Genomic DNA, 228,403 nt, shown 5'->3' on the forward strand with positions numbered 1-228,403 from the left:
CATGATCATCGAAGGCGACCTTCCGCCCGGCACCCGCCTGCACGAGGGCCAGCTCGGCGAACAGCTCGGCGTGTCGCGCACGCCGCTTCGCGAGGCGATCAAATATCTGGCGAGCGAGGGCCTGGTCGAGCTCGTCCCGAGCCGCGGCGCCGTCGTCAAGCGCTTCAGCGCCAAGGACGTCCAGGACATGCTGACGGTGCTGCGGTCGCTCGAGGAGCTCGCCGGCCGGCTTGCCTGCGAGGCCGCAAGCGATGTTGGCATAGCCGAAGTACGGGCGCTGCACGACGAGATGGTACGCCGCTACGAGGCAGGCGACCGGCTGCAATACTACAAGCTCAACCAGCAGATCCACACGGCGATCGCCCAGCTTTCCGGCAATGCGGCGCTGGCCGACATGCACGGGATCTTGCAGACGCGCCTGAAGCGCATTCGCTTCATCGGCCACGAAGGCCCGGAAAAATGGGCCGCCGCCGTCGCCGAGCACGAGGAGATGATCGCTGCCCTTGAAGCCCGCGATCAGGCGAGGCTGTCGGAGGTACTGGGGCGGCACCTGACGAAGGCCTGGGAGCGGGTGCGCGACTCGGTGTAGATGCTACCGGCCCGCCGCCACGCGCAGGCGCCACGGCGGATTCTCATTGCGACCCCGAAGGCGGCTATGGGGTTGCCAGCAGAAAGACATAGGCAAGCACCGTGACCAATAGGCCGCGGAAAGCGGCGATGACGAAGCGGTATTTGCTGCAGGCGATCGCCGAGAGCACGTCGGCATTGTCCACATACTGGCGAAACAGATAGGTCGAATCAGCGCGGCCCGCCGCATCGATGAACTCGTCGCGATGGGCGCGCCAGGCACCCCAGAAGAGCGTCGTGGAGGTGGCCCCCTTCCTCGGCAAAACGACGAGGATGGCAGCCAGAAGCGAGAATATCGAGGCGAGCGCCATGACGGCCGAGAATATCATCGGCAGCAGCTCTCCGTCCATGTAGCGCTGCCAAGTAAACACGTTCCGCCCCTCTTCGGACGAAACCAAAAAGGCGAACATGAAGGTAAAGATATAGGCTGCCTTCTGATCGGACATCTTGATCTGGTCGGAAAAGACATCATTGATCTTCTGAATGTGATCGTAATAGGCGCTCGGCGTGACCTCGCGCCCCTCTCCTTCACTTGAAGGTTCGATCTTGTACAGGTTTCCCCCGAGATCCATGCGCGCCCCCTTGCTTCCTGTCTCCTCTTTATTACACCGGCGCGGTAACAATATATGCCCAAAACTGGGCGCTTGACTTTTCCTCTCCGAAAATCCACTGGATTCCGTGCAACGAGGGGCAATTGCACGGATGCGGCGAGGAAGAACGGGGGCATTGCTGATCGCAATGGCGCTTTTTGCGCCATGGCCGGCGCTTGCCGAGCCGGTGCCGCGGCAGCAGCCCGCAGCCGGATCCGTGATCGCCCGCAAGTCCGGCGAGGAGGTGCGTTTCGTCGACGTCTCCAACTGGCGGTTCGTCGACCTTGCCCAGGACCTCGTTCCGGGCGACGTGCTGCGCACCAATGCCACCGGCGCGCTCGCCGTGCTCTTCCGGGACCACACGCAGATAAGGCTCGGGCGGAACACGGCGCTGCGCGTCAAGCAGATCGGCGGAGGCGACACGAATCTCGAATTGCAATCGGGCACGATCTGGGCCCGCGCCGAACGCGGCGGCGAAGGCCTGGTGATCGACACGCCGGCCGCCGCAGCCGCCATCCGCGGCACTGACTGGACGATGAATGTCGGCACCGACGGAAAGACCTCGCTGACCGTCCTTGAAGGCGTCATCGAGCTCAAAAACGCCTATGGCAGCGTCACGGTGAAGCAGGGCGAAGGTGCGGTGGCCGCAATCGGCAGCGCGCCGACGAAAATCGTCATCGTCGCGTCGAAGGACCGCGAGCAGATGCTCTTTCATCTGGCGCTCCGCGACGCCTTCGTCTGGATGCCGCCGTCGCCGCTCAGGGTTCCCGACATGCGGCGCGAACGGCAGCGGATCGAGGCCCGGCAGGAAGTTTCGCGCTCGGCCGAGGACTGGCTGACGCTTGCTGAAATCTACCTGACGCTAGACGGGCGCCAAAAGGCGCAGGCGGCGCTTGAACAGGCACGGCGGCAGGGTCTCAATCGATCACAGGCGGCCCGCGCGACCCTCGTCGAGGCGCTTATCGTCGGCTCCGAGAACCGCTACGCCGATGCCGCGAGACTGTTTGGGCAGGCCGCGCGCGAACTGGATGCAAACCGCCGCTCCATCGCCGCCTATGGCGGATATTTCGCCCGCGCTCTTGCCGATCCGGGCCGCGTCGAAAGCCCGCCTCGACAGGCCACAGGCGCCTACGGAGCACTGGCCGAAGCCTGGACTGCGGGCTTTCGCATTGATATCCGCGCGGCGATCGAAACGATCAAGAAGGCCGAGCGGCAGCATCCGGACGATCCGAGCCTGCCCGCCTTCCGCGCGCAGTTCGCTTCGCTGCTCGATGATCGCGCCGAGATACGTGACGGCATCAAAAGGGCGCTGACGATCGATCCCGGCGATCCAACCGCGCTCGAGGCGCGTGCCCACTACCGCGCCGATATCGAGAACGATCTTGAGGGCGCGCTGGCCGACCTTCAGCGCGCCTTGGAAACGGCACCGGGATCTCCAACGATCTGGAACGCAATCGGCATCGTCCAGGGCGACCGCGGCGACAACCGCGCTGCCGAGAGGGCTTTCAAAAAAGCAATAGAGCTCGATCCCGCGGACCCGAACTATCACGCGAACCTCGCGATTCAGTACCTGGGCGAATTGCGGGTCGCAGAGGCAAAGCGCGAGATCGATGCGGCGCTCGCTGTCGATCCGTCCTTCGATATAGTGCTCGTCGCACGCGGCTGGTATCAGTTGCAGAATGGAGACGTTGAAAAGGCGGTCGAAGACCTGCTTGCCGGCTCGACGGCCAACCCAGCCTTTGCGGGCGCGCAGATGCTTCTCGCGGCGGCATACTACGAAAAAGGTGACCACGGTCCGGCGGCCCAAGCGCTGGATAGCGCTGACAGACTCGATCCCAACGATCCCGTCGTGCCAATGGCGCGAACCGCCATCGCCATCGATGCCTATGACGCGGACGCCGCCATCCGCAACGCCCAGGAAGCAATGCGCCGCACGCGGGCGCGCGGCGGCGATACGGCGGCGCTTGGCGCCAACCAGGAGCAAGGCTCGACGCTCAACGACGCATTCCGCCTGCAGGGGCTAGACGCCTGGGGGCAATATTACGGCGATGCCGTGTTCGACCCCTTCACCGGCGCGAGCTACGTGGACCAGGCGGTGCGCGGCAGCGTCAATCCCTTCTTTAACGATTACGATTTCGACGCGAACGCAATCACCAACACGGCCAATGCAACCGGCTTCTCCGCGCTCATCCAGGGGCTTCTGATCGATCCGCACATGCTCGCGAGCCGGGAACGAACGGTCAACTTGCTGCAATCGCCGTTCTTTGAAATCGAGCTTGGCGGCGGGATCATCGCCAATGACGATCATACCGGGTGGGTGGGAGAAGCGGGAGTTCGCGGACTTACGGTGTCGCCGTTCCCGATCACCGTATTCAGCACGTTCCAATGGGAGGAGCCGAGCGACACGATCGAATCCGGGGGCGCCCGCATGGAACGGGAGCTGCGGATTATCGGAGGCAATGGCTTCATCACGGCCACCCCGTCACCTGACGACCGCTTTGTCGCCTTCGCGAATTACTCGAATGTCGACGATTTCCAGAAAATTCTGCCCAGCCCGCCAGATTTCGAAATAGGGGACAACTCTTCCACAATACTCTCCGGCCTCGCGTGGAGTCACACGTTCGGTTACCGCAATGTCGGAAACGCCGCTCTGTTTTTCAATGAATTTCGCAGCGAAGATAATCAAATGGTGCGCGACGGAGGGAGCGAAGGCAGCGTAGACGTCGATAGAAACGACCGCAACTACATCGCTGCCTTGAGCCACGCATATGGCGACGGAGACCTGACCTGGCGTTATGGCGCTGAAGCCGGTAAAATCCGGTCGGACACGAGGACGCACGCCAGGCTCATCGAGCCGCCCGATCCTCCGGAAACAGCGACATTTTTTCAGTCCTCGACGCGGGCAGTCGCGAAGACCTATATTGACGGCCTCTATGAGATTACGCCTGACCTCAAGGTCGAAGGCGCGCTGTTTGCCCGCTACATCGAGGACTCTAACGACAACAATATCCGCCTTGAACCGAAGTTCGGCGTTGCCTGGGCGCCGGCCGAGGGCCATTGGCTGCGTGCAGCGGTCCAGCGCGAAGGCTATAACTTTGACGCGGCCACGCTTGCGCCCGTCGGCATCGTCGGGCTGCAGCCCAATCAACTTTTGATCGGAACGGAGGGCTATGCCGATACGCTCGCTCTCCGGTGGGATGCCGAATGGAACGATTGGCTCTTCACGGCTGTCGACTATCAGCATCAGGAAATCCACAACGGTTCGATTGATTTCCCCTTCCTGACGACGGGTTTTGATTTCGACAAAGGCAGAGTCGACCGCGTCGCATTGACCTCCAACGTAGCACTCGGCCATGGTCTCGGTCTCTCGGCGACGGTGGCCCGCATCGAAAGCGAGGACCTGTCGGCCGGTAGCAGCGGCGAACTGCCCTTCTTGCCGGAGAATGCGGGCCAGGTGGCCTTGACCTGGGTCAACACCGCGAACGTCAAGACGACGCTGGCGGCAAACTACGTCGGCAAACGCACGGACAGCACGGCCACCCTCGACGACTTCTGGACCCTCGACGCCGCGCTCCAATGGGAGCCCTTCGACAAGCGCTTCGAGGTCGAACTTGCCGGTTTCAACCTGCTCGATGAGGAATTCGAGGTGCGTGACGGCATTCCCGGCTGGGGACCGACCGTGAAGGGCACGGTCAAAGTTCGGTTCTGATGCACGCGTCTCGCCCAAGGCTAAGCCTTTCCGCTCTCGTCGACCGCGTTCGCCAATCCCCACGCCGAGCGAAGCTCGCCGCCCTGACCGTCTTCGTCGCCGTCCTCGTCTCGCTTGTCTCGCTGACCGGATCCTGGTCGCTCGCCGACCTCAGAGCCTATGACTATCTCTCGCTCATCGGCCGACCCGCGCTTCCCAAGGACGGCCCCATCATTGTCGCGATCGACGAGCCGTCGATGGCGGAGATCGGCAGTCAATGGCCCTGGCCACGCGCCCTGCACGCCCGGCTGATCGAAGCGCTGAGAAAGGCCGGCGCGCGGACGATTGCGATGGACGTCATCTTCGCCGAGCCGGCTGCCGAGCCGGAAAACGACAGGGCACTCGCCGAGGCACTCGGGCCGGACGTGGTGCTTGCCGGCGATGAGACGCTGATCGAAACGCCGCAGGCCGAACAATTCGTCCGCACCGAGCCGCTGCCCCTCTTCACCGAGAGAGGCGCGAAAGTCGGCATCGCCTCGGTCAATCTCAGCGGCGACGGGACATTGCGACAGCTTCCGTCCTATCCAGACGGCTTTGCGGTGACGCTCGCGACCATCGCCGGAAGGAATCCGCAGCCGCCACAGCGGCAGGCCTTGATCCAGACCTTCGGTCCTGCCCGCACCTATCCGACCGTTTCCTATTACCAGGCGCTCGATCCCGAAAATTTCCTGCCGGAGGGCACCTTCCGCGACCGTGTCGTCATCGTCGGCCTGAGCCTGCAGAACGCCCCGTCGATCGCCGACGGCGGCGTCGATGCCTTCGCCACCTCCGACACGGTCTTTTCGCGCGGCCTCGTCGCGGGCGCGGAGATCCAAGCGACCATCTACGACAATCTCGTGCACGGGCTCGCCATCAAAACCGCGGCTGCGCCGATTTCCGTACCGGCAATCCTTCTCGCAGCGCTGGCAGCCGCGCTCGTCGTTTTTAAATCGACCAGTTGGAGGACGTTCGGCTACGGGGCCCTCGCGCTCGCGCTGATTTTCCTCGCGAGTTACGGCCTGATGCGCCTCGGCCACCTGTTCGTCTCGCCGCTCGGTCCCGGCCTTGCCTTCCTCGGCGTCGCGGTCGGCCAGGCCGGCATCGACTATGCCGAGGAGCGCCGCCGCCGCCGCGAGATCATGCGCGCCTTCGCGCAATATCTCTCGCCGGCGCTCGTCGAACGGCTGGCGAAGGACCCGTCGCAACTGAAGCTCGGCGGCGAGAGGCGCACGCTGACGATCCTCTTCTGCGACGTTCGCGGCTTCACGACGATTGCCGAAGACATGAAGGACGACCCCGAAGGGCTGACGACGCTCGTCAATCGGCTGCTGACGCCATTGTCCGAGGCGGTGCTGAACCAGGGCGGCACGATCGACAAATATATCGGCGATTGCCTGATGGCCTTCTGGAACGCGCCGCTCGACGATCCCGATCACGCCCTTCACGCCGTCGCCGCGGCCCGCGACATGCTCGCCGCGCTTGCCGGCGTCAATGCTGAACTCGAGACCGAGGCCAAGGCAGCCGGACGCCAGCCGAAGATGCTGCGCATCGGCATCGGCATCAATACCGGCGAATGCGTCGTCGGCAACATGGGCTCCGCCCGCCGCTTCGACTATTCGGCACTGGGGGACGCAGTCAATCTCGCCTCCCGCCTCGAGGGCGCCTCGAAGGACTACGGCATTCCGCTGCTCATCGGCGAGCGGACGGCCGGGCTCGCCGCCGCCAGATTCCCGGTCGTCGAGATCGACCGCATCACCGTAAAAGGGCGGAGCCTGGTCTCACCGGTCTTCACGCTGGCCGACGGCGCCTCCGAAGCCGCCCTTGCCCGCCATATCGCCTATATCGAAGCGAAGTACCGCGACGCCGGCGGCATCGACGCGGCGCAGTTCGACGAGCTCAAATCGATGCTGCCCTCGCTCGAGCACTATTACGAACAGGAGCGCGCGCGACTGTGCTCTGCCTAAATTAATCTAATTGGAGCGAATACTGAATCGCATGATACCCCCTCTGCCCTGCCGGGCATCTCCCCCACAAGGGTGGAGATCGGCAAGTGGCAATGTTCCGCCCATCAAATACCCAATTCATGGACTTTGCAGGTGCCTTGATTTCGGCGTACGCAGCTGGCGTGGGGCAGAGCGGCGCTTCCAGCCAATCTCCCCCCTTGTGGGGGAGATGCCCGGCAGGGCAGAGGGGGGTGCCTCCGATCACAGTAACGACCTGATCGGGCCTTGTTCTAAGGTGCCCGGCCGGAACCCCTTTGAACGGATGGAAAGCCCGAAATATTACAGATACTTCATGTAACCTGGACGGCTAACAGATTTTATATGGAAAGATGCGCCTCCAAGTCCGTACATGGTCCAAGTAATCTCGCCGTCGACGTTGCACCAGTCCGGAATTGGTCAAAAGTTTGTCAACACAGGCCAACGAAACTTTATTTATTGTTAATGTGACTAACACCACCTCCGGGCCTATTCCTTTTCTCGAGGCTGAATACTGCCGGCGACCGAAAGGCTCGCGACGGTATGAGACAGCCTGGACTGGAAGCTCCCGCTTCCACCCGACCAAGGAGACGCAAACATGCGCTCGCTCATCACGACTTCCGCAATCGCCGCCCTCGCTCTGTCGCTCGCCGCAGGCGGTGCCTTCGCCGCCGACCGCCACGAGGGTACCACCCCGACCGGCCCCGAGAACGGCGACTACTACCAGGGAATATTCGGCAACGACGATGTGGCTCCTCCCGCCCCGGACGCCAGGCCGATGACCTCGGCCGTCGTCGTCGAACAGCCGCGGCTCGCCAGCATCCTCCACGAGCTTCGCGCCGCCAATCATCGCATGGATGCCGAGCGCGCCTCGGGCAAGCTCGGCCCGGTCGCCTTCAGCCGGCTGCGCCGCGAGGAACAGAACATTCGCGCCGACGCGGCCCAGGTCGCGGCCATGCATCGCGGCAGAATACCGAATGGGTCCTATGCACAATTGCAGCGGGACATGCGCCGGCTCGACTGGAATATTGCCCGCTCGGCTTGACGGCCCGGCACCGCCGCATCATTGCCCAGAATAAACCGAGCCGGGCCGCTTCTCAGGAAGCGGCCCGGCTTCTTGTCGACCGTCCTCAGGCAGCGCCGAGACGCCGGATATTGCCGGCAAGCTCCGTGGCAAGCCTGAGCGCCGCGGCGGTCGCGCCGACGATCTGCGGCAGGAGCAACCATTCGAGCGTCCAGGCGGAACCGGAGCGCTCCTGCTCGTGGACAAGAGCCTGATGGATGCCGGAGACTTGCGTCGCATTGAAGCGCGCCAGCGTCACCAGCACTTCGGCGGCGACCGGGTTCTGCTTGTGCGCCATGGCGGAGGACGCGCCGCTGCCGGCCAGCACGATCTCATCGCCCGCCTGCGCCATCAGGGCGACATCCTGGCCAAATTTGCCGAGGCTGCCGGTGATCAGCGTCAACAGGTGGGCGAAATCGGCGATCGCCGATCGCTGGCTGTGCCATTGCGGACAGTCGATCAGCGCCAGTTCCTCCGCGAGCGTCGCGCGGACCGCGTCCGCCTTACCCTCGAGCTTGTCGAGCGTGCCGGCGGCACCGCCGAACTGCACGGCGAACAGGTCGATATCCATCGCGTCCAACCGATCCTGATGGTCGAGCAGCGGCTCGACCCAGGTCCGCATCCGATCCATCACGGTGATCGGAATGGCCGCCTGCATGCGCGTGCGCCCCATCAGCGGACGCCCGCCCCATTGCCGGGCGCCTTCCTCCAGCACCGCGGCGATCTCGCCGAGTCGGCCGGAGAACAGCTCGCCGATCGCTTTGAGGCGCAGCATCAGGCTGGTGTCGATGACATCCTGGCTGGTGGCGCCGTAGTGCACGTGCTCAGCCGCCGCTTCGCCGACGGCGCGCCGCAATTGCCGGACGAGTTCCGGCACGGAGACACCGTCGACAGCCAGTCCGCGCCGCAAGGCCGCGACATCGGGGGAAAAGGCCCGGCATGCCTCGGTGATCCGGTCGGCGGCCGCGGCCGGAATCACCCCGTGCTGCGCCTCGGCCCGGGCCAGCGCCGCCTCGAAAGCCAGCATGGCGCGAATTTCCGCGGCCGCGGAAAACTCTGCCGCGACCGCCTCGTCGCCGAGCAGGCCGGAAAGATAGGGATGATCAAAGGCCGAGTAGGTCATTCCACGTCTCCAGGATCTGGCCTCCCCTCATCAGGGGACGCCGAAAAGCGCGCGGCAACGCGGGACGAGTCGCCTATGATCATATGTCCAGGAAGACCGTTTCCTTCTCCCCCTGGAGATGAATATCGAAGAGATAATTAGGCGCCCGGCCGCCGGCGACAAGCGTCTCGGCCCGGTGGCGATGCTCGATCCGCGCGAGCAGCGGATCCTCGGCATTCGCGGCCGCCTCGTCTGGGAAGTAGAGGCGCGTGTGGAGCCCGATATTGATGCCGCGCGCCACGATCCAGAAGGTGATGTGCGGCGCCATCAGGCGGCCGTCCTTGAAGGGAACGCGGCCGGGCTTGACGGTCTCGAAAACGAAGGTGCCGTCGTCGGCGCTCGTCGGGCAGCGGCCCCAGCCGGCGAAATTCGGGTCGGCGGCGCCGCGCGGTTCCGAAGGCGAATTGTAGAGTCCGGCGGCATCCGCCTGCCAGATTTCGACGAGCGCGTCCTTGAGCGGCGCGCCGGCGCCGTCGATCACCCGGCCTGTGACGGTGATGCGCTCGCCGAGCGTCTCGTCGTTGACCATTGCCGACCCGAGGTCGCGCTCGTAGACGCCGGGGATACCGGCGAAATTCGGCGTCAGGCCGATATGGACGTAAGGTCCAGCCGTCTGCGAAGGCGTTTCCTTGAGGTAGTTCAAATCCTGCACCATCGTCACCTCCCTCAATTGCCTTCAGGCCGGTTCTCGAAGAATGTCGAGCGGCGACCGCGCAGCACGATGTCGAACTTGTAGGCCCGCGCATCCATCGGGATGGTGTTGGCCCAGTCGAGCGGCGCGATCAGTTGCTCTATCGCGCGGGCGTCGGGGATCGTGCCGACGATCGGACATTTCCAGATCATCGGATCGCCCTCGAAATACATCTGGGTGATCAGCCGCTGCGCGAAGCCGTGGCCGAAGATCGAGAAATGGATATGGGCCGGCCGCCAGTCGTTGACGCCGTTCGGCCAGGGGTAGGCTCCCGGCCGGATCGTCCGGAAAACATAGGTGCCGTTCTCGTCGGTGATCGTCCGGCCGCAGCCGCCGAAATTCGGGTCGAGGGCCGCGAGATAGCTTTCCTTCTTGTGGCGGTAGCGCCCGCCGGCATTCGCCTGCCAGAATTCGACAAGGGCGCCCGCGACCGGGCGGCCGCGCTCGTCGAGCACCCTTCCGTGCACGATGATGCGTTCGCCGATGGCGCTTTCGCCCGGCTTGGCGAAGTTGTGGATCAGGTCGTTGTCGAGCTCGCCGATGATCGAATGGCCGAAGACCGGACCGGTGATCTCGGAAATCGTGTTGTCGAGCGAAAGCAGCGCCTTCTGTGGCGAACGCAGCACCGATGTCTTGTAACCGGGCGCAAAGGCCTGCGGGTGCCAGTCCCGGTCGCGCTGGAAGAAGGCGCCCGTTTCGGGCCGGCGATTTTCTGTGTCGGACATCGTCACTCCCCCTGCCCTGCTGCATCAATTTCGCAAAACACCTGCTTGGCGATCTTGATGGCGTGGTTGGCGGCCGGCACGCCGGCATAGATCGCCACATGCAGCAGCGCCTCGCGGATGTCCTCGCGCGTCGCCCCGGTGTTGGCCGTGGCGCGGACATGCATCGCCACCTCCTCGTCCTGGCCAAGCGCAGCGAGCAGCGCGATGGTGACGATCGATCGCTCCCGCTTCGTCAGGGCCGGGCGCGACCAGACATGGCCCCAGGCCGCCTCGGTGATCAGTTCCTGGAACGGCTGGTCGAATTCCGTGGTGTTGGATTCGGCGCGGTCGACATGCTTGTCGCCGAGGACGGCGCGGCGCGTCGCCATGCCCCGGCAATAACGGTCGGAGGGCGCGGAACTGTCGGTCATGGGGTATTGCTCATCGGTTTGTCTCCGGGCAGGGACTTGAAGAAACTCAGGAGCGCCGTCACCAGCGCCTCCGGCTGCTCGACGCAGGGGATATGTCCGGCGTCGCGGATCACTTCGAAGCGCGCGCCGGGAATGAGGCCGGCCGTCGAGCGCACCAGATCGGGCGGCGTCGAACCGTCCTGGTCGCCGACGACGCAGAGGACCGGCACGGCGATCCTTCTGGCGGCTTCGGTGTAGTCGGCATCACGGATTGCCGCGCAGGTACCGAGATAACCCGGCACCGGCTGGCGGATCAGCATGTTCCGGTAACAGGCGAAGGCAACGTTTTCGGGCCGGCGGAAGGCCGGCGTGAACCAGCGCTCGAGCACACCGTCGGCGACCGCCTCGATGCCGTGGGCCTCGATCGCAGCGATGCGGGCGCCCCACATCTCGGCCGTGCCGATCTTGTGCGCCGTATCGGCAAGCACGAGCGCCCGCACCAGATCGGGGCGGCGCTGATACAGCGATTGGGCGATGAGGCCGCCGACCGAAAGCCCACAGATGATGGCACGTTTAACGGCGAGCCGGTCGAGAAGCCCGGCAAGATCGGTCGCGTGATCCTCGATCGCGTAGGGTACCTGGCCGATATCCGAGAGGCCATGACCGCGTTTGTCGTAGAGGACGATGGCGAACTGATCGGAGAGGCGGGCGGCGACCTCGCCCCAGATGCGGAAATCTGTGCCGAGCGAATTGATGAAGACAAGCACCGGTTTTTCGGCAACGGCTCCGATCAACCGATAGTGGATGGCGATGTCGTTGATACGGGTGAATTGCACGGTAGCTCTCCTCCCACCAAATTGGCCATTTCAACTGGTTAGGTAAAATGATATTTTGCGCCGATCCATTAACTCCTGAGTTATATTTCCGATGATCGACGCGCGCATCAAGTTTCGTCATCTGCAGACATTTGTCGAGGTCGCGCGTCAGAAGAGCGTCGTGAAGGCCGCCGACCTGCTGAATGTCACGCAGCCGGCGGTCACCAAGACGATCCGCGAGCTGGAGGAGGTTTTGGGCGTCTCGGTCTTCGAGCGCGACGGGCGCGGCATCAAGATCACCCGCTACGGCGAAGTCTTCCTGCGCCACGCCGGCGCGGCGCTGACTGCGCTTCGCCAGGGCCTCGATTCCGTTTCGCAGGAACGCTCCGGCGACGGGCCGCCGATCCGTATCGGGGCACTGCCGACGGTCTCGACGCGCATCATGCCGCGCGCCATGGCGCTTTTCCTCGAGGAGAAGACCGGCGCCCGGATCAAGATCGTCACCGGCGAGAATGCGGTGCTCTTGGAACAGCTTCGCGTCGGCGATCTCGACCTCGTCGTCGGCAGGCTCGCCGCGCCCGACCGCATGACCGGCTTCTCCTTCGAGCACCTCTATTCCGAGCAAGTGGTCTTCGCCGTGCGCGCCGGCCACCCGCTGCTGTCCGGCAAGCAGTCGGTGTTCGCGCATCTGGGCGACTATCCGGTGCTGATGCCGACGCGAGCCTCGATCATCCGCCCCTTCGTCGAGCGCTACCTGATCGCCAACGGCATTGCCGGCCTGCCGAACCAGATCGAGACCGTCTCCGATTCCTTCGGCCGCGCCTTCGTCCGTTCGAGCGACGCCATCTGGATCATCTCGAACGGCGTCGTCGCCACCGACATCGAGGACGGACTGCTGGCCGCCCTGCCGATCGATACCAGCGAGACGAAGGGACCGGTCGGCCTCACCATGCGCACCGACGCGATCCCGTCGCTGCCGCTGTCGATCCTGATGCAGACCATCCGCGAGGCGGCGGGGGCTGCGATGGCGAAATCCTAGCGGACCCGCGAGCTATCGCGAATCCCTTCCGCCGCTGCTGCACCTGATCGATCTCATCCCTTCACGATAATGAAATCGGCATCATTCAGAGCGCGTCTGACGGGCTCAATATCAGCAAGCGGAACGTTCCATTGCCAGGTGACCGGCGTCAGCTGATTCAGCCTGCCAATCCGCTGCCTCTGGATAAAGTCCTTCAGCGTGGTTCCATTGATGGGTTGGGCGAGATGCCCCTCCGAAAGGAGATTGAGCTCAAAAATGTCACGCATCCTGACGTCGAGACGACGCTCCGAAGCGTTGGCCAGGAATGTTCTCGAAAACGCGCGAGATCGCCGGCCGATCTCCGGCGGCGCTCCATAGAAGGTTCGGTCTTCGGTCGCGTAGCGTGACGCGATCAACCCCTGATCGAACGTGTTGGGACCCCAGTAGTACGGCATCGAGTAGCCAATGCCGTAAATTGGTTGAAGGGTGGTCGCAATAAGATCGAGCAGTTTCGCTAGGACAGCACCTGGATCGTCCACCGCGAACTCGTCGATATGGATGCTCATGTGTTTGAATTTCGGGCTCGCAAGCAATATCGATAGCGAAATCGGAAAGAACATCCTGCTTGCGCTTCCACAGGTAGCTCAGCAGATGCCACTCTTTTTTGCCGATCACATTTCGTGCCACGAAATATTTGTAGGTGTAGTCCTTACCTCGATGGTTTTCATCAACCACTGTGGCGATATCCGGCGGTCGCCCGACCAGCGCGGCGATCCGTTCGAAAAGGTCCCGCATGCCCGGCATGTCCAAATCCGCCGTCCACTCGTAGAGCACAAGGGAATGGACCACATTGGTTTCGCTGTACTGGTCGAACTGACCCATCGAAGGCTCCGAATAGACGTATCAAGGAATCTCGGTCATGCACGCCACTGAAGCAGGTACGGCTCTCGATCACGGGAAGGAATCGACCGCTCTCCTGCCTTGATGTCTCGACGGCGGTTTGCACGATCACTTTCGGCCCCGAGCGATGTCCAGCATCGTCGGCGTCGCCCGCTGGTAGCGGTACCACGCGACCACATCCTCATACTTCAAACGACCCGAGACTATCGCCTTCATGAAGCGCCCGCAGAAAACACGCTTCGCGTCCTTCAGCGGCACCTTGGTCAGGTGTGCCAGGTCGCGCAGATCCTCTTCGGGATTTTTCCGGCTCATGCACTTATCAAGAACCCCTTGCCTGAAGTCGGCATCCTCTATCGCCCATTGTCGCCTCTTGTGGAATTCTTCCTCGGTCGGAACGCAGGCTGAAACGACAATCGACAAGACGCAGACAAAGAGGACACGCAGCACTGTCGCAATCTCCGGTTGATTGCGGGTCCCTAAAGTTCAGCGTCCGATTCTGCAATGGATTTGTCGCCGGGGCGCGAACTGCCGCAATGCGGCGCTCGGCTTCGCCTGCATCGGCGCGACGCCGATGAAACAGCCGTTTCCCCCCGTCTAATACCCCCTCGCCGCCCCGGCGCCGATGCGGCTGTCGACGGCGCCGTTATAACGGGCGCCGCCGCCGGCTCCGATCTCGCTCACGCTCTCGCCGCCGACGAGAATACCGGTCGACTGGCCCCAGATCGTCCAGCTTTCGTCGATCTGAACATCATGGCCCATGGCCGAGAGCAGCTTGCGCGTATCCGGCGAAAGCGCGTAGGGTTCCATGAACACCTTGTCCGGCAGCCATTGATGGTGGATGCGCGGCGCGTCGACCGCCTCCTGGATGTTCATGCCGTGGTCGATGACGTTGAGGATCGCCTCCAGCGTGATGGTGATGATGCGCGCCCCGCCGGGGCTGCCGATCACCATGAAGGGCTTGCCGTCCCTGGAGATGATCGTCGGGCTCATCGAGGAGAGCGGCGTCTTGCCGGGCGCGATCGCGTTCGCCTCGCCCTGCACGAGGCCGTAGAGATTGGCCGCGCCGGGCTTGGCGGTGAAGTCGTCCATCTCGTTGTTGAGCAGGATGCCGGTTCCGGGCGCCACCACGCCGGCGCCGAAGGAGCCGTTCAGCGTGTAGGTGACGGCGACCGCATTGCCCTCGTCGTCGATGATGGAATAGTGGGTCGTCTCCCTGCTCTCGCCGAAACCCGCCGGCATCAGCGCCTCAGACACGCCGGCCTTGAACGGGTCGATCTTGTCGCGGATCTCCTCGGCATAGGCCTTGTCGGTGAACTTGGCGACGGGGTTCTCGACGAAGTCCGGGTCGCCGAGCGCCGTGTTGCGGTCGACATAGGCTTGGCGCATCGCCTCGATCATCGCATGCACCGTCTCGGCCGAGCCGTAGCCGAGATAGGAGATCGGATATCCTTCGAGAATGTTGAGGATCTCGCAGATGATCACGCCGCCCGAAGACGGCGGCGGCGAGGAGACGATGTCGTAGCCGCGGTAGTTGCATTTCACCGGCTCGAGCTCCCGCACGGCATATTGCTCAAAATCTTTCTTGGAGAGGATGCCGCCCTTCTCCGCACTCGCCTTGACGATCTGATCGGCGATGGAGCCCTTGTAGAAGGCGTCCGGCCCCTTCTCGGCGATACTGGCAAGCGAGGCGGCAAGATCGGCCTGGACCAATTTCTCGCCGACCGCGAAGGACTTGCCGTCCGGCTTCAAGAAGATCGCCGCGGCGGCCGGGTCCTTGGCCAGCCGCTCCGTCTTGCCGTCGAAGGAATCGGCGTCGCCCTGTTCGAACACGAAGCCTTCGCGCGCCAGGGTGATCGCCGGCTCGATCAGTTCCTTCAGCGGCCGCGTGCCGTAGCGGCTGCGGGCGAATTCGAAGCCGGCCACCGGGCCCGGTACGCCGACCGCGAGATAGCCGTTTGTGCTCAAGCCCTTGACGAGCTCGCCCTTGTCGTCCTGATACATCGTCTTGGTGGCGGCGAGCGGGGCGCGCTCGCGGAAATCCAGAAAGGTCGTCCTGCCGTCCTTGAAGCGGATCGTCATGAAGCCGCCGCCGCCGATATTGCCGGCGGTCGGATAGACGACCGCCAGCGCATAGCCGACGGCGACCGCCGCATCGACGGCATTGCCGCCCTTCTTCAGCACCTCGACACCGATGTCGGAGGCGAGATGCTGGGCGGTGACCACCATGCCATGCTCGGCCTTGACCGGCTCGGGCGAGGCCGCCCACGCCAGTTGCGGCGCAGCCGTGGTGCATGCAAGCATAAGAGTGAAGGACAGGCTTCTCAGGGCGGAACTGCGCATGCTCTTCCTCCAATATATTTCAACCGGGACTGCGACATCGAAAACGGAAAGTGAAGCGGCGACTCAATCGCCGGAATAGCGTTCCTCGCGCCAGGGATCGCCGCGCATGTGATAGCCGTTCTTCTCCCAGAAGCCGGCCGTGTCGCGGCTGCGAAAATCGATGCGCGTCAGCCATTTGGCGCTCTTCCAGAGATAGAGGTGCGGGACGATGAGGCGCATCGGCCCGCCATGCGGGCGCGTGATCGGCGCGCCTTCCCAGGCGGTTGCGAGGATCGCGTCCTCGGCGGCGAAATCGGCAAGCGGCAGGTTGGTCGTATAGCCGTCGACGCTCGACAGCATGACGTACTCGGCTTCCGGCTTCACCTTGACGAGGTCGAGGAGATCGCGCGTCGCAACACCTTGCCAGCGATTGTCATAGCGCGACCAGGTCGTCACGCAGTGGATATCGGAGAGACTTTCCGTTTGCGGCAGCGCCTGGAAAGCCTTCCAGTCGAGCGAGAGCGGACGTTCGACGGCACCGGTCACGTCGAGCCGCCAGGTCTCCATGGCGATATGCGGTTGCTGGCCGAGATCGAGAACCGGCCAGTCCTTTACGAGATGCTGGCCGGGCGGCAGGCGCTCGCTCTCGGGCCGCCCCCGGCGCCCGGTCAGGAACTTGCCGTCCGCCGCCCAGCGCCGTTTGGTTGAGGTGAGTTTCGTCTCCGGTACCGGTTCGTCATTGTCCATGATGCACCCGCCGTCGCTTCCTCAAGTTGTGGCGATTTGAGGCCTGAAAGGCCGCCGCGTCAAGCGAACGCTTGGGGCGGAAGGACGACTACTGCCATTGAGCTAGCTCAAACGGATGAGTTCGATTGACTATCAGGGCCTCCCGTGACAGTCTTTGCTGCAGCGCAGCAATGCGCGACACTTTCGCACGATCGCCCTGTTCGGTGGAGGTTTCACTCTGTTGCGGCTGGATGAACACGGTTTCCGCGCCCTCTTCCGGTCCGCCCCGGCCCCCGGGGTGCCGCCGAAGTGCGGTTCGATATCGCAGGTTGCGCCGGCCCGCTGCCGGCCGACCCAACAATTGCCGTCATTCTGGCGTTGATGCGTTCGGCGTCACCCGTTCCGGTGATGCGTCAGCGGTCACGGCGAAAACGTCTCTATGAAGGAGAACAGCGTATGAAGGTTCTGTTTGCCGGCGGAAACGGTTACTATCCCGAGTTCAGCGGCGGCGTTCAGTCGAGCACCCACCACCTTGTCCAGCAATTGCGCGATCGTGGCCACGAGGCTGGCGTTCTGGCCGCCCTGTTCGGCGACGGGATGTTCGGCTTCAAGCAGCGCGTCAAGCTTAAGTTGTCCTCGGAGCGCGGCGTCATCGACAGCTTCCCGGGCTATCCGGTCGTTCGCGCCTGGCATCCCTGGGAGGCGGCGGCCTTCGCGGTCAAGAAGCTGCAGCCCGACGTCGCCGTTGTGCAGTGCCACAAATCCGTGCCGATCGGCAAGGCGCTGCAGGTTCATAGCGTGCCGCTGGTCATCTATCTCAGAAACGTCGAGTTCCACGAACTCGCCGGCGATTTGCGTGAGCTGACCTCGGCCTATTACATCGCCAATTCGGAATTCACCGCACGGGCCTACAAGCAGCAATTCGGCATCGATTCGGTCGTCATCCCGCCGACCATCAATCCCGAAACCTATACGACCCGGACGACGGGCGAGTATGTGACCTTCATCAATCCCTACAAGGAAAAGGGCTTCGAGCTGGCGGTGCAGATCGCCGGGCAATGCCCGGACATTCCCTTCCTCTTCGTCGAAAGCTGGAAGCTTGCCGACGACCATCGGGCGGAAATCGAGAAGATCATCGCGCCGCTCGGCAATGTGCGGCTGGAAAACCGCACCAGCGACATGAAGACCGTCTACGGCCGGACGAAGATCCTGCTTGCGCCGAGCAAATGGGAAGAGGCCTGGGGACGGGTGGCGTCGGAAGCCCATTGCAGCGGCATTCCGGTCGTCGGCTCGCGGCGCGGCGGCTTGCCGGAGGCGATCGGCGAAGGCGGTGTCGTTCTCGACTATGACGCCCCGCTCGACGACTGGACCGGCGCGGTCCGGCGTCTTTGGAGCGACACGGCCGAATATGACCGGCTGTCGCAAGCCGCCTCGATTTTTGCCAAGCGTCCGCTCATGCAGCCCGCCCGGCAGTTTGCGGCCTTCCTCGACGTGCTGGAACGCGCCGCGGCAAGCCGCCCTGCCCAGCTCAAGGCGTCTTGAGGCGGCATGCGGGTCGGATTCGTCGTCGGTCAGTTTCCGATGCTGTCGGAAACCTTCGTCATCGGCCAGATGGCCGGTCTGCTCAGGCGCGGCTTCAAGGTCGACGTCGTCTGCAACGGCATCTCGGATTACAATTTTGCGGATCGCCAGCAGGAGCCGCTTGCGACCCTGCTCGCCCGAACCCGCGACTGGTGGGGCGCCGCGGCGCGGTTTCGTCCAACCATCGGCCGGCTGCCGCCAAAGGTCTACGACAAGGCCTCCACCGCGCTCGACATGTCGTCGGTCGCAAGGCTGAACGAATGCGACGTGATCGTCGCCCATTTCGGCCATAATGGCGCCCGCGCCGCGCGGCTGAAGAAATGGAAGCGGCTCGTCCCGCCGATCGTGACGATCTTCCACGGCTACGACGTCGGCGTACCGCTCAAGGAGCGGGGACTCAGCCGCTATGGCGACCTGTTCGAGCACGGCGCGTTGAACCTGACGGTGAACGACTATTTCCGCCAGGTGCTCGTCGGGGCCGGAGCGCCGGAGGCAAAGGTCGCCGTCCATCACATGGGGATCGACCTGAAGAAGATCCCCTATGAATGGAAGTCCTGGCGTGGTGCGACGCTGCAGCTGATTTCCGTTTGCAGGCTGGCCGAGAAGAAAGGCGTTGAATACGCCCTTCGCGCCCTCGGCAGGCTCCGCGTCGACGCGCCGGAAGTCGACTGGCGCTACACGATCATCGGCGACGGACCGCTGCGGCCGCAGCTCGAGGCGCTTGCCTCCGAGCTCGGAATCGCGAGCCAGGTTTCCTTCCTCGGCAGCCTCCCCCACGAGGAGGTCAAGCAATGGCTCAAGCGCTCGCACGCCTTCGTGCTGCCGAGCGTCACCGCCGCAAATGGCGATGTCGAAGGGATACCGGTGGCGCTGATGGAGGCGATGGCCGCCGGGCTGACGGTGGTCAGTTCCACCCATTCGGGAATTCCCGAACTGATCGAGGATCAGCGGACGGGCTTTCTCGCGACCGAAAAGGACGTCGAGACGCTGGCGAGCCGGCTGCGCTTCATCGCCGAACGCCCGGACGAATGCGAGCGCATCGCAGGTGAAGCCCGCCGGAAGGTCGAGGCCGAGTTTGATCAGCAGGCGCTCGACGACGATTTCGCTCGGATTCTCGGCCGGTTCGCCCGAGCCGGATGAGGAAAAAGTGCGCGCGGTTTCCGCCCGCATCCCGCTCTAATCTTTGAATATCGATAACGAGGCAAGTCGCTTGAACAAGGAAAACCTTCAGTTCGGCCGCGTCGCTCTTCGCGGCGGGCTGGTGACCGGCGGCGCGCAGGTCGTGCGCATGGTCATCCAGTTCGTCTCGGTCGTGGTGCTCGCCCGGCTTCTGGCTCCGGAGGACTTCGGTCTCGTCGCCTCGGTCAGCCCGATCGTCGCCTTTGTCGGGCTGTTCCAGAATCTCGGCCTGCAGCAGGCGGTCATCCAGCGCAAGGAGATCGGCGAGAGGGAACTCAACCAGGTCTTCTGGATCAGCACCCTGGTCGGCCTCGTCTGCACCCTCGTCGTCGTCGCCCTTTCCCCCGCCATTGCCGCATTCTACGGCGATCAGCGGATGACGGCGATTGCGATTGCCGCAGCTCTGCCGCTTCTGCTCGGGAGCCTCGCAGCGCTGCCGCTTGCCCTGATGAACCGGCATCTCAAGTTCGGCCAACTGGCGCTCAACGATGTCTATGCGGCCGTTGTCGGGCTCCTGGTCACCGCAACGGCCGCCTATTTCGGCATGGGCTACTGGTCGCTGGTGATCGGCCCGGCGGCCTCGGCCGCCGTGGCTCTTCTCGCGGCCTGGTGGACGACGCGATGGATGCCCGGCCGGCCGGCGTTCCGGATCGATCGCGATATCATCTCCTTCGGCGCCAATCTCACCGGCTTCAACCTCGTCAATTTCTTCTCTCGCAATCTCGACAACATCCTGATCGGCAAATTCTCCGGACCGGTCGAACTCGGCTATTACGACCGGGCCTACAAGCTCCTGCTCTTCCCGCTGCAGAACATCACCCAGCCGCTGTCGCGCGTGATGATCCCGCTGATGAGCCGCATCCAGGAGGACAAGCCGCGGTTTCGCGATATCTACATGCGGACCAACTGGCTGCTGGCCGCCGTCACCATGCCGGGCATTGCGGCGCTCACCTGCGCCGCGGAGCCGACCGTCAGCCTGCTCTTCGGTGAGCAATGGCTGCCGGTCGCGCCGATCTTCGCCTGGCTCGGGGTCGCCAGCCTCATGCAGCCGGTGTCGAGCACTACCGGCTGGATCTTCATCTGCCAGGGCGAGACGAAGACGATGTTCCGCTGGGGGATCTATTCGTCGCTGACGACGGTGCTTTCCTTCGTCGCCGGCCTGCAATGGGGTGCGATCGGCGTCGCCGCCGCCTATGCGATCAGCGGCTACGTCCTGCGCGTTCCGGTTCTCGCCTGGCTCCTGCAGCGGGTGGGGCCGGTCTCGGCCAGGGATTTCCTCTACGTCCAGGGCCTCTTTGTTGTCTCGGCAGTTGCCGCCTGGTTCGGCTACCGGCTGCTGCCGGCAGCCGTAACCGGCTCGTCGGACGTCGTGGCACTTGCCTGCGCCGTCTGCCTCAACTACGGGCTGGCGCTCCTCTTCGCGCTGGCCTCACGCCAGCCGCGCCAGGTCCTGCTCGGCATCCTTTCGAAGGGGCTGAGCGCCGTTCGCCGATGAGTTCGCCATAAGCGGACGGATGAGATCCGCCGCCGACATCGCCGAGGCATGCTCCTCGAGCACGGCCTTGAGGCTGACGGCGCGATAGCGGTCGAGATCGCCGGAGAAGCGATCGAGCTTGGCGAGCGCCTCCTCGGGCGTCACCGTATCGATGTCGAGCAGCACATCGTCGACGCCGATGCGCTTGGCGACTTCCTTGGTCTTGAACTCGTAGGCGATCGGCAGCACCGGCGTGCCGACGCATAGCGACATGATCATCATGTGCATGCGCGTCGCCACGACGAAATCGAGCTCCTTGGCGATCGCCATCAGCTGTTCCGGCGAATGGAACGACGCATCGACGGTGACGTGCTTGGCGATTTCGGGCGCCAGGCCCGAGACGATCAGGTTGGCCGTCTTCGAATCGTCATGGGCATATTCCGGTACGCCCTGGCAGGTCGAAATGAAGGTGACCTGTTTGCCATGGTCGCGCACCAGCTTCGTGGCGATCTCGCGCACCGAATTGATGTAGCGATCCATGCCGCCGCCGCCGCCCTGGACATAGTGCCAGTGCCGCACCGATATGCCGACCCGGCCCGTCGGTGCCGGCCGGCCGATCGTCAACAGCGCCTTGATCCGCTCCACATCGGCGAGCGCGAAGACGGAATCGGCGACCACGTGGCACTTCGACGGTTCGTCGACGAGGTCGAGCATATGGTCGCGCGAACGAACGTCGCGCAACAGGATCAGCGGACTGCGGGCGAAGATCGGCGGCAGGTTGCGGCGGTTGTAGGGTTTCGCGAAGGGTCCGAGCGACTGGGTGAAGAAGATCGTCTTCTTGCCAAGCATCTCGGCAAGCTTGAACTGGTTGATACGCCGTTCGAGCGAATAGTTTTCGACGAGATAGGTGCCGCCGGTTGTGATCACCATGTCGGCGTCCTTGTAGAGCGCCAGGCTCTTGCGGTCCGCGTCGCTGAAGAAACGCCTGTCGAGATAGTTGCCGCTGCCGAGGTGGCGCAGGGCCTGGAACACCGCCTGGTTATAGACCTGTTTCAAGGCATTCTTGACGGTATTGTCATCGTATTTGTACTTGAAGATCGATTCCGACGGCAGTTTCCTGAGTTCGATGTCCGGATACTGTTCCTTCGGATAGAGCCGCGCCGCGACTTCCGGCTGACTGTCGAACACGAGGAATTCCAGCTTTTCTTTCGCCACCGATTTCAGGATATGCCTGATCGCGAACAGGATCGCCGCATCGCCCGTGTTCAAGCAAACGGTATTCTCGACTACAACTTTCATGGTCCGTCGTCCCCGTGTGTAAAGCCTTGCAGACATGGGAGGAATGTCGCCGGCTTGCCGCTTGGAAGAAGTGTCGTCCGCATCCCACGGACAACCCGCAATAGTCTTCTGTCGCGAAGTTTTGGTGAATTCATGGCCGTGCGGCGCTGCGGCGTCTATTCGCCGCGGCATCCGGGCGGCACCGAGGTGACACACTTGCGCCCGGATGCCGGCTTTCGGATTCGGCGTGGCCTCAAGCAGCCTACGATGCCTTCGCCAGGCGCCGCGCAACGCGGGCTTTGGCGTAGCGGGCGAGGCCGATCTTGATGGCGACGAGCAGTGGCGCGGCGATGACGAACAGCAGGGCGACGGCGTTGAAGGCCGTGTCGAAGGCGATCACGGTGGACTGGCCGGTGACGGCCCGGCCGATGAGGCCTGCCGCCGCCCGGGCCGCCGCCGCTGCGTCCATCCCCTTGGCCGTCAGCATCGCCGTCGTCGCCGCCAGCCGTTCGATGACCGCCGGCTGCCCGGCGCTGAGATTGGCGCCGAGCACGGCGCCATTGGCGACGACACCATGGTCGATCAGCGTCTGCAGGGCGGCGACGCCGATCAGGCCGCCGAGCTGGCGGCCGGTGTTGAACAGGCCGATGCCGGCGGCGCGGTTACCCCGGCCGAGCTGGCCGAAGGCGATCAGGGTGATCGACAGAAACAGGAAGCCGAGACCGAAGCCGCGCAGCAGGATGGCGGCCATCATGTCGTCGGCGCCGCTGTCGCTGGTCGAACCGGAAAGCATCCACATCGCCGCCATGATCATTAGGATGCCGAACGGCACCGTGGCGAAGGGCGCAACACGGCGCACCTGCACGAGGAAGGCGGCGATCAACAGCGCGCCGACGAACAGCGCGCCGCTTGGCAACAGGAGCTGGCCGGCGTCGGTCGGCGTGAAGGCGAGGACGGAGACGGCAAAGGCCGGGATCAGGAAGGCGCTGCCGAACAGGGCGGCGCCGGCGACGAAACTGACGATGAAGGCGAAGCAGAAATCCTCCGAGCCGAACAGCGTGGCGTCGATGAGGCCCCGGCCCCTGGCCAGTACCTGCTGGCCGAGAAACGTCAGCAGCGCGGCCAGCCCGATCACCGTCAGCCACAGGATGCGCGGCTCCTCGAACCAGTCCCAGCGGCTGCCCTGGCTGAGGACGTAGGTGGCGCAGAACAGCGTGACGGAGATCAGCGCGAAGCCGATCCAGTCGAACGGGCGAGGCGCCATCCTCGCCGGCATCGGGCCGTCGGCGATCAGCAGCAGTCCGGCCGCGACGAGCGCCAGCGGCACGACACTGAAGAAGATCCATGTCCAGGATTGGCTGTCGAGGAGCCAGCCCTGCAGGGCCGGCGCGATCGTCGCCGGGGCGACCACCGAGCCCATCGCAAACAGCGCCTGGAGGATCGGTTGACGGGATCGCGGATAGGCGAGAAAGAGGATCGCCTGGCCGCCGACCAAAAGAACGCCGCCTGAGAAGCCCTGGATGATGCGCAACGCGACCAGCAGCTCCAGCCGGGCCGTCATGGCGGCAAGGCCGCAGGCGAGGCCCATGGCGAGGGTGGCGCCGATGATCAGCCGGCGCGGCTCGATACGGTCGACCAGCGAGGCGGCGGCGATGAAGCCGATCAGCTTCAGCGTCGTGTAGCCGATGTCGAGCCAGGCGAACTCGTCCGGCGTCGCATAGGTGTCGCCGATGATATCGCCGCGCCCGAGCGACAGGACGGTGCTGGCGATCGCCTCGGTCAGCGTCGCCAGCACGATGCCGGCGACGAGCAGGGTTGCCGCGAGTGGCGTGGCGCGGTTCGGCGCGACGGGGCGGACCGTGCTCATGAGCCGCCTCCCTGGACGATCTCGACCCGCGCCGACAGGCCGGGCACGAGACGGCCGGCCAGCGGATTGCCGGCCAGGCGGATCTTCACCGGAACGCGCTGGACGACGCGGACGAAGTTGCCGGTCGCATTGTCCGGCGGCAGCAGGCTGAAGGCCGAGCCGCTGCCCGGCGCGAAGCTGTCGACGACGCCGTCCAGCGCCCCGGCCGGATAGCCGTCGATGGTGATCCGGGCGCGCTGGCCGGGACGGATATGTTCGACCTGGGTTTCCTTGAAGTTCGCCACCACCCAGACATCGTCGACCGGGACGATGTCGAGCAGGGCGGCGCCCGGCGCGACGAACCGGCCGATCCTCACCTGGCGGTTGCCGATGACGCCGCCGACCGGGGCGCGGACCACGGTGCTGTCGAGATCGATCTCGGCGAGATCGCGGGCCGCCTCGGCCTGCGCCACGGCGGCGACGGCCGCCTCGCGCTGGGCGGCGAGCACGGCGATGCGCTGCCGCTGCGCCTCGACCGTTGCGGCGGCCGCCGCGACGCTCGCCTCGGCGCGCGACCGCGCCGCGTCGCTTTCGTCGACATGGGCCTGGCTGATGGTGTTGCTGCGGATCAGTTCGCGGCGGCGCTCGTAGGCCTTGGTCGCCAGGTCGAGCTCGGCCGCCGCCGCCCGGCCCTGGGCTTCGGCCTGGCGGATTAGGGCATGCTGAAGCTCGGTCTCGGCATCGACGTTGATCAGGCGCGCTTCGGCCGCCTCGACATTGGCAACCGCCTGCGCCAGCCGGGCGCGGTAGTCGCGATCGTCGATGCGGAACAGCACGTCGCCGGCCCGGACGGCCTGGTTGTCCTTGACCGCGACCGCCGTGACGTAGCCGGCGACCTTCGGGGCAAGCGCGGTGACGTCGCCGCGCACATAGGCGTTGTCGGTCGAGGCCGCGCTGCCCGAACGGGCCCAGGCCCATCCACCGGCCACGACAACCACGGCGCCGAGGCACAGCGCAAGGCCGACTATCTTCTTCGGTTTGGGTCCAGCCATGGTCCCGGAACTTCCGCCGGTGACGATGGCGACTTTGCTCTCGAGCGAATCCATTTTCTCATGTCCTGTTGATGTCGATGACCGCGCAGCTGCTTCCGGCGGACGCAATCCTCTGCCGCCCGGCTGCCTGTCCGATATTTGCGAAGGTGCTGCCCGACGCCGGGCCGACGCTCAGTGCGCCGCCTGCTGGCCGAGCCAGTCCTCGAAGCGGATCGCGCCGATACGGGGGTTCTTGCCCGGAGTGAGCGACTGATCATCGAGCACGGCGCCGAAGTAGCGGGCGTGGACATCAGGCACGATCTTGCGCGGGTCCCGGGTCGCCTTGAGGAAGCGCCTGACGAGGTCGTCGAGCGGGATCGCTTCCGGACCGGCGACTTCGATCGTGCCGTTGACCGGCGGCGCCACCGCGACGTCGGCGAGCGCCGCCGCCACGTCGTCGGACGCGATCGGCTGGATCAGCGCCGGCGACAGGCGGATTTCCTCGCCGACCGTGGCTGACTGGGCAATGCCGCCGACGAACTCGAAGAACTGCGTGGCACGCAGGATGGTGTAGGGAATGCGCGACGCCTTTATGAGGTTTTCCTGAGCGACCTTCGCCCGGAAATAGCCGTTATCGGGAAGGCGCTCGCTGCCGACGATCGACAAGGCAACATGGTGACGCACCCCGGCGGCAGCTTCCGCAGCCAGCAGGTTGCGGCCCGACGTCTCGAAAAACTCGAGGACGGCCTGGTCTTCCCACACCGGCGCGTTTGCCACGTCGACGACGATCTGGGCCCCATCCAACGCTTCGGCCAGACCTTCTCGGGTAATGGTGTTGACACCGGTGTTCGGGGAGGCGGCAAGCACTTCATGGCCACGCTCCCTGAGGTTCTTGACGAGTTTCGATCCAATGAGGCCGGTGCCTCCGATGACGACGATCTTCATGACTCTCTCCATTTCTGCCGACCGCATCCATTGCGTCGATCCGGGGTGAAGAGTGCCTGCAAGCGTGCCGGAAGTCCTTGCGGCGGCATTGAAATGAGCTTGAGGGAAGCTTGGTTATTCGTCCAAGGCGGTTGTCGATGGCCTTGCGGCAGACGGGCGAGCGGGCTACGGCAGGCCGTGCTATCTATGCACAGAAACATTTCGCCGTTGCTTCGGCCACTAAGTCGAGGCGCCCGGTCGGGGGATGCCGCCGTGCAATTTTTGTTTGGAGACTACGTGCTCGATCCCGAGCGCCGGGAGCTGACGTTACGCTCGCAGGTCGTGACTGTCGGGCCGCAGGTCTTCGACCTGCTGCTCTATCTAGTCACCAACCGCGACCGCGTCGTCAGCAAGGACGATCTGCTGCAGGCAGTGTGGAGCGGCCGGATCGTCTCGGAATCGACGATCACCAGCCACATCAACGCGGTTCGCAAGGCCATCGGCGACAGCGGCGAAGAGCAGCGCCTGGTCCGGACGGTCGCCCGCAAGGGCTTCCGCTTCGTCGGCGAAATCGGCGAACCGCCACTGCCCGACGGGACGGCCGTCGCCGAACCCGCCTTGAGCGAAGCAAGTGAGCCGCTCCCCGGTCTCGTACTGCCGGACAAGCCCTCGATCACCGTTCTGCCCTTCCACAATCTTAGCGGCGATCCGGAGCAGGACTATTTCGCCGACGGCGTGGTGGAGGATATCATTGCCGCTCTGGCGCGCATGCGATGGCTGTTCGTCATCGCGCGCAATTCGAGCTTCACCTACAAGGGGCGGGCGGTGGATGTGAAGGAAGTCGGCCAGGAGCTCGGCGTGCGCTACGTGCTGGAAGGCAGTGTCCGCAGGGCGGCAAACCGGGTGCGCCTCACCGGGCAGCTCATCGACACGGCAACCGGGACGCATCTCTGGGCGGAGCGCTTCGAAGGCACGCTCGATGACATCTTCGAACTGCAGGATCGGATGGCAGAAAGCGTCGTCGGCGCGATCGCGCCGCAACTCGAACGGGCGGAAATCGAGCGCGCCAAGCGAAAGCCGACGGAAAGCCTGGACGCCTACGACTATTACCTGCGCGGCACGGCGAAACTGCACAGTGGAAGCCGCGAAGCGATCGAGGCGGCGCTGCCGCTGTTCTACAAGGCGATCGAGCTCGACGGGGAGTTCGCCTCGGCCTATGGCATGGCGGCCTGGTGCCATTTCTGGCGCAAGCTGAATGGCTGGACGACCGACCTACCGCGGGAGATCGCCGAGGGTGCGCGGCTGGCGCGGCTGGCGGTGGAGCTCGGCCGGGACGACGCGGTGGCGCTGACGCGAGGCGGGCATGCGCTCGCCCATCTCACCGGCGACCTCGACGGCGGCATTGCGCTGCTCGACCGGGCCGTGCTGCTCAACCCGAACCTCGCCCCCGCCTGGTTCCTCGGCGGCGCGCTCCGCGCGCTCCGCGGCGAGACGGACGCCGCTATCGAGCACTTGGCGCATGCGGTTCGCCTCAGCCCGCTGGACCCGGAAATGTTCCGGATGCAGGTCGGGATGGCGCTGGCACATTTCTTCGCCGGGCGCTTCGATTCCGCCTCGACCTGGGCGGAAAAGGCACTGGGGAACCTGCCCAGTCTGCTGCCGGCCGCCGCCGTGACCGCGGCGAGCCACGCGCTTGCCGGACGCAAGGACAAGGCGAAGCTGGCAATGCAGCGCCTGCGCACACTCGATCCGACGCTCCGCGTCTCCAGTCTCAAGGACTGGCTGCCGATCCATCGGCAGGAAGATCTGGCGCGGCTCGCGGATGGGCTGCGGCTCGCCGGGTTGCCGGAGTGACGCCGGCAGCCGAACAGGCAGACAATCCACAGGCAACCGACGCCGTTAAGACCGCAATCGGGGCTCGACCGGCTCCCATATGCTGACCCTGCGGGTCTCGGGCATCAGCCATAGCGCGAGCAGGAAGCATACGGCCGGAACCGCGATCGGGTAGATCAGCGCGTAGCCGACACTGCCGGTGGCCGCGAAAGCCGCCGATGTGACGAAGGGTACCAACCCGCCGCCCCAGCCATTGCCGATGTGATAGGGCACCGACACCGAGGTGTAGCGGATCCTGCCGGGGAAGAACTCCGCCAGGAACGCGCCGACCGGCCCATACACCATCCCGACATAGCAGACGAGGATGAAGATGATGAAGATCGCCACCGGATAGTTGACGTTGTCCGGCTGCGTCACCGTTCCGAGCCACAGATACAGCGGATAGTATGTGGTCGCCGCGAGCAGCATGCCTCCGAGGATGACCGGCTTGCGGCCGATGATGTCGGAGAGCCAGCCGAAAAAGATCAGGCTCGGCGTCGCAAGGAGCAGCGCAGCTCCGACGATATAGGACGAGGTCAGCGCGTCCACCTTGGAAACCTGCTGCAGGAAGTACAAGGCCCAGAACTGGCCGCTGTACCAGACGACGCCCTGGCCGATCAGCACGATGGTGGCAATCCCGACATATTTGATGTTGGAGCTGAGGAACGCTTCCCTCCAGGGATTTCGGGTCATTTGGCCCTTTGCCTTGATCTCCTCGAAGATCGGGGTCTCCTGGAGCTGCAGGCGGATATAGATCGCGATGGCAACCAGCACGAAGGACACCAGGAAGGGAACGCGCCACGCCCAGGCGTCGAAAACTTCCGTGCCGAAATAGGTGCGCGTCGCAATGATCACGGCCAGCGACACGACGATCCCGAGCGTTGGAGAGGTCTGAAGCCAGCCGGTGTAGTAGCCCCGGCGTTCATCCGGGACATGTTCGGCCACATAGGTGATGGCGCCGCCATATTCCCCGCCCAGGCACAGGCCCTGGACCGCAAGCCGAAAAGAATGAAGGCCGCGGTCAGACCGATCGCCTCATAGGTCGGGATCAGGCCGATCGCGCCTGTGCCCAATCCCATTCCGCTGAGCGTCATGAGAAACGTGTATTTGCGGCCCACCCTGTCGCCCATCCAGCCAAACAGGAAGGCCCCCAGCGGACGGATCAGAAATCCGGCCGTGAACAGTGCAATCGTGCTCAACAGAGCTGCAACTGGATGGGATTGCTCGAAGAACTTGACTGACAGAACCGCAGCCAAGCTCCCGAAGATGTAAAAATCGTACCACTCGATGATGTTTCCCACCGACGCGGCAATGATCACGCGGCGAAAATCCTTCGGGACCTCAACAGCCATGTTTCTTCCTCCCGTTACGAGACATGGCCCCCAATTTTTCAGTATATTATCACAGAATTAGTCTTAGCAAACCCGTACACGTCTCATTACAAAGTCTTACGTCAACGATTGCCATGGATTCGACGTTCGAAATCTCGCGCTCGTCTTTTCGATTGCAGTTCTCATTTCAGTTATCGGGCAATTTCTAGCACCAGCGCCCTGGCCTTCGACTTCTGTCCTATTGAACCAGCGGCCGCAGCGCGGCTTGCGTCTCCTTGAGCAAGGGTAGGTAGCGTTCCGCGAGTTCGGACGCGGCCACATGAGCGGCGGGCGCGCCGATATTGAGCGCCGCGACCACCTGCCCGCGCGCGTTCATCAGCGGCACGGCGATCGAACAAAGCCCGAGTTCGAGTTCCTGGTCGATCACCGCATAGCCCAGTTCGCGAACCTTGCGAAACTCCGCCATCAGTTCCTCCAGATCCGTCTTCGTGCGCGGCGTATTGGCCTTGAGCTCGGTGCGACCAAGGATCTCGCGCGCCTCGGCCTCTGGAAGTGCGGCAAGCAGCACCCTGCCCATCGAGGCGCAATAGGCGGGAAGCCGTGAACCGGGCATCAGGTTGATCGACATCACCCGGCGCTGCGAGGCGCGCGCCACATAGACGACCTCGGTGCCGTCCAGCACGGAGGCGGAAGCGCTTTGGCCGGCCTTTTCCGAGAGCTGGTCGAGATAGGGCTGGACGATCGCCGGCAGCGGCGTCGCCGAGAGATAGGCGTGGCCGAGCCTAAGGATCCTCGGCGTCAGCGTGAAGAACTTGCCGTCATAGTCGGCATAGCCGAGTTCCGACAGTGTCAGCAGCGATCGCCGCACCGTGGCGCGGTCGAGGCCGGTGATCTTGGAAGCCTCGGCGATCGACAGTCGCGGCTGCGCCTCGCCGAAGGCTTCGATGACCTTCAGGCCGCGCGCAAATCCGCTGACGAAATCCGTTTCGCGCATGATTCTTCCCCGCTTCGATCTGTGCACATTATGTGCGATATACGAACAAAAGTCAAATATCGCACAAAATATTTGACGATGGACTGAAATGAGCGCTTATTCCCGGCAGTCGCCGCTGCCAAGCACCGGAACTTGCCGTTCGCAAGAAGCGCCGCCGGCCGGCAACCAGAGGAGGGTTTTAATGGCTCGCATAATGTCGCTCACCGACGCGGTGGCGGAAAACGTCCGCGACGGCGACACCGTCGCCATGGAGGGCTTCACGCACCTCATCCCCTATGCCGCCGGGCACGAGGTGATCCGCCAGGGGAAAAAGGATCTGTTCCTTGTCCGCATGACGCCGGACATCCTCTATGACCAACTGATCGGCGTCGGCGCCGCGCGCGGCATGAAATTCTCCTGGGGCGGCAATCCAGGCGTCGGCTCGCTGCACCGCTTCCGCGACGCCGTCGAGAACCAGTGGCCGCGGCCGCTCGCGATCGAGGAACACTCGCATGCGGCCATGGCGAATGCCTATGAGGCGGGCGCCGCGAACCTGCCGTTTGCCATGCTGCGCGGCTATGTCGGCGCCGACCTGCCGAAGGTGAATTCGAACATCAAAAGCGTCACCTGCCCCTTCACGGGCGAAGTGCTCGCCGCCGTGCCGGCGATCCGCCCGGATGTGACGATCATCCACGCCCAGCGCGCCGACCGCAAAGGCAATGTGCTGCTCGAGGGCATCGTCGGCGTCCAGAAGGAAGCGGTGCTCGCCGCCAGGCGCTCGATCGTTACCGTCGAGGAGATCGTCGACGAGCTATCGCCGCCCTCCCCCAATTCCGTCGTGTTGCCGACCTGGGCGGTGACGGCGGTCGCCTACGTGCCGGGCGGCGCCTTCCCCTCCTATGCGCATGGCTATTATCCGCGTTCGAACGCCTTCTATATCCGCTGGGACGAGATCGCCCGCGACCGCCAGACGTTCACCGCCTGGATCAAGGAAAACGTGCTCGACGCGCGGCCGGAAGATTTTGCCCGCTATGCCGCCACGACATCGGCCAAGGTCGCTTGAGGAGGCGATGATGACGGATTTCACCCCCACCGAAATGATGACCATCGCCGCGGCGCGCGCGCTTTCCAACGACGATGTCTGCTTCGTCGGCATCGGCGCCCCCTCGGCGGCCTGCAACGTCGCCCGGCTGACGCATGCGCCGGACATCACGCTGATTTACGAGAGCGGTACGGTCGGCACCAAGCCGGATGTCCTGCCGCTGTCGATCGGCGACGGCGAGCTCTGCGACACCGCCCTCTTCACCGTCTCGGTGCCGGAAATGTTCCGCTACTGGCTGCAGGGCGGCCGCATCACCACCGGCTTTCTCGGCGGGGCGCAGATCGACAGGTTCGCCAATCTCAACACCACCGTCGTCGGCCCCTATGACCGCCCGAAGGTCCGCCTGCCGGGCGGCGGCGGCGCGCCGGAGATCGCCTCCAATTGCGGCCGCATCTTCATCACCATGGCGCTCTCGAAGCGTGGTTTCGTCGAGAAACTGCCCTTCGTCACCTCGATGGGCCATGGCGAGGGTGGCGACCATCGCGAACGGCTCGGCCTCAAGACCAAGGGTCCGACGCGCGTCATCACCGACCTCTGCATCCTCGAACCGGACACGCAGACCAAGGAACTGACCGTCGTCTCGATCCATCCCGGCGTCGAGCGCGAGCGGATCGTCGAGAATTGCGGCTGGCCGATCAAATTCGCCGAAACCGTCATCGAAACACCCGCGCCGACCGAGACGGAGCTCTCTGTGCTGCGCGACATCAACGCCCGCACCAAGAAGGCCCACGAGGGCGCCGGCCCGGGCAAGGAGGCCGCCTGATGCGCGACGCTTACATCTGCGACTATATCCGCACCCCGATTGGCCGCTTCGGCGGTTCGCTTTCCGCGGTGCGCGCCGACGACCTCGGCGCCATTCCCCTCAGGGCCCTGATGGAACGCAACGCATCCGTCGATTGGGAGGCGGTCGACGATCTGATCTTTGGCTGCGCCAACCAGGCCGGCGAGGACAACCGCAATGTGGCGCGCATGTCGCTGCTGCTCGCCGGTCTCCCGGTTGCCGTACCCGGCACGACGATCAACCGGCTCTGCGGCTCCGGCATGGATGCGGTGATCGCCGCCGCCCGCGCCATCAAGGCCGGCGAGGCGGAGCTGATGATCGCTGGCGGTGTCGAATCCATGTCGCGGGCGCCCTTCGTCCTGCCCAAGGCCGACAGCGCCTTTTCCCGCCACGCGGAAATCCACGACACGACGATTGGCTGGCGCTTCGTCAATCCGCTGATGAAGGCGCAATACGGCGTCGATTCGATGCCGGAGACCGGCGAGAACGTCGCCGAAGACTTCAAAGTCTCACGCGAGGCTCAGGATGCCTTTGCCGTGCGCAGCCAGGCAAAGGCCGCGGCCGCCCAGGCGAACGGGCGGCTCGCCAGGGAGATCGTCGCTGTCACCATCCCGCAGAAGAAGGGCGAAGCGGTCGTCGTCGACCGGGACGAGCACCCGCGCGCCACCACCATCGAGGCGCTTGCCAAGCTGAAGGCGCCGTTCCGCGCCGGCGGCAGCGTCACCGCCGGCAATGCTTCCGGCGTCAATGACGGCGCGGCGGCGCTGATCATCGCCTCGGAGGAGGCGGCAAGGAAGCATGGACTGAGGCCGATCGCCCGCATCCTCGGCGGCGCCACGGCCGGCGTACCGCCGCGCATCATGGGCATCGGCCCCCTGCCCGCCTCGCAGAAACTGATGGCGCGGCTCGGCATCACGCAGGACCAGTTCGATGTGATAGAATTGAACGAGGCTTTCGCCAGCCAGGGTCTCGCCGTGCTCCGCGAGCTCGGCATCGCCGACGACGACCCGCGCGTCAACCGCAACGGCGGCGCGATCGCGCTCGGCCACCCGCTCGCAATGTCCGGCGCCCGCATCACCGGCACGGCGGCGCTGGAACTCGCCGAAACCGGCGGGCGCTACTCCCTCTCGACCATGTGCATCGGCGTCGGCCAGGGCATCGCCGTGGCGCTGGAGCGGGTGTGACACGGTTCACTCGTTTTTCGGGCGGAATTGGACCATTGCCCCTCACCCTAAAGCGGGTCGCGATTTTTAGGATTCAGGATTGAACGAAGCCGCTGACGCGGCATTTGGGGCATCTGATTTGCATGGTGTGCCCCTGTTTTGAAGGATTGGGCTGTTTGGCCCAACCTTTGAACAGGAGAGTATCATGAGTGAGATGAGCCCGCTGCGGCGACGGATGATCGAGGACATGACGATCCGCAATTTGTCGCCGGCGACGCAGCGATCGTATTTGCATGCAGTGACGAAGTTTTCGCGCTATTTCGGTCGGTCGCCGGACCGGTTGGGGCTGGAGGATGTGCGTGCCTTTCAGGTGCATCTGGTGTCGTCGGGGCTATCATGGCCGGCCTTGAACCAGACGGTTTGCGCCCTTCGCTTCTTCTTCGGCGTCACGCTTGGACATGCGGAGATACCGGAGCGCATTGCCTATGCCCGAACGCCCGCCAAGTTGCCGACGATATTGAACGGCGATGAGATCGTGCGGTTTTTGGAAGCGGTCCCGAGCCTGAAGACACGAACGGCGCTGACGACGGCTTATGCGGCTGGTTTGCGCGCCACCGAGACGGTCAGTCTCAAGGTCAGCAACATCGACGGCGAGCGCGGCGTCATCCGCATCGAGCATGGCAAAGGCGGCAAGGACCGCAACGTGATGCTGTCGGCGCAGTTGCTTCATATCCTTCGGGTCTATTGGAAGCTGGTGCGACCGCAGGTCTGGTTGTTTCCGGGACGTGACGAGAGCAAACCCATCGATGTCCAGGTTCTGCATTCTGCCTGCCGTTCGGCACGTGCCGCAGCCGGCATCGACAAGCGGATATCGGTGCACACGTTGCGCCACAGCTTTGCCACCCATCTCTTGGAGAGCGGCACCGACATTCGTATCATCCAGGTCCTGCTCGGCCACAACAATCTGTCGACCACGGCGCGTTACACGAAAGTGTCCAACACACTCATCCGCGCCACGACCAGTCCGCTCGACCGGCTGACGCTGGAGGTGGTGCCGACAGGCTGAGGACATTCCGCCATGGCGGCGGGATTGGAGGTGGCGGACATTTTTCGCCGCCACGGGGAAGGATATCGTCAATCGCATGACACGCATCTCGGGCGGGTTGAGCGCCGGGTGATGAGCGCGGTCGAGATGTGTCGGACCGCGCGGCTGGGCGGCCATGTCCAGCAATGCCGGAATTGTGAGGCGCTCCGCATCGCCTACAATTCCTGCCGTAACCGGCATTGCCCAAAGTGTCAGGGACAGGCCAGCCGCGATTGGCTTGCCGCCCGGCAGGCCGACCTGCTGCCGGTCAGCTATTTCCACGTCGTCTTCACCGTGCCGCAAGCGATCGCCGCGATTGCCTTCCAGAACAAGCAGGTGGTCTATGCTGTCCTGTTTCGCGCCGTCGCCGAGACACTCCGCAGACTTGCCGCTGACCCCAGACATCTGGGTGCTGAACTCGGCTTTATCGCCGTGCTGCATTCCTGGGGGCAGAACCTCCATTATCACCCACACATCCACTGCATCGTGCCGGGCGGCGGATTGTCGTTCGATCAAACCCGCTGGGTGGCTTGTCGGAGGAACTTCTTCCTGCCCGTGCGGGTGCTGTCGCGCCTGTTCCGGCGACTGTTTCTCGAATACCTGAAGCAGGCTCATGACGAAGGCCAGCTTCAGTTCTTCGGCAGCATCGCGAGCCTGGCCGATCCAGCTGCATTCACGCGCATGATCAGAGAAGCGCGGCGCGTCAATTGGATCGTCTATGCCAAGCCGCCCTTTGCCGGACCCCAACAGGTGCTGGCCTATCTCGGCCGCTACACCCATCGCATCGCCATCTCCAATTCCCGCCTCGTCAGCATGGATGGTGGTCAGGTCACATTCCGCTGGAAGGATTATCGCAGGGGTGGCAGGCAGAAGCGGATGACGCTCGATGCCCACGAGTTCATTCGTCGCTTCCTGCTGCATACGGTTCCGGACGGCTTCCATCGCATCCGTCACTTTGGCTTGCTTGCCAACGGACAGCGGCAGCAGAAGCTGGAGGCATGCCGCAATCTCCTCAATGTCCCGCAGCCGGAAGAGCCGGTCGAAGACCTGGATACGGTCGAGGCCCCGCCATTTGCACACCGCTGTCCCTGTTGCGGCGGAAGGATGAACATCCTCGGCACCTGGAAGCCGCGTCAACCAGCCTGTCGACCAGCATGGAACGATAGCTCATGACCCTATCAGACCTGGCATCACTCCAACAATCAACGTCGGCAGATCGAAGGGCCGCGAGCGAATGGCTTTGGCCAAGCATGCCGGCGCAACACAAAACGCAGCATCGCCGAAGCCTCGTTCGGCACAGATCAACCAAAAACACCGCCAGACACATCTCAATTGGCGACAAGAACCTTCTTCTCAGCCGCTCTTCCAGCCCCGCCTGGGCTCGCCCCAGCCAAACGCCATCCACCGCTTCGGTTAAATCCCCATAGTGCCAAACAACCCGCGCCTTCGCTCAATCCGGCTTCAATGAGGTCCGATCAGCGAATGCTGCATCCAAAGCGGCCGGACCTCACAGAACCCTCCAGATTCCCGAATCGGGGTTGGCTGTGATTCCCTCGCTTTGACGGGAGGGACACCATGGGCAAATCACATCCGCTTGCTTTGCGTAGTCGTGTCATTGCGTTTGTCGAGGACGGTCACAGCCATCGGGCCGCGGCCCGGCACTTCCGGGTGTCGCCGCGTTTCGTGAACAATCTGGTGAAGCTCAAACGCGCGACCGGATCGCTGGCGCCACGGCGGCAAGGCCATCTGGGTGGCGGCAAGCTGAACGCGCATGGCGAGTGGGTCCGCGAGCGCCTGGCGCAGAATGGCGACCTGACGCTGGACGAACTGTGCCTGGAACTCGCCGGGCGCGGCGTCATCGTGCACCGCTCCAATGTTGGCCGTCTTCTCCACCGCCTCGACCTCAGCCATAAAAAAAAGCCTGCAGGCAAGTGAGCAGCAGCGCCCAGAGATCGCGCGGGCGCGTGAGCTCTGGACCCGGCGACGCCGGCGCTTCTTCAACAAGGCATTGGCGCGACTGGTCTTTATCGACGAGACCTCGACCAATACCAAGCTGACCAAGCGCTCAGGCTGGGCACCAAAAGGGCAACGCTATCGCGCCCACGCCCCCTTCGGTTCGTGGAAGACGCAGACCTTCATCGCCGGCCTGCGATCACATGGCGTGGTCGCGCCCTTTATCGTCAACGCGCCGATGAACCGGCGCATCTTCGAGACCTGGATCGAAACGCAACTCGCCCCGACGCTGTCGCCCGGAGACGTCGTCATTCTCGACAATGTCGGCTTCCACAAGAGCGAGCGGGCCGAACAAATGGTCAAGGCGAAAGGCGCATGGCTGCTCTTCCTGCCACCCTATTCGCCCGACCTCAACCCGATCGAAATGGCCTTCTCCAAGCTCAAGGCGCTGCTGCGCAAGCGGGCCGCCCGCAGTTTCGACGCCATCGCCGATGCACTCGGCGATATCTGCAATCTCTTCTCCGTCACAGAATGCCGGAACTACTTCAATGCGGCCGGATATGAGGCCGATTGAACGCGACACGCTTTAGCCCTCTCCCCGCACGCGGGCTAAGGCATATACACATCGCGCAGCGCCCATCCGTCGGCGCAGGCTCTGAAGTAGGCCAAGCCATTGAAGAAGGTGATCGGTCCGGGCGGTTTTGAGGATGCGTAGCCGTTCCAGCCGCCGAGCTTGGCGATGATCCAGGCGGCCCAGGCGAGCGAGCCCATTGGATGGGGATTGGCTTGAAGGCGGGTCTTGCCCTTGAAGCGCTGCTGCAGGGCGGTGAGCGTGTCGATCTCGCTTGGCGTGAAGACCAGGCTGGCCGACTGCCGGTCCTGGCCGCTGCGGGCCTGGACGAGCTGCATGACGATGACGGCGGCCTTGGCGGCGATGGCGACGAGCTTTTCCAGCCGTGCCGCCGACTGCAGCTGGCTATCCTCGACCTTCAGGCCCTGTTGCTTCATCACCCGGAAGAACTGCTCGATCATCCAGCGTTGCTTGTACCAGGCGACGATCTGCCAGGCATCGGCGAACGTCGCCACCGCATGCGTCGTCAGGATCAGCCAGCTGAGCGGCTCGACGCCGGCGGGCGGGGAGGGCTCGACGACCTCGACCCAGCGCAGCGTCACGCCGTCCGGCAGGGCAGCCGCTTCGAGGTTTTGCGGCCGCCGGATCGTCGCCTCGCCGAAGCGCAAGGATAAGTCCGCCTGGCGCGCCGGGCGGTCGGCCCGCTCGCGCAGCTCCACCGTCCGGCTGTCGCAAAACGCCACCTCGGCGGCGGCCCGGCGCAGCGTGCCGCCGCCGCTGAGGGCATGATCGTGCATCACCCGCGACAGCAGATGGAAGCGCTCCTCGGGCAGCCGTGCCCACATCACGAAGAAGTCCCCTTCCCGATCGGTGATGGCGGTGACCCGCGTGGCGCTCGCCAGAACCGCCTTGGCGGCCTCGGCCGTCTCGACCCAGCGACGCGATTCCTTGGCGCTCAACGGCCGGCTGGCATGCGGCGGCAGCGCCTCCGTCCCGCGCGTCCACACCCGGCCGCCCACCAGCCCCAGGCAGCTGCCGGTCTCGGCATCGAGCGCCAGCATCGGATGCAGCAGCAGCCCCCAGCAATTGCCCTTCTTGATCTTGCCCAGATCGCGCCGGTTGTCCGGCGTCGTCTGAAACCGGATCTCGCTGGTGTCCTGCAGCGCCAGCACGTGTCGGCCGGCCACCGCCGCCCCGGTCGGCTCCCCCCAGCCGGCGATGATCCGCTCCACCGTCACCGCATCGTTGCCGAGAAAACGGCCGAAGCGGATTTCCTGCGAATGGCTGCCCGCCGCAAGCCGGCGCAGGCAGACCGTTTCGCGCAGCACCATGCCCTGGAGCAGCGCCGCCCCCCTTTATCGAGACGACGATCTCCAAATCCGCCCAGCGACCAGTCCTGGCCTATCTCCATCGGTGACGCTCCCGCAAATCAAAACGTCACCAAAGGAATCATACACGCCGCTCCCGCGAAATCCGATCATCACAACCGAGTCAATCCGTCGCACCACTTGTGTATATGCCCTAGCGCACGCGGGGAGAGGGGATATCGTCGCGGCTTGCAGCATCGTCCTGCCCTAAGCAGCCGATGCCGGGCGAGAGGGCGCCGCGAGTCCCCTTCGCCCCGCCAGCGGGGAGAAGGTGGCCGGCAGGCCGGATGAGGGGGAATCCACCCTGGAACGCCTGCTAGCGGGTAATGAGAAAACCCTTCGGCGCCTCGCTCGACGACGCATCCTCGCTCGCGACGTCAGTGACGGATGCACCCGGCGGGCCCTTCCAGAACCGGCTCAGCATCGCCGAAACCGCCGCATCCGGCCCGGCAACCAAGGCGGTCACCGACCCGTCGCTTTCGTTGCGCACCCAACCGGTCAGGCCGAGCCGCTCGGCCTCGTCGCGCGTCCAGACGCGGAAGCACACGCCCTGCACCCTTCCGGTGATCCGGACCAGAGCCGCCTTGCGATCACCCGCCATGGCCGCCTCCCTCGTTCGTTCCTTGCGAATCTGGAGCATCCGGCCCCGAAGGCAAGCGCCTTGACGTCGGTCGCGGGGCGCTGGCCCTATCACCACCGCAATGCCGAAACATTTTTACCGGGCGGACAAAATTTTTTTGTGTTTGGGGCTTGCAATTGCTGCGATGCAACATTATTGTATGATTTATCGACGAAGCACTCCTCCTCCCAGCTTCATCGAGGGATCGGCGACCCTCCTCCTCCCAGTTGCCGATCAGGATCGAAGGCCCGGCGCACCTCCTCCCGCGCCGGGCCTTCTCTTTTTCCGCCAAAAAACAGTTCCGCGTTCGCCCGAGCACCAAGAGATGGCGTTGCCGGCTGCTGGCACGCGTTCGATCGCGCTGGATTCGGCGAAATGCCGGCGGTAACTTGGGAACGTTTCAGGCGTCAGGGCATCCAATCCGCCACAAGGAGCCGATCATGCCCATTGCTGAAAACCATCGCCCCCTCGATTCCTCGCGGTCCAGGCCGGATCTCGCAGCCTTTCGCGCGCTCATGCAGTCGCATAATCGCAAGCTCTACCGGATCGCGCGCAGCATCGTGCGCAACAACAGCGACGCCGAGGACGTGCTGCAGGAGGCCTATGTCCGCGCCTTCACGCATTTTCCGGAGTTCCGCGGCGACGCGGCGATCACCACCTGGCTCGCCCGCATCGTCATCAACGAAGCGCTCGGCCGGCTGCGCAAGAGCCGCCGCCAGATGAGGCTCGCCGAAACGCATCAGGCGGAAATCATCGCCTTTCCCCTCAATTCAGATGGCAGCGATCCGGAAAAGACGATGGCGCAACGACAGATCCTCGACCTCGTCGAAAAGCTGACGGATCATCTTCCGGACGTCTACCGGAGCGTTTTTGTCCTGCGCGTCATCGAAGGGCTCAACAACGAGGAAACCGCCTCGCTGCTCGGCCTCAAGCCGGAAACCGTCCGCACCCGGCTGCATCGGGCGCGCCACCTTTTGAAAGAGCAGTTGGAAAAACAGATCGGCCCCGTCCTGCTCGACGCCTTCCCCTTTGCCGGCAAACGCTGCGAGCGCCTGACGGAAGCGGTCCTCGCCCGCATTTCGCCTGAACTGCCGGATGGGGACGGCAAATATACGGGAACGTTTCGAGCTACGAAGCATCCAAAGCGCGTCAATCGAAAACGCTCTTGATCTTCGAGGAAAGGAACATCCCATGACCCTCAGACTGACGACCGTGGCGGCGGCAATCGTCCTCCTCATCGGCGCCAACGGAGCGCTCGGCGCCGACAAGCCGACGGACCCGCAGATCGCCCATATCGCCTATACGGCCGGCGTGCTCGACATCGAAGCGGCCAAACAGGCGATCGCCACGTCGAAGAACAAGGCCGTCGTCGAATTCGCCGAGAGCATGGTGCGCGACCACGAGGCGGTGAACAAGCAGGCGCTCGACCTCGTCAAGAAGCTCAACGTCACGCCCGAGGACAACGACACCAGCAAGGCGCTGTCGCAAGCGGCCGAAACGAAGCGCCAGGAACTGGCGAAGCTTTCCGGCGCGGCGTTCGACAAGGCCTATGTCGAAAACGAGGTCGCTTATCACAAAGAGGTCAACGGCGCGCTTGAGACGCTGCTGATCCCGGCCGCCCAGAATGGCGAGCTCAAGTCGCTGCTCGAAACCGGGCTGAAGCTGTTCCAGGGCCATCAGCAACACGCCGAGCACGTCGCGATGGAAATGAAATGAAGGCGGCAATCTACCGAGCGGCCGTTGCTACCCTGCTTTTCGGAGCAGTCGCCGCTCCTTCGCAGGCGGAAACCATTGAGGTGACGATCGACCGCCTGGTCTATACGCCGGCCGAAATCGCGGCGAAGGTCGGCGACGAAGTCGAGTGGATCAACAAGGATGCACTCGTCCACACCGCCACGGTCAAGGGCGGTGCAGAGGTGATGCTGCCCGCGAAGAAATCAGGGCGCCTACAGCTGCAGCGGCCGGGCAGCTTCGACTATATCTGCCGCTATCATCCCAACATGAAGGGCCACATCACCGTCCAGCCTTGAGGGACAACCGGCCGGCATTCCTGCCGGCCGCTCTCTCAATGGACCCCGAGAAATTGTTTCAGCTCCGGCGTCTGCGGATCGGCAAAAACCGCCTCCGGCTCACCGATCTCGTGGACGCGGCCCTGATGCATGAAGACGACGCGCGAGCAGACGTCGCGGGCGAACCTCATCTCATGCGTCACCATCAAAAGCGTCATGCCCTCGGCGGCAAGCTCGCGCACCACCGCCAGCACTTCCGCGACCAGTTCCGGATCGAGCGCCGAAGTGATTTCGTCGCAGAGCAGCGCGATCGGCTGCATCGCGAGCGCCCGGGCGATCGCGACGCGCTGCTGCTGGCCGCCGGAAAGCTGGTCCGGATAGGCATCGAATTTCTGGCTGAGTCCGACGCGCTCCAGCATCTTGCGGGCCATCTCCTCCGCCTCCGGCTTCGGCGTCTTCTTGACGACCATCTGCGACAGCATGACATTGCCGCCAACCGTCAGGTGCGGAAACAGGTTGAACTGCTGGAAGATCATTCCGACCTTCAGCCTCAGCGCCTTCAGATGCGCCTCGTCGTCGAGAAGCTGGGCGCCGGCGACCGAGATCGAGCCGTCGCTGATCGTCTCAAGGCCGTTGATGCAGCGCAGCAGCGTAGACTTGCCCGAGCCGCTCTTGCCGATGATGGCGATCACCTCGCCCGGCTCGACATCGAGATTGATGCCCTTCAACACCTCGTTCGACCCGAAGCTCTTGCGGACGTCAGTGATTGCGATGAGCGACATTGAGCTTCCTTTCGAGGATCTGGCTGCTCTTGGACAAGGGCCAGCAGAGCGCGAAATAGATCAGCGCCACTAGGCCGTAGACGGTGAAGGGCTGGAAGGTGGCGTTGGTGACGACGGTGCCAGCCTTCGACAGTTCGACGAAGCCGATGATCGAGGTCAGCGCCGTGCCTTTGATCACCTGCACGGAAAAGCCGACGGTCGGCGCCACGGCGATCCGCATCGCCTGCGGCAGGATGACGTAGCGCATCTGCTGCAGCCGGCCCATGCCGAGGCTGGCGGAGGCCTCCCATTGCCCCTTGGCGATCGCCTCGACGCAGCCGCGCCAGATCTCGCCCAGGAAGGCGGCGCTCCAGAGGATCAGCGCCAGCCCCGCCGCAAGCCAGGCCGGCACGTCGATGCCGAAGAGGCCGAGCCCGAAAAAGGCGATGAACAGCTGCATCAGCAGCGGCGTCCCCTGGAACAGCTCGATGTAGTATTTCGCAACCGCTCGCAACGACTTGCGTTTGCTGATCCGCAGGAAGAGCAGGACCAGCCCGACGAGGCCGCCGCCGAGGAAGGAGACGAGCGACAGCAGGATCGTCCAGCGGGTGGCAAGCAACAGGTTGCGCAGGATGTCCCAGATGGTGAACTCGATCATCCGGCCGCCCTCTTCGGAAAGATCAACCAGCCGACCGTGCCGAGCACCTGGCGGAGCAGGATGGCCAGCAGCAGGTAGACGGCGGTCGAAACCATATAGGCCTCGAAGGCGCGGAAGGTGCGCGACTGGATGAAGTTGGCGGCAAAGGTCAGGTCCTCGGCGGCGATCTGCGAGACGACGGCGGAGCCGAGCATGACGATGACCACCTGCGAGGAAAGTGCCGGCCAGATACGCTCGAGCGACGGGATGAGCACGACGTGGCGGAAGGTTTCGAAGGGCGTCATGGCAAGGCTTGAGCCCGCCTCGAACTGGCCCTTCGGCGTCGCCTGGATGCCGGCCCGGATGATTTCGCAGCTATAGGCGCCGAGATTGACGACCATGGCGATATTGGCGGCCTGAAGCTCGCTGAGTTTGAGGCCGAGCGATGGCAGGCCGAAGAAGATGAAGAAGAGCTGGATCAGGAACGGCGTGTTGCGGATCAGCTCCACATAGGCGGCGACGACCGGCTTCAGCCACGCCGGCCCGAGCGCACGCACCCAGGCACAGACGATGCCGAGCGAAATGCCGGCCACCGCGCCGACGGCGATCAACTGGATCGTGATGGCGATCCCCTTGGCGATCTGCGGATAGTATTCGACGAGCCAGCCGAATTCGAATTGGTAGTTCAAGGCGCACCCCTGTTTGCAAACGGCGGTGACGCCACCCCGCTCGCGCGGAGTGGCTTGGGGTGATCAGAGCTCGGCCGGCAGGCCGGTGCCGAGCCATTTCTGCGCAATGGCGTTGAGGCTGCCATCGGTCTTGGCGGCCGCGATGATGCCGTTGACCTTCTCGAGCAACGCCGGCTGTTCCTTGGAAAGGCCGATGTAGCAGGGCGAGTTCTTGATCAGGAACTTGAGCTCCGGGCGCTTCGGCGGGTTCTTGGCGAGGATCGCCGCTGCGACGACGTTGCCGGTGGCGACCGCTTCGACCTGGCCGGACAGGAAGGCTGAGATCGTGCCGTTGTTGTCCTCGTAGCGCTTGATGACCGTGTCGGCCGGCGCGATCTTGGTCAGTTCCAGATCCTCGACGGCGCCGCGCGTGACGCCGATGGTCTTTCCGGCAAGCTCTTCCGGCTTGGCGGCGACAAAATCGGCCGGCGCGAAGACGCCGTTGTAGAAGGGCGCGTAAGCCGCGGTGAAATCGATGACCTTTTCGCGGTCCGGGTTCTTGCCGAGGCTCGAAATGACGAGATCGACCTTGTTCGTCTGCAGATAGGGAATGCGGTTGGCGCTGGTGACCGGTACGAGCTCGACCTTCACGCCAAGCTTCTCGGCGATCAGGTTCGCCATGTCGATGTCATAGCCGACGGGCGCCATGTCGGGGCCGACGCTGCCGAAGGGCGGGAAATCCTGCGGCACGGCGACGCGGATCGTGCCGCGGGCGGTGATGTCGCCGAGCGCATCGGCCTGGGCAATAGAGCCGAAGCCGATCGCAGCGGCCATGGCCGTCATGGCGACGAACAATCTTCTTGAAAGCATTAAGGCATTCTCCTCTGTTGATTTATGGTTAGCTTTTGCGGGGTGCATTCGAAGACACGGCCGCCGTCTGCGGCGGCAGCGAAAGAGAGCGCCGGAGATCGGCGAGCGGATCCGGGCGGCGGGTGAGGTCCAGCCCCGTCTCGACCTCGTCCAGGTGTTCGACGGAAAGTTCTGCCGCTTTCAGGAAATCCCCCTCCTCCATCGCCGCGACGATGCGGCAATGGCCGAGATGCGACTGCATGGCGTGGAAGTCGGACTGGTAGAGCAGGGAGATCAGGATGGTGCGCGCCGTCAGGTCGCGCAGGATCTCGACAAGGATTGTATTGCCGGAAAGCTCGGCAATGCGGATGTGGAAATCGCCCATCAGGCAGGTGAGGCGCTGCCGGTCGCCATCGGCGATTGCCTGCTTTTCCTCGGCGAGATGCGCATGGAGCGTGTCGCAGCCGCCTGTCGTCAGCTCCTCCATGCTGCGCAACAGCCCCGCCTCGATGACACGCCGGGCCGCATAGACCATCATCGCCTCTTCAGCCGAGGGCTCGACGACGAACCAGCCGCGCCGCGGGCTGACCTTGACGATGCCGCGCTGTTCGAGCCGCATCATCGCTTCGCGCACCCGGGTGCGGGATACGCTGAAGAGGGAGGCCACCTCGCTCTCGCCCAGCCGCGTGCCGGGGCGGATACGGGCGGACAGGATGCCGGAGACGATGGCTTCGTCTATGCCGGCCTGATCGTTCTGTTGTGGCGACAAATCTTGCATACAAGTCTGGAAAGCAAGCGTCGTGCCAAGATCGATGCATGATGTTTATCAATGGTTTAGGTGACGGCTGCCGATGTCACTGGCGAGGAAATCGCCATGCGCTCATTTTTTCATCAGGATTTGGAGCGGGCGGCGACGGGAGCAGGCGCGCAAAACCCCTCTGGCCTGCCGGCCAACCCCCCCACAAGGGGAACCACAAGGGGGGAGACGAGTCGCGGCAACCGCGCACTTCAACGGAAAGGCTGATACTGGCAGAGCCCCTTGATGGGGCAGAATGCGTGCTGCAAATATTCTTCCCCCCTTGTGGCCCCTTGTGGGGGAGATGGCCGGCAGGCCAGAGGGGGTGGCATCGGCCACCACCATTCCGCTGGCGCAAAGCGGACTGCCCCCCATGCGGCCCTTTGCTCAATCCATATCGCCGTCGTCCGGCTTCACCGCGTGATCGCGGTTGCCATGGATGATCTCGCGCTTGCCGACATGGTTGGCCGGGCCGACGAGGCCTTCCTTTTCCATCCGTTCGACCAGTGAGGCGGCGCGGTTGTAGCCGATGCCGAGGCGGCGCTGGATGTAGGAGGTCGAGCATTTCTTGTCGCGCAGCATGACCTTGACCGCCTGCTCGTAGAGTTCGTTGCCGTCTTCCGCGGCGATCGCGCTCTTGTCGAAGACGGCGCCCTGATCTTCTTCTTCCTCCTCTTCCTCCTCGTCCGCCGTGACGGTCTCGAGATATTCGGGACGACCTTGCGTCTTCAGATGCGCCACCACGTGCTCGACCTCGAGGTCGGAGACGAAGGGGCCGTGGACGCGGGCGATGCGGCCGCCGCCGGCCATGTGCAGCATGTCGCCCTGGCCGAGGAGCTGTTCGGCCCCCTGCTCGCCGAGAATGGTGCGGCTGTCGATCTTCGAGGTCACCTGGAAGGAAATGCGGGTCGGGAAGTTCGCCTTGATCGTGCCGGTGATGACGTCGACCGAGGGGCGCTGGGTCGCCATGATCAGGTGGATGCCGGCGGCGCGCGCCATCTGGGCGAGGCGCTGGATCGCCCCTTCGATCTCCTTGCCGGCGACCATCATCAGGTCGGCCATCTCGTCGACGATCACGACGATATAGGGCATCGGCGCCAGATCCATCTCCTGCTGCTCGAAGAGCGGTTCGCCGGTGCCCTTCTCGAAGCCGGTCTGCACCGTCGCCAGGATCGGCTCGCCCTTTTCGCGGGCGGCAGCGGCGCGCTGGTTGTAGCCGTCGATGTTGCGAACGCCGAGCCGCGACATCTTGCGATAGCGGTCCTCCATCTCGCGCACCGCCCATTTGAGCGCCATCACCGCCTTCTTCGGATCGGTGACGACCGGCGTCAGGAGGTGCGGGATGCCGTCATAGACGGAGAGTTCGAGCATCTTCGGGTCGACCATGATCAGCCGGCATTCCTCCGGCTTCAGCCGGTAGAGCAGCGACAGGATCATCGTGTTGATCGCCACCGACTTGCCCGAGCCGGTGGTGCCGGCGACGAGCAGATGCGGCATCTTGGCAAGCTCGGCGATGACCGGCTCGCCGCCGATCGTCTTGCCGAGGCAGAGCGCCAGCTTGCAGCCGGTCCTCTGGAAATCATTGGACTCGATCAGCTCGCGGAAATAGACGGTTTCGCGCGTCGCATTCGGCAGCTCGATGCCGATGACGTTGCGGCCGGGCACCACCGCGACGCGGGCCGAGAGCGCCGACATCGACCTGGCGATATCGTCGGCAAGGCCGATGACGCGGGAGGATTTGACGCCGGGCGCCGGCTCGAATTCGTAGAGGGTGACGACCGGCCCGGGGCGTACATGGATGATTTCGCCCTTGACGCCGAAATCCTCGAGCACGCTTTCGAGAAGCCCGGCATTCTGCTCGAGCTGCTCCTGGGTCATGAAGAAGCCCTGGCCCTGCGGCGGCTCCTGCAGCAGTTCCTTGGCCGGAAACTCGTAAGCGTCGCCCACCTGGAGGCGATCGCCGCCACCGATCGGCGGAAACGGCGAGGAGGAACGCTGCACCACGGCCGGCATGGTGATCGCCGCCTTGGTGACGGGCGAGTCGGGAACCGGCGCGATTTCCTCGGCCTTGACGGCCACGACCGGCTCCACGGTCTCGGCCGGTGCGGCGGCTGTGGCCGGTCCGGCATCCTCTTTGGCGTCTCGGGTCTCGGCAGGAACGGGCGCGGCGAAGGCTGTCGCCGCCGGCCGGCATTCGACCACCCGGAACATCGAGGTGATTGCCGTCGGCGGCTGCCGGCGGATTTCCACGGGCATGGCGACGGGCTTCGGCGCCGGCGCGATCTGCGCCGGCGGTTTCACCGGTTGCTTCACCGGCTCGACGGCGGCCTGCGGGGCAGCCGCGATTTCGAGCGGCATGAATTCGAAGAAGGCATGATCGGATAGGTAAGAGAGGCGCGCATTCGTCTCGTTGCCCGTCACAATGTCGTACGCATCGGGGGTGGCCTCGAGCCCGTCGGGGACCCCCAGAGCGACCTCGAGCGCACTGACCGCAGGCGTCGACACTTCGGCGGCCACGGACGACCTACCGACCGCGACCGCCGCCGCATCGGCCGCCGGCTCCGCATTGCGCATCTGTGCAGGACGCCAGGATGGAAGCTGCTGGATCAGCACCCGCAGGAGTTCGGAGGGACTGTGGGCCGGCGCCTCGGGTTCGATCGCGGCGGGCGCGGCATCGGCGGGCGCCGCCTCGGCGACGACCTCCGGCTCGGCACTCTCGGCCGCAACCGCCTCGACCTCGGTGTCGTTCTCATCGGCGACCGGCGGGCGGCGCTTCATGAATTCGCGTTCGGGCGTGCGGGTGAAGCGGACGTTGGGCGACAGGAAGAAATGGCTCTCCCAGCCGTCCTCGTCCGATTGGCCGGTGATTTCGGCAAGGGTCGGCAGCGGATCGCGCGTCGAGGCGGTGACCTGGGCCGGGGCATAGGCCGAACCGTGGCCGTAAAGACGTGCTGCGCGCCCTGTGTAGCCCGTGTCGTCCGTCCCCCGACGCGGCGCTTCCGGCGCCTCGAACAAGTGGTCCTGCGCCGACGCGCGGTTCGTCTGGACATGCGATTCGACCGGTGCTCCCGGCTGCGGAAGCTCGAAATCATCCGCCACATCTGCATCATGAAAAGCTGCTGTCGAGAAATTTGTCCGGGGAATACGCATGGCCTGAAACTCGAAATTCATCATCGAAAGGGCTGTCCCTAGCGAATAGGAAATGAAGGTTAACAACTCCCTTCCAGGGACGCCCGCCGGGTGGGTGTTCCCTCCCGCATGAAGGCGCCCCGACGCGTCTTTCAGGCGGCACTTTCGAGGTTTTCCGGGCCTTCGACACGACGCCGCGCCGCTAAGGAGCGCCGTTCAATTTCTGTTTCAGATCACGGAGATTTTTGCCGCCTGTGGCAAAGTCGCCGGGGCCGCCACCAGCGCCGCGCGCCTTATCAGGCGCGCGAAGCTCGCTGGGGCACTCCCTAAGGAGACATGCGGTAGGTGGGTCTCGCCTGCTCCCGGCGATCCGTTCAGGTGCTCACGATCTTTCCATTCATCCCGTTCGGGTAGAAGCCACCCTTGGTCGCACCCTCCTGATCGGTGAGATAGACGATGCGCAGCACCTCTTGCGGCGTCCGGGTGAAGGCGATCGCATCCGGCGTCGAGGGAACGATGTTCGCCTTGCCCTCCATCTGGAGGGGTTGGTCCTTGTCGTCCGACCCGTCGATCTTGTCGCGTGCATCGGAAACCGCGGCGGCCGCCTTCCAGGCCTCTTCGCCCATTCTGTAGAGCGTCGAGCGCGCCATGCCCATGTGGTAGGCCTCGACGGCGAGGATTCCGGCAGCGGCAGCGAGAAAATCCTCGTTCTTCAGGACAGTCGCGGCGCCGGCATAGGCGGTGACGCCGACATCCTCGAACAGCATGCCGCCGAGCACGAAGTTCATCTCGTTGCCGAAGGGGTCGAAGTCTCCCAACCCTGCCGCTTTTGCAACGGCGGCAAAGCCGGCATCGAAATCGATGGCCGGCCGCGACACGGCAGCGTCACCAAGGGTCTTGCGGTAAAACTTGACGTGAGCAAGTTCGTTTTCCGCCACCTCGCTCATGAACTCGCCGACCGCCGGCGTATCGAACGAAACCTGCTTGCCGCCGGTTACGGCACCGGCCTCTCCACCCGCATCGGCATCGTCGATCCCTTTGCCGGTCGTGCCGCGCAGGTAATACTCGGCTTCCATGTATTCGAGGTTGAGGGCGAACTGGAAGATATCCTCGTCCATCAGTTCGGTGGGTTCATCGGCGCGCGAGACTCGAACCAGGCCCGCGGTCGAGGCGAGCGTTCCTCCAAGGCCCAACTGCAACAGGCGGCGGCGCGGCAGATAAAGTGAAGGTATCATGCGGGTCATGGCTTTCTCCCAAGCCCGCCCGGAGTCAATTTTGGCGCCCTGGATCAGGCGGGCCAATTCAGGGGTCCAACATCATCGACTGCGAAAGGTTCCGGAGCTGAAAATTCCCCCGAAGGAAAAGACTGAAACCCTCGGCTTTCGGCGGTATCCGAAACCTCGCAATTCTCTGTGCCATTGGATGTCGCAGCGTCGAATTCGTTCCCGACAAGAGGAAATTTCCGCCGCGGCGACAGCCCCTGGTCGCCTCCGTCCCTACTTAGTATCGCCTTAGTCCGCCTCTAGGGCTTCCCTTGTGCGTCGCAACATAGCACGCGGCAGTAACCTTTAGTTGCTAATAAGGACGAAGTGTACTGATGGCCGACTATGATCCCCGCAATACGCGAATCGATTGTCTGGATGGGCTGCGAGGGCTGGCGTCCCTCTGGGTGATGATCGGCCATGCGCTGTTGCTGACGGGCTGGCGCCTGCCGGTCCTGTCCGAGCCCGATCTCGGCGTCGACCTGTTCATCATGCTGTCGGGCTTCCTCATGGTGTTTCACTATCAGCTGCGGGCCGGCAAGGAGCCCTGGGAGCTGGCCTCGACCTGGGCGAGCTTCTGGCTGCGGCGATTCCTGAGGATTGCGCCGCTCTACTATCTTCTTCTGGCCGTTGCCTTCGTGCTCGGCGCCTGGCTGTTCGAATCGAGAATGGTTATCGACGCCTTCCTCGGCCGGACGCCGCAATCGCCGCAACGCTATCTGGACAACGGGCTGACCAACGGGCTGATGCATGTCAGCTTTCTTTTCGGCCTCTCTCCCGACTATGCCTACCGGACTCCCCTGCCCGACTGGAGCATCGGGCTCGAAATGCAGTTCTATGCTGCCTTTCCCTTCATCATGCTTCTGCTCAAGAAATCCGGCTGGCTGAAAGGCGCGCTGTTTACAGTCGTCATTGCCGCAGCGATCGTTTCGGCCGCGAGCCTCCTGGGGATCCACTTTCCCATGCCGGCATTTCTACCGTTGAAGATGCATATCTTCCTGTGCGGAATGCTCCTGGCGCTTGGTCTTCACGCCAACAGATCGAAGGCAGTCCTTCACGCCGCGGCCGCCATGGCGCTCGTCCTTCTGCCGATCGGCGGCGACATAACGGCGACGAAGATGCTGATGCGGGTCCTGCTTGTCGGCGTGTTCTTCGCGCTCATCCATCATCGCCTCGCCGGCGACGTGCTGGGCGGCGTGCTTCGCGCCGTGTCGACGTCCCTCGGCAACAGGTTCTTCCACTGGCTCGGCGAGCTGTCATTCGGCGCCTATCTCTGGCACCTCATCTTTCTGCAGCCGATTGCAGCTTATTTTATCGGCGCATTCGGTGACGCGATGTCACCGGCTGCACGCTTCGCCGCGGTGACCACGATCCTGGTGCCCTTGGTTTATGTGGCTGCCTGGGCAACGTTCCTTGCGGTCGAACGACCCGGTCAAAAACTGGCAAAGCGCTTGATCGGCAGATGGAAGGCCCAGCCGGTCAGGGCATGATGCAAGCCGATGCACGCAAGACAGTTGCGACCGAGCGAACAATGCGGGATGCTCCGGACACAATCTCAGGCTTCAACGACACAAGCGGTGCGCGGCGTCGTTAACTCTTCGCCGGCCACCGCCCGAGAAAGGATCCGGCATGAGCAACAACCCTGCGCTTCAGAGCATCCTCGCCCTCATCGGTCGCCTGCTTCTCGCCGCCATTTTCCTTTCGTCCGGTTTCGAGAAACTAGCCGACCCAACCGGAACGATCGGGTACATTGCGGCGGCCAACCTGCCCCTGCCCTCGGTCGGCTATGCCATCGCCCTCCTGGTCGAACTGGGCGGCGGCATCCTTCTCGTCCTCGGCTATCAAGCCCGCTTGGCGGCGCTCGTTCTCGCAATCTTCACCCTGGCGTCGGCTCTCGGATTCCATACGAATTTCGCCGACCAGAACCAGATGATCCATTTCATGAAGAACCTCGCGATCACCGGCGGCTTCCTGCAGACCGTCGCCTTCGGCGCGGGTGCCTTCAGCCTGGACGGACGGTCCGGCCGCGCCTGACATCAAAGGTTCTCCGGCGTGATCGTCAGAAACCGCACCGGTTCGGGACTCACCTCGACGTCGATCAGACCCAGCGACTTCAAGGTCAGATCGATCGAACGCCGCGCCTGGATCTCCGGCGCCTGGTCGAGAACGATCGACATGACGCCCGAACGAAGGGCGCGGCGCGACTGATCGGAGAGCTCGTGGCCGACCCAGAAGATGCGCCGCGACGCATGCTCCTTCAGCACCGCGGCGACGGATCGGTTGTCGCCGCCGGCGGTGTAGAGCCCGATGATCTCCGGGGCGTCGCGCAATGCGCCGCGCAGCAGCTCCATCGAATTGAGGTCGTCGTCATAGTCGAACATCACCTGCCTGAAGAGGTGTTCGCCCGCGTGCTCGGCGAGATAGGAGGAGAAGCCGCGGATGCGTTCCTTGTGGTTTTCATAGGCGCCGCTGTGGCAGAGCGCCACGAAGGGACCTGACCGCCCGACGAGCATCCTCGACATGTAGTAGGCGGCCGTCCTCCCCGCCGCATAGTTGTCTATCCCGACATAGGGAAGTTCCGGCGCCGGTCGAGTCATGATCTGCACCACAGGCGTGCCGCGGCTCGCGACCGCCCTCAGGCTTACCACGACCTTCGGATGGTCGGGCGCCACGACGATGAGGGCAGAGCGGCGGACGGCCGGATTGGCGATGTGGTGGGCGAAGTCGACCGGGTCGTTCTCGCGCGCGAAGGTGCGATGGACCACAATGCCCTTGTCCAGCAGGGCGGCGATCCGCTCGAAGGCCTGGTTCATGCGGGAATAGAAGCTCGTGTCGGGTCTCACCAGGACCACCTCGATACGGATCAGGCCCCGATGAGCTTGCGGCAGTCCGTGCCGGTAGTTGAGCTTCCGGGCTGCGAGAAAGACCTTCTCGACCGTTTCCGGGCGAGCCCCGCCGCGGTCGTTGAGGACGCGCTCGACGGTCGCCGTGCCGACACCGGCCTCCCGGGCCACATCCTTCAAGGTCACCTTGGTCAAGAGACTCTTCCTTCGAATTCGCGTTTCAGCCAAGCATCCCGCAAGGCCTCGGTCAATGATCAAATTTGATCACGGAAGCTTTGGAAACCCACGGCGCCCCCCGGTATTCTGTCCCGCAGTTCGGGAGGAAACCGAAGTCGAAGACCGGTCGGAAAATGTCGCCCACTGCCGAGCAATGGGGTGGGACCAAGGAGGAGCTACCCGTGAAGATCGCACTCGACCCCTATATGCACCGCCACCTCGGCTTGCACGACCTGTGCCGCAAGGCGGCGGAGCTCGGCTACGAATATATCGAGCTGTCGCCGCGCGATGATTTTCTCCCCTGGTGGGTGCGGCCGCGTGCCCACAAGGAGCGGATCGCCGAGTTCAAGTCGGCGCTGAAGGACCACGGCGTTCAGCTCGCCTCGATCCTGCCGATGTACCGCTGGGCGAGCCCGCACGAGGACGAGCGCCAGGCGGCCGTGCACTACTGGAAGGAAGCGATCCAGGTCTCCGCCGAAATGGGCTGCGACACGATGAACTCCGAATTCGGCCGCGGCCCCTCGCCGGACCGCAGCCACCGCTCCAACTGCTGCGGCGGCATGCACACCCATGAACACAGCGAGGCGGCCTGGTGGCGCTCGATGGAAGAGCTGGTGCCGGTCTTCGAGAAGGAAGGCGTGACGCTCAACATGGAGCCGCACCCGGAAGACTGGTGCGAGACGCTGCATCCGGCGATCGACATGCTGAAGACGATCGGCTCGAAGAACGTCAAGTTCCTCTATTGCGCGCCGCACACTTTCTATTTCGGCGACGACATGGCGAAGATGATCCGCGACGCCGGCCCGCTGATCGCCCATGTGCATGTCGCCGACACCTATAACCACAAGGCGTCCTCCGGCCTGCGCTACATCATCAACCCGCCGGGCGCCAAGGTGACGATCCACCAGCACATGGACATGTACCAGGGCGAGATCAACTGGGACGTCTTCTTCTCCTCGCTCGCCGAGGTCGGCTTCGACGGCATCGTCACCGCCTGCGTCTTCGGCTGGGAAGACCGCGCCGACGAATCCGGCCGCTTCATGCGGGCCGAGATCCAGAAATACGTCGACAAGTACTGGCCGGCCAAGCGCGCGTAAGCGGTAACTTACCTAAATAGGACAAGATTCGTGACCATCACCATTACGACCGCCCCCTGCTGCTGGGGCGTGGACGACGTCAAGAACCCGAACCTGCCCGCCTGGGAGCGGGTCTTCGACGAGGCAGCGGCCGCCGGCTATGGCGGCCTGGAACTCGGCCCCTATGGTTACGTGCCGCTCGAGTCCGGGCGCGTCGCGAAGGCGCTGCAGGATCGCAACCTCTTCATCGTCGCCGGCACGATCTTCGACGATCTCGTCTCGCCGGAAAACCGTACCAATCTGCTGCGCCAGACGGACGAGATCTGCGCCGTCATCACCCGGCTGCCGCAGCCGGAGCAGGTGCCGGGCCAGCGCTTCAGGACGCCCTATCTGACGGTGATGGACTGGGGCCATGACGAGCGCGACTATACCGCCGGCCACACCGACCGGGCGCCGCGGCTCTCGGACGAGGCGTGGAACGGCATGGTCGCCAACATCAAGGCGATCGCCGAGCTTGCGATGAGCAAATACGGCGTGCGCGCCGTCATCCACCCGCATGCCGGCGGCTATATCGAATTCGCCGACGAGATCGAGCGGATCGCCAGCGACGTGCCGGCGGAGCTCGCCGGCTTCTGCATCGACACCGGCCACACCTATTACGCCGGCATGGATCCGGTCGAGACGCTGAAGACCTATGCCGACCGTCTCGACTACGTGCATTTCAAGGATATCGACGAAAAGGTCTTCCGGCGCGTGCTCGGCGAAAAGATCCGCTTCTTCGAAGCCTGCGGCCAAGGCGTCATGTGCCCGATCGGCCGCGGCATCATCGACTATCCGGCCGTCAAGCAGGCGCTCGAGGAGATCGGCTATCACGGTTTCATCACCGTCGAGCAGGAGCGCGACCCCTTGAGCGTCGCCGGCAGCCTCGCCGACGTGAAGGAAAGCCGCGACTACCTGCGCTCGGTCGGCTTTTAGTTGGTGCCTGCCGCACCCCCCTCTGCCCTGCCGACCCCCACGAGGGGGGGGGGGAGATGCCCGGCAGGGCAGAGGGGGGTGAAACGAGGCCAGCGGAAAGTTCAAAACAAACGTTCAAGGAATACGACAATGGCAGCGACAAAGAAAAGCCCGATCCGCTGGGGCATGGTCGGCGGCGGACGCGGCAGCCAGATCGGTTACATCCACCGTTCGGCGGCGCTGAGAGACGACACCTTCGAACTCGTCGCCGGCGCCTTCGACATCGATCCGGAGCGCGGCCGCGCCTTCGGCGTCGACCTCGGGCTGGACGAGGCACGCAGCTATCCGGATTACCGGACGATGTTCGCCGAGGAGACGAAGCGCGGCGACGGCATCGAGGCGGTGTCGATCGCCACGCCGAACAACACCCATTTCGCCATCTGCAAGGCGGCGCTCGAGCATGGCCTGCACGTCGTCTGCGAAAAGCCGCTCTGCTTCACCGTCGCGGAAGCCGAGGAGCTGAAGGCGCTGGCGCAAGCGCGCGGGCTGATCGTCGGCCTCACCTATGGCTATGCCGGCCACCAGATGATCGAGCAGGCTCGCGCCATGGTGAAGAACGGCGATCTCGGCGAGATCCGCATCGTCAACCTGCAATTCGCCCATGGATTCCACAGCGCCGCGGTCGAGGAGCAGAACCCGTCGACGCGCTGGCGTGTCGACCCCAAATTCGCCGGCCCAAGCTACGTGCTCGGCGATGTCGGCACGCACCCGCTCTATATTTCCGAGGTCATCCTGCCGCATCTGAAGATCAAGCGGCTGATGTGTGTGCGCCAGAGCTTCGTCAGGAGCCGCGCGCCGCTCGAGGACAATGCGGTGACCCTGATGGAATACGACAACGGCGCCATCGCCAATATTTGGTCGAGCGCCGTCAATGCCGGCTCGATGCACGGCCAGAAGGTCCGCATCGTCGGCTCGAAGGCGAGCATCGAGTGGTGGGACGAGCGGCCGAACCAGCTTTCCTACGAGATCCAGGGCGAGCCGGTCCGCATCCTCGAGCGCGGCATGGACTATCTCTACCCGGAAGCCCGGATCGACGACCGCATCGGCGGCGGCCACCCGGAAGGCCTGTTCGAGGCCTGGGCCAACCTCTACCGCCGCTTCGGCCTGGCGATCAACGGCAATCGCGGGCTTGCCCCGGAGGGCATCGAGGAACTGGTTTTCCCCGGCATAGACGCGGGCCTCGAAGGTGTCCGCTGGGTCGAAAATTGCGTCCGCTCGGCCGATGCCGGCGGGGTGTGGGTGGATTATCAATAGGAGCGGGTCGATCCTTGGATTGGCCCCTCATCCGGCCTGCCGGCCACCTTCTCCCCCCCCAAACGGGGCGAAGGGGACTCGCGGCACCGTCTCGCCCTGACGATGCCGCTGTCATAGATGGACACATCCTACAAACGCGTGGACTGCATTCCCCGAGCGGAAGCGGCAAATCGCGACAGTGTCCCCTCGCCCCGCGTGCGGGGAGAGGGCTAGGGTGAGGGGCGATCAGACGCTCAGCGGTCTATAGCTACGACCTCTGGTTCTCCACAAAGCTCGCGTGCCATTTTGCCAGCATCGACACAGCCTCCTTAATGAAGGCCGGATGGGTACCGGGCAGGAACTCGATCTTCGGCGCTTTCCCGTCAAGCCTCAGCCGCGCGAACACCCGTCCCGCCTCGTCCTTCAGTTCCTCAGGCTTCTCCGGTTCCGGCTTGTCGCCCTCGGACAGGCAATTGAAGACGAACTGGAAACGCTGGTCGGTATCGGCGGCGCGGAAGCGTGAGGAAGCGATCGCTTCTTCCGCCTTTTCCCGCGCCTCTTCCCGCTCCAGCAACGAACCGATCGCCATCCAGCGCTCGCGACCGGCCTTGGGGGCCGGGCCGATGGAGCGGGCGAATGCGTGCGGCACGCTGTCGGCGACCTGCAGCAGGCGCGACAACTCGCTCTTCTGCACGGCAAGCGCGTCGCCGATCACCTTGCGGTCGAAGCCGCGGGCGGCGAGCGCCGCGGCGAAAAGCGCCCGCTCGATGAAGGAGAGGTTGCGCCGCTCGGCATTTTCTTTGCCTTGGGCGAGCACCAGCTCGTCGTCCGTCAGGGGCCGGACGATCGCCTTCACCTGCAGTTCGAGACGGCGCACCGCCTTCAGGCGGCGGTGGCCGTAGGCGGTCTGGTAGTGCCCCTGTTTCTCGGGATGCGGACGGACGAGGATCGGCGATTGCTGGCCGTTCTCGCGGATGCTGTCGACGAGCGCGAGAAAGTCCGGATCGTCGACTTCGCCGTCGGTCAGCCGGTCCTCGACGAAGGAGGCCTCGACGAGGGCGGGATCGAGCGCCACGACGCGCTCGCCCTGCGTCAACGCTTCTCTCAGCACTCGGGCCTCCTCGGCCTCGCGGGTGATGCTGCCGAGCGAAAGACCCATCGCCTTGACGGCGCCGGACGCGGCGCGGGGCGCAGTTGGGGGGACGGCCGGTTGGGCGTTGACAGGTGTCAACTCGCCCGCCGGCTGGTCGGCGGGGGCCTGCGGCGCGGCAGCAGGCGCGCCGCCCTTGAACAGGGCTCGCAATTCGTTCTTCCGGTTGTTGCCAGCCATGTCTTAACGCCCCCAGGCCGCGTGAATGAGAGCTTCGATCTCGCCGTTGACGGCATTCAGCGACTCGATCGCCCGGTCATAGGTGGCGCGGGTGAAATTCTCCCGGCCGACCTCGTAGAGCGTCTGCTTGGTCAGACCCGCGTCCGAGATCGCTGTCGACTTCACCATGGCCGAGGTCAGCACCCGGTCTCCGAAGAGGGACCGCATGAAGCCGACGATCTGCGCCTGCGGCCCGTCATTCGGCTCGAAGCGGGTGACGAGATAGCGCAGGAAGTCGAAATTGAGCTCGCCGCCCGCCCCGCGCACGACGCTCAGCAGGTCCGAGGTCATGTAGAGGAACTGGTTCATCGAGGCGACGTCGAGCATCTGCGGATGCACGGTGACAATGACCGAGGTCGAGGCACAGAGCGCCGAGAGCGTCAGATAGCCGAGCTGCGGCGGGCAGTCGATGACGACGACGTCGTAATCGTCGGCCACACTTGCAAGCGCCGCCTGGACGCGGGCGAAGAACAGCGGCCCGGCATCGGCGCCGTTCTGGCGCGCGCTCAACGCCTGCGGCGTTGTGTGCTCGAATTCCTGGAGTTCGAGATTCCCCGGCACCAGATCGAGCCCGTCGAAATAGGTCTTGCGGATGATCTCGTTCAGCGGCCGCGCCTCGGCGTCGTAGCGGATCGCGCCATAAAGGGTGTCGTTGCCGGTCAGGTCCAGCTCCGGCTGGTAGCCGAACAGCGCCGAGAGCGAGGCCTGCGGGTCGAGGTCGACCGCCAGCACCCGATGGCCGGTTAGGGCAAGATATTGGGCGAGATGGACCGACGAGGTCGTCTTGCCGGAGCCGCCTTTGAAGTTGGTGACCGAGATCACCTGCAGGTGCTCGCCCCGCGTTTCGTCGCGCCAGTTCACATAGCCGCGCGCCTTGGCGGCATTGCCCTTGGCGAGCGCCTGTTCGGCGAGATGGCGGCGCAGCGCATTGATGTCGGAGAGCGAATAGGAGCGGCGCCCACCGATGCCGGTGTCGGGCTGCGGCCCCTCCCCGGCGAGCGACAGCTGCCGGAGATAGCCGTCGGAAACGCCGATCAGCCTGGCGGCCTCGCCGGAGGTGAAGCTTCTGAGCGTCTTCATCGCCGTCGGCGCGAACAGGCGGTCGCGCATCGCCTTCAACTGTTCGGAAAGCGCCCGCGCATCGGCCGCGATCGCCTCGTCGGCGGGCCGGCGAGATCCGGCGCCGGCGGTCGCCGTCTTGCCGATTGCGCTTGCCGCGTCCACGGCCGATCCTGTCATGTCCATCGTCGAAATCCCCTCGTACATTTCGCAATTGCCGTCGAGCCGCAACCGAATGGCAACAACCGTCCCTTCGCCGGCCGCACATGCGCCCGCCGCATTCCTTTACAGGCCAATCGCTGAACTACGCTGAAATACGGGATATGCGATCTATTCCGTTACAGGAATGATTCATCCTCTGATTCGCGTCAAGCCATTTCTAGCGTTAGCTTCGCGGTTCCGACGGCGGCCTGTCGCTATGGGCGATAAGTGTAGGTCTCGATCGACTGAGGTTTCATCTCGATCGAGAAGCCGGGCCGCTGCGGCGGCATATAGGCGGCGTTGCTGATGACGCAGGGATCGACGAAATGCTCATGCAGATGGTCGACATACTCGATCACGCGGCCGTCCTTGGTGCCGGATACGGCGACATAATCGATCATCGACAGATGCTGCACATACTCGCAGAGGCCCACGCCGCCGGCATGCGGCCACACCGGCAGCCGATATTTCGCCGCCATCAGCAGGACGGCAAGAACCTCGTTCAGGCCCCCGAGGCGGCAGGCGTCGACCTGGACGATGTCGATCGCGCCTTCGGCGATGAACTGCTTGAAGAGAATGCGGTTCTGGCACATCTCGCCGGTCGCGACCTTGATGGGCGCGATTGCCGCGCGGATCTTGCGGTGGCCGGCGACATCGTCGGGACTGGTCGGCTCCTCGATGAAAAAGGGCTTGGCGAAGGAAAGCGCCTTCACCCAGTCGATCGCCTCGTCGACATCCCAGACCTGGTTGGCGTCGATCATCAGGTAACGATCGGGACTGAGAACCTCGCGGGCGATCGTCAGCCGGCGGATATCGTCGGCACGGTCGCGCCCGACCTTCATCTTGACGTGGTTGAAGCCGGCGTCGACCGCCTCCTCAGCAAGCCGCCGGAGTTTCTCGTCACCGTAGCCGAGCCAGCCGGCGGAGGTCGTATAGCAGGGATAGCCCTCCCGCCCGAGCATCGCGATGCGCGCCGCCTTGCCGGGCTCGGCGCGTTTGAGGATATCGATCGCGTCCTCGCGCGTCAGCACATCGGTCAGATAGCGGTAATCGACGATATCGGCGATCTCCTCTGCCGACATCTCGGCCACGAGACGCCAGACCGGCTTGCCCGCTTCCTTGGCGATCAGATCCCACACGGCATTGACGATCGCCCCGGTGGCGAGATGGATCGCCCCCTTTTCCGGCCCGATCCAGCGCAACTGGCTGTCGCCGGTCAGATGCCGCCAGAAGTGGCCCGGCTGGTTGCGAATGACCTCGATCTCCTGGCCTACGACAAGGTGGCGCATCGCCTTGATCGCCATGCAGCAGATGTCGTTGCCGCGGCCGATGGTGAAGGTAAGGCCGTGGCCGGAGAGCCCCGGCTGGTCGGTGTCGAGAATGACATAGGCGGCAGAATAGTCCGGGTCCGGATTCATCGCGTCCGATCCGTCGAGGCTTTGCGACGTCGGAAAGCGCAGGTCAAAGACGCGGAGATCGACGATGCGGGTCATGGGAACGCTCCGTTTTCGTGCGGCCGCCAATCGGAGGGCGTGCCCGGATGATACCACCCTGCGCCAACGACGTGCATCCTCAACGAGCCTGGAGAGTTCAAGCAAGGTGATGTCAGCGGCTCGGTGGTGCCCGGCCGTAGAGCAGCAGCATCACGATGATGACGACGCCGTAGACGATCTGGCGGCCGGCCTCCGGCATCTGCATGACCGAGAGGATGGATTGCAGCAGCGTGATCAGGATGACGCCCGCCACCGTGCCGAGATAGGAGCCGCGGCCGCCGAGGATGGAAGTGCCGCCGAGCACCACCGCGGCGATCGACGGCAGGAGATAGGCGTCGCCCATCGCCTGTGCCGCCTTCGAGGCATAGCCGGCAAGCAATACGCCGCCGAAGGCGCTCAACCCGCCCGAGAACACGAAGGCGATCATGATGACCCGCCGCGTGCCGACGCCGGAGAGAAAGGCGGCACGCTCGCTGTTGCCGATACCATAGACGGCGCGACCGAAGGCGGTGCGGGTGAGCAGAAACACCATCGCCGCGCTGACGGCAAACCAGACGAGGATGGCGTTCGGAACGCCCGGCACGAGTGCGCCGGTCGCCAGCCAGCGTATGGCAGGCGGCGCCGAATCCTGCGGCGAGAAGCCGCCGGTGTAGACGACCATCAGTCCCTGCGCCACGACATTGGAGGCGAGCGTTACGATCATCGAAGGAATGCGCAGATAGGCAACGCCAAAGCCGTTCAGGAGGCCGAAGGCCATGCCGCTGAGGACGCCGACCGGAATGGCGACGAAGGCGCCTGCCGGTCCGAAACCGGCCGCGGCGCAGGCCATCATCGCGCCCATCGTCATCACCCAGGGCACCGACAGATCGATGTGGCCGAGCAGGATGACGATCATCATCCCGGCCGCCACCACGCCGAGGAACGAGGCGACCTTGAGCTGCTGCAGCAGATAGTCGGGCGACAGGAAATTGCTGGAATAGAGGCTGCCGAGAAGGAGTAAGAGCAGGATGCAGCCGAAGGCGGTAAGGACGGCCGGATCGGCGCGGCGGAGAATGCCGGGCCGGCGCGTCTTGACGGACAGGCGGCTCTCGGAGGTCTCGCTCATTGGAACCAGTCCAGCCGGTTTCGGACCCGCAGGAGCGCCAGCGAGCCGATGCTGACGGCGATCATCAGGACGATGCCCTGAAGCAGCGGCTGCCACAGCGGGTCGACGTCGAAGGCGAACAGCATGTCGCCGGTGGTGCGGGCCGCGAAGGCGCCGAAGATCGCCCCGACGGCGCTGCCGCGACCGCCATAGAGCGACACGCCGCCGAGCACGACTGCGGCGATCGACCAGAGCGTATAGGCGCTGCCGCTCGCATAGGCCGCCTCGCCCGTATAGGTGAAGAAGGTGAGGAACAGGCCGCCCATTCCGGCGAGCAGCCCGCCCAAGAGATAGGCCGCGAACTTGCCGCGGCGGATCGGCACGCCGGACATGAAGGCGGCCGGCTCGGAAGAGCCGGCTGCGAAAGCCGCGCGGCCCGCGACCGATCGCCGGAAGGGGAGCCAGATCAATAAGACGACGGCGGCGAGTGCGACGAGGCTCGACGGAATGACCCCGAACAGCCGCCCGGTCAGCGCGTCGGCGAGGTCCTCGTTGACGGAACCGCCCGGAAAGGGCCGGAGCAGCAGGCCAAGGCCGAAATAGACGGCCCCGGTAGCGATCGTCGCGACGATCGGCTGGAGGCGCCCGTAGATCACCAGCGCGCCGTTGATCGCGCCGCAGAGCGTTCCGGTCGCCAGCACGGCGGCTACGCCAAGCGCGGTTGGTACCGCTCCGCCCACGACGATCCAGGAAGCAAGGCAGTTGGTGAGCACCAGGATCATGCCGACCGACAGATCGATCCCGGCGGTGATCACCACCAGCGCCTGCGCCATGGCGACGAAGGCGAGCAGTACGCCCTTGTTGGCGGCCGTGTGGACGACATTGGCGGTGAACCCGGCCGGATGATTGGCGACATAGACGGAAAACATCACCAGGAAGATCGCAAGGCCTGTCAGCGTGCCGCGCTGCTCGTTCAGCCAATAGCGCCATTCGCTCATGCCGCCGTTCCTTCCTGCCCAGCCTCGACATTGAGCGCGCTGGCGATCAGTGCCCGTTCGCTGATCTGATCGCCTTCGAGTTCTCGGACGACGCGGCCGTCATAGAGGACCAGGACCCGGTCGCAGCAGCCGATCAGTTCGTCGTAGTCGGTCGAATAGAAGACGATCGCCGCGCCCGCCTCCGCCAGTTGCCGGAGCAAGCGATAGAGCTCCTGCTTGGTCCCGACGTCGATGCCGCGTGTCGGATCGTTGAGCAGGATGATCCGCGGCTCGCGCATCAGCCATTTGGCGATGACGACCTTCTGCTGGTTGCCGCCGGAAAGCGCGCCGGCGGGCACGTCGAGGCCGGCGGTCTTGATTTCCAGGAGCCGCAGCATCTCGTCGATCAGTTGTTCCTCCTTCGCCCGATCTATGACGCCGCCGCGGGAAACGCGGTCGAGGGCGGCAAAGGAGAGATTTTCCCGGACCGTCATCGGCAGCATCAGCCCCTCGGTCTTACGGTCCTCGGGGATCAGCGCCATGGAATGCGGCGGCTTGCGTGCCGCCGCCGGACCGCTGATCGCCGCCGGCGCGCCGTCGATGAGCACCGAGCCGCTCATGCCGCGCAGCACGCCGAAGAGGGCGAGAAGCAGGAGCCGCTGGCCCTGGCCTTCGAGCCCGCCGAGGCCGACGACCTCCCCCTCGCCGACGGAAAAGGATATGTCGCGCAGCCGGTCGCTCCAGCCGAGATTGCGGCATTCGAGCACCGGCGCCTTGCCCTCTTCGATCGTGCGCTTCTGCCGCGGCGGGAAGACGTTGCTGTATTCGCGCCCGATCATCATTTCGACGACCTCGCTGTTGGTCCGGCTGCCGGCGGAAAAGTTAGCGACGTTGCGGCCGTTGCGGAACACCGTGCAGGTGTCGGCAAGTTCGGCAATCTCATGCATGCGGTGCGAGATGTAGAGCAGCGCCAGACCCTCGGAACGCAGGCCCTTCAGCACGGCGAACACCTTGGCGACATCGCCGGCCGTCAGCGCCGAGGTCGCTTCGTCGAGGATCAGGATGCGCGGCCCGGAGGCGAGCGCCTTGGCGATCTCGACCATCTGCCGGCGCGACAGGGGCAGATCCTTGACCGCGGTGCGCGGGTGTATGTCCTCGGCACCGGCCCGGGCGAGAGCCTCCTCGGCGATTGCGCGCTGGGCCCGCCGGTCGATCAGGCCGAAGCGGCGTGGTGGGTTGGCAATGGCGATGTTGTCGGCGACGCTGAGATCCGGGATCAGCGACAGTTCCTGAAAGACGCAGGCAATGCCGGCGGCAGAAGCCGCAGCCGGCGAGCGGAAGCTGACGTCCTGACCGTCGAGCAGCATGCGGCCCTCGTCCGGCGCCACCACCCCGGCCATGATCTTGATCAGTGTCGACTTGCCTGCACCGTTCTCGCCGAGGATCGCATGGATGCGGCCCGCCTCCACGTCGAGATGGGCACTTTCCAGGGCGCGAACCCCGCCATAGCGCTTCGACACGCCCTCCATCCGAAATAGCGGCGACGTCGCCTGTATCTCTCCCATCGCCATCCGTCGCCTCGGCTCCCGATTCTCCTGCGCATGCCGCGTGCTCGCGCACGCGGCATGGTGCTCCGGAAAACCCCAGAGACTACTGGTTTTCCTTCGTCTGCCCCATGATCTCCTGGGCCGTGAAGTTGATGCCGCAGGTCGGGAAGGCGTTGCCTACGAAGAAGTTGTCCGACTGGTCGGGGTAGAAGTCCTGGCCTTCCTTGAAGTTCGGATCCTCGACGATCGCCAGCGGCAGCTTGATCGATTGCGGCACCACCTGCCCTTCGAGGGCTGCGATCGCCGTCTTGATGGCGACTGCCACTTGAGCGGGCCCGGTACCGGCCGACGAGCACTTCAGCCCCTCGCCGGCATGCTTGGCGCAGAACTTGCGGAAGCCGTTCTCCGTTTCGCCGCCGAACGGCACGAAGGGATGACCGGCATCGATCATCGCCTGGACGACGCCGGTATCGCCGCCCTGGGCTGTGATGCCGTCGAACTTCTTGTGTACGGCAATCGCGTCCGCCGTCGCCTTCTGCGCGGTCGGGTCGTCCCACTTGCCGATGACCTCGACGACGTCCCATTTCTTGCCGGTCGCCGCGAAGGTCTCATGGATGCCGTTGTGGCGGTCGGTGTCGACCGAGGTGCCGGCGACGCCACGCACCTCGAGGATCTTGCCACCCTCCGGAAGATGCTTGGCCAGCCAGTTCGCCCAGAGCACGCCGAGGCCTTTCTGGTCGACGTTGACGTTGATGGCATCCTCGGTGTCGAGGATGTTGTCGAAGGCGACGAGCACGATGCCGGCCTCCTTGGCGCGCTTGATGACCGGACCGAAAGCGGTCGGGTTCTGCGCATTGACGATGATCGCGTCATAGCCCGAGTCGATGAAGTTGTTGATCGCCGAGATCTGCGCCGGAACGTCCTCCCCGGTAGAAACGACCTTGAACTCCTTGAGCTTGGCGGCAACGTCCGGCTGTGCGGCATAAGCCTTGGCCGTCTGGATCATCTGGATGCGCCAGGTGTTGGCGATGAACCCATTCGCAAGCGCCACCCGATAGGGGCCATCCTTTTTCGGGAACTTGAAGAATTTGGTTTCGGCCGTCCAGGGCGCGAAGCAATCCGGCTCGGCGGCGGGACCGCTGACGATTTCAGGCTCTGCGTAGGCGGTGGTGGACAGTAGTGCAGCGGCCGTGAGAATGCCGCTGACGAATGCTCTGGTCATCGAATTCCCTCCCGTTATCATGCAGGGACAGGGCATCGATCGGCGGCACAGCCATCGATTGTTCGCCGCAGGCCCGCCTGCGGACCGGAGCACCGAACCCTCGTGCGAGCGCAGTTGGATGCTTCAGAAAGCACCAAAGCCTCTCGTCAGCGGTAACCGAGTGCTTCCGTGGCCGATCCGGCACGATTTATCGATACGCAAGTCCATGAACGCCAGACAGGCTCCTCCCGGGCGTCTGATGGAAATGGTAGCGCTACCAATATCTTATGTAAAGCGGCGGTCCGGCAAGGCCGAAGGAACTTCGTTCCCCGGATGAGGCGAAACAGCGCGGCCGCCGGCTACGCCGTTTCGCAACTCTCGGCTCAGCCTGGTTGCCCAGGGCCCATCGGATGGTTGAAACGCTCTGCGAAAGCCTCGATCGAACCGCGGCCGAAGCGCAGCAGGCGCCGTCGCACCAGAACGGACATGACGCGTGCGGCGGTGGAGACGGTCATCTCGTCGAGTGGGCCTGTGCCGCTCCAGGGCTTCGTCAGGCGGTCGGTGACGATGCCGAGCATATTGGCCGGCATGATGTCGGTACAGGGCCGCATCCAATCGAAGACGGCGCTGATCGGCACCACTTTTCCTTCAAAGGAAACGATCGGTTCGGGCATGTCTTCGTCCCAATCGTCATAGGCTTCGAGTGCATCTCTGAAGAGAGTCTGCAGCGTGATCGGGGCATGCCCTTCATAAAGGGCGGGCAGGAAATTCGTCATTAGGGTCTCCTCCGAGTGGTTAGGCCGGAAACGCGAAATGGCCAATTCTGTCAGCGGTAACGGTTTGTAATGCTCCTTCATAAATCGTGCAGCGGCAGTATGGTTCAAAGCACCGGAGGGCGCAAACACAATCGATTGAAACGGTGGATTTTCTGCCGCGGGGCAGAAAAAGCGGCCACCCCGGCAGACACAAGTCGCTGAAATCCCGGGCTGATTTCCACCCCTGTGGAAAAACCGCTAGACCGTCAGATGCCGGCGCGCTTCCGGGCTGTCCAGCGTCTCTGCCGGCCCCGCGTGGACAAAGGCGCCGCGATCCATGATGTAGACCTGATCGGCGAGCTCGCGGCAGAAGTCGAGATATTGCTCGACGAGCAGGATCGCCATGCCGGTCGAATCCCTGAGATACCTGACGGCTCGGCCGATGTCCTTGATGATCGACGGCTGGATGCCCTCGGTCGGCTCGTCGAGCACGAGGATTTTCGGACGGGTGACGAGCGCGCGGGCGATGGCGAGCTGCTGCTGCTGGCCGCCGGAAAGGTCGCCGCCGCGCCGGCCGAGCATGGTCTGAAGCACGGGAAACAGGCTGAAGATATCGTCGGGGATCGAGCGGTCGGCGCGCTTCAGCGGCGCGTAGCCGGTCTCCAGATTCTCCTTGACCGTCAGAAGAGGAAAGATCTCGCGACCCTGCGGCACGTAGCCGACGCCCTGCTTCGCGCGCCGGAAGGGCGCCAGCCCGTCGAGGGCCACGCCATTGAAGGCGATTGCGCCGGAACTCACCGGATGCTGGCCGGTGATGGCCCTGAGCAGGCTCGACTTGCCGACGCCGTTGCGGCCGAGCACGCAGGTGATCTTGCCCATTTCGGCCTTGAACGAGACGTTGCGGAGCGCCTGGGCGGCGCCGTAGTGCAGGCTGACGTTTTCGACGCTCAACATCGGTATAGGTCCCTCCGCTCGCCGCTCATCGGCCGAGATAGTTCTCGATCACCTTCGGATCGTTGCTGACGAAATCGATCGAGCCTTCGGCCAGCACCGAACCTTCGGCAAGGCAAGTGACCTTTACTCCGAGATCGCGGATGAAGCCCATGTCGTGCTCGACGACGACGACGGAGCGTGTCTTGGCGATCTCCCTGAGGAGGACCGCGGTTTCCGCCGTCTCCGCATCCGTCATGCCGGCGACCGGCTCGTCGACGAGCAGCAGTTCCGGCTCCTGCGCGAGCAGCATGCCGATCTCCAGCCATTGCTTCTGCCCGTGCGAGAGGTTGGCGGCGAGATCGTCGCGTCGCGCCGTCAGCCGGACCGTCGAAAGGATCTCCTCGATGCGGGCCTTGTCCTCGCCCGCCAGGCGATAGAACAGCGTCGCGAAGACGCCGCGGCGGCGGTTCAGCGCCAATTCGAGATTGTCCCAGACCGTATGGCTCTCGAAGACGGTCGGTTTCTGGAATTTGCGGCCGATGCCGAGCTGGGCGATCTCCGCCTCGTCCTTCCGGGTCAGGTCGATGTCGCCCTTGAAGAAGACTTCTCCCGCGTCCGGCCGCGTCTTGCCGGTGATGATGTCCATCATCGTCGTCTTGCCGGCGCCGTTCGGGCCGATAATGGCCCGCAGTTCCCCCGGCTCGACGATGAAGGAGAGCGAGTTCAACGCCTTGAAGCCGTCGAAGGAAACGGAGACGCCGTCGAGATAGAGCAGGCTTTTCGGTTTCTTCTCGGTCATGGCGATCACTCCGCAGCCAAGGGTTCGGCGTCAGCCAAGCCGGTCTCGTTCTCGGGTCGGCTGACGGCGCGATAGGCGCGGCGCCGGGAGAGATAGTGCTGAGCCGTGCCGACCACCCCCTTTGGCAGGAACAGCGTGACGAGCACGAAGAGCCCGCCGAGCGCGAAAAGCCAGAATTCCGGGAAGGCGGCGGTGAAGATGCTTTTCCCGCCGTTGACGAGGATCGCGCCGATGATCGGGCCGATCAGCGTGCCGCGGCCGCCGACCGCCGTCCAGATGACCACTTCGATCGAGTTGCCGGGCTCGAACTCGCCTGGATTGATGATGCCGACCTGCGGCACGTAGAGCGCGCCGGCGACACCCGCCATCATCGCCGAGACGGTGAAGGCGAAGAGCTTCATGTGCTCGACACGGTAGCCGAGGAAACGGGTGCGGCTTTCGGCGTCGCGCAGCGCCACCAGCACCTTGCCGAATTTCGAGCGGACGATGCCCGAGGTGATGACGAGCGAGACGGCGAGCGCCAGCGCGGAAGCGGCAAAGAGCGCGGCGCGGGTGGCGTCGGCCTGGATGTTGAAGCCGAGGATATCCTTGAAGTCGGTCAGCCCGTTGTTGCCGCCGAAACCCATGTCGTTGCGGAAGAAGGCAAGCAGCAGCGCATAGGTCATCGCCTGGGTGATGATCGACAGATAGACGCCGTTGACGCGCGAGCGGAAGGCGAACCAGCCGAAGACGAAGGCGATGAGGCCGGGCACCAGCACGACCATCAGCGCCGCGAACCAGAACATGTCGAAGCCGTACCAGAACCAGGGCAGTTCCTTCCAGTTGAGGAAGACCATGAAATCCGGCAGCAGGGGATTGCCGTAGGAGCCGCGCGCGCCGATCTGGCGCATCAGATACATGCCGATCGCATAGCCGCCGAGGGCGAAGAAGGCGGCGTGTCCGAGCGAGAGGATGCCGCAGAAGCCCCAGACGAGGTCGAGCGCCAGCGCTAAGAGCGCGTAGGTCAGGTACTTGCCGAACAGCGAGACCAGATAGGTCGGCACATGCAGCGGATGGTCCGGCGCGGTCAGGAGATTGAGGGCGGGAACGAGGACGGCAAGCGCCAGCAGGATCGCCACGGCGATGACGATGGTGCGGTCCAGCGATCTGATGAGGAAAGATGTGATCATGCTTCCACCGCCCGGCCCTTGAGTGCGAAGAGCCCGCGCGGCCGCTTCTGGATGAACAGGATGATCAGCACGAGCACGAGGATCTTGCCGAGCACGGCGCCGGCATAGGGCTCCAAAAACTTATTGAGGATGCCGAGCGAGAAGGCGCCGACGAGCGTGCCCCAGAGATTGCCGACGCCGCCGAAGACCACCACCATGAAGCTGTCGATGATGTAGCCCTGGCCGAGGTTCGGCGAGACGTTGTCGATCTGCGAGAGTGCCACGCCGGCCATGCCGGCAATGCCGGAGCCGAGCGCGAAGGTGAGCGCATCGACCCAGGGCGTGCGGATGCCCATGGAGGAGGCCATGCGGCGGTTCTGGGTGACCGCCCGCATCTGCAGGCCCATCGGCGTCTTCTTGAGGAGAAAGAGCAGCGCGGCGAAGACGGCGAGCGCGAAAAGGACGATCCACAGGCGGTTCCAGGTGACCGTCAGGCCGCCGAGCTCGAAGGCGCCGGACATCCAGGACGGGTTGCCGACCTCGCGATTGGTGGGGCCGAAGATCGACCGCACCGATTGCTGCAGGATCAGCGAGATGCCCCAGGTGGCCAGCAGCGTTTCGAGCGGCCGGCCATAGAGGAAGCGGATGACGCCGCGTTCCATCGCCAGCCCCACCGCGCCGGTCACCAGAAAGGCGAGCGGCAGGGCAATCGCCAGGGACCAGTCGAAAAGCGCCGGATAGGAGTCGCGCACGACCTCCTGCACCAGGAAGGTCGTATAGGCGCCGAGCATCACCATCTCGCCATGCGCCATGTTGATGATGCCCATGACGCCGAAGGTAATCGCCAGGCCGATCGCCGCGAGCAGCAGCACCGAGCCGAGCGACAGGCCGTACCAGACATTCTGGCCGGCGGCCCACAGCGCCTCAGTCTGTTCGATGCCGGCGAGCGCCGCCTCGATGTCCGGCTTCAGGGTTTCGTCGGCCGAGTTCAGCGCCGTCGAGAGGATGGAGAGGGCCTCGCGGCCACCGTTTTGCTTGAGCAGCCGCACCGCCTCCCTCTTCTCGTCGACGGGCCGGTCGGAAATCAACAGCGTTGTGGCGCGCGCCCGCTCGAGCAGGGCGCTAACCTCGGCGTCCTTCTCGGCGGCGAGCGCATTCTCGATGGCGCCGAGCGCATCGGCGTTGGGGGATTGAAGCACGGAATGCGCCGCCTTCAGGCGCTGACCGCGGTCGGGGCTGAGCAGCGTCAGGCTGCCGAGCGCGGTGCGCACGGCGCGGCGCACGCCATTGTTGACCTTGATCTTCGCAAGCGCCGCCTTCGGCGCCTCGCCGGCGCTCTCGCCGGAGATCGGGTCGATGAGCGTCAGCGACGAACCGCTTTCCTTGGTCAGGAACACCTGGCCGTCCGCCTTGCGCGCATAGAGATCGCCTTCGCCGAGCGCTTCCAAGACGGGCACGACCTTGGGATCACCTGTCTTCGCCAGCGCGGCGATATGCTCGTCCATATCGGAAAGTTTCGCCTCGCCGAGCGCGTTGACCAGGTCGCGCAATCCCTCTTGCGCGCGAAGCCCGCCGGGGATCGCGGTGAAGAGGAGCAAGGCAACCAACAGGGTTTGAAAGATTCGGTACATTGGCTTCTCGCTTGGCATCAACGGCAAGTCCCCCGTCCGAATGGAGGCCGTCGGACGGAGGGTGTTTTCATGCTATCGGTTCGTCATGAAACTCGATGCCGGGGACGGGCCGCATCCGGCCCGTCAGCGAACAATTGTTTCGTCATGAAATCACGAACCCTTGCCGCCGCACTTGCCCGTGGCGACGTTGAAGTTGCCGCACGACATCGGAGCGCGCCAATCGGAGATCAGGTCCTTGGAGTCCGGCAGGTAATCCGACCATTCGTCGCCGACGACAAGACCGGGCGTTTCCCAGACGGTCTCGAACTGGCCGTCGCCCTGGATTTCGCCGATCAGCACCGGCTTGGTGATGTGATGGTTCGGCATCATCGTCGAATAGCCGCCCGAGAGGTTCGGCACCGAGACGCCGATCATCGCGTCGAGCACCGCGTCGGTGTCGGTGGTGCCGGCCTTCTCCACCGCCTTCAGCCACATGTTGAAGCCGATATAGTGGGCTTCCATCGGGTCGTTGGTGACCCGCTTGTCGTTCTTCGTATAGGCCTTCCAGGTCTTGATGAATTCGGCATTGGCCGGGTTGTCGACCGACTGGAAATAGTTCCAGGCGGCAAGATGGCCGACGAGCGGTCCGGTATCGAGGCCGGCGAGCTCTTCCTCTCCGACCGAGAAGGCGACGACCGGAATATCCTCGGCCTTGATGCCCTGGTTGCCGAGCTCCTTGTAGAAGGGCACGTTGGCGTCGCCGTTGATCGTCGAGACGACGGCTGTCTTCTTGCCGGCCGAGCCGAACTTCTTGATGTCGGAAACGATCGTCTGCCAGTCGGAATGACCGAACGGCGTGTAGTTGATCATGATGTCCTCGGGCTTGACGCCCTTGGCGATGAGATAAGCCTCGAGGATCTTGTTGGTGGTGCGCGGATAGACGTAGTCGGTGCCGGCGAGCACCCAGCGCTCCACCTCCTCGTTCTCCATCAGGTAGTCCACGGCGGGGATCGCCTGCTGGTTCGGCGCGGCACCGGTGTAGAAGACGTTGCGCTGGCTTTCCTCACCCTCGTACTGGACGGGGTAGAAGAGGATCGAGTTCAGTTCCTCGAAGACCGGCAGCACGGATTTGCGCGACACGGAGGTCCAGCAGCCGAAGACGGCGGAAACCTTGTCGACGGAGACCAGCTCGCGCGCCTTTTCGGCAAAGAGCGGCCAGTCCGAAGCCGGGTCGACGACGACCGCCTCAAGCTTCTTGCCGAGCAGGCCGCCCTTCTTGTTCTGCTCGTCGATCAGCATCAGCATGGCGTCCTTCAACGTCGTCTCCGAGATCGCCATGGTTCCGGAAAGCGAATGAAGGATGCCGACCTTGATCGTGTCCTCGGCGGCGAAGGCGCCGTTGAACGCGGTCGTCGAAAGGACGGCAGCGAGGAATGCGCCGGTGACGCGTGCCCTGTAAGTCATCTGATTGAACCCCTCTAGCTCTGGTCGCCGCAACGGAGCGTTGGTTGTCCTTGGCCGTTGCTTGGGAGCGGGAGAGGAAAAGTGCGCAGCGGTTTTTCGCTCGCATCCCGCTCCCGTCTCTGAAAGCGATCATTGAACAAGCCCGCTGCACTGCACATACGTCATTCTACGTAGATGGCGGGGGGGAAGAAGGAAGCGGCGGGCAAAACCACGCAGGCAGATCAGACGAGGCGTTTGCCGTCCGCGTCTAGCACTCTCTCGCCGTCCTCCTTGGTGAACTCTCCCTTGTGCGTCTCAGGCAGGATATCGAGCACGACTTCGGACGGGCGGCACAGCCGAGTGCCGAGCGGCGTCACGACGAAGGGCCGGTTGATCAGGATCGGGTTCTTCAGCATCGCATCGATGAGTTGCTCGTCCGCCAGTCCCGGATCGTCAAGGCCGAGTTCCGCATAAGGCGTGCCTTTCTCGCGGATCGCCTGCCGGACGGTGAGGCCGGCGTCGGCGATCATCCGGGCGAGTTCGTCACGCGACGGCGCCTGATCGAGATATTCGATGATGGTCGGCTCGATGCCGGCGTTGCGGATCATCGCCAGCGTGTTGCGCGACGTGCCGCAAGCGGGATTGTGGTAGATCGTGGCATTCATGATTTTATCCTCATCGGGTTTGCAGGCCGCAGCAGCCAGGTCGTCAGCAAGAGCGCGGAGACCGCGCCGACCAGCTCCGCGGAGATGAATCCGGGCAGATCCGCCGGGCGGATGCCGGAGAACGTATCCGTCAGCGACCGGGCAACCGCCACGGCCGGGTTGGCAAACGAGGTCGACGCCGTGAACCAGTAGGCAGCCGTTATATAGAGGCCGACCAGCCATGGCACCGATTTCTGTTCGAAACGGATGCCGGCGAGAATGGTCGCGGCGAGCCCGAAGGTTGCCACCCATTCGGAGAACCATTGCGCTGGCCCGGTGCGCACCTTCGTCGACCATTCGAGGATCGGATGATCGAACATCAGGTGCGCCGCGATCGTGCCCAGAATGCCGCCGGCGACTTGCGCCGCTACATAGCCGACGAGGTCGCGTCGTGGCAGATTGCGGGAAAGCGCGAAAACCAGCGATACGGCCGGATTGAAATGCGCCCCGGATATGGGACCGAGAATGGTGATCAGCACGACCAGGATCGCGCCCGTGGCAAGCGTGTTTCCGAGCAGAGCGAGCGCCGTGTCCTCAGTTAGCGACGTGGCCATGATGCCGGAGCCGACGACGGTCGCGACGAGCAGCGCCGTACCCAGGCCCTCGGCGACGAGGCGGCGGGAGAGATCGAACGACGACATCAGCGCGCCTCGGACGGACGGGACGTCGCGCCTTCGAGCCGTCCGATCTCATGGAGCTTCGTCTCGAGCGCGAGCTTGTCGAGCGAGGCGATCGGCAGGGCCGCGAACACCGATATGCGGTTCTTCAAATACTTCGCCGCACGCGCGAAAGCGCGGCCCCTCTCGACATCAGGTCCCTCGACCGCAGCGGGGTCCTCGATGCCCCAATGGGCTGTCGCCGGATGCCCGATCCAGACCGGACAGGCCTCGCCGGCGGCATCGTCGCAGACCGTGAAGATGAAATCCATTTGCGGAGCACCGGGCGCGGCGAAGACGTCCCAGCTCTTCGACGAGAATCCCGTCGTGCGATAGCCGAGCGCTTCGAGCGTCTTCAGCGCCCAGGGATTAACCTCACCCCTGGGCTGGCTTCCGGCCGAAAAGGCGCGGAAGCGGCCCTTCCCCTCCACCTCGAGCATGGCTTCCGCCATGATCGAGCGGGCGGAATTGCCGGTACAGAGAAAGAGCACATTGTAGACCCGATCGTCACTCATTGGCATTTCCCCTCCATAGTTGGCGCGCAGCAGGCCGCGACCGCGGCGGCCGGTGCGCAGACTTCAGGATGTCCGGCGCAGCAGTCTTCCATAAGGAAGCGCACGAGGCTGCCCAGCGCCTCGTAATTGCCCGAATAGATGATCGATCTCGACTCGCGCTGCTGGGTGATCAGCCCGGCCCGCTCCAGCTCTTTCAGATGAAACGAGATATTGGAGGGCGAAACCCCCAGGTTCTCTGCCATCACCCCCGCGGATACCCCGTCTGCACCCGCCACCACCAGCATTCGAATGATCTTCAGGCGCGTCTCCTGCGAGAGCGCACCGAAGGCGGCAAGCGCTTGACGTTCGTCCATATTTCAATAATCCTTGAATAATTGAAACGAGGAATAATGCATATGAGCGCGCTCGACAATACGAAAATTCACAACGACGACATCTCGCTCGGGCTTCTGCTTGAGACTCTGGCTGCGGCTAGCGAGCTTCCCCTCGTGTTTCACTACGACGGTCGGCCGATCAAAGCCGGCTACCATGTGACGGAGGTCAAGGCCGGGCAGTTCGCAGGGCTCGATTGCGGCGCCAATCCGGAGGCCTGGACCGAGATCTTCGTGCAGCTTTGGGACGTCGAGGAAGACAGCAGGGCGCACATGCCGGCCGGCAAGTTCTCGGGGATCATCGGCAAGGTGTCGGATCACCTGCAACTTGCGCAATCGGCAAAGCTCACCTTCGAAGTCAGCGACGGCGTGCGTCCCATGCAGCTCTATTGCGCGTCGCTGCCAAGACTGCGCGACAACGCCGTGCATGTGGAACTCGCGCCGAGACCCGCGAGCTGCAAACCGCGCGATCGATGGCTTGCCGAGGAGGGGCGCGCGTCGGCTGCCTGCTGCGCCCCCGTCTCATCGAAGAGCGCCTGTTGTGCGTGATCGGCAGGGTCACAAATACTGGGTCACGTACGCCCAGGCATCGTGCCGGCCGTCCTCGTTGAGGATCGGCGCGGTCGCCGGTCGCATCGTCGAGGCAGGCGATGTTCCGCCAGTGACGCTTTGAAGCTTGCTTTCAAACTTTCTACATTGCATAAATTTCATGCGTCGCTTTCGCTTGCCGGGAAAATAGGCAGAGACCGGCGAGGCTACAGTAACGACGAGGCAACATGGCTGCACGCCAGCGCATCATTCCCGTTCGACGAGAATACAATCGCTGGGTCGCCAACCAGACGCTTGAAGACTATGCGCTGCGCTTCACCGCCAAGAGCGCGCGGCGGTTTTCCTCCGAGCGCATCTCGCAGACGGCGATCGGGGCGATCTCTTTCCTGGCGCTGGAGGCGATCGGCGGCGCCATCACCATGTCCTACGGCACCACCAATGCCGTGGTCGCCATAGCCGTCGCGAGCGTGATGATCCTCTTGGTCGGGCTGCCGATCAGCCGTTACGCGATCCGCCACGGCGTCGACATCGACCTTCTGACGCGCGGCGCGAGTTTCGGTTACATCGGCTCGACGATCACCTCGCTGATCTATGCGAGCTTCACCTTCATCCTCTTCGCGATCGAAGCGTCGATCATGTCCGGCGCATTGGAACTGGCGCTCGGCATACCGCTGTGGATCGGCTACATCGTCAGCGCCGTCGCGGTGATCCCGCTCGTGACCCACGGCGTCCGTCTCATCAGCAAGTTCCAGCTGATGACACAGCCCTTCTGGATCGTGCTCAACATCCTGCCGTTTGCCTTCATCGCGCTCGCCGATTGGGAAAAGGTCGGGCTCTGGCTTGCCTATGCCGGCATACACCACGCCTCCGGGCCGGCCGGCACCGTCGCGTCCTTCGATCTCGTCGAATTCGGCGCGGCCTCCGCGGTGATCTTCGCGCTGATGGCGCAGATCGGCGAGCAGGTCGACTTCCTGCGCTTCCTGCCGCCGGACGGCCAGAGGAAGCTGCATCACCGCATTGCCGTGTTTCTCGCCGGCTCCGGCTGGGTCATCGTCGGCGCGCCGAAGCTCTTGGCCGGTTCCTTCCTTGTGGTACTGGCGCTCAGTGCCGGCGTGCCCTCGACCAGGGCCGCCGATCCGGCGCAGATGTACTACACCGCCTTCGGCTATATCGTCCCGTCGGAGACGGCCGCACTCCTCTTGATGGTCGCCTTCGTCGTCGTCTCGCAGCTGAAGATCAATGTGATGAATGCCTATGCCGGGTCGCTCGCCTGGTCGAACTTCTTTTCGCGGCTCACCCATAGCCATCCGGGCCGCGTCATCTGGCTGGTCTTCAACGTGGCGATTGCGCTGCTGCTGATGGAACTCGGCATCTACCGGCTGCTCGAGGAGACGCTCGGCATCTTTTCGATCATCGCCATGGCCTGGCTCTGCACGATCTCGGCCGACCTCTTCGTCAACAAGCCGCTCGGCTTGTCCCCACCCGGCATCGAGTTCAAGCGCGCCCATCTCTACGACATCAATCCGGTGGGCCTCGGTACGATGGGCGTCTCGGCGCTGTTGGCGCTCGTCGCGCATTTCGGCGCCATGGGCGAGATCGCCGCCTCGCTCGCGCCCTATATCGCCCTCGTCACGGCCTTCGTCGTCTCGCCGCTGATCGCCTGGCGGACGGAGGGAAAATTCTATCTCGCCCGCAAGCCGCGCAAGAGCTGGCTCAGCGAAAGCGAGATCACCTGCTCGATCTGCGAACATCCGTTCGAGCCCGAGGACATGGCCTGGTGCCCGGCCTATGCGGCGCCGATCTGCTCGCTCTGCTGTTCGCTCGACAGCCGCTGCCACGACATGTGCAAGCCGAAGGCGCGGCTCAACACGCAGATCGCCACGGTCGCCAAGGCGGTCTTGCCGGAGACGGTTGTCGCAAAACTCGCCACAAGGCTCGGCCGCTATGCGATTTCGGCTGTCATCTCGATCACCGGCATCGGCATCATCCTGGCGATGATCGCCCACCAGACGACCGCCGCCTCGCCCGAGACCGCCGCCGTCGTCGAGCGAACGGTCGCCGTCGTCTTCTTCGTCTTCGCCATCCTGGCCGGCGTCGTCTCGTGGTTCTACGTGCTTGCCCATGACAGCCGTGTCGTGGCGGAGGAGGAGTCTTCCCGCCAGAACACCCTGCTCCTCAAGGAGATCGCCGCCCACAAGAAGACCGACGCGGCGCTGCAGAATGCCAAGGAGGCGGCTGAGTCCGCGAACCGGGCAAAAAGCCGCTATGTCGTCGGCTTGAGCCACGAACTGCGCACGCCGCTCAACGCCGTGCTCGGCTATGCGCAGATCCTGGAGCGCGACGAGACGATCCCGTCGTCGCGGCAGGGCGCGATCAAGGTCATCAAACGCAGCGCCGACCATCTCTCCGGGCTCATCGACGGCCTGCTCGACATCTCGAAGATCGAGGCCGGCAAGCTGCAGGTCTATTCCAACGAGATCAACATCCACGATTTCCTCGACCAGATCGTCGACATGTTCCGCCCGCAGGCGCAGGCCAAGGGCATCGGCTTCGAGCACAACCGCGGCCCAACGCTGCCGCAATATGTGAGGACCGACGAGAAGCGGCTGCGGCAGATCCTCGTCAACCTGCTGTCGAATGCGCTGAAATTCACCGATCAGGGCTTGATCCGCTTCGATATCGCCTATCGCAGCCAGGTGGCGACCTTCACGATCGAGGACAGCGGCCGCGGCATCAGCGACAAGGACCTGCCGAAGATCTTCGATCCCTTCCAGCGCGGCGACGCGGAGCATCGCATGCCTGGTCTCGGCCTCGGGCTGACGATCACGCGCCTGCTGACCCAGACGCTCGGCGGCGAAATCTCCGTCACCAGCGAGAAGGACAAGGGCACGGCTTTCAGGGTGCGGCTGATGCTTTCGGCCGTCGACCGACCGGCGGCGCTCAAGGACCCGGTGCGCAGGATCACGTCCTACAAGGGACCGCACCGCACCATCCTCGTCGTCGACGACAATGCCGACCACCGCGACCTGATGCGCGAGGTACTGGTGCCGCTCGACTTCACCGTGCTGACGGCGGCGAACGGCACCGATTGCCTGGCCCTCATCGAAGGGACGCGGCCGGATCTCTTCCTGATTGACATCTCCATGCCCGGCATGAACGGCTGGGAACTGGTGACGAAGCTCAGGGAACGCGGGCACACGGCGCCGGCGATCATGCTCTCGGCCAATATCGGCGACGGCTCGGCGACCGGCGCGATCGGCCACAACGACACGCTCGCCAAGCCCTTCGGCGTGCGGCAGCTCACCGACAAGCTGGCGATCCATCTCGGGCTCGAATGGATCTACGAGGGCGACGTCAGGGAAGCGCCCGCCAATGGCAGGACCAGTGCTGTGACAAGCCCCGGCGACCATCACGTGAAGGAATTGATCCAGCTCGGCGAAATCGGCTACGTGAGAGGCATCGAGGCGAAATTGACGGAGATTGCTCTGAACCCGGAGAACCAGCCCTTTGCCGAGGCGGTCAGCGCCTATGTCCAGGCCTTCGACCTGTCGGGCTACGACGCCTTCCTGAGACGGCTGCTTCCCGAGGAGACGAACGCCCGTGCCTGAGGCCGCCAATCCGCGCGACATCGTGCTTCTCGTCGACGATTCTCCGGAGGCACTCGGCTTCCTGACCGAGGCGCTGGAGCAGTCCGGCTTCTCCGTGCTGATCGCCACCTCCGGCAATGCCGCGCTCAACATCGCCGATCGCATCACGCCCGACCTCATCCTGCTCGATGCGGTGATGCCCGGCATGGATGGGTTCGACACCTGCGCCCGGCTGAAGGCGAACGCCTCGGTCGCCCAGGTGCCGGTGGTGTTCATGACCGGGCTCACCGAGACCGAGCATGTTGTACGGGCGCTCGAGGCCGGCGGCGTCGATTACCTCACCAAGCCGATCAACATCGACGAGTTGCGGGCCCGCATCCGTGTCCATCTTTCCAATGCGCGCTCGGCCCAGAGCGCCCGCGTCGCGCTCGATGCGGCCGGAAGGCATCTGCTTGCCGTGCGCGGCGACGGGACGGTGCGCTGGTCGACGCCGCAGGCGACCCGCCTCGTCAACGCCGCGACCGGCAGCGACGACGGCCTTGCGGTGGTGGCTGCCCGCATTGCCGCCTGGATGCGGGAACGCCAAGGCGGCGACAAGCAGGGCAGCCTGACGCTCCATCAGGCCGGCCAGACGGGCCTGCAGATTTCCTATCTCGGCGCGATCGGCGCCAACGAGTATCTCTTCCGCCTGACCGCCGAGAACGGCATGAGCGACGACGAGATGCTGCGCCAGCATTTCCATCTCACCCAGCGCGAGTCCGAGGTTCTGCTGTGGATCGCCAAGGGAAAATCCAACCGCGACATCGGCGAGATTCTGGGATTGAGCGCCCGCACGGTCACCAAGCATCTGGAACAGATCTATGTGAAGCTCGGCGTCGAGAACCGGGCTTCGGCCGCGGTCAAGGCGACGCAGGTGCTGCACGGGATTTGAGGAAGGGTGCGGGCCGCAGGGGACCTCTCAAGAAGTAAACTCTGGGGGTCGGCTCACCCCCTCTCGCCTGCCGGCGATCTCCCCCACAAGGGGACACAAGGTGGAGAACGGATGTGGCACGGCCGTGCCCGTTAGAAGGCTCTGCATTGCCAGAGCTTTGATTGGGGTGGTTAGGTCGCCGCGAGTCGATCTCCCCCCTTGTGGCAGGGGAATCGCATATCAGTATTAGGTATTGCCAGGAAGCTTTGAATGGATTCTTGGAAGGCTTTCTCTTTTACGAGGGCGCCTTGATGCCGTTTGCTCTGTCGATTTTACGGGAAATACATGATCCGCGCGACATCAATGCGCGGCATGATCTGGCCGAGCTGCTGTTTCTGGCGCTGGCGGCGACGCTCTGCGGGGCGAAGAACTGCGTGGAGATCGCAGAATTCGTCGAGGGCCGGGAAGCGGAACTGAAGGAGATCGTCACGCTCCGGCACGGCTGCCCGAGCCACGACACCTTCAGCCGCATCTTCCGGCTCATCGACCCGGACGAACTGGCGCGGGCGCTCGGCGCCTTTCTGGCGGCGCTGCGCCAGGGGCTGGGCCTCGGCCCGCGCCCGCGCGGTGTGGTGGCGGTCGACGGCAAGGCGTTGCGGCGCGGCTATGAAAAGGGACGCGCCTTCATGCCGCCGGTGATGGTGAGCGTCTGGGATGCCGAGACGCGGCTGTCGGTGGCGACCAAACGGGCGGAAGGTTCCGACGAGGTCGCCGCAACGCTGGCGCTGCTGAAGAGCATCGACCTGAAGGGCTGCATCGTCACGGCGGACGCGCTGCATTGCCGCCCCGACACGGCCAAGGCGCTGATCGGGCGCAAGGCGCATTATGCCCTGGCGCTCAAGGCCAATCGCGGCCGGCTCTTTGCCTGCGCCGAAGCCGGCTTCGTGGCGGCCGACGCGGCCGGTGACCTCGCCTTCCACGAGACCCGCGAGACCGGCCACGGCCGCCTCGAAACCCGCCGCGCCAGCGTCCTGCCACTCAAGGCGTTCAAGCAAGCGCCCGCCTTTCCCGGTCTGAAGGCGATCGGCCGCATCCAGGCCACGCGGCAGGGCGCCGACGGCAGGGCGGTGACCTCCGTGCGCTATATCGCCCTCTCCAAAGTACTTGCGCCTCACAAGCTCGCCGAGGTCGTGCGCGCCCACTGGACGATCGAGAACCAATTGCACTGGAGCCTCGACGTCGTCTTCCACGAAGACGACGCCCGCAGCCGCAAGGACAATGCCCCGCAAAATCTTGCCGTCATCCGCAGGCTGGCGCGCGACATCTTGGCGGCCCACCCACTCGACAAGCCCATCGCAAGCAAAATGCGCCGCGTAAACTGGAACAGAGATTTCTTCCATGAGTTCTTTACTCATATGCGATAGCCCTGCCCCTTGTGGGGGAGATGGCCAGCAGGCCAGAGGGGGGTGGGGCTCCGCACGCATCGCCTAAGGTTAAGTTTTTGCCGCAAAAAAGCGCGGCCCGGATAAACCAGACCGCGCCAAGCCGCACTCATCGTGCGTTGCCCTGGGAGGCAACTTATTCGGCGGGCTGAACCGCGATGGCCGGGATGGTCTCGACCGAGGTGTCGCCGGCAAGCGCGACCGAGAGCTGTGCCTGGTCCAGTTCGCCTTCCCACTTCGCCACCACCAGCGTCGCAACGGCATTGCCGACGAAGTTGGTGAGCGCCCGGCACTCCGACATGAACCGGTCGATGCCGAGGATCAGCGCCATGCCGGCGACCGGCACGGACGGAACGACGGAGAGCGTTGCGGCCAGCGTGATGAAGCCGGCGCCGGTGATGCCGGCCGCACCCTTCGAGCTCAGCATGGCAACGAGCAGGAGCAGGATCTGGTCGCCATAGGAGAGCGGCGTATCGGTCGCCTGGGCGATGAAGAGCGCCGCCAGCGTCATGTAGATGTTGGTGCCGTCGAGGTTGAAGGAATAGCCGGTCGGAATGACGAGGCCGACGACCGAGCGCTTGCAGCCGGCCTTCTCCATCTTGTTCATGAGGCCCGGCAGCGCCGCTTCCGAGGACGAAGTGCCGAGCACCAGCAGCAGCTCTTCCTTGATGTAGCGGATCAGCGCCACGATCGAGAAGCCGTTATAGCGCGCCACCGCGCCGAGCACGACGAAGACGAACAGGAACGAGGTGAGGTAGAAGGTGCCGATCAGCATGGCGAGGTTGGCGATCGAGGCGACGCCGTATTTGCCGATGGTAAACGCCATGGCACCGAAGGCGCCGATCGGGGCCGCCTTCATCAGGATCGCCACCAGCCGGAAGATCGGCAGCGTCAGCGCCTGCAGGAAATCGACGACCGGCTCGGCCTTCTTGCCGACCATCGCGAGCGAGATGCCGAACAGCACCGAGATGAACAGCACCTGCAGGATGTCGCCCTCGGCGAAGGCGCCGATGAGTGTCGTCGGAATGATGTTCATCAGGAAGCCGGTGATCGACTGCTCATGCGCCTTCGCCGCATAGGAGGCGACCGCCTTTGCATCGAGCGAGGCCGGGTCGATATGCATGCCGGCACCCGGCTGCACGACATTGGCGACGATGAGGCCGACGACGAGCGCAAGGGTGGAGAAGGTCAGGAAGTAGAGCATCGCCTTGCCGGCGACGCGGCCGACCTTGGCGAGATCGGTCATGCCGGCGATGCCGGTCGCGACCGTCAGGAAGATCACCGGCGCGATGATCATCTTGACGAGCTTGATGAAGGCGTCGCCAAGCGGCTTCAGCTCAGTGCCGAGCTCGGGATAGAAATGGCCGAGCAGAATGCCCGCGGCGATCGCCGCCAGGACCTGGACGTAGAGATGGCGGTAAAAGGGTGTCTTGCCGCGGACCTCCGCGGAATGCTCGATGATCATGTGATATCCTCCACTTGGGGCGCGCGCCCAGTCCGGCAACGCGCCGGGCCTCCCGGGCCACTCTTCCGAAGATCGACAGCCGCGGCTGCCTTGTGGAGTTTGTTTGCAACGGGCGTGCCAGTTTGCCGCCGACGGTTCACGCCATTGAAATCACTGCATTTTAATTGACTGCGCCTAAAGCCGCCCAACCAGAATGTGCGGAAATCCGCACAAGTCGACTGGCACGCCGGGCGAAAACATGCACAATGCCGCCATGACCGAATACCCGCCAGGCACGGACGACTTGAGCGCGCTGCGCCGCCGGGCGCATAGATCGTGGCTCCTGTTCGCGGCCGTGGCGCTCGCGCTTCTGGTCGCCGGGTTCGTGCTTGCCGGAGCATACGGCCGGTCGCAGGCTTTGGCCGACCTTGCCGAGCAAAGCCGCATTGACGCCAGCCTGAAAGCATCGCTGCTCAGGGCTGTCGTCGAACGGCAGCGCGCTCTGCCGCTGGTCCTTTCCGACGACGGTGCCATTCGCCAAGCGCTGGCTTCGCCGAATCCAAAGTCGCTGGAGCCGATCAATCGCAAGCTCGAAAGCCTCGCAACAAGCGCCGAAGCGGCCGTCGTCTATATGATCGGCCGCGACGGCGTTGCCGTCGCGGCCAGCAACTGGCGGGAGCCAACTAGCTTCGTCGGCAACGACTACGCCTTCCGCGACTATTTCCGCCTGGCGATGCGCGACGGCAAGGGCGAACATTTCGCCATGGGAACGGTGAGCCGGCGGCCCGGCCTCTACATCTCGCACCGCGTCGACGGGCCGGACGGCCCGCTCGGCGTGATCGTCGCCAAGCTCGAATTCGACGGGGTCGAGGCGGACTGGCGGGTCACGGACAAGCCGACCTATGTCACCGACCGGCGCGGCATCGTGCTGATCACCAGCCTGCCCTCCTGGCGCTTCATGACGACGAAAGAGATCCAAGACGACCGGCTGGCCGATATTCGCGACAGCCTGCAGTTCGGCGATGCGCCGCTGCTGCCGCTGCCTTTCCATCGGATCGAGGCCCAGCCGGATGGCTCCTCCACGCTGGAGGCGCTGCTGCCCGGCGACGGCATCGAGGCCTTCCTGCGCGTCGAGACGCTGGTGCCGTCGACCAACTGGCGGCTCGAGCAACTGTCGCCGCTGAAAGCGGCGCTGGCAGCCGGGGCGCGCGAGATGCGGCTCATCATGCTTACCGCGCTGGTGCCGCTCTTGGCGCTTGGCGCGTTTCTGTTGCGCCGGCGGCAGGCGATCGTATTCCGATCGGCAAGGGATCGGCTGGCGCGCAACGAACTGGAAGTGAAGGTCGAGGAGCGGACGCGTGACCTCAGCATGGCCCGCGACCGCCTCGAGACCGAGATCGCCGACCACCGGCAGACCGCCGAGAAGCTGCAGGCCGTGCAGCAGGATCTCGTCCAGGCGAACCGGCTGGCGATCCTTGGCCAGGTCGCGGCCGGCGTCGCCCATGAGATCAACCAGCCGGTCGCAACGATCCGCGCCTATGCGGACAACGCCCGGGTCTTTCTCGACCGCGGCCAGAGCGCCACGGCCGCCGAGAACATGACGAGCATCGCCGAACTCACCGAGCGCGTCGGCGCGATCACCGACGAGCTGCGCCGCTTTGCCCGCAAGGGCCACTTCGCCGCCGAGCCGACGGCAATGAAGGACGTGGTGGAGGGTTCGCTTCTGCTGCTGCGCAGCCGCTTTGCCGGCCGCATGGACGCGATCCGCATCGAGCTGCCGGCGGACGGCCTGAAGGCGCTCGGCAATCGCATCCGGCTGGAACAGGTGCTGATCAACCTTTTGCAGAACGCACTCGAAGCGATCGGCGATCGTGACGACGCGCAAATCCGGGTGCGTTGCGAGGAGACGGCGGGCGGCATTGCGCTCACCGTCGCCGACAACGGGCCGGGCATTCCGGCCGCCATCCGCGACGAGCTGTTCACGCCCTTCAACACCTCGAAGGAAGAGGGACTCGGCCTCGGCCTGGCCATCTCCAAGGAGATCATCAGCGACTATGGCGGCAGGATCGAGGTCGACAGCAGCTCCTCCGGAACGACATTCACGGTGCATCTGAAGAAGGCCTGATCGCAATGAGCGGTTCCGTATTCCTGGTCGATGACGACCGCGACCTGCGCAAGGCGATGCAGCAAACATTGGAGCTCGCCGGTTTCACCGTGTCTTCGTTTGCCAGCGCGGCCGAGGCGCTCGCGGCGCTCACCGCCGATTTCAGCGGCGTCGTCATCAGCGACATCCGCATGCCGGGGATGGACGGGCTTGCCCTGTTCCGTAAGATCGCCGAGCTCGATGCGGACCTTCCCGTTATTCTGGTCACCGGGCATGGCGACATACCGATGGCTGTCCAGGCCATCCAGGACGGCGTCTACGACTTCATCGCCAAGCCCTTTGCCGCCGACCGGCTCGTCCAGAGCGCCCGTCGAGCGCAAGAGAAGCGTCGCCTCGTCACGGAGAACCGGGCGCTTCGCCAGGCGGCCGAGGCCGCCTCGGAAAGCCTGCCGTTGATCGGCCAGACGCCGGTGATGGAGCGGCTGCGGCAGACGCTCAGGCATATCGCCGACACGGACGTCGACGTGCTGGTCGCCGGCGAGACCGGCAGCGGCAAGGAGGTCGTGGCGACGCTTCTGCACCAGTGGAGCCGGCGACGGAGCGGCAATTTCGTGGCGCTGAATTGCGGGGCGCTGCCCGAGACTGTGATCGAGAGCGAGCTCTTCGGCCACGAGGCCGGCGCCTTCACCGGTGCGGTCAAGAAGCGCATCGGCCGGATCGAGCACGCGAGCGGCGGCACGCTGTTCCTCGACGAGATCGAAGCGATGCCGCCGGCGACCCAGGTCAAGATGCTGCGCGTGCTGGAGGCCCGCGAGATCACGCCGCTCGGCACCAATACAATCCGGCCGGTCGACATCCGCGTCGTCGCTGCCGCCAAGATCGACCTCGGCGATCCGGCCGAGCGCGGCGACTTCCGCGAGGATCTCTATTACCGGCTCAATGTCGTCACCCTGTCGATCCCGCCCCTGCGCGAGCGCCGCGAGGACATCCCGCTGCTCTTTTCGCATTTCCTGAAACGCGCCGCGGCGCGCTTCGGACGGGAGGTCCCCGAGATCTCCGCGGCCACCCGCGACCACCTGATGTCGCACGCTTGGCCGGGAAATGTGCGCGAACTCTCGCATTTTGCCGAGCGGGTCGCACTCGGGGTCGAAGGTAATCCCGGCAAGCCGGCCGCCCGGCCAGGGACGACAAGCACCGGGACTTTGCCGGAGCGGCTGGAGCGCTACGAGGCCGATATCCTGAAAGAGGCGCTGACCGCCCATCGCGGCGACGTCAAGGAAACCCTGACGGCGCTCGGCATTCCCCGCAAGACCTTCTACGACAAGCTGCAGCGCCACGGGATCAACCGGGTGGACTATGCCGGGCGCACCGCCGCGGAGGAGTCTTGAGGTCACCCGTTGTTGGGCGAGGCGCCGCGGCCGCAACCGCTTGACCGCGAACGTCCTCAGCCTATCTCCAGCGGATGGACACGACCGACCGCAGGCGATCCACCCCCGCTACTCTCCGATCGCTGCGGATTGCCCTGCAGCGCCTCGAACGCGGCCGCGATCCCTCGGCGCTGCGCTGGCAGGCGCTGCTCGCTTTCATCGATCTCAGCATCCTCGCCTTTTTCATATTGGGTCCCTACCTCCGGGCCGGGCCGTCCTATCTGATCATCGACTACACGATCGCCGCCTGGATTGGCGCCGAACTGCTCGCACGCGCTGTCGCGGCCCCCTCGGCCCGGGTCTTCCTCAAAAGACCGATGACGTGGATCGACGTGGTCATTCTCGCGACGCTTCTATTCCCCGACCTGATGTTCAATTTCGCATTCCTGCGGGCCATGCGGATCTGGGCGATCGGCAGAAGCCCGCTGTTTCGCGAAGGCCTGCGGCGCATTGGCGGGGCGCATCTTCAGGACGTGGTGCGCGCCTGCCTGAACTTCCTGGTCTTCCTGTTCATGATGACGGGCTTCGTCTACACCACCTTCTTTTATGGACAGGAAGGCGTAGAAGGGTTCGTCGATGCCCTTTACTTTACCGTGGCGACAGTCACCACGACTGGCTTTGGCGACATCACGCTGCCCGGCACATTGGGCAAGCTCACCTCCGTCGTGACGATGATCATCGGCATCTCGCTCTTCGTCAGGCTCGCCCAGGCGGTGGTTCGTCCCCACAAGGTGAACTTTCCCTGCCCGCAATGCGGGCTGAAGCGGCACGACCTCGACGCCGTCCATTGCAAGGCCTGCGGCCACGTCCTCAATATTCCCGATGAAGGCGATTGAGGGGTTACTTGCGCGCGAAGCTGAAGGTGAAATGGCTGCCGCGATGATAGTCGATGGCATGGACGACGGGCGCCCCCGCCGTGCTGAAGCAGGTTTCGCGAATGAGCAGCGCCGGTCCGAAATCTCCGAGGTCGTGCCGCGCGATCACATCCGCCGGCAGCATCACGGCGGAGACGGTCGCTGACGACATGCGCGGCCGGTGTCGGTATCGGTCAAGCAGGTCGAGAAGCGAGCCGCTCCAGTCGATGTCATAAAGGCGGGTCGGAATGATGCTGCGCGGAATGTAGTCGACGCAGTAGAGGATCGGCTCATCCTTCTGCAGCCGCAGTCTTTCGAGGCGGATGACGCGCTCGCCCTCACCCAGCCTCAATTGCTCCGCGCTCACCGGGTCCGGGACTTCCTCTGCGATCGAAAGCACCTTGTTGACGGTTTGATAGCCATAGTGCCGCGTCATGTCGGTGACGCTCTCGAACACCGTTATCGGCCTGTCCACCTGGACGGCCGACATGGCGGAAACGAACCGGCCGCGCCCATGTTCGACGTAGATCACGCCGTCCTGTTCCAGCAGTTTCAGCGCCTCCCTCAGCGCCGGCCGCGAGATCTTGAAGCGCTGCGTCAGCTGCGCCTCGGTCGGCAATTTGTCGCCCGGTGTCAGCTCCTCCTCGCGGATCAGATCGGCGATGCGGTCGCGAAGCTGGACGACCAGCGTGCGCGTGTCGCGAAGGGGCTCGTCCAATTTTCTCTCCAACGGGTTTGCGGATACGACCTTCTTGTCTGACAAATCCACGACGGTCAAGAGGATGCGACGATGCCAGCAAAGCTTCGAACCCGTTTGCCGCATTCGCGTCGTTTCGACAGCCCTTGGCTCTTGACACAACCGCCCGATGTTGTCAGTTGTCTTACAACATCGCCGACGCGGTGACCATTCGTGCCTTTATCGAGAGAGAACCATGCTGAATTTCGACGAACAGAGATTTCTTCGCATCCAGTCCGGCGCCGTTGCCCTCGGGCCGCGGCTCGACGCCGTGATCCGGGCCTGCCTCGACAAGGGCGCCGAGAACATCTTCTTCCTGGGCACCGGCGGCGCCGCCATCCTGATGCAGCCGTCCGTGCAATTGCTTCAGCGCAGGTCGCGTTTCCCCGTCTTCATCGATCTTGCCGCAGAGCTTGTCGTGACCGGCTCGGCCAACCTGACGGAAAGATCGATCGTCGTCATTCCGTCCCTCTCCGGCACCACCAAGGAGAGCGTCGCGCTGCTTGCCAAGGCGAAGGAGATCGGCGCCACGGTGCTGACGCTCGTCGGACACCAAGAGTCTCCGCTCGGCAAAGGCGGCGATCATGCCTTCGTCAACTTCGCCGAGGACGACACATCGTGCGAGTCCTTCTATTTGCAATCGCTCTTCATTGCGCTCTCGATCCTGCGGCACCGCGGCGAGATCGACAATTACGAGCCGATTGTCAGCGAGTTGGAAAAGCTCCCGCGGCTGCTCCTGGACGTGAAGCGCAGCTACGAGGACAAGGCCGAGGGCTTTGCGAGAATTCTCGCCGGCTCGGACTATCATATCATCGCCGGAGCCGGGAACGCCTGGCCGGAAGCGTTCTATTACGGCATGTGTATCCTGGAGGAAATGCAGTGGATCCGCACCCGCCCGGTGCATGCCTCCGACTTCTTCCACGGCACCCTGGAACTCGTCGAGAAGGGCGTCAGCGTCGTCCTGCTGAAGGGCGAAGACAGCCTGCGGCCGCTCGCCGACCGGGTGCAGAATTTCGCGCCGAGCTACACGGACAAACTGACGGTGCTCGATACGGCGCAGTTCGAGCTGCCGGGCATCTCGGCGGAAGTGCGCAGCCTCGTCTCGCCGATCGTCCTCGCCACCGTCCTCGAACGGATCAGCGCCCATCTTGAAGTCATGCGCAACCATCCGCTGACGACGCGGCGCTATTACAAGCGCGTTGCCTATTGAGCGGGCAAGCGACACGAGAGGTCGCGGGTGCAACGGCATCCGCGACCCTTGCTGCACAAGTTCCGAGACAGCCATGACCCGCTTCCGCCTCGCCGCCGTCGGCGACAACTGCATCGATCGCTTTCGGCCGCCGCTTTCCCAGTCCTATATCGGCGGGAATGCGGTCAACGTCGCCGTGCAACTCGCTCGCCTCGGTCATCAATCCTTCTATTTCGGCGCCGTCGGCCGCGATCCGGACGGCGCGAAGGTGCGTCGCCTGCTCGAGGAAAATGCGGTCAGGCTCGACCACCTGCAGGAACGCGACGGCAATACCGCCTATACGGACATCGACGTCACGCCCGTCGGCGACCGGGTCTTCGTGCACGAGGACTTCGGGGTCTGCGCCGGCTATCGAGCCACCCCGGCCGAGTTTGCGATCCTGAAGACGATGGATCACGTGCATATCGGCTGGCTGGATGATGGCGGAGCGCTGCGTCGCGCCCTTTCAGCGGCCGGCGTCAGTGTCTCGCAGGATGTTTCGGTCAACGCTTCGGCCGACGATCTCGGGGTCGAGGGGCTGTCGATCGCCTTCGGATCGTCCGGCGAGAACGACGCCGAGGCCGAGCGCCTGGCCGCCGCTTTCCTGTCGAGCGGCGCCCGTCTTGCCGTCGTTACGCGCGGTGGCCGCGGCTCGCTTGCGAGCGACGGCACGGAGCGCGCCGCAGCCGGCATCCGCCCCGTGAAGGTCGTCGACACGACCGGCGCCGGAGACAGCTTCATCGCCGGCTTCATCGCCGCCCGGGTCGGCGGTCGCTCTCTGGCGGAATGCCTGCAAGCCGGTCGCGACCTCGCCTCTCTCACCTGCACCCATGTCGGCGGCTTTCCGCAGGCGCCGCAGCCGCTCTGCCCCTTCTCAGATGCCCCTTCTCAATGAAGCAGCTGGCTCAGGAACAGGTTGGCGCGGTCCGTCCTGGGGCGAGCGAAAAACGCCTCCGGTTCGCCCTCTTCAACGATGCGGCCGCGATCCATGAAGATCACCCGGTCCGCCACCTGACGGGCAAAGCCCATCTCATGCGTGACGCAGACCATCGTCATCCCCTCATTCGCCAGCGCCACCATCGTGTCGAGCACTTCCTTGACCATCTCCGGGTCGAGGGCCGAGGTCGGTTCGTCGAACAGCATCACCTTGGGATTCATGCAGAGCGCCCGGGCGATCGCCACCCGCTGCTGCTGGCCGCCCGACAGCTGGCCCGGATACTTATGGGCCTGTTCGGGAATTCGAACGCGGCTGAGGTAGTGCATGGCGATTTCGGTCGCCTGACGGCGTGGCATGTTCTTCACCCACATCGGTGCGAGGACGCAGTTCTCCAGGATCGTCAGATGCGGGAACAGATTGAACTGCTGGAACACCATGCCGACGTCGCGGCGGACAGCATCCACCTTGCGCTCGTCCTCGCCGACCTCGATGCCGCCGACGGCAATATGCCCGCTCTCATGCGCCTCGAGGCGATTGACGCAGCGGATCAACGTCGACTTGCCTGAGCCCGACGGACCGCAGATGACGACTTTCTCACGCGGCGCGATCGACAGATTGATATCGTCGAGGGCGTGATAGCGGCCGTACCACTTGTGGACGCCGCGAAGGGTGATTTCCGAACTCGTCATTCCGATCGAAGTGGGCATTCTTGTCTCCCGGGATTACTTGAGCACCAGCCAGCCGGACAGCACGATGACCATGGCACCGAGGACCGTGTGGTATTCGACCGGAGTGGCAAAGAACAGCACGCCGTAGAGGCAGCCCCAGACGATCTGGCTGTATTGAAACGGCGCCACCACGGAGGCATCGCCGCTGCGGAAGGCGCGCACTAGCAGGAGGTGCCCGCCAAGCAGCAAGACGCCGCCGGTGCCGGCGGCGGCGAGATCGAATGCGCCGACCGGCATGAGGCCATTGCCCGCCAAGGCAGCAGCCAGGGCCACCGCAGCGAGAACGACGAGGAGGGTGGAAACGAGTGCCAGGTCCCGCTCCCCGGCTCGCGCGCGCCGCAGGAGAACGAGCGACAGCGCAAAGAGGAGGGCGGATGCCGCCGCCGCGGCATGTCCGAGATTGAGAGGCGCGATCCCCGGCCGCAGCGCCACAGCAACGCCGGCGAAACCGATCGCCACGCCGGTCCAGGCAAGCGGCGAAAGTCGTTCGCCGAGGAGGATGCAGGCCAGGATCGCCACCATAAGGGGTGTCAGGAACGCCAGCAGATAGGCCTCCGCCAGCGGCAGAACCGAAAAGGCGTAGTGGATGAGCAGCGTATCGGCGGTAAGCAGCAGTGCTCGCAGGAGAGCGAGGCCGGGGTGGCGCGGCAGGAGCGCTTTGACGGCACCGGTCGCCGCCGCGTGAAATCCGAGGAAGACGAGCGCGGCGACCGTGACCATGAAGGTCACCTGCGGCACCTGAAAGCGCTCGGAGAGCAGCTTCACCAGCACGTCCGCGCCGGAGAAGACCGCGAAAGAGATGAAGCCGAGCGCGGCGGCGCGCAGATTGCGCGTGCCGGTGCTTGCCGGCGCGACATTCGCATCAACGGACATTGAAGCGGCCGAAGCGGGCTTCGATGCGTGACTGGAGAAATTCCAGACAGACGGAGAGAAGCCAGTAGATCATCGAGGCGGTGATCAGCATCTCGATATGACGAAATTCCGTCTGCCCCTGGGTGCGGGCGAGATACATGAGCTCCCAGACGCCGACGACCGACACCAGCGAGGAATCCTTGAGCATAGCGATGAACTGGTTGCCGGTCGGCGGGATGATGACGCGCATCGCCTGCGGCAGGATCACCAGTCCCATGGTCTGAGCCGGGCTCAGGCCCAGAGCCGTAGCACCCTCCGTCTGGCCGCGCGGGATGCTTTCGATGCCGGCCCGGAAGATCTCGGTCATGTAGGCGCCGTAGCACAGCGAAAGCGCCAGGATACCGGCAGGCACCGCGCTGATGACGTAGCCGACCTGGGGCAGGCCGAGATAGATGATATAGATCTGCATCAACAGCGGCAGGCCGCGAAACAGCGAGGTGTAGAAGGTGGCAAATCCGTAGATGACGCCGTTCTTCGACAGCTTTGCGATCGCCCCGGCGAGCGCAATAATCGTGGCCACCGCGATGGAGATCACCGATATGTAGAGCGTCGTCACGACGCCCTGAGAGACCAGGAAGCCGATCTTCCTGGCAATGAAGGCGAAGGAAAGGTCGAACGAATAGAAGAACAGCATCAGCAGCGCGAAGAGCTCGATCCAGACGCCGACCACCTGCAGGTGGCGCGGCAGCTGGCGCAGGGCCTTCCAGTTCACTGCCGCCGTCAGCGCGATCAACAGGGCCCCGAGAAATTGCCCGAGCGACGGATGGGCGGCGAGCCAGTCGGATGCCGCCGGCAGCAGATGCGCGATCCAGGCCGGGCTGATGCCGAGGCCGTAGATTGCAACCGTCACGAGCGCGAGCATCAGCAGGAGACCCGTGCGTCGCGCCGCATCCGGGTAAGTCAGTACCAAACGACCAATCATTGAGAACTCTCCGGCGTTCAGGCAGCGCGCTCGCGCCACCAGTCCTGAGCCTGCAGTTTCCAGTAGGTGAGCTGCGCCACGGCGAGACCGGCATATCCACCGGCCCAGACGAGCCCGAAGGGCTTGAAAAGCCTGTAGCGGTCGGATTGGCCGAGGATCGCCTCGGCAAGCAGCTTCCCGCCGATCGCCGTCGTGTTGAGACCATGTCCGCCAAAGGCCGTGCAATGCCAGACGCCCGGCTGCATCTCGCCGATCTGGGGCATCAGATGGCGGGCATAGGACATGAGACCGGACCAGGCGAGCTCGGTCTTTAAGTCTTCGAGCTGCGGATAGGTCCCGACCATTTCTCGCCGCAACTCCTGTGCGAGCCCGGCCGGCGACGCCGCCCGGGTGGTGATCCGTCCGCCCCACAGGAGCCGCTTTCCATTGTCCACGAGACGGTAATAGTCGCCGGCGCGGCGGTTGTCGCCAACCGCGTTCCCGGTGGCGACCGCCGTGCGGATGAGGTCCGGGGCTTCCTCCGACAGCATCACATAGGTGGCGATCGGCAGGAAGGCGCGATTCAACTTGCCGTTCAACGCCCCGGTATAGCCACCGGTGGTGAAGACGACCCGGCGCGCACGGACCTTGCCACGGATCGTCTGAACGGTCTTTTCGGCTCCGTCAAGCGCCGTCCCGATGGCCGCCGACCGCTCGTAGATCCGCCCGCCGAGACGCTCGACCTCATCCGCCACGCCCCGCAGGTAGTTCAAGGGATGGATGTGAAAGGCGCGACGGTCGCGCAGGCCGTGGAAGTAGCGCTTCGACTTGAGGATGGAACGCAGCTCATTGGTGCCGAGATATTCGAGCTCGTAGCCGTAGGCGCGCTTCATCTCGTCGGCATGCGCTTTCAGGCTGCTGCCGTCGTCATAGCGCAGCACGCTGATCAGTCCGGGCTGCGCACGTGCACTGTCGATCTTCAACGTCTCGATCGTTTCCCGAACGAAGTCGACCCCCTCGATCGAGAGGAGATGCAACTGCCGGGCGGCGTCGCGGCCGGTTCTGTTGGCGATCTCGCCACTGCCGGTGGCATAACCGGGACTGACGAAGCCGCCATTGCGGCCCGAAGCACCGAAGCCGACACTCTCGGCCTCGAGCACAACCACGGACTGGCCCGACCGCGCGAGCTGCAGCGCCGTTGTCAGACCAGCAAGCCCGCCGCCGATGACGACGCTGTCGCATTCGACCGTCTCGGACAGCACTGGTCTGACCTTCGCCTCGGCCATGGTCTGTTTGTAGTAGGTATCGGGATAGGACATGGTCATCCGCGGATCGATCGCATGGACAAGGTTGCGGGCGGCTTCGCCGCCCGCGGTGAACGGATCAGTCGGCGCTGTAATCCTTGCCGTACCACTTGGTGGTGAGGGTTGCGAGCGTACCGTCCCTCTTCATCTCGGCAAGGATCTCGCCGATCTTCGTGGTCCAATCCGGATCGACCTTCTCGGCAATCACCACCAGCGGCTCCCTGAAGGCGTATTCGCCGTCCAGAACGCGGAGCGGATAACCGTTCTTGATGGCATTCATGGCGGTCTGCTCAGGCGCGATGACGGCGTCGAGCCGCACGCCGTCCCCGAGGCGCAGATCGTCGAAGGGCAGCATGGAATCGGCGAAGGTGCGGATCTCGCCCGGCTCGAGCTTGTACTCGACCGGCGGCAGGCCCGGTGCGTCGATCTCGAGCTGGCGACGAATGAAGTCTTCGGAGGTCGTTGCGGTCTCGACGCCGATGATCTTGCCGTTCAGATCGGCGACGGACTTCGCCTGGCTGTCCTTGTGAAGAACATAGACATAGGGGCTGTAGTAATAGATTCCGGCAAAGTCGATCACCTGGGCGCGCGCCTTGGTCGGCGTGACGGAACCGACACCGAGATCGTAGCGCCCCTGCCAGCGGCCGCCGGTCAGCGTCGCCCAGTCGGGAGTCTCGAAGCTGACCTCGACGCCAAGTCGCTTGGCGATTTCCTTGGAGACGTCGATGTCGAAGCCGACCATCTCGTTGCTGTCGTCGAGATAGCTCTGGGGCGGCCAGCCGCTGTTGGTGGCGACGACCATGGCCTTCTTGTCCATGACCCGGTCGAGCGTTTCACCCGCCTGGGCAACGGTCGCGAATGCCAATGCGGCGGCGCCGATGGCGAGCTTTGCAAACAGTCTCCTCACGCATTCCTCCTGTTCAAAATCGGTTAGCCGAAAGTTCCCAGTTATGTAAGATGTCTGACAACTGAATTTGTAAATGCAACCATCTTGCTGTCAAGGCCGAATGGCCGCTTTATCCATGAAACGAAATGATGAGGCTATGCGTATTGGTGATGGCAGGGCCCGGTGGCGACCGCCGCCGGCCGTGCGCATCGGGCGTCAGCAGGCAGCCGGCCAGCCGCTGCGGATCATCGAGAAATAGTCGTCCAGCCCGATCTGGCCGCCCTTCAACGCCACCTCGATGCCGTCGACCAGCGGGTTGGCGCTGTGGGCGGTGCAGAGCGGCGAACCCGGCGACTGCGGCAGCGGCAGACGCAGGGTTAACGCGTCGACCGAGAGCTGACCGAGCGCGTGGCTCGAGGTGTCACCGCCGGCGATCACGGCGCGGCGAAGGCCGGCCCGTTTCACCAGTTCCTTCAGAAGCAAGCCGAGCCGCTCGCCGATCCGATGGCGTGGTCCCTCCTCCAGGCGGATGGCATCTCCGCGATCGCTCGAGGGTCCAAGCGCCGTATGGAGAACGACGCTCCGGCCGGTGGCGAGAACCGCCAGGCCGCGCGCTATCGCATCCTCGAGTGCGGCGCCACCTTCCGCCGCGGCAAAGGCAACCGGGTCGAGGCCGATCCCGTCAAAACCGTTCTGGAGGGCGTGGCGGATCTGCCGCTCCGTCGTCGGCGAGACGCTGCCGGAGACGACGGCGATCCGATCGACAGGGCCTGGCGCCTTGAAGGTAGGTGGCGCCCCGTCGAGCAGGCCAAGCCGGCGCCACTCGCGGACGAGCGCATATTCGAGGCCCGAGGAACCGCAGGCGAACTGGCCGCCGGAGCTACGCTTGCGCCAGAGCTGCCGCCCGACTGCCGCCTGGCTTTCGGCGCCGGCGACGTCGAGAAGGACGATGTCGTTTCCTTCGGCAAAGGCGAAATCCGTGGTCGCGTTTGCATCCGCCGACGCGAGTTGGGCGATGTCGACGAGCCCCGTCTTCAAGGACGTCTGTCGCGACAGGTGCCGTCGGATGTCTGCTTCATCCATCGGCGTTACCGGATGGCGGCTCATCACCGGATGGCGGTCGATGCGATAGGTTTCGCCCCGAAAGGCCGCGAAGAGATTGCCGAAGCTCGTGTAGCGTCGGATTTGCGGTGCGCCGAGCACCAGCGGCACCGGCGCCTTGCCGAACACCTCGCGGCCGATCTCGATCGCCTTGCCGATATTGCCGACCGCCGGGCTAGAATCGAAGGTCGAGCAGACCTTGTAATGGGCGATCTCGGCCCCCAGCGACTTCAGCCAGACAAAGGCGGAAGGCAGATGTTCCGCCATCCAATCGGGTGTCTGGCTGCGGCTCGTGCCGGCAAGGCCGAAGGCACGGCAATGGGCGAAACGTTCGAGCAGCGCGGGCTGCGGAATCCTGAGGAACAGCGCCGTCTCGACGCCCTGCGAGGCGAGCGCCTCCATGACGTCGGTGGAGCCGGTCAGGTCGTCGCCGTAGTAGCTCAGCAATGGTGTCTGCATGCGCGGCCTTCCGTGGCTCGACTCAAGGGTATCAGGTGCCGTTGCCGTCGGCGAATTTAATGAGCGACTGAGCGAGCTCGGGATGATCCCTGGCATAGTCGGCAAGCGGGATACCGGCGACCGCCGCCTCCCAGGCCTGGCGAACCGCCCTCACCCCGGCGCCGGCGCCGCCAGGATGGCTGACAATGCCGCCGCCGCACAGATAAAGCAGATCGGTCGAGCCGCCGGTCCGGGCATAGGTCTCGGGCGCCTGGCCGCCCCATTGGCCGGAGCCGACGACCGGCAGCGGACAGTCGCGCTCGGAAAACAGCGGCGTGCCGGCCGCCTTGAAGGATTTGACGAAGCTCTCGTCCGGCTCCCAATATTTGACGCGGATGCCGTTGATCTGGAACTGGTCCACGCCGATCAGCCGCCAGAACTGCTGCCAGACGGAGAATTCCATTCCGAGGCCGCCGTGGCGGGTGAGGATATCCCAGCCATTGCGATGCGCATGAAGCACGATGCCGGAGCGCTTTCGCAGGAAGGCAACGCCCCCCATGCCGATCGAATTGATGTTGACGACCCCCGCATTGCCGCCCGCCTCAACGACGAGATCATGGTTGCGCATCATCTCGTCCGGGTCTGTGTGGGAGATGCCGAAGGCGTACATCACCTTCTTGCCGGTCTTCTGTTCGTGGTCGAGGATCTTCGGCATGATCGCGGCGATCCGCGCCTTCAGCGGCGAATAGGCCGGGCTCATCAGCTTCTCGTCGTCCTTGATGAAATCGACGCCGGAGGAGAGCAGTTCACCCACCAGTGCAGCTGTCTCCTCCGGCCTCAGGCCCAAGGCGGGCTTGACGATGGTGCCGATGATCGGGCGTTTCTCAACGCCGGTCAGCCGGCGGCTCCCGGGGATGCCGAACTGCGGTCCGGGATGGGCACGGCCGAACTCCGGCGGCAATTGCATATCGACGATGCGAACGCCGGTCATGCCCTTGATCGAATAGACGCCGGCTATGGCGATGGTCATCAGCGCGGCAAGGTCCGTGCCGACCGCATCGAGCGGAAAATCGATGTCCGCCTCAGCCCGGTTGAAGCGCTTCGCCCCGCCGGCCTCCTCCGGCCAGGAAGGGCGGTCGCCCGGTTCCAGATGCCTGATGGCAACGACCCGGGCCGCTACGCGGGCCTTCAGCTCTTCGGTCTCGCCCGGGACGAGCACGAAGGTCCCGGTCGACTGATCGCTTGCGATCTTCGCCGCCAGCGCCTCGACGTCGCCGGGGGTCTCGATGCGGTAGGTGATGCGGATCACGGCGCTTCGCTCTTCGTGGAAGGAGTAGCTTCTTCAAATGAACTGGTATAATGAGTATCTGAGTTGCGCAAGAAGAATCGCAGCCAGTGCCCGCGAAGGGGCGAGATTTCCTCTCCAAGGAAAACATGCATATAGAAGTGAACGACAGCAGCGGTGGAGTTCACATGGCGATTCAATCCGAACCGATCGTTCGCAGGAAGCTTTCCGACGAGGTCTTCGCCCGGCTGAAGGCGCTGATCGAGACCGGCGAGTTGCAGCCCGGCGACGAGATGCCATCGGAACGGATGCTGATGGAGCGCTTCCAGGTCGGCCGGCCGGCCATTCGCGAAGCGATGCAGACGCTTGCCAATATGGGTCTGATCGAGATCTCGCACGGCGAGCGCGCCAAGGTGCTGCAGCCGACGGCGCAATCGCTGCTGAGGCAGGTGGACGTTGCCGCCAAGATCATGCTTTCGGCCTCATCGGACTCACTTGAGCACCTGAAGAACGCCCGCATTTTCTTCGAGCGCGGCATGGTGCGCGAGGCGGCAAGCCGCGCCAGCGCCGCCGATGTCGCCGCGCTCGAGGAGACCTTGAAGCGGCAACGCGCCGCGCTCGGCGATTCCGACGCCTTCGTCACCGCCGACATGGCATTTCACAGCCGCATTGCGGAGATATCCGGCAACCCGATCTTCACCGCCGTGAGCGAAGCGATGCTCGGCTGGCTCAAGGAATATCACACGGAAATGCTGATCTGGACCGGCAAGGAGAATGTCACGCTTTCCGAGCACGCGGAAATTATCGACTGCATTCGCCGGGGAAAACCCGACGAGGCCGAGCAGGCGATGATCAAGCATCTCGAGCGCTCGCGGGCGCTCTATGCGCCGAAGGGACGCGCCGAGAGCTAGGGCAGGTCGTGCGCTTATTGTACACGCTCAGCGCCTCATGCCGGCTTCCATTGCCTATGACTCAATAGCGCTCAGACTATCAATGCGGGCAACCGCATAGGCGGGCAGCACGACGCTTTCCGCTTCATGCGCGCTGGCCCCAGGCTCCTTTGCCCCTTCCCGCAACCAGTTTTCGTCGAGAAGCGTCAGCCTTCGCCTGGCCGGCCCGGCAAGCGTCACCTTCTGCAGATCGGGCGTGAGATTGGCAAACAGCAGGGTTGACGTTTCTACGAGAGCCGCGCCCAGTCCAACAACCCGGTCCGGCACGGCTGTCTCGACGGCAATGCGGCTGCCGCCGGACAGCTCGGCAAGCCAGCGCAAGACGTGGAACAATGGCCTCGGTTGGCCCTCCTTGACGGGCTCGCCAGATCCGGCCACCAGGCCGAACGGCCCGGCAAGTGTCGAAAGCGTCAGGACTTCCAGATCCGCATCCGCCACCGTCGCTGCATAGGCGAGCGTCCAGGCAGCGCCGAAGAGCGCATTGTGCCGCGGATCGCGGTTCGCCATGGCGATGCGCTTGCCCGACGGATTGTCCTTGGTCCGGCTTCCATAGGGGTTCTGGCGCATGGCGATGGTCGAGGGGCCGATGCGATAGGGCTTGTCGCCATAGATCGCCCGCACGGAGCGGGTGATGTCGCGGAGCGCTTCGAAAGTCTGCATGACGCTCAGGTCGTCGGCGGCGTGGACGATCGGATTGGTGCAATGGGTCACATAGGCGAGCCGATCGACCGGCGCGCGCTTGCGGTTGAGCTCGGTGAAATAGCTGAACATCCCGCCGCCCAGCGGCACGCCCGGGAAGGCCCTTTGCGCAGCCGCATAGACATCGTCGAGCGGCGGGCATTCCGGCCAGACGCTGCCCGGCGGCGTCGATTGACGGTCGACCGACGGCGACACGGCGAGGCTTGCGAGCTTCAACCCGCTGTCGCCCACCATCCGGGCGACCTCGTCCAATTCGTCGCCGAGCGGACGCCGGCACGGTACGAAGCACTCGAGCGTCACCGCGGCGCCGGACGTGTCGGCCATTTGCCGGAAGTGCCGCAGCGCGGCGGCGCCATGGCCGGCCTGCGGATCGAAGTGGCAGATCAGATGCCGCGCACCGAGCGCGCGGATAAGACCGGCGTCGAGCAGTTCGTCGCTGACCTCGTCGGGCCTGAGCCCGATGCCGATTGCCGGCAGTGTGCCTTGATCGCGCTTCAGTGAAATTGCGATCGGGCCAGGCTCTCGGTCGACCGTCGGGCGGGCCGCATCCACCTGCCGGATTGATAGCCGGATGGCCTGATGAGTGGTCTCCCCGGCCTTCAGCACGTAGGGCCAGGGTAGCGCCAGCGGCCGCACATAGGTCTTGTAGGAACCGTCGGTCCAGTTGCGCTGGTCCTCCATCTCGAAGATGTCGCCGGCCATGCGGCACTCGGCCTTGACCCCGGGCATGACCTCATGGGTGATCGCGGCGATATCCTTGAACGGCTGCCAGGGCTCGATCAGATCGGGGAAAACCGATCGCTCGATCGAACCGTCGCCATGCTCGACCGTGACTGGCCGGCCTACCAGGCCGACGGTAGGATGCAGGATCGCAAAGCCGGTGCGCGCCGTTTCGAAATCGCGATCCGGCGTGAAGCGCGCATCGAAGATCAGGGCGTCGGGGAAGACCTCGATCGTGGACCGGCACTCGAGGATCGCCCCGTCCGGCGCCCGGAACCGGGCATTGTATCGGACGATCGTCGCCGCCTCTTCCTCTTCGACGGTCAAATCGGTGATTGCGGCCGCGCATGTTCCCCAGTCCCGGTCGCGCACCAGAAAGGAAATCGCCCGCAGCACTTCCCTGCCGGAAAAGCGGATCGTCCGCAGATTGCCGCCGACGAGTTCGGCACTGAGGCGACCGGCTTCGAGGCGGCGTGTTTCCGGCTGCCTCTCCTCGGTGCCGAAAAGGAGAAAGGCGCGCGAGGCCGTCACCGGAAAAATTCCTCGACCGGCACGGTCTTGACCTTCGCGGCGCTGCGGTAGGAGGCCTCGACAAGAGCGAAGGTCTTGAGATTGTCCCTGCCGGACGTGTCCGGCTCGCGGCCGGTGCGCAGACAGTCGACCCAATGCTGCTGGATAAGGCTGACGCTCTCCTGGATGTTGTGCCAGGGCGGCGATGCCCAAGGAAGAAGACGCGGCGCGACATCCTTCGTCACCGTACCCTCTCGCGAGTGAACCTGAAGACGATAGTCTTGCGAAAGCCGCAGCGTGCCTTTGCTGCCGTCCACTTCCAGCAAAGTTTCGGGGAAGGCCTCGACCGGCAACCGGGTCGCATAGCTGCAATCGACAATCGACGTGATGCCGCCGCGATGGTCGAGCAGCACGGTCGCGACGTCCTCGCCGACGATTCTCGGGTTGACCCGGCGGGTGCGGGCGGTCACCGACGTCGCGTCGCCGAAGAGATAGCGCGCGATGTCGAGCGCGTGGATGCCGAGGTCTTCTATGATGAAGCGCTTGCCGGTCGCGAGATAAGGCTGGCCGGAATAGACGTCATAGGCCGAGCGGAAGCTTACCCGGCCCCAGAACACCTCGCCGATCGCGCCGCTGTCGATCACTGCCTTTGCAGCCCGGATCGGCGACTGCCAGCGGAAATTCTCGTGCACCATCAACGGAACGCCCACCGCCGCGCAGGCGGCGACCATCGCCTTGGCGTCCTCCATCGTCGGGGCGATCGGCTTTTGACAGATCGTCGGAATGCCATTGTGCGCGGCGAGTTCCACGAGCGAGCGGTGGCTTTTGACGGTCGTCGCGATATCGACGAAATCAAAACCGCCATCGGCAAACAGGTCCTCGGCCGAGGTATACCGGCGCGTGATGCCAAATTCGTCGCCGACCGCCCGAAGCCGTGCCGGATCGCGATCGCAGATGGCGACGATACGCGCCCCTTCGGCGTCGCGCCAGCCATGCATCTGGTTGACCGCGAAGAAGCCGCAACCGATCAGAGCGCCCTTCAGAACTGCCATATTGCCTTTTCCTTCAAACCCAAGGGCCTCCCAACCCTGCCAACTTAAAGCCTCCCAACCGTTGCGACTCCAAGACCTCTCAACTCTTGACTCAAGGACCCCTCCCCAACCCCTCCCCACATGGGGGAGGGGCTACAGTGCCGCACCCTCCTCCTGGGACTTGGAGCGTTGCCCCGCGCAGAAACGCCGGCATTGGGCAAGATGGTGCCGCCTGGAAGCCCCTCCCCCTTGTGGGGAGGGGTCTTTCCTTCAACCTTTCTTTGCAAGCTGCATCAGCGTGACCTGCTGCTGCAAGCGGCGTTGCGCCTGGTCCACCACCACGGCCACGATGATCACAATGCCCTTGATGACCATCTGCCAGAAGGACGAGATTCCCATCATGACGAGACCGTCGGAAAGTATGCCGATGACGAAGGCGCCGATGATCGTGCCGCCGATCGTGCCGCGGCCGCCGGACATCGATGTGCCGCCGAGCACTGCCGCGGCGATGGCATTGAGCTCGAAAGAATTGCCCGTCGCCGGGTGCGAGGCCATCAGTTCCGACGAGATCACCAGGCCGACGATCGCCGCGCAGAAGCCGGAGAACATGTAGACGAACATCTTCACCCGATCGACGCGGATGCCGGACATGCGCGCCGCCCGCTCATTGCCGCCGACCGCGAAGACATGGCGGCCGATCGGCGTACACTTGGCGACATAGGCGGCTGCAAGCGCCACGACGATCAGCATCCAGATCGACACCGGCAGGCCGAGAAGCCGGCCGGAGCCGAGGAAGGCGAAGCCGGTCGTCGACAGTTCCGGCTTGCCGACGAGGTTCGGGAAAGTCTGGCCGTCCGAGGACAGCAGCGCGAAGCCGCGCGCCACATAGAGTGTGCCGAGCGTCGCGATGAACGGCGCCACGTTCAGCTTGGTGATCAACAGGCCGTTGACCGCACCGATCACGATGCCGACGGCGAGCGTGATGAGGCAGACTTCGAAGACGTTGAAATAGACCGTGTAGCCGAACTGCAGGTCGATGCCGTTGAGGATCAGGCCGCCGGCCACCATGCCGCAGAGCCCGACGATCGAGCCGACCGAGAGGTCGATACCGCCGGTGATAATCACGAAGGTCATGCCCATGGCGAGGAAGGCGTTGAGCGCCACATGCTTCGACATCAGGATGAGGTTGGCGGTCGACAGGAAGTTCGGTGCAAAAACCGAGAAGAAGGCGATCACAGCAAAGAGCGCAATGAAGGTCCTGAGCTTCATCAGGGTCAGGAGCAGCGAACCGTTCGAAGCTTCCGCGGCGTTGGTGGTCGTCGTTGCCGTCGTCATCAGGCGTGTTCCCTTGTCGTCTTGTGGCCTTCGGCCGAAGCCTTCACGATCATCTCTTCCGTCGCGTCAGTGCGGTCGATGACGGTGACCAGCCGTCCGTTGCTCATGACGGCGATGCGGTCGGAGAGCGCCATCACCTCTTCGAGGTCGGAGGTGGAAAACAGGATCGCCAGCCCCTCGCCGGCCAGCCGCCGCATGGTGCGGAAGACGTCGGCCTTGGCGCCGACGTCGATGCCGCGGCTCGGCTCGTCCATCAAAAGCACCTTCGGCCGGGTCATCAGCGCCTTGCCGATGACGACCTTCTGCTGATTGCCGCCCGACATCGACGTCACCTCGAAATCCGGGTTCGGCGCCTTGATCGAGAGATCGCGGATCGCCGCCTTGATCGCCGCCTGTTCCCTCTCGCCGACGATGTGGAAGCCGAAACGCAGGAAGCGCTCCAGGCTCGCCAGCGTCAGGTTGCTGGCAATCGACAGCGCCTGCACCAATCCCTCGCGCTGGCGGTCCTCGGGGATCAACGCCAGGCCCCGCTGGATGCGGTCGGAGGTATCGCAGGCCGAGACCTCGACGCCGCCGACATGGACGCGGCCGGTCGAATGGGGATGCTGACCGATGACGCTCTCGAAGAACTCGCTTCGCCCGGCCCCCATCAGCCCGTAAATGCCGAGCACCTCGCCGGCGCGCACCGAGATCGACATATGGTCGACGGCAAGCCCGCCGGTGCGCCGCGGCAGGCAGATGTCCTCGGCGCGGAAAACCTCTTCACCAAGGCGATGGTCGACCGACTTGGCGAAATCCTTGGCATCCGAACCGATCATCGAGCGGACGATCCACTTGGTGTCGATGTCCCTGACCGTGGCGTGGCCGGTGATCTGGCCGTCGCGCAGCACGGTGATGTAGTCGCCGATCCGCATCAGCTCTTCTAGCCGATGCGAGATATAGACGATCGCCACCCCTTGCGCCTTCAGTTCCCGGATGACCTTGAAGAGCACGTCGACTTCCGCGGCAGAAAGCGCCGAGGTCGGCTCGTCGAGGATGAGGATGCGGGTGTCGAGCGAGATCGCCTTGGCGATTTCCACCAGTTGCTGCTGGCCGATCGGCAGGTCCTCGACAAGGGTCTCGGCGTCGATGCCGGCATCCAGCCTGTCGAGGAAATGATTGGCCTTGTCGATCTGGGCGCGATGGTCGATGCCGCGCAGGCCCCGGGTCACTTCCCGGGTCGCGAAGATGTTCTCGGCGACGGAGAGATTGCCGAAGAGATTGAGCTCCTGGAAGACCATGCCGATGCCGTGGCGCTGGGCGTCGGCCGGCGAGTGGAACTCGACCTCCTTGCCATCGAGCAGAATGCGGCCGAGCGACGGCTTCTCGACGCCGGCGATGATGCGCATCAACGTCGACTTGCCAGCGCCGTTCTCGCCGACAAGCACGTTCACGGCCCCGCGCCTGAGCGCCAGATTGGCGTGGCGCACGGCGACGATGCCGGAATAGACCTTGGTGACGTCCTCGAGGCGCAGCACGCAATCGTCGTCTTGAGCCGGCTGCATGGTCATCCGCCCACCGTCAACTCAACCGGCACGAAGAGCGGCAACTGCCCCTTGGCGGGCTCGGGATAGGCGCCGACCGCGTCGACCTTCTTGCCGACGAGCTGGTCGCGCGACAGTTTTTCGAGCACCAGGCCGTTCACATGGGTGTTGAAGGCCTTGCCGTATTGGGCCCACTCGATCTGGTTCTTGAATTCGTTGAAGTTCACGAAGTCGAGGCTGTCGCGGATCGCCGTGCCGCGGATTGCCGGGCCGATCTGCACACGCGCGTCCGCCGTGCCGTCGCCATCGGCATCGACCTCGACATAGGCCGAGCGCGACTTCGTCTCGGCCTTGACGATGGTGCCGGAAAGGCGCGCCGCGAAAGTCCAGGGCGCGCTGCCCTGCTTCTCCTTGTGGCCGTATTTGGCGCCGGCCGCTTCCGGATTGCTTGCCGCCAGAGAGGCGACCTCGGAGAACGGCCCCGCCTTCTTGTCGAGATAGGGCACGACCTTGCTGTCCCAGATCTCGCCGACCATGCGATCCGGATCGAAGCCGCCGGCGGCGGATTGCGCCGCTTCCTCCGCCGTCGGCGTCTTGATGATCTTGCAGCCCGCGAGCGCCATCATCGCCACAAGGACAATGACGGACGCGCCCCTCATACCTGGCATCGAAATCTTCTCCACGGGGAATGCCGGCGCGCGAGGCTGTCGCCATCGCGCGCCAAGACGACGATCAGTTGGTGAGCGCGAAGGTCTCGAGCTGGTCGGCGTTTTCGCTGTTGATCAGCACGCAATCCATCAATTGCTTTTCTTCCGCCGGCTTCTTGCCGGTGGTGATGAAGTCATGCGCCTGGTGGACGGCCATCTGCGCCTGGGCATAGGCGGGCTGCAGTACGGTCGCCTTGATGCCGCCGGACTTGATCGAGTCGCGCACGTCGTTGGAGCCGTCGAAGCCGACGACGATGACGTCCTTGCGGCCGGCCGCCTGCAGCGCGGCGATCGCGCCCATGGCCATCGTGTCGTTGCCGGAGATGACGCCCTTGATGTCGGGGTTGGCCTGCAGGATCGTCTCCATCTTGCTGTAGGCCTCGGTCTGGCTCCAGTTGGCCGACTGCTGCGCCACCATCTTCAGCTCGGGAAATTCGTCGATGACGTCGTGATAACCCTTCGAGCGGATGCCGGCATTGAGATCGGATTCGCGGCCGAGCAGTTCGACATAGTTGCCGGTCTCGCCCATCAGCTTGACGAATTCCTCGGCGCCGAGCTGGGCACCCTGGTAGTTGTTGGAGACGATCTGCGAGACGGCGACGCCGGTGGCGTTGATTTCCCGGTCGATCAGGAAGGACGGCACGCCGGCATCCTTGGCCTTCTGCACGGCGGCGATCGAGGCTTCCGAGCCGGCATTGTCGAGGATGATCGCCTTGGCGCCGCGGCCGATCGCCGTGTCGACCAGCTGCGACTGCTTGTTGGCGTCGTCGTCATGTACGAGAACGAGCGTCTCGTAGCCGAGTTCCTTGGCCTTGGCCTCGGCGCCGACCGCCTCGGCCTTGAAAAACGGGTTGTCATGCGACGGCGTAATGATGGCAATCAGGTCCGCCGCGTAGGCGGGGATGGCGGAGCCGGCCGCCAGGAAGGCCGCGAAGGCGGCCACGGTCATTCTGCGTGTCAGTTTCATCTGTTCTCTCCTCCCAGGTTGAGAAACGGCCGGAGTTGCCCCATGCCCTCCGGCTTTCGTGGATCAGGTGATGCGGCGAATGCTGTCGGCGATTTCCTGCGGCTCGAAGACGCGCTTCCAGTCGTCGCGCATCAGCATCGGCTTGCCGAACTCGATCGCCTTGTTGCAGGCGTCCGAGAAGACGCCCTCGACCTCTTCGAAGATCACCGCGCCGAGCACATTCATGTGGCCGAGCAGGAAATCGCGCGCCGCTTGCCTCGGCACGCCGCGGGCGACGCATTCGTCCATCGCCTCGCGCATGACGACGAGCAGCGAGGCGCAGACCGTCTCCGACAGGCCGGGCTCGAGAAGCGCCATCTGCTCGACCGTCACCCGGTGCGAGCGCATGACCGGCGCCCAGATGAGCTTGGCGATCTCCTCGCCCTTGGCGTAGTCCGCCTCCGGTCCCTGCATCAGCGCCGAGACGATGTGCTGCTTGGCGGCGATGCCGCCGAAATGATCCTTGCGCGCGGCCAGCTCCGTCTCGTCGTTGAAGATCGGCGGGTGGCAGGGATGGGTGACGAAATAGGTGAGGTCGTCGCGCCGCGGCAGGTGACCGGCAAAGGGCGCAGCCGCGTCGAGAACGACTACCATCGTGCCGGGTTTCAGCCTGTCGACAATGCCGGTTGCCACCTTGCCGATCGCCGTGTCCGGCACTGCAAGGATCACGACCTCCGCACCGTCGAGCGCGGTGTCGAGGGAGACCGTCTCGAGCCCCAGCTCCTTTGCGAGGCGCGCTTTGCCGATCTCGCTCACCTCGACATGGCGAACGTCGAAGCGCGAGCCCATTAGGTTCTTGGCCAGCCGGCAGCCCATCTTGCCGCCGGCGCCCAACAAGGCAATCGAAGTCATCTGGATCTCCCGAATGTCGTTGAACGGAAGCGATAGACGAGCTGGTATGATGAGTCAATGAGTATATCAGCCCGCGTGACGAAGAAGAGGGCGCACGGACCAGTTGCCTAATCCTGCCAACTTCAAAAGAATGTGATAAATAAATGAATTGACAGTGGCCGACAGAAGAGGTGAAGCCATGACGATGAGCGAGGCCATAAGCCAGCGACAGCGCCTGCGCGAGGAAACTGCGCCGCTTCGCGCGCGCATCCTCGACGAACTGGCGCAACTGCCATGGGACGGCCTGCGCTACGGCCACGCCGTACCCGGACTTTCGCTCTATCGCGTCGTCGAGCCGGCTGGCCCCTTTTCCGCCGTCTATGAACCGAGCCTGTCCCTTATCATCCAGGGAAGCAAACGCGTCCATGTCGGCAGCCAGACGCTCGTCTACGATGAGTCCTGCTTTTTCCTGACGGCCCTCGGCCTGCCGGCGACCGGCCAGATCTGCGAGGCGAGCCTCGACGAGCCCTATGTGGCGGCGTCGCTCCGGCTCGATCTCGAAAAGCTGCGGCGGATCATCGCCGACCACGACCTGCATCCCACGGACACCCCCGAACGCGATCTCGTCGGCGTCGCCGTCGGCGCCGCGACACCTCTATTGTTCGACGCCTTTCTCAGGCTGATTTCGCTGGCGAATGCGCCGGGCGACATCCCGTTTCTGGCAAATCACATCCACAACGAGATCCTCTACCGGCTGCTCACCGGCGAGCAGGGCGCACGGCTCAGGCGCTTCGCGCTTGCCGGCACCAACAGCAACCGCGTCGCCAGGGCGGTCGCCTGGCTGAAAGAGAACTACACCCGGCCGCTGCGGGTCGAAGAACTGGCGGAAATCGCCAACATGGGGGTCTCGACCCTGCACCATCATTTCCGCGCCATGACCGCCATGAGCCCGTTGCAGTTCCAGAAACACCTGCGCCTGCACCACGCGGGGGAACTGATGCTGTCGCAATCGCTCGACGCGGCGACCGCGGCGCTGCGCGTCGGCTATGAAAGCCCGACCCAGTTCAGCCGCGAATATCGGCGCGCCTTCGGCCATCCGCCGCTGCGCGACATCAAGGCGATCCTGAACTCGAACGACGCGGCCAAAGGCGATTCCATCGGATAGCGCAGCCGTCGCAGCAGGCTACCGATGATCACAATTCCGTCAGATCGACAGGAACAGGCAACAATCCGACAGGATCGAACCTACCGGACGGCAAGACGGTCTCTTAAGTTGCGACCGCGGCCTGGCGAATGGCTGCGGCGCGTGGGGAGTGCACCTGCCCGGCCCCGCGCCTCAACGCGAGGAGAACACCATGGCAATTGTGACGATCAACGGCGTCGAGCATTCGGTCGACGCCGAGGCGGATATGCCGCTTCTTTGGGTGATCCGCGATCTTGTAGGGCTGACGGGCACGAAATTCGGCTGCGGCGTGGCCCAATGCGGCGCCTGCACCGTCTATGTCGACGGTTCGCCGGTACGGTCCTGTCAGACGTTCATCGGCGACATCGAAGGCGCGAAGGTCACCACCATCGAGGGCCTGCAGGGCAAGGTCGCAGAAGCGGTCCAGGCCATCTGGGCCGATCTCGACGTCCCCCAATGCGGCTACTGCCAGTCGGGCCAGATCATGTCGGCGACGGACCTCCTGGTCAACAACCCGAAGCCCAGCGACGAGGATATCGACGCCGCCATGTCGGGCAATCTCTGTCGTTGCGCCACCTACCACCGAATCCGTGCCGGCATTCACGAAGCCGCAAAGCGTCTGGAGGGCTGAGCATGCTACCGAAACTGATGCAATCGCTTGCCCTCCCCGCCGCCCGGGTCGAGGCTTCGCGTCGGCAATTCCTGATCGGCGCGCTGGCGACCGGCACCGGCCTCGCCATCGGTTTCCGCCTGCTCTCCGCGTCGCCGGCCGCGGCGAGCGAGACGCCTGAGGCGGGTGCGCATGCCTTTTCCCCCTATGTCACGATCGACGGAGACGGGAAGGTGACAGTCCTTTCCTCGCAGTTCGAGATGGGGCAAGGCTCCTATAACGGCATTGCCACGCTGGTGGCCGAGGAACTCGACGCCGACTGGTCGACGATCGACGTGACGGGCGCTGCCGGCAATCTACCGGCCTATGGCAATATCGCCTTCGGTGGCGCCATGCAGGGCACGGGCGGCTCGACCTCCATGGTCACTTCATGGGAACGCTACCGCAAGGCGGGCGCGGCGGCCCGCGCCATGCTGGTCGCCGCGGCAGCCTCCGAATGGAACGTCGAGGCGGCGGAGATCACCGTCGAAAAGGGCGTGCTTTCCCATCCCTCGGGCAAGAGCGGCGGCTTCGGCGACTTTGCCGCCAGGGCCGCGACGCTGCCGGTGCCGGCCGAGGTGAAGCTGAAGCAGCCGAACGACTGGAAGCTGATCGGCAATCCGGAGCTCAAGCGCTTCGACAGCGCCCGCAAGGCAAACGGCACGGAGCAGTACACGATCGACGTCAAGCTTCCCGGCATGCTGACCGCGGTTATGATCCATCCGCCGCTCTTCGGCGCCAAGGCGAAGTCCTTCGATGCCTCGGCTGCGCGCGCCGTCAAGGACGTGGTGGACGTGGTCGAAACGCCGCGCGGCATCGCTGTCGTCGGTGAGCACATGTGGGCGGCGATCAAGGGGCGCGAGGCGGTCACCGTCGAGTGGGACGAGGCGGGCGCGGAAAAGCGTGGAACGCAGCAGATCCTATCCATGTACCGCGACCTCGTGAAGAAGCCGCCGGCGGCGGTCGCGCGCAAGGACGGCGACGCCGAGGCGGAATTTGCCAAGGCCGCCAAGGTGATCGAGGCGAGCTTCGAGTTCCCCTATCTGGCGCATGCGGCGATGGAACCGCTGAACGCGGTCGCACGCATGAACGACGACGGCACGCTGGAGATTTGGGGCGGGCACCAGTTCACGGACGTCTACCAGAAACTCGCCGGCGATGTGGCCGGGGTCGCGCCTGAGAAGGTGCGCCTCCACGTCATGAAGACCGGCGGCAGCTTTGGCCGGCGGGCCGTGTTCGACGGTGACGTTGTCGTCGAGGCCGTACACGTTGCCAAGGCCATCGGTTTCCGTGCGCCGGTAAAGCTGCAATGGACGCGTGAGGACGATATGCGGGGCGGCCGCTATCGACCCGCCTATGTCCACAGCCTCAAGGCCGGCATCGACGACGGTGGAAAACTCGTGGCCTGGACCGATCACATCGTCGGCCAATCCATCGTCGCAAACACGGCCTTCGAGGGCATGGTCAAGAACGGCGTCGACCCGACCTCCGTCGAGGGGGCAAGCAATCTGCCCTACGCCATTCCCAACCAGGCGGTCGGCCTGACGAGCACGGAGGTCGGCGTTCCGGTTCTATGGTGGCGCTCGGTCGGCTCGACGCACACCGCGTTTGCCGCAGAAACCTTCCTCGATGAAGTCGCCGAGGCGGCGGGACGCGATCCGGTCGAATTCCGTCTCTCGATGCTCGAACCGGACTCGCGCCATGCGACCGTCCTCAAGCTGGCGGCGGAAAAGGCAGGATGGCAGAAGCCCCTGCCGGAAGGCCGTTTCCGTGGCGTTGCCCTCGCCGAGAGCTTCGGCTCGGTGGTGGCCGAGATCGCCGAGGTTTCGACCGACGGCAACGGCCAGATCAAGGTCGAACGGGTTGTCGCCGCCGTCGATTGCGGCCTGGCGGTCAATCCGGATCAGGTCCGCGCCCAGGTCGAGGGCGGCATCGGCTTCGGGCTGAGCGCCATTCTCGGCGAGGAGATCTCGCTGACCGACGGCCAGGTCGACCAGGGCAATTTCGACCTCTACACGCCGCTGAGGATCGATGCGATGCCGGCGGTCGAGGTCCACATCGTCGCCTCCGCCAACCCGCCCTCGGGTATCGGCGAGCCCGGCGTACCGCCGATCGGCCCTGCCGTTGCCAACGCCGCGTACAAAGCGCTCGGCAACCGGATCCGCGTCATGCCATTCGCAAAATCGCTGAACGCGTGACCTTGCCTGCCCGGCTGGCCGGAAGGCCGGCCGGGCAGGCGGCGGGGGGGGGGTGGAGCGCTTAGATCACCCCAATGACCCTGCCGGACGAATCGAGGCGACACCTGATTCGCGCCTGGCGGACCTGGGTGCCGGCTCGATCTGTGTAGTCTATGCTGACCGCGAGCGGGGCGGTCATCGCACCGTTGCGATGCCGAATCAGCGAACCGGCGCTTACCGCATTGACACGCACGGCGCCAAGCGGCGACGCCGCCGACGCAATCGCCTTCCGGCAGGCGCGAACGACGGTGCTTGGGGTCCCCGGAACCGCTGCAAGCGCCAACGGGAGGCGTACGGGGTAGCCCCATTCACCTCGCTCGTGCCCGGCGCGCTTCTTCTTGAACGGCCAAAGGATGCGCGGCAATGCAATGGATGCCCGTGCGTTCTTCGCCGGCGCAATGCGGGTGATCGTGTTGGCACCGCCAGCCCTGGGTGACTGCGAGCCCGCCATCGCGCCACCGGTGGAGGACCGGGTCCCGGAGCCCGCGGACGAACCGCCTGAAGCAGCCCCGGACCCCGTTGCTGATGACCCGGCTTTCGACCCAGAGCCGACCGAGATGCCGCCGCTCGTACCGCCGAGATTGCCTCCGACCCCGACGCTGGATCCTCCCTCGCCGACCGAGGTGCTGCCTTTTACCCCACCGACTCCGTCGACGTCCGCGCCGACCCCCGCCGAGGCGCCACTTTTGCCGATCCCCACCGCAGCGCTGACGCCAACCGGCCCGACCTTGGCGCTAAGGCCTAAGGCAAGAGCCGACGCGGGCCCGATCGTGACCGCGATCAGGAATGTGGCAGCTAGGTGCTTGCGCATCACCGGGTTCCTCATCTTCAGGCTTCTCAAAAATGCATTCCACCTTCTCTACCAGCGGCCGCGCATTGGCGGTCGTCTGGGCAGCAGCGCGTCCGGCAGCAGAACCGTCATCGATCGAACCGAGGGTGTCGGCTTGCCGACCTCAACCTTGCGAAAATCCAGCGACCCGCCTCCACCGGCCGATCCGGCACGCTTCCGCGCAACGGGCTTGGCGCGTTCATTGGCGTGGTTGCCGTCGCGCAAGTTCCGTTTGCGCTCGATGCTTGCGGTGGAGCGCTGCGCCTTGCCCTTGGGAAGGTCGACTTCCTTGCGCTCCACCGAAAGGCCGCGGCCATTCGACCGTTCGCGCTCGTCTGCGAGCGCCTCGCTCCGCGCCGCCGAGCTCCGAGCCAATTCCTCCTTTGCCGCGTTGCGTTCTTGGCGAGCAGCGTCGAGTTCGCGGGCGAGCGATCTTGCCTTATCGCGTTCCAATGCAAGCGCTTCCCCGGCCCGCATTGCCGCAGCTTCGGCAATCTTTCGAGCCTCGACCGCGGCGGCCTGCTCCGCCGCCGCCAGCTTGGCCCGGGCCTCCAGGGCGGCGATCGATTGGCGAGCCGCGGCAAGATCGCCTTCGTAGGCCCCGACCTTGCGCCGCTCTTCATTCAGCGCCCGCCTGGCATCGACCAGCGACGCCTGCGCAGCATTGCGCCCGTTGAGCGCAGCCGTGTCGACACCGCGCGCCAGCGATCTTCCCTTGTCGCGTTCCAATGCAAGCGCTTCTTCGGCCCGCATTGCCGCAGCCTCGGCAATCTTTCGAGCCTCGACCGCGCCGGCCTGCTCCTCCGCCGCCAGCCTGGCGCGGTCCTCCAGGGTGGCGATCGACTGGCGGGCCGCGGCGAGATCGCCTTCGTAGGCTCCAACCTTGCGCCGCTCTTCATCCAGCGCCCGCCTGGCATCTGCCAGCGACGCCTCCGCCGCATGGCGCGCCCTGAGCGCCGCAGCCTTTGAACGGTTTGTTCCAGCCGCCTCGATCTTCAGTCGTTCGATTTCGCGCCGCAGGGTCGTCAGGTCGCGCCCGAACCCTTCGGCTCTCCGACGCGCTTCTTCAAGAGCTCGTTCTTGTCCAGCCGCCATGGCGGCAACCTTTCGGGCCCGCGCGCCAGCGTCGTCGACTTCACGCCGCGCCGCGTCAAGGTCGCCTCTGGCCAATGCCAAATCGCGGCGGAGACCGTCCTCACGCTGACCGCCAGCCAGCAGCGCGCCGTTCTTGATCGCGTCGATCTCCTTGCGCGCCGCGATGAGCTTCTTCTCCAACTCGGCGCGCTTGGCGCGATCGCGCGCGACCAATTCACGGGCCTCGTTGACCGTGGCCACCGCGGTGTCCCAGTCTCGCGCCGCGTTCGCTTCGTGCGCCAGCCGAACCTTCATGGCCTCGAGATCGGCCCGCGCGGCATTGAGTTCCTGGGTTACGGTGGCAACGCGTTGGCGCTCGGCAACGAGGCGGCGATTGTGCCGTATCGAGGCGTCGCGCGCTGCCTGACGCGCTACACGCGCCTCTCCGCGAGCCTTTTCAAGCTCTATGCGTGCGCCCGCCAGGTCACCAAGCAAGGCGTCGACCGTGGACTGTTCGAATTCCAGGGCTTGCAGTTGCTGCGTCGCCGCCGGCACGGCTATGCGCGGCCGCGCTGCAGGCGGAGATTCCCTGGCCGGCGTGGTCGCCCGCGATGATAGCACTCGGGGCGCCGCTGCTCGTCGTTTGACGGTTGTGACCGGACGTTGATCGCTGCCGCTTCTGGCCTGCAAGCGATCGGCTATGCGCTTCGCCAGTTCACTCTCACGTAAACCTGCCGCGGGCAGGTGTCCGATCTCCGGAAGTTCGAGCGTCCCCCCTGTCCCGATCGTGAAGGTGTCGTTCAGGGTTGCCGCCTCGACGCCACCAGGCAAGGTGTGCGATCCGGAAACACTTATCTCGACCGTATCTCGCGGAGCGAGCCGGTCGTCAGCTGCCGGCTCACCTTTCGCGGCCGATCCCAGCAGCATCATGAGGCAGAACGGAACGACCGTCAGCGTGGCGCTGTTTAGATGATCCATAGCTGATCCTTCCGCACATGCGCGACTGGCATGAACGTCATGCGCGCACCGGCTGATGATCTGCAAATATAACGCTCAAGGTTAGCAAAGGTAGTTCGCATCAGTTAGTATTAAATAAGCGTAGCGGTATCCGACGATTTACTTAGTTAGCCCTCATAATCTCGGCACTATACTTCTTTAGGATGAGGCCAAGCTCCCAAGCGGTGCGAACCTCAACTTTCTGAGGCTGAACCGGACGCCAGGCAAACTCGGGCATCCGCACCCGCTCACGATGGCGACGGCCGGCTTCGCTCGCGCCAGGAAGCCGGGCTGAGGGAGGTCACGCGTCGGAATTCCCGGTTGAAGTTCGATTTCGTCTGGAAGCCGGATTCGAGCATCGCCGCGGTCACCGACATGTCGGTCTCCCGCAGAAGCTTGCAAGCTTCGGCGATGCGGAAGTCGTTGATATATTGCGAGACGTTCTTGCAGGCCAGGCGATTGACGGCGCCGGAGATCTGCCGCGCCGGCACGCCCGCCCGCCGCGCCAGCCGCGACAAGGTCAGGTTTTCGTCGCGGGACAAGCGCTGCTCGACCAGCAGATGGTGGATCCGCTCCAGGATTTCGCGGTCCTTCGCCGCCGGCGATGCAGCCTGGTGAGTGTTTGGAGCGGCGGCCGGCAGCGGCCGCGCGCGCGCCGCGACGATGGCGGTAGAGCCGAGAAAGAGCAGTTCCAGAAGATTTGCATTGCTCACGATCAGAGCGGCATTGGCTCCGTTGCTCCACTGGAAATCGAGGAAAATCGCGAGGTCGAACAGGGCGGAAATACAAAGCGCGGCGGCGGCGATGAGAAGGGCGCGGTGAGCCGCGTCGGCGCCGTCGAAACGCGCTTCGTCCAGAGCATCGGGACCTGTGCGGCCGAGGTTCAGGAGAGCCAGCGCGTAGCCGACGAACAGCACGATCAGCGCACCGTCGACCAACGCCGGCGACAGCACCAGCAGCGCAATTATTCCAAGCGGCGGCGCGGCGTGAAGCCAACGGGCACGACTTGCCCCCGCCTCCAGGTGGATCAGACTGCGGAAACTCGCCAGCACCAAGGGTGGCAGACAACTCGCCATGACTGGAAGCACGTATCTGAGAGCCGTGACGTCGTAACCCCATCGCAGACCCACGATGATCGATTGCACGGCGCACAGGCAGATCAACGCAGCGAACGGCCGTAGGCCCTTGCGCGGCTCGTCGCCGCGCAGCATCGCAACAAGAAGGATGACAAGCAGCAAGGCGACGACGAACGGCAGCGGGAGGAAGATCAAGCTATGTCCTTCGGGTGGCGATTACTGCATGCCTTTGTCCTTAAGTCGACCTCGCTTTAAGGAAAACACATGCAGCAATTCAAAGTGCTACAGCGACCTTGCGCGCCTGATAGGGCGCGCGGCGCTGTAGTGCTCCGATGTTGACCTAAATCGCGATTCGGCACGACCTCGATCATGATCGAGGCAGCCCTAGAACCGGGCATGCGCAATCATTTAGAGGTCATTTCAACTTCGTGAGGTTCCCGATGATTCCTTCGCATGTTCCTGCCGCCCTTGCCCTCGCCGTCGCGTTCGCGGCACCTTGCCATGCATTCGAAACCGGTGTGCGCGAAATTAGCGTCGGCGCGCCCGAACGCGGGCGAAACCTTCAGGTCACCGTCTGGTATCCCGCCAGTCCTGGCGGGCAAGCCGTGCTGGTCGGTGACAACCAGGTCTTCAAGGGCGCGCCGGCGCTATCGAACGCACCGCTCCTCGAAGGCCGCTATCCGTTGGTGGTGATGTCGCATGGATCGGGCGGCCGCATCCAGGGCATGAGCTGGCTCGCCGCTGAACTGGCGAAGGCCGGATTTGTCGTTGCCGGTCCCAATCATCCCGGCACCACCAGCGGCGACTCGACCCCCGCCGACACGCCGAAGCTCTGGGAGCGCACGCAGGATCTGTCCGCCGTAATCGACAGGCTCGCGACCGATCCGCAGTGGACCGCCATCATCGACAAGGATCGCATCGGCGTCGTCGGCTTCTCGCTCGGCGGCGCGGCCGCCATGGAGATCGCCGGCGCCCGGGCAAATCTCGAAGCCTATGCCCGCTACTGCGATATCTACAAGAAATGGGATTGCGCCTGGTATGCGGGCGGCAGGGGCTATGTCGACGACAAGCCGGTCGAAGTCGACAAGGTCGACCTGCGCAAGATCGACCGGACGCGCTTCGAACAATCGAATCTCGACCCGCGCATCATATCGGCTGTGCTGATCGATCCGGGTCTCGCCCAGGCCTATGAGGCAGAGAGCCTGAAGGAGATCGCCATCCCGATGACCTTCATCAATCTCGGCAGCCCGGGGACGATCCCCGCAGCGGTGATCGCCTCCGGCCTGGCGGCGCTGGCGCCCCAGGGATCCTATGCCACGGTTGCCGGCGCCGATCACTTCAGCTTCCTGCCCGAGTGCAAGGAAGGCGGGGCCGATCTCTTGAAGTCGTTCGGCGAGGTCGACCCGATCTGCGGCGATGGCGAAGGCCGTTCACGCGCGGATATCCATACCGAGTTGATCGGTCTCGTACGGGAAGCCTTGCAGCGAACCCTCAAGAGCCTTCGTAAGGTCTAGAGCCGGCGATCATCGAAGCGATGGACGACGGCTCCCGCCACCGGGCTGCGGGCGGCAAAAATGCCGCCGGCCCGGCTTTCCTCGCCACTGTCGGTCGGGCGCAGCGAGGGGACGAACAGCGTCTTGCGGTCCGCTCCGGCAAAGCAGGGCATGGTGGGTGCGGGCACCGGCAACGGATGCGCCTTGATCAGCCGGCCGTCAGGCGAAAAGCAATTGAGGACGCCGGCCGAAACGCCGGCGCTCCAGTAGTGGCCGTCGACATCGGTCGCCGCGCCATCCGGACGCCCGGTTGCCTCGTCGAGGTCCACCAATCGCTGACGGCCGGAGAGCTCGCCCGTCGCCGGGTCGAACTGCCAGCGGTCGATCCAGGGCCCGCGCGAATCCGAGTGGAACAGGACGGCGCCGTCGGCGCTCCAGGCAAGCCCGTTCGAGCAGACGATATTGTCGATCTTGCGCTCGACGGCGCCCGCCGGCGTCACGCGATAAAGCGAGGCGATCGGCCGGCGGTCGGCGGCGACCTCGTGCATGGTGCCGGCCCAGAAGGCGCCGTCCGGCCCTACCTTGCCGTCGTTCAGCCGCGTATCCGGCCTTTCCGGCTCGACCGCCGCGACCTGGCGAACGATCGCGCCGCTCTCCGGGTCGAACAGCACGACGCGGTCGCGCTGGGCGAGGACGAGACGGCCGGACTGCGCCAGCCCAAGGCTGCAGGCGCCGCCCTCCAAATTCCATTCGACTTGGTTGGTCCCGGAAAGTTCGGCGCGGTGAAGCATGCCGCGACCGATGTCGACGAAGAACAGGCAATCGCGCCGCTCGTCGTAGACGGGGCTCTCCGCCACCTCGCAGCGCAGGTCCAGCACGCATTCAAATGTCAAGTCGAAAGACATGTTTTGCACCACAATCTGACAGGCAGCTTTGCGAGCTTCCGCGACAATGCGCGGAATGTTCAATGTTTCGTACCCTCGCTTTTCCGTAACACCCCTCTTGCCTCGGCTCAACTTGTAAAATAAAAATACAGGAAATTTGCCGGGGATATTTCCATGAAGCGACGTCAGTTACCCCGGCCGACCTCGGAGCCTCCGTGCTCTCGCCACGGCAACCGATCATCGCCTGACGAGCGACCGGCGATGGCCCTTGCCTCACCCCCCTCTGGCCTGCCGGCCATCTCCCCCACAAGGGGGGAGATCGATTCGCGGCAAGCTAGGCGGGCCAATCAAACGGCTCGCCGGAGAACAGCCCCGCTTAATGGGCGCTGCGCGCAACACATGCGCTCTCCCCCTTTGTGGGGGAGATGGTCGGCAGGCCAGAGGGGGGTGGCTCCTGCCGGCACGCTTCGACCGAGGAATGACAACCGGCTAGAGATCGCCGTAGGACCCGGTGACGCGGGCGCGGGACTCGGTCAGGTGATAGCGCATGTGAAGACGCGCCAGATCGGCGTTCTGGCTGGAGATCGCCATGAAAATCTTGCGATGCTCTTCGAGCACCCGGCGCCGCCGGTCGTCCGATCCCTGTTGCGTGAGGCTCAACGCCATGCGCATCGAGCCGCTCATGATGTCGCGCAAATCCTGCAGGAGGCGAGGGAAAAGCTCGTTTCCTGCGCCTGCCGCGACGGCGAGGTGGAAGGCGAAGTCTTCCTCCCAGCCATTCTCGCCGCGCTGAAAGGCGCTCTCGAGCGCGTGGAGCGCCTCGCCGATCTGGTTCAACTGCGCCTTGGTGCGCCGCATCGCGGCCAGCCCGGCGCATTCGGTCTCGAGCGCCAGGCGCGGCTCGAAGGCCCTCAGATAGCTGGCGATCTCCGCCGAGGCGGCGAAATCGGTGAGCTTGTTGGAAGGGCGCGATTTTACGAAGGTGCCGATCCCCTGGCGCGAGACCACCAGCCCATCCGCCTGCAGCCGCATTAGGGCTTCGCGCACCACCGGCCGGGAAACCTGGAAGTCGCTGCAGATGCGCGCCTCGGACGGCAGCTTCGCGCCTTCGACGAGCTGGCCGCTGGTGATCTGCTCGAGGATCTGGCCGTAGAGCACGTCGGCAAGGCGTTCGCGCCGTGCCGGTTTCAGTTTCAAGGATACGTCGTTCAAGGGCCTGGTCTCGCCTGTCATTTTTCTGAACAGGTCTAATTTAGCCGAGCCGATCGGGAATGCAAAGGAGGTCGCCGATGACCAAACGCAAGAGTCCAGAAGATCTTGGGAATTTCCGCTGGTCCGGGACCCAGGACCTGCGCTTTTTCGGGCGTCGTTCCCGTCTTTACCCGATGGGTCACGATCGGCCGGACATCGATGCCAGGCCTGTTATCGCGCTTATCAACATGCTGTGAAAATTGATGCCCAAAACATGCGACAGGCGGGGCGGGGTTGCGCTCGCAGCCTCCCGCCTTCGCCCGAGCCCGAACTCCATTGAACCCCGAATCGCATTGAACGAGGTGAGACGAATGATCAAGCGACTTCTGGTAACAGGCGCCGGCGGCGGCCTCGGACGCTATGTGCGTGAAAGATTGAAGGGGTCTGCGGAGATCCTGCGCCTCACGGACATCGTCGACATCTCTCCCGCCGGACGCGGCGAGGAAGTGGTGCGCTGCGATCTCGCCGACAGGAAGGCGGTCGAAGAGCTGGTTCGCGATTGCGACGCGATCCTGCATCTCGGCGCGATCTCGGTCGAGGCGAATTTCGACGCGCTGCTCCAGGCGAATTTCCTCGGCACCTACAATCTCTACGAAGCGGCGCGAAAGGCAGGCGTCCGGCGCATCATCTTCGCCAGTTCCAACCACGTGATCGGCTTCCATCCGGTCGGCGAACGGCTCGACGAAAAGGCGGAGCGCCGGCCCGACAGCCTTTACGGCGTCAGCAAATGTTTCGGCGAGGATCTGGCACGGCTCTATTTCGACAAGTTCGGCTTGGAGACGGCGTGTCTGAGGATCGGCAGTTGCTTCGACGAACCGAAGGACCGCCGCATGCTCTCAACCTGGCTGAGCCCGCGCGACTTCATCTCGCTCATCGGCAGGGTCATCGAGGCGCCGGCAATCGGCCATCTGGTGCTTTACGGCGTCTCGGCGAACCGCGATACCTGGTGGTCGAACGGCCATGCCGAGTTCCTCGGCTGGAAACCGCAGGATACGAGCGAGCCCTATCGCGAAGCGATCGAGCAGCGTGAGCCGGAAGGGGCCGCCGGCAGCGACTACCAGGGCGGCCGTTTCGCGGCGGCAGGGATTCTCGACTAGCGGTGAAGACCGAGCGTTTGGCACCGGGGCTCAAATACCCTGTTTCGAGCCACAGCTGCCCGCTCGCTCTCAATTTCCGAATTGCCGGTGCTTATTGCCGCTCGTAGGTACGGACCGAAGTTCCGGTCCCGGCCCTCTGCGGTCATTCCGCAGCGAGAATCCCATTTTGTTCCAGCCGCCGGAGTGACGAATTTTGATAATATTAGTGATATCTAAATCTATCTGTGGTACACTTACGGCATGCGCTATTTGCTACTTTACGTTGTTGTGCTGGGTTGGCCTCGTGGCGTTAGATTGGGCCACCACCGAGGGGAAGTACAGCCTCGCGGTATGGCGAGCAGTGAGCGAGCAGGCCGACTCCGTCCGGCATCAGGTCGAGTACTTGGTCGATGACATCGTCAGGCTTAAAGGAACTTCCGCAACTTTGGCGCGTTGTTCCTGATCGCTACCGCTACCCTCTGGGTCCCTTAGGCGAACAGCGAAGAGTCTCACGACTCCCGCCCGCCTAATCAGCGGGCGTTCCTCTTTCTCCAAAAACGAAGGACGGACACGGCGCCAGAAGATGGTAGCGAGGAGCGGTTTGCCTCGCTCGTCTGCTGCGCTAAATCATCCTCTCGATGAAACAGAAAGAAAAGAAGCACTCGACAGGCGAGTCCCCACTGCGACAACAGGTGGCAGCCCTGCCATTTCGGATCTCAGAAGGCAAATGCGTGGAAATCCTTCTGATTACCTCACGCGATACCGGTCGGTTCATCATTCCGAAGGGTTGGCCAAAGAAGGGCCAGAAGCCAACGGACGCAGCGGCAATGGAAGCCTATGAAGAGGCTGGCGCTTTCGGCAAGGTCGCGAAGAAACCGGTTGGCAGCTACACGTATTGGAAGCGGGGCGACGGGAACTTTGAACGGCTTCAAGTGCTCGTCTATCCGCTCGAGGTGAAAAAGCATCGGGCAAGCTGGCCCGAAAAGGGCGAGCGAAGAATGGCCTGGCTATCCACCGAGGACGCGGCGCTCATCGTCGATGAACCGGATCTTGCCTCGCTGATCAGGAATTTCAAAGGGCCTGCTTGCAAAGATTGAATTCCTGATGGCTACGCGTGGAAGTTCTACACAGAAGGACTTACTGGACAACTTCAGCCATTCTGGCACGGGCAGCGAAGAACAGATGGTCTCAAACTCGAGCCCGCCAAAACGGTCCCCCGCCGCGGGCTCTTTCTGTATCGATCTAGCGACTCATTTTGCCTTGATCACCTACCGACGAGCAGCATCTGAGCCCGGCCAGCTTGGCTCCCCAGCTTTGACAGCTCGTCAGCGAACACGGCGGAGAACGGCAAAGATCGGCCCTAAGCCGATACCGACAGTGGTCTCCCACGCATATACGCGCCGAACCGCTTGCCGACATCTTCTAGTTTCATGCATGGGCGGTCGCCAGCTTCGCGGTCAAGCCGACGAAAACAACACCTGCACTACGGTTGAGGACGAGCTGTCGTTCGGAGCCTTTGAGCCATGGGCTGATAGAACCGGAGAGAAGGGCGATGGTCACGCGGTGTCGCAAGTATAAGGTGAAGGATAATGGACGCGGTAATGTTCATGAGCGTTGCGCTGGTCGGGCTTCTCTGCGTCCTCGCCTATACGCTCGCCATCTATGCACTGCCTTTCAAGCTCGGCCTGACCGCGGCGCAATTTGCCTATCAGACCGGATCGGGCCTGATCGGCGCGGGGGCTGGTCGGCCTGTTCGCCGCTGGTGTGGCCTTCGGCGTCCTGGCGGTGCTGTTCGATACGATCCGCACCCCCATCATCCGCCTGATCGTGGCGCTGATCTTCGCCGCGCCCGCCGCTGTGGTGGGCTTTGCGCTGTTCCACGGCATCACCAAAGACGCCGTGCCGTCGGAAATCTGGGGGCAGCGACTTCGTCGGGGTTGCGGCTTGGGCGAGGCTGGCGGCTGGCGTCGGCCAGCCCGCCAGATAGGCGGCAGGGATAGTTTTGCTTGACAAGGTAAGGAAATTTCCTTACATCTGCCAAGGATCAAATTTGGAGCCGATCATGGGCGCGCTGCTGAAAGAAGAAAGCACGATCACCGCGAAGGGCCAGACGACCGTTCCCAAGAGCGTCCGGCAGGCTTTGGGCGTGGACTACGGCGGACGCATCGCCTTCTTCGTGGACGATCAGCACCGCGTCTATGTCGAGAAGGCAACGGAAGAGGCAAGCGATCCGGTCGTGGATCGCTTCCTCGAATTTCTGGCGCAGGACATGAGCAAACACCCCGGCGCATCCGTCACCGCGCTACCTGCCAGCCTGCGCGATCGCGTGGCCGCGCTTGTCGGAAACATGGACGTTGACCTCGATGCCGAGATTGACGGGGATGTCGCGCTCTAGCCATGCTGACGATCAATGGCTGGACTATTCTGGCGCATCCCCTCTTTCTCGCTCAGTCGGAAAAGCTGACCGACGCCGTTGAGGCGTTGAAGGTAAAGAAGCCCGACGAATACCAGAGGAACGCGAGCACGAAGCTCTTGGCCGCTTTGAACAAGCTGGTGTTCCAAAAAATCCCCGTCGATCCGACCGCAACCGTCTATCGGCAAGGCTCGACGCTCGGCGAGGCGCATAAGCACTGGTTCCGGGCAAAGTTCGGTAATGGTCGCTTCCGTCTGTTCTTCCGCTATGATTCTACCGCGAAAATCATCATCTTCGCCTGGGTGGACGATGAAACGACTTTGCGGACTTATGGCGCAAAGACCGACGCCTATAAGGTTTTCAAAGGGATGCTGGAGGATGGCAACCCGCCTGATGATTGGACCGCGCTTCGCAAGGCCGCGTCCGATCAAGTCGCAGTTGAACGGCTGGAAAAAGCCTCACCCCCGAATCCATGACGCATCGTGTTGATCGTCACAGTTATGTGGCGTTGCCCTTCGGGCCAGGCTTTCGGCTGCGCCGGAACCACGCCCGTGGCGCGTTTCCGCCTTTCGGCTTCAACCCCTAACGCAAGGGCGGCGTTGTCGCTGAAATGAAACCAGCGCATGTAGGCTGATACTGTGCTCCCGAATTGTCGCAAAATTCCCGGTTAAAGCGACACTTGCTTTCCTGACTATTGCAACGTCGCAGAAATGGGCAATTTCGCAACGCCTGCAATGTCCGCTCCTGGCGCTATCAAGCCATTCGGCGGAACCCCGCCGAATGGCTGTTGCCCACCCTAAGGCGGGAGCCAGTGTCGGGTACCAAGTTTCGGGTTTTCACCACTAGAGTCGCAACTTGGACCGCCTCCGTTAATTTCGCATTCAATCTTTGTTGGTAATTTCCCGTTAGCACTTCCGATCAGTCGCGACGGCACCATGCCCCCGCCGTCGACAATGTCTTGCGTACGGGTTCCCAATGCGTTTGTCGGCTGCGCCAGCAATCCTCCTCACCTGCCTTGCTCTTTCAGGCTGTTTCTCCAGTTCCGGCCCGGAAACGGTTCTTTCGGCGCGGCCGTCGCGCGAAGTGACGAGTTCGGTGGCGATGCCCGCCGCCCCGGTGGTTTCGGTGCCCGGCCCGGTTCCGTCCGGCGACGTCGAGATGGCCGAAGCGCCCGGCGAGCCGCCGGAGGAACTCGCCTGGGCCGGCCAGGTGCCGCAGCCGCAGGCCTTCACGTCCATGGAAAGCGATGCCGGCATGCCCGTTCCAATGGATCGTCCGGTCGCCATGGTCGTCCCGGACAATCCGGCGATCGACGAGGCGCCAAGGAGCCGTTCGCGCGTCTACAGCCACCGCTTCCGCGACGCCAAGCCGATCAATTTCGGCAAGCGATCACCGCGCAAGCTCGCCGTGCACGGCGTCGACGTTTCACGCTGGCAGGGCAATATCGACTGGGAGAAACTCCGCACGCAGGGGGCGAACTTCGCCTATATCAAGGCGACCGACGGCGGCGACCATCTCGACCCGATGTTCAAGAAGAACTGGCGCCGGGCCGAGCAGGCCGGCCTGAAGCGCGGCGCCTACCACTTCTTCTACTGGTGCCGGACGGCCGGCGAGCAGGCCGACTGGTTCATCCGCAATGTGCCGCGCGAGGCCAACGCCCTGCCGCCGGTCATCGACGTCGAATACAACGGCGAGTCGAGCTGCAAGCGACGCCTGTCGGCGGCGCGGGTGCGGGAGAAGATGCAGGTCTTCATGGACAAGCTGGAGCGGCACTACGGCCAGCGGCCGATCATCTACACCGCACCGGACTTCTACCGCGACAATCTGCAAGGCGCCTTCCCCAATCATCCCTTCTGGCTGCGCGCGGTCGCCGCCCATCCGTCGAAGGTCTATCCGGGCCGCAAATGGCTGTTCTGGCAATATTCCGGCTCCGGCCTGTCGCACGGCGTCGACGGCCGCATCGACCTCAATGTCTTCCACGGCAGCGAGGCGGAATGGCACAACTGGGCGTCGAGAAGCGCGACCTGACGGTCTCAGCAGCATCCTTCAGGGATGCTGCACGCCCTTGCGGTTGAGCGTGATCGTATAGACGCTGGTCGTCGCCGTTATGAAGAGCTGGTGCTTGGCGCGGCCGCCGAAGCAGATATTCGAGACCCGCTCCGGCACCAGGATCTTGCCCATCAGGTGCCCATCCGGGGCGATGCAATGCACGCCGTCGCCGGCCGACGACCAGAGATTGCCGTCGCTGTCGACGCGAATGCCGTCGGCCGCACCCGGAACAATCGTGTGGAACACCTCGCCGCCGGAAAGCGCGCCGTCGGTGCCGACGTCGAAGGCGCGGATATGCTGCGGGTCAGAGGAGAACATCCGCCCGGTGTCGGCGACGTAGAGCCGGCTTTCGTCCGGGCTGAAGGCAAGGCCGTTCGGGCAGTTGAAATCCGTCAAAACCGCCTCGATCGAACCGGAGGGGCGGACCCGGTAGACCTGGCAGGGCAGTTCCTGCTCGGCCCGGAAACCCTCGTAGTCGGTCATGATGCCGTAATGCGGATCGGTGAACCAGATCGAACCGTCGGACGTGACCACCACGTCGTTGGGCGAATTCAACCGCTTGCCCTGGTAGCCGTCGGCAATGACCGTGATCGAGCCGTCGAGCTCGGTCCGCGTCACGCGCCGCGCGCCGTGCTCGCAGCTCACCAGCCGTCCCTCGCCGTCGCGCGTGTGGCCGTTGGCATAGTTCGACGGGCTTCGGAACGTCGAGATGCCGACGCCGGGCAGCCAGCGCAGGATGCGGTTGTTGGGAATATCGGAGAAGAGCAGGCAGCCGGCATCGCCGAACCAGACCGGACCCTCGACCCAGTCGAAGCCGGTCGCGATCTGCTTGAGCGGCGCATTGCCCATGACGAAAGACTTGAAGCCGGCGTCGACCGCCTCGAAGAACGACATCCCTGTTTTCCCTCCCAATTCATCTGTCGACGAGCGGCGCCGTGGCGCCGCTCGATTGGCCGCAGATTGCCCTGCTGTCGCGGCGACGGCAACTGTCTGCGCGTCAGGAAAAGGCGATCTGCGCTTTCATCGCCTGGCTGCGGTCGCTTGCCAGCTCGAAGGCGGTAACCGCTTCGGTGAGCGGCACCGTGTGCGTGATCAGCGGCTTGACGTCGATCAGCCCCTTCTGCATCAGCCCGACGCCCGTCGCGAACTCTTCGTGGAAGCGGAAGGAGCCGCGCAGTTCGAGTTCCTTGGCGGTGATCGCCATCATCGGCAGGCTCATGTCGCCGCCGAGCCCGAGCTGGATGATGACCCCGCGCGGGCGCAGCGCGGCGATGCCGGCGGCAAGCGCCGGCGCGGCACCGGAGCATTCGTAGAGAACGTCGAAGCTGCCCTTGTCGGCGCCATAGGGTGTGAGCGCATCCGGCTCGTTCTTCATGTTGATGACACGATCCGCGCCGACCTTTCTGGCGAGCGCCAGGGTGAAGTCGGAAAGATCGGTCGCGACGATCTCGGCCGCGCCGGCACGGCGCGCCGCGAGAATCGAGAGCACTCCGATCGGCCCGCAGCCGGTGACGAGAACCCGCTTGCCGAGCATTTCGCCCGCCCGGCACGTCGCATGCAGCGTCACCGCCAGCGGTTCGCCGAGCGCCGCTTCGCCGGGCGTCAGGCCATCGGCCGGCACGCATTGGATGGCATCGGCGATAAGCACCTCGCGGAAGGCGCCCTGGATATGCGGAAAGGGCATGGCGCTGCCGTAGAAGCGCATGTTGAGGCACTGGTTGTGCAGCCCTTCCTGGCAATAGCGGCAGGACCGGCATGGCCGCGACGGCGACACGGCGACGAGTTGGCCGACGTTCAGCCCCTCGACGCCGGCTCCGAGCGCCTCCACATAGGCCGAGACCTCGTGGCCGAGGATCATCGGCTCGCGCAGCCGCACCGTGCCGAAGCCGCCGTGATTGTAATAGTGCAGGTCGCTGCCGCAGACGCCGCCAACGGCGAGGCGAAGCCGGACTTCGCCGGCGCCCGGTGCCTCGACTGACCGCTCCTCGATGCGCAGATCCTTTGCGCCATGAACGACGATGGCTTTCATCACTGGCTCCTTACAATACGGGCGTCGGCAGCGGCTTGCCGGCAAAATGCGCGGCGAGATTGTCGCGCACCAGCTGGCCCATGGCCTTGCGCGTCTCGATCGTGCCCGAGGCATGGTGCGGCTGGAGCAGCACGTTGTCGAGGGCAAGAAAGCGCGGGTTCAACGCCGGCTCGCCCTCGAAGACGTCGAGCGCCGCAGAGCCGAGCGTCCTGTTTTCCAGCGCCTCGAGCAGCGCCTCTTCGTCGATGTTGGAGGCGCGGGATATGTTGATCAGCATGCCCTCGGCTCCGAGTGCGGCGATCACCTCGCGGCCGACGATGTGGCGCGTCGCGACGGAAGCGGCGAGCGTGACGAAGAGGAAGTCCGACCGTTCGGCAAGCGCCACCGGATCGGCGATATATTCCCATTCGGATGCATAAGGCTTCGCTTCCACATCGGAATAGGCGATCTCCAGGTCGAAGCCCTTGAGGCGCTTGGCGACCTCGTAGCCGATCCGGCCGAGGCCGAGCACGCCGGCGCGCCGGCCCCAGACACGCCGCTTCAGCGGATAGAGGCCCTTGGCCGCCCAGCTGCCGTCCTTCACCCAGCTTTCCGCACCGATCATGCCGCGCGACAGGCAGAGCATCATCGCCACGCCGAGATCGGCGACGTCGTTGGTCAAAACGTCCGGCGTGTTGGTGACGCGGATGCCGCGTTCGCGGCAGGCGGCAAGGTCGACGGCATCGAAGCCGACGCCATAGACGGAGATGACTTCGAGCCCCGAGCAGGCCTCGATCATCGCGCGGGTTGCGCCGAGCTCACCGCGCGTGGCGATCCCTTTGACGCTCGGGCCGACCTCGGCGAGGAACCGCGCCTTGTCGGCGGCATCGAAGTAGCGATGCACGGTAAAGGCTTCGTTCAGCGGCACCTCGTCCCACTCAGGATAGGGGCCGACCTGGAGAATATGGGGCTTGGTCAATTCAGAAACTCCGTCCCTTGACATTGAATGTTATCGATAACATAAACAGATCAACCCTAGTTGTCGAGATGAAATGCGGGAGGAAAAATTGGCCCTCGAACTATTCGATCTGAAAGGCCGGCAGGCGCTCGTCACCGGCTCGTCGCAGGGCATCGGCTTTGCGCTCGCCCGCGGCCTCGCCGATGCCGGGGCGGAAGTCGTCCTCAACGGGCGGGATGAGACAAAGCTCGCCGAGGCCGCGGGACGCATCCCCGGCGCGAAAAAGCTCGCCTTCGACGCGACCGACCATGAGGCGGCGCGCAGCGCCGTCGATGGCTTCGAGGCCGACGTCGGGCCTATCGACATTCTCGTCAACAATGCCGGCATGCAGCACCGCTCGCCGCTCGAGGAGTTTCCCGCCGATGCCTTCGAAAAGCTGCTCAGGACCAACATATCGACGGTCTTCAACGTCGGCCAGGCGGTGGCGCGGCACATGATCAAGCGCGGCGCCGGCAAGATCATCAACATCGCCAGCGTCCAGACGGCGCTGGCCCGTCCGAGCATCGCTCCCTACACCGCCACCAAGGGCGCGGTCGGCAATCTCACCAAGGGGATGGCGACCGACTGGGCGAAATACGGGTTGCAGTGCAACGCCATCGCGCCGGGCTATTTCGATACGCCGCTCAACGCTGCCCTGGTCGCCGATCCGGATTTCTCGGCCTGGCTCGAAAGACGCACCCCGGCCGGCCGCTGGGGCAAGGTTGAAGAACTGGTCGGCGCCTGTGTCTTCCTCGCCTCGGACGCTTCCTCTTTCGTGAACGGACACGTGCTCTATGTCGACGGCGGCATCACCGCATCCCTCTGATTTCCCCCGGCGCATGGTGCTGATGGGCGTTGCCGGCTGCGGCAAGTCCTCGGTCGGCGCGGCGCTGGCCACGCGTATCGGCGCCGTCTATTTCGACGGCGACGACCTGCACCCGGCGGAAAATATCGCCAAGATGAGCAAGGGTACCCCGCTTGACGACGCCGACCGATGGCCCTGGCTGACCCGCGTCGGCGAGGCGCTTGCAGCCGGCACCGGACCGACGATCATCGGCTGCTCGGCGCTGAAGCGCGCCTACCGCACGCATATTGCCCGCACGGCAGGCGAGCCTGTCACTTTCATCCATCTGGCAGGCACAAGGGACGTCATCGAGAAGCGCATGAAGGAGCGGCAGGGGCATTTCATGCCGCCGGCGCTGCTTGACAGCCAGTTCGCGGCGCTCGAGCCGCCGGGACCGGACGAAAATGCCATCAGCGTCGACATCGACCAGCCGCTCGAGGCGGTCGTCGAGGCGATCGCTGTCCAACTGGGAGGACTGCGTAAATGACGAACAGGGTTGCACTGATCGGTGCCGGCGCCATGGGGGGCGCCATCGGCACGAGGCTCGTCGAAACCGGCAATCAGCTGACGGTCTTCGACCTCGACCGGGCCAAGGTGCAGGAGCTGGTCGACAAGGGAGCAAAGGCGGCGGCGAGTGCAGCGGAAGCGGCGGCGGCATCCGATACCGTCATCCTCAGCCTCAATTCGGCAAGGATCGTGCATATCGCCGTCTTCGGCGAGACCGGCGTTGCCAAGGGCGCCAAACCCGGAACCCTCATCATCGACATGTCGTCGATCGATCCGGAGGCCACCAAGGCGCTGGCGCGGGAAGCCGAGGAAACCGGCCTGCGCTGGGTCGACAGCCCGCTTTCAGGCGGCGCCCCGAAGGCGCTCGTCGGGCAATTGACGCTGATGGCCGGCGGCAAGGCGGAGGATGTGGCGGACGCCTATGAGGTGCTGAAGCACGTCGCCTCGAATTACACGCATATGGGTCCCGCCGGCGCCGGGCAGACGACCAAGCTGATCAACCAGGTTCTCTGCGGGCTGAATTTCCTGGCCGTCGCCGAGGCGACGCAGCTGGCGCTCGACGCCGGGGTCGACGCGGCGAAGGTCCCGCTGGCCTTGAAGGGCGGGCGGGCCGACAGCGCCATCCTGCAGGAATACATGCCGCGCTTCGTCGCCAGGGATTATCGGCGCACCGGCCGGATCGACAACATGGTCAAGGATCTGAACGGCGCGCAGGACCTCGCCCGCCGCACCAACACGGCGATGCCGCTGACCGCGACCTGTGCCGAAGTGCACCGGATGCTGACGGCCGCCGGCCTCGGCGGCGAGGACCAGGCGGCGCTGATGGAATATTTCAGGGGACCCAACAAGGAGATTGCCGAATGATCACCCGCTACGCGCTGTTCGAGGGAAAGGTGAAGGAGGGCGAGACCGAGGCGTTCAGGGCTGCGGTCCTCGAAAACATCCTGCCGAAATGGAAGGCCTTTCCCGGTGCGCTCGACGTGCGCGTCACCTTCGCCGATGCCCGCGACGAGGGCGCGCCGGAGATCCCGATGATCCTGGCGATCAACTATCCCGATCTAGACACGGTCAAGAAGGCGCTGGCAAGCCCGGCCCGGGCCGCGGCGAAAGCGGCAACCGAAGCGGTGCTGGCGCGCTTCTTCGAAGGCCGCATCCACCATCACGTCACCCAGGCGAACGAATACCGCCTTTGAACGACAGTTCGAGCGGCACCGCGCCAGGTGCCGCTCCCGATCCAGGGGAGAATTGCCCACCCGTCCAGGAGAGGCTTGCATTCCGTCGACAATCCGGGTGTACTTGGATTGGTAACGATAACATGGATGCCGATGCACAATTATCGCAAGCCCCCGACCATGGCCGACGTGGCGCGGCGAACCGGCGTTTCGCCGATGACCGTTTCGCGCGCCTTCAAGCGTGACAGCTCGGTCAGCCAGGAGACCCGCGAGGCGGTGCTCAGCGCTGCCGAGGAGCTCGGCTACGTCTTCGACAGCACCGCTTCCAATCTCCGCTCGCAGCGCACCGACTTCATCGCGGTGACCATACCGTCGATCAACAACGCCAACTTCGCCGATACGGTGCGGGCGCTTTCCGACCGCGTCTCGGAACGCGGCCTGCAGATCCTGCTCGGTTACACGAATTACGATGTCGCGGAAGAGGAGCGGCTGATCGAGCAGCTTCTGCGGCGCAAGCCCGAAGCGATCGTCGTGACGGGCGGCAAGCACACGCCGCGGGCCCGAAAGCTCTTGTCGAATGCCGGCATCCCGGTCATCGAAACCTGGGACCTGCCCGAGGAGCCGATCGGCCATGTCGTCGGCTTCTCGAACGCGCTCGCGGTGCGCGAGATGGTGGATCACTTCGTCAGCGTCGGCTACCGCAAGATCGCCTTCATCGGCGGCGACGCCGACCGCGATACGCGCGGTACCGATCGCCGGGCAGGCTTCATCGCCGCCCTCAAGGATCACGGAATCGATGCGCCGCGCCTGATCGCCGCCGGGCCGCCGCCGATCTCGATGCGCGAGGGGGCGAACGCCATGGGGCAGTTGCTCGAGCGCTTTCCCGATACGGAAGCGGTGATCTGCGTCTCCGACCTTTCCGCCTTCGGGGCGCTGACCGAATGCCAGCGGCGCGGCATCGCCGTGCCCGACAGGATCGCCATCGGCGGCTTCGGTGATTACGAGATCGGCGCGATCTCGGTGCCAAGCCTGACGACGATCAACGCCTTTGCCAGCGAGATCGGCGCGAAGACGGCGGAACTGATCCTCGACGTGCTCGATGGCAAGCTCGACCAGCCGGGCCGGGTGACGATCCGGCCCGACCTGATTTTGCGGCAGACCAGCCGGTAGGCTCTGGCGGACTTGAATGCAAAGGCCGTGATTTTATGCAATGCCAAGAAGGATCGCCAGAAGGCGGTCGATTTCCTGCATCGTTTCGCGATCAATATGACCGATGACGCTGCCAATCTTGCTTCGTGGAGTGTTCGTCATGCGGTCGAGCATGACCTGTGATCTTGCGCGCAAGCCGGAATTTTCGCCCGGCTCGATGTTGACTCGATAATAGGGCGTCTCGGCAATATCGCTGGTCAGGGGAATGATGAAAAGGCGCTCGATCCTGTCGAAGGCATCGGCTTGCACGATCACCGCAGGACGCGGTTTGCCATTGTCGCCCTGAAGCGCGACGGTCACGATATCGCCGCGCCTCATTCCTCAATATCCCTGAACGCATCTTCGGCGACGGCATCCCAAAAATCATCGTTGTCGGTTCGCGGCTTTGCATTCAGGATTTCAGCCTGGCGTGCGGCCTCCTTGGCGAACGCCGGATTGCTGGTGTCCGGCACCCAGATCGTTACCGGCTTGAAGCCGGCGGCGCGCATCTTTTCGCGATAGCGCTTTTGGCGGATTGCACTGCTCATCAGGCGGGCCTTGCGTTACTGGTAACGCCAATATAGCGTTACATATAACGCACGGCAATGGCATTCGAGCCTGCTAGTGCGGCAAAACCGTCACTTGACGTCGGATTTGACGAACTGGCGCAGTTCCGGCGTCTCAGGATTGGCGAAGAGCGCCGCGGACGGCCCCTGCTCCCAGATCTTGCCCTTGTGCATGAAGATCGTCTGGGTGGCGACGCGGCGGGCAAAGCCCATTTCGTGCGTCACCAGGATCATCGTCATGCCGTCGCGGGCGAGGTTCTCCATCACCGTCAGCACTTCCTCGGTCAGTTCCGGGTCGAGCGCCGAGGTCACCTCATCGAACAGCATGACCTTCGGCCGCATCGCCAGCGACCGGGCGATCGCGACGCGCTGCTGCTGGCCGCCGGAAAGCTGGTCCGGATAGGAGTCGAACTTTTCCGACAGTCCGACGAGCTGCAGCACTTCGCGGGCAACCTCCCGGGCCTTGGTCTTCGCCACGTCCTTGACGATCCGCGGCGCCAGCATGATGTTCTCGCCGACCGTCAGGTGCGGAAAGAGATTGTAGCTCTGGAAGACGATGCCGACGTCGGTGCGCAGCTTGCGAAGCGCCTTGGCATCTTCCCCCAGGGCGTGGCCGGCGATCTCGATCTTGCCGGAATTGATCTTTTCGAGCCCGTTCATGCAGCGCAGCAGCGTGCTCTTGCCCGAGCCCGACCGGCCGATCAGTGCAAAGACCTCGCCGCGTCCGACCGAAAGCGACACGCCCTTGAGGACTTCGAGAGCGCCAAAGCTCTTGTGGACGTTTTCAACGACTACTTCCGGCATGAAGCCTCCTTTCCAGCAAGCGCGACAGCTGGGACAATGGGTAACAGACGACGAAATAGAGGGCGGCCACCGCCAGGAAGACGCGGAACGGCTGAAAAGTCGCGTTGTTGATGAGCTGCCCGGCCCGGGCGAGCTCGACAAAGCCGATGATCGAGGTGATCGAGGTGTTCTTCACCACCTGGACGGCAAAACCGACGGTCGGCGGCAGGCAGATGCGCATTGCCTGCGGCAGGATCACGTAGCGATATTGCTGCAGCCGGGTCATGGCGAGCGATTCCGACGCTTCCCACTGCTGCTTCGGCACGGCCTGGATGCAGCCCCGCCAGATCTCCGCGAGATAACCGGACGCGTAGATCGTCATCGAGGCGCCGGCGGCAATGAGCGGCGGCAGTTCGAAGCCGGCGAGGCTGAGGCCGTAATAGGAGAGGAACAGGATCATCAGCACCGGGATGCCCTGGATGATCTGGATATAGCTGGCGGCGGCAATCCGGACCGGCTTCAGTTGCGAGGTGCGGGCGAGCGCGACGGCAAAGCCGAGCAGGCCGCCGCCGATCAGCGCGATCACCGTCAGGAGGATCGTCCATTGCAGCGAAAAAAGCAGAAAGCCGAACTGGTCGAGGCCGAAGGTCTTGAGCGTCATGCCTGAACCTCCGGAAGCGCCGTCATGGTCCGGCGCGCAACCCGGCGGCCGAATAGCCACATGCCGACGACGGCGAGCACCGCCCGCAGCGCCAGCGCCAGGACGAGATAGATCAGCGTGACGGCGATATAGATCTCGAAGGACCGGTAGGTCTGCGATTCGATGAAGGCGGCCGAGGCGGCAAGTTCCTGGGTCGAGATCGCCGAGCAGATGCTGGAGGCGAGCATCATCAGCACGAACTGGCTGCAGAGCGCCGGATAGACCTTGGCGATCGCCGGCACGATGATGACATGGCGATAGATCTGGAAGCGGGTGAAGCCGAGCGCCTCGCCGGCCTCGATCTGCGACTTGTGGATCGCCTCGATGCCGGCGCGGATGATCTCCGTCGAATAGGCGGCCAGATTGATCGTCATGCCGATCAGCGCAGCCGTATCGGCGCCGACGCGAAGGCCGAGACCCGGCAGACCGAAATAGACGATGAACAGCTGAACCAGGAAGGGCGTGTTGCGGATGATCTCGACATAGGCGTCGACGAGAAAGCGGACCGCGCCGCCCCAGACGGAGCGGACCGAGGCAAGCAGGATGCCGGCGGCGCAGCCGAGGATGATCGACAACAGCGAAATCCTGATCGTCAGCCAGATGCCGCTCAGGATCTGATCCTGATACTGGGCCAGCACGCCGAATTGAAACGTGTAGGACATGGGAACTCCGTCGAGGTTGCGCGGGCACGCCGGGCTTTGCCGACGTGCCCCTGTTCAACGCAATCAGAACGTCGGAAGCGTCGGCATCGGCCGGCCGGTCCACTTCGTCGCGATCTTGTCGAGATCGCCGGAAATTTTCATGAGGTAGATGGCGGTGTTGAGCCACTGGCGGATCTCGAAGTCCTCCATCCGCGTCGCCATCGAATTGCCCTGCTGGAAGAAGGTGAAGCCGACCTGCAGGCCGGCATCCGGCCGCTGCTTGATAATCGCCTCGCCGACCGTCGAGGGCAGCGCGACCGCATCGACCTGGCCGGCGATCAGCGCCTGGGCGCTGGTGGAATCGTCCTCGTAGACGACGATTTCCAGACCGGGAACCGCCGCCTTGCGCAGCGCCGTCTCCTGCGACGAGCCGCGGTTGACGGCGACACGCTTGCCTTCGAGATCGGCGAGCTTGGCGAATTTCTGGTCCGGACCGGAGATGATGTCCATGTTGAAGGCGCTGTAGGGCTGCGTGAACATCACCGTCTTGGCGCGCTCCCCGGTCGGCGCCAGGGTGGCGACGAGAAAATCGACCTTGCCGGTCTGCAGCGCCGGAATGCGGGCCGGCGGCGTCAGCGGCACGAGCTCGCCCGGCAGCGACAGATAGCCGGCGATCAGGTTCGCCACGTCGACGTCGTAGCCGGTCGGGTTGCCCTGCTCGTCGACCATGCCCATCGGCGGCGCGCCGGTCAGCACGCCGATGCGCACCGTGCCGCGCGAAATGATGTCGTTGAGCGTTGCGGCCTGCGCCTCGACGGCCGAAGCGAGACCCGCCGCCGCAATTCCAACGGCGGCCACCATGGTGCGCATGAATTTCGAAATCGTCATAGTTTCTCCTCCACTTGGTAGATCGTGATTTCCGGACTTCAGGCCACTCCTCGCGGGCTTAGAAAGGCACCGCCTTCCCTGCCGGGCATGCCGGCGCCTTCCCGCGGCAGCCGCCAAGCGCCAGCATGCAAGTCGATTTCCTTTTCATTCACCGGCTATTTCTCTTGAAAGAGGCCGAAGGTTATCGTTAACTTAGGAGATGTTATCGATAACAAATCGACGCGTCAATCGGTCGAGCGGCATTTTGATGAAAAGGAGACGCCGGTGAGTTCGCGTGGAAAGGTGATCACCCTCCAGGAGGTGGCCGACAGGGCCGGCGTCAGCCGCATGACCGTCTCAAAAGTGCTGCGCGGCGCCGGAAACATTTCGGCGGAAACGCGCCAGCGAGTGAAGCAGGCCGCCGACGAGCTCGGCTATCTGCCGAACAATCTTGCCGGGTCGCTGAGCTCACGCAAAAGCCGGATGGTGGCGGTGATCATCCCGTCGATCAGCGACATCGTGTTTTCCGAGGTGTTGAGCGGCATCAACGCGACGCTTCGGCCGCGGGGATTTCAGACCTTCATCGGGGAATCGGGCTTCGATCCGGAGACCGAAACGGAGCTCATCCGCGCCATGCTGTCATTCCGGCCGGCCGGCATCCTGTTGAACGGCGGCATGGCGCGAAGCGCGGATGCGGAAAGTCTGCTGGCGCGGCGAACCTGCCCGGCGATCCAGCTTTGGGATTGCGACAGGCGCGCCCTGGATTTCAGCGCCGGCCCCTCGCATGAGGAAGCGGGGCACCTGGTTGCGAGGCATTTCCTCGAGCGCGGGCGGCGGCGGATCGCCTATGTGGGTGCCGAGCTCGACAAGGATCTTTGCGCCCGCCGGCGCCATCTGGCGCTGAAGTCGTCGCTCGCCGCGGCGGGTATCGACCTTCTCAGCGTAACCGCCGAAGACAGGCCACGCCAAGCCGTCACCGGACGCTTTCTGACCGAGCAACTGGTGCGGACGCATCCCGGCATCGAGGCCATCCACTTTCTCAACGACGCGATGGCGCTCGGCGGTCTCTCCTACCTGCACGATGCCGGTTTTCCCGTGCCCGAACGGATCTCCGTGGTCGGTTTCAACGGCACGTCGCTCGCCAATGCGGTCAGAACGCGGCTCACCACGATCGACCTGCCGCGAACGGAGATCGGCGAGAAAGCCGCGCAGGCGTTGTTGCAGATGATCGCGGAGGAGTCCGTGCCGGACGTCTGGCGGGCGCCGCTCGCGCTGGTGCAGGGCAATACGACCCGGCCGGATAAGTAAAAAAGGGGCACCATTCGCGGTGCCCCAGTTCTGGGAGATTACATCTTGCCCCAGAGTTTCTTGTACTGATCGCGATAGCCGTTATCGGGATCGAAGGTGTTCTTCGGGCCGCCGTCGAACTCGACATTGTCGGCCGTCACGACATGCAGCGGCGACAGGTAACCCGACCACTTTTCGCCGGCGAAGGCGCGGTTCAGCTCGTCGACGAGCTGCCAGCCCTGCAGGTTCAGCGGCTCGGCGACCGTCACCTTCTGGAACTGGCCGGCGCGGATGCGCTGATAGGCGGATTCCGAGCCGTCGCCGGCCGCGACGTTGATCGGCGCATCGGTGCCGCCCTTGCCGGCGGCGGCGAGCGACGGTCCCATGAAGTCGAAATAGAGGTCGTTGATCGCCAGCGAATGGGTCCACTGGTCGCCGTATTTCTGCAGCAGCGAGGTGGTCAGCTGCGGCATGCGCTGCGACGTCTCGGCGATCGGCGTGTCGACATATTCGAGCACCTTGCCGCCGAGTGCTTCGATCTCGGCCTTCATCTTGTCGGCCTTGGCAATCGCGATCGCATAGGTCGAGTCGGTGAAGATCACCACGCCCGGCTTGCCCTTGGCATCGACGAAGGCCCAGTTGGCCGCCGCCTTCGACACTTCCATCGCGTCGGTGCTGACATTGGCGAAGAGCCCGGTCTTGTCGTCCGGGCCGATCACCGGCCCGGCATGCCAGGCGACGAGCGGGATGCCGGCCGCCTTGGCCTGTTCCAGCGCCGGTGCCTGCTCGACGGCGTCGAAGCCGTTGATGATGATGCCGGCCGGCTTCAGCGCCATCGCCTGGCCGAAAGCCGCCGTGCGGCCGCCGATCGAGCCGGCGCCGTCGATCACCTTCACCTCCCAGCCGATCGCCGCGGCCGCCTCTTCGACGCCGGTGGTGACGCCGAGGATGCCGCCGTTCTTCAGGTCACCGGCGAGCACGACGATGGTCTTGCCCTCTCCAGCCTTCGGACCGGCCGTCGGCCCATCCCAGGCGGTCACCTTGTTGGCATATTTGGTGACGATCGCCTCGGCATCGGCCATCGGATCGGCAAAGGCGACGTTGGCGCCCATCAGCGCGATTGCCGCCACCGTGCCTGTCATGAAAGTCCTGCGTTTCATTTACCCTTCCTCCCTTGGGTTCGTTATCTGATGCAGATCTTTGGAATTCACTTCGTTCCAGCCGGCTCCGGGGCCGCAGCCGGCGGCTTGCGCGTCACCGTCCCTCTCCTACGTTGTGCGTAGCCGGCGATGCCGATCGCGACGAGCAGCGTGACGCCGTTGAATAGCGGTTCGACGAAGAACGAGCCGCCGATTTGCTGGATGCCGGAGATGCCGACCGCCAGGATGATGACGCCGATCATCGTGCCCCAGACATTGACGCGGCCGGGCTTGATGGTGGTCGAGCCGAGGAAGGCGCCGACGAGGGCGGGCAGCAGATATTCGAGACCGACGCTCGCCTGGCCGATCCGCAGCTTCGAGGCGAGCAGCACGCCGGCAAGCGCGGCAAGCGTCCCCGACGAGACGAAGGCGCCGATGACGAAGCGGCGCACCGGAATGCCGTTCAGGGCCGCCGCCTTGGGGTTGGCACCGATCGCGTAGACATAGCGGCCGATCGGCAGATATTCGAGGACCAGCCACAGCGCCAGCGCCAGGACGAGGACATAGAAGCCGGTGATCGGCAGGCCGAGCAGCATCGTGCCGTTCAACGAATAGAAGCCTTCCGGAAGGACGCCGACCACCTGCCGGCCGCCGGTGTGCCAGAGCGCCAGCGCATAGAGGATGGTTCCGGTGCCGAGCGTGGCGATGAAGGAGTCGATCCGCGCCACCTCGACGAGCAGGCCGTTCAGGAAGCCGGTGAGCGCGCCGAGCAGCAGGACGATCAGCACGGCGATCGGCCAGGGCACGCCGAACATCGTCTGCAGGCTGATCGCCAGGATATGCCACAGCACGATGCCGTAGCCGACCGTCAGGTCGATGCGTCCGGAGGCCATCGGGATCATGGCCGCCAGTGACAGGATGGCGATGATCGCCTTGTCGGAGATGATCGAGCGGACATTGAGGACCGTCGGGAAGGTCTGCGGCAGGAGCAGCGAGAACAGCACGATCAGCAACAGGGTCAGGACGACGAGGCCGTAGACCGGCAGGAAACGGATGAGCTTCTGCGGCAGGCTGAGGCCGGCAAGCTCGCCGCGGGTTGGTTCAAGCGCGGTGGATTCGATCGACTGCATTTTCTTCTCCCGGAAACTCAGGCGGCTTCGGAGGCCGAGGCGGCGGCAATCACCGCCGAGGTCGTCAGTTCTTCGCCCTTTAGCTCGCGGACGATGCGGCCGCGCGAAAAGACCAGGGCGCGATGGCAGATATGGGCGATTTCCTCGAAATCGGTCGAGACGACGACGACGGCGAGCCCCGCCTCGAGCGCCCGGGCGATCAGCCGGTAGATGTCGGCCTTGGCGCCGACGTCGACGCCGGCGGTCGGATCCTCGGCGACGAGCAGCTTGCGGCCGGTCGCCAGCCAGCGGCCGACCACGACCTTCTGCTGGTTGCCGCCGGACAGCGCCTCGATCGGCAGGCTCTGGTCGTTCGGCCTTAAGCCGACGCTGTCGCCGATTGCCTCGGCGAGCGCCGCCTCCTTCGAGGGGGCGAGGACCGAAAACAGGCCACGGCCCGAGGCCTGCGGATTGAGGAACGTGTTCTCGCGCAGCGACAGCGACATGGCGACCGACTCCTCCGTGCGGTCGCGAGCGATCAGGCCGACGCCGGAGCGCATCGCCGCCACCGGACTTGAGAGGTCGGGGGACTCGCCGCCGATCGTGATCGCTCCCGAAAACGGCTGGCAGCCGAACAGGGCCCGGCCGACCAATTCCTGGCCGGCGCCGCGCAGGCCGACGAGGCCGATGAGTTCGCCCTTGAGCACATCGAACGAAACCGGCCCGACGCCCTGGCAGGCGAGCTGCCTGACGCTGACGACCGCTTCGCCCGGCGTACTCGCCGCCTTGACGAAGAGCTGATCGGCCTTGCGCCCGACAATCATTTCGATGAGTTCGTCCGGGTTCGTCTCGGCGACCGGCTTCTGGCCGACGAGGCGGCCGTCGCGCAGCACCGCAACGCGGTCGGCGATCCGGAAGATCTCGTCGAGCCGATGCGAAACGTAGATCATCGCGACGCCGCGCTCTTTCAGCGGCCGGATGGCGTTGAAGAGCCGCTCCACCTCGTCCGCCGGCAGGCTTGCCGTCGGCTCGTCGAGCACCAGCACATCCGCCTCGACGGCCAAGGCGCGGGCGATCGCCACCAGCGACTTCTCCGTACGCGTCAGCGACTGGACGCGGGTCGAGGGATCGAAATCGCAGCCGACGAGACGCAAGGCCTCGCGCGCCCGCTCCTCGGTGCGCCGCCAGTCGATCAGCCGGGTCCGCATCGAGAAGCCCTGCGCCAGACCGACATTCTCGGCGACCGTCATCCATTCGATGAGGCCGAGATCCTGATGGATGAAGGCGACCGGCTGGCGCTTGTTCGGCTTCGGCGGCTGGTTGACATAGGGCTCGCCGCGGAACCGGATCTCGCCGCCGTCCGGCCGGTAGATGCCGGCGAGCGTCTTGATCAGGGTCGACTTGCCGGCGCCGTTCTCACCGAGAAGTGCCAGGATTTCACCGGCTTCGAGATCGAGTGAAACCTGCGACAGGGCCCGGGTGCCACCGAACTCCTTGGTGATCGCGCGGAACTCCAAGAGCTTTTGTTGATCCATGCGCTCCTCCCAAAGCCGCTGGCTGAGGAGGAGCTTATGTTATCGATAACATGATGGTCAAGAGGGAACTTCAACAGGCATCAACCATGGCGCGCAAGCGCAAACCGCCCGCCGAGCGATCTCGGCGGGCGGCTGTACGCATGGCTGCGATTCAGTCGGAGGCACTACAGCGCCGCGCGCCCCATCGGGGCGCAAAGGCCGCTGTAGCGTAAGCGGCAAGCTGAGGCCATTCAGTCGGCGTAGTTCCACGGCATCAGCGCGTCGATTTCTGAACTCGGCCATCCGTTGGCAATGCGCTCGAGTGTCTGAGTGAGCCAGGCGAGCGGATCGACGTTGTTCATTTTTGCGGTCTGCAAGAGTGTCGCGATGGTCGCCCAGCTCCTTCCGCCGCCGTCGCTGCCGGCGAAGAGCGAGTTCTTGCGTGTGATTGCCTGGGGCCTGATTGCTCGCTCGACGATGTTGGAGTCGAGCTCGATGCGGCCGTCGGCCAGGAAGCGCTCGAAGATGGCGCGACGCGAGATGGCGTAGCGGATCGCCTCGGCGAGCTTCGATTTGCCGGAGATCCGCGGCAGGGTCTTCTGCCAGAGAGCGAAGAGCTCGGTGACGATCGCGGCGGAGGTTTGCTGACGCACCGCGACACGGGCGTCAGGGCTTTGCCCGCGCACGGTCTCCTCGACCTGCCAGAGCTTCGCCATCCGCTCGACCGTCTCCGTTGCGACCTTCGAGCTTTCCGCGACATGCAGCTCATAGAACTTGCGCCGACTGTGTGACCAGCAGCCAGCCAATGTGACACCGTCATTGCCACGATCGGAGCGGACCAGCTTGTTGTAGGCGGCATAGCCGTCGACTTGCAGGATTCCGCGGTAGCCCTTGAGATGCCGGGCGACGCACTCGCCGGCCCGACTGTCCTCAAAGCGGTAGACGACCATCGGCGGACCGCTGCCGCCAAATGGTCGGTCATCCCTGGCATAGGCCCATAGATAGGCTGTCTTCGTCGATCCGGAGCCGGGAGCGAGCGTCGGCAAGGTGGTCTCGTCGGCGAAGATCCGCTCGCCCTTCTTGATCTCATCGAAGAGGTAGTCGGCGAGGATCTCCAGCTCGAACCCGAGCTTGCCCATCCATTGCGCCATCAGCTTGCGGTCGAGCTCGACCTTGTCGCGGGCGTAGATCGCCTCCTGCCGGTAGAGCGGCAGGCCATCGGCATATTTGGAGACGGCGATCTGGGCCAGAAGCGCTTCCGTCGGAATGCCGCCTTCGACGATGTGTGCCGGCGCCGGTGCCTGGACGACGCCGTCCTCGTTTTTGAAGGCATACTTCGGCCGGCGGGTAACGATGACGCGGAACTTCGCCGGCACGACATCCAGCCGCTCCGACACGTCCTCGCCGATCAGCACCTTCTGCTTGCCGGCATGCTCCGGCAGCTCCTCCGGCTCCATCACCACTTCGACCCGCTCGAGGTGGGGTGCGAAGCCCTTGCGTGGCCGCGGTGGACGCTTGCCTTCCGGGCGCTCGCGGCCCTTGTTGACCTGTGCCCTGATCGCGGCGATGCCGGTCTCGATTTCCTCGAAGACAAAGGCCTGCTGCTCGTCGTCGGTGGAGGGGGAGCCGAGCTTTTCCGATCGCCGGCCGAAGCGGGCCCGATCGAAGGCCTTCAGGATCTGCGTCAACCGTTCGATACGCTCATCGGCATCGGCGTTGCGCGCCTTGAGATCTGCGACCTCGCTCTCCAGCGCGTCGGCCCGTGCCGCCTTTTCGGCCATGGCAAACACCATGGCTTTCAGCGCTTCAACGTCGTCTGGGAGGTCAAGATCGGGCGGCGTCATCGGTTCGACCAGAGCACATTTTGCTCCGGTTTTCCTGCCCTTTCAGGCTACTGATTCACTTCGCCGCAGGGCTTTTACCCAACAATCTCCGGCGGCTTGACCGGCACGGCTCGAACCCGCTTCCAGTCCATGCCATCGACCAGCGCCAGAAGCTGGGCATGGTTGAGCTGAACCCGGTTATGGCCGATCCGCGGCCAGCAGAACTGCGACTTTTCCAGCCGCTTGGCATAAAGGCAGACCCCGGAGCCGTCCCACCAGACGATCTTCACTCTATCCGCCCGTTTGGCCCGGAAGACGTATAGCGCGCCGTTGAACGGATCACTGCCGGCATCCCGCACCAGCGACAGCAAGCTGTCCGGGCCCTTGCGGAAGTCGACCGGATGACTGGCCAGGAACACCTTCACGCCGGACGGGATCATGCCGAACGCACCGCCCGGATCACCCGCTGCAAGTGCGCCTCGTCGACATCTGCGCCGGCGCGCACGACAATGTCGCCAATGACAACCTCTATCACCGGGGCAGCCGGGCGCGCCGAGGCGACTTCGCCAGCCGAACGCTGCGAGGCGGCATGGTCCAGAGCGTCACGACGCCAGGCGAACAGCTGCGACGGACGAATGCCTATCCGATGGGCGATCGCCGACACGCTCGCGCCCGGCTCCAGCGCCTCGGCCACCACCTGCGATTTGAACTCATCCGACCACCGCCGGCGAAGCTGCCGTGGCGCACCCTCGAGGCGCTCAGCGACAGCTTCGATCATGTGGAAGGTTCTAGTTCCAGAACTAGGTGCAGACATAGAAGCTCACATCGGCTCACAACGTGCGCTATCGATATCCGACCGCCAACCCCCTACGCCAGACGGGGTCTCCTTGCCGGTTACGCTGTAGCGCTTTGAGGTGCTGCATTATTTGCCCTTAATCCGAGGTCGATTTTAGGACACATGCAGTCGTCACGCTGCGGCCAGATCGTAGAACGCGAGGCTCATCTGGCCGGAGCTCGATTCGATCGGCGATGTGTACCAGCTGAAACTCGGATTGCTGCTGCTGTTTGCCCGGAACGTCGCACCAAACAGCTGCAACTTCGTATCAAACTTGTAGCCGCCGTCGCCATCGATGCTGGCAACGACCTGCCACCGCCCCGGGTCACCGGAATCCGTATACTTGTAGGTCACCGAGGCCTGAATCGTTCCGATCAGGAAATCCAGTTCGATCTGGGTCGAGGTGTCGAAAGTGTCGTCCGGATAATCGAGGATAAAGGTGTCGCTTTCACCGGTGGAAAGCGGCTGCACGATCTTCGATACGTTGCCTCTGGCGGGGTTGTAGTTGTACAGCACGAGCGGCTGCGAGGAGAAGTTCGAGACTTCGATTTCCAGCGAATCGCCTTTGCCACCGCCTGTGAGCAACCCCGCCAGGCCAACGCCGGCTGTGGCCCAGCCTGCTGCAGCACCGGCGATCGATCCAATCGCCGATGCGAAATCGGCTCCGATCGCCATGCTTCGAAGCGCCTCATTGTTGTTGGCTTCGAACAGCTGCAGGTCGGCGACTGCCTGCTGTGCCGCATCTTGCGCCGCGTTCAGATAATTGATTGTTCCATTCCCGTTCGACATTTCACTCTCCATGATGTGAGTTGCGCCAAGGGTCTGCGACAACGCCCTCTTTGCGGGAGGTCGCAGCGGTTTCTACAATCAGTGCTTGCGATGCTTAGCGCCTCTCGGAGTAGCTCGGCAAATGGAGCTTGACGGGGTCGTTAATAGAACCTCGCCGCTTAACTCGTCGTTGTATCAATTCGCGAGGATCCACTTAAAACTGTGTAACTGAAAATAGGGATCGCTGTGGATGGCGCGTCGAACGGCGCTCGGTCTTCGCCACGTTTCTCTTCTGAGCCGGCTCGGCCCTATCTGCTCGGCCCTGCCTGAGCGGAACCCACCCGGCTCAAATGCCGGCCGTCCTCACCCGCAGATTGTTCTGCACATAGGACACCCCCGATACGCCTTCCGAACAATCTTCGGCTCTCCGACGATCCCGTCTGCTCGAAACAAAGCCTGCCAAGGTGACCTCGCCACCGCTGACCGAGACCTCGATGTCGGATGCGTCGAGCCGAGGGTCCTCGGTCAGTCGCTCGTTGACGTCTTCCTCGATACGTGCGTCGGGTCGTTTGTAGCCGCGCGGACCTTTCCCCCTGAAACGGCCGACCTCGTCTGCCCCCTGCCCGCCGCCGGGCCAATCTTCCTGGCCGGACCGCCCCCGGAAGGGCGGCACATTCTCGTACGGATCGAAAGAACCGAGATCCTCGATGCGACGCGCCAGGTCTCGATCCGTCAGGCCATGATAGTTGCCTCGACGATCGGAACGTCGCAGCGCTTCCGCCCGCCAGGCGCACTCTCCACCCTCGTCGCCGCGGCGACGCCAATGCTCCTCGTCCGACCCGCCCTCGCGGAGCGGACGGCGATCGCTCGGCTTCGCGCCCGTCGCGTGCCGCGTGTCGGGATCCTGCCAGCCGCGTTTCATTCACCCACTCCAATCCTCTATGTGAAGAGAGGCCCGCCGCGCGACGAGGCGAGCCTGGTTCACGCGAAAACCGCTACGCCAGGATGACGACGATCTCCAGCGACGACGGCTCGACGATGACGATCCGGCCGTCGGCCAGCACGAAGAACAGGTAGCCTTCGTACGCGGGCACGACCTGGACGATCCGCGTCGGCACAGGCTTCAGCTTGACCTTGACCGTTTCGGGAACGACGACGCCGACGGAAACATCGATATCGACATCAACCGGTTCGACCTTTTCTTCCTTGATGATCTGGGTGATCTCGGTCTTCTGCTCCGTGGTCACCTCGACTTTGGTCGAGCCGGAGGCCTGGTCCTCCTGGGTTTGCTGCTGCTCACCCTGACCGGTCTGCTGCTCGGTCTCGCCCTGGGCAGGTTGCTGCTTTGTGCCGGACTGCGAGGTATCCCCATCAGTCTTCTGCTGATCGGAGCTCTCCTGGCTTTGCTGTTGTTGTTTCTGCTGGGTGCCGGTTTCGGTTTGCTGCTGCTGATCCGGTTGCTGCTGTTCGCCGGACTGGCCCTGCTGCTCACCCTGGCCGGTCGCTTCGCCACCCTGCTGGGCTGCTCCGCCCTGTGCGTCGGGTTGCTTGCCCTGCTCGGCGCCGCCTTGCGGACATTCCGTGCCCTCCGGACACGCGGTCGTTTGACCCTGCGCCGGTTGCTCCGTCTGCGCCAGCGCCGGCCCGAAGGCGACGCCCAGGCTCAGAACAAGGGCACTCTTGATAAGGATACCTTTCATCGACTGCTCTCCAACCTCTTAGTCCCTTCCGGGAGCCAACCACGAGGCGAAAGCTTTGTTCCCGAGAGGTTCTTTGCCTGTCCACCTATGCCTTAACCCGTAAGGAGTAGGCCGCATCCTTTCGTTCCCGAACCGTTGCTCCGCTGTTCGTACTTATTTCAGCCATTCATTGTGGAGACGGCGATTGGCATCCAAGGCTCGGTTTTGGCCCGTCGAAACGACCTGCCGCACGGCCGAGTTTGAACGCCGCCGGGGCGTAGGGCTCGCATGCTGACGAGGACCTACACGCCGGCTCCGTTCCGTCGTAAAGAGACAGCCTCACACCGAGCGGGTCAGTCCGCCGTCCACCCGGATATTCTGGCCGGTGATGTAGCCGGCGCCCTCCGAGGCGAGGAAGGCGACTGTGGCGGCGATCTCCTCGCTCGTTCCGTAGCGTTTCATCGGCACGCTGTCGCGGCGGGTTTCGGTCGCCGGCAGGCTGTCGATCCAGCCCGGCAGCACGTTGTTCATGCGGATGTTGTCCTTGGCATAGCTGTCCGAATAGATCTTCGTATAGGCGGCGAGCCCGGCGCGGAACACCGCCGAGGTCGGGAACATCTCCGACGGTTCGAAGGCCCAGGCGGTCGAAATGTTGATGATCGACCCCGAGCCCTGGGCCTGCATGATCGGCGTTACCAGCCGCACGGCGCGGACGACGTTCATCAGATAGGTGTCGAGGCCCTTGTGCCAATCGTCGTCGCTGACCTCGATGATCGGGGCGCGCGGTCCATGACCGGCGCTGTTGACGAGCACATCGATCCGCCCCCAGCTGGAAACGGCGAGATCGACGAGCCTCTTCAGGTCCTCGTTCGACTGGTTCGAGCCGGTGACGCCGACGCCACCCAGTTCCTTGGCCAGCGCCTCGCCCTTGCCGGAAGAGGAGAGCACCGCAAGCCTGTAGCCATCCGCAGCCAGCCTGCGCGCCGCCGCCGCCCCCATACCGCTGCCGCCGGCCGTGACGATCGCTACTTTTTCCTTTGCCATGGTCTCATCCTTTCTCGGAATTCAGGTCTGATTTCCGGCCGAGTTTGACATGCCGCGCTGTCCGGGTCTAAGCAGAAAAACACTCTCGTGCCTGTAGGAAAACTACTGGATGGCTGGCGGACAAGGTCCCTACACATTTCCCCCTCTGAACGCCCTCAGGATGTTCGAGAGCTCGGCGCGGCATCTGAATTTCCGCATCGCGTCGGAGGAACTGGGCGTCACGCAAGGGGCCGTCGCCCAGCAGGTTCGAGGGCTGGAGGAATATCTGAACACCCGGCTTTTCGACCGGCGCGCCCGGGGTCTCGAACTGACCGAGGCGGGTCGGCGCTATCTGAAACCGCTGCAGCGTGCCCTGTCGCTGATCTCCGACGCCACCCAGGAGCTGAAACCGGCAAAGACCGTCGTGACCATCAGTGTCACTCCGTCCTTTGCCGCGAAATGGCTGATCCCCCGCCTCGGCAAATTCTCCGATTCGAACGCCGAGACGGAGGTGCAGGTGCTTGCGTCCAACGGGCTGGCTAATTTCCAAAGCGACGGGGTCGATCTTGCCGTGCGGCAGACGAAACCGCCCTTCGGACCGGGGCTCACCGGCGATCTGCTGTTTCCGATGCGATTCATCGCGGTCTGCAACCCGGCTATCGTCGCCGAGACCCCCATCAGAACCGTGGAGGACCTGACACGCCACGTGCTGCTGCACGACGCGCACGGCATGTGGCCGGTGTTCCTGGAGCGCGCCGGCGTTGCAGCGGACGTCAGGACCCTGAAGTCGCTCCGCTTTTCGCACAGCTCCCTGGCGATCGATGCGGCGATCGCCGGCCAGGGCATCGCGCTTGCCACCGAGGCACTCGTCGCGGACGACCTCGCCGCCGGACGCCTTTGCCGTCCCCTCGACTTTGCCGTGACCGACGAGCTCGGCTTCTACATCGTCCGCCCGCGCAGCCCGCGCAAAGCCGAGCATATCCGATCGATGCGGGACTGGCTCCTCGCGCAAAGCCAGGGCAGCCGCTAACCCGCCAGGACGAGCCGGGCGGGGTCAATTCCAGGGCGGCGCGCCCGACATTTGCGCAATCTGGATATTCCAGCGCGATCAGGCTATCGGCGGGGACGCATTATTTACCGAAGCCTAATGTTTTCAGTGAACCATAGGCCCCGGTTTGATCTCGCGCGCATTGCTGACGGGGATTGGCGGCAGATCGCTTCGGCGCCTGCCGCCGAGCCGGGATCGGGCCGAAGAATGGTGGGGCCGCAGGTGAACCCTGGCGTCGGCCTGTCGATGCGGTGGTCCTGGGCATTGAGATGAATACGCATTCGGTCGAGAGCCGCTTCATACTGATCGTTTCCAGCGCTCTCCTGCTGTTGATCGCGCCACTCTTCGTGCTTTTCTTCTATCTTTCGAACGAACGTGCCTATCGCGACGTCATCGATCACGGCCAGGTCCTGCTCAAGGCCAATTCGCTGGCCCTCGGCAAGCCGCTGTGGGATTTCGACGAAGAAAGCGTCCGGCAAATCGCCAGTACGATCCTTGCGGACCGTTCGGTGGTTTCCGTCCGCGTCTACGAGGTCGCCGGCGGGCTCGATGTCAGGCTGCCGGAACGCTCCCGCGACAAGAACCCGCCCGGTGAGATCCTCTCCACCCCGGTCCATTATCGCTCGGTCGACGGCACCAAGACGGTCGGCAGTCTGGAGATCGCCCTGCGCCAGCGCGATCTCCTCTCCGATTTCGAGTTCGACGACGCCGTCTATATCGGCATCTTTCTGTTTGCGATCGTGATCATCACGGCGGCGGCAATTCTGGGCAACCGGATGATGGTGACGCGGCCGCTGCTTCGCCTCACGCACGCCATCGAGGCGACGCGGCGGCTCGGGTCGCGCCATATGGTGGACTGGGTATCCGCCGACGAAATGGGAATGCTGGCCGCCAACTTCAACGAGATGCAGGGGCGTCTCGCCCAGGAGGAAAACGACCTCAAGCGCGCCCACCAGAAGACGACGCGCATCTACAACCTCACGCCGGCGAAGCTCTACTCCATCGACGACGACGATCGCCTGACGGCGGTCAGCGACTATTGGCTGCTCGCCACCGGCTACCACCGCCAGGCGGTTCTCGGCCGCCACTTTGCCAATTTTCTCGATCCGGCGACGCGTCCCGCCTACCAAAACCGCAAGCGGCAGGCCACCGAGGATGTCGAAGCCGCCACCGTCACGGTGAAGTTCCGCTGCGCCGACGGCCGCCTGATCGACGTCCTGATCAAGGAAGTGCAGGCGCTGGAAGCGGGTGAAACCCTGTCGCTGGCCGTCATGACCGACGTCACGGAATTGAAGACGGCGGAAGAGCGCAACCATGTACAGGCGATAACCGATCACCTGACGGGTCTCCTCAACCGCCCCGGCTTCGAAATGGCGCTCGACGGGGCGATTCGGCAGGCCGCCGCGGACGGCGGAGAGCTCGCCTGCCTGCTCATCGATCTCGACCGCTTCAAGCCGATCAACGACAATCTCGGCCATGCCGCCGGCGATGAAGTGCTGCGCCAGATCGCCGGCCGCATCCGCGCGCAGGTGCGTGGCGAGGACAGGGTCGCGCGGCTCGGCGGCGACGAATTCGTCGTGCTGATCCCGGCGGCCAAGGCTGAGAGCGCCGCCCTGCAGATCTCCGCGCGCATCGCCGCCGCCTGCGCAGAGCCGGTCATCGTCGACGGCAGCGCGCTGTCGCTGAGCGCCAGCATCGGCATCGCTCTCTATCCCGCGCAAGCCAGAACCGCCGCCGAATTGCTGCAGAAGTCGGACATGGCGATGTATGCCCGCAAGCACAATGGCAAGAACGGCGCGAAGCTCTTCGACCCGCTGATCGCAAGCCTGGCCCAGGAAAAGCTGAAGATCGAAACCTATATCGAAGAGGGCCTGAGGCAGGACTGGTTCGACGTCCATCTCCAGCCGATCGTCGATCTCAAACGCGGGCAGGTCGCCGGCTTCGAGGCGCTGATGCGCCTCAATCATCCCGAACACGGCGTCCTGCCGCCGACCGACATCATTCGGGTCGCCGAAGAAACCGGTGCGATCCTCAGGATCGGCGAGCGCATCTTCGAGAAGGCAGTGGCCCACCTTGCCCGCCTCTCGTCCGTGCCGGGCCTCGAAAACGCCTATCTGGCCGTCAACGTCTCGCCGCTGCAATTTTGCCCGAAACTGCCGGCCAGCATCTTTGCCACCTTGATGAAATGGGGGATCACGCCGACCCGCATCGTCATCGAGATCACCGAAGCGGTCCTGATGCACCACAGTCCCGACATTCGCGACATCCTCGGCGCGCTGAGCGGCGCCGGGATGAAGATCGCCCTCGACGATTTCGGCACCGGCTACTCGTCGCTCAGCTACCTCGTCCATTTCCCGGTCAACATCATCAAGATCGATCAGGCCTTTACCCGGTCGCTGACCGACGAAAGCGAAACGGTCCGCCGGCGGGTCCAAAAACTCATCGCCGGCATCCACATGGTGGCAAAGGAAATGAACTGCCACGTCGTCGCCGAGGGGATCGAAACCGACGCGCAGTTGCGCGCCCTCCTCTCTCTCAAGGTGGGCCGCGGGCAAGGTTATTTCCTCGGGCGACCCCAGCCCGTCGGCGACATTTTATCCGGAGTAGAGCGGGATGAGGAAAAGTGCGTGCGGTTTTCCGCCCGCATCCCGCTCTAACCCATTAGAATCGATCACGGCTCATGATTTTAGGTCGATCCTACCTAAAATCATCGTGATCTAGAACGCGAGCAGCGGCCATTGCCGGCCGTGCCAAGGACCTGACGATGAAGCAGCTCTTCCTCCTGATAACACTTCTGTTTCCGCTGGCTGCCCAATCGGCGGACGTGAAATTCGTGACCGAATCCTACCCGCCCTTCAACTTTCGCGAGGGCGAGGACTACAAGGGCGCTTCCGTCGAGCAGGTCAGGCTTCTCATGCAGGATGCCGACCTCCAATACACGATGGAGATGATGCCCTGGGCCCGGGCGCTTTTCCTGGCCGAAAACCACGAGATGCACTGCGTCTTCACCACCGTCCACAACAAGGAGCGCCACGCCCGCTTCAAATGGGTGGAACCACTGCTGAGGAGCCGCACGGTGCTGATCCGCAAGGTCGGCTCGGCCGCCAATCCGCAGACCCTCGACGAGGCGAAGGCCTTCAAGGTCGGCACGCAGCGCGACGATTTCACCCAGACCATCCTCGAGGAAAACGGCTTTCCGCGGATCGATCTCGCCACCGACCTGGAACTGACGCTCAAGAAGCTCTTGACCGGCCGCATCGACCTGATGCCGATCTCGGAGAAATACTTCGACAAACTGAAGCGTGAGGGAACACCCATCGAGTCGACCGTGGTTCTTGCCGAAGACATCTACTCGATCGCCTGCAATCCCTCCGTTCCGGACGAACTGATCGGCCGCATGCAGAAGGGCCTCGAGAAGGTCATCGCCGATGGAACCCAGGCGCGTCTGTTCGAGAAATACGGCCTGGCGAGCGACGAGCAGCAGTAGCGGCTGAGCCTGGGCCGCCGGCAACGCGGCCCTATATGATCCCCTACGGCGCCGCGCGTCCTATCAGAGGCGCAAGGGACGCTGTAGCACCAGGGGAGTCGACGCTTTCGCGGGGCGGCAGGCACAGATGTCGCGTATCCTGATCATCATCGGCCTCATCCTGGTCGCCGTCGGCGTTCTCTGGCCCTGGCTGGCGCGCATCGGCTTCGGCAGGCTGCCGGGCGATATCATGATCGTGCGCGAGAATTTCACCATCTACATCCCGATCACCAGCGGCGTCATCTTCAGCGTCCTGCTGACGGCGGTCCTCTGGCTGGTCAGTCGATAGTGCCTTCGGCACGATCCGCCGTGGCAAAACGGAACGAATCCCACTTCGCCCGGTTATCCGATGGACGTTAAGATCCTGAATCCCATGGGAGCTTTCGATGAGCGACCCGGGCCATACGAGTCCTGTTGCAATGCCTGCCGAGCCTCCGGTCGCGATTTCGTCCAGCAATCTCTCCTGGGCAGCGGTGTTGGCTGGCGTAGCCTTGGCACTCGCACTGCAATTTCTGCTCAATCTGCTCGGCGTCGGCATCGGCGCTGCAGCTTTCGACCCCGGCGGCGGCCAACCGGGGCCTGGCGCCTTTTCGATTGCGAGCGGTATCTGGTTCGCTGTTTCAGGCATCGTCTCGGCCTTTGTCGGCGGCTACCTGGCCGGCCGGCTGTCGGGCCGCAGGAGCACGACGACGGGGGCATATCACGGGCTGACGTCCTGGGCCGTCACGACGCTCGTCATCGTCTATCTGCTCACGACCTCGGTCGGTGCGCTGACCGGCGGGGTGCTGAGCGGGCTCTCCTCGGTCGTCGACGGCGCCGGGAGCACCGTCGCGGCCCTGGAAACAACGACGGTCGTGGCAGCGGCAGACGACCCTCTCGCCGATATCGAGCGCCGGGTCCGCGAGACGATCGGCGGCAATGACCCGGCAGCGATGCGCGATGCAGCCGTGGCGTCGATCCGCGCCCTCGTCATTGCCGACGAGACGCAGGCGGAGGACGCGCGTAACCGTGCTGCCGACGCACTGGCCCGGGCCCAGCGGATTCCGCCGGATCAGGCGCGCACCCGCGTCGAAGACTATGAGCAGACCTACGACACGGCCGTGGACGATGCGCGGCGAAAGACCGCCGATGCGGCGGACATGACCGCAATCGTCGTCTCCAGCGGCGCATTTCTTGGTTTCTTCTCCTTGCTGCTCGGTGCCGCCGCCGCCTGGCTGGGCGGCTGCTGCGGAACCCTCCGCCTCGATGGGTTGTCGGACATCTCGTAATCCTAGAGCATTTTGCGTCAGGTGGAATCACCTGACGTCGCATAAATGCGACAAAAACAAAGAGTTATAGCGGTAGCGCGAACGTATGTGAGCGCATTGCGCTCTAGAGCCGCACAACGTCAGACGATCGCCCGATCCCAGCCACCGTAATGCTCCTCGCTGCGCGTCCCGCGCGGCAGGCTGAGAGCGATGAGGGCCAGACCAAGCCCGATATCCGCAATGCTTGCCACCGTTCCGCCGCCGGAGAGAACGAACGGCGACACCGCGACCCATGCGCCGAGCGCCCCATTGAGGAAGCGCACCGGACGCGCCACCTCGGCCATCGCGGTGACGGCGACCAGGATGAGGAGGCAGCCGACGACATGGTCGCTGTAGTAAAGCGGCGGCGAACTGCCGAAGATCGAGGGCGTCGCCATCAGGGCCGCGCCGAGAAAAACGCTCGTCACCAGCGTCCACGGAAAATTCACGCCGCTGGTGAGGAATTCCTTGATGAGCTCGGATGCCGGCCGGTCGAGATCCGGCTCCGGCGACTGGTTCTCCGAAAGAGCAGGACCGCCCATCCAGAACGTTCGCCAGAACGGTTCGCCCGCCTTTGTCGCCCGCCAGAGATACTGGAGGGCCGCCAGCACCTCGTCGATCGAATAGGGGATCAGCACGACCGTGACGGCCGCCTGGACGATGCAGAGCGTGCAGAGCGCGCCGATCAGTGGCGGTTGGATGATGATGAAGGAGACGCTGACCACGCCGAGCGGGATGATCAAGAGGCCGAAGAGCAGCACCATCCACGGCATGGTGCGCCAGCGGCGCCGATCGCCGATCGCGCCGGCGAGGATGTCGAGTCCATAGGCAAAGGCGCCGAATCCGGCATCGGCGATCGGAAAACCCTTCGAGACCCAGGACGTCACCACCGCTTCGCTGCCATTGCCGACGGCAGCCCCGCCTGGGCCGAAGAAGGGATCCCAGAGGCCGTCGATATGCCCCATCTGATAGGCGGCGAGGTAGCGCGAGACGAAGAGGCCGACAAAGGCGAGCGCCACGATCGGAATGCGCTGCGTGAAGGCGGAGGGCGAATAGCTCCAGCCAAGCGGCCGGTCGTCGTCCGCCGCCAGCGCCCGCCTGCTGATGCCGGGCGTTGGCGGGATCATGACGGCGAAGACCGGGATCAGCAGGCCGGCAAGCGTGTCGATCGAGTAGGCGGCAGCACTGGTCGTCCAGAAGACCAGCGGCGCGAGCATGACCCACACGCCGAGCGCCGCCGTGATCCATTGCGCCCAGGCCCAGCGGCGATACATGCCGAGAAGCGCAAACACCGCGACGAGCAAGCCCGAGACGATCTCGCTGATGCCGAGGCGCGCATTGCGGATGTCGGCCGCGGCGATCTCGTGCCCGAGGGCAGGCGGCGGCGGGAGGGTGACGGGATCGAAAAGCCCGAGCGTCATCGGTGAGGCGACGAGCCACAGGCCCAGCGCGACATTCACCATCGGCGCCCAGAGCGTGCGCAGCCGCTGGCGCTCCATGGCGGCCTCGACCTCTTTGTTGCTGCGCTCCAGCGGCGCATCGAGCCGCCTTCTTGCCTGCTCGATCTCCGGTTCGGAAGCTGCCACGGCCGAGGGTTCGAGCTTGTTCTTCTCGTACCAGTCGGTCGGATCCTCCTTGAGCCGCCGGATCATCTCCGGCACGGTGCGGGAGAGGCTGTGTTTCGGCTCCCAGCCGATCAGGCTCCGGGCGCGGCTGACATCGATCTCGACATGGTCGTCGGAATTCTCGATCATCCACGGCTTGATGTCGCTCTCCTGGTCGAGCACCTCCGTCTGCATCCACGACCCGGTCTTGGCGAGCCCCTTGGGCAGGACGAAGGTGCGCCAGTCCTCACCGTGGAGAAGCCGGCCGATCTGCTTCTGCAGTTCCCCGTAGGAAAGCGTTTCCTCCTCCCCGATCAGCATCACGCTCTCCGCCGGCAATTCGGCGCGGCGGTCGACGGAGCGCACGAAGGCGTCCACCAGATCGTCCTTGTGCAGATAGGGCTGTCCCGCATCGAGATCGCCGGTGAACAGATAGGCGGTCGGCAGCCGCTCGAAGATGCGGGCGATCTGCTGGGCGATGAAGGTGGCCCGGCAATCCTCGTCATAGACGCCGGCGAGCCGCAGGATCACCGTGTTGATCCGGCCGTGCTCCTTGGCGATCACCGCTTCGGTTTCCGCCTTCGACCGCGGATAGGCCCAGGCCGGTTCGAGCGGCGAGTCCTCGTTGATCCGCACGCCCTTTTGCGGGCTCGGCGCATGCACCAGCAGAGTGCTCGAAAAGATGAACTGCTCGGTCTCAAGTCCCTTCAGCGCAGCAAGCAGCCGGCGCGTGCCCTGGACATTGACCGCTTCATATTTCGGATCGTCCTTGCCGGTCGTGTCGTAGTAGGCGGCGAGATGGATCACCGAGGCGACGCGGCCCCCGCTGCGCTTGCCCACTTCCCCCACCGCCTTTCCGACGCTGTCGTCGGAGGTCAGGTCGATCTCGATCGTCTCAAGGCGGGCCGACGAGCCTCTCGGGGCAGCCACATCCAGGCCGATGATGCGGTAGCGATCCTTTAGGCCGCGCGCGATCGCCTGTCCGAGAAAACCACTCGAGCCGGTGATGAGAACGGTCGGTCGATCTGTCGCGTTGGGCATTCCTGAAACCTTCGCGGGAGTTTCGTTGCAAACGTCCCTTCGATGGGGAAGGTTCCGGTCCCGGTCGTCCGACTGCTCGCGGCGCCGCCACATGCCTGAACCGTTCGAGGGTCGCCTGCGGCGGCGAACCTCTTGACGCTCGGCACATTTTGCGAAGCGAAGGCGGCGTCTGCAGCCACAGGTAGCGAGCCCCTGCCCTTCGGGAACAAGAGCCGCTCTCGGCAATTGTTGCAGGTGAGATTTCCTTTCCTTTCGAGCGAACGCCCCCGCCCCGCCTTCGCTCCGTTACAGGAGTTCAGCAATGCGAATTGCCCAGATCGCCCCGCTCGCAGAACGTGTTCCGCCAAAGCTTTACGGCGGAACGGAGCGGATTGTTCATTGCCTTACCGAAGAACTCGTCAGGCTCGGCCATGACGTCACGCTCTTTGCGAGCGGCGACTCGCTCACCTCCGCCGAGCTGGTGCCCTGCTGCGAAGTCGCCCTCAGGCTCAATCCGGACGTGACCGACTTCCTTCCGCACTACGTCGTCATGCTCGAGGACATCCGCCGCCGCGCGCAGGAGTTCGACGTCCTGCACTTCCATATCGATATGCTGCATTTTCCCCTGATCAGGGATTTCGCCGACCGAACCGTCACGACCCTGCACACACGTCTCGATCTATCGGATCTCCAGCCCTTCTATCGACGGTTCACCGACATTCCCCTCGTCTCCATATCCGACGACCAGCGCCGGCCCGTACCGCCCGTGAACTGGAGGGGCACCGTCTATCATGGCCTGGACGCAGCGGTATTGCCGTTTACCGAAAAGCCCGCTGGCAACTATCTCGCCTTTCTGGGCAGGATCTCACCCGAGAAGGGTCCCGAAAGGGCCATCGAGATCGCCACGCGGGCCGGCATGCCGCTGAAGATCGCGGCAAAAGTGGACAAGGCGGATCGCCCCTACTGGGAAGGTGTGGTCGAGCCGATGGTGGCGAGCCATGCCAATGTCGAATTCATCGGCGAGATCGACGAACGCCAGAAGCCGGAGTTCCTCGGCAACGCCGCGGCACTTCTCTTCCCGATCAACTGGCCGGAACCTTTCGGTCTGGTGATGATCGAGGCCATGGCCTGCGGCACGCCGGTGCTCGGCTTCCGCTACGGTTCCGCCCCGGAGGTCATCGAAGACGGCCTATCGGGGATTCTCGTCGATTGGGTGGAGGACGCGGTGACAAGGATGGATGAGGTCCTGAGGCTCGACAGGCGCAGGGTGCGGGGAGCCTTCAAGCGCCGCTTCCCGGCGGAGCGGATGACGCGCGACTATCTGGAAATCTACCGCAATCTTCCCGGCGTGATGAGCGACACGGGGAGGGTGCGCGCCGCGGCAGGCGATCGGATCGGCCTCGAGGTTGCCCACCAGCCCCGGCGAAGCGCCGTCGAGAGCGCCTTGCCGCTTGCCGAACCCGGCAACAGCCGAGGGGGCCATTCCGGTGGTTCTCGACGGCCCCACGTCCCTTCGAACTGAGCGGCCCGGCGGCGGGCGGCCCGGTCAATAAGACTTCTTAAGGTGCGAGGATGCGGCCGCCTGTTGGCCGCCCCGCTGCGGCAACGCCCGGTACTCGGCCATCGCCGCGAGCCCGGCGTCGCGCAGCAGCGCCACGTCGTGCGGGCCGGCAATGACGCGGTAGCCGCGGTCGATCAGTTCGGCGACGGAGGCGCCGGCGTTCGGCACGGTGCCCATGATCTTGCCGGAGGCGAGAATCGCTTTCTCGGCGCGTTGAACCAGTTCGCGCACCTCCGGATGGCCGGTCTGTTCGAGGCGGCCGATCGAACCAGCCAGATCGTTGACGCCGATGAAGATGATGTCGGCTCCCTCGGTGGCGGCGATCGCCTCGGCGTTATCGACCGCCGTGAAGGACTCGATCTGCACGGCGATCAGCATGTTCTCGTTGGCCTTGTGGATATAGCCGGGCTCGAGCCCGAAGGTCGAGGCGCGCACGACGCCCGCCGCATAGCCGCGAATGCCGTCCGGCGGATAGCGGCAGGCCCGGACCGCGGCGAGTGCGGCTTCCGCCGTATCGACGGAGGGGATCATAACCGACTGCACGCCGGCGTCGAGCACCCGCTTCAGGAAGACGTGGTCGTTCCACGGAACCCGCACCAGCGCCGGCGAGGGCGTCGTCTCAATGGCGCGCAGCGTGTCGATGATCTCGCTGGTCTCGCCGACGCCGTGCTCATGGTCGACGAGCAGGAAGTCGAAGCCGGCATGGCCGAGGATTTCCGCATTGGTCGGCGAGCCGCCGCCGACCCAGCATCCGAACGCGACGTGACCGGCGGCAAGGTGAGCCTTCAGGCGGTTTTGTGTGTACATGGACAGTCAGCCTCGAATTTGACGGGGGGAACAGGCCGGGAGCGCCTTCACGTTCCCGGCCGGGTGGGGATGGTCTCAGTTTGCGGCGCGGACCTTTTCGATCGTCTCGTTGAGGGCCTTGACGAGTTCCGGGTTGGCCGAAGCGGCGAATTTATCAGCAACCGGCTTGGTCTTCTCGCGGAAGCGGGCGATTTCCTCGGGCGGCAGCTTGGTGACCGTCATGCCGGAGGCGGCGAGCGCGTCGACCGCCTTCTGGTCGGCATCGCGCGACAGCTGGCGCTGGAAGGCGGCTGCCTCGCTGGCGGCTGCCTGAAGGAGGTCCTTCTCCTCCTGGTCGAGCTTCTCCCAGAGCGGCTTCGAGAACAGCAACACCATCGGATTATAGGTGTGGCGCGTCAGCGTGATGTATTTCTGCACCTCGTTGAGCTTGGCCGTCAGGATGCTCGGCGCCGGGTTTTCCTGGCCGTCGACCGTGCCGGTTTCGAGCGCCGTATAGACCTCCGGGAACGGCATCGGCACCGCGTTGGCGCCGAGCACCTGGAACATTTCGAGATAGATCGGCGACTGCACGACGCGGATCTTCAGGCCCTCGATGTCGTCGACCTTCTCGACCGGACGGCGGCTGTTGGTGAGGTTGCGGAAGCCGAGTTCCCAATAGGCGAGCACGACGAGGTTCTTGTCGTCGAGTTCCTTGGCAAAGGTCTTGCCGACCTCGCCGTCCATCACCGCGTCGGCTTCCTTGGTCGATTCGAACAGGAAGGGCAGGTCGAGGATGGCGAAGTCGGGAGCAAGGCTGGCCATCAGCCCGGCATTCATCACGGACATCTGCAAGAGACCGCCCTGCAGCGCCGTCACCGACTGCAGGTCGCCGCCGAGCATGCCGGCCGGGAACACCTTGACGTCGATCTTGCCGCCGCTCTTTTCCTTGACGATCTCGGCGAACTTGCGCTGGCCGATGACGAGCGGCGAGCCTTCGGCGCCGGCACTGGCGAAGCGGATCGTCTGTTCGTGGATCTCGGCGCTTGCCGGGAGCGGCGCGACAGATGCCAGCACCAGGCCGGTTACCATTGCCATCAAAGTCTTACGCATGTCGTTTCCTCCTTGATACGATGCGGTTCTTCTAAGATTCAGCGTCCCAGCCAGGCGGCTGGCCAGGTGACGAGTTCGGGGAAAGCGATCATCAGCCCCAGCACGACGAGCTGGGCGACCATGAAGGGCGTGACGCCGCGGATCACCGTTTCCATGTTGAGACGCGAGACGCCGGCGACGACGTTCAGCACCGTGCCGACCGGCGGCGTGACGAGGCCGATCGAATTGTTGATGATGAACAGCACGCCGAAATAGATCGGGTCGATGCCGGCCGCCTGCACCACCGGCACCAAGACCGGCGCCAGGATCAGGATGGTCGGCGCCATGTCCATCGCCGTACCGACGATGACGACGAGGATCATGATCGCCAGCATCAGGAGCTTTGGGCTGTCCATGAAGGGCGACAACAGTTCGATCACCTGCCCAGGCAGGTCGGCGATGGTGATCAGCCAGGCCGAGACGAGCGCGGTCGCGACCAGGAAGATGACGACGCTGGTCACCTTGGCGGAAGAGACGAAGACGGCGTAGAGCTGCGAAAGGCCGAGCTCGCTGTAGATGCAGGTGGCGACGAAGATCGAATAGACGGCGGCAACGACGGCGGCTTCGGTCGGCGTGAACAGGCCGAATTTCAGGCCGAAGATGATGATCACCGGCAAGCCCAGCGCCCAGAGGCTTTCGCGCAGTGCCTTCAGCCGCTCCGCGCCGCTCGCCCGCGGCCTGAGTTCGATCTGCTCCTTGCGCACCATCAGCCACCAGGCAACGGCAAGCCCCATACCGATCATCAGGCCCGGCGCGATGCCGGCCATGAAGAGCTTGGAGATCGACAGGTTGGCGGTGACGCCGAATAGGATGAAGGCGATCGACGGCGGGATGATCGGGCCAATGACCGAGGCCGAGGCGACGAGGCCGGCCGAACGCGCCTTGTCATGGCCGGCCTTGACCATCATCGGCACCAGCAGCGCGCCGAGGGCTGCCGCGTCGGCGACGGCCGAACCGGAGAGCGCCGAAAGGACGCAGGCGGCGATGATCGCGACGTAGCCTAGCCCGCCGCGCACATGACCCACCAGCGTCAGCGCCAGCGCCACGATCCGCTTCGACAGACCGCCGGCATTCATCACCTCGCCCGCAAGCATGAAGAAGGGAACGGCGAGCAGCGTGAAGCTGTCGGTGCCGCCGACGAGGTTCTGCGCGAGGATCTGCGGATCGAACATGGCGAGCTGCACCATCAGCGCCACGCCGCAGATCAACAGCGCATAGGCGATGGGCATGCCGATTGCCATGGCGGCGAGCAGGGCGGTGATGAAGACCAGGATTGTCATCGCGGATCAACCTTTGCCGCTGGGCTCAAGGGAAACTCACCCTCGGATCGCGGCTGCAACTTTGGAAAAGCGCCGATGGCGCATGGAGACGGATCGGCAATACCCTCAGCGCGGCGGTGGGCTGCCGGGCGGCAATTGGGCGATGTCGAAATCCTCTTCCGACTCCCGGACGCCGATCAGTTCCTCGTCGCTGATCCGCCCACTCAGCGACCGCAGCAGCGAGATACAGAACCAGGCGGCCGCGAAACCCGTGAAGATCAGCACCGGTACGAAGAACCAGGCCTGGGAAATCCCCATGACCGGCGTCGTCATGCCGAGATTGATGCCGAACTGCTGCCAGGTACCGGAGAAGATCAGCCAGGTCGTGTAGAGCATCAGCAGGTTGGAGAACACGAAGCAGAAGAGCCGGCCCTTGCGCGACAGGCGCCGGATCAGCGTGTCGACGCCGAGATGCGCCTGTTCGAACAGCGTCACCGCGGCGCCGAGGAAGACCACCCAGACGAACAGCAGGCGCGATAGCTCTTCCGACACGGAAATGCCGGTGTTGAAGGCATAGCGCAGCACGACATTGCCGAAGACCAGGACCAGCATGGCCGCAAGGCAGGCGGCCAGCAGGAACTCAACTGGGTTCAGCAGGAATTTGCGGATCGCGATCAACATAGCTCCTCCTCCGACAAAGCCGTCCCGGTGATGTGTCTTGACGCATCACCGCCTCCGGAAGCCAATCAGAATGTAAGCGCATACATAGCATTTCCGGACAAGCTGTCAAATGGTATTCGAAGGGTTGGAAAAATGGATGTATGCGTATACATATCTAATCGATTGAGGAGAGACCGATTCTGATGGGACGCGGAGGAAGAGAGAAGAACGGACAGCCGGGAGCCCGCGCCCTCGACGTGGCGGCGGCGGCCGGCGTTTCGACCGCCACGGTGTCGCGTGCCTTCAATGCACCGGAGAAGGTCGCCCCGGAAGTCCGCGAAAAGGTGCTGAAGGCGGCGGCCGAGCTCGGCTGGATGCCGCATCCGGCCGGCGCGGCGCTGGCGAGCCGCCGCACCTGGCTTGCCGGGGTCCTCATTCCGACGCTCGACAACGACGTCTTCGCGTCGCAGGTCGGCGCCTTGCAGACGCGCTTGTCCGCGGAAGGCGTCACGGTGCTGATCGGCTGTTCGAACTACGACGCCGACCAGGCCGCCAACCAGGTCCGCACCATGCTGGCACGCGGCGTCGAAGCGCTGGCGGTCGTCGGCGAGTCGCACCGGCCCGGCCTCTTCGAGACGATCGCGGCGCGCGGCGTCCCCTATGTCGTCACCTATTCGCACCGGCCCGGCTCCTCTCACCCGAGCGTCGGCTTCGACAACGCCGCCGCCTTCCGGCGCATCGCCCGCCACCTGCTCGATCTCGGCCATCGCGATTTCGGGCTGATCCACCAGCCGTCGATCGACAACGATCGCGTCGTGGCGCGGATTGAGGGCCTGCGCGCAACGCTTGCCGAAGAAGGCGTGGCCCTCAGGCCGCAACATGTGCGCGAAGGGCCGGCGAGCATCGCCTTCGGCCGCAAGAGCCTGCGCTCGATCATGGATGCCCCGGGGCCGCGCCCGACGGCGGTCGTCTGCGGCAACGACGCGCTGGCGATCGGCGCGCTCCTCGAGGCGCGGGCGATCGGCATCCGCGTGCCGGAAGAATTGTCGATCACCGGTTTCGACGATGTGGCGATGGCGGAACAGACCGATCCGCCGCTGACCACCATGCGCGTCGACAATGCCGAAATCGGACAACGGGCGGCGGACTATCTGCTGGCTTGCCTTGCCGGCCGACAGCCGTCACCGCCGCCGCCGCTCGAAAGCCGCCTGATCCTCAGGGCATCGACCGGTGCCGCCCGTTCCGCCGCCTGAGCCTTTCCTCGCAACACGGATGATCGCCATGACCGACGCCACACGCCTTTTCGATGCCGCCGATCTCGCCCAACGCTTTGCTGCCGCAAAGGATCGCATCGCCGCGGCGGAACTGCCGTTACCCGAGACCATCGCCGAGGCGACCGCCGTGCAGGCCGCATTCGACGCGCCCCAAGACGGGACCGCGGCGGGATACAAGGTGGCCCGCTCCCCCGAAGGCGTCGGCGTTGCCGGCCGCCTCTCCCCGATCGCGATCACCGCGTCGGATGCGCTGCCTGCCGCCTTTCGCTGGCGCGAGGGCCTGCGCGTCGAAGCGGAGATCGGCTTCCGTCTCGCGTCGAGCCTGCCGCCGCGTCAGAACGGCTATAGCCGCGGCGAGGTGATCGCCGCCATCGGCGCCGTCCATCTCGGCGTTGAAATTCTCGACAGCCGCATCGCGGAGGGCGGCAAGGCGCCATTCCTGCTGTTCCTCGCCGACCGCCTCGGCAATGCCGGCTATGCACTCGGGCCGGAGCTGCCGCGCGACCTTCTCGACGGTGCCGAGGGTCGGCCGCTCGAAGTGAGCCTCGACGGGACACCGCTCTTTACCGGTGAGGCCCACCACCCGGCGGCCGACGTGCTCGCCTGGCTCATCGGCTGGGCCAATGAAATAGAGAGGGCGGAAGACACGCTCTCGGCCGGCGATATCGTCACCACCGGCAGCCTTTGCGGCGCGCTGGGTGTCGCTTCCCCCGGCCGCCTCGAGGTAAGGCTCGGCGGCCGGTGGAACCTGCCGGTCCGGTTCGGATAGAGTCTAAGCCGTTCGAAGCGCAGTGCGGGACACTGATGGCGATACCCCCCTCTGCCTGCAGGGCAGAGGGGGGTGTCTCACTCTGAGCAGTTCGGCGATCATACCCGTTCTCAAGCGACCATTCGGCGCGCGCCCGCAGCCGGTGCCATTCGCTTCGACGCCAACCCGGCGCCGATGTCGAACTGGCGGACCAGTTGGAACAGCGCCTCCGCCTCCCTGGCGAGACCGTGGGCGGCGGCGGTCGCTTCCTCGACCATGGCCGCATTCTGCTGGGTCCCCTGATCCATGGTGTTGACGGACGTGCTGACCTCCTTCAAGCCCGTTGCCTGCTCCTTCGAGGCTTCGACGATTGCCCCGACATTGCCGTTGACCTGTTGGACCTGCTCGACGATTTCCTGCAGCGCCTTGCCGGTTTCCCCGACGAGTGCGACGCCGCTCTTGACGTGGTCGTTCGAGGTATTGATCAGTTCCTTGATTTCCTTGGCGGCCTTGGCGGAGCGCTGGGCCAGTTCCCGCACCTCCTGGGCCACGACGGCGAAGCCCTTGCCGGCTTCGCCGGCCCGCGCCGCTTCGACGCCGGCGTTGAGGGCGAGAAGGTTGGTCTGGAACGCGATCTCGTCGATGACGCCGATGATATTGCCGATCTCGACAGCGGAGGCTTCGATCTTGCCCATGGCCTCGACCGCATCGCGTACGACGCGTCCGGATCGCTCCGCATTGTCCTTCGTCTTGCGAACGAGTTGCCCGGCCTCCTGAGCGCGATTGCTGGAGTCGGCAACCGTGGTGGTGATCTCTTCGAGAGCGGCGGCGGTCTCCTCGACTGAGGCGGCCTGCTGTTCCGTGCGCTTGGCGAGGTCGTCGGAGGCCGAGCGTATCTCCTGCGCACCCGCGGCGATGGCGCTGGCATTTTCGGCGACAGCCTGCATTGCCTCGCGCAGCCGTTCGACTGCGGCATTGAAATCGAGCCGCACCTTGTCGAGCGAGGCAATGAACGGCGTGTCGATCCTTTGAGTCAGATCGCCGTCGGCCAGGTTCTGCAGGGCGGCGGCGAGCTGATTGACAGCCTGGCCCGTCTGGTCGGCCAAGGCATTGCGTTGCTTCGCATCTTCTTCGAGCCGCTGGCGCTCCGATATCGCCCTTGTGGCCTCCTGATCCGCCTCGCGCTCCGCCTTGGCGGAGATCGCATCCCGAAGCGCGGCGACCGCACGGGCCAGCATGCCGATCTCATCGCGGCGCGCTTCGAGGCGACGGTCGCCCGTCAAGTCGCCCTCGGCCATCGCCTTCAGTGAATGCTGAAGCCTGGAAAGCGGGCCGATGATCGAGCGTGCCGTCAGCGCGGCAGCGACGATCGACAGAAGAGCAGCGACGCCCAGCGCCGTGAATGCCAGCGATTCGAATCCGCTCGCGGTGCCACGCACTTCGCTGCCGATCGATTTGTTCAGGGCTTCCTGATGGTCGATGAACTTGTTGATGGCGCCGAGCCAGGCCTCGAAGAGCGGGCTGGCCCTTTCCAGCAGGATGCGGCGTGCACCGTCGCCGTCCCCCTGCTTTTGCAGCTCTATGATGTCGGCAACGAGGGGATTGGTCTTCGCCTGGATCGCAGCGATCTCGGCGAGAATGGCTCTTTCCGGTTCGCTCGCGCCCGCAGGAGAGGCAATCATCTCGGCCATCCGCTTCTCGTTCTCGGCATAGGTGGCAGCGAGTTTCGCGATCAGGGCGACCGCCGTATTGAGGTCTTCCTTGGAGGTCACCAGCGTGACGTCGCGGATGGCGATGGCCCGATCATGGACGCTGCCGCGATAGTTGATGGCAAAGCGTTGCTTGGCACTGTTGACGTCATTGATGGTGGCGAGGTTGCCGTTGATCTCTTCCACCTCGACGGCGGAATAGACGGTCAAGCCGACCATCATGAGAAGCAGGAAGCCGAAGCCTGTGGCCAGGCGCGCGGCGATCCCGAAGCTTTTGAAGTGGCTCATCGATGTTTCCTTCTCTCTCTAGACGCACTGCCGCTGTTTCGCGGCCTTATTCCGCTTGCATGCCCAATCGACGAATCAAGGGGAGGCGCGCAGGCACATGCCGAGCCCGCGTCGAAACCTTCCTTTGCAGTGAAAACCAGTGCCCGCAGGGAGGCGACGTGCTCCTCGGGCCCACCCACCCTCATGGCGGATAAAAGAGCGTCACACCGCTCCGAGCTGCCTCATAAAATGGCAGTTCTTGGTTTCGAAATGGTGAATAATTCCTCTTGCTTTACAAGTAATTTCTAAAATTCATGCCGCGGCCATCATGCCGCTTGGCCTGCCGTCAGCAGGCGGACCAGCATCAACCCGGCAAGCAAGGCGAGGAGCGAAAAGACCACGGAACACGCGGCGTAAACCGCCGCGGCCATCCACTCGCCGCGCTCATAGAGGCCGATCGTGTCGAGCGAGAAGGCGGAAAAGGTCGTGAAGCCGCCGAGCACGCCGGTCGCCAGGAACAGGCGCACCTCCTGAGGCAGCTGGCCGCGCAGGGCGAGATATTCGGCAAGCAGCCCCATCGCGAAGGAGCCGGCGACGTTGATCGCCAGGGTGCCGAAGGGGAAGGCGATACCTAGCAATTGAGCAGCGAACTGGTTGACGCAGTGGCGCATCGCGCCGCCCATTCCGGCACCGAGAAAGACCAGCAGATAGGCCATTATTGTACTTCTTCCCCTGTTGCGGCACGGCGCCCGGGACAATAGGACGCCACGACGCCGCCGACAATCGTCGCAGGCCGCAATTCGCAGCGCGCGTCGATGGCATTTTCGCCGGCGGGCCAATCCCGTTTCAGAACGAAGCACTGGTCTATCCACTTTCTGCACAGGTCTGTCCACATTCCGCCGCGATCTAAGGAGCCTGCTTTGTATTTAAGCGTTTGTTTACTCAAGACGGCTTGAGTGATGATTGCGATGGTAATCGTCACCGCAACCGCCGGATGGTGTTCGGCACAGTTCAGGGGTGGCGGTGATTGAGGCGCTCGGCGCCATCCGTTCGCTCCAGCGGGATGAGCCCGTCGGATTTCCAAAAACCGCATGAATACGAGGACAGGCTGGCCGGGCTCGATACGGAGCGCGGACGGGAAGCTGCGTGCTCGAACGGCGGCCGCCCTCGACGAGTGTGAAGAGTTCTGGGCTCTACGATTTGGGATGGGAGATCGCCTCCCGTCGCCTCGCCGCATTCCCTTCCCGTCCCGACGGGGATGAAGGACAGCGGTGCCCGATCATCGCCTCTTCCCGATCGCGGGGAGGGAACCAGGGTCAGGGCGGACGCCCTCAAGCCCATCAATACGCGCATACGGAGTCATTAAATGTCGAATATCGCCGTCTTTCCGCCCAGAACATCTGAAGACCGCGCCCGCGTCGCCGACGTGGCAAACGCCAGGGATCGCATTCTGACGATCGCCGTCGAGCTCGACCGCATCCTCGAGGCACTATCGCAGGAGAGCTTGCGCGCGGCCTGCGAACAACGGCCAAGAACCGGTACCTGACGAAGGCGTGGAGGGAGCAACAGAGTGCGGGCGGGACGGGCGGACGCGATGATTGGAAAACCGCTGAGCAAGCCTCGGCAATCGGTCGAGCAGTACATTCGGTCGATCGGGCGACACTACCTCAATGCCGTCATCGTGATGACGCTGCTGATCACCGCGACCTATCTGACCATGCTGGTCGCTCTTGACCGCCATTCGCTGCAACAGAAGATCAGCTTCCTGACCAGCAACCAGTTCATCCGCTTCCAGCAGCTCGCCAACCAGACGCGGGCGCTGATGCGGGCTTCGGCCGACCCCAGCTTGCCGGAATACATCATCATACCGATGCGCGACGATATCCATCGGGCCATCGGCGATATCCGCGCGATCAGCGCAGAATTGCACGCTCTGGATCGGAGCATCGGCGGCAACCTCCTGGAGCGGCTCAGCCCGCGCGACGAGCTGACGGTGCAATTGCGCCGCGAACTCAATGCCCGGCTGGAGGACTTTCTCGGGCGGGCGACGCGGATTGCCGAGGCCAGCGCCGAGGACCGGCGGCAGCGCTACTCCTTCTGGGGCCCGATCGATTTCGCCGTCGCTGCCGACAGCCTGCTGATGCGCCAGTTCGCCGACCTGATCGGCCACGCGAATGACCGCAGCGATGTCAGCATCGACAACGCCAAGCTGATCAGCACCGGTCTCCTCGCGCTGATCGCCGCCACCGTCATTCTTGCCAGCATCTTTCTATTCGGTCCGCTCCTGAAGAAGCTGCGCAACGAGCATCGCCAGACAATGGCTTTCGAGAAACGGCTGACGCTTCTCGCCCACACCGACGCCCTGACCGGTCTCAACAACCGCTCGTCCTTCAACTTCGCGCTCGGCAATCTGTTTGGCGAGCTGGAGCGCAACGGCGCCGGCTTCTCCATGCTGCTGGTCGACCTCGACCGCTTCAAGAACATCAATGACGGTCTCGGCCATCCGGCCGGCGATGCGGTGCTGCGCCACGTTGCCCGCGCTCTTCAAAGGACGTTGCGCGCCAGCGACGTCATCGCCCGGCTCGGTGGCGACGAGTTCGCCGTCCTCCTGCCGGGAATCCGCGATGCCGCGGCGCTCGAATCGATTGCCGAGCGGGCGATCGAGGCGATCGCCGCCGACATTCCCTTCGACGGACGCAGCTTGCAGGTCTCTGCCAGTATCGGCGGCGCCATCGTGCCCGATCACGCCGCGGACGAGGCCGGATTGATGCGCATCGTCGATCTGGCGCTCTATACGGCGAAGAGCGGCCGCGGCACCACCGTCATATTCGACGAAGCGGCGCTGGCCCGACGGCTCGAAGAGAACCAGCTCTCGCTTGCCCTCGTGCTGGCCGCCGACCGCAACGAATTCGTCGTCCACTACCAGCCGAAGGTCGATCTCACGACCGGCGCGCATCTGGGCTTCGAAGCGCTGGTGCGTTGGCAACATCCCGATCTCGGCCTGCTACCGCCCGGCCGCTTCCTGCCCTTGATGGAAGGAACGCAACTGATCCGCGGCATGACCCGCGCCGTCATCTCCGCTGTCGGACGCGATCTCAAGGCCTGGAAGACCGCCGGGTTCGCTCCCGGCCCCGTGTCGATTAACCTCCCCGAGGTCCTGCTCGTCGGCCAGGAAGGCTACGAGTTTTTCGCCGGCGCGGTTCGGGAGAACGGCCTGGAATGGCGCGATTTCGCGGTGGAGATCACCGAGGACGTCTTTCTCAATCGCTCCGCCGACCGGATCCTGGCGACGGTGGCCCGCTTCCACCAGCACGGCGTTTCGATCTCGCTCGACGATTTCGGGACCGGTTTTGCCTCGCTCGTACACCTGCGCGATTTCCCCTTCGACGAATTGAAGATCGACCGGAGCTTCGTCGACGGCATAGGCAAGGATGCCCGCAGCGAGCAGATCATCCGGGCCATGATCCACCTCGCCCAGAGCCTCGGCAAGCGCTGCGTCGCCGAGGGCATCGAGACGGAAGGACAGCGGCGCTTCCTGACGGACGCCGGTTGCGACGTCGGCCAGGGATACCATTTCGCCAGGCCCGAGCCGGCCGCCCTTGCAGGCAAGCGGCTGCCGCAGCGAGCAGCCGCGATCGACCGGCACGCGGACGGGGCTTCCGCAGCGTCCCGGCGGCGGCTTGCCCTGCGATAACCGCTTCAAGGAGAACAGGATGACGAGAAAATTCAAGGGAGCCTGCCTGGGGGCGGCCCTGCTCGCGGCGAGTTCACACCCGCCTTTGGCCGCCGATCACCGCGGCACAGTCGATGTCGTGCATTTCTGGATTTCGCAGAGCGAATCGGCGGCACTTGACGTGTTGCGAAAGGCATGGGCCGAGGCCGGCCATGAGTGGATCGACCTGCCGGCGGAAAACAAGGTGGCGGTGCAGAGAATCGTCAGCGATCGGATCGCCAACGGCTATGCGCCCGCCGTCATGCAATGGAATGCCAACGAAGGCTCCCGCGAGCTGCCGGAAATGGGGATCGTGCTCGATATCGAAGAGGTCGCGACGGCGGATGACTGGCGCCGCATCCTGCCGGCAACCGTGCTCGATCGCATTACCTACAAGGACAAGGTGTTCTTCGCGCCGACCAGCATCCATGCGGAGAACTGGCTCTGGACCAGCGAGACGATCTTCCGCGAGCTCGGCCTGAAGGCGCCTGAGACGTGGGACGAGATCTTCGCCGCCGCCGAGCGGATCAAGGCGGCGGGCCACCTGCCCATCGCGCTGGGAGACGGCGCGTGGGAGATCTCCATCGTCTTCAACGGCATCGTGTTTTCCAAGCTCGGCGCTGACGGCTACGCGCGCATTATCCGCGGCGATCCGGCACTGGTCAGAGACCCGCGCATGGCCGAGGCGCTCGACATGCTGCGGCGTCTGTCCCGCTATGCGGAACCGGTTTCAGCCCGCCAGCGCAAGACCTGGGCCGACGCCACCGCCGCTGTCGGCAGCGGCAAGGCGGGCATGCAGTTCATGGGCGACTGGGCCAAGGGCGAGCTGGTGGCGCGCGGCTACGCCGTCGGCAAGGATTTCGGCTGCAGCCTGATGCCGGGCACCGAGATCGCCTATTTCATGGTCATCGACGCCTTTGCCTTCCCGCTGACCAACCGCGAGGACGCCGCCGACGCGCAGCGCGCCTTCGCACGCATGGTGCTCGATCGCGACAATCAGGTCGCCTTCAGCCGTCTCAAGGGCTCGCTGCCGGTCCGCACCGACGTCGATCCGAGCGGCCTCGACCGTTGCGGCCGGCTCGGCCTGGAAAAGATCGTCCAGAAAAGCGGCGTCAGCGCCCAGTCGATGGCCATGCCCGCGCAGATGTCGGAGGGCTGGATCGGCGTGCTGGCGGCGTTCTTCAACGACAATGCCATGTCCATCGAGACCGCCCAGCAGCGCCTCTATGACATCGTCAACCGCCAATGAGGGAGCGAACATAGCAACTTGTTTCTGCGGCGCCTGAAACTTACCAATAGGGTCGTTGGAGGCGTTGGGAGGCGTCATGCTCACTTTGCGACAGATCGAGGTCATCCGCGCGATCATGGTCACCGGCACGATCGCTGGGGCCGCGAAGCTCCTCGGCGTCGCAGCGCCCGGCGTCAGCCGGCTGATGAAGTACACCGAAGACAGTCTTCGGGTGCGGCTCTTCAACCGCAGCCATGGGCGATATGTGCCGACGCCGGAGGCGCGGCACATCTTCGGATTGCTCGACACCGTCTATCGGCAGGTCGAGGATCTGCAGTTCGCCGTGCAGCGCTTGGAGAAGGGCGATGGACTGGAGCTGAGCGTCGGCTCCGTTCCAAGCATCGCCAATGTGATGGTGCCGCGCGCAATCGCCAAGCTGCGCCAGCAATATCCGGAGCTCTATGTCGACATCAACATTCTGAAGATCGAGGAAGCGATCGACTATCTTCTCGTCGGCCGCGGCGAGGTCGTGGCGATCAGCTCTTATCTCGAGCACTCGATCATCCATTTCGAACCGCTCGCCATTGGCCGGCTGCTCTGCATCGTCCCGCAAAACAGCGAGCTGGCGGCGAAAGATGCGATCGCACCGGCGGACATCGTCCGCCACACCCTGATCGGCATCGACCCGAACGACCCCTATGGGCGGGTGATGACCGAGATTTTCCGTCGTCAGAACCTCGCCTATGATATGAAGATCAAGGCGCGCTTCGGCACGACCGTCTGCGCCCTCGTCGCCGCCGATCTCGGCATCGCCATCATCGACGAGTTCACCGTCGCCGCCGGCAGGGTCCCGGGAATCAAATGCCTCGAAATCGAGGCGGACACGACCTTCCCGACCTACATTGCCTTTCGGCGCGACGTTCCGCTGTCGATCTTTTCGGAGCGTTTCATCGACACGCTGAGAGCCGAAATGAACCGGGCGAAAAGATAACATGATGTTACTGACTCTGCATAACTTGGTATTTGCCGTTACGTCAGAGTTGCGACAGTATCACGCAGCTGGGCGGGGGAGGTTCGCCGCCCATGGAAGAACGAAATGAGGAGGAGAACATGACGAAGAGAGCACTTGCGTCGATCGCAATTGCCATGGCCATATCGGCCAGCCTGCCGAACATATCCTGGGCGGATACGATAAAGATCGCCAACGTGATCGAGCTTTCGGGCGCCGGCGCCACCGTGGGGAGCAACTGGCGCGACGCGCTGAAGCTCGCCTTCGAGGAGATCAACGCTGCCGGCGGCATCCTCGGCGAACAGGTCGAGGTGACGGATTACGACACGCAGACCGACCCAACGACCTCGCGCGCCATGGTGCAGAAGGCGATCGACGACGGCGCCTATGTGATCATGGGGCCGATCTATTCCGGCTCGGTCAAGGTCAACATGATGGTCGCCCAGCAGAACGGCGTGCCGCAGTTGACCGGCGCCGAGGCGCCGTTCATCACCGGCATGGGCAACCCCTACATCTTCCGCACCTCCTTCGGCGCGCAGCAGTCGATGCCGAAGCTGGTCAAGTACCTCACCGAAGAAATGAAGGTGAAGTCGGTCGCCGTCGCCTGGGTCAATGACGACTTCGGCAAGGGCGGACGCGACTCCTTCGTGGCCGAGTTGGAGAAGGCCGGCATCGCCGTCAACGCCGACGTTTCGAGCGAAGTGGGCCAGGCCGATTTCGCGGCCGACGTCATCAAGCTCAAGTCGAGCAATGCGGATGCGATCTTCGCCTACCTGCATGAAGAGGAAAGCGCCCGGCTTCTGAAGGAGATCCGCAAGCAGGGCGTCACCCAGCCGATCTTCGGCGAAACGACGCTGATGAACCAGAAGGTCGTCGACCTTGCCGGCGACGCCGTCAACGGCGTGCGCGGTCACGTCGGCCTGACCGCCAATGCGCCGATCCCCGGCATCGAGGAATTCGCCAGGAAGTTCGAGGCGAAGTACAACTACAAGCCCGATCACAACGCCATCAAGGCCTATATGGGCGCCTATGTGGTGAAATACGTCACCACCAAGAACGGCAAGGTCGACCGCCAGTCCTTTGCGGATGCGCTGCATGGCCTGACCATCACGCCGGCCGACGAACCCGGCATCCTGATGGAGACCAGCTGGGACGACAAGGGCGAGGTCAACCGCGAAAGCTTCCTCGTCGAGGTCAAGGACGGCAAGCAGACCGTCGTGACCACACTGCCGAAACTCTAGAAACGGGCTGGCTTCCGGCCCATTGGGCCCGAAGCCCCCTACTTTGGGACACCGTCAATGGATACGTTTTTCCAGTTGTTCGTCTCCGGGCTGGCAACGGGGTCGATCTATGCGCTCGCGGCGATCGGCTTCACGCTGCTCTGGCAGGCGTCGCAGACGATCAATTTCGCCCAGGGCGAATTCATTATGCTGCCGGCCTTCTTCGTTCTCGCCGGAACACAATTCCTCGGCCTGAGCTTTCCGCTGGCGATGGCGATTGCGCTCGTTCTCTCCCTGCTGCTGCTCGGGCTCGGCTTCAAGCGCATCATCATCGACCCCTTGCTGCCGCACGGCGTCCTGCCGATCGTCATCGCCACGATCGCCCTCGGCATTCTGATGAAGGAAGGCGTCAAGCAGTTCTACACGGCCGAGGCGCTGCCGTTCCCGGCGCTGTTCTCCGATCGTACTCTTAATGTTTTCGGCGCCGCCATCTCGGTGCAGGATATCGCCGTTCTCTTGATCGCGCTCGGAGCGGTGGCGCTGCTGCAGCTCTTCCTGAACGGGACGAAGATCGGCCGCTGCATGCAGGCGACCGCGCAGAACCCGAACGTGGCGGAAATCCTCGGCGTTCCGGTTCGCCGGATGATCCTCTATACCTTCCTGATCAATGCCAGCCTCGCCTTTCTCGCTTCCGTCCTGATCTCGCCGATCTATCTGGCGAAGTTCTCGAACGGCGAAACGCTCGGCCTGATCGCCTTCATCGCGGCGATCGTCGGCGGCTTCAACCAGATCCGCGGCGCCCTTGCCGGCGGCCTGCTGATCGGCGTGATTGACAATCTTTCGGCAGCCTACGTTTCCGCGTCGTATCGCTCCGCGGTGCCGCTGATCCTGCTCATCATCATCATTCTCGTGCGGCCGCAGGGCCTGCTCGGAAAGGCGGAAGGACGCACCGTATGAGCAAGCAAACTCTCGCTACATTGGTCGCGGGTCTCGCGATCCTGATCCTGCTCCCCCTCACCCAATCCAACTACGGCGTCTTCGTGCTGTGCTCGTGGCTGGTCTATTCGATTTCCGCCATGGGGCTCAACCTGACGCTCGGCTATGCCGGCCAGGTGTCGCTCGCCCAAGCCTCCTTCATGGGTATCGGCGCCTATGTGACGGCGCTCATGACCATGGCGGGCGTGCCGTGGCCAGCGGCGATGATCGCCGCGATGGTGCTCTGCTTCGTCATCGGGTTTCTGCTCGGCTACCCGGCGCTGCGCGTCCAGCATCACTTCCTGGCCTTCATCACGCTCGCCTTCAATGCACTGGTGGTGCTCGTGCTGCGCAACGAGGAATGGCTGACCGGCGGCACCTACGGCATCGTCGGCATTCCGCGGCCGGAGGTCCTTGGCTTGCCCACCCAGACGCCGCTCGCGTTCTATTTCTTCGTGCTTGCGCTGTTCGTGCTGATGGCGGTCGCGCTCTATGGCATCATCCGCTCGCCCTGGGGCCGCACTTTCAAGGCGCTGAGAGAAAACCCGATCCGCGCCAACAGCCTTGGCGTCGACATCCGCAAGACGACGCTTCTCGCCTTCGCGATCGGCTCCTCCTATGGCGGGCTTGCCGGCAGCCTGCTGGCACAGCTCACCCAGTTCATCGATCCGCATTCTTTCGGCCTGACCATCTCGCTCAAGGTCCTGCTCATGGTCATCGTCGGCGGTGCAGGCTTCTTCTTCGGTCCGATACTGGGCGCGCTGCTGATCGTTCTCGCGCCGGAATTCCTGCGCTTCACCGAGGGATACTACCTGATGATCTATGCCACGCTGGTGATCGTGCTGATGGTCTTCTGCCCGACTGGCCTGCTCGGCCTGGTCGAGCGTGCCCGCGCCGCGCTGAAACTCAGGCAGAACCCGAATGCAACGACCTGGGAGGCAGGACGATGACGCCGGTCCTTTCCGTACGAAATGTCAGCAAGTCCTTCGGCGGCTTGAAGGCGGTGGATGACGTATCGTTCGACGTCCACCAGGGCGAGATCCTCGGTCTGATCGGCCCGAACGGCAGCGGCAAGTCGACGCTTTTCAATTGCGTCCTCGGGCAACTGCCGGCCTCGACGGGAACCGTGCTCGTCGACGGCCAGGAGGTCGCCGGTAAACGGCCCTGCGACCTCAACAAGCTCGGGGTCGGTCGCACCTTCCAGATGCTGCAGGTCTTCCCGGAGATGACCGTGCTCGACAACATCATTCTGGCCGGCCAAGAGCACAAGGGCACGATGCTGTCGCGCCTCTTCGGCAAGGCGGATGCGGGCCTCACCGAAGAGGCCTTGAGGATGATCGAGTTCTTCCGGCTCGGGCACCAGACGCATGAGAAGGCAGGATCGCTCTCCTACGGGCAGCAGAAGCTGCTTGACGCCGCCATGGCGTTCATGGCGGGCCCGAAGCTGGTGATGCTCGACGAGCCGGCCGGTGGCGTCAACCTGACGATGCTCGCCGACCTCAAGGAACGCCTAAAGGCCTTCAATCAGGAACGCGGCGCCACCTTCGTCGTCATCGAGCACAATATGGAATTCGTGATGTCGCTCTGCACGCGCATCATCGTTCTGGCGAACGGCAGGATCATCGCCGAAGGCGACCCGGAGACGGTGCGCAACGATCCGACCGTCATCGAAGCCTATCTCGGAGGTTGAGCCATGCTGGAACTCAAGCAGGTCTATGGCGGCTACGGCAAAATGACGATCCTGAACGGCACGTCCTTCAAGATCGACAAGGGCACGATCACCACGGTGATCGGCCCAAACGGGGCGGGCAAGTCGACTGTCTTCAAGGCCATCTTCGGGCTCCTGAAGATCCGCTCGGGCAATGTGATCCTGAACGGCGAGGACGTCACCTCCCTGCCGCCGGCCAAGATGCTCGGCAAGGGCGTCACCTACGTGCCGCAGGGCCGCAATCTCTTCCCGATGCTGTCGGTGCGCCACAATCTCGAGATCGGCGGCATCTCGTCCGGCGATCAGGCCAGGATCGCGAAGCGCATCGACGAGGTGATGGAGCAGTTCCCGATCCTCAAGGAGAAGGCGAAGGAACAGGCGATCACGCTTTCGGGCGGCCAGCAGAAGCAGCTCGAGATCGCCCGCGCACTGCTGCTCGATCCGTCGCTGATCCTCATCGACGAGCCGTCGATCGGGCTTTCGCCGCAGATGATCAGCGAGACCTTCCGCACGCTGATCCGGCTGCGCGACCAGGGCGTGACCATCCTGATGGTCGAGCAGAACGCCAAGGCGGCGCTTGCCATGTCCGATTACGGTCTCGTACTGGAACAGGGCCGCAGCCGGATGTACGACCGGGCCGACAAGCTGCTCGCCGATCCCCGCGTCGGCCAGCTTTTCCTCGGCGCGCATCTTGAGGAGGCGTGAATGCCGCCCGTCCCGGAGATTACCGGAAAGACCGTCTTCATTCCGCTCATCGGTCACCCGGTCGAGCAGGTGAAGTCGCCGGGGCCGGTGAACGCGTGGTTTTCCGACAATGACGTCGGGGCCGTCCTCATCCCCGTGGATATCTTCCCCGAGAAGGTGCCGGCCTTCCTCGACGCCATCCGGGGAACGCCTAATTGCCCCGGCGTATCGGTGACGATGCCGCACAAGCAGGCGGCCTGTGCCGGCGTCGACGAACTGACGGAGCGGGCCCGCAGGGCCGAGGCCGTCAACATCATCCGCAGAAATGCGGATGGCACCCTTGTCGGCGACATGGTCGACGGCGACGCCATGGTCGCGGCGCTGGCGAAGAACGGGGTCGGCGTCCGCGGCAAGACGGTTCTGGTCGTCGGCGCCGGCGGCGCCGGAATGGCGATCATCTATGCACTGGCCGAGGCGGGTGCGGCGACGATCGTCGTCATCGAGCGCGACCGGGCGAGGTCGGATCGCTTGATCGGACAGTTGCACCGGGACTATCCGCAGCTTCAGGCATACGCCTTTCTGCCCGATGACGCCGATGTCGACATCGCCATCAATGCCTCGCCGGCCGGCATGGATCCCGCCGATCCCCACCCCTTCCCGTTGGAGCGGCTGACAAAGGCGGAAATCGTCGCCGACGCCGTGACCAAGCCGCCGGTAACACCCTGGCTCGAAGAGGCTCGGCGCCGCGGCATCGCCATCCAGACCGGCGCGGAGATGACGCTCGCGCAACTGCCGACGCAGATCGCCTTCTGGGGTCTCGACAAGGCCGGCGGGCAGGAAGCAAAGCGGCGATGAAGACCTCGATCGCAACCGTCTCGATCAGCGGCGACTTGCCGGAGAAGCTCGCCGCGATCGCCGCCGCGGGCTTCGATGGCGTCGAGATCTTCGAAAACGACTTTCTCGCCTTCGACGGCAGCCCCGCGGATGTCGGACGGATGGTGCGCGACCATGGGCTCGAGATCACGCTCTTCCAACCGTTCCGCGATTTCGAGGGCATGCCGGAGCCGCACCGGACACGCACCTTCGACCGGGCCGAACGCAAGTTCGACGTCATGCAGGAACTCGGCACCGACCTCGTGCTCGTCTGCTCCAACGTCTCGCCGATCTCGCTCGGCGGCATCGACCGGGCCGCCGCCGATTTCCGCGAACTTGGCGAGCGCGCCGCCAAACGCGGCTTGCGCGTCGGCTACGAGGCGCTCGCCTGGGGCCGCCACATCAGCGATCACCGCGATGCCTGGGAGATCGTCCGCCGTGCCGATCATCCGAATATCGGGCTCATCCTCGACAGCTTCCACACGCTGTCGCGCAAGATCGAGGTGAATTCGATCCGTTCGATCCCGAAGGAGAAGATCTTCATCGTGCAGCTGGCCGATGCGCCGATGATCGATATGGATCTCCTCTACTGGAGCCGGCACTTCCGCAACATGCCCGGCGAAGGCGACCTGCCGATCACGGAATTCACCCGCGCCATCGCCGAGACCGGTTACGACGGCTACTTCTCGCTGGAAATCTTCAACGACCAGTTCCGCGGCGGTGCCGCCAAGCCGATCGCCACCGATGGCCATCGTTCGCTGATCTATCTCAGCGACCAGGTGCGGCGGCATCCGAATGCCGGTTCGCTGACGGTTGCGCCGATGCCGGAGCGCGCTGCGGTCGAGCGTGTCGGCTTTGTCGAGTTTGCGGCCGACGACGACGATGCCGCCGAATTGACCGCCATCCTGAAGACACTCGGCTTCCGCAAGGCAGCGACGCACCGCTCGAAGGATGTCGAGCTCTATCAGCAAGGCGACATCCGCATTCTCATTAATACCGACGAAGGCGGATTTGCCGGCTCCTCCTATGCCGTCCACGGCAGCTCCGCCTATGCAATGGCGCTTGTGGTCGACGACGCCAAGGAAGCGATGGAGCGGGCGCTGGCGCTCGATGCCGAGCCTTTCAGCCAGCCGGTCGCCATAGGCGAGGTCGAGTTGCCGGCGGTCCGCGGCGTCGGCGGCGGCCTGCTCTATTTGCTCGACGACAAGGGCGATCTCGGCCGCATCTTTGAGATCGACTTTGAACCGTTCGAGGATGAAGGCGTCACGGTGGAGAACGCCGGACTGCGGTCGGTCGACCACGTCGCCCAGACGGTCGCCTACGAACAAATGCCGACCTGGCTCCTGTTCTACACCTCGATCTTCGCGGCCGAGAAGACGCCGATGGTCGACATCATCGATCCTGCCGGGCTGGTGCGCAGCCAAGTCGTCGAGAATGCTTCCGGGACGCTGCGCCTGACGCTCAACGGTGCCGAAAACCGCCGCACGCTCGCCGGCCACTTCATCGCCGAGACCTTCGGCTCCGGCATCCAGCATCTCGCCTTCCACACCGACAACATCTTTGCAACCGCGGCCGCACTTCGCCGCAACGGCTTCCGTCCACTGCAGATCTCGCCCAACTACTACGACGACGTGGAGGCGCGCTTCGGCCTCGAGCCGAAACTGACCGAGCGCCTGAGGGCGGAGAACATTCTCTACGACCGCGACGAGAACGGCGAATATTTCCAGCTCTACAGCCCCACCTACGGCGAAGGCTTCTTCTTCGAGATCGTCGAGCGGCGCGGCTATCGCGGCTATGGCGCCGCCAATGCTATCTTCCGCATCGCCGCACTGAAGAAGCATCTCAGGCCGGAAGGACTGCCGAAACTGTAGCGGCCCCCGGGGAGGGCGTGTTGCTACCCCCTCTGGCCGGCAGCCAGGGGGGGTTCAGTGCAGCACCATCGAGAACGCCCTATCCCGCATCGCGGGCGCTGGTCGACAGCAGCCGTTCGCACAGCACCGCCGCCTGGGTGCGGCTGACGACGCCGAGCTTCTTGAGGATCGCCGAGACATGCACCTTGACGGTCTGCTCGGCGATCTCCATCTCGCCGGCGATCTGCTTGTTGAGCTTGCCCTCGATGATCTTCGTCAGAATGCGCAATTGCTGCGACGAGAGCGAGGCGAGACGGGCGCTCATCGCCGCATCCGGATCGGCCGTCTCGGCCCCGACGCGCGGCGGCGTCCATATCTCTCCCTCCAGAATGGCACCGATCGCCCTCGCCATTTCGGGCAGGTCGAGCGACTTCGGAACATAGCCGGACGCACCAAAGGTGATCGCCTTCTGGATCGTCGCCGCGTCCTGCCTGGCCGAGACGATCGCCACCGGCAGGGTCGGATAGTGGGAATGCAGCAGGAACAGGCCGGCGAAACCATCCGTGCCGGGCATGGTCAGGTCGAGAAGGACGAGATCCACCTCCTGCCAATCGCTCGACAGCACCCCCAGCACCTCGTCGACCGAGCGGCAGGCGATCAATTCGAGGTCGGGCAGCACCGTGACCAGAGCGCTGCGCAAGGCTGCCTGGACCATCGGGTGATCATCCGCGATGACGATGCGCGTGCTCATGTACCTCCTCCCCATCCCGCTGTAACCCGGCGCCCTTTTGCAGGCCCACGGCATTCAGATATCGTCTCAAGGCCGCCGGTTTCACCGGCTTCGCCATGATCTCGCAGGCAAGCGCCTTCGCCTTGGCGCCGACCGCCTCGCTGCGGTCGGCGGTGATCACAAGGCCCCTTACCTCCCGGCCCCAGTGTTTGCGCAGCCTGCCCAGCACCTCGACGCCGGTCGTGCCGTCGAGATGATAGTCGACGAGTGCCAGATCTGGCACCTGGCCGCTGCAATTGGCAAGCGCCGTTACGTCGTCGCTCGCGACAATCGGCCGGTGTCCCCAGCGGGAGAGCAAGGCTGACAATCCCGCGCGTATCGCCTCGTCATTGTCGACGCAGAGCACAGTGAGTGCCGTGTGGCTCGCCACCGAGGGCGTTGCCGACTTTTCCGAAACGGTGGCCGCGGCACCCGCCGTTCCGCGCGGCACGGTGACGACGAAGCAGGTTCCCTGCCCCGGGCGGGAGCGCACTTCGAGGGGCAGATCGAGCAAGCGGCAGATGCGCTCGACGATCGCCAGTCCGAGGCCGCTCCCCTTCTCCCGCTCCTCGCCGGTGTCGAGCCGGCGAAACTCCTCGAAAATCTCCTGCTGGCGCTCCGGGGCAATGCCGATGCCGGTGTCGCGGACCTCGATGCGCAAGCTGTCTCCGCGCCGCCGGCATCCCAGGAGAACCCTCCCCCTGGGCGTATAGCGTATGGCGTTCGAGAGCAGATTCTGCAGGACGCGGCGCAGGAGTTGCGGGTCGGTCCGGACCGAGAGCGTCGAGGCAACGACCTTGAGCGTCAGGCCGCGCTGGCGCGCCAAAGCGGAGAATTCCAGCTCGAGCTGGGCGAGAAGCGAGCCGACCGAAAAATCCACGGGCTGCGCCCTGACCGCGCCGGAATCATAGGACGAAATGTCCAACAGCTCGTCGAGCAGCCGCTCCGTCGATGAGAGCGCCGCTGCCGCATTCTTGGCGAGCGCCCGCTCCTCCGTCCGCAGGTCCTTTTCGGCTGAGTCGGGCTTCAGGCGCAGGCTCTCGTCGAGCGCCGCCAGATAGAGCCGCGCCGCGTTCAGCGGCTGCAGCAGGTCGTGGCTTGCCGCGGCGAGAAAGCGCGTCTTGCCGATATTGGCGCGCTCCGCTTCGGCCTTGGCCTGCTCCAGCGCCTGCGTGCGCTCCTGGACACGCCGCTCCAGTTCCTCATTGGCGCGGCGCAGCCCCGCCGCAGCCCGATGCCGCTCGGTCACATCGGTATAGGTGGAGATGTAGCCGCCCGCCGCCATGCGGTCATAGGCGATTTCCAGCACCATGCCGTCCGGCCGCTTGCGTTCGTAGACATAGGGCCAGGATTGCGTGGCGAGGTCTCGGTTGACGAGCAGTGCCTTGAGGTCCTCGGCGTCGTATTCGCCCCGCTCGCGGTTGAAGTCGACGAGTTCTGCGAGCGGCAGGCCGACGCGGATCAGGTCCCTCGGCAGGTCGAGCAGGGTCAGGAAGCGGGCGTTCCACGCCTCGATGGCGAGGTTGGCGTCGAAGACGCAAATGCCCTGCGGCACGCTTTCGAGCGCCCCTTGCAGGAGCTTGCGGTTGAAATGCAGCGCCTGCGATGCCTCGTCGAGCATCCCCACGGCCGCCTTGCGCGACAGCGAGCGGCTTTCGAGCGCCGCGGCCATCACCACGCGGGCCGACGCAGCGCCGAGCGCGCCGGCAATGAGGTTCTCGGTGAAGCGCATCGCTTCCGTGTCGGCAAGCCCGTCATTGCGCGCGCGGCGCTGTTCGACGAAGTCTTCGAAGGCGGAGGCGCTGCGCTCTGCGCCGACGAAACGCGCCGCGAACGTCTTGAGGTCGTCGAGCCGCGTGACGAGCGGCAAGGAGGCGAGCGGCGGCGGCGCCGGGGTCCCTTCGGCGAAGGCCTCTGCCTGGAGGCGCTCGAGCGGCGAACGATCGGCCAGCAGGGACACGGCCGCAAAGACCAGGAGATTGGCGCCAAGGCTCCAGAGCGTCGCATGCGAAATCGGATCGAGGCCGGCAACCCCGAAAAGCGATTGCGGCCTCAGCCAGGCGAGCCCGAAGGGCCCGTTGGCGACCAGGGCGTCGACGGCGGGGACGAGCGGGGCAATCGAGGGAAGGAGCAGCGTGTAGATCCAGAAGGCGAAGCCGATTGAGATCCCGGCCACTGCCCCCGCCCCCTTGGCGCGCCGCCACAGCAAGCCTCCGAGAAAGGCGGGGCCGAACTGGGCGATCGCAACGAAGGAAAGGAGCCCGATGACGGTCAGCGGATAGGCTTGGTCGACCAGCCGGTTCATCATATAGGCGAGCAGCAGGATGCCTGCGACGGAGACCCGCCGGACCAGCAGCAGCGCCGAAGGCGACGGCCAGATCGCGCCGCTGCGACCGACCAGGCGCGAGCGCAGGAGAAGCGGGACGATGACGTCGTTGCAGAGCATCGTGCTCAGCGCCACCGAGGCGACGATCACCATGCCGGTTGCCGCCGAGAAGCCGCCGAGGAAGGCGACCAGCGCCATCAGGGGCGCATCGGCGGCAAGCGGCAGCGAAATCACGAAGGTGTCTGGGTTCACCGTATCGGCAAAGCGGGCGACGCCGGCCATCGCGATGGGCACCATCAGGACGCTGAAGACGATGAGATAGGCGGGGTAAAGCCAGGCGGCGGCGCGCGCCTGCGCCAGCGATTGGTTCTCGACCACCGCGACATGGAACATGTGCGGCAGGCAGAGGAAGGAGATCGCGGCGATGATGGTGTTCGATATCCAGGTGGGGTCGGCAAAGTCCGGCGCCAGCAGGGACTCCATGCGCGGATCCGCTTGCGTGCGGGCGATGAGGTCGCCAAGGCCGTCGAACATGCCGAAGACGATGAACAGCGCGACGATAACGAAGGCCGACAGCTTGACCAGGCTCTCGAAGGCGATCGCCGCCATCAGCCCGCGGTGATGCTCGCTCGCATGGATGTGCCTGACGCCGAACATGATGGCGAAGAGCGCCATCGAGGCGGCGACGGCCAAGGTGCTGTCGCCGCGGATCGGCCGGGTGCCTCCGGGGGCGGCGACCGGCGAGGTCAGGATGTCGAAGCTGGTGCCGACCGCCTTCAGCTGCAGCGCAATATAGGGCAACACGGCAAGCAGCGCCGCCATGGTGACGAGCGCGGCCAGCGCCTGGCTCTTGCCGTAGCGCGCCGCGATGAAGTCGGCGATCGAGGTGATGTTCTGGCTCTTGGCGACCGTGACGATCCTGGCGATCAGCCGCTGCCCGAAGACAAGGACCAAGGTCGGACCGACATAGATCGACAGGAAATCGAAGCCGCTCAAGGCTCGCCCGACCGAACCGTAGAAGCTCCAGGAGGTGTTGTAGATGGCAAGCGTCAGCGCATAGCCGAGCGCCGCCAGCCACTCGCTGGGCACCGCCAGGCGACGGCCCGTACCATGCCGATCCGTCCACCAGGCGATCAGGAACAGGATGACGACATAGGCTGTAGAAACGGAGAGGACGACCCAACCGGGCATGGCACCTCGCTGCCCAACTGCGTGATCCGAGCAAGAACACGCAGCAATTCAATCTGCCACAACGCCTTTTGCGGATCCGGTCGGACGCGCGGCGCTTCGCGCGGCACCGCCTTCGCCGCCGCTATCGGTTCATTGCATATCGCCTGCCGGATGGCAACGCGGGGCGAAAGCCGGCGCCGACGAATGCGAAAAGCAATAAGGGGCCGACCTCCGGCCGGCCCCTCAAACTTAGCCGCGCGAGTCGGCTTCGGCGACCGTCAGGTCGTCGTCGGCGCTGTCTTTCGCCGGCACCACGAGGTTGACGACCACCGCGACCGTGACATTGAGCGCCAGCGCCAGAAGACCGGTATAGACCGAGACGGTCACTCCGTCGAAGGCCAGCGCATGCAGCGGCTTCAGCCCGTCCGACCAGACGAGGGCCGAGCCGCCGATGAAGCCGGCTGCCCAGCCGGCCAGCAGCGCCGGGGCCCGGAACCAGCTGGTGTAGAGACCGAAGACCAGGGCCGGCAAAGTCTGCAGGATCCACAGGCCGCCGAGCAGTTGCAGGTCCAGCGCGAACTGGGTCGGCAGCAGCAGGATGGCGACAAGCGCCCCCACCTTGACGAGCATCGAGGTGATCTTGGCGACCTGCGCCTCGCCGGCGGCGGTGACGTCAGGGTTGACCCAGACCTTCCAGAAGTTGCGGGTAAAGAGGTTCGCCGCGCCGATGCTCATGACCGCCGCCGGGACGAGCGCGCCGATGGCGATCGCCGAGAAGGCGAAGCCTGCGAACCAGCCCGGGAACAGCGTCTTGAACAGCGTCGGGACGACGTCGTTGTTGCTTTGGAGCTGCAGCCCGGCAGCGTGACCCATGTAGCCGAGCAGCGCGAGCAGGCCGAGGAGCAGCGTATAGGCCGGCAGCAGAACCGCATTCTTGCGGATCGTGTTTGCGCCCGACGAGGCGAAGATGCCGGTCAGCGTGTGCGGATACATGAAGGCGGCAAGCGCCGAACCGAGCGCCAGCGTCACATAGGGAACGAGCTGCGCCGGATCGAGCAGGATGCCGCCCTTGCCCTTCGCCTCGAAGGCCGCGTCGGCCGCCGAAAAGACGGCGCTGTAGCCGCCGAGCTTGGAGGGCACGACGATGATTGCCGCGAGCACCACGATATAGATCATGATGTCCTTGACGAAGGCGATGAGCGCCGGCGCCCGGAGGCCGGACGAATAAGTGTAGAGCGCCAGCACCAGGAAGGCGAGGACGATCGGCATTTCGCCGGTCAGCCCCAGCGCCTTGATCGCCACTTCCATGCCGATGAGCTGGAGGGCGATATAGGGCATCGTCGCGATCACGCCTGTCGAGGCGACCGCAAGCTCGAGAGCGCGCGAGCCGTAGGTGCCGCGCACCACGTCGCCGGCGGTCACGTAGCCGCGCTCCTTCGCCGCCTTCCAGAGCAGCGGCATAACGGCGAAGACCAGCGGATAGACGATGATCGTGTAGGGCAGCGCGAAGAAGCCGTAGGCGCCGATCGCATAGACCAGCGCCGGCACGGCGATGACCGTATAGGCGGTGTAGAAGTCGCCGCCGACCAGGAACCAAGTGATCCAGGTGCCGAACTTGCGCCCGCCGAGACCCCATTCGTCGAGGTGATCGAGCGATTCCGCCCGGCGCCAGCGCGAGGCGAAGAAGCCCATTGCCGTGACGAGCACGAAGAAAAAGATGAAGACGGCCAGCGCCGACATGTCGATGTTAGCCGTCATGACGCACGCTCCTGTAGACGAAATAGGTGAGGAGCGAGGTCAGCGGCACCCAGGCGAGCTGGTACCAGTAGAAGAAGGGAAAGCCGAAGAGCTTCGGCTCCTCGAAGTTATAGAAGGGGACCCATAGCAGCCCGATATAGGGCGCCAGCAGCAATAGACGTATCACGTTATCCTCCCGCGATGTCTGGACTAAGCGGGATGAGGAAAACTGTGTGCGGTTTCCCGCCCGCCTCCCGCTCGAGCTATCGATGGCCACGTGATCCTCGGCACGTGTGTCTCTCGAATAGCTCCAAACGCCGCGCCGCGGCCTCCCTACTTTCGCTCCGGCGCCCCCCTACTTTCGCTCATTCCCCGCTCGCGACTGGAGCCGGCGCTACAGCACGATCACCTTGGCGCCGATTTTCACCCGCTCGTAGAGATCGATGACGTCGTCATTGGTCATGCGAAAACAACCCGAGGAGGAGGACCGGCCGACGCTTTCCGGTTCGTTCGAGCCGTGGATCCGGTAAAGCGTGTCGCCGAGATAGATGGCGCGCGCACCGAGCGGATTGTCGGCGCCGCCGGCCATGTAGGCCGGAAGTTCCGGCCGCCTGGCGCGCATGTCGGCGGGCGGGCGCCACTCCGGCCAGGCGCGCTTGCGGCTCACCATTTCGGTTCCGTGCCAGCCGTAGCCTTCTCGCCCGACGCCGACGCTGTAGCGCAGCGCCGTTCCGTGAGGCTGGACGTAATAGAGGGCGTAACGGCGCGTATCGATGATGATCGTTCCGGGCGCTTCCTGGGTGCGGTATTTCACCACCTGCCTCGGCAGGAACGCCCCCGGCGCATGACGCGGCGGGTAGGCCGGCGCCGACATCAGGAACTCGATATAGCCGCTGTCGATCCAGACCCGCTTGTTCTTCTTGTCGAGGATCGGCGGCCAAGGCTGGTCCGCGGTCGCCTGCGCGACGGTCGGCGCCAGGAGAAGGAGAAGAAGCAGCGCCCGCAGGAACTGCATTTTCGACAAATCCGACATGTGAAGTCTCCTCGGACGTTGCGGGCGTTCAAATCAGACCGTTGGCGACCAGGGCATTCGCCACCTCCTGGAAAAGCCGGTCGGGAACCGGCGCCCCGATGGGTGTCTTGCCAAGCTCGGCGGCAAGCTTCGCGTCGGCCATGAAGGGAATTGTCCGGCTTCTCGCCTGGGCTCGCATCGAGGAGGCCGCCGGGCCGAAAGCTCGACAGACGACGATCGGCACGGGCGTTTCGTCGCGCACATAGCGTATGCCGACCGACACCGCCCCCTCCTCACCGATCAGCAGCACGGCGCCCGCAAGACCGGTCTTCGTCGTTCCAAGGAGACGCGCCAGTTTGCGGCGCTCCTGCCTGATGAGCGGGTCGCCTTCCGTGTCCTTGTGTTCGCGCTTGCTCTCCGACCGGGTCATCCGCATCTCGCGCAGGAACAGCCAGCGCTGCAGGAAGAGATCGACCGCGCCCATGACGACAAAGGCGGCGATGGCGATGGATGTGATGGTCTTCAGCATGGAGAGCGACGTCGCATGCAGGCAGGCAAAGCCGCAGGTCGGCGACTGGAACAGCGATCCGAGCCCGGCATGGAAGACGACGGCAAAGGCAATGGAGAGCGCCGCGATCTTGAACAGCGCCTTGCCGAAATCGACGACGCTCTTCAACGAGGCGATCCGCTTCAGCCCCGATGCCGGATTGACACGGTTGAAATCCGGCGCGAGCGGCTCGGCCGAAAAGACGAAGCCCTTGGTGATCGCCACATTGGTGGCGAGAATGGCGACGATCGTGATGCCGAGGATGGGCAGCACCGTCGTCCAAAGCGCATCGGCGGCAATGGTGCTCAGCCGGTACCAGACATCGGCGAAGGGGCGCTCGTAGATATGCGACGCCTCGTCCAGGAGCCGCTCGATCTTCACCTGCAGGCTCGGCGCGACATAGAAGAGAAACAGGGTGGAGAACAGCACGACGATGCCCGAGACCATGTCCGGGCTGTGCATCACCTGGCCTTTCCGGCGCGCGTCCCGGATCTTCTTGTCCGACGCGGGAAGCGACTTCTCCTCGCTTGTTTCGCTCACGTGACGCCGTCATCCCTGGACGACGCCAGAAGACCGATCTCCTGCGCACGCTTGGCAACGTCCGGGATGGCGCGCAGCTTCGCCGCCTTCGCCAAAATCTGGCCTTTCTGCCGCGCGGACATCTCGGGCACGGCGACGGAGCGCGCCTTTTCCGTTTCGCCGGCCATGGTCAGGACGATCAGGTAATTGACGAAATGGCGCCGTTCGGCGAGCGGCGAACCCACGACGCCCGTCATATGCGTGACCGCCTGCGTCAGGTTGTTCGAGAGTGCTTCGGCAAGCGCCAGATTTGTCGTCGTATCCAGGTTGGCGGGCTGCAGCGCCAGCGCCCTCGAAAAGGCACCCTCCGCCGCTCCCCCGTCGCCGCTGAAAACAAGCGCCGTTCCGAGGCGGTTATACGCCACCACCGAATTCAGCGCCTCGGCGGCCGGCGCCAGGCTTCGTGCAGCCGACTCGGCCTCGCCCTTCTGCAACTGGGCGGTGCCCAGTCCAAGCAGGGCATCGGGGTCCTTCGGATCGATCTCGAGCGCGGCGCGGAAGGCTTCCTCCGCCGCCTCGGCGTCGCCCGCCTTGAGGCGCGCATTGCCGAGGCGGACGCGCATCGATGCGTCGTTCGGCGCGTTGACGGCAGCACGCTCGTAGAGCGCCAGGGCCGTCGCGCTTTCGCCCTTCGCCTCGATGCTTTCGGCAACGCTCAACAGCTTCGTCTGGGCGCTCGCCTGCTTGTCCTTCTCCTTGTCGGCAGGAACCGTGGTGCAGGCGGAAAGCGCCAGAAGCGCAGCCACGGCTGCGATCCCCCGCCCCATGCTACGCCGGCGACGGCCGGAACTCAGAATCGACCACGCCTTCATTCTACCTCCGTCTCATTGGTCGCATTGCGGTGGTTACCTTCACCGTAGCGATCGATGTAGGTCTTCGCGGCGCGCGCCACCGGCGCCGCCATCGCCGGCCCCATTTCGCGGCCCTTGAGCAGGTGCCGCTGATCCGCAGCCATGAGCTGCAGATTGAGGTTGTTGGCACAGCCGGACGGCAGGTAAAGCGGCTGGTCGGCGGTATCCGGCGTGATGCAGGCATCCGGCACCAGCGTCTGCGTCTCGGTCGTGTCGTAGCCCTTGCGAACGAGCCCGCCCTTCGCCGGCGGGGCGCCGTGCATCGACAGATAGCTGTAGTTCGGAGAATAGGGCTGCGGATGCGAACCGCTGCAGCCTGCCGGGATGAGCAGGGCTGCGATCAGCGTGGCGCGGGCCATCGCCCCTCCCGAGGAGATATCATTCGACATAGAAGCCGTATCCCTTGTTGACCGCCGGTTTCGCCTTCTTGCGCGGCGAGGTAATCGCACCGGCGGGGCTGTCCAGCGGCGTCTTCATGTTTCGCTCGGAGGTGGGCGTCACCAGATACGGGGTGATCAGGATGACGAGTTCCGTCTCGTTGCGCTGGAACCGCTTGGATTTGAACAATTCGCCGAGGATCGGCACGTCGCCGACGACAGGCGTCTTGTTCAGCGTCTGCGACTCCTGGCGCTGGAACAGGCCGGCGATCGCGAAGGTCTGGCCGCTGCCGACCTCGACGGCCGTGTCCGCCCGGCGGATGCGCAGCGACGGTACCACCAGCCCGCTGATCGAAACGACACTGTCCTGCGATACGCTGCTGACCTCGGGACGCACTTGGAGGGCAATGCGGTTGTTCGGCAGCAGCGTCGGCGTGAATTGCAGCGACACGCCGAACTGCTTGTATTCGATGCCGATCTGACCATCGCCGGCCGGCACCGGAACCGGTATCTCGCCGCCGGCCAGGAAGCTGGCGGTCTGGCCGGTGACGGCGGTGATGTTGGGCTCCGCAAGGATCGTCAGGATGCCGTTCGCCTGCAGCGCGTCGAGCAGCACATTGACGTTCACATGGTCGCCGCGCGCACCGATGGCGATCCCGGTGTCGTCCTCGTTGCTGGCCCCGCCGGTCCGGACAATGCCGAAGGAGAAGGAGCCGCTGTTGACGAAGAGGCTCCAGTCGATGCCGAAGCGCGTCAGCTCGTTGCGGGCGACCTCGGCGAAGCGGACGCGGATATTGACCTGGTTCGACCCGGCAATCGTCGTGTTGTTGAGCGCCGGCCGATCGGGTGTCGAATAGCTCTGCAGGACACTTTCCATGTCCATCGCCTCGCCGACATTGCGGGTCTGGCCGGTGCCGACATATTGCCCGCCGAACAGGCTGATATCGACCCGGGTGGTCGGCTGCAGCGCCAGCGCCGACTGCTCCGCGGCCCTCGGATTGCCGCTGACGCGAACCTGCACGGTGCCGCGCGTCATCTGGTCGGCGCTGAGAGCGATGAGATTGGTGTCGCCGGTCTTCGTCGCGTAGATATAGACGACGCCGGGCGAGACGACGCGCACGTCGGCGATCGCCGTGTCGGCCAGAAACACCGACTCGACCGGCTCGTCGAAGCGAAGGATCGTGCCTTCCCCGACCGTCAGCTCCAGAACCTGGCCGTTTATCGCGTCGACCTTCACCTGGGCGCTCGCCGAAGGCAGCGCACAGTGGACCGCAAGCACGGTCAGCAAGATAAGCAGAAAGACTTTCCCCGTCCGGACAGGACGAAGGCTTCGCAAGACTAGCATTCCACTCCCTATTCGTTCCCCGCGCCCCGCGCCCCCGCGCAGGCAAGACATGAATTCTTCTCGATCTTCTCCGCCAGCGACCTCATGGGCGACCGTCGACTGCGAGTTCCGGCACTCCGGAGACCGGAAGCGCGATATAGCCGAGGCATTGGACGCTGAACTCCGCTGCGATCTCCTGGTAGGACAGAACCGCCATCTGCACGTCGTGGCGCATCAGCAGGTTTCGGATGTGCCGACGAAGATCCATCGAGGTCAGGATCGCGGCGCGCGACTGCGCGCCCGCCTTCTCCCGCCGCTTCTTGAGCTCCTCGAGGATCGGTGCCGCCAGGCGTTCCGGAACCGCGCCGGCCGGACCGCTATTCTTCTCGACCGCCGCTCTGAGCTCGTCCTCGAACGGCCGTGTCAGCAGATAGGCCGAAACGATCCGGTTGCTGTCGGCGAGGCGAAAGCAGATCTGCCGCCCGAGGCCCGCCCGTACATGATCGGCGAGCGCCTGCAGGTTCTGGATCTGCGCCCCACGTTCGGCGATCGTCTGGAGAATGATACGCATATTGGTGATCGGAACATCTTCCTCGATCAGCCTGCGCAGCACGTCGGAGAGCCTCTGCGCCGAGACGACGTCCAGAACCTCCTTGGTCAGATCTCCGAATGTCCCCTCCAGCCGGCCGAGAAGCGCCCGCGTTTCCTGCGCGTCGATGAAGTCCGGCGCATAGCGGCGCAGTACGCGCTCGACGAGCGTCATCACCACGTCCGCCGCCTCGCAATAGCCGACACCGGCAGCGTCGAGGGCTGCCGCATGCGACCTGTCGATCCAGACGAGCTTCAATCCCATCAGGTCCGGCTGCGTCACATAGGGGATCGACAGGATGTCGAGGTCGACGGTTTCATCCCAGGCCATCAGATGATCGGGCAGGAGCGCGCCATCGACGACGGGAACGCCCTCGAAATCGATGCGAAACTCGGCCGTCGCGAGCCGCGCGTCGGTCAGCCGGCCGATCGCCGGAACGCGGATGCCGAGGTCTTCCAGGATCGCCTCGGCGAGGCTTTCGGTCCGTTCGGCGAACAGGGGCGGAGGGAGACGCTCGCCAAGCCCTTCCCCCATCGTCAGAGTGAGCCTATGCGCCATTCCGAGATCCGAGCCGGCACCCGGCAGATTGCCCGCTATGTGATCGACGACGCGCCCCCCGGGGGAAACGGGGCGGGCTTCGCGCCGGTTCTGAGCAGAACCCGTAACCTCTTCGGCCGCCTGACGTTTGCGGGCAGCGTAGGCGAGCAGCCCGGCCAGGCCGGCGAGCGGCCAGAACACGATCAGCGGAAAGCCCGGAACCAACCCGAAGCCGAAAAGGATCGCCGCCGCCAGCGCCAGCGCCCGATCGCTCGCGCCGAGCTGACCGAGGATTTCGGAGCTGAGGTCCTGCGGGCGCCGACCGGACGGCACGCGCGTCACCACCGCCCCTGCCGCCACCGCCATCATCAGCGCCGGTATCTGCGAAATCAGCCCGTCGCCGACCGTCAGCAGCGAATAGGTATGCGCCGCCTCCCCGACCGTGAGCCCGCGCTGCAGCGATCCGATCGCCAGCCCGCCGATGAGGTTGATCGCGATGATGATCAATCCCGCCACCGCGTCGCCCTTGACGAATTTCATCGCCCCGTCCATGGCGCCGTAGAACTGGCTTTCGCGTTCGAGGTCGTCGCGTTTTCGACGGGCTTCCTGCTGGTCGATGTCGCCGCTGCGCGCCTCGTTGTCGATGCTCATCTGCTTGCCCGGCATCGCGTCGAGCGCGAAGCGGGCGCCAACCTCGGCGACGCGCTCGGCGCCTTTGGTGATTACGACGAACTGGGCGATGGTGATGATCAGGAAGACGATGAGCCCGACCAGCACGTCGCCGCCGACGACGAAGGATCCGAATGCCGCGACGATCTGACCGGCATCCGCCTCAGTCAGGATCAGCCGCGTGGTGGTGATCGCCAATGCAAGCCGGAAGAGCGTGCCGAGCAGGATGATCGACGGCAGCGAAGAGAATTGCGCCGGGCTCGAAATATAGAGCGCGCCGACAAGAATGAGCAGGCTGTAGAAAAAGTTGAAGCCGATCAGCATGTCGACGAGAAAAGTCGGCATCGGGATGATCATCATGGTGATCGCCAGCATCACCACGGCCGCGACGACGATGTCCGACCGCCGGGATGCCGCCCTGGCGAACTGGTTGACCGCGGCGATCACGCTCATTCCGCCGCCCTCGCCCGAAGGTAGGCCTCGAACGCCTCGCGGGCCCGATCCTTGTCGCCGCGCAGCCACTCCGCCTTGCTCCTCAGCCGCTGAAGGGCTGGATCGATGGCCTCGGATATGTCCTCGATCCGATCGATGGCGGCGATCGCACGCGGGCCGGCGCCGGATTCGGCGAATGCTTCGGCCAGCGAATGCAGCACCGGGACATTGTCCGGCGCCATCTTTGCCGCGAGCAGAAGAAACACCAGGCCGCGCTCGTGATGGCCGGCGCGACAGTAGAGCGAACCGAGCGCATGAAGGAATTCGAGGCTGTCTGCGTGGCGCTCAGTCAACTGCTTTGCGCCTGCATGAGCCGCTGCTGCAGATCGCGTCTGCTTTCGATCTCGTCGTTCAGCATCGATGCGGTGAGGTTGCGGATGTCCTCGTCGAGATCCAATCCGGGCAAGACCTCCCGGACGATATAGGCCAGGACCTCCTGGGAACGCGACAGGTCGAACAGCGTCGCATTCGAAAGCCTGGCCCGCTCGGCCCCGCCCGCCCGGACATTGCCGGCCGACGTCCTCTGGCGGGCCTGGCGGATCGATTGCAGGAGCCGCGCGTCGAACTCCTGCGGCTGGCTTCGTCCGGCCGCCTCCGGTCGCAACGACACCGCACTCGACTGGCCGCGGCTGCGATTGTCGTGTCGGCGGACTTCGATGCTCATCCTGATGCCCCCTCTCGTCGCGCCTCTAGAAGCGGAGGACGAATTCTTCGCCTTGCCGCGCCGCCGTCAGGCTGCTGTCACGGATATCCTTGATGTACCAGCCGTCCTCGAGTGCCGCCCCCTTGTAGAGACGCGCCCCGTCGGCGCTGATCGCATAGGGGGTGTCGCCGAACCAGATGGCCTGAAGGTGGAACTTCGGCGCGCTCTGCGGAGCCGCCTCGCCGACAAGGCTGGTGAGGACATAGCTGGTGCCGTAGGTGCGGTCGAACCAGGCCTGGACCTCGCTCCACGGCTTGCGGGCCGCGTCGTCGACGGCACCGGAAACGGAAAACCGCGTCCCGTCGGCCTCGATCTTCAGGTCCGACAGGCCGGTCTCGCGCAGCCTTGCGGCAAGCGCCGCCGAGACGTCCTGCGGCGAGGGAGCCGAGGAAGCGATCGTTCCGGTCGTCATCGCCGTCGCCTCGATACCCACCGTGGAAGGCCGGTGATCGACCTCCGCAACCCCGGCCTGCACGGCCGCTATGGTGAGAAGCGAGAAAGCGGCGACGCCGCCGAGCATCCAGCTGGCGCGCGAGGACTTTTCCGCCTTTCGGCCGGCTGCTTCCCGCATTGGCCGGGAAAGGTTGAGGCGCGCACCGCCGAGCGTCACGGTCACCGGGATCCGGACCTGCAGCCCGTGACCGACGGGAACGGTCGTGTCGTCCACCACGAGATCGGCGCCGATCGCCTCGACCATGACCTCGGAGCCGGCAAACTGCAGGCGCATGTGGTGCGCCGACACGTCGCGGTCGCTGAGCATCAGGTCGCAATCGGCGCCCGAACCGATCAGATAAGCGCCCTTTTCCAGGGGCAGGGAGACGCCGCTGTGAACGCCCTTCAGGACATCGAGCGTCAGAGGCGTGGCCGAATTCCTCAAGACCAGATTGGATGCCATGGAACTATCACCTCGCTCGCCGGATAGCCGAGACACCGACGCTGCGCGCAAGGCGCAGCCCGGTCCAAGTCAGGATCTTTACGAATGGGATGAGGGGCGGCCCGTGGCCGCCCCTCGGGCTTTCTTAGCCGTTCGGACGCTGCTTTGCGGCGTCGAGCGCGACCTTCTTTTCGGTCGTGATCTCGGTGATCTTGGCGGACTTGTCGATCGCCTTGTCGAAGGCGTCCGTCATCTTCTGGATCGAATTGTCCGAGGTTTGCGTACCGCCCACACCGGAAACTGCCATTGTCTTCTCCTTGATAATTCGGCCGGCTTGCGAGCGCAGCTCACACCGCCGGCATGCTTTCCTTATCGAGTCGACTACCCTCCATCGGGCGCAGCAATGGTTAAGGTCGAAGTTCTGGAATGACAATTTGCAAGAGCATCACATAATATTTCTTGCTGTAATATATCGTGATATCAAACGATTTAATCGCCATGAAATCGCTTATCCCTTGTATTATAATATTGGTATATAGTTTATCTCATAACGTGTTCCAGATTTTGCTTGTTTAGCTATTGGCGTTGCTATCGATTTTACCCAACTGCGAGTTGCGTGTGCCGACCTACTGTTATAGCTTTCAGCCGCTCGATGCGAACGATCGGAACGTTTGCCATGAAAATGGTCATGTTCACCGGGAGACTCTGCGTGTTTGCTATCGCTACATTAGCAGCCACAGCTGCGAGTTTCGCGGAAGCACCGCGGTGGTATGACAGCCGATACAGCTATGTCCTGATCAACCAGGATGTTCGCGACGCGTTGAAGGAGTTCGGCCGCAACCTGTCCCTTCCCGTCGTCCTGTCCGACAGGATTCGCGGCCAGGTGCGCGGCGAAATCCGCGCCGCTACGGCAGGCGACTTCCTCGACAGGCTCACCCAGGCCAACGGCCTCATCTGGTATTTCGACGGGTCGATCCTGCATATCAATACCAGCGACGAGTTCTCGACCCAGATCATCGATATAGGCAGGGCGAACGGCCGGTCCGTCATCGACGAGATCGAGCGCCTCGACCTCATGGACGGGCGCTTTTCAGTGCGCGCCACCACCAATGCGCCGGCGCTGCGCGTTTCGGGCCCGCCGCCCTTCATCGCCATGGTGAAGCAGGTTGCCGCATCCGTTCAGCCGCCGCCGGCGACACAAGTGGACGATCCGCGGGTGCGGATCTTTCGCGGCGGCCAGCGCGACGAGGTGACGGCGGATCTGGTCGAGACGGATCGCCAGGCGGCCCCCGCCAATCGCAAGAAAACCAAGAGCCCAGCAGGAGAGCAATGATGGCCGGTCCCTTAGCCGCGACGACGCAGACGCCCATTCAGACCCAGAACGTCGACCCTTCTCAGGCGCAGTTCGACGAAGCTCTGCAGCAAGCCATTGCTGGCGGCGGCGGGCAATTGATTGCTCAGGAAATGATGAAGATCGCCCAGGAGGTTCTGAACGAGGCGATGGCCGACGAGGAATAGTTCCCCTTCATGCCGACAGGAGACGCAACCATGACGGTTGTTCCACCAGTTGAGAATGCCTTCGTTACCGCCCCTGCCCCGCAGGATTCCATCCCCATTGCCTCGCAAGGCCTGTTCGAGCACGCGGCGCTCAACGCCGGGTCGCTGCCGCATGGCGCAAGCCCGGCGGATCTCGGCCGAACGGTCGTCGACAACCTGAAAGGCTTCGTCGAGCGGGCCGGGAAATTTGCCAATGGCAGCGCGATTCCTGCCGAGCCGGGCCAATCACCGACTTCGTCATCGTTCCTTCCCTTGCCGGGCGGCGACGCCAATGCGGCGCGGACGCCGGATAGCGATGCCGGACGGCTCGTCGAGACCTTGGGACGGGTCTTCGATCATGCGATCGAAACGCAGATGGTCGTCCGCGGCCCGACGCAGTTCACCAGCGCGACGCTCACGCTCGTCAAGGGTCAATGAAGAACTCCTGGCCTCTCCCACGGCTCGTGCGCGGCTTGTGGCTCGCGCTGATCGTCGTGACGCTGCAGGCCTGCAGCGTCGACCTCTACACCAATCTCGACGAGCGCGAGGCCAATGAGATGGTCGCCACGCTGCTCTCGAAGGGCATCGCGGCAGGCCGCGTCGTGCAGAAGGACGGTAAGCTGACGGTTACGGTTGATGAGAATGAGTTCTCCGAGGCCGTGACCGCACTCAACATGGCGGGCCTTCCCAAGCAGAAATTTGCGACGCTCGGCAGCGTGTTCCAACAGGAGGGGCTCGTCGCCTCGCCGGTGCAGGAACGCGCCCAGATGATCTATGCGCTGAGCGAGGAGCTTTCCCGCACCGTTTCGGAAATCGACGGCGTCCTGTCGGCGCGCGTCCACGTCGTCCTGCCCGACAACGACCCGCTGCAGCGCAACGCCATCCCCGCCTCGGCCTCGGTGTTCATCCGCCACGAGGCCGGTCTCGACGTCAACCCGCTGATCCCGCGCATCAAGACATTGGTCGCCAACAGCATTTCGGGCCTCACCTACGAAAAGGTCTCGGTCGTGCCCGTTGCGAGCCAGCGCGCGCGCGAGCCGGTTGCCGGCGGCGCCGAGCTGACCTCATTCCTCGGACTCTGGATGCTGCCGGCGAGCGTCGCCAAGGCGAGATTGATTTTCGGCTGCCTCCTCGGCTGCCTCATCGCGGCGGTCGGCTGCCTCGGCTATCTGGCGTGGCGTAGGCAGAGCCGGCGACGCAAGGTCTATCAGCTGCAACCCTATGGTCCGGCGAAATGACGGGTCCTTCGCTGGCAGAGGGCTCGGCGAGTGACGATCCCAAGGGCGCCGATCCCCAGGACGTTTGGGCGATTTTCCAGACGGCACCGGCCCGCCTCGTTCACCCGCGCCATGTCGTTCACGCCTATGACGAGACAATCTCCATCGAAGCCGCGGCGAGGCTGCAGCAATCCGACCGGGTGCAGCGGCCGCTCGCCCGCCTGGTCCGAGAAAAATACCGGCTTCCGGACGCCGGTTCCTGTCCTGAGCCGGCAGAGGGGGATCTCGAACTCCTGAGCTTGCCGCCGGAGCGGGTGGAGCAACACAGCCGTCTGGCGGGCGTCGTGTTCTGGAGCCATGTGCTCGCCGGTGAAATCCGCAATCGCGAGGTCGCCGAGATGAAGTCGCGGATCGGAGACCTCGCCTTTCAGCTCGCCCTTCACAACCGCGATCTGGCCGCCGGCCATCCGCCGCCGGGCGACCTCGACCTGTTGATGCAGGCGATCGAAACCGACGGCAGGAAATGCTGGGGGAGCTGGCAAGCCTCCCTGCCGGAGCCGCTGGCGGCGTGGCTGCGGCTCAGAGACGAGACCGACGACCATAGCGCGTTTTCCGCGCCGGCCGATGCGGAGCGGGGTGCCGCGATCCTCCGGCGCCTCGCGCAGGACAAGACTATCGATGCGGCGGCGAGGGAGATCGGATGAACGAGATCCCTTCGGGTCCCACCAGAAAAATTCTCCGGCCGGCCGAAGCAGACCATTGGCTCGATGGCTTCGCTTTTCTGGAGGCGGCGAAAGCCGAGGCGGACCGGCAGCTCGCTGAGCTGCGAGACCGCGTTGAGGAGAGCAGGAAGCAGGGCTACGAGGCCGGGCGGGTCGAGGGCGAACGGCAGGCGGCAGCCCTGCTCCTGAGGACCACCGCGGACGTCAATGCATACTTGGCCGGCCTCGACCGGCAGATCGCCGAGCTCAGCCTGGCGGTCATCGAAAAGTTGCTCGGCCGCTTCGATCAGGCCGAGCTCGTCGCCAGACTGGCGCAGCAAGCCCTGCAGTCGTTCCGCCACGAGCGCGACGTGACGATCACCGTTGCTCCGGCTCTTGCCGAGCGCGTCGCCGAACTGGTGCAGCGGGAGAACAGCAACGAGACCCTGAAGATTGCCGTGCTCGCCGATCCGCGGCTCGACGGCAGCAAATGCGTGCTCGCCAACGCCGTGGCGGTCGTCGATGCGGGGCTCGACACGCAACTGTCGGTGATCCGCGCGGCACTGCTCGGCGCCCGATCCAGCCACTCGGAAACGGCCGCATGAACGAGCATCTGTCGACCGATCCGGGCGACCTCGTCCGGCGGCTGCGGGAGCGGGCGCTCGGCAGCGAGACACGGCCGCTGCATGGCCGCGTCCGACGGATAACCGGTATCATCGTCCACGCCACCGCGCCGATGGTCCGGATCGGCGAACTCTGCCACCTGAGGGACCCCGTCTCGGGCGCGACGGTACCGGCGGAGGTCGTCGGCTTCGAGGAAGAGGAAGCCGTGCTGACGCCGATCGGCGATCTGGACGGCATGTCGACGCGCGCCGAGGTCATCGCTACCGGCAGGACCCTGCAAATCCCCGTTTGCGACGACCTGCTCGGCCGGGTCGTCAACCCCTTGGGCGAAATCCTCGACGTCTCCGACGAGCGGGCGATCCCGGTCGTCACCGACACCTATTACCCGACGCACCGGCCGCCGCCGCACGCGCTTAGACGCGATCTGATCACCGAGCCGCTGCAACTCGGCATTCGGGCGATCGACGGGCTGCTGACCGTGGCGCGCGGTCAACGCGTCGGCATTTTCGGCGAGCCGGGTGTCGGCAAATCCTCGCTGCTTTCCGCCATCGTCCGCGGCACGAAGGCCGACGTCATCGTCATCGGCCTCATCGGCGAGCGCGGCCGCGAGGTGCGGGAATTCATCGAAGGGCAACTCGGCGAAGAGGGGCGCCGTCGCTCGGTCGTCGTGGTTGCGACCTCCGACCGGCCGGCCATCGAACGGGTGAAAGCCGCCTATGCGGCAACGGCGATCGCCGAATATTTTCGCGATCAGCGGCGCGATGTGCTGCTGCTGATGGACAGCGTCACCCGTTTCGCCCGCGCCCAGCGGGAGATCGGTTTGGCGGCCGGCGAGCCGCCGACGCGCCGCGGCTATCCGCCGTCGCTCTTTGCCGCCCTGCCGCGTCTCCTGGAGCGCGCCGGTCCGGGGCAAGGCGGCTCGATCACCGCCCTTTACACCGTGCTGACAGAGGGTGACGGCACGCTGGACCCGGTTGCGGAGGAGACGAAGGCCATTCTCGACGGGCACATCATGCTGAGCTCCGCTCTCGCCGAGCGGAACTTCTTCCCGGCCATCGACATCCTGAAAAGCCGCAGCCGGCTGATGGAAACGGTCGCCGGCAGGACGCACCGGGACCACGCCGCCCGTATCCGCACGCTGCTTGCCCGCTACGAGGAGATCGAACTCTTGCTGCGGGTCGGCGAATACGAGCGCGGTGCTGACGCCCTTTCGGATGAGGCGATCGACAAGCGCGACGCCATCGAAGCCTTCCTGCAGCAGTCGGGCGACGAGTTTTCCCCGCTCGAGGCGACCGTCGAACATTTGAGGGTGTTGGCTGGATGACCCGGAAAGGTGATTTGCTTCACCTCGTTGTATTGAGGGCGATGCGGATGCGGCGAGCAGAGGAGCAGGCCCGGCGCCAGCACAATCGTCATGACCAGACCGTCCAGGCGGTCGAGGCGGCAAATGCTGAAAGCCTCGCGCATGAGGAACAGCGCCGGCGGGACGAACAGGTTCTCTACTCCAATCTCGCCCAAGGCACCGTCGATCATCGCGACCTCGAACGATATCGCGGCGCGCTGTCCGACCTGGACCACCGCGCCCGCGAGATCGAGGAGCACATCCACGATGCCGAGCGCCGCGAGAGGCAGGAGGCCAGGAAGTGGGAAGAGCTTGCGGCCGAGTATCGGCGCAAACGGAAGCTGCACGACCGGATCCTGTTCCTCGCCGAGGAGAACCGACGCAAGCAAGCGCAGCGCGCCGACCTCATCAGCGAGATCGAAGACGACGAGGCGGTCCGCCCCAGGGGCAGGAAGCGGTAGACGATGAGGATGTCGACACAAGGAGACGCCGGCGCCACCGTTATCCGCTCGCTTGCCGAGGACGCCGCGTGGCTTCCGGAAGTGAAGGCGGCGCATGCAGAGCTGCTCAACCTGCTGGTCGGGGTTCGGGTCGCATTCCGGCTCTCGCTGCCGCCGGCCAACATCACATTCGACCCGGGAGAGAGCTCGGGGCGCGTGGCGGATCCGCTCGAACTGGCGTTCCTGATCGGCGCCGCGCCCGGCCGTTGGCTGATCCCCGCGGCCACCCTCGACAGATTTTCGGCGAGCCTCGGGGTGCGGGGAAGCCTTGCAAACCTCACCGTCCTGCAACGCGACATCCTCCTCGAGGAAGTTCTCGCTCCCATTCTCGACGAACTCGAGCGACGCATCGGAGAGCCGTTGCGCCTGGGGCCGCCCCATGCGGCGGCGGACTATCCGATCAAGCTTTCGTGGACGATCGACAGCGGCGATTTGCCCCTTCCTGCGGAATTGCAGTTGAGCGACGTTGCGGCACTGAAGATCGGCAAGGCCTTCGGCAGCAGGACGAGCCTTCTGAACGAGTTCACAGGCGATCTCGTCCGGCCCATCCAGCTATGCGCCGGAACGCAGCGCCTGACCGTCGGCGAGTTCAAGGGCCTTCGCCCCGGCGACATCGTCCTGTGCGAGCAATCCCAGGCCGATGAGCCTTTCGCCGTGCTCGGCAATCACCTCGTCGCGCCGCTCCGCCGCAGCGAAGCCGGTCTGGTCTTCGCCTCCGGCTGGCAGCCCCTGAAATCAAGTTGGGAATTTTCCGCCATGTCAAAGCAGCAACCGCCTTCGTCCGGAGAGCTCGAACCGCTTGCCGATCTGCCGATCGAGCTCGTCTTCGAGATCGGCCGGGCCGAATTCCCGCTGAAGGAGATCGCCAGGATGGGCGAGGGAACGGTGCTTCATGCCAGCCCGAGCCTTTCAAGCCCCGTCAGCATCCTGGCGAACGGGCGACTGGTCGGAAAGGGCGAGTTGATCAGGATCGGCGAAGGCCTCGGCATACGCGTGGTGCGGCTTTCGACCGATGGGTGAGACGACCACCAATCTCATCCCGATCATCATCATCGTTTCGACGATCGGGCTCATCCCGCTCGCCGTGGTGACGATGACCGGCTTCCTGAAGATCTCGATCGTCCTGTTTCTGATCCGCAACGCGCTCGGCATCCAGCAATCGCCGCCCAACCTGGTGCTCTACGGCGTGGCGCTGATCCTCACCGTTTATGTGACGACGCCGCTCGTCGGGGAAATGTACCGCACGCTGTCGAGCGAGCAGGTCGACATGCAATCGATGGACAGCATGGTGCGGGCCGCCAATCAGCTCAGGGCGCCGCTGCAGGCACACCTCACCCGCTACACCGACGAGAACGAGCGCCAGTTCTTCCTGCAGGCGACGGAGCGCATCTGGTCGGAGGAAGCGAGAGCTTCGGTGAAGACCGACAGCCTGCTGATCCTCGTTCCGGCCTTCGTCAGCTCGGAGCTGACCCGCGCCTTCGAGATCGGTTTCCTGCTCTACCTGCCGTTCCTGGTCATCGATCTGATCGTCTCGACCGTGCTGATGGCGATGGGGATGATGATGGTCTCGCCGACACTGATCTCCATCCCGCTGAAGATATTCCTCTTCGTCGCCGTCAACGGCTGGTCGCGGCTGATGCACGGCCTGATCCTGAGCTACGGATAAGGCTAGAGCCATGGATCAAACCGCCTTCCTCGCCCAGATGCAGAAAGCCATGCTGACCGTGCTGATCGCCTCGGCGCCGGCGCTTGCCATCGCAATCGTCATCGGCGTCAGCGTCGGTCTCATCCAGGCGCTCACCCAGATCCAGGACCAGACGCTCCCGCAGGCCGTCAAGCTCGTCGCCGTCATGCTGGCCCTGGTCGTTCTCGGGCCGGCGCTTGCCATGCAGGTCGCCAATTTCGCCAGCAACACGCTCGACATCTTTCCGGCCCTGACGCGGTAGGTGAGCGGCGTGGACTTCATCTCCGCCACATCCTCGCTGTTCGATGTCATCTATCCGGTGCTCGCCGGCACGGCGATCGCCATGGCCCGGGCGCTTGGCATGATCGTCATCACCCCCGCCTTCGTCCGGCTCGGGCTGACCGGACTGATCCGCTCAGGCGTGGCAATCGCCATTGCCCTGCCGCTGATACCGGGTTTCACGACGACAATCATGAACGGAGCGAACCTCTCGACCCTGATGGTGACCGGCCTGATCCTCAAGGAAATCATTCTCGGGGTCATCATCGGCGTGATGTTCGGCATTCCCTTCTGGGCCGCCGAAGTCGCCGGCGACCTCGTCGACCTGCAGCGCGGCTCGACATCGGCGCAACTCGTCGACCCGCTGCAGGCGACGGAAACCAGCATCGCCGGAACCTTCTTCGTCCTGGCGCTGGTCGCCCTGTTCTTCAAGTCGGGCGGCTTCTCCCTGCTCGCCGACACCTATTACAGAAGCTATGAGATCTGGCCGGTCACCAGCTTTTCGCCGGCTCTCGGTTCCGGCGCGGCCGAGGCCGTGCTCGCCATTCTCGACCGGGTCATGCAGATCGGCGTTCTGCTGATCGCGCCGATCGTGCTCGCCCTGCTCATCGCCGACCTGATGCTTGCCTACCTGTCGCGCATGTCGCCGCAGCTGCATGTCTTCGACCTGTCGCTGGCGATCAAGAACCTGCTCTTCGCCATTCTGATCGTTCTCTATCTCAACTACCTCCTGCAATACATGGTTGCGGAATTCGCCATCCTGAAAGAGGCGCCGGCGATGCTGCGCGGCCTTCTCGGGACGACGCCTCGATAAGCCTTCGCGCCGCCTCAAGAAATCCAGCCCCTGTCATCAAACCATTAAGCAGGCCCGCCATAGTGGCCCGCACGGCTTGCGTGCACCCGACCAGTGTCTTGATTTCAGAGACCATTCTTCACTTCCCACGCTATTTCGCCGGGATGTGCACCCCGCGTGCCGCACTGAGCCAAGGAGACCCCGCCCATGTCCTATCGCATCGATATCGACGGCAAGAACCGCTACGACGCCGAGGGCGGCCGCGCAACCTCCGTTTCCCAAGAGCAGCGGCGCTTCTTCATCGAGCAAATCAACAAGGCCGTGCGCGAGCGGGCGGAGGCGGGTGGGCCGAAGGCGATCGACCCTCTCACGGAAAAAGCGATCGTCGTCGAGAAAGGCGACAGTCTCTCGGAGATCGCTGAGCAGAACCATGTCAGCCTCGACGATCTCATGGCCGCCAGCCGCATCAAACTGACGGAGAGCACGGCGGCGATCGACCCGAACGACGTGGTGATCGTGCCGCTCGCCTCGCCCGAGCTCGTCGCGCACGGCCCCGTGGACGGCAAAGGCGTGCCCAGGGGCGAGGCCGCCTTCATCGATGATCTCTATGGCCGCGGCAACAAGCTCGCCTATGCCGACGACCCGGCAAAAATCGACTATGGGGCCGAAGGCAAGGACATGCAGCGTGACGTCGGAGCCTATCTCGACAACCTCCCGAAGGCGGAACGACAGGCCGCAGCCCTCCGGCTGATCGACAGCGACTGGCTGGATGCCGGCCCGGCCGGCAACGCCGTCAAGGCAGCGATCGAGGCGCGCAGCCTGAAAACGGACGGGGAAGCGGTCATGGCGGACGAGATCTACGATCGCGGCAATCGGGTCCAGTATTCCGACGATCCGAAGATCGACTATCAGGCGGAGACCGGCGAGATCGCCAAGGACCTCAAGACCTATATCGAGACACTGCCGGTGAAGGAGCGGTCCGCGACGCTGCAGCGCCTTTACGACCGCGACTGGACGGATGCGGCGCCCGCCCGGGCGGCGATCGAAGACACGGCGAAAACGCTGAATGTCGGCTTGCGCGCGTCGACGCATGCCGGCGCCGGCATCGAAGACAAGGCACGCGCTATCATCGACGCCGCGAACGCTGCCGGCGGGCCGGACGAGGCGTTCCGCAAGCTTTCCTCGGCCTTCAGCTCGGCGACGCCCGAGGTGCAGCGCGTCCTGCTGCGCTCCGAGGATGCGGGTGCCCTGATCGACCGGACGGCGAACTGGGCGGCGAAGCCGCTCGCCGATTATCGGCCGGAACAGGCTTCGAGCGACCAGGGCGATGCCGCGACGACGATGAGCAATCTCGAACGGCTGACCGCCGGCGCCGATCCGCGGCTCGCCGTGGACCTCGTCTCCTCCGCCATGCCGGTGATCGAAGCGGCAGACATCAGGAAGCAGGAAAAGATCGGCGGCGAGCTGATCGGCATGAACGGCCAGGCGAACATGATGACGATCATCGACCGCATTGCCGGTACCCCGGGTGCCGATCGGATCGTCGAGCGCTTTGCCGAGCTCGGCGGCTACCACCCGAACTCCATCCCTGTGGCGATCGGCAATGGCGCCCGCCTCGACTATCCGATCGCCGTCGCGGCGAAGAGTGCGGCGGCCTCGCCCGATTTCGTCGTCCAGAACATCGTTCCAAACGTCAAGCAATATGCCGCAAGCAATGTCAACCAGGACGTCATCGCCTATTCGGCGCATATGCAGGAGCTGCAGTGGCTGGTCTCAAACCACGGCAGGACCATGACCGCCGAACAACTCACCAAGGCGATCGAAGACTACAGGAAGGAAAAGGGTCCCGACTGGGCTGCAACGGAGCAGCGCCTTGAAGACAGCATCGCGGCCAGCGGCGAAAAATTGCTGCGGCAGCTGACGGCGCTCGGCAACCTGCCGCCGGAACTGGCGTCGCAGCAGCAAGCCGTCAACGACGAGATCGGCAAGATCCTCTCCGATGAAAAGACCGCAATGGCCGTCGAGATCGCCATGAAGAAAAACCCGGCACTGCTCGACAGTCCGGCGGTGCTGAAGCTGATGGGTTACCAGGCTCGCCTGACCGATCGCGGCCGCAAGCTCGCCGAAGAGGCGACGACCCAGATCATCCGCCACAAGGTCCTGCCGTCCTTCACGGAACTGCAATCCGGCGGTCCCGGGGCGCTTGCCAAGACCAAGGCCGGCCTGGAGGAGCTGAAAGACGGCAAGCTGTCGCAAATGCTCGGCATTCCCAAGGCCGACATGGATCGGGCGATCGACGCGGTCGGCAAGTCCCTGCCCCAGCCGGGCGAGACGCTCGAGCAATCCCGGGCGAAGATGGCCACCCTCAACGACGAGCTGAACGATCTCAAAGGCTCGGGCGGTGTCCGGTCCTTTGCCAACACCACCGGCCCCGGCCAGATGCTGCGCCTCGTCGGCCTGGCGGCGACGGGGGCGAGCGTCGCCAATTCCGCGACCATGGCGCAGAACAACCCGACGCTCAGAAACAATCTGAAAGTGGTGATCGATGCGGTCGGGCTCGGCCAGCGCACGGTCGAGATCCTCGGTGGAATGGACCACCTCAACGCCGACTCCGCCGCCGTCAAGCATTTCGGCAGCAGCAGCCGGCCGGCGGTCAAGTTTCTCGGGGCGCTGAGCGGCGGCTTCGACGCCTGGGTCGCCTTCGACTATTTCAAGGCCGGCGACCCGCTGATGGGCAGCCTTTCGGCCGCCGCGGCGGGCGGAACGATCATGGCGGCGCTCGGCACCGGCACGATGTTCGGTCCTGCCGGGTTGGTCATCGTCGGCGCCGCGGTGATCGGCCAGATGATCGTCGCCGACACGCGCGATTCGAACAAATACATGACCGACACCTCGAAGCGTTTCCTCGCCCATTCCGACCTCAGCGAAACCGCCGCCGGCGTCCTCGTCGACCAGAGCGGCGAGGGTCATAGTCCGGTGCCGCTCCTCGCCAGATACGCGGAACTGAAGGGCTATCGTCTCGACCAGCCGGCCGACCGCCAGCGCTTCATCGACTGGCTGAACGGCATTCCGAAGGACAAGCTGGAGACGCTGCGCGACAATCTGCACCACACGCTCGACCGGTTCGGCGGCGACCCATCGAAACTGACCGCAAGCGCCGATACCGATTCGCGCTACACGGACCCTCGGCAGCTGAACGAAGGCTATGTGAGCGGCGAAGTTTATGTGCCAAGCCTCGCGGCCGAGATCAGGGCGGGCGATGGCACTCCCTCCTCCGCCAAGCAGATCGACGTCACGCTCTCCGAGCTCGGCATCCCGGTCGCCTGACGCGCGCGACGCCGCCCGGGAGGAGCCGAGCGGCGTCTCGATTGCCGACCAAGGTGTTTCGACTACTGGCTTTGCTGGGCCAGCACGATGTCCGGCTGCGTTGCCGGCGTCTCCGTCTGCCGATGCTTGCTCACCCGGTTCCAGCCTCCCCAGAGAGCCAGCGCGACGACCGGGATCGAGGCGACGGTATAGGTGCCGTTCGGATAGTCGAGCGCCATCAGCACCAGGACGCCGAAAAGGAATGCGAGCGTCAGCCACGAGGTGACCGGCGCGCCCGGCATCTTGAACGACACGTCCTCGACTTCACCGCGGGCAACGGCGCGGCGGAAGGCCATCTGGCAGACGACGATGAAGCCCCAGGTGCTCAGGATCCCGAGCGAGGCGACATTGAGGACGATCTCGAAGACATGCGACGGGACGAGATAGTTGAGCAGGACGCCGAAGACGTAGACGGCGAGCGTCACCAGGATGCCGACATGCGGCACCGCCTGCGCATTCATCCTTGCAAGCGACGCCGGAGCGGAGCCGCCCTGCGCCAGCGAACGCAGGACGCGGCCCGTGGAATAGAGACCGGAGTTCAAACTCGACAGCGCGGCGGTCAGCACGACGACGTTCATCACCGTACCGATGGCGGGAATGCCGAGGGCGCCGAAGAAGGTCACGAACGGGCTTTCGCCGGCCTTGTAAGCGGTCCAGGGCAACAGGCAGACGAGCAGCACGACCGAGCCGACATAGAAGAGCGCGATGCGCCAGATCACGCTGTTGATGGCGCGCGGCAGGATGGTCTTGGCGTCCGAGCACTCCCCGGCCGCCGTGCCGACCAGTTCGACGCCGGCGAAGGCGAAGACGACGCCCTGCACGAGCACCAATGCCGGAAGCAGGCCGTTCGGGAAGAGGCCGCCATTCTCGCCGATCAGATGCAGGCCCGCGGCGCCGCCGGCGACCTCCATGCCGGTTCCGAGGAAAAACGTACCGACGGCAAGGAAGATCAGGATCGCCCCCACCTTGATGAGCGCGAACCAGAACTCCATCTCGGCGAACCACTTGACCCCGACGAGGTTCATCGAACCGACGATCAGCAGCGCGCCCAGCGCCGAAACCCATTGCGGCAGGTCGGCAAAGACATCCCAATAGTGCATGTAGAGGGCGACGGCGGTGATATCGACGATGCCGGTCATCGCCCAGTTGAGGAAATACATCCAGCCGGCCACGAAGGAAGCCTTCTCGCCGAGGAACTCACGGGCATAGGAGACGAAGCTGCCGCTGCTCGGCCGATGCAGCACCAGTTCGCCGAGGGCGCGCAGGATCAGAAAGGAAAAGAACCCGCAGACGAGATAGACGATCGCCAGCGACGGGCCGGCGGCCTGCAGCCGGGCGCCGGCGCCGAGAAACAGCCCCGTACCGATCGCTCCGCCGATCGCGATCATCTGCACCTGGCGGTTGCCGAGCGCCTTGTGATAATCGGCCTCGTGGGACTCCAGCCAGCTTCTCTTGTCGAAGACGGCGGTTGCATCCTCCGGTCGCGGCTTTTGCATAACAGTCATCAGAACTCTTTCCTCCTTCTGGTAATTGGCCGGGCAGCCTGTCGACCGCCGCTTCCAGCGCGACAGACAGGCGACTCCGAGAGGCACCGCTGGATGGAGCGGTGCGTGGGTCGTCCCGGTCTTTGTTGATCTCAGTTCGGCAGCGGCGTTCGATCGAAAGCCGGCGGCGCCCATTGGCACGAGCCGATGGGCGCATCAGGGGTCATCCTTATTCGAGGTAGCCCTTTCTTCTGAGCCACGCCTTCAGCCCCTCGGTGCTGCGCGGCTCCACATACGAGGCATGGGCATTTTCATGCATCAGCGTCCCGTCCGAGGGGCGATACCACAACGGATCGTCGCTCGGCAGCATCGCATCCTCCGCCGAAATCTTCTTCTGCGGCATCCACCACTGGCTGCCGTCCCAATACATGGTCGTTGCGGAGTCCTCGTAGCGCTTGCGCTCGGTGTTGTATTTCACTGTCGGGTAGCCCGACAGATCCGCCTTTGCCGGATCGGTCGGCAGCTTGAGGTATTTCAGGTCGTCCTGAGTTTCGGGCAGCTTCTTGTCATCGTCCGTCGTCATGTCGCGAATGGTCTCGGAGAGTTCGGTGGCCTGCTCCGGCGTCATGCGATTGAAGAGCTGTCCGAGACGCGCCCGCGTATAACCCTCGGCTCCATAGGTCCCGGTCAGGACAGCGTCGGCGCTGCGGGTCCCCTTGTCCCCGCCCATCAGATGTTCGTCGCCGGGGAACACCGTCTGCAGGATGCCCATGACGCCTTCGTCGAGAAGATCGTTATGCTCCGCCAGGGCCTCGGCGACCTTGCGGTCCTTCACGCCGAACATCACCTGGATCGCATCCGCATCGGCCTTGTCGTAGGTGTGGGCGGCGTTGTAGGCGCTCCGCCCCTGGACGATGCCGGCGCCGGCGAGTTGCAGCACCGCCGCGACGCCCGAGACCTTCAACGGGCCGAGGCGGTTCATGAGTCGAACCAGGCCATTGTTCGCCGCCTTCGCTTCGAGCGCACCCGCGCCACCCGCCGCCGTGAACATCGCATCGCTGACGGTTGCGATGCCGTAGCCGGTTGCCTTGACGCCGTCGGCCTTGTCTCCGACGATCCAGCCTGTGCCCTGCATGATAGCATTGCTGAGATCGGCTCCGACATAGAGGGCGTCGATGCCTCCGCCGCGAAGGAAGTGCCCCGAGTTCAGCGCTCCGCTCCAGGCCTTCTTCTGGCTTGCCGAGAGGCTGCTGCTGTTGTTGACACGCTCCTTGAGCGCATCGATCTTCGCTTCCGCCGTCGTCGGTCCTTTAGAACCGTGGCCAAGGAGTATGTCGGCGGGTAGCGGCTTCAGTGCGCCCTTGGCCGCCGATACCAGCATCATGGTGTGCGGCAGGTAATAGACCATGTCGTCGCCGGTCGTGCCGAGCGCGTCGAGGTTGCGACCGAACAGAACCGCGCTGCCGGCACCGGAAAGCCGCTCGACGGCAGTAGTGCCAAACTTGAGCCCTTTCATCTGCTGCATCTGCGTTCTTTCGGCATCGGTCGGCTGCACCCGTCCAGCGACAATGTCCTTGAGGCGTCCCTCGCCGATCTTGTCCGTCACGTCCTTGATATATTTGTTGAGTTCCGGAAATTTGCTGTCGGCCTTCCCGCCGATGTACTTGATGACGGTATCGAGCTCTGCCTTGCTCAGTCCGGCCCCGCCGTTCACGAAGGCCGACTGGATGCGGTTCTCCGCAAGCGCCGTATGGATATCGCCGACACGGCCCTTGAGGGTTTCGGTGACGGCGAAGGTGGCGAGCGCCCGCGCCGAGCGCTCGACCCAGATGGTGCCGGTAGCATTCGAATCGGTGCCTTTCTCCACATTGGCGTAGGGATCCGGACCCTCGTTCTTCGGCATGTCCGGCAGACCCTTCATCGCCTCGCTGATCGACTTCGACTTCGTCAGCATGATGCCGGTGCCGAACAGCGAGGGTATCGGCGCTTCCGTATTGAGGCCGTCGACCTTGCTCAGCGGCTTCTCGTAGATCTTGAGGGCGAGATCGATGCTGTCCTGCTGCTCCCAGAGCTGCTGGCGGACCTCGCCCTCCTTCACCAGGTCCTTGGATTTCTGCTTGTTCTCGGGGCTGAGATTGTCAATCGCCTCCATGTCGCGGGCCAGCTGCGTGGCGCCGGACACCGTGTTATTGGGCTTGGCGCCGTTCCAGCCGGACAGGCCATGATAGAGCTCGTTGTAGAGCGTCGTGATCTTCTCGTCCTGGACCTTCGAGACATTGCCGAAATTCTCGATGCTGCGGCGGATTGCCCATTGGGCGTCGGAGTTCTGCTCGAGATAGTCGTTGTAGCCAAGCTCGCTCTTGCCCTTCAGCTCATCGCTCTTCTGACTGCCGAGCTCGGCCGTGCGAGCCGCGATCGCGGTCAGCAGCGTCGTGCCGCCACCCTTCACGTCCTCGCTGCTCAAGATGCTGAAGATCCGCTGATGCGACAGCACGTTGTAGCCGGGCAGCTCGGTGTTCATCTTGTCGACGAGGCGATTGGCGATGTGGTCGACGATCTCCTTGCCCGCACCGGCTTTCTTGCCGTCGCCATAAAGAATGTTCTGCGAGGCGACGGCGAGATCCTGCAGCGCCTTGATCTTCGCCTTCGTATCGCCGTCGCTTCCCGAAGCGGCGATGCCGTCGATCGACTGGTCGATCATCTTGCGGACCCGGGGATCCGAAGCGATCAGCGAGCCGCTCGATTGATCGAGCAGTTTCTTGATGTCTCCCGTCGCCTTGCCGGAAGTGTCGAAACTCGGAAGCGCATGGGCGAGATCCGTCTTCTCGCTGAGCTTGGCGAGGAATTTCTCGGCGCCCTCGACGCCGCCCTTTCCATAGGCGCTCTCGAGATCGCGGACGTGGCGATCGACGCGTACCTCCTGCAAGGCGTCCTTGATCCCTGCCTTCAAGGCGGCGCCGTATTTCTCCGGGTCCCCCGCGGTGTAGCCCGCATAGATCGAGGCGCGGTTCGTCAGCGCGGTGACCTGCGCGCCCTCCTCGCTGCCGGCGGCAAGTGCAACGTCGACGAGCTGCTTCTTGGTCTCCTTGGTGACCGCGTCATAGTCCTTCTTGTCGCCGAGGCTGGCGATGCGTCCGAGCTGATCGTCGGTCTTGCCGTCGGCCTTCCATTCCTTCTCCTTCATGTCGCGCACCTGATTGAGCGCCTCCATGAAGACCCGATCGCCGGGTGCCCGCGCGGCGATCGGGCGGATGAGATCGCTCACCTCGCCCGCATCGAGCTTCTTGTCGTCGTTCTTGTCGGCGCCGAATTTCGGCGTACCGAGGCTTTTTGAGGCGAGATCAACCTCGTCGGCAATGGCGACGACGAGATCGTCCTTTGCCTTGTCACGTTCGGCTTCGGTCTTGCTCTTGTCGCTGGCCGTCCCGAGGGCCGTGCGCTGCTTTTCCAGCAGGTCCAGCCGTTCCGGACTCAGGACGAAGACGTCGTCCCCCTGCTCCAGCGCCTTGTCCGCCTCCTTCACCGCCGACGGCCTGTTGCCGAAAGTCTTTTGGTCGAGCTCCGGCGTCGCCGCCAATTGGTCGTTCAGCGCCTTGTTGTCCTTCGGGTCGACACCAGCTTCCTCGTAGATCCGGAACGGCCAGAGGCCGGGCTCAACCTGGCGCTCGACGATACCGGACGGGCCGCCATTCCACGGCAAGGCCGGCGCGGGCTCGTTCTTCTTGCCGCTCTTCTGCGTCTGATCGATGATCGAGTCGAACGGCTTCGACGAATCTGGGCGTTCGGAACGGTTGCGTGCGAAGAAGTTGATCAAAGACATCGGCTATTCCCTGCTCCGTTTTTTTGAATTTCGGACCGGCACGATTGCCGCAGAATGCAATTCGCTCGGGCGGCGATGCGACCCTTCGCGCTTTTCAGAATCCGGGGATGCGTCCTATTGGATGCCGTATGCGGCGCGGGCATGCTCGCTGATAAGCTTGTCCATGCCCTTGTCGTCCATGCCCTTGTCGTCCATGGCTTTGCCGTCGGTCGATGACCACGAATGCTGCTTGAGTGCGTCGACGATCTTCTTCCTGGCGTCCTCCCCTTCATGAGGTTCGACAAGGACGTCCATGATTTCCTTGAGCCGCGGTGCCTGCAGCTCCGGCGAGCCGAAGTCAGCGCGCGAATCCATCAGCGCCACCGCCGCATTGGTGCGCTCCTCGACACTGCCGGAATGCTCGCCGAGATAAGTCTTGACCGCGTCCTTGCGGCCATCCGGCGTCGACGCCGGCGCCTTGATCGCGTCGATCGCCGACGGCGCTCCCTCCGGCTGCATGGTCGGCACGAGCACGAAGTCGGGATTGAGGCTTCCCTCATGATAGGCGTCGATGAGATCCGGATTGGCGAACTGGACGTTGCCGTCGATCATCAGCATCGTGTCGGTGTCGCTCAACTCGTACTGCTTGCCGATCTTGAATTGCGAATCGCCCGCCTCCGGCACGGCGATCTTCACATTCGCGAGCAATTCCTCCGAATTCTTGAGCCCCTGCTCGCGGGCGCGCCGGTCGAGGATCTCCTGCCAGGCCTTCGCCTGCGCCGGAGATACGTCGATCTCACGCTTGTTGTCGGCGCCTTTCAGCCGAAAACCTTTGCCGACGACCTCCAAAGTGAACGCCATTGCTACCTCCCCTGCGTGTATCGACCGTGGTGGAGTTGCGCCTGTTTAAGGGCGTTTAATTTATTCGGCTCACTATTCTTGGGAGCCTCCATACGACACGATCGGCAAGATGGAAAGGCTTCAATACAACTATTAGCGATTGCAAATTTTCGAATAAATGCAGTTATACTGCGTTTTATGGTTGAAAACTCGATGCTTGGCGCCGTGGCGGAACGCTGGATCGGCTTGCCCTGTCGGCAAGTGTCCGTCGTTCAACAAACCGTTTGATCGTCAATGTCACGATCTGCTGTATACAACTTTTTGGTGTTCACAGGCCGCCACCATCCAAAATCGTCAGGGCAATTTCCTTCAATAACCCCGCTCGGCTTTACACCTACCTTCCAGGCGACTGAGACCACGCTTGAGGAAGACACGTGACACGCTGCGCATTCATTATCGACCAGGCTTTGCCGCGAGGGCTGATCGCCAACACCGCCGCGATATTGGCCATGACCCTTGGCAAGGAGCGGCCGGATCTGATCGGCCATGCCGTCCACGACGCCGACGGCAACCGCCACCAGGGCATCACCACCATCGTCATGCCGATCCTGATGTCGGACGCCGACGGTTTGATGGCGCTTCGGAATCGGGCGGCGTCGCAGGAGGCGTCGGGACTTGAAGTGATCGGCGTGACCGAGGCGGCGCAGCGCGCCAAGAGCTATGACGCCTACGCGCTCGGCATCGGCGACATGCGGCACGATCACCTGCGCTATCTCGGCCTTTGCCTTCACGGCCCCGCCAAACTGGTCCGCTCGCTGACCGGCGACCTGCCGCTGATGAAATAGGTGGCCGATGTCGCTGGCCCCATGCAGTGGGCCTATGCCGGGGCGCGGATGCGCGCCGGGCGATGGCGGCGCTGATCGCGCTTAGCGCCGTCTATCTCGCCCTCGAGGGCTGATCATGGCCGCGCCAGTGGCGTCAGGCGGGCATATTGGCGCGGCGTCGCCGCCACATGCTGCTTGAAGACCCGCTGAAAATGGGCCTGGTCGGCAAAGCCTGCCGAGAGCGCCACGTCGACGATCGGCCGGCCGCGGCGCAGCTCGCTCTGCCCGAACTGGATGCGGCGGTTGAGCTGATAGGCATGTGGGGTCATGCCATGCCGCGCCCGGAAGGCCCTGACCAGATAGGAGGGCGACAGGCCCGAGACGTCGGCGATCTCCGTGAGCCGCAGACGGCGCGTGCAATGTTCGGTGATGAAGTCGGCGGCACGATCGAGGTGGGGCGTTGCCATCGCCAATTGCGCCTCGATCCTGTCGAGGCGCGTGTCCAGGTCGCCGAAGAAGGCGGACGCCGCACATTCCTTGGCGAACACCTCGACCTCCGCATCGAAGAGCACGTCGACCAGACGATTGAGGCTCTCATAGAGATCTGGATCGGTGCTCAGCGCGGCCGCATAGGGGATGAAATCCGCTGCCTGCTGCATCTCCGCCAGCCACGCCATGTCGAGATAGAGCATCCGATAGCTCCACGGCACGCTGCGAAGCGGGTTGCAGGCATGCGCGTCTTCCGGGTTCATCAGGACGACGGCGCCCGCCACCACGTCGTGGCGGTGACGGCCGTTGCGATAGCTGCTGCGGCCATAGGTGACCGCGCCGATCGAAAAGGTCGAGTGACTGTGGAGGCCGTAACACACGGCGCGCCCGTCGGCGACCTGGCGCGCCTCCAGAAAGGGGAGCGCCGGATCGCGCCAGAATGTGTGTGCATCGACGGGCCGGGGAGCCATGCTGGCCTCGCAGGGAACTGTTTCAGTAGCCAACGTCATAGACGGTTTCGCGCTTGAGACAAATGCTGCCGCGCCACTGAATTGCGGCTGTTACAAGGACCGTCAACATCGTTGCCGCAGGTGAGAATGGGCAGTGCCGCGGCCGAAAACAACCTCTGCACGACCGCCCGTGAGCGTTCCCCGCAGGTCATGCGCAACGGGAATAACCTGCAAAAACCGCATATTGCGGGATTTCTTGAATCTGATCCGATTTAAGGATAAAATTACAACAGCAATTCAAGGCGTTACGGCAACCGTGCAAGTGACCGGAGCTGGAACGTGTGTTGCACGAGAGTGGTGACGCTTTGATCAAGCTTCATACGTGGAGGTTGTTATGCCAAACACTCTCATGGCAGGAAAAAGAAGTCAGGATTGGGCCAATCTGGTTCTGGCCGTCTGCCTGTTCCTCTCTCCCTGGGTCATCGGCTTCGCATCGGATACGACGGCGACCTGGAACGCCTGGATCGCCGCGGTCGTGCTCGGCGCCCTGGCGGTGGCGACGCTTTCGGCCTTCGCCGAATGGGAGGAATGGGCCAATATGGTGATCGGCCTGTGGTTGATCGTCTCTCCCTGGATTCTCGGCTTCATGGCGAACGTGAACGCGATGTGGACTCACGTCATCCTCGGCGTGCTCGTCGCCGCAATTGCCGCCTGGGCAGTCTGGGACTATCGTCACCACATGCACGCCTAACCCAACACGGCTTCGGTTGTAACCGAAGCCGTGGCAATCTCCCGCCTTCCGGATCACGGGAGGCGGGAGCACCTTTGCTTCACCCGCCGACGGCGAGCCGGCCGTCCTGGACCCACTCCATGTCGGCGACGCCGAGTTCCCGCCGTTCGCGCTCGGTCTCGATCGCCAGATCGAGGACCTTCTGCAAGTCGGCGGCATGGCGGAAGGTGGGCTCGACCAACTGCCCGGCCTGAACCGCGGCGACGAAACGCTCGTAGTTGGTCGGCACCGTCCCCGCATCGATCTCCCGCCAGATCGCCTTTTCGACATCGGGCCCGAGGCAGCCCCGAAGGCTCGAGCCATCCGGCGTATGGATCACTTCCAAGGCACCCTTGTCGCCATGCAGCCTCAGCCGCAGCTCGTTGAGATGCCCGGTCGCCCAGCGGCTCGCATGAATGACGCCCATGGCGCCGCTGTCGAATTCCACGGTCATCGCGAAACTGTCATTGGCATCGAGGTCGTATTCGCCGATCCGGTTACCGGGTGCCTTGTCGAAGGCCTTCAGCCGCGCGAACACCCGCTCGACCGAAATGCCGGCCCCGTAGCCGGCAAAATCGAGAATGTGGATGCCGACATCGCCGAGCACGCCGTTCGAGCCGTGCCTGGTCGACAGCCGCCACAGCCATTTGGATTCGCTTGCCCAGTCGCCCCAGGCCTTCGACACCAGCCAGCTCTGCAGATAGGAGGCCTCCAGGTGCCGGACCTCGCCGATCGCACCTGACAGCACCAGTTCGCGGGCCTTCTGCAGCGGCGCCACGTTGCGGTAGGTGAGGTTGACCATGGCGACGAGCCCGGCGCGCTCGGCCGCCGCGGCCATCTCCGCGGCCTTCTCATAATTCTCCGCCAGGGGCTTCTCGCAGAGCACGTGCTTGCCCGCGGCAATGAGCGCCAGCGTCGTCGGGTGGTGCGCCTTGTCGGGCGTGACGTTGGTCGCGGCATCGAACTCACCCCAGGCGATCGCCTCCTCCAATGAGGTGAAGATGTGCTCGATACCGTGCTGTTCGGCAAAGGCCCTGGCGCGGGCCGGGTCGACATCGACGGCGCCGACCATTTCGACGCCGTCTATTCTGGCGAAGGCGTTCGCATGACTGTTTGCCATGCCGCCGGTTCCGAGTATCAGCAGACGCATCGGCACGCTCCTCATCTGTAACCAGCCTCTCCGGCGCGGTGCAGTTTCGGGCCGCGCTCGACGATCGGCTCCAGCGCCTTTTCCACCGGCACGTTCGGCGCCTCGTGGATCGCCTTGTAGGAGCCTTGAGGGTTGTAGGCCCATTTTACCGAATTGCGCAGCACGTGCTGCACCGTTTCATCGTGATAGGTCGGGTAGGTCTCGTGGCCGGGGCGGAAATAAAAGATACTGCCGGCGCCGCGCCGCCAGGTCAGCCCCGAGCGAAACACTTCGCCGCCGGCGAACCAGGAAATGAACACCGTTTCCAGCGGCTCCGGCACGGAGAATTGCTCGCCATACATCTCTTCATATTCGAGCACGAAATTGTCGCTGAGCCCTTCGGCGATCGGATGGCGCGGGTTGACCACCCAGAGGCGCTCGCGCTCGCCCGCCTCGCGCCATTTGAGCGCGCAGGGTGTGCCCATCAGCCGCTTGAAGATTTTGGAGAAGTGGCCGGAATGCAGGACGATCAGCCCCATTCCCTCCCAGACGCGCTTGGCGACCCGCTCGACGATCGCGTCGTCGACGGCGCCATGGTCCTTGTGGCCCCACCACAGAAGCACGTCGGCCGAAGCCAGGCGATCTTCGCTCAGCCCATGTTCCGGCTCCTGCAGCGTCGCCGTCGTCGCCTTGATCGCCGCATCGGTGTTCAGCGCCGCGGCGATGGTGTTGTGCATGCCGTCCGGATAGATTTCCCTGACGACGGCATTCGTCTGCTCGTGGATGTTCTCACCCCACACGATGGTGTTGATAGACAAGGTCGTTCTCCTGCTGATTGGGGGCATCCGCCGCGGGGTGCCCGCTGTCCGTGAATTGAATCAGTCGACCGGGGTCGGGCTGGGATTTCGCCCTACCCGGTCTAACGTCTGGCGTTCGGAAATGATCCGATTTCGATATGATCTAGGCGGCACCCCGCAGGATGTGTCGCCCGATCGACCGTCCCGCCGCATCGAAGCGGTGGATCTGGCCGGCCTCCGGCGAGATCCGCAGCGCCTCGCCGGGCTGATGCCGCGACGTGCCGTTCTCCCGGACGATCACCGGCTCGCCGGCGCCGATGTCGAGATAGATGTAGCTGTCGGAACCGAGCATCTCGGAGTGGACGACCGTTCCGGCCCATTGCCCGTCCTCGGCGATCTCCAGGTGCTCGGCCCGGATGCCGATCGTCGCGGCCTCGTAGAGCGCCGCAAAGGGGCCCGAGAGGAAATTCATCTTCGGCGAGCCGATGAAGCCGGCGACGAAGACCGAGTTCGGGCTTTCGTAGAGCTCGAGCGGCGTGCCGATCTGTTCGACGCGTCCGTCGCGAAGCACGCAGATCCGGTCGGCAAGCGTCATCGCCTCGACCTGATCATGGGTGACATAGATCATCGTCGTCTTGTGCATGCTGCGATGAAGCTTGGCGATCTCGATGCGGGTCGCAACCCGCAGCGCCGCATCGAGGTTGGAAAGCGGCTCGTCGAACAGGAAGACCTTCGGGTCGCGCACGATCGCGCGGCCGATGGCGACGCGCTGCCGCTGACCGCCGGAGAGCTGGCGCGGCAGGCGCCCGAGATAGGGGGTGAGCTGCAGCATCTCCGCCGCCGCCTCGACCCGCTTTCGGCACTGCTCCTTGTCCTTGCCGGCAAGCTGCATCCCGAAGGCCATGTTCTCGAACACCGTCATGTGCGGATAGAGCGCATAGGACTGGAACACCATCGCGATGCCGCGCTTCGACGGCACCAGATGATTGACGACCTCACCGTCGAAGGCGAGCGTGCCGGAGGTGATTTCCTCGAGACCGGCGATCAGTCTCAGCAGTGTCGATTTCCCGCAGCCGGACGGGCCGACGAAAACCATGAACTCGCCCGCCCTGATCTCCATGCTGACGCCCTTGATGACGTCATAGGCGCCGAAGGACTTGCGGATGTCGCGCAATTGCAGCTCTGCCATATTCGTCTCCTAGATTTCTAGCCTTTGACGCCGCCGGCCGTCAGGCCGGAAATGATCCGCCGCTGGAAGATCAGCACCAGCACCACCAGCGGTACCGTGACGATCACCGAGGCGGCCATGATGTTGCCCCAGGGGATTTCGAAGTTGCTGCTGCCCGAAAGCAGCGCGATCGCCACCGGCACGGTGCGCTGCACGTCCGACGAGGTGAAGGTCAGCGCGAACAGGAACTCGTTCCAGGCGGCGATGAAGGCGAGCAGCCCGGTGGTGACCAAGGCCGGCCACATCAGCGGCATGAACACCCGCGTGATGATCACCCAGGGCGAGGCACCGTCGACGATCGCCGCCTCCTCGATCTCCACCGGCAGGTCGCGCATGAAGGTGGTCAGCACCCAGACGGTGAACGGCAACGTGAAGATCATGTAGGAAAAGATCAGCGCCAGCGGCGTGTTGAAGATGCCGACCCCGCGAATGAGCTCGAAGAGACCGGCGAGAACGGCGATCTGCGGAAACATCGACACCGACAGGATGGTCAAGAGCAGCAGCGACCGGCCGCGGAACCGCACCCGGCCGAGCGCATAGGCCGCCGTGACCGCGAACAGCAGCGAGATGGCGACGACCAGGGTCGCCACGAGCAGCGAGTTGCCGAGGTTCCGGAGAAAGCTGCCCGCCGAGACGACGCTTATGTAATTGGCGAGCGACAGTTCGCTCGGCCAATAGTCGACGCGGAACAGCGCCGTGCCGGATTTGAGGCTCGTCAGGATCGCGTAATAGAAGGGAAAGACCGCAACCAGAATGATCGTTGCGACGAGCAGGTAGAAAGCGGTGCGCTTTGCGAGCGTGGCGGTCATCATCGTTCCCCTCCTTCGAAATTGACGCGACCGAACCACATGTAGAGGACGGTGATCGAGGCGATGATCAGGAACAGCATCGTCGAGGCGGCGGCGCCGTAGGCGAACTTGTCGAAATCGAAGAGGTTCTCGCGGGCCAGCACCGACATCGTCTTGGTCTGCGCGTTGTTCGGCGTCAGCACGTAGATGAGGTCGAAGATGCGCAGCGCGTCGAGCATCCGGAAGATCACCGCGACCATCAGCGCCGGCCGGATGAGCGGCAAGGTCACCCGCCAGAACACCCGGAGCGGATGGATCCCGTCGATCTTCGCCGCCTCGTAGATGTCGACCGGCACCATCTGCAGGCCGGCGAGGATCAGGAGCGCCATGAACGGCGTCGTCTTCCAGACATCGACGATGAGCACGGCGACCATCGCGGTGTCGGGACTTGCGGTCCAGGCGATCTTCTGGCTGATCAGCCCGAGCCCGACGAATATCTCGTTCAGGATGCCGAACTGGTCGTTGAGCATCCAGGCCCACATCTTGGCCGAGACGATCGTCGGGATCGCCCAGGGAATGAGGATTGCCGCCCGCACCAGGCCGCGGCCGGGAAAGTGGGCGTTCAGCACCAGGGCGACGACGAGGCCCAGCGCCGTCTCGATGCTGACGGAAATCACGGTGAATTTCAGCGTGTTCCAGACGGCGTTCCACCAGGCGGGATCGGCGAGCAGGCCCTTGTAGATGGTCCGGCCGCTCTTCAGCGTGATCCAGGAAAGATAGTTCTGGAAGCCGACGAATTCGGCGCCGGCAAGGTTCGTCAGCGACGCATCGGTGAAGCTGAAGTAGATGGTCCGGACGAGCGGCCAGCCGGCGACGAGCGCCAGCACCAGGAGGGTCGGCGCCAGGAACACCCAGGCGGAGCGGACGCGCTGGGCCCTGAGGTCCGAATTGATATGGCTCGGATGCGCAAGCGCGGCGCGTGGATCGGCGACGGTGAGATCGGTCATGAGCTTGGTTCCCCTTTGCCGTTCGGCTTTCGCCGCAAGGTTCGAGAGGGGGATGGCGGCCGGAGTGGGCCGCCATCCCCGGCGACGGCTGCAAGGCGGGGAGAGAGGTGCAGAGTTTTTCCAGCGCCACCCCGCCCGGGGGAGGTTTACCAGCTGTCGCCTTTGAGCTCGGTCAGCTCGACTTCCAGCAGTTCGAGGTTCTCGGCAGCGGTTCCATCGCCGGAGAGCGTGTTATGGACGGCGCTCCAGAGCTTCGAGGAGACCTCGTTGTATTTGACCTTGGTGACGGCCGAGGGGCGCGGCACGGCGCTTTGAAAGATCGGTTTCCAGTTGGGCATGAAGGGCTGCGCGGCGGCGACCTCCGCATCGTCGTAAAGGGCAGCGACGGTCGGCAGCTGCGACAGCTGCAGGGCACGGGCTTTCTGCACTTCCTTGGACGAGAGGAACTTGACCAGCTCGATCGCCGCTTCCTGTTCGTCGGAATATTTCGACACCGCCAGGTTCCAGCCGCCGAGCGCTGAGGAGGGCTTGTCGCCATCGGTCGCGGTCGGCAGCGGCATCACGTCGAACTTGCCCTTGACGGCGCTGTCGTCGCCATTGCCGAGCGCATAGGCATAGGGCCAGTTGCGCATGAAGACGGCATTGCCGGTCTGCCAGACGCCGCGCGATTCCTCCTCCTGGTAGGCAAGCACGCCCTCGGGCGCGATCGTGCCGATCCAGCTCTTGGCCCGTTCGATGGCCGCGGCCGCCTTTTCGTTGTTGACGGAGATCGTCCCGTCCGGCTCGACGATCTGCCCGCCGCCGGAGGACTTGATCCATTCGAGCGCGTTGCAGGTCAGCCCCTCATAGGCATTGCCCTGGAAAACGAAGCCCCAGAGGTCGGCCTTGCCGGCGGCGCGTTCCTTCTCCTGGATGTCCTTGGCGGTCGCCGCCAGCTCGTCCCAGGTCTTCGGCGGCGTCTTGCCGTATTTCTCCAGGAGGTCCTTGCGATAGTAGAGCGCCGGCGCGTCGGTGAAGATCGGCAGCGCCACCAGCTTGCCGTTGACGGTCTGCGACTGGATGATCGACGGGAAATGCTCGCCGACCACGTCTTTTGCGGCCGCGGTCAAGTCGACGAACTGGTCGGCAAGCTGCGGCGCCCAGATGACGTCGGTCTGGTAGACGTCGACGTCCTTGTTTCCGGCCGCCAGCCACAGCCGGTACTGGCTGAACTGCTCGCTGCTCGACGACGGCATGGTGACGAGACTGACCTTGTGGCCGGTCTTCTTCTCGAAGGCGTCGAGCTGCTCGCGCATGAAATGCACATTCTTGCCGGTCGTGTTGGCCGCAAGCGAAAGCTCCGCGGCGGCGGCAAGATCGGCAGCGCCGAGAGCGGCGCAGAAAGTCAAGGTCTTCAGCAGAAGTGTCATGGTCGATGGCTCCTCCAAATCCCCCACCGTTTGAAAGCTCCTCAGCAAATTCGAAAACGGTTTGGCTGGAAAAAAGTGTCAGAAGCGCAAATTGATGTCAATACGGTGATCTCGGCATTTTTATCGGCAAACCTAAATGCCATATAATAGCGTCTTTTCAACCATTTGCGCTGTTTACAACTCTTCTTTGAGGTTTTCTGGCCGGAATTTCACTCTGCGTGTGCCGCCAATAAATTTAAAACGATTGGGCTAATTGCGGCGCGCAAGGTAAGCTTTGTCCGTCGCCGGATGCGGCGCCCAGCGATCGGTTGTCCCGTGCGGAAAAGGCGTATATTCCTCGTTGGGGAACGGGCTAAGGGAATAGATAGGCCGCATGAAGCTCAAGGAGTTCGCCCGCCAACTGGGCCTTTCGCCGACGACGGTCAGCCGCGCGCTGAGCGGCTATCCGGAGGTAAGCGAGAAAACCCGCAAACGGGTGGCCGAAGAGGCCGTCCGGCTCGGCTATCGCCCCAACATCAATGCTGTCCGTCTGGTCACCGGCCGGGCCGGGGCGATCGGCGTCGTCATGGGGCGCAGCGGGGAGTTCCAGTTCGCCGAATTCATGAGCGGCATGGCCGAGCGGCTTGACGGGGAGGACATCGACATCCTCGTCAGCCCGACGGCGGATCGCGGTTTGACCGACGAGATTCCGCTTTTCAGCCGGCTCGTCACCAGCGGCCGGGTCGATGCGGTCATCGTCCATTCGCCGGAGCCGAATGACGAGCGCATCGCCTTTCTTCGTGAACTCGGCTTCCCCTTTCTGGTGCACGGCCGCTCCGAGACCCACGTGCCGCACGCGTGGCTCGACATCGACAACGAGGGGGCAATCCGGCGCGCCACATCCCACCTCATCGATCTCGGCCACAAGCGCATCGCGATGATCAACGGCCGAGCCGGCCGAACCTTTTCACTGCACCGCGACAAGGGTTATCGCGACGCCCTCGAAGAGCGGGGCATACCCTTTGATCCGCGCCTCGTCGCCCACGGCCACTTCACCGACGAACTCGGCTTCCGCTTCGCCCGGTCCTTTCTCGAGCAATCGCCGCGGCCGACGGCCTTCGTGGCCGGCTCGATGATGACGGCACTTGGGATCTACCGCGCGGTGCGTTCCCGCGGGCTGGTTGTCGGGCGGGACATTTCGGTTATCGCCCATGACGACGTCTTTCCCTATCTGACGGCCGACAACATGGTGCCGTCGCTGTCGGCGACGCGCTCCTCCATCCGCGCGGCCGGGGCACGCGCGGCGGATCTCGTGCTGCAACTGCTGGGCGGTCGCGTGGCGGAAGAAATCCACGAGCTCTGGCCCGTCGAACTCATCCTGCGCGAGTCGACTGCTCCGCCGCCGCAGGCCGAACCGCGCTCCTGACCACTCGAACGGACGGAAGATCGATGGAACGGACAGAAATTGCGGTCATCGGCGGCGGCCCGGCCGGCCTGATGGCCGCCGAGATCCTGTCGGAGGCCGGGCACAAGGTGACGATCTTCGAGGCGATGCCGACCGCCGCCCGCAAGTTCCTGCTGGCCGGCAAATCCGGCCTCAACATCACCCATGCCGAGGACTACAGGAATTTCGCGACCCGCTTCGGCGGGGCCTCCGATCGGCTGCGCCAGGCGCTCGACGGCTTCACGCCGGACAAGGTGCGGGCCTGGGCGGCGGGGCTCGGTACCGAGACCTTCGTCGGCACCTCGGGCCGGGTGTTCCCGAAGGCGATGAAGGCTTCGCCGCTGCTGCGTGCCTGGCTCCGGCGGCTCGAGGCGCAGGGCGTCACGCTTCTCACCCGGCACCGCTGGATGGGCTTCACCGAAGATGGCCATCTCTTCGAGACGCCGGAGGGACGAAAAATCGTCCACTGCGACGCCGCCCTGCTGGCGCTCGGCGGCGCAAGCTGGCCGCGGCTCGGCTCCGACGCCGCCTGGGTGCCCTGGCTCAGGGAGAGAGGCGTGACGGTCGATGGTTTCCGCCCGGCCAATTGCGGCTTCGACGTCGCCTGGAGCGAGACCTTCCGCGAGCGCTTCGCGGGCGAACCCTTGAAATCCGTCGTCGCCTCGTCCGAAGCCGGCTCCTTCCCGGGCGAATTCGTCGTCAGCCGCCACGGCATCGAAGGCAGCCTCGTCTACGCCCATGCCGCTAGCCTGCGCGACCGGATGGAGCGGGATGGTGACGCTGCGCTTACGCTCGATCTCGCGCCGGGCCGGACTGAGGAACGCTTGAGGCGAGATCTCGCCCGGCAGGACCACAAGGCAAGCTTTTCCAATCGCCTCAGGAAGGGCGCCAGGCTCGAAGGCGTGAAGGCGGCGTTGTTGCGCGAGCTCGTGCCGGAGGCAGCCAAAATCGACCCGGAAAGGCTTGCGGCCACGATCAAGGCCCTGCCCATCCCGCTGTTGCGGCCGCGGCCGATCGCCGAGGCGATCTCCTCGGCCGGCGGCATCGGTTTTGATCAGATCGACGCAAACTACATGCTGACGGCGCTCCCCGGACTCTTCGTCGCCGGCGAGATGCTCGACTGGGAGGCGCCGACCGGCGGCTATCTGCTGACCGCCTGCTTCGCGACGGGCCGCGCCGCGGCGCGCGGCCTCGAGGCTTGGCTGGTACGGGGCTAAAGCGCGCCCCCTCTCGTCCCGCAGGAATGCGTTTACCGGAGGCAGCCCCCTCTGCCCGGCAGGGCAGAGGGGGGTATCACAATCTGCTCGGACCCGGTTCTAAGCCAAACGGACCCATGAGCTGCAAGCTCACCCCAATCTCATTCGTGAATTCCATTCACAGGCGTTGCGACAAGAGAGCGACTTATCGGCGCCGCCCGCGGCCAGCATATTGCACTGCGAAAGACCACCCTCGTTGAACCCTCTTCAAGCCTCCGTTCGCAATCCGAACGGTGGGCGGAAACGGATTTGCCATGCCTCTCGCCATCTTCGCCCTGACGATCGCGGCTTACGCGATCGGCACCACGGAATTCGTCATCGTCGGCCTGCTGCCGACGGTCGCGACCGACCTGGATATCACCCTGCCGCTCGCCGGCCTGATCGTCAGCGTCTATGCGCTCGGCGTCACCTTCGGCGCCCCTGTCCTTACCGCGCTCACCGGCCGGATCGAGCGCAAGCCGCTGCTCCTCGGTCTGATGGGCCTCTTCATCACCGGCAACACGGCCGCAGCAGTGTCGCCGAGCTATGAAATGCTGCTTGTCGCCCGCGTGCTGGCGGCATTCGCCCACGGCGTGTTTTTCTCCGTCGGCTCGACGATTGCCGCCGATCTCGTGGCGGAAGATCGCCGCGCTTCGGCGATCGCCATGATGTTCATGGGGCTGACCGTGGCGATCGTCACCGGCGTGCCGATCGGCACCCATATCGGCCAGATCTTCGGTTGGCGCACCACCTTCTGGGCGGTGGCCGGGCTCGGCGTCATCGCCTTCGCCGGTATGGCGGCGCTGTTGCCGAAGACACTCCCCCGGGCCGTCCCGGCAGGCCTTCTCGACCAGCTGCGCGTGCTTTCCTCCGGCCGCCTGCTGATCGTCTTTGCCATGACCGCGCTCGGCTATGGCGGCACGTTCGTCGCCTTCACCTACCTCGCCCCGATCCTTCAGCAGATCACCGGCTTCTCCGCCGAAAGCGTCAGCCTGATCCTGGTGCTCTACGGCCTCGCCATCGCCGTCGGCAATGTCGCCGGCGGGCGGATCGCCAATACCAATCCGGTCAAGGCGCTCGCCGGCCTGTTCCTCCTCCAGGCGATGGTGCTCCTGGTCTTCTCCTTCACGGCGGCCGCCCCAATGCCGGCGCTCGTCACGCTGGCCGCGCTCGGCTTCCTCTCCTTCGCCAATGTTCCGGGGCTGCAGCTCTATGTCGTTGAGCTTGCCAAGGAGCACCGCCCCGGCGCCGTCGACGTCGCCTCGGCGCTCAATATCGCCGCCTTCAATCTCGGCATCGCACTCGGCGCCTGGCTCGGCGGGCGGGTGGTCGAATCCGGCCTCGGGCTCGGCACAACGCCCTGGGTCGGCGCTATCCTCGTCTCGCTCGCTTTGCTGCTGACGCTCTGGAGCGGCGCGCTGGACCGCCGTGCCAACGGCGCCTTGCAGGCCGCCTGAAGCTTCGCCGGACGGGCAGGCCCGGTGCAGGAGCGCCGGGCACCTGCGTCCCCGGCGCGGTTCAGTCGTCGATGCGGAAGCCGACCTTCATCACCACCTGGTAATGGGCCACCTCGCCGTTGACGATCTGCCCGCGAATCTGGTCCACCTCGAACCAGTCGAGGTTCCGCATGGTTTTCGAAGCCCGCGAAATCGCCGTTTCGATGGCTTCGTCGATCGACTTCGGAGAACTTCCGATCAGTTCGACTTTCTTATAGACGTGCCCGCTCACCGTATCCTCCTCAAGGGGTTTTCCGATCTGGCATTATGGCATCGTGGTGCGCGTGCGGCATGCGTCGCCGCGACCTTGACGATCATGCCCCCGTTGTGCCCAGGCCGCCAGCGAAAGCTCGAAACTTATTCTCGACCGCCCCGGCAAAACGCACCGACCGGGCGAAAATGAGTTCACCGCGGCGGCGGCGCGGGCTATAGCGGTTGCTTCCGCCTCCCTGGAGCTCGCCATGGCCGATACCGTCACCGATCGTTTCCTGCGCTACGTCGTCATCGACACCCAGTCGGACTCGAAATCGCCGGCGCAGCCCTCCACCGAAAAACAGAAGACACTGGGCCGCCTGCTGGTCGAGGAGCTGCTGGCGATCGGCCTTGCCGACGCCCATCTCGACGCCAACGGCTATGTCTATGCGACCATTCCGTCCAACGTCGACAAGCCGGTGCCGGTGATCTGCTTCTGCTCGCATATGGACACGGCGCCCGACTTTACCGGCACGAACGTCAAGCCGCAGATCGTCCGCAATTATGCCGGCGGCGATATCCGGCTTCCCGGCGATCCCGAGCAGGTGATCCGCGTCAGCGACAATCCGGCGCTTGCCGACCAGATCGGCAACGACATCATCACCACCGACGGCACGACGCTGCTCGGCGCCGACGACAAGGCCGGTCTCGCCGAGATCGTCGCGGCCGCCCAGTTCCTCGTCGACAATCCGGAGATCCCGCACGGAACGATCAGGCTGCTCTTCACGACCGACGAGGAGATCGGACGCGGCGTCGACAAGGTCGACCTTGAAAAGCTCGGCGCGGACTTCGCCTACACGGTCGACGGCGAGACGGCCGGCCATATCGAGGACGAGACTTTTTCGGCCGACAGTGTCGACATCACCATCCACGGCGTCGCCATCCATCCGGGCTTCGCCAAGGACAAGATGGAAAACGCCATCAAGATCGCCGCGGCGATCGTCGACCGGCTGCCGAAGGACATGGCGCCGGAGACGACGGCCGGCCGCGACGGCTTCGTCCATCCGACCGGCCTTACCGGTTCGATGGAGAGGGCCAACTTGAGCTTCATCGTCCGCGACTTCGAAGAGGCCGGCCTCGCCGCCAAGGAAGCGATGCTCGACACGCTGGCGCGGCGCGTCCTCGAGGACTATCCCGGCTCCAGCTACAGCTTCGAGATCAAGGAGCAATACCGCAACATGAAGGCGATCCTCGACCGCCACCCGGAGATCGTCGAGAATGCCATCGAGGCGATCCGGCGCGCCGGCATGACGCCGGTGCGCGGCAGCATCCGGGGCGGCACCGACGGGTCGCGGCTGTCCTTCATGGGCCTGCCCGCCGCCAACCTATTCGCCGGCGGCCACGCCTTCCACTCGCCGCTCGAATGGGTGAGCCGGCAGGACATGGAGCGGGCCGTGAAGACGATCGTCGAACTGGCAAAGGTCTGGGCGGAGCGGAGCTAGCAACGGCAGGCGGCGGCTTCAGAGCGGACGCTTGTTCTTCGGCTTGAATTGATCCTGTCAGGGTCAGAATTTGTCAGATGGTGAAGGCGGTGCGAAACGCTTCGAGCGCGACCTCGGGATCGCCGGCCGCCCACGCCTCCATGCCGATCGGGCCGGAATAGCCCATGGCATTCAGCGCCTTGGCGATGCCGTTCCAGTTGACCTCGCCGGTACCCGGCTCATAGCGGCCGGGTACGTCAGCCACCTGGATCTCGCCGATCCAGGGCAGGCACTTGCGGCAGAGTTCGATCAGGTTTCCCTCGCCGATCTGGGCATGGTAGAGATCGAGATTGAGCCGCAGCCGCGGATGATCGACGCTCGAGACCAGCGCCAGCGTGTCCTCGGCGCGGCCGAAGGGCACGCCGGGGTGATCAACCGATAGGTTGAGGTTTTCGAGCGTGAAGGTGACGCCTTCTTCTTCCGCCATCTCCACGATACGGCAGAGAGTGTCGCGCGCCTTCAGCCACATCGCGCCCGTGACGACTTCGATGGGCTGGACAGGCTGACCTCTGTCTCCCAAGCCTGTGCCATGCAGGTTGAGCCGCTCGACGCCGAGCCGTTTTCCAACCTGCGCGGTCTCGCGCGCCGTCTTGAGGAGCTCTGCTGCACCGTCGTCGTCCGTCAGACGGCCGGTCAGATAGCCGTTCATGATCGTGAAGGTGGCGCCGGTCGCCTCCAATTTTTCGAGATCGTGCTCCGGCCAGTTCCACAAACCAACGCCGAAATCCATTTCCTTGAGGCGCGCGGCGCGCCACTCGATCGGCTTGTCGCGCCACAGCATTTCGGCGCAGGCTGCGAGTGGGAAGGGAGTAGCTTTGGATGCATTCATTGGGGATCTCCATATTTGGCGTATGACGATGGGTGGTGCGGCACAAAAGCGCTGCAGCGACATCCTCGTGAACAGGTTTGATCAGATCGTTCCGGCGGGCTCAAAGACTTTTCCAGGCAGATTTCCCGAACGCGCCGACATCCGTGATTTTACAGAGCGTTCGCCATGTGATTTGTTGTCGGGAACCCTCCCAAAGCGCACTTGTATCAAAGTTCGTGTGCGCCTGCCGCCCGACCCGACATCGTGAGATGGCCTTTACCGGAGGGAACCGAAAATGACCGGGAGCAAGTCATGTGCCGAAACATAAGAACTCTGTTCAATTTCGATCCGCCGGCGACGGACCAGGAGATTCACGACGCCGCGTTGCAGTTCGTGCGCAAACTGGCTGGAACGACCAAGCCCGCGAAGCGCAACGAAGTGGCGTTCGAGCACGCCGTCAGCTCTATCGCCGCATGTGCCCGCGAGTTGCTCGATTCGCTGGAGACGTCGCATCCGCCACGCAACCGCGAGGAAGAAGCCGCAAAGGCGCGCGCCCGGATGGAGATCCGCTTCCCATGATCCCACAGGCAGTCAGGTCGTCACAAGTTCCTCGGCCTCTTGCGGTAACTGGATGGTCATCACACCAAGTTCTGTCAAGAGTTGCACCGTCAAAGGGACTCGACCTCTAGGTTTTTCTCTGATTTTATCTTCAGCTAATATTCCTGGGTGGAGGTGGACAGAGGATGGTTTACGATTGGGACGGAAGGCGGACACGTCGCCTTCAGATGCTGAGGTTCCTGGGCGCCCTGGCGATACCTGCCCTCCTTTTCGGGTCGGCAATTGCGGCAGTCGAATGGACCGACACGGGCGCGCCAGACGTCAGCGCCAACCGAAGTCGATAAGGAGCCGTTGGGTCATAGCTCCGAACTGACGCAAATTTACCGGAGTTTTGAGGCCCCAAAGCCCCTGCCGCCCCAGCCATTCACCGCGATCGGCGCAAAGGCCAACCTGGCGTTCCGCGAGTGGAGCGCCGGTGGCGAGTAGGCACAGACAGGCTCGCGGCCTTTCTGCCGACAGGGCCGGAAATCTCTCGCCGATGCCGCCGATGTGATCGGGACACTGAAGATCATGCATGCCGGGAAAGACCGAAAAGCGTTTACCCTGCCTGTGGTTTTTTGAAGAGGCGTACCGGAATCGCGGAATCAGACCTTCCTCTCTGATCAAACCGTAGATAGCGTCTCTGCGTAGCTTCCATCTCTGGGCTACGTCCCGCATCCACCGAAGGCAACTGGATGCGGACTTGCCCCGCCATAGTGCGGGGCTTTTTCGTGGCGGGCGGAGGTTGGTTCCAGATTGGGCTCAAGACGGCCAGAAGTAACCGCCTCTAAACGGTAACCGCCAGCACCGCGCAGCAGTCACCCGCCTTGATCAGCCCGGGATAGTGGCGGGCCGCGAGAAGGCCGCTCATCCTGGCTCTGACCTCGAATGGTTTCGCGCCTGTACGACCGACAGGCAGGATTCGCGCGATCACCGCGTCTTGTTCGACCGTGTCGCCGAGGTCGAAGAGGAACTCGACCAGCCCTCCATCCTCCGCGAAAGCGAAGCAGTCGTCGCTCGGCATGTCCAACCACCTAGTCGGTTGCGCGTCGATTTCGCCCGCGATGATGCCTGCGTGCCTCAGGACATTCGCCACCCCGCGCTTGGCGATTGCCGCGGTCAGCGCCGTCGCCGATCCGCCACCGCCAAGCTCGGTGGTGATGAAGATCTTGCCCATGTCCTCGGCCGCCGTGTCGTACATTCCGACCGCGTCGATCTCCAGCATCTTCATCGAATAGGGCGCTCCAAAGGCCCGGACGAATTCGAAGGCTTTTGCCTCCTGCGCCTTGTCGGGAAGGATGTGGGCGGCGCAGAACGGCAGGAAATCGAGTGTCCTTCCGCCGGAATGGAAGTCGAGCACGATGTCGGCCAGCGGCAGAAGGATACGCTGGAAATAGTCGGCGATCTTCTCGGTCACCGTTCCGTCCGGCTTACCCGGGAAGCTGCGGTTCATATTGCCTTTGTCGATCGGCGACGTCCGCGTGCCTGCGAGGAAGGCCGGATAATTCATCGCCGGCACGATGATCACCCGGCCGCGAACCTCGGCAGGATCGAGCTTCAGCGCCAGGTCGAAAAGCGCGATCGGCCCCTCGTATTCGTCGCCATGGTTGCCGCCCGTCAGGAGGGCCGTCGGGCCCTCCCCGTTCTTGATCACCGTGATCGGAATCATCACCGAGCCCCAGGCCGAATCGTCGCGGCTATAGGGCAGGCGCAGAAAGCCGTGCTGGACACCATCGGCTTCGAAATCGACGGTGGCGCTGATCGGCGACGGCCGCAGATGCTGCTCCCTCATCGCCTCAGTCCTTGACCATCAGCTTGCGCGGCACCGAGGCCAGGCACTCGACGCCGGTTTCGGTGATCAGAATGCTCTCGGTCGTCTCGAAGCCCATGTCCTCGAGCCACAGCCCTGTCATGAAATGGAAGGTCATACCGGGCTTCAGTTCAGTCCTGTCGCCCGGGCGCAGGCTCATGGTGCGCTCGCCCCAGTCCGGCGGATAGGAAAGACCGATCGGATAGCCGGTGCGGTTGTCCTTGACGATGCCGTATTTCTTCAGGACGGCGAAGAAGGCATTGGCGATGTCCTCGCAGGTATTGCCGGGCTTGGCGACCGCCAGACCGGCCTCCATGCCCTCGAGCGTCGCCTTTTCGGCATCGAGGAAGGCCTGCGTCGGCTTGCCCAGGAACACCGTACGCGACAGCGGCAGGTGATAGCGGTTGTAGCAGCCGGCGATCTCGAAGAAGGTGCCCTCGCCCTTCTTCATCGGCCGGTCGTCCCAGGTGAGATGCGGCGCGGACGCCTCGACGCCCGAAGGCAGCAGCGGCACGATTGCCGGATAGTCGCCGCCGATGCCGTCGACGCCGCGCGTGCCGGCATCGTAGATCTCGGCGACCAGGTCGCATTTGCGCATGCCGACCTCGATCTTGTCGAAGATGCGCTTATGCATGGCTTCGACGATGCGGGCGGCATTGCGCATATACTTGATTTCCGTCTCGCTCTTGACGGCGCGCTGCCAGTTGACGAGCGCGGTCGCGTCGACGAAGCGCGCATTCGGCAGATGCTTCTGCAGCGAGGCGAAGGCTGCCGCCGAGAACCAGTAGTTATCCATCTCGACGCCGATCCGCAGCGACCCCCAGCCGCGGTCGGAGAGGATGCCCGAAAGGTAGTCCATCGGGTGACGCTCGGTCGACTGCACGTAGTGATCGGGATAGCCGATGATGTTCTCGTGGCCGAGATAGGCGGTCAGCTTGGCGCCATTGGCATCCTGGCCCCGACCGAACCAGATCGGCTCGCCCGACGGCGGCACGATCACCGCCTGATGCACATAGAAGGACCAGCCGTCATAGCCGGTGAGCCAGGCCATGTTGGATGGATCGCTGACGATCAGCAGCTCGACGCCCTTCGCCTCCATCGCCTGACGCGTCTTCCTGAGCCGGGCTTCATATTCCCCAAGGGAGAATTTGAGGTTGGGTTGGGTCATGGTTTCTTCCCTCGTTTTTCCGGCCGTGCCGGTCTCAACTCTCGAAAGTGGTTCCGACGTTTGCCGCGTTGGCCCGCGCGAATGCGAGTGTGGCAATCGCGGTGTCCTGGATGCCGGTTCCGGTCAGGTCGGCAATGGTGATCTCGCTGGCGCTCGTGCGGCCCGTCCTCAGCCCGGCGATCACCTTGCCGAGTTCGGCGAGTTCGGCATCTGGAGCGACGAGCCCGGCTGCAATCGCGTGGTGCAACTCGCCGAGCCGGCGCGTCTGTATAAGGCTGTCGGCGACATAGGTGGCCCGGGCAATCGCCTGCGGGTCGATTTCGTTCTTGTGTTCCGCGTCCGAGCCCATGGCGGTGACATGCTGGCCCGGCTGCAGCCATTCGGCCTTCAGGATCGGCGTCTCGGAAGGGGTCGTGGTGACGATGATGTCGGCACCGGCAACGGCTGCCTTCGGGTCGGTTGCCACTTCGACCGGAAAGCCGAGCTTCTCCGCAAGCGTGCTCGCCGTTGCCTCGGCCTTTTGCCCGTCACGCGCCCAGAGCCGCGCCTCGCGGATCGGTCGGACAAGCGCGAGCGCTTCGAGCTGCAGCCTTGCCTGCATGCCGGCGCCGAAGACCGCAGCGACGGAAGAATCCCCGCGCGACAGATGTTTGGCCGCGACCGCCCCGGCCGCCGCCGTGCGCACATCGGTGAGGTAACCATTGTCGAGGAGCAGCGCCTGCACCAGCCCGGTGCGGCTGGACAGCAGCACCATCATGCCGTTGGTGCTCGGCAGGCCGATCTTCGGATTGTCGAAGAAGCCCGGGCTGATCTTGATCGCGAAGCCGTCGAGGCCGGGCACATAGGCCGTTTTCACATCGACCTCGCCGCGATGCTCGGGAATGTCGAGCCTCAGGATCGGCGGCATCGCCACCGCCCTGGTGGCAAGCGCATGGAAGGCATTCTCGACGCACAAAACCGCCTCGCGATCGAGCGGCACGATACGGCGCAGCTCCGCCTCGGTGAGAATCGTCATCCGTGTCATGCCGCCTCCTCGCGAAACGGATCGGTTTCGCCGTTCATCACCCGCAAGTGCAGGCCCATGTCGACATTGCGGCCGGAGAGAATGACCGCGATCGGGCCGCCGGCGATCTTGATCTTGCCGGCCAGCAGCGCCGCCATGCCGACGGCGCCGGCCCCCTCGACGATCTCCCGCTCCTCGGCGTAGGCGTGGCGCATGCCGGCGGCGATCTCCGCCTCCGTCAGGAGGATGATCTCGTCGAGGAGTTCGCTGCACATGCGGAACGTCAGGCGATTGTCGAGCCCGATGCCGCCGCCGAGCGAATCCGCAAGGCTCTGATATTCCTCGACGAGCACCGGCCTGCCGGCGACGACGCTCGCCTTCATTGCCGCGCCGCGCTCCAT

211 protein-coding genes and 1 pseudogene (2 of these 212 only partly in view) are annotated in these 228,403 nt (G+C 64.3%); 91 read left to right on the top strand and 121 right to left on the bottom strand.

Annotated features, from left to right (window positions below; genetic code table 11):
- Positions 1–589, top strand: partial view of a GntR family transcriptional regulator gene (locus NGR_RS10150; RefSeq protein ID WP_015888180.1) — the 3' portion only. 98 nt of this gene lie to the left of the window's left edge; 589 of the gene's 687 nt are visible here — the last part of the coding sequence; its start codon lies beyond the left edge, outside the window; the stop codon is at positions 587–589.
- Positions 590–653: 64 nt separating this feature from the next.
- Here the strand turns inward: NGR_RS10150 and NGR_RS10155 are convergent, their stop codons facing one another.
- A complete protein-coding gene (locus tag NGR_RS10155) occupies positions 654–1,199 on the bottom strand; it encodes a Pycsar system effector family protein (RefSeq protein WP_015888181.1) in 546 nt (181 codons plus the stop codon).
- Positions 1,200–1,329: 130 nt separating this feature from the next.
- Between NGR_RS10155 and NGR_RS10160 the strand changes: the two genes are divergently transcribed.
- The 3 genes from NGR_RS10160 (at position 1,330) to NGR_RS10170 (ending at position 7,968) form a co-directional block, all read left to right on the top strand.
- The gene (locus NGR_RS10160) at positions 1,330–4,926 is read left to right on the top strand and encodes a FecR domain-containing protein (protein ID WP_015888182.1); all 3,597 of its coding nucleotides are present in this window, start codon (positions 1,330–1,332) and stop codon (positions 4,924–4,926) included.
- Positions 4,926–6,908 carry a CHASE2 domain-containing protein gene (locus tag NGR_RS10165; protein ID WP_015888183.1) on the top strand — a complete coding sequence of 661 codons (1,983 nt, stop codon included), beginning with the start codon at positions 4,926–4,928 and terminating at the stop codon, positions 6,906–6,908. Before NGR_RS10160 ends, NGR_RS10165 begins: the two co-directional genes overlap by 1 nt.
- Before the next feature lie 613 nt (positions 6,909–7,521).
- Positions 7,522–7,968: a hypothetical protein gene (locus tag NGR_RS10170; protein ID WP_015888184.1), complete on the top strand. Its 447-nt coding sequence runs from the start codon at positions 7,522–7,524 to the stop codon at positions 7,966–7,968.
- A gap of 85 nt (positions 7,969–8,053) precedes the next feature.
- On the opposite strand, the gene NGR_RS10175 is transcribed toward NGR_RS10170, so the two are convergent.
- The 5 genes from NGR_RS10175 to pcaD form a co-directional block, all read right to left on the bottom strand.
- On the bottom strand, positions 8,054–9,109 hold the full coding sequence (locus NGR_RS10175; protein ID WP_015888185.1) for a 3-carboxy-cis,cis-muconate cycloisomerase: 1,056 nt from the start codon (positions 9,107–9,109) through the stop codon (positions 8,054–8,056).
- A gap of 79 nt (positions 9,110–9,188) precedes the next feature.
- Positions 9,189–9,803 carry a protocatechuate 3,4-dioxygenase subunit alpha gene (pcaG, locus tag NGR_RS10180; RefSeq protein ID WP_015888186.1) on the bottom strand — a complete coding sequence of 205 codons (615 nt, stop codon included), beginning with the start codon at positions 9,801–9,803 and terminating at the stop codon, positions 9,189–9,191.
- 11 nt (positions 9,804–9,814) lie between these two features.
- Complete coding sequence (pcaH, locus tag NGR_RS10185; RefSeq protein ID WP_015888187.1) at positions 9,815–10,564, bottom strand: protocatechuate 3,4-dioxygenase subunit beta; 750 nt, start codon at positions 10,562–10,564, stop codon at positions 9,815–9,817.
- 2 nt (positions 10,565–10,566) lie between these two features.
- On the bottom strand, positions 10,567–10,974 hold the full coding sequence (pcaC, locus tag NGR_RS10190) for a 4-carboxymuconolactone decarboxylase (protein ID WP_015888188.1): 408 nt from the start codon (positions 10,972–10,974) through the stop codon (positions 10,567–10,569).
- On the bottom strand, positions 10,971–11,789 hold the full coding sequence (gene pcaD, locus NGR_RS10195; RefSeq protein ID WP_015888189.1) for a 3-oxoadipate enol-lactonase: 819 nt from the start codon (positions 11,787–11,789) through the stop codon (positions 10,971–10,973). The genes pcaC and pcaD overlap by 4 nt, the downstream gene beginning before the upstream one ends.
- Positions 11,790–11,880: 91 nt before the next feature.
- Here pcaD and pcaQ point away from each other — a divergent pair, with 91 nt between their 5' ends.
- Positions 11,881–12,807 carry a pca operon transcription factor PcaQ gene (gene pcaQ, locus NGR_RS10200; RefSeq protein WP_015888190.1) on the top strand — a complete coding sequence of 309 codons (927 nt, stop codon included), beginning with the start codon at positions 11,881–11,883 and terminating at the stop codon, positions 12,805–12,807.
- 53 nt (positions 12,808–12,860) lie between these two features.
- Here pcaQ and NGR_RS10205 read toward each other — a convergent pair whose 3' ends face one another.
- Complete coding sequence (locus tag NGR_RS10205) at positions 12,861–13,352, bottom strand: hypothetical protein (RefSeq protein WP_164923992.1); 492 nt, start codon at positions 13,350–13,352, stop codon at positions 12,861–12,863.
- 4 nt (positions 13,353–13,356) lie between these two features.
- On the opposite strand from NGR_RS10205, the gene NGR_RS10210 reads away from it, so the two are divergent.
- Entirely contained in the window at positions 13,357–13,719 is a 363-nt protein-coding gene (locus NGR_RS10210; RefSeq protein ID WP_164923993.1) for a hypothetical protein, read from the top strand.
- Between the two features lie 75 nt (positions 13,720–13,794).
- Here NGR_RS10210 and NGR_RS10215 read toward each other — a convergent pair whose 3' ends face one another.
- From NGR_RS10215 to NGR_RS10225, 3 genes are all read right to left on the bottom strand, one after another.
- Positions 13,795–14,133 (bottom strand): hypothetical protein, encoded by a 339-nt coding sequence (locus NGR_RS10215; RefSeq protein ID WP_015888192.1) that lies wholly within the window; start codon positions 14,131–14,133, stop codon positions 13,795–13,797.
- Between the two features lie 147 nt (positions 14,134–14,280).
- Entirely contained in the window at positions 14,281–16,026 is a 1,746-nt protein-coding gene (ggt, locus tag NGR_RS10220) for a gamma-glutamyltransferase (RefSeq protein ID WP_015888193.1), read from the bottom strand.
- A 63-nt stretch (positions 16,027–16,089) separates the two neighbouring features.
- Positions 16,090–16,752, bottom strand: coding sequence for a sulfite oxidase-like oxidoreductase (locus tag NGR_RS10225; RefSeq protein ID WP_015888194.1), 663 nt, complete (start codon positions 16,750–16,752; stop codon positions 16,090–16,092).
- 435 nt (positions 16,753–17,187) lie between these two features.
- Between NGR_RS10225 and NGR_RS10230 the strand changes: the two genes are divergently transcribed.
- From NGR_RS10230 to NGR_RS10240, 3 genes are all read left to right on the top strand, one after another.
- Positions 17,188–18,273, top strand: coding sequence for a glycosyltransferase (locus NGR_RS10230; RefSeq protein ID WP_015888195.1), 1,086 nt, complete (start codon positions 17,188–17,190; stop codon positions 18,271–18,273).
- A gap of 6 nt (positions 18,274–18,279) precedes the next feature.
- On the top strand, positions 18,280–19,452 hold the full coding sequence (locus tag NGR_RS10235) for a glycosyltransferase (protein WP_015888196.1): 1,173 nt from the start codon (positions 18,280–18,282) through the stop codon (positions 19,450–19,452).
- A 70-nt stretch (positions 19,453–19,522) separates the two neighbouring features.
- On the top strand, positions 19,523–20,986 hold the full coding sequence (locus NGR_RS10240) for a lipopolysaccharide biosynthesis protein (RefSeq protein ID WP_015888197.1): 1,464 nt from the start codon (positions 19,523–19,525) through the stop codon (positions 20,984–20,986).
- Here NGR_RS10240 and NGR_RS10245 read toward each other — a convergent pair.
- The 4 genes from NGR_RS10245 to NGR_RS10260 form a co-directional block, all read right to left on the bottom strand.
- Positions 20,921–22,264 (bottom strand): polysaccharide pyruvyl transferase family protein, encoded by a 1,344-nt coding sequence (locus NGR_RS10245; RefSeq protein WP_015888198.1) that lies wholly within the window; start codon positions 22,262–22,264, stop codon positions 20,921–20,923. The two genes, NGR_RS10240 and NGR_RS10245, sit on opposite strands and share 66 nt — an antisense overlap.
- Before the next feature lie 241 nt (positions 22,265–22,505).
- Positions 22,506–24,110, bottom strand: a complete 1,605-nt coding sequence (locus tag NGR_RS10250) for an MFS transporter (protein WP_015888199.1) — start codon at positions 24,108–24,110, stop codon at positions 22,506–22,508.
- Positions 24,107–25,195, bottom strand: a complete 1,089-nt coding sequence (locus tag NGR_RS10255) for an HlyD family secretion protein (RefSeq protein WP_015888200.1) — start codon at positions 25,193–25,195, stop codon at positions 24,107–24,109. Before NGR_RS10255 ends, NGR_RS10250 begins: the two co-directional genes overlap by 4 nt.
- Before the next feature lie 117 nt (positions 25,196–25,312).
- Positions 25,313–26,065, bottom strand: coding sequence for an SDR family oxidoreductase (locus tag NGR_RS10260; RefSeq protein ID WP_015888201.1), 753 nt, complete (start codon positions 26,063–26,065; stop codon positions 25,313–25,315).
- Positions 26,066–26,317: 252 nt separating this feature from the next.
- Here NGR_RS10260 and NGR_RS10265 point away from each other — a divergent pair, with 252 nt between their 5' ends.
- Complete coding sequence (locus NGR_RS10265; protein WP_015888202.1) at positions 26,318–27,898, top strand: winged helix-turn-helix domain-containing tetratricopeptide repeat protein; 1,581 nt, start codon at positions 26,318–26,320, stop codon at positions 27,896–27,898.
- A gap of 45 nt (positions 27,899–27,943) precedes the next feature.
- Here NGR_RS10265 and NGR_RS10270 read toward each other — a convergent pair.
- Both NGR_RS10270 and NGR_RS10275 read right to left on the bottom strand, forming a co-directional pair.
- Positions 27,944–29,268: pseudogene (locus NGR_RS10270) on the bottom strand (MFS transporter).
- A 217-nt stretch (positions 29,269–29,485) separates the two neighbouring features.
- Positions 29,486–30,241, bottom strand: coding sequence for an IclR family transcriptional regulator (locus tag NGR_RS10275; RefSeq protein WP_015888205.1), 756 nt, complete (start codon positions 30,239–30,241; stop codon positions 29,486–29,488).
- A 181-nt stretch (positions 30,242–30,422) separates the two neighbouring features.
- Here NGR_RS10275 and NGR_RS10280 point away from each other — a divergent pair, with 181 nt between their 5' ends.
- The 7 genes from NGR_RS10280 to NGR_RS10305 all read left to right on the top strand — a co-directional run bounded on the left by NGR_RS10280 (position 30,423) and on the right by NGR_RS10305 (position 36,877).
- Positions 30,423–31,283 carry a CoA transferase subunit A gene (locus NGR_RS10280; protein WP_015888206.1) on the top strand — a complete coding sequence of 287 codons (861 nt, stop codon included), beginning with the start codon at positions 30,423–30,425 and terminating at the stop codon, positions 31,281–31,283.
- Between the two features lie 10 nt (positions 31,284–31,293).
- Complete coding sequence (locus tag NGR_RS10285) at positions 31,294–32,085, top strand: CoA-transferase subunit beta (RefSeq protein WP_164923994.1); 792 nt, start codon at positions 31,294–31,296, stop codon at positions 32,083–32,085.
- Positions 32,085–33,287 carry a 3-oxoadipyl-CoA thiolase gene (pcaF, locus tag NGR_RS10290; protein ID WP_015888208.1) on the top strand — a complete coding sequence of 401 codons (1,203 nt, stop codon included), beginning with the start codon at positions 32,085–32,087 and terminating at the stop codon, positions 33,285–33,287. The genes NGR_RS10285 and pcaF overlap by 1 nt, the downstream gene beginning before the upstream one ends.
- A gap of 184 nt (positions 33,288–33,471) precedes the next feature.
- Positions 33,472–34,332 (top strand): tyrosine-type recombinase/integrase, encoded by an 861-nt coding sequence (locus NGR_RS10295; protein WP_012708196.1) that lies wholly within the window; start codon positions 33,472–33,474, stop codon positions 34,330–34,332.
- A gap of 12 nt (positions 34,333–34,344) precedes the next feature.
- On the top strand, positions 34,345–35,523 hold the full coding sequence (locus NGR_RS10300) for an IS91 family transposase (protein WP_015888209.1): 1,179 nt from the start codon (positions 34,345–34,347) through the stop codon (positions 35,521–35,523).
- A 402-nt stretch (positions 35,524–35,925) separates the two neighbouring features.
- Positions 35,926–36,285, top strand: coding sequence for a helix-turn-helix domain-containing protein (locus NGR_RS33090; protein WP_015886710.1), 360 nt, complete (start codon positions 35,926–35,928; stop codon positions 36,283–36,285).
- A complete protein-coding gene (locus NGR_RS10305; RefSeq protein WP_012708199.1) occupies positions 36,224–36,877 on the top strand; it encodes an IS630 family transposase in 654 nt (217 codons plus the stop codon). The genes NGR_RS33090 and NGR_RS10305 overlap by 62 nt, the downstream gene beginning before the upstream one ends.
- A 35-nt stretch (positions 36,878–36,912) precedes the next feature.
- Here NGR_RS10305 and NGR_RS10310 read toward each other — a convergent pair whose 3' ends face one another.
- Entirely contained in the window at positions 36,913–38,205 is a 1,293-nt protein-coding gene (locus NGR_RS10310; protein WP_015888210.1) for an IS4 family transposase, read from the bottom strand.
- A gap of 352 nt (positions 38,206–38,557) precedes the next feature.
- A complete protein-coding gene (locus NGR_RS10315) occupies positions 38,558–38,842 on the bottom strand; it encodes an acylphosphatase (RefSeq protein WP_164923995.1) in 285 nt (94 codons plus the stop codon).
- A 458-nt stretch (positions 38,843–39,300) separates the two neighbouring features.
- Here NGR_RS10315 and NGR_RS10320 point away from each other — a divergent pair, with 458 nt between their 5' ends.
- From NGR_RS10320 to NGR_RS10330, 3 genes are read left to right on the top strand one after another with little or no spacing between them, the layout of a single operon-like run.
- Positions 39,301–40,029 (top strand): RNA polymerase sigma factor, encoded by a 729-nt coding sequence (locus NGR_RS10320; protein ID WP_015888212.1) that lies wholly within the window; start codon positions 39,301–39,303, stop codon positions 40,027–40,029.
- 22 nt (positions 40,030–40,051) lie between these two features.
- On the top strand, positions 40,052–40,576 hold the full coding sequence (locus tag NGR_RS10325; protein ID WP_015888213.1) for a DUF4142 domain-containing protein: 525 nt from the start codon (positions 40,052–40,054) through the stop codon (positions 40,574–40,576).
- Positions 40,573–40,890: a cupredoxin domain-containing protein gene (locus tag NGR_RS10330; RefSeq protein WP_015888214.1), complete on the top strand. Its 318-nt coding sequence runs from the start codon at positions 40,573–40,575 to the stop codon at positions 40,888–40,890. The genes NGR_RS10325 and NGR_RS10330 overlap by 4 nt, the downstream gene beginning before the upstream one ends.
- Before the next feature lie 35 nt (positions 40,891–40,925).
- Here the strand turns inward: NGR_RS10330 and NGR_RS10335 are convergent, their stop codons facing one another.
- The 7 genes from NGR_RS10335 to NGR_RS10365 all read right to left on the bottom strand — a co-directional run bounded on the left by NGR_RS10335 (position 40,926) and on the right by NGR_RS10365 (position 48,953).
- Complete coding sequence (locus NGR_RS10335; protein WP_015888215.1) at positions 40,926–41,651, bottom strand: amino acid ABC transporter ATP-binding protein; 726 nt, start codon at positions 41,649–41,651, stop codon at positions 40,926–40,928.
- Positions 41,629–42,288, bottom strand: coding sequence for an amino acid ABC transporter permease (locus NGR_RS10340; RefSeq protein ID WP_015888216.1), 660 nt, complete (start codon positions 42,286–42,288; stop codon positions 41,629–41,631). Before NGR_RS10340 ends, NGR_RS10335 begins: the two co-directional genes overlap by 23 nt.
- On the bottom strand, positions 42,285–42,956 hold the full coding sequence (locus tag NGR_RS10345; RefSeq protein ID WP_015888217.1) for an amino acid ABC transporter permease: 672 nt from the start codon (positions 42,954–42,956) through the stop codon (positions 42,285–42,287). The genes NGR_RS10340 and NGR_RS10345 overlap by 4 nt, the downstream gene beginning before the upstream one ends.
- Before the next feature lie 63 nt (positions 42,957–43,019).
- Entirely contained in the window at positions 43,020–43,805 is a 786-nt protein-coding gene (locus NGR_RS10350) for a transporter substrate-binding domain-containing protein (RefSeq protein WP_015888218.1), read from the bottom strand.
- Positions 43,806–43,833: 28 nt separating this feature from the next.
- Entirely contained in the window at positions 43,834–44,562 is a 729-nt protein-coding gene (locus NGR_RS10355; protein WP_015888219.1) for a GntR family transcriptional regulator, read from the bottom strand.
- 405 nt (positions 44,563–44,967) lie between these two features.
- A complete protein-coding gene (locus tag NGR_RS10360) occupies positions 44,968–47,730 on the bottom strand; it encodes a DNA translocase FtsK (RefSeq protein WP_164924122.1) in 2,763 nt (920 codons plus the stop codon).
- A gap of 353 nt (positions 47,731–48,083) precedes the next feature.
- Positions 48,084–48,953: a ferritin-like domain-containing protein gene (locus NGR_RS10365; RefSeq protein WP_015888221.1), complete on the bottom strand. Its 870-nt coding sequence runs from the start codon at positions 48,951–48,953 to the stop codon at positions 48,084–48,086.
- 353 nt (positions 48,954–49,306) lie between these two features.
- Here NGR_RS10365 and NGR_RS10370 point away from each other — a divergent pair, with 353 nt between their 5' ends.
- On the top strand, positions 49,307–50,461 hold the full coding sequence (locus tag NGR_RS10370) for an acyltransferase family protein (protein ID WP_015888222.1): 1,155 nt from the start codon (positions 49,307–49,309) through the stop codon (positions 50,459–50,461).
- 139 nt (positions 50,462–50,600) lie between these two features.
- On the top strand, positions 50,601–51,005 hold the full coding sequence (locus tag NGR_RS10375; protein WP_015888223.1) for a DoxX family protein: 405 nt from the start codon (positions 50,601–50,603) through the stop codon (positions 51,003–51,005).
- A gap of 2 nt (positions 51,006–51,007) precedes the next feature.
- On the opposite strand, the gene NGR_RS10380 is transcribed toward NGR_RS10375, so the two are convergent.
- Positions 51,008–52,009 (bottom strand): LacI family DNA-binding transcriptional regulator, encoded by a 1,002-nt coding sequence (locus tag NGR_RS10380; RefSeq protein WP_015888224.1) that lies wholly within the window; start codon positions 52,007–52,009, stop codon positions 51,008–51,010.
- A 203-nt stretch (positions 52,010–52,212) separates the two neighbouring features.
- Between NGR_RS10380 and NGR_RS10385 the strand changes: the two genes are divergently transcribed.
- From NGR_RS10385 to NGR_RS10395, 3 genes are all read left to right on the top strand, one after another.
- Positions 52,213–53,127 (top strand): sugar phosphate isomerase/epimerase family protein, encoded by a 915-nt coding sequence (locus tag NGR_RS10385; protein ID WP_164923996.1) that lies wholly within the window; start codon positions 52,213–52,215, stop codon positions 53,125–53,127.
- A gap of 30 nt (positions 53,128–53,157) precedes the next feature.
- Positions 53,158–54,081: a TIM barrel protein gene (locus NGR_RS10390; protein WP_015888226.1), complete on the top strand. Its 924-nt coding sequence runs from the start codon at positions 53,158–53,160 to the stop codon at positions 54,079–54,081.
- Positions 54,082–54,210: 129 nt separating this feature from the next.
- Positions 54,211–55,374, top strand: coding sequence for a Gfo/Idh/MocA family protein (locus NGR_RS10395; protein ID WP_015888227.1), 1,164 nt, complete (start codon positions 54,211–54,213; stop codon positions 55,372–55,374).
- A 247-nt stretch (positions 55,375–55,621) separates the two neighbouring features.
- Here the strand turns inward: NGR_RS10395 and repB are convergent, their stop codons facing one another.
- The 17 genes from repB to NGR_RS10480 form a co-directional block, all read right to left on the bottom strand.
- Positions 55,622–56,683, bottom strand: coding sequence for a plasmid partitioning protein RepB (gene repB / locus NGR_RS10400; RefSeq protein WP_015888228.1), 1,062 nt, complete (start codon positions 56,681–56,683; stop codon positions 55,622–55,624).
- 3 nt (positions 56,684–56,686) lie between these two features.
- A complete protein-coding gene (gene repA, locus NGR_RS10405; protein ID WP_015888229.1) occupies positions 56,687–57,967 on the bottom strand; it encodes a plasmid partitioning protein RepA in 1,281 nt (426 codons plus the stop codon).
- Positions 57,968–58,197: 230 nt separating this feature from the next.
- Positions 58,198–59,475: an L-fuconate dehydratase gene (locus NGR_RS10410; RefSeq protein WP_015888230.1), complete on the bottom strand. Its 1,278-nt coding sequence runs from the start codon at positions 59,473–59,475 to the stop codon at positions 58,198–58,200.
- Positions 59,476–59,587: 112 nt separating this feature from the next.
- A complete protein-coding gene (locus NGR_RS10415; RefSeq protein ID WP_015888231.1) occupies positions 59,588–60,580 on the bottom strand; it encodes an ABC transporter permease in 993 nt (330 codons plus the stop codon).
- Entirely contained in the window at positions 60,577–61,557 is a 981-nt protein-coding gene (locus NGR_RS10420; RefSeq protein ID WP_015888232.1) for an ABC transporter permease, read from the bottom strand. The genes NGR_RS10415 and NGR_RS10420 overlap by 4 nt, the downstream gene beginning before the upstream one ends.
- Positions 61,554–63,107, bottom strand: a complete 1,554-nt coding sequence (locus NGR_RS10425; protein ID WP_164923997.1) for a sugar ABC transporter ATP-binding protein — start codon at positions 63,105–63,107, stop codon at positions 61,554–61,556. The genes NGR_RS10420 and NGR_RS10425 overlap by 4 nt, the downstream gene beginning before the upstream one ends.
- Positions 63,108–63,186: 79 nt before the next feature.
- A complete protein-coding gene (locus NGR_RS10430) occupies positions 63,187–64,305 on the bottom strand; it encodes a sugar ABC transporter substrate-binding protein (protein ID WP_015888234.1) in 1,119 nt (372 codons plus the stop codon).
- A 362-nt stretch (positions 64,306–64,667) separates the two neighbouring features.
- Positions 64,668–65,060, bottom strand: a complete 393-nt coding sequence (locus NGR_RS10435) for a hypothetical protein (protein ID WP_015888235.1) — start codon at positions 65,058–65,060, stop codon at positions 64,668–64,670.
- Positions 65,061–65,297: 237 nt separating this feature from the next.
- On the bottom strand, positions 65,298–65,993 hold the full coding sequence (gene urtE, locus NGR_RS10440; protein ID WP_015888236.1) for an urea ABC transporter ATP-binding subunit UrtE: 696 nt from the start codon (positions 65,991–65,993) through the stop codon (positions 65,298–65,300).
- Positions 65,994–66,018: 25 nt separating this feature from the next.
- Positions 66,019–66,771: an urea ABC transporter ATP-binding protein UrtD gene (gene urtD, locus NGR_RS10445; RefSeq protein WP_015888237.1), complete on the bottom strand. Its 753-nt coding sequence runs from the start codon at positions 66,769–66,771 to the stop codon at positions 66,019–66,021.
- Between the two features lie 5 nt (positions 66,772–66,776).
- A complete protein-coding gene (gene urtC, locus NGR_RS10450; RefSeq protein ID WP_015888238.1) occupies positions 66,777–67,940 on the bottom strand; it encodes an urea ABC transporter permease subunit UrtC in 1,164 nt (387 codons plus the stop codon).
- Positions 67,937–69,550 (bottom strand): urea ABC transporter permease subunit UrtB, encoded by a 1,614-nt coding sequence (gene urtB, locus NGR_RS10455; RefSeq protein ID WP_164923998.1) that lies wholly within the window; start codon positions 69,548–69,550, stop codon positions 67,937–67,939. Before urtB ends, urtC begins: the two co-directional genes overlap by 4 nt.
- Before the next feature lie 150 nt (positions 69,551–69,700).
- Positions 69,701–70,993: an urea ABC transporter substrate-binding protein gene (urtA, locus tag NGR_RS10460; protein WP_015888240.1), complete on the bottom strand. Its 1,293-nt coding sequence runs from the start codon at positions 70,991–70,993 to the stop codon at positions 69,701–69,703.
- A 221-nt stretch (positions 70,994–71,214) separates the two neighbouring features.
- Positions 71,215–71,637, bottom strand: coding sequence for an arsenate reductase (glutaredoxin) (arsC, locus tag NGR_RS10465; RefSeq protein WP_015888241.1), 423 nt, complete (start codon positions 71,635–71,637; stop codon positions 71,215–71,217).
- The gene (locus tag NGR_RS10470; protein ID WP_015888242.1) at positions 71,634–72,317 is read right to left on the bottom strand and encodes an aquaporin; all 684 of its coding nucleotides are present in this window, start codon (positions 72,315–72,317) and stop codon (positions 71,634–71,636) included. Before NGR_RS10470 ends, arsC begins: the two co-directional genes overlap by 4 nt.
- Entirely contained in the window at positions 72,317–72,847 is a 531-nt protein-coding gene (locus tag NGR_RS10475) for an arsenate reductase ArsC (RefSeq protein WP_164923999.1), read from the bottom strand. The genes NGR_RS10470 and NGR_RS10475 overlap by 1 nt, the downstream gene beginning before the upstream one ends.
- Positions 72,844–73,200: an ArsR/SmtB family transcription factor gene (locus tag NGR_RS10480; RefSeq protein ID WP_015888244.1), complete on the bottom strand. Its 357-nt coding sequence runs from the start codon at positions 73,198–73,200 to the stop codon at positions 72,844–72,846. Before NGR_RS10480 ends, NGR_RS10475 begins: the two co-directional genes overlap by 4 nt.
- Before the next feature lie 42 nt (positions 73,201–73,242).
- On the opposite strand from NGR_RS10480, the gene NGR_RS10485 reads away from it, so the two are divergent.
- From NGR_RS10485 to NGR_RS10500, 4 genes are all read left to right on the top strand, one after another.
- Positions 73,243–73,767: a DUF6428 family protein gene (locus tag NGR_RS10485; RefSeq protein WP_164924000.1), complete on the top strand. Its 525-nt coding sequence runs from the start codon at positions 73,243–73,245 to the stop codon at positions 73,765–73,767.
- Positions 73,768–73,994: 227 nt separating this feature from the next.
- Entirely contained in the window at positions 73,995–77,375 is a 3,381-nt protein-coding gene (locus NGR_RS10490; RefSeq protein WP_015888246.1) for a hybrid sensor histidine kinase/response regulator, read from the top strand.
- Complete coding sequence (locus NGR_RS10495) at positions 77,368–78,285, top strand: response regulator (protein WP_015888247.1); 918 nt, start codon at positions 77,368–77,370, stop codon at positions 78,283–78,285. The genes NGR_RS10490 and NGR_RS10495 overlap by 8 nt, the downstream gene beginning before the upstream one ends.
- A 290-nt stretch (positions 78,286–78,575) precedes the next feature.
- Positions 78,576–79,688, top strand: a complete 1,113-nt coding sequence (locus NGR_RS10500) for an ISAs1 family transposase (protein WP_012708792.1) — start codon at positions 78,576–78,578, stop codon at positions 79,686–79,688.
- A gap of 154 nt (positions 79,689–79,842) precedes the next feature.
- Here NGR_RS10500 and NGR_RS10505 read toward each other — a convergent pair whose 3' ends face one another.
- A complete protein-coding gene (locus NGR_RS10505) occupies positions 79,843–81,171 on the bottom strand; it encodes a dicarboxylate/amino acid:cation symporter (protein WP_015888248.1) in 1,329 nt (442 codons plus the stop codon).
- 238 nt (positions 81,172–81,409) lie between these two features.
- Between NGR_RS10505 and NGR_RS10510 the strand changes: the two genes are divergently transcribed.
- The 3 genes from NGR_RS10510 (at position 81,410) to NGR_RS10520 (ending at position 85,517) form a co-directional block, all read left to right on the top strand.
- Positions 81,410–83,275: a sensor histidine kinase gene (locus NGR_RS10510; RefSeq protein ID WP_164924002.1), complete on the top strand. Its 1,866-nt coding sequence runs from the start codon at positions 81,410–81,412 to the stop codon at positions 83,273–83,275.
- Between the two features lie 5 nt (positions 83,276–83,280).
- The gene (locus NGR_RS10515; RefSeq protein WP_015888250.1) at positions 83,281–84,642 is read left to right on the top strand and encodes a sigma-54-dependent transcriptional regulator; all 1,362 of its coding nucleotides are present in this window, start codon (positions 83,281–83,283) and stop codon (positions 84,640–84,642) included.
- 74 nt (positions 84,643–84,716) lie between these two features.
- The gene (locus tag NGR_RS10520; RefSeq protein WP_015888251.1) at positions 84,717–85,517 is read left to right on the top strand and encodes a potassium channel family protein; all 801 of its coding nucleotides are present in this window, start codon (positions 84,717–84,719) and stop codon (positions 85,515–85,517) included.
- Between the two features lie 4 nt (positions 85,518–85,521).
- On the opposite strand, the gene NGR_RS10525 is transcribed toward NGR_RS10520, so the two are convergent.
- Positions 85,522–86,253, bottom strand: coding sequence for a GntR family transcriptional regulator (locus NGR_RS10525; protein WP_164924003.1), 732 nt, complete (start codon positions 86,251–86,253; stop codon positions 85,522–85,524).
- Positions 86,254–86,467: 214 nt separating this feature from the next.
- Here NGR_RS10525 and NGR_RS10530 point away from each other — a divergent pair, with 214 nt between their 5' ends.
- Complete coding sequence (locus NGR_RS10530; protein ID WP_164924004.1) at positions 86,468–87,481, top strand: SIS domain-containing protein; 1,014 nt, start codon at positions 86,468–86,470, stop codon at positions 87,479–87,481.
- Between the two features lie 73 nt (positions 87,482–87,554).
- A complete protein-coding gene (locus tag NGR_RS10535) occupies positions 87,555–88,394 on the top strand; it encodes a PfkB family carbohydrate kinase (RefSeq protein WP_015888254.1) in 840 nt (279 codons plus the stop codon).
- On the opposite strand, the gene NGR_RS10540 is transcribed toward NGR_RS10535, so the two are convergent.
- From NGR_RS10540 to oiaX, 7 genes are all read right to left on the bottom strand, one after another.
- Entirely contained in the window at positions 88,388–89,143 is a 756-nt protein-coding gene (locus NGR_RS10540) for an amino acid ABC transporter ATP-binding protein (protein ID WP_015888255.1), read from the bottom strand. The genes NGR_RS10535 and NGR_RS10540 overlap by 7 nt on opposite strands.
- A gap of 15 nt (positions 89,144–89,158) precedes the next feature.
- The gene (locus NGR_RS10545) at positions 89,159–90,037 is read right to left on the bottom strand and encodes a DMT family transporter (RefSeq protein ID WP_015888256.1); all 879 of its coding nucleotides are present in this window, start codon (positions 90,035–90,037) and stop codon (positions 89,159–89,161) included.
- The gene (locus NGR_RS10550; protein ID WP_015888257.1) at positions 90,027–90,998 is read right to left on the bottom strand and encodes an amino acid ABC transporter permease; all 972 of its coding nucleotides are present in this window, start codon (positions 90,996–90,998) and stop codon (positions 90,027–90,029) included. The genes NGR_RS10545 and NGR_RS10550 overlap by 11 nt, the downstream gene beginning before the upstream one ends.
- 17 nt (positions 90,999–91,015) lie before the next feature.
- Complete coding sequence (locus NGR_RS10555; protein ID WP_164924124.1) at positions 91,016–92,296, bottom strand: NAD(P)/FAD-dependent oxidoreductase; 1,281 nt, start codon at positions 92,294–92,296, stop codon at positions 91,016–91,018.
- A 64-nt stretch (positions 92,297–92,360) separates the two neighbouring features.
- Positions 92,361–93,188: a transporter substrate-binding domain-containing protein gene (locus tag NGR_RS10560; RefSeq protein WP_015888259.1), complete on the bottom strand. Its 828-nt coding sequence runs from the start codon at positions 93,186–93,188 to the stop codon at positions 92,361–92,363.
- Between the two features lie 195 nt (positions 93,189–93,383).
- Entirely contained in the window at positions 93,384–94,727 is a 1,344-nt protein-coding gene (locus tag NGR_RS10565) for a four-carbon acid sugar kinase family protein (protein ID WP_015888260.1), read from the bottom strand.
- A 31-nt stretch (positions 94,728–94,758) separates the two neighbouring features.
- Positions 94,759–96,015: a 3-oxo-isoapionate-4-phosphate decarboxylase OiaX gene (gene oiaX, locus NGR_RS10570; protein WP_015888261.1), complete on the bottom strand. Its 1,257-nt coding sequence runs from the start codon at positions 96,013–96,015 to the stop codon at positions 94,759–94,761.
- Between the two features lie 164 nt (positions 96,016–96,179).
- Here oiaX and NGR_RS10575 point away from each other — a divergent pair, with 164 nt between their 5' ends.
- Positions 96,180–96,902, top strand: coding sequence for a transcriptional regulator NanR (locus NGR_RS10575; protein WP_164924005.1), 723 nt, complete (start codon positions 96,180–96,182; stop codon positions 96,900–96,902).
- A gap of 54 nt (positions 96,903–96,956) precedes the next feature.
- On the opposite strand, the gene apnL is transcribed toward NGR_RS10575, so the two are convergent.
- The 7 genes from apnL to NGR_RS10610 form a co-directional block, all read right to left on the bottom strand.
- Positions 96,957–98,891 carry a D-apionate lactonase gene (gene apnL, locus NGR_RS10580; RefSeq protein ID WP_015888263.1) on the bottom strand — a complete coding sequence of 645 codons (1,935 nt, stop codon included), beginning with the start codon at positions 98,889–98,891 and terminating at the stop codon, positions 96,957–96,959.
- Positions 98,888–99,922 (bottom strand): Gfo/Idh/MocA family protein, encoded by a 1,035-nt coding sequence (locus tag NGR_RS10585; protein ID WP_015888264.1) that lies wholly within the window; start codon positions 99,920–99,922, stop codon positions 98,888–98,890. The genes apnL and NGR_RS10585 overlap by 4 nt, the downstream gene beginning before the upstream one ends.
- Positions 99,923–100,171: 249 nt before the next feature.
- The gene (locus tag NGR_RS10590; protein WP_015888265.1) at positions 100,172–101,236 is read right to left on the bottom strand and encodes an ABC transporter permease; all 1,065 of its coding nucleotides are present in this window, start codon (positions 101,234–101,236) and stop codon (positions 100,172–100,174) included.
- Positions 101,236–102,786, bottom strand: a complete 1,551-nt coding sequence (locus NGR_RS10595) for a sugar ABC transporter ATP-binding protein (RefSeq protein WP_015888266.1) — start codon at positions 102,784–102,786, stop codon at positions 101,236–101,238. Before NGR_RS10595 ends, NGR_RS10590 begins: the two co-directional genes overlap by 1 nt.
- The gene (locus NGR_RS10600; RefSeq protein WP_015888267.1) at positions 102,783–103,427 is read right to left on the bottom strand and encodes a DUF2291 family protein; all 645 of its coding nucleotides are present in this window, start codon (positions 103,425–103,427) and stop codon (positions 102,783–102,785) included. The genes NGR_RS10595 and NGR_RS10600 overlap by 4 nt, the downstream gene beginning before the upstream one ends.
- 64 nt (positions 103,428–103,491) lie before the next feature.
- On the bottom strand, positions 103,492–104,433 hold the full coding sequence (locus NGR_RS10605; protein ID WP_015888268.1) for a D-ribose ABC transporter substrate-binding protein: 942 nt from the start codon (positions 104,431–104,433) through the stop codon (positions 103,492–103,494).
- Between the two features lie 63 nt (positions 104,434–104,496).
- Positions 104,497–105,324 carry a phosphogluconate dehydrogenase C-terminal domain-containing protein gene (locus tag NGR_RS10610; RefSeq protein ID WP_015888269.1) on the bottom strand — a complete coding sequence of 276 codons (828 nt, stop codon included), beginning with the start codon at positions 105,322–105,324 and terminating at the stop codon, positions 104,497–104,499.
- Between the two features lie 178 nt (positions 105,325–105,502).
- Here NGR_RS10610 and NGR_RS10615 point away from each other — a divergent pair, with 178 nt between their 5' ends.
- From NGR_RS10615 to NGR_RS10625, 3 genes are all read left to right on the top strand, one after another.
- Entirely contained in the window at positions 105,503–106,468 is a 966-nt protein-coding gene (locus tag NGR_RS10615; protein WP_015888270.1) for an AraC family transcriptional regulator, read from the top strand.
- Positions 106,469–106,658: 190 nt separating this feature from the next.
- Positions 106,659–107,117 (top strand): (2Fe-2S)-binding protein, encoded by a 459-nt coding sequence (locus tag NGR_RS10620; RefSeq protein WP_015888271.1) that lies wholly within the window; start codon positions 106,659–106,661, stop codon positions 107,115–107,117.
- A gap of 2 nt (positions 107,118–107,119) precedes the next feature.
- A complete protein-coding gene (locus tag NGR_RS10625; RefSeq protein ID WP_015888272.1) occupies positions 107,120–109,333 on the top strand; it encodes a xanthine dehydrogenase family protein molybdopterin-binding subunit in 2,214 nt (737 codons plus the stop codon).
- Between the two features lie 61 nt (positions 109,334–109,394).
- Here the strand turns inward: NGR_RS10625 and NGR_RS10630 are convergent, their stop codons facing one another.
- The 3 genes from NGR_RS10630 to NGR_RS10640 all read right to left on the bottom strand — a co-directional run bounded on the left by NGR_RS10630 (position 109,395) and on the right by NGR_RS10640 (position 113,542).
- Positions 109,395–110,183, bottom strand: coding sequence for a hypothetical protein (locus tag NGR_RS10630; protein WP_015888273.1), 789 nt, complete (start codon positions 110,181–110,183; stop codon positions 109,395–109,397).
- Positions 110,184–110,231: 48 nt separating this feature from the next.
- Positions 110,232–112,253, bottom strand: coding sequence for a polysaccharide biosynthesis/export family protein (locus NGR_RS10635; RefSeq protein ID WP_015888274.1), 2,022 nt, complete (start codon positions 112,251–112,253; stop codon positions 110,232–110,234).
- A 266-nt stretch (positions 112,254–112,519) separates the two neighbouring features.
- Positions 112,520–113,542 carry a helix-turn-helix domain-containing protein gene (locus tag NGR_RS10640; protein WP_015888275.1) on the bottom strand — a complete coding sequence of 341 codons (1,023 nt, stop codon included), beginning with the start codon at positions 113,540–113,542 and terminating at the stop codon, positions 112,520–112,522.
- Positions 113,543–113,787: 245 nt separating this feature from the next.
- Here NGR_RS10640 and NGR_RS10645 point away from each other — a divergent pair, with 245 nt between their 5' ends.
- Complete coding sequence (locus NGR_RS10645; protein ID WP_015888276.1) at positions 113,788–114,861, top strand: alpha/beta hydrolase family protein; 1,074 nt, start codon at positions 113,788–113,790, stop codon at positions 114,859–114,861.
- Here NGR_RS10645 and NGR_RS10650 read toward each other — a convergent pair.
- Together NGR_RS10650 and NGR_RS10655 are read right to left on the bottom strand one after the other, a co-directional pair.
- Entirely contained in the window at positions 114,858–115,745 is an 888-nt protein-coding gene (locus NGR_RS10650; protein ID WP_015888277.1) for an SMP-30/gluconolactonase/LRE family protein, read from the bottom strand. The genes NGR_RS10645 and NGR_RS10650 overlap by 4 nt on opposite strands.
- A 468-nt stretch (positions 115,746–116,213) precedes the next feature.
- Positions 116,214–116,936 carry a FadR/GntR family transcriptional regulator gene (locus NGR_RS10655; protein ID WP_164924006.1) on the bottom strand — a complete coding sequence of 241 codons (723 nt, stop codon included), beginning with the start codon at positions 116,934–116,936 and terminating at the stop codon, positions 116,214–116,216.
- Positions 116,937–117,013: 77 nt separating this feature from the next.
- Here NGR_RS10655 and NGR_RS10660 point away from each other — a divergent pair, with 77 nt between their 5' ends.
- The 7 genes from NGR_RS10660 (at position 117,014) to NGR_RS10690 (ending at position 122,492) form a co-directional block, all read left to right on the top strand.
- On the top strand, positions 117,014–117,172 hold the full coding sequence (locus NGR_RS10660; RefSeq protein ID WP_164924007.1) for a hypothetical protein: 159 nt from the start codon (positions 117,014–117,016) through the stop codon (positions 117,170–117,172).
- Positions 117,173–117,286: 114 nt separating this feature from the next.
- Positions 117,287–118,072: an NAD-dependent epimerase/dehydratase family protein gene (locus tag NGR_RS10665; RefSeq protein ID WP_164924008.1), complete on the top strand. Its 786-nt coding sequence runs from the start codon at positions 117,287–117,289 to the stop codon at positions 118,070–118,072.
- A 617-nt stretch (positions 118,073–118,689) separates the two neighbouring features.
- Positions 118,690–119,148, top strand: a complete 459-nt coding sequence (locus NGR_RS10670) for an NUDIX hydrolase (protein ID WP_015888280.1) — start codon at positions 118,690–118,692, stop codon at positions 119,146–119,148.
- 688 nt (positions 119,149–119,836) lie between these two features.
- Positions 119,837–120,061 (top strand): hypothetical protein, encoded by a 225-nt coding sequence (locus NGR_RS33850; protein ID WP_432654008.1) that lies wholly within the window; start codon positions 119,837–119,839, stop codon positions 120,059–120,061.
- Between the two features lie 52 nt (positions 120,062–120,113).
- Positions 120,114–120,446 carry a type II toxin-antitoxin system PrlF family antitoxin gene (locus NGR_RS10680; RefSeq protein ID WP_015888282.1) on the top strand — a complete coding sequence of 111 codons (333 nt, stop codon included), beginning with the start codon at positions 120,114–120,116 and terminating at the stop codon, positions 120,444–120,446.
- A 2-nt stretch (positions 120,447–120,448) separates the two neighbouring features.
- Positions 120,449–120,940, top strand: a complete 492-nt coding sequence (locus NGR_RS10685) for a type II toxin-antitoxin system YhaV family toxin (protein ID WP_015888283.1) — start codon at positions 120,449–120,451, stop codon at positions 120,938–120,940.
- Between the two features lie 499 nt (positions 120,941–121,439).
- Positions 121,440–122,492, top strand: a complete 1,053-nt coding sequence (locus tag NGR_RS10690) for a glycoside hydrolase family 25 protein (protein ID WP_015888284.1) — start codon at positions 121,440–121,442, stop codon at positions 122,490–122,492.
- Between the two features lie 18 nt (positions 122,493–122,510).
- Here NGR_RS10690 and NGR_RS10695 read toward each other — a convergent pair whose 3' ends face one another.
- From NGR_RS10695 to NGR_RS10705, 3 genes are all read right to left on the bottom strand, one after another.
- Positions 122,511–123,407, bottom strand: a complete 897-nt coding sequence (locus NGR_RS10695) for an SMP-30/gluconolactonase/LRE family protein (RefSeq protein ID WP_015888285.1) — start codon at positions 123,405–123,407, stop codon at positions 122,511–122,513.
- 103 nt (positions 123,408–123,510) lie between these two features.
- On the bottom strand, positions 123,511–124,542 hold the full coding sequence (locus tag NGR_RS10700) for an L-idonate 5-dehydrogenase (protein WP_015888286.1): 1,032 nt from the start codon (positions 124,540–124,542) through the stop codon (positions 123,511–123,513).
- A 10-nt stretch (positions 124,543–124,552) separates the two neighbouring features.
- The gene (locus NGR_RS10705) at positions 124,553–125,500 is read right to left on the bottom strand and encodes a 2-hydroxyacid dehydrogenase (RefSeq protein WP_164924009.1); all 948 of its coding nucleotides are present in this window, start codon (positions 125,498–125,500) and stop codon (positions 124,553–124,555) included.
- A gap of 88 nt (positions 125,501–125,588) precedes the next feature.
- Between NGR_RS10705 and NGR_RS10710 the strand changes: the two genes are divergently transcribed.
- The 5 genes from NGR_RS10710 (at position 125,589) to NGR_RS10730 (ending at position 129,211) form a co-directional block, all read left to right on the top strand.
- Positions 125,589–126,344, top strand: coding sequence for an SDR family oxidoreductase (locus tag NGR_RS10710; RefSeq protein ID WP_164924010.1), 756 nt, complete (start codon positions 125,589–125,591; stop codon positions 126,342–126,344).
- Complete coding sequence (locus tag NGR_RS10715; protein ID WP_015888289.1) at positions 126,313–126,849, top strand: gluconokinase; 537 nt, start codon at positions 126,313–126,315, stop codon at positions 126,847–126,849. Before NGR_RS10710 ends, NGR_RS10715 begins: the two co-directional genes overlap by 32 nt.
- A complete protein-coding gene (locus tag NGR_RS10720; RefSeq protein WP_015888290.1) occupies positions 126,846–127,733 on the top strand; it encodes an NAD(P)-dependent oxidoreductase in 888 nt (295 codons plus the stop codon). The genes NGR_RS10715 and NGR_RS10720 overlap by 4 nt, the downstream gene beginning before the upstream one ends.
- Complete coding sequence (locus NGR_RS10725; protein WP_015888291.1) at positions 127,730–128,062, top strand: hypothetical protein; 333 nt, start codon at positions 127,730–127,732, stop codon at positions 128,060–128,062. Before NGR_RS10720 ends, NGR_RS10725 begins: the two co-directional genes overlap by 4 nt.
- 132 nt (positions 128,063–128,194) lie before the next feature.
- Positions 128,195–129,211 carry a LacI family DNA-binding transcriptional regulator gene (locus NGR_RS10730; RefSeq protein ID WP_164924126.1) on the top strand — a complete coding sequence of 339 codons (1,017 nt, stop codon included), beginning with the start codon at positions 128,195–128,197 and terminating at the stop codon, positions 129,209–129,211.
- Positions 129,212–129,244: 33 nt separating this feature from the next.
- Here the strand turns inward: NGR_RS10730 and NGR_RS10735 are convergent, their stop codons facing one another.
- From NGR_RS10735 to NGR_RS10760, 6 genes are all read right to left on the bottom strand, one after another.
- Positions 129,245–129,568 carry a type II toxin-antitoxin system PemK/MazF family toxin gene (locus NGR_RS10735; protein WP_015888293.1) on the bottom strand — a complete coding sequence of 108 codons (324 nt, stop codon included), beginning with the start codon at positions 129,566–129,568 and terminating at the stop codon, positions 129,245–129,247.
- Positions 129,565–129,777 carry an antitoxin MazE family protein gene (locus tag NGR_RS10740; protein ID WP_015888294.1) on the bottom strand — a complete coding sequence of 71 codons (213 nt, stop codon included), beginning with the start codon at positions 129,775–129,777 and terminating at the stop codon, positions 129,565–129,567. Before NGR_RS10740 ends, NGR_RS10735 begins: the two co-directional genes overlap by 4 nt.
- A gap of 90 nt (positions 129,778–129,867) precedes the next feature.
- Positions 129,868–130,599 carry an amino acid ABC transporter ATP-binding protein gene (locus NGR_RS10745; protein WP_015888295.1) on the bottom strand — a complete coding sequence of 244 codons (732 nt, stop codon included), beginning with the start codon at positions 130,597–130,599 and terminating at the stop codon, positions 129,868–129,870.
- The gene (locus NGR_RS10750) at positions 130,580–131,239 is read right to left on the bottom strand and encodes an amino acid ABC transporter permease (protein WP_015888296.1); all 660 of its coding nucleotides are present in this window, start codon (positions 131,237–131,239) and stop codon (positions 130,580–130,582) included. Before NGR_RS10750 ends, NGR_RS10745 begins: the two co-directional genes overlap by 20 nt.
- Positions 131,236–131,940: an amino acid ABC transporter permease gene (locus NGR_RS10755; protein ID WP_015888297.1), complete on the bottom strand. Its 705-nt coding sequence runs from the start codon at positions 131,938–131,940 to the stop codon at positions 131,236–131,238. Before NGR_RS10755 ends, NGR_RS10750 begins: the two co-directional genes overlap by 4 nt.
- Before the next feature lie 63 nt (positions 131,941–132,003).
- Positions 132,004–132,807: a transporter substrate-binding domain-containing protein gene (locus NGR_RS10760; RefSeq protein WP_015888298.1), complete on the bottom strand. Its 804-nt coding sequence runs from the start codon at positions 132,805–132,807 to the stop codon at positions 132,004–132,006.
- Between the two features lie 264 nt (positions 132,808–133,071).
- On the opposite strand from NGR_RS10760, the gene NGR_RS10765 reads away from it, so the two are divergent.
- On the top strand, positions 133,072–134,094 hold the full coding sequence (locus tag NGR_RS10765) for a LacI family DNA-binding transcriptional regulator (protein ID WP_015888299.1): 1,023 nt from the start codon (positions 133,072–133,074) through the stop codon (positions 134,092–134,094).
- 38 nt (positions 134,095–134,132) lie between these two features.
- Here NGR_RS10765 and NGR_RS10770 read toward each other — a convergent pair whose 3' ends face one another.
- The 10 genes from NGR_RS10770 to NGR_RS10815 form a co-directional block, all read right to left on the bottom strand.
- The gene (locus NGR_RS10770; protein ID WP_015888300.1) at positions 134,133–135,233 is read right to left on the bottom strand and encodes an ABC transporter substrate-binding protein; all 1,101 of its coding nucleotides are present in this window, start codon (positions 135,231–135,233) and stop codon (positions 134,133–134,135) included.
- Positions 135,234–135,280: 47 nt separating this feature from the next.
- The gene (locus NGR_RS10775; protein ID WP_015888301.1) at positions 135,281–136,342 is read right to left on the bottom strand and encodes an ABC transporter permease; all 1,062 of its coding nucleotides are present in this window, start codon (positions 136,340–136,342) and stop codon (positions 135,281–135,283) included.
- A gap of 17 nt (positions 136,343–136,359) precedes the next feature.
- Positions 136,360–137,856 (bottom strand): sugar ABC transporter ATP-binding protein, encoded by a 1,497-nt coding sequence (locus NGR_RS10780; RefSeq protein ID WP_015888302.1) that lies wholly within the window; start codon positions 137,854–137,856, stop codon positions 136,360–136,362.
- A 230-nt stretch (positions 137,857–138,086) separates the two neighbouring features.
- On the bottom strand, positions 138,087–139,679 hold the full coding sequence (tnpC, locus tag NGR_RS10785) for an IS66 family transposase (RefSeq protein ID WP_015888303.1): 1,593 nt from the start codon (positions 139,677–139,679) through the stop codon (positions 138,087–138,089).
- 74 nt (positions 139,680–139,753) lie between these two features.
- Positions 139,754–140,098 (bottom strand): IS66 family insertion sequence element accessory protein TnpB, encoded by a 345-nt coding sequence (gene tnpB / locus NGR_RS10790; RefSeq protein ID WP_015887039.1) that lies wholly within the window; start codon positions 140,096–140,098, stop codon positions 139,754–139,756.
- On the bottom strand, positions 140,095–140,436 hold the full coding sequence (locus NGR_RS10795; protein ID WP_240545084.1) for a transposase: 342 nt from the start codon (positions 140,434–140,436) through the stop codon (positions 140,095–140,097). Before NGR_RS10795 ends, tnpB begins: the two co-directional genes overlap by 4 nt.
- 189 nt (positions 140,437–140,625) lie before the next feature.
- Complete coding sequence (locus NGR_RS10800; protein WP_015888304.1) at positions 140,626–141,282, bottom strand: hypothetical protein; 657 nt, start codon at positions 141,280–141,282, stop codon at positions 140,626–140,628.
- A 325-nt stretch (positions 141,283–141,607) separates the two neighbouring features.
- The gene (locus NGR_RS10805; protein WP_015888305.1) at positions 141,608–142,183 is read right to left on the bottom strand and encodes a BON domain-containing protein; all 576 of its coding nucleotides are present in this window, start codon (positions 142,181–142,183) and stop codon (positions 141,608–141,610) included.
- A gap of 73 nt (positions 142,184–142,256) precedes the next feature.
- The gene (locus NGR_RS10810; protein WP_015888306.1) at positions 142,257–142,961 is read right to left on the bottom strand and encodes a DUF1236 domain-containing protein; all 705 of its coding nucleotides are present in this window, start codon (positions 142,959–142,961) and stop codon (positions 142,257–142,259) included.
- A gap of 318 nt (positions 142,962–143,279) precedes the next feature.
- The gene (locus tag NGR_RS10815; RefSeq protein ID WP_015888307.1) at positions 143,280–143,984 is read right to left on the bottom strand and encodes an SDR family oxidoreductase; all 705 of its coding nucleotides are present in this window, start codon (positions 143,982–143,984) and stop codon (positions 143,280–143,282) included.
- A gap of 109 nt (positions 143,985–144,093) precedes the next feature.
- Here NGR_RS10815 and NGR_RS10820 point away from each other — a divergent pair, with 109 nt between their 5' ends.
- The 5 genes from NGR_RS10820 (at position 144,094) to NGR_RS10840 (ending at position 149,805) form a co-directional block, all read left to right on the top strand.
- Positions 144,094–144,993, top strand: a complete 900-nt coding sequence (locus tag NGR_RS10820) for a LysR substrate-binding domain-containing protein (protein WP_015888308.1) — start codon at positions 144,094–144,096, stop codon at positions 144,991–144,993.
- 287 nt (positions 144,994–145,280) lie between these two features.
- Positions 145,281–147,668, top strand: a complete 2,388-nt coding sequence (locus tag NGR_RS10825) for a putative bifunctional diguanylate cyclase/phosphodiesterase (RefSeq protein ID WP_164924011.1) — start codon at positions 145,281–145,283, stop codon at positions 147,666–147,668.
- A gap of 107 nt (positions 147,669–147,775) precedes the next feature.
- The gene (locus NGR_RS10830; protein WP_015888310.1) at positions 147,776–148,498 is read left to right on the top strand and encodes a substrate-binding periplasmic protein; all 723 of its coding nucleotides are present in this window, start codon (positions 147,776–147,778) and stop codon (positions 148,496–148,498) included.
- Positions 148,499–148,625: 127 nt separating this feature from the next.
- Positions 148,626–148,826 carry a DUF2905 domain-containing protein gene (locus NGR_RS10835; protein ID WP_015888311.1) on the top strand — a complete coding sequence of 67 codons (201 nt, stop codon included), beginning with the start codon at positions 148,626–148,628 and terminating at the stop codon, positions 148,824–148,826.
- Between the two features lie 97 nt (positions 148,827–148,923).
- A complete protein-coding gene (locus tag NGR_RS10840) occupies positions 148,924–149,805 on the top strand; it encodes a hypothetical protein (RefSeq protein ID WP_015888312.1) in 882 nt (293 codons plus the stop codon).
- A gap of 119 nt (positions 149,806–149,924) precedes the next feature.
- On the opposite strand, the gene NGR_RS10845 is transcribed toward NGR_RS10840, so the two are convergent.
- Positions 149,925–152,468, bottom strand: coding sequence for an NAD-dependent epimerase/dehydratase family protein (locus NGR_RS10845; protein WP_015888313.1), 2,544 nt, complete (start codon positions 152,466–152,468; stop codon positions 149,925–149,927).
- A 301-nt stretch (positions 152,469–152,769) separates the two neighbouring features.
- Between NGR_RS10845 and NGR_RS10850 the strand changes: the two genes are divergently transcribed.
- Entirely contained in the window at positions 152,770–153,969 is a 1,200-nt protein-coding gene (locus NGR_RS10850) for a glycosyltransferase family 4 protein (RefSeq protein ID WP_015888314.1), read from the top strand.
- Between the two features lie 24 nt (positions 153,970–153,993).
- On the opposite strand, the gene NGR_RS10855 is transcribed toward NGR_RS10850, so the two are convergent.
- The 4 genes from NGR_RS10855 to NGR_RS10870 form a co-directional block, all read right to left on the bottom strand.
- Positions 153,994–154,815, bottom strand: coding sequence for an HpcH/HpaI aldolase family protein (locus NGR_RS10855; RefSeq protein WP_015888315.1), 822 nt, complete (start codon positions 154,813–154,815; stop codon positions 153,994–153,996).
- 75 nt (positions 154,816–154,890) lie between these two features.
- Positions 154,891–155,904 carry a TRAP transporter substrate-binding protein gene (locus NGR_RS10860; protein WP_015888316.1) on the bottom strand — a complete coding sequence of 338 codons (1,014 nt, stop codon included), beginning with the start codon at positions 155,902–155,904 and terminating at the stop codon, positions 154,891–154,893.
- Between the two features lie 38 nt (positions 155,905–155,942).
- Positions 155,943–157,223 (bottom strand): TRAP transporter large permease subunit, encoded by a 1,281-nt coding sequence (locus NGR_RS10865; protein ID WP_015888317.1) that lies wholly within the window; start codon positions 157,221–157,223, stop codon positions 155,943–155,945.
- Between the two features lie 105 nt (positions 157,224–157,328).
- Positions 157,329–157,883, bottom strand: coding sequence for a TRAP transporter small permease (locus NGR_RS10870; RefSeq protein WP_015888318.1), 555 nt, complete (start codon positions 157,881–157,883; stop codon positions 157,329–157,331).
- Positions 157,884–158,065: 182 nt separating this feature from the next.
- Between NGR_RS10870 and NGR_RS10875 the strand changes: the two genes are divergently transcribed.
- A complete protein-coding gene (locus tag NGR_RS10875) occupies positions 158,066–159,115 on the top strand; it encodes a LacI family DNA-binding transcriptional regulator (protein WP_015888319.1) in 1,050 nt (349 codons plus the stop codon).
- Between the two features lie 28 nt (positions 159,116–159,143).
- Entirely contained in the window at positions 159,144–159,905 is a 762-nt protein-coding gene (locus NGR_RS10880; RefSeq protein WP_240545085.1) for a fumarylacetoacetate hydrolase family protein, read from the top strand.
- A 110-nt stretch (positions 159,906–160,015) separates the two neighbouring features.
- Here the strand turns inward: NGR_RS10880 and NGR_RS10885 are convergent, their stop codons facing one another.
- From NGR_RS10885 to NGR_RS10895, 3 genes are all read right to left on the bottom strand, one after another.
- Positions 160,016–161,881: a HAMP domain-containing methyl-accepting chemotaxis protein gene (locus tag NGR_RS10885; RefSeq protein ID WP_015888321.1), complete on the bottom strand. Its 1,866-nt coding sequence runs from the start codon at positions 161,879–161,881 to the stop codon at positions 160,016–160,018.
- A gap of 305 nt (positions 161,882–162,186) precedes the next feature.
- Positions 162,187–162,576, bottom strand: coding sequence for a fluoride efflux transporter CrcB (gene crcB, locus NGR_RS10890; protein ID WP_015888322.1), 390 nt, complete (start codon positions 162,574–162,576; stop codon positions 162,187–162,189).
- Positions 162,576–162,842, bottom strand: coding sequence for a hypothetical protein (locus tag NGR_RS10895; RefSeq protein WP_164924013.1), 267 nt, complete (start codon positions 162,840–162,842; stop codon positions 162,576–162,578). Before NGR_RS10895 ends, crcB begins: the two co-directional genes overlap by 1 nt.
- A 384-nt stretch (positions 162,843–163,226) precedes the next feature.
- On the opposite strand from NGR_RS10895, the gene NGR_RS10900 reads away from it, so the two are divergent.
- The 11 genes from NGR_RS10900 to NGR_RS10950 all read left to right on the top strand — a co-directional run bounded on the left by NGR_RS10900 (position 163,227) and on the right by NGR_RS10950 (position 175,140).
- On the top strand, positions 163,227–163,406 hold the full coding sequence (locus tag NGR_RS10900; RefSeq protein ID WP_015888323.1) for a hypothetical protein: 180 nt from the start codon (positions 163,227–163,229) through the stop codon (positions 163,404–163,406).
- Positions 163,407–163,454: 48 nt separating this feature from the next.
- Positions 163,455–165,554 (top strand): putative bifunctional diguanylate cyclase/phosphodiesterase, encoded by a 2,100-nt coding sequence (locus NGR_RS10905; protein WP_015888324.1) that lies wholly within the window; start codon positions 163,455–163,457, stop codon positions 165,552–165,554.
- A gap of 19 nt (positions 165,555–165,573) precedes the next feature.
- Positions 165,574–166,821, top strand: a complete 1,248-nt coding sequence (locus NGR_RS10910; RefSeq protein WP_015888325.1) for an ABC transporter substrate-binding protein — start codon at positions 165,574–165,576, stop codon at positions 166,819–166,821.
- A 76-nt stretch (positions 166,822–166,897) separates the two neighbouring features.
- Positions 166,898–167,791, top strand: a complete 894-nt coding sequence (locus tag NGR_RS10915; protein WP_015888326.1) for a LysR family transcriptional regulator — start codon at positions 166,898–166,900, stop codon at positions 167,789–167,791.
- Between the two features lie 119 nt (positions 167,792–167,910).
- Positions 167,911–169,050, top strand: a complete 1,140-nt coding sequence (locus NGR_RS10920; protein WP_015888327.1) for an ABC transporter substrate-binding protein — start codon at positions 167,911–167,913, stop codon at positions 169,048–169,050.
- A 57-nt stretch (positions 169,051–169,107) separates the two neighbouring features.
- The gene (locus NGR_RS10925) at positions 169,108–169,986 is read left to right on the top strand and encodes a branched-chain amino acid ABC transporter permease (RefSeq protein ID WP_015888328.1); all 879 of its coding nucleotides are present in this window, start codon (positions 169,108–169,110) and stop codon (positions 169,984–169,986) included.
- Entirely contained in the window at positions 169,983–170,954 is a 972-nt protein-coding gene (locus NGR_RS10930) for a branched-chain amino acid ABC transporter permease (protein ID WP_015888329.1), read from the top strand. Before NGR_RS10925 ends, NGR_RS10930 begins: the two co-directional genes overlap by 4 nt.
- Positions 170,951–171,694 (top strand): ABC transporter ATP-binding protein, encoded by a 744-nt coding sequence (locus NGR_RS10935; protein WP_015888330.1) that lies wholly within the window; start codon positions 170,951–170,953, stop codon positions 171,692–171,694. Before NGR_RS10930 ends, NGR_RS10935 begins: the two co-directional genes overlap by 4 nt.
- Before the next feature lie 3 nt (positions 171,695–171,697).
- Positions 171,698–172,417, top strand: coding sequence for an ABC transporter ATP-binding protein (locus NGR_RS10940; protein ID WP_015888331.1), 720 nt, complete (start codon positions 171,698–171,700; stop codon positions 172,415–172,417).
- On the top strand, positions 172,418–173,251 hold the full coding sequence (locus tag NGR_RS10945; protein WP_015888332.1) for a shikimate dehydrogenase family protein: 834 nt from the start codon (positions 172,418–172,420) through the stop codon (positions 173,249–173,251). It begins immediately after the preceding gene.
- Positions 173,248–175,140 (top strand): bifunctional sugar phosphate isomerase/epimerase/4-hydroxyphenylpyruvate dioxygenase family protein, encoded by a 1,893-nt coding sequence (locus NGR_RS10950; RefSeq protein WP_015888333.1) that lies wholly within the window; start codon positions 173,248–173,250, stop codon positions 175,138–175,140. The genes NGR_RS10945 and NGR_RS10950 overlap by 4 nt, the downstream gene beginning before the upstream one ends.
- Before the next feature lie 79 nt (positions 175,141–175,219).
- Here the strand turns inward: NGR_RS10950 and NGR_RS10955 are convergent, their stop codons facing one another.
- From NGR_RS10955 to NGR_RS32295, 14 genes are all read right to left on the bottom strand, one after another.
- Positions 175,220–175,870, bottom strand: a complete 651-nt coding sequence (locus tag NGR_RS10955; RefSeq protein WP_164924014.1) for a response regulator — start codon at positions 175,868–175,870, stop codon at positions 175,220–175,222.
- A complete protein-coding gene (locus NGR_RS10960) occupies positions 175,842–179,405 on the bottom strand; it encodes a hybrid sensor histidine kinase/response regulator (protein ID WP_015888335.1) in 3,564 nt (1,187 codons plus the stop codon). The genes NGR_RS10955 and NGR_RS10960 overlap by 29 nt, the downstream gene beginning before the upstream one ends.
- Positions 179,406–179,633: 228 nt before the next feature.
- Complete coding sequence (mctP, locus tag NGR_RS10965) at positions 179,634–181,142, bottom strand: monocarboxylate uptake permease MctP (RefSeq protein WP_015888336.1); 1,509 nt, start codon at positions 181,140–181,142, stop codon at positions 179,634–179,636.
- Positions 181,132–181,308, bottom strand: coding sequence for a DUF3311 domain-containing protein (locus NGR_RS10970; protein ID WP_014331092.1), 177 nt, complete (start codon positions 181,306–181,308; stop codon positions 181,132–181,134). Before NGR_RS10970 ends, mctP begins: the two co-directional genes overlap by 11 nt.
- A gap of 207 nt (positions 181,309–181,515) precedes the next feature.
- The gene (locus NGR_RS10975; RefSeq protein ID WP_015888338.1) at positions 181,516–182,154 is read right to left on the bottom strand and encodes a L,D-transpeptidase; all 639 of its coding nucleotides are present in this window, start codon (positions 182,152–182,154) and stop codon (positions 181,516–181,518) included.
- A gap of 28 nt (positions 182,155–182,182) precedes the next feature.
- On the bottom strand, positions 182,183–183,220 hold the full coding sequence (locus NGR_RS10980) for an EscU/YscU/HrcU family type III secretion system export apparatus switch protein (protein WP_015888339.1): 1,038 nt from the start codon (positions 183,218–183,220) through the stop codon (positions 182,183–182,185).
- Positions 183,217–184,005: a tetratricopeptide repeat protein gene (locus NGR_RS10985; protein ID WP_015888340.1), complete on the bottom strand. Its 789-nt coding sequence runs from the start codon at positions 184,003–184,005 to the stop codon at positions 183,217–183,219. The genes NGR_RS10980 and NGR_RS10985 overlap by 4 nt, the downstream gene beginning before the upstream one ends.
- Before the next feature lie 62 nt (positions 184,006–184,067).
- Entirely contained in the window at positions 184,068–184,499 is a 432-nt protein-coding gene (locus NGR_RS10990) for a hypothetical protein (RefSeq protein ID WP_015888341.1), read from the bottom strand.
- Entirely contained in the window at positions 184,489–185,832 is a 1,344-nt protein-coding gene (locus tag NGR_RS10995; protein ID WP_015888342.1) for a type II and III secretion system protein family protein, read from the bottom strand. The genes NGR_RS10990 and NGR_RS10995 overlap by 11 nt, the downstream gene beginning before the upstream one ends.
- 82 nt (positions 185,833–185,914) lie before the next feature.
- Complete coding sequence (gene sctV / locus NGR_RS11000) at positions 185,915–188,059, bottom strand: type III secretion system export apparatus subunit SctV (protein WP_015888343.1); 2,145 nt, start codon at positions 188,057–188,059, stop codon at positions 185,915–185,917.
- Positions 188,056–188,391 (bottom strand): tetratricopeptide repeat protein, encoded by a 336-nt coding sequence (locus NGR_RS11005; RefSeq protein ID WP_015888344.1) that lies wholly within the window; start codon positions 188,389–188,391, stop codon positions 188,056–188,058. The genes sctV and NGR_RS11005 overlap by 4 nt, the downstream gene beginning before the upstream one ends.
- Positions 188,388–188,762 (bottom strand): hypothetical protein, encoded by a 375-nt coding sequence (locus tag NGR_RS11010; RefSeq protein ID WP_015888345.1) that lies wholly within the window; start codon positions 188,760–188,762, stop codon positions 188,388–188,390. Before NGR_RS11010 ends, NGR_RS11005 begins: the two co-directional genes overlap by 4 nt.
- 25 nt (positions 188,763–188,787) lie before the next feature.
- Positions 188,788–189,696: a SctD/MshK family protein gene (locus NGR_RS11015; RefSeq protein ID WP_015888346.1), complete on the bottom strand. Its 909-nt coding sequence runs from the start codon at positions 189,694–189,696 to the stop codon at positions 188,788–188,790.
- 124 nt (positions 189,697–189,820) lie between these two features.
- Positions 189,821–189,982, bottom strand: a complete 162-nt coding sequence (locus NGR_RS32295; RefSeq protein ID WP_162832834.1) for a hypothetical protein — start codon at positions 189,980–189,982, stop codon at positions 189,821–189,823.
- 402 nt (positions 189,983–190,384) lie between these two features.
- Here NGR_RS32295 and NGR_RS11020 point away from each other — a divergent pair, with 402 nt between their 5' ends.
- From NGR_RS11020 to NGR_RS11080, 13 genes are all read left to right on the top strand, one after another.
- Positions 190,385–191,008, top strand: a complete 624-nt coding sequence (locus NGR_RS11020; RefSeq protein ID WP_240545086.1) for a type III secretion protein — start codon at positions 190,385–190,387, stop codon at positions 191,006–191,008.
- On the top strand, positions 191,008–191,193 hold the full coding sequence (locus NGR_RS11025) for a hypothetical protein (protein ID WP_015888349.1): 186 nt from the start codon (positions 191,008–191,010) through the stop codon (positions 191,191–191,193). The genes NGR_RS11020 and NGR_RS11025 overlap by 1 nt, the downstream gene beginning before the upstream one ends.
- A gap of 30 nt (positions 191,194–191,223) precedes the next feature.
- On the top strand, positions 191,224–191,649 hold the full coding sequence (locus tag NGR_RS11030) for a hypothetical protein (protein WP_015888350.1): 426 nt from the start codon (positions 191,224–191,226) through the stop codon (positions 191,647–191,649).
- On the top strand, positions 191,646–192,449 hold the full coding sequence (gene sctJ, locus NGR_RS11035) for a type III secretion system inner membrane ring lipoprotein SctJ (RefSeq protein WP_015888351.1): 804 nt from the start codon (positions 191,646–191,648) through the stop codon (positions 192,447–192,449). Before NGR_RS11030 ends, sctJ begins: the two co-directional genes overlap by 4 nt.
- Positions 192,446–193,132: a type III secretion protein gene (locus NGR_RS11040; protein WP_015888352.1), complete on the top strand. Its 687-nt coding sequence runs from the start codon at positions 192,446–192,448 to the stop codon at positions 193,130–193,132. Before sctJ ends, NGR_RS11040 begins: the two co-directional genes overlap by 4 nt.
- Complete coding sequence (locus NGR_RS11045) at positions 193,129–193,734, top strand: FliH/SctL family protein (protein WP_015888353.1); 606 nt, start codon at positions 193,129–193,131, stop codon at positions 193,732–193,734. The genes NGR_RS11040 and NGR_RS11045 overlap by 4 nt, the downstream gene beginning before the upstream one ends.
- The gene (locus NGR_RS11050; protein ID WP_015888354.1) at positions 193,731–195,077 is read left to right on the top strand and encodes a FliI/YscN family ATPase; all 1,347 of its coding nucleotides are present in this window, start codon (positions 193,731–193,733) and stop codon (positions 195,075–195,077) included. The genes NGR_RS11045 and NGR_RS11050 overlap by 4 nt, the downstream gene beginning before the upstream one ends.
- A 47-nt stretch (positions 195,078–195,124) precedes the next feature.
- On the top strand, positions 195,125–195,556 hold the full coding sequence (locus NGR_RS11055) for a type III secretion protein (RefSeq protein WP_240545087.1): 432 nt from the start codon (positions 195,125–195,127) through the stop codon (positions 195,554–195,556).
- Between the two features lie 9 nt (positions 195,557–195,565).
- Positions 195,566–196,615 carry a FliM/FliN family flagellar motor switch protein gene (locus tag NGR_RS11060; protein WP_240545088.1) on the top strand — a complete coding sequence of 350 codons (1,050 nt, stop codon included), beginning with the start codon at positions 195,566–195,568 and terminating at the stop codon, positions 196,613–196,615.
- Complete coding sequence (sctR, locus tag NGR_RS11065; protein WP_015888357.1) at positions 196,608–197,261, top strand: type III secretion system export apparatus subunit SctR; 654 nt, start codon at positions 196,608–196,610, stop codon at positions 197,259–197,261. The genes NGR_RS11060 and sctR overlap by 8 nt, the downstream gene beginning before the upstream one ends.
- Before the next feature lie 10 nt (positions 197,262–197,271).
- The gene (locus NGR_RS11070; protein ID WP_014331082.1) at positions 197,272–197,541 is read left to right on the top strand and encodes an EscS/YscS/HrcS family type III secretion system export apparatus protein; all 270 of its coding nucleotides are present in this window, start codon (positions 197,272–197,274) and stop codon (positions 197,539–197,541) included.
- A 9-nt stretch (positions 197,542–197,550) separates the two neighbouring features.
- A complete protein-coding gene (sctT, locus tag NGR_RS11075; RefSeq protein ID WP_015888358.1) occupies positions 197,551–198,372 on the top strand; it encodes a type III secretion system export apparatus subunit SctT in 822 nt (273 codons plus the stop codon).
- 186 nt (positions 198,373–198,558) lie between these two features.
- Positions 198,559–201,678, top strand: a complete 3,120-nt coding sequence (locus NGR_RS11080; RefSeq protein WP_015888359.1) for a LysM peptidoglycan-binding domain-containing protein — start codon at positions 198,559–198,561, stop codon at positions 201,676–201,678.
- Between the two features lie 62 nt (positions 201,679–201,740).
- Here the strand turns inward: NGR_RS11080 and ansP are convergent, their stop codons facing one another.
- The 3 genes from ansP to NGR_RS11095 form a co-directional block, all read right to left on the bottom strand.
- Positions 201,741–203,213, bottom strand: coding sequence for an L-asparagine permease (gene ansP, locus NGR_RS11085; protein ID WP_240545149.1), 1,473 nt, complete (start codon positions 203,211–203,213; stop codon positions 201,741–201,743).
- 217 nt (positions 203,214–203,430) lie between these two features.
- Positions 203,431–207,021 (bottom strand): hypothetical protein, encoded by a 3,591-nt coding sequence (locus NGR_RS11090; RefSeq protein WP_015888361.1) that lies wholly within the window; start codon positions 207,019–207,021, stop codon positions 203,431–203,433.
- Positions 207,022–207,135: 114 nt separating this feature from the next.
- Positions 207,136–207,861, bottom strand: coding sequence for a hypothetical protein (locus tag NGR_RS11095; protein ID WP_015888362.1), 726 nt, complete (start codon positions 207,859–207,861; stop codon positions 207,136–207,138).
- 413 nt (positions 207,862–208,274) lie between these two features.
- On the opposite strand from NGR_RS11095, the gene NGR_RS11100 reads away from it, so the two are divergent.
- Positions 208,275–208,685, top strand: a complete 411-nt coding sequence (locus tag NGR_RS11100) for a DUF2000 domain-containing protein (protein WP_015888363.1) — start codon at positions 208,275–208,277, stop codon at positions 208,683–208,685.
- Positions 208,686–208,798: 113 nt separating this feature from the next.
- Here NGR_RS11100 and NGR_RS11105 read toward each other — a convergent pair whose 3' ends face one another.
- Positions 208,799–209,623 (bottom strand): helix-turn-helix transcriptional regulator, encoded by an 825-nt coding sequence (locus NGR_RS11105; RefSeq protein ID WP_015888364.1) that lies wholly within the window; start codon positions 209,621–209,623, stop codon positions 208,799–208,801.
- A gap of 373 nt (positions 209,624–209,996) precedes the next feature.
- Here NGR_RS11105 and NGR_RS11110 point away from each other — a divergent pair, with 373 nt between their 5' ends.
- Positions 209,997–210,353, top strand: a complete 357-nt coding sequence (locus NGR_RS11110; RefSeq protein WP_015888365.1) for an SPW repeat protein — start codon at positions 209,997–209,999, stop codon at positions 210,351–210,353.
- 79 nt (positions 210,354–210,432) lie between these two features.
- On the opposite strand, the gene NGR_RS11115 is transcribed toward NGR_RS11110, so the two are convergent.
- From NGR_RS11115 to NGR_RS11140, 6 genes are all read right to left on the bottom strand, one after another.
- Positions 210,433–211,521: a Gfo/Idh/MocA family protein gene (locus NGR_RS11115; RefSeq protein ID WP_164924017.1), complete on the bottom strand. Its 1,089-nt coding sequence runs from the start codon at positions 211,519–211,521 to the stop codon at positions 210,433–210,435.
- 11 nt (positions 211,522–211,532) lie between these two features.
- Positions 211,533–212,318, bottom strand: a complete 786-nt coding sequence (locus NGR_RS11120) for a ThuA domain-containing protein (protein WP_015888367.1) — start codon at positions 212,316–212,318, stop codon at positions 211,533–211,535.
- 142 nt (positions 212,319–212,460) lie between these two features.
- Positions 212,461–213,486 (bottom strand): ABC transporter ATP-binding protein, encoded by a 1,026-nt coding sequence (locus NGR_RS11125; RefSeq protein ID WP_015888368.1) that lies wholly within the window; start codon positions 213,484–213,486, stop codon positions 212,461–212,463.
- Positions 213,487–213,503: 17 nt separating this feature from the next.
- Entirely contained in the window at positions 213,504–214,334 is an 831-nt protein-coding gene (locus NGR_RS11130) for a carbohydrate ABC transporter permease (protein WP_164924128.1), read from the bottom strand.
- Complete coding sequence (locus NGR_RS11135) at positions 214,334–215,320, bottom strand: carbohydrate ABC transporter permease (RefSeq protein WP_015888370.1); 987 nt, start codon at positions 215,318–215,320, stop codon at positions 214,334–214,336. The genes NGR_RS11130 and NGR_RS11135 overlap by 1 nt, the downstream gene beginning before the upstream one ends.
- A 146-nt stretch (positions 215,321–215,466) precedes the next feature.
- A complete protein-coding gene (locus NGR_RS11140) occupies positions 215,467–216,729 on the bottom strand; it encodes an ABC transporter substrate-binding protein (protein ID WP_015888371.1) in 1,263 nt (420 codons plus the stop codon).
- 373 nt (positions 216,730–217,102) lie between these two features.
- Here NGR_RS11140 and NGR_RS11145 point away from each other — a divergent pair, with 373 nt between their 5' ends.
- The 3 genes from NGR_RS11145 (at position 217,103) to NGR_RS11155 (ending at position 220,844) form a co-directional block, all read left to right on the top strand.
- The gene (locus NGR_RS11145; RefSeq protein ID WP_015888372.1) at positions 217,103–218,134 is read left to right on the top strand and encodes a substrate-binding domain-containing protein; all 1,032 of its coding nucleotides are present in this window, start codon (positions 217,103–217,105) and stop codon (positions 218,132–218,134) included.
- A 23-nt stretch (positions 218,135–218,157) separates the two neighbouring features.
- On the top strand, positions 218,158–219,369 hold the full coding sequence (locus tag NGR_RS11150) for a TIGR03862 family flavoprotein (RefSeq protein ID WP_015888373.1): 1,212 nt from the start codon (positions 218,158–218,160) through the stop codon (positions 219,367–219,369).
- A gap of 293 nt (positions 219,370–219,662) precedes the next feature.
- Positions 219,663–220,844 (top strand): MFS transporter, encoded by a 1,182-nt coding sequence (locus NGR_RS11155; protein WP_015888374.1) that lies wholly within the window; start codon positions 219,663–219,665, stop codon positions 220,842–220,844.
- A 61-nt stretch (positions 220,845–220,905) separates the two neighbouring features.
- On the opposite strand, the gene NGR_RS11160 is transcribed toward NGR_RS11155, so the two are convergent.
- On the bottom strand, positions 220,906–221,115 hold the full coding sequence (locus NGR_RS11160) for a dodecin (protein ID WP_015888375.1): 210 nt from the start codon (positions 221,113–221,115) through the stop codon (positions 220,906–220,908).
- 229 nt (positions 221,116–221,344) lie between these two features.
- Between NGR_RS11160 and pepT the strand changes: the two genes are divergently transcribed.
- Positions 221,345–222,577 carry a peptidase T gene (pepT, locus tag NGR_RS11165; RefSeq protein ID WP_015888376.1) on the top strand — a complete coding sequence of 411 codons (1,233 nt, stop codon included), beginning with the start codon at positions 221,345–221,347 and terminating at the stop codon, positions 222,575–222,577.
- Positions 222,578–222,650: 73 nt separating this feature from the next.
- Here the strand turns inward: pepT and NGR_RS11170 are convergent, their stop codons facing one another.
- A complete protein-coding gene (locus NGR_RS11170; protein ID WP_015888377.1) occupies positions 222,651–223,445 on the bottom strand; it encodes a TIM barrel protein in 795 nt (264 codons plus the stop codon).
- 291 nt (positions 223,446–223,736) lie between these two features.
- On the opposite strand from NGR_RS11170, the gene NGR_RS11175 reads away from it, so the two are divergent.
- On the top strand, positions 223,737–224,003 hold the full coding sequence (locus NGR_RS11175) for a DUF2277 domain-containing protein (protein ID WP_015888378.1): 267 nt from the start codon (positions 223,737–223,739) through the stop codon (positions 224,001–224,003).
- Positions 224,004–224,808: 805 nt separating this feature from the next.
- Here NGR_RS11175 and doeB read toward each other — a convergent pair.
- The 4 genes in view from doeB to eutB are tightly spaced (at most 34 nt apart) and all read right to left on the bottom strand, a layout consistent with a single transcriptional unit that may run on beyond the window.
- Positions 224,809–225,813, bottom strand: coding sequence for a N(2)-acetyl-L-2,4-diaminobutanoate deacetylase DoeB (gene doeB / locus NGR_RS11180; protein ID WP_015888381.1), 1,005 nt, complete (start codon positions 225,811–225,813; stop codon positions 224,809–224,811).
- A 4-nt stretch (positions 225,814–225,817) separates the two neighbouring features.
- Entirely contained in the window at positions 225,818–226,999 is a 1,182-nt protein-coding gene (gene doeA, locus NGR_RS11185) for an ectoine hydrolase DoeA (RefSeq protein WP_015888382.1), read from the bottom strand.
- A gap of 34 nt (positions 227,000–227,033) precedes the next feature.
- A complete protein-coding gene (eutC, locus tag NGR_RS11190; RefSeq protein WP_015888383.1) occupies positions 227,034–228,023 on the bottom strand; it encodes an ectoine utilization protein EutC in 990 nt (329 codons plus the stop codon).
- Positions 228,020–228,403, bottom strand: the 3' end of a protein-coding gene (eutB, locus tag NGR_RS11195; protein WP_015888384.1) for a hydroxyectoine utilization dehydratase EutB. Its footprint extends 621 nt past the window's final position; only the last 384 of its 1,005 coding nucleotides appear in the window; its start codon lies beyond the right edge, outside the window; it ends in the stop codon at positions 228,020–228,022. Before eutB ends, eutC begins: the two co-directional genes overlap by 4 nt.

The sequence above is a fragment of the Sinorhizobium fredii NGR234 genome, from assembly GCF_000018545.1.
In the GTDB taxonomy this organism is placed as follows: Bacteria; Pseudomonadota; Alphaproteobacteria; order Rhizobiales; family Rhizobiaceae; genus Sinorhizobium; species Sinorhizobium fredii_A.

Excerpts from the sequence above, each read along its gene's own strand:
- NGR_RS10295 (WP_012708196.1), top strand. The coding sequence starts at position 33,472 with ATGAGTGAGATGAGCCCGCTGCGGCGACGGATGATCGAGGACATGACG.
- NGR_RS10865 (WP_015888317.1), bottom strand. The coding sequence starts at position 157,223 with ATGACAATCCTGGTCTTCATCACCGCCCTGCTCGCCGCCATGGCAATC.
- NGR_RS10540 (WP_015888255.1), bottom strand. The coding sequence starts at position 89,143 with ATGCCCACTTCGATCGGAATGACGAGTTCGGAAATCACCCTTCGCGGC.
- NGR_RS10160 (WP_015888182.1), top strand. The coding sequence starts at position 1,330 with ATGCGGCGAGGAAGAACGGGGGCATTGCTGATCGCAATGGCGCTTTTT.
- NGR_RS10840 (WP_015888312.1), top strand. The coding sequence starts at position 148,924 with ATGAGCGACCCGGGCCATACGAGTCCTGTTGCAATGCCTGCCGAGCCT.
- NGR_RS10680 (WP_015888282.1), top strand. The coding sequence starts at position 120,114 with ATGGGCGCGCTGCTGAAAGAAGAAAGCACGATCACCGCGAAGGGCCAG.
- NGR_RS10650 (WP_015888277.1), bottom strand. The coding sequence starts at position 115,745 with ATGTCTTTCGACTTGACATTTGAATGCGTGCTGGACCTGCGCTGCGAG.
- NGR_RS10810 (WP_015888306.1), bottom strand. The coding sequence starts at position 142,961 with ATGAAAGGTATCCTTATCAAGAGTGCCCTTGTTCTGAGCCTGGGCGTC.
- NGR_RS10725 (WP_015888291.1), top strand. The coding sequence starts at position 127,730 with ATGATCACCCGCTACGCGCTGTTCGAGGGAAAGGTGAAGGAGGGCGAG.
- NGR_RS11070 (WP_014331082.1), top strand. The coding sequence starts at position 197,272 with ATGGATCAAACCGCCTTCCTCGCCCAGATGCAGAAAGCCATGCTGACC.
- NGR_RS10700 (WP_015888286.1), bottom strand. The coding sequence starts at position 124,542 with ATGAAAGCCATCGTCGTTCATGGCGCAAAGGATCTGCGCATCGAGGAG.
- NGR_RS10415 (WP_015888231.1), bottom strand. The coding sequence starts at position 60,580 with ATGAGCGAGACCTCCGAGAGCCGCCTGTCCGTCAAGACGCGCCGGCCC.
- pepT (WP_015888376.1), top strand. The coding sequence starts at position 221,345 with ATGGCCGATACCGTCACCGATCGTTTCCTGCGCTACGTCGTCATCGAC.
- NGR_RS10155 (WP_015888181.1), bottom strand. The coding sequence starts at position 1,199 with ATGGATCTCGGGGGAAACCTGTACAAGATCGAACCTTCAAGTGAAGGA.
- pcaC (WP_015888188.1), bottom strand. The coding sequence starts at position 10,974 with ATGACCGACAGTTCCGCGCCCTCCGACCGTTATTGCCGGGGCATGGCG.
- NGR_RS10665 (WP_164924008.1), top strand. The coding sequence starts at position 117,287 with ATGATCAAGCGACTTCTGGTAACAGGCGCCGGCGGCGGCCTCGGACGC.
- NGR_RS10230 (WP_015888195.1), top strand. The coding sequence starts at position 17,188 with ATGAAGGTTCTGTTTGCCGGCGGAAACGGTTACTATCCCGAGTTCAGC.
- NGR_RS10585 (WP_015888264.1), bottom strand. The coding sequence starts at position 99,922 with ATGGCAGTTCTGAAGGGCGCTCTGATCGGTTGCGGCTTCTTCGCGGTC.
- NGR_RS10375 (WP_015888223.1), top strand. The coding sequence starts at position 50,601 with ATGAGCAACAACCCTGCGCTTCAGAGCATCCTCGCCCTCATCGGTCGC.
- arsC (WP_015888241.1), bottom strand. The coding sequence starts at position 71,637 with ATGAATGCCACGATCTACCACAATCCCGCTTGCGGCACGTCGCGCAAC.
- repA (WP_015888229.1), bottom strand. The coding sequence starts at position 57,967 with ATGGACATGACAGGATCGGCCGTGGACGCGGCAAGCGCAATCGGCAAG.
- NGR_RS10815 (WP_015888307.1), bottom strand. The coding sequence starts at position 143,984 with ATGGCAAAGGAAAAAGTAGCGATCGTCACGGCCGGCGGCAGCGGTATG.
- urtB (WP_164923998.1), bottom strand. The coding sequence starts at position 69,550 with ATGTACCGAATCTTTCAAACCCTGTTGGTTGCCTTGCTCCTCTTCACC.
- eutC (WP_015888383.1), bottom strand. The coding sequence starts at position 228,023 with ATGACACGGATGACGATTCTCACCGAGGCGGAGCTGCGCCGTATCGTG.
- NGR_RS10500 (WP_012708792.1), top strand. The coding sequence starts at position 78,576 with ATGCCGTTTGCTCTGTCGATTTTACGGGAAATACATGATCCGCGCGAC.
- NGR_RS10280 (WP_015888206.1), top strand. The coding sequence starts at position 30,423 with ATGGCTCGCATAATGTCGCTCACCGACGCGGTGGCGGAAAACGTCCGC.
- NGR_RS11055 (WP_240545087.1), top strand. The coding sequence starts at position 195,125 with ATGCGGCGAGCAGAGGAGCAGGCCCGGCGCCAGCACAATCGTCATGAC.
- NGR_RS11170 (WP_015888377.1), bottom strand. The coding sequence starts at position 223,445 with ATGAATGCATCCAAAGCTACTCCCTTCCCACTCGCAGCCTGCGCCGAA.
- NGR_RS11090 (WP_015888361.1), bottom strand. The coding sequence starts at position 207,021 with ATGTCTTTGATCAACTTCTTCGCACGCAACCGTTCCGAACGCCCAGAT.
- NGR_RS10545 (WP_015888256.1), bottom strand. The coding sequence starts at position 90,037 with ATGTCCGTTGATGCGAATGTCGCGCCGGCAAGCACCGGCACGCGCAAT.
- urtA (WP_015888240.1), bottom strand. The coding sequence starts at position 70,993 with ATGACTTACAGGGCACGCGTCACCGGCGCATTCCTCGCTGCCGTCCTT.
- NGR_RS10550 (WP_015888257.1), bottom strand. The coding sequence starts at position 90,998 with ATGATTGGTCGTTTGGTACTGACTTACCCGGATGCGGCGCGACGCACG.
- NGR_RS10775 (WP_015888301.1), bottom strand. The coding sequence starts at position 136,342 with ATGCAGTCGATCGAATCCACCGCGCTTGAACCAACCCGCGGCGAGCTT.
- NGR_RS10720 (WP_015888290.1), top strand. The coding sequence starts at position 126,846 with ATGACGAACAGGGTTGCACTGATCGGTGCCGGCGCCATGGGGGGCGCC.
- crcB (WP_015888322.1), bottom strand. The coding sequence starts at position 162,576 with ATGGCCTATCTGCTGGTCTTTCTCGGTGCCGGAATGGGCGGCGCGATG.
- NGR_RS10820 (WP_015888308.1), top strand. The coding sequence starts at position 144,094 with ATGGCTGGCGGACAAGGTCCCTACACATTTCCCCCTCTGAACGCCCTC.
- NGR_RS10620 (WP_015888271.1), top strand. The coding sequence starts at position 106,659 with ATGGCAATTGTGACGATCAACGGCGTCGAGCATTCGGTCGACGCCGAG.
- NGR_RS10835 (WP_015888311.1), top strand. The coding sequence starts at position 148,626 with ATGTCGCGTATCCTGATCATCATCGGCCTCATCCTGGTCGCCGTCGGC.
- NGR_RS11025 (WP_015888349.1), top strand. The coding sequence starts at position 191,008 with ATGGCCGGTCCCTTAGCCGCGACGACGCAGACGCCCATTCAGACCCAG.
- NGR_RS10875 (WP_015888319.1), top strand. The coding sequence starts at position 158,066 with ATGGGACGCGGAGGAAGAGAGAAGAACGGACAGCCGGGAGCCCGCGCC.
- NGR_RS10205 (WP_164923992.1), bottom strand. The coding sequence starts at position 13,352 with ATGAGCATCCATATCGACGAGTTCGCGGTGGACGATCCAGGTGCTGTC.
- NGR_RS10795 (WP_240545084.1), bottom strand. The coding sequence starts at position 140,436 with ATGATCGAAGCTGTCGCTGAGCGCCTCGAGGGTGCGCCACGGCAGCTT.
- NGR_RS11010 (WP_015888345.1), bottom strand. The coding sequence starts at position 188,762 with ATGAGCATCGAAGTCCGCCGACACGACAATCGCAGCCGCGGCCAGTCG.
- NGR_RS10695 (WP_015888285.1), bottom strand. The coding sequence starts at position 123,407 with ATGTCGTTCTTCGAGGCGGTCGACGCCGGCTTCAAGTCTTTCGTCATG.
- pcaG (WP_015888186.1), bottom strand. The coding sequence starts at position 9,803 with ATGGTGCAGGATTTGAACTACCTCAAGGAAACGCCTTCGCAGACGGCT.
- NGR_RS10855 (WP_015888315.1), bottom strand. The coding sequence starts at position 154,815 with ATGTACACACAAAACCGCCTGAAGGCTCACCTTGCCGCCGGTCACGTC.
- NGR_RS11110 (WP_015888365.1), top strand. The coding sequence starts at position 209,997 with ATGCCAAACACTCTCATGGCAGGAAAAAGAAGTCAGGATTGGGCCAAT.
- NGR_RS10370 (WP_015888222.1), top strand. The coding sequence starts at position 49,307 with ATGGCCGACTATGATCCCCGCAATACGCGAATCGATTGTCTGGATGGG.
- NGR_RS10510 (WP_164924002.1), top strand. The coding sequence starts at position 81,410 with ATGCACAATGCCGCCATGACCGAATACCCGCCAGGCACGGACGACTTG.
- NGR_RS33090 (WP_015886710.1), top strand. The coding sequence starts at position 35,926 with ATGGGCAAATCACATCCGCTTGCTTTGCGTAGTCGTGTCATTGCGTTT.
- NGR_RS10480 (WP_015888244.1), bottom strand. The coding sequence starts at position 73,200 with ATGGACGAACGTCAAGCGCTTGCCGCCTTCGGTGCGCTCTCGCAGGAG.
- NGR_RS10515 (WP_015888250.1), top strand. The coding sequence starts at position 83,281 with ATGAGCGGTTCCGTATTCCTGGTCGATGACGACCGCGACCTGCGCAAG.
- NGR_RS10745 (WP_015888295.1), bottom strand. The coding sequence starts at position 130,599 with ATGCCGGAAGTAGTCGTTGAAAACGTCCACAAGAGCTTTGGCGCTCTC.
- NGR_RS10910 (WP_015888325.1), top strand. The coding sequence starts at position 165,574 with ATGACGAGAAAATTCAAGGGAGCCTGCCTGGGGGCGGCCCTGCTCGCG.
- NGR_RS10530 (WP_164924004.1), top strand. The coding sequence starts at position 86,468 with ATGCTGAATTTCGACGAACAGAGATTTCTTCGCATCCAGTCCGGCGCC.
- NGR_RS10740 (WP_015888294.1), bottom strand. The coding sequence starts at position 129,777 with ATGAGCAGTGCAATCCGCCAAAAGCGCTATCGCGAAAAGATGCGCGCC.
- sctV (WP_015888343.1), bottom strand. The coding sequence starts at position 188,059 with ATGAGCGTGATCGCCGCGGTCAACCAGTTCGCCAGGGCGGCATCCCGG.
- NGR_RS10990 (WP_015888341.1), bottom strand. The coding sequence starts at position 184,499 with ATGTCGAATGATATCTCCTCGGGAGGGGCGATGGCCCGCGCCACGCTG.
- NGR_RS11175 (WP_015888378.1), top strand. The coding sequence starts at position 223,737 with ATGTGCCGAAACATAAGAACTCTGTTCAATTTCGATCCGCCGGCGACG.
- sctR (WP_015888357.1), top strand. The coding sequence starts at position 196,608 with ATGGGTGAGACGACCACCAATCTCATCCCGATCATCATCATCGTTTCG.
- NGR_RS10830 (WP_015888310.1), top strand. The coding sequence starts at position 147,776 with ATGAAGCAGCTCTTCCTCCTGATAACACTTCTGTTTCCGCTGGCTGCC.
- NGR_RS11125 (WP_015888368.1), bottom strand. The coding sequence starts at position 213,486 with ATGGCAGAGCTGCAATTGCGCGACATCCGCAAGTCCTTCGGCGCCTAT.
- NGR_RS10660 (WP_164924007.1), top strand. The coding sequence starts at position 117,014 with ATGACCAAACGCAAGAGTCCAGAAGATCTTGGGAATTTCCGCTGGTCC.
- NGR_RS10915 (WP_015888326.1), top strand. The coding sequence starts at position 166,898 with ATGCTCACTTTGCGACAGATCGAGGTCATCCGCGCGATCATGGTCACC.
- mctP (WP_015888336.1), bottom strand. The coding sequence starts at position 181,142 with ATGACGGCTAACATCGACATGTCGGCGCTGGCCGTCTTCATCTTTTTC.
- NGR_RS10485 (WP_164924000.1), top strand. The coding sequence starts at position 73,243 with ATGAGCGCGCTCGACAATACGAAAATTCACAACGACGACATCTCGCTC.
- NGR_RS10435 (WP_015888235.1), bottom strand. The coding sequence starts at position 65,060 with ATGACGAATTTCCTGCCCGCCCTTTATGAAGGGCATGCCCCGATCACG.
- NGR_RS11015 (WP_015888346.1), bottom strand. The coding sequence starts at position 189,696 with ATGGCATCCAATCTGGTCTTGAGGAATTCGGCCACGCCTCTGACGCTC.
- doeA (WP_015888382.1), bottom strand. The coding sequence starts at position 226,999 with ATGACCCAACCCAACCTCAAATTCTCCCTTGGGGAATATGAAGCCCGG.
- NGR_RS10365 (WP_015888221.1), bottom strand. The coding sequence starts at position 48,953 with ATGACCCGCATGATACCTTCACTTTATCTGCCGCGCCGCCGCCTGTTG.
- ansP (WP_240545149.1), bottom strand. The coding sequence starts at position 203,213 with ATGCAAAAGCCGCGACCGGAGGATGCAACCGCCGTCTTCGACAAGAGA.
- NGR_RS10870 (WP_015888318.1), bottom strand. The coding sequence starts at position 157,883 with ATGTTGATCGCGATCCGCAAATTCCTGCTGAACCCAGTTGAGTTCCTG.
- NGR_RS11115 (WP_164924017.1), bottom strand. The coding sequence starts at position 211,521 with ATGCGTCTGCTGATACTCGGAACCGGCGGCATGGCAAACAGTCATGCG.
- NGR_RS11150 (WP_015888373.1), top strand. The coding sequence starts at position 218,158 with ATGGAACGGACAGAAATTGCGGTCATCGGCGGCGGCCCGGCCGGCCTG.
- NGR_RS10310 (WP_015888210.1), bottom strand. The coding sequence starts at position 38,205 with ATGGTGCTGCGCGAAACGGTCTGCCTGCGCCGGCTTGCGGCGGGCAGC.
- NGR_RS10505 (WP_015888248.1), bottom strand. The coding sequence starts at position 81,171 with ATGATCATCGAGCATTCCGCGGAGGTCCGCGGCAAGACACCCTTTTAC.
- NGR_RS10845 (WP_015888313.1), bottom strand. The coding sequence starts at position 152,468 with ATGCCCAACGCGACAGATCGACCGACCGTTCTCATCACCGGCTCGAGT.
- NGR_RS11045 (WP_015888353.1), top strand. The coding sequence starts at position 193,129 with ATGAACGAGATCCCTTCGGGTCCCACCAGAAAAATTCTCCGGCCGGCC.
- NGR_RS10920 (WP_015888327.1), top strand. The coding sequence starts at position 167,911 with ATGACGAAGAGAGCACTTGCGTCGATCGCAATTGCCATGGCCATATCG.
- tnpB (WP_015887039.1), bottom strand. The coding sequence starts at position 140,098 with ATGATCCCGTCCGGCGTGAAGGTGTTCCTGGCCAGTCATCCGGTCGAC.
- NGR_RS10520 (WP_015888251.1), top strand. The coding sequence starts at position 84,717 with ATGGACACGACCGACCGCAGGCGATCCACCCCCGCTACTCTCCGATCG.
- NGR_RS11095 (WP_015888362.1), bottom strand. The coding sequence starts at position 207,861 with ATGGCGTTCACTTTGGAGGTCGTCGGCAAAGGTTTTCGGCTGAAAGGC.
- NGR_RS10685 (WP_015888283.1), top strand. The coding sequence starts at position 120,449 with ATGCTGACGATCAATGGCTGGACTATTCTGGCGCATCCCCTCTTTCTC.
- NGR_RS10565 (WP_015888260.1), bottom strand. The coding sequence starts at position 94,727 with ATGCAGACACCATTGCTGAGCTACTACGGCGACGACCTGACCGGCTCC.
- NGR_RS10535 (WP_015888254.1), top strand. The coding sequence starts at position 87,555 with ATGACCCGCTTCCGCCTCGCCGCCGTCGGCGACAACTGCATCGATCGC.
- NGR_RS11155 (WP_015888374.1), top strand. The coding sequence starts at position 219,663 with ATGCCTCTCGCCATCTTCGCCCTGACGATCGCGGCTTACGCGATCGGC.
- NGR_RS10635 (WP_015888274.1), bottom strand. The coding sequence starts at position 112,253 with ATGGATCATCTAAACAGCGCCACGCTGACGGTCGTTCCGTTCTGCCTC.
- NGR_RS10900 (WP_015888323.1), top strand. The coding sequence starts at position 163,227 with ATGTCGAATATCGCCGTCTTTCCGCCCAGAACATCTGAAGACCGCGCC.
- NGR_RS10325 (WP_015888213.1), top strand. The coding sequence starts at position 40,052 with ATGACCCTCAGACTGACGACCGTGGCGGCGGCAATCGTCCTCCTCATC.
- NGR_RS10625 (WP_015888272.1), top strand. The coding sequence starts at position 107,120 with ATGCTACCGAAACTGATGCAATCGCTTGCCCTCCCCGCCGCCCGGGTC.
- NGR_RS11140 (WP_015888371.1), bottom strand. The coding sequence starts at position 216,729 with ATGACACTTCTGCTGAAGACCTTGACTTTCTGCGCCGCTCTCGGCGCT.
- NGR_RS11030 (WP_015888350.1), top strand. The coding sequence starts at position 191,224 with ATGACGGTTGTTCCACCAGTTGAGAATGCCTTCGTTACCGCCCCTGCC.
- NGR_RS10165 (WP_015888183.1), top strand. The coding sequence starts at position 4,926 with ATGCACGCGTCTCGCCCAAGGCTAAGCCTTTCCGCTCTCGTCGACCGC.
- NGR_RS10350 (WP_015888218.1), bottom strand. The coding sequence starts at position 43,805 with ATGCTTTCAAGAAGATTGTTCGTCGCCATGACGGCCATGGCCGCTGCG.
- NGR_RS10470 (WP_015888242.1), bottom strand. The coding sequence starts at position 72,317 with ATGTCGTCGTTCGATCTCTCCCGCCGCCTCGTCGCCGAGGGCCTGGGT.
- NGR_RS11105 (WP_015888364.1), bottom strand. The coding sequence starts at position 209,623 with ATGGCTCCCCGGCCCGTCGATGCACACACATTCTGGCGCGATCCGGCG.
- doeB (WP_015888381.1), bottom strand. The coding sequence starts at position 225,813 with ATGAGGGAGCAGCATCTGCGGCCGTCGCCGATCAGCGCCACCGTCGAT.
- NGR_RS10360 (WP_164924122.1), bottom strand. The coding sequence starts at position 47,730 with ATGCGTATTCCCCGGACAAATTTCTCGACAGCAGCTTTTCATGATGCA.
- NGR_RS11130 (WP_164924128.1), bottom strand. The coding sequence starts at position 214,334 with ATGACCGCCACGCTCGCAAAGCGCACCGCTTTCTACCTGCTCGTCGCA.
- NGR_RS10630 (WP_015888273.1), bottom strand. The coding sequence starts at position 110,183 with ATGCGCAAGCACCTAGCTGCCACATTCCTGATCGCGGTCACGATCGGG.
- NGR_RS10690 (WP_015888284.1), top strand. The coding sequence starts at position 121,440 with ATGCGTTTGTCGGCTGCGCCAGCAATCCTCCTCACCTGCCTTGCTCTT.
- NGR_RS10935 (WP_015888330.1), top strand. The coding sequence starts at position 170,951 with ATGACGCCGGTCCTTTCCGTACGAAATGTCAGCAAGTCCTTCGGCGGC.
- NGR_RS10670 (WP_015888280.1), top strand. The coding sequence starts at position 118,690 with ATGAAACAGAAAGAAAAGAAGCACTCGACAGGCGAGTCCCCACTGCGA.
- NGR_RS10885 (WP_015888321.1), bottom strand. The coding sequence starts at position 161,881 with ATGAGCCACTTCAAAAGCTTCGGGATCGCCGCGCGCCTGGCCACAGGC.
- NGR_RS10905 (WP_015888324.1), top strand. The coding sequence starts at position 163,455 with ATGATTGGAAAACCGCTGAGCAAGCCTCGGCAATCGGTCGAGCAGTAC.
- NGR_RS11050 (WP_015888354.1), top strand. The coding sequence starts at position 193,731 with ATGAACGAGCATCTGTCGACCGATCCGGGCGACCTCGTCCGGCGGCTG.
- NGR_RS10430 (WP_015888234.1), bottom strand. The coding sequence starts at position 64,305 with ATGACCAGAGCATTCGTCAGCGGCATTCTCACGGCCGCTGCACTACTG.
- NGR_RS10305 (WP_012708199.1), top strand. The coding sequence starts at position 36,224 with ATGTTGGCCGTCTTCTCCACCGCCTCGACCTCAGCCATAAAAAAAAGC.
- NGR_RS32295 (WP_162832834.1), bottom strand. The coding sequence starts at position 189,982 with ATGGCAGTTTCCGGTGTGGGCGGTACGCAAACCTCGGACAATTCGATC.
- ggt (WP_015888193.1), bottom strand. The coding sequence starts at position 16,026 with ATGCGCAGTTCCGCCCTGAGAAGCCTGTCCTTCACTCTTATGCTTGCA.
- NGR_RS10645 (WP_015888276.1), top strand. The coding sequence starts at position 113,788 with ATGATTCCTTCGCATGTTCCTGCCGCCCTTGCCCTCGCCGTCGCGTTC.
- NGR_RS10260 (WP_015888201.1), bottom strand. The coding sequence starts at position 26,065 with ATGAAGATCGTCGTCATCGGAGGCACCGGCCTCATTGGATCGAAACTC.
- NGR_RS10750 (WP_015888296.1), bottom strand. The coding sequence starts at position 131,239 with ATGACGCTCAAGACCTTCGGCCTCGACCAGTTCGGCTTTCTGCTTTTT.
- NGR_RS10715 (WP_015888289.1), top strand. The coding sequence starts at position 126,313 with ATGTCGACGGCGGCATCACCGCATCCCTCTGATTTCCCCCGGCGCATG.
- NGR_RS10805 (WP_015888305.1), bottom strand. The coding sequence starts at position 142,183 with ATGAAACGCGGCTGGCAGGATCCCGACACGCGGCACGCGACGGGCGCG.
- repB (WP_015888228.1), bottom strand. The coding sequence starts at position 56,683 with ATGGCTGGCAACAACCGGAAGAACGAATTGCGAGCCCTGTTCAAGGGC.
- NGR_RS10800 (WP_015888304.1), bottom strand. The coding sequence starts at position 141,282 with ATGTCGAACGGGAATGGAACAATCAATTATCTGAACGCGGCGCAAGAT.
- NGR_RS10395 (WP_015888227.1), top strand. The coding sequence starts at position 54,211 with ATGGCAGCGACAAAGAAAAGCCCGATCCGCTGGGGCATGGTCGGCGGC.
- NGR_RS10925 (WP_015888328.1), top strand. The coding sequence starts at position 169,108 with ATGGATACGTTTTTCCAGTTGTTCGTCTCCGGGCTGGCAACGGGGTCG.
- tnpC (WP_015888303.1), bottom strand. The coding sequence starts at position 139,679 with ATGACGCCGCCCGATCTTGACCTCCCAGACGACGTTGAAGCGCTGAAA.
- NGR_RS10285 (WP_164923994.1), top strand. The coding sequence starts at position 31,294 with ATGACGGATTTCACCCCCACCGAAATGATGACCATCGCCGCGGCGCGC.
- pcaF (WP_015888208.1), top strand. The coding sequence starts at position 32,085 with ATGCGCGACGCTTACATCTGCGACTATATCCGCACCCCGATTGGCCGC.
- NGR_RS10355 (WP_015888219.1), bottom strand. The coding sequence starts at position 44,562 with ATGCAAGATTTGTCGCCACAACAGAACGATCAGGCCGGCATAGACGAA.
- NGR_RS10590 (WP_015888265.1), bottom strand. The coding sequence starts at position 101,236 with ATGACGACGGCAACGACGACCACCAACGCCGCGGAAGCTTCGAACGGT.
- NGR_RS10330 (WP_015888214.1), top strand. The coding sequence starts at position 40,573 with ATGAAGGCGGCAATCTACCGAGCGGCCGTTGCTACCCTGCTTTTCGGA.
- NGR_RS11080 (WP_015888359.1), top strand. The coding sequence starts at position 198,559 with ATGTCCTATCGCATCGATATCGACGGCAAGAACCGCTACGACGCCGAG.
- NGR_RS10940 (WP_015888331.1), top strand. The coding sequence starts at position 171,698 with ATGCTGGAACTCAAGCAGGTCTATGGCGGCTACGGCAAAATGACGATC.
- NGR_RS10320 (WP_015888212.1), top strand. The coding sequence starts at position 39,301 with ATGCCCATTGCTGAAAACCATCGCCCCCTCGATTCCTCGCGGTCCAGG.
- NGR_RS10730 (WP_164924126.1), top strand. The coding sequence starts at position 128,195 with ATGCACAATTATCGCAAGCCCCCGACCATGGCCGACGTGGCGCGGCGA.
- NGR_RS10255 (WP_015888200.1), bottom strand. The coding sequence starts at position 25,195 with ATGGATTCGCTCGAGAGCAAAGTCGCCATCGTCACCGGCGGAAGTTCC.
- NGR_RS10245 (WP_015888198.1), bottom strand. The coding sequence starts at position 22,264 with ATGAAAGTTGTAGTCGAGAATACCGTTTGCTTGAACACGGGCGATGCG.
- NGR_RS10595 (WP_015888266.1), bottom strand. The coding sequence starts at position 102,786 with ATGACCATGCAGCCGGCTCAAGACGACGATTGCGTGCTGCGCCTCGAG.
- NGR_RS10945 (WP_015888332.1), top strand. The coding sequence starts at position 172,418 with ATGCCGCCCGTCCCGGAGATTACCGGAAAGACCGTCTTCATTCCGCTC.
- NGR_RS10475 (WP_164923999.1), bottom strand. The coding sequence starts at position 72,847 with ATGAGTGACGATCGGGTCTACAATGTGCTCTTTCTCTGTACCGGCAAT.
- NGR_RS10315 (WP_164923995.1), bottom strand. The coding sequence starts at position 38,842 with ATGGCGGGTGATCGCAAGGCGGCTCTGGTCCGGATCACCGGAAGGGTG.
- pcaH (WP_015888187.1), bottom strand. The coding sequence starts at position 10,564 with ATGTCCGACACAGAAAATCGCCGGCCCGAAACGGGCGCCTTCTTCCAG.
- NGR_RS10975 (WP_015888338.1), bottom strand. The coding sequence starts at position 182,154 with ATGTCGGATTTGTCGAAAATGCAGTTCCTGCGGGCGCTGCTTCTTCTC.
- urtD (WP_015888237.1), bottom strand. The coding sequence starts at position 66,771 with ATGACCGAGAAGAAACCGAAAAGCCTGCTCTATCTCGACGGCGTCTCC.
- NGR_RS10735 (WP_015888293.1), bottom strand. The coding sequence starts at position 129,568 with ATGAGGCGCGGCGATATCGTGACCGTCGCGCTTCAGGGCGACAATGGC.
- NGR_RS10860 (WP_015888316.1), bottom strand. The coding sequence starts at position 155,904 with ATGCGTAAGACTTTGATGGCAATGGTAACCGGCCTGGTGCTGGCATCT.
- NGR_RS10250 (WP_015888199.1), bottom strand. The coding sequence starts at position 24,110 with ATGAGCACGGTCCGCCCCGTCGCGCCGAACCGCGCCACGCCACTCGCG.
- NGR_RS10170 (WP_015888184.1), top strand. The coding sequence starts at position 7,522 with ATGCGCTCGCTCATCACGACTTCCGCAATCGCCGCCCTCGCTCTGTCG.
- sctJ (WP_015888351.1), top strand. The coding sequence starts at position 191,646 with ATGAAGAACTCCTGGCCTCTCCCACGGCTCGTGCGCGGCTTGTGGCTC.
- NGR_RS10575 (WP_164924005.1), top strand. The coding sequence starts at position 96,180 with ATGGCGATTCAATCCGAACCGATCGTTCGCAGGAAGCTTTCCGACGAG.
- NGR_RS10605 (WP_015888268.1), bottom strand. The coding sequence starts at position 104,433 with ATGAAACTGACACGCAGAATGACCGTGGCCGCCTTCGCGGCCTTCCTG.
- NGR_RS10420 (WP_015888232.1), bottom strand. The coding sequence starts at position 61,557 with ATGAGCGAATGGCGCTATTGGCTGAACGAGCAGCGCGGCACGCTGACA.
- urtE (WP_015888236.1), bottom strand. The coding sequence starts at position 65,993 with ATGTTGAGCGTCGAAAACGTCAGCCTGCACTACGGCGCCGCCCAGGCG.
- NGR_RS10275 (WP_015888205.1), bottom strand. The coding sequence starts at position 30,241 with ATGCGCGAAACGGATTTCGTCAGCGGATTTGCGCGCGGCCTGAAGGTC.
- NGR_RS10780 (WP_015888302.1), bottom strand. The coding sequence starts at position 137,856 with ATGGATCAACAAAAGCTCTTGGAGTTCCGCGCGATCACCAAGGAGTTC.
- NGR_RS11145 (WP_015888372.1), top strand. The coding sequence starts at position 217,103 with ATGAAGCTCAAGGAGTTCGCCCGCCAACTGGGCCTTTCGCCGACGACG.
- urtC (WP_015888238.1), bottom strand. The coding sequence starts at position 67,940 with ATGATCACATCTTTCCTCATCAGATCGCTGGACCGCACCATCGTCATC.
- NGR_RS10235 (WP_015888196.1), top strand. The coding sequence starts at position 18,280 with ATGCGGGTCGGATTCGTCGTCGGTCAGTTTCCGATGCTGTCGGAAACC.
- NGR_RS11040 (WP_015888352.1), top strand. The coding sequence starts at position 192,446 with ATGACGGGTCCTTCGCTGGCAGAGGGCTCGGCGAGTGACGATCCCAAG.
- NGR_RS10615 (WP_015888270.1), top strand. The coding sequence starts at position 105,503 with ATGACGATGAGCGAGGCCATAAGCCAGCGACAGCGCCTGCGCGAGGAA.
- NGR_RS10760 (WP_015888298.1), bottom strand. The coding sequence starts at position 132,807 with ATGACGATTTCGAAATTCATGCGCACCATGGTGGCCGCCGTTGGAATT.
- NGR_RS11135 (WP_015888370.1), bottom strand. The coding sequence starts at position 215,320 with ATGACCGATCTCACCGTCGCCGATCCACGCGCCGCGCTTGCGCATCCG.
- NGR_RS10880 (WP_240545085.1), top strand. The coding sequence starts at position 159,144 with ATGACCGACGCCACACGCCTTTTCGATGCCGCCGATCTCGCCCAACGC.
- NGR_RS10825 (WP_164924011.1), top strand. The coding sequence starts at position 145,281 with ATGAATACGCATTCGGTCGAGAGCCGCTTCATACTGATCGTTTCCAGC.
- NGR_RS10610 (WP_015888269.1), bottom strand. The coding sequence starts at position 105,324 with ATGACTTCGATTGCCTTGTTGGGCGCCGGCGGCAAGATGGGCTGCCGG.
- NGR_RS10425 (WP_164923997.1), bottom strand. The coding sequence starts at position 63,107 with ATGGCGATGGGAGAGATACAGGCGACGTCGCCGCTATTTCGGATGGAG.
- NGR_RS10960 (WP_015888335.1), bottom strand. The coding sequence starts at position 179,405 with ATGCCCGGTTGGGTCGTCCTCTCCGTTTCTACAGCCTATGTCGTCATC.
- NGR_RS10555 (WP_164924124.1), bottom strand. The coding sequence starts at position 92,296 with ATGTCCTATCCCGATACCTACTACAAACAGACCATGGCCGAGGCGAAG.
- NGR_RS10300 (WP_015888209.1), top strand. The coding sequence starts at position 34,345 with ATGGCGGCGGGATTGGAGGTGGCGGACATTTTTCGCCGCCACGGGGAA.
- NGR_RS10225 (WP_015888194.1), bottom strand. The coding sequence starts at position 16,752 with ATGGACAATGACGAACCGGTACCGGAGACGAAACTCACCTCAACCAAA.
- NGR_RS10755 (WP_015888297.1), bottom strand. The coding sequence starts at position 131,940 with ATGTCCTACACGTTTCAATTCGGCGTGCTGGCCCAGTATCAGGATCAG.
- pcaQ (WP_015888190.1), top strand. The coding sequence starts at position 11,881 with ATGATCGACGCGCGCATCAAGTTTCGTCATCTGCAGACATTTGTCGAG.
- NGR_RS10410 (WP_015888230.1), bottom strand. The coding sequence starts at position 59,475 with ATGACCCGCATCGTCGATCTCCGCGTCTTTGACCTGCGCTTTCCGACG.
- NGR_RS10955 (WP_164924014.1), bottom strand. The coding sequence starts at position 175,870 with ATGAGCACGCGCATCGTCATCGCGGATGATCACCCGATGGTCCAGGCA.
- NGR_RS10490 (WP_015888246.1), top strand. The coding sequence starts at position 73,995 with ATGGCTGCACGCCAGCGCATCATTCCCGTTCGACGAGAATACAATCGC.
- NGR_RS11060 (WP_240545088.1), top strand. The coding sequence starts at position 195,566 with ATGTCGACACAAGGAGACGCCGGCGCCACCGTTATCCGCTCGCTTGCC.
- NGR_RS10770 (WP_015888300.1), bottom strand. The coding sequence starts at position 135,233 with ATGAAACGCAGGACTTTCATGACAGGCACGGTGGCGGCAATCGCGCTG.
- NGR_RS10995 (WP_015888342.1), bottom strand. The coding sequence starts at position 185,832 with ATGCTAGTCTTGCGAAGCCTTCGTCCTGTCCGGACGGGGAAAGTCTTT.
- NGR_RS10950 (WP_015888333.1), top strand. The coding sequence starts at position 173,248 with ATGAAGACCTCGATCGCAACCGTCTCGATCAGCGGCGACTTGCCGGAG.
- NGR_RS10335 (WP_015888215.1), bottom strand. The coding sequence starts at position 41,651 with ATGTCGCTCATCGCAATCACTGACGTCCGCAAGAGCTTCGGGTCGAAC.
- NGR_RS10930 (WP_015888329.1), top strand. The coding sequence starts at position 169,983 with ATGAGCAAGCAAACTCTCGCTACATTGGTCGCGGGTCTCGCGATCCTG.
- NGR_RS10340 (WP_015888216.1), bottom strand. The coding sequence starts at position 42,288 with ATGATCGAGTTCACCATCTGGGACATCCTGCGCAACCTGTTGCTTGCC.
- NGR_RS10850 (WP_015888314.1), top strand. The coding sequence starts at position 152,770 with ATGCGAATTGCCCAGATCGCCCCGCTCGCAGAACGTGTTCCGCCAAAG.
- NGR_RS10600 (WP_015888267.1), bottom strand. The coding sequence starts at position 103,427 with ATGCCAGGTATGAGGGGCGCGTCCGTCATTGTCCTTGTGGCGATGATG.
- NGR_RS10175 (WP_015888185.1), bottom strand. The coding sequence starts at position 9,109 with ATGACCTACTCGGCCTTTGATCATCCCTATCTTTCCGGCCTGCTCGGC.